The organism is Agrobacterium sp. DSM 25558 (assembly GCF_900100825.1).
Lineage (GTDB): Bacteria > Pseudomonadota > Alphaproteobacteria > Rhizobiales > Rhizobiaceae > Agrobacterium.
Genome location: NZ_FMUD01000008.1, coordinates 1 through 191,903, shown reverse-complemented (window position 1 = coordinate 191,903; position 191,903 = coordinate 1). Strand labels below are relative to the sequence as shown.

Annotated in this window: 190 protein-coding genes, 2 tRNA genes and 2 pseudogenes; 114 read left to right on the top strand and 80 right to left on the bottom strand. The window is 56.4% G+C overall.

The features are described 5' to 3' along the window. Window positions 1–419 (top strand): transposase (locus tag DSM25558_RS09800; RefSeq protein ID WP_143240061.1); only part of this gene is annotated, 419 nt, incomplete at its 5' end. A gap of 302 nt (window positions 420–721) precedes the next feature. Further along, the gene (locus DSM25558_RS09790; RefSeq protein WP_077104181.1) at window positions 722–1,573 is read left to right on the top strand and encodes an MBL fold metallo-hydrolase; all 852 of its coding nucleotides are present in this window, start codon (window positions 722–724) and stop codon (window positions 1,571–1,573) included. A gap of 26 nt (window positions 1,574–1,599) precedes the next feature. On the opposite strand, the gene DSM25558_RS09785 is transcribed toward DSM25558_RS09790, so the two are convergent. Beyond that, window positions 1,600–2,103, bottom strand: coding sequence for a pyridoxamine 5'-phosphate oxidase family protein (locus DSM25558_RS09785; RefSeq protein WP_077104179.1), 504 nt, complete (start codon window positions 2,101–2,103; stop codon window positions 1,600–1,602). A 201-nt stretch (window positions 2,104–2,304) separates the two neighbouring features. On the opposite strand from DSM25558_RS09785, the gene DSM25558_RS09780 reads away from it, so the two are divergent. Beyond that, the gene (locus DSM25558_RS09780) at window positions 2,305–3,051 is read left to right on the top strand and encodes a YebC/PmpR family DNA-binding transcriptional regulator (protein WP_077104231.1); all 747 of its coding nucleotides are present in this window, start codon (window positions 2,305–2,307) and stop codon (window positions 3,049–3,051) included. Between the two features lie 71 nt (window positions 3,052–3,122). Here the strand turns inward: DSM25558_RS09780 and DSM25558_RS09775 are convergent, their stop codons facing one another. Beyond that, entirely contained in the window at window positions 3,123–4,124 is a 1,002-nt protein-coding gene (locus DSM25558_RS09775; RefSeq protein ID WP_077104177.1) for an LLM class flavin-dependent oxidoreductase, read from the bottom strand. Between the two features lie 328 nt (window positions 4,125–4,452). Here DSM25558_RS09775 and DSM25558_RS09770 point away from each other — a divergent pair, with 328 nt between their 5' ends. The 9 genes from DSM25558_RS09770 (at window position 4,453) to DSM25558_RS28205 (ending at window position 9,937) form a co-directional block, all read left to right on the top strand. Beyond that, a complete protein-coding gene (locus DSM25558_RS09770) occupies window positions 4,453–5,196 on the top strand; it encodes a carbonic anhydrase (protein WP_083716386.1) in 744 nt (247 codons plus the stop codon). Window positions 5,197–5,308: 112 nt separating this feature from the next. Next, window positions 5,309–5,821 carry a crossover junction endodeoxyribonuclease RuvC gene (gene ruvC, locus DSM25558_RS09765; RefSeq protein ID WP_067644305.1) on the top strand — a complete coding sequence of 171 codons (513 nt, stop codon included), beginning with the start codon at window positions 5,309–5,311 and terminating at the stop codon, window positions 5,819–5,821. 27 nt (window positions 5,822–5,848) lie between these two features. Continuing rightward, a complete protein-coding gene (ruvA, locus tag DSM25558_RS09760; RefSeq protein WP_077104175.1) occupies window positions 5,849–6,466 on the top strand; it encodes a Holliday junction branch migration protein RuvA in 618 nt (205 codons plus the stop codon). 57 nt (window positions 6,467–6,523) lie between these two features. Next, the gene (locus DSM25558_RS09755; RefSeq protein ID WP_083716385.1) at window positions 6,524–6,820 is read left to right on the top strand and encodes an AbrB/MazE/SpoVT family DNA-binding domain-containing protein; all 297 of its coding nucleotides are present in this window, start codon (window positions 6,524–6,526) and stop codon (window positions 6,818–6,820) included. Continuing rightward, entirely contained in the window at window positions 6,817–7,221 is a 405-nt protein-coding gene (locus DSM25558_RS09750; RefSeq protein WP_083716383.1) for a PIN domain-containing protein, read from the top strand. Before DSM25558_RS09755 ends, DSM25558_RS09750 begins: the two co-directional genes overlap by 4 nt. Next, the gene (gene ruvB, locus DSM25558_RS09745; protein WP_065697633.1) at window positions 7,218–8,258 is read left to right on the top strand and encodes a Holliday junction branch migration DNA helicase RuvB; all 1,041 of its coding nucleotides are present in this window, start codon (window positions 7,218–7,220) and stop codon (window positions 8,256–8,258) included. The genes DSM25558_RS09750 and ruvB overlap by 4 nt, the downstream gene beginning before the upstream one ends. Window positions 8,259–8,260: 2 nt before the next feature. Further along, a complete protein-coding gene (locus DSM25558_RS09740; RefSeq protein WP_077104223.1) occupies window positions 8,261–9,148 on the top strand; it encodes a metallophosphoesterase in 888 nt (295 codons plus the stop codon). Between the two features lie 56 nt (window positions 9,149–9,204). After that, entirely contained in the window at window positions 9,205–9,423 is a 219-nt protein-coding gene (locus tag DSM25558_RS09735) for a hypervirulence associated TUDOR domain-containing protein (protein ID WP_077104221.1), read from the top strand. Between the two features lie 202 nt (window positions 9,424–9,625). Next, on the top strand, window positions 9,626–9,937 hold the full coding sequence (locus tag DSM25558_RS28205; RefSeq protein WP_143240060.1) for a hypothetical protein: 312 nt from the start codon (window positions 9,626–9,628) through the stop codon (window positions 9,935–9,937). Here the strand turns inward: DSM25558_RS28205 and DSM25558_RS09730 are convergent. After that, window positions 9,930–10,523: a hypothetical protein gene (locus DSM25558_RS09730; protein WP_077104219.1), complete on the bottom strand. Its 594-nt coding sequence runs from the start codon at window positions 10,521–10,523 to the stop codon at window positions 9,930–9,932. The genes DSM25558_RS28205 and DSM25558_RS09730 overlap by 8 nt on opposite strands. A 77-nt stretch (window positions 10,524–10,600) precedes the next feature. Here DSM25558_RS09730 and DSM25558_RS09725 point away from each other — a divergent pair, with 77 nt between their 5' ends. From DSM25558_RS09725 to glmM, 12 genes are all read left to right on the top strand, one after another. Then, entirely contained in the window at window positions 10,601–11,122 is a 522-nt protein-coding gene (locus DSM25558_RS09725; protein WP_077104173.1) for an NUDIX hydrolase, read from the top strand. Next, a complete protein-coding gene (locus DSM25558_RS09720) occupies window positions 11,119–11,637 on the top strand; it encodes an NUDIX hydrolase (protein WP_077104171.1) in 519 nt (172 codons plus the stop codon). The genes DSM25558_RS09725 and DSM25558_RS09720 overlap by 4 nt, the downstream gene beginning before the upstream one ends. Next, window positions 11,630–12,070 (top strand): tol-pal system-associated acyl-CoA thioesterase, encoded by a 441-nt coding sequence (gene ybgC / locus DSM25558_RS09715; RefSeq protein WP_077104169.1) that lies wholly within the window; start codon window positions 11,630–11,632, stop codon window positions 12,068–12,070. Before DSM25558_RS09720 ends, ybgC begins: the two co-directional genes overlap by 8 nt. Before the next feature lie 260 nt (window positions 12,071–12,330). Continuing rightward, window positions 12,331–13,050 carry a protein TolQ gene (gene tolQ, locus DSM25558_RS09710; protein WP_077104167.1) on the top strand — a complete coding sequence of 240 codons (720 nt, stop codon included), beginning with the start codon at window positions 12,331–12,333 and terminating at the stop codon, window positions 13,048–13,050. A gap of 29 nt (window positions 13,051–13,079) precedes the next feature. Further along, window positions 13,080–13,541: a protein TolR gene (gene tolR, locus DSM25558_RS09705; RefSeq protein WP_045228481.1), complete on the top strand. Its 462-nt coding sequence runs from the start codon at window positions 13,080–13,082 to the stop codon at window positions 13,539–13,541. Between the two features lie 7 nt (window positions 13,542–13,548). Continuing rightward, on the top strand, window positions 13,549–14,733 hold the full coding sequence (locus DSM25558_RS09700; RefSeq protein ID WP_077104165.1) for a hypothetical protein: 1,185 nt from the start codon (window positions 13,549–13,551) through the stop codon (window positions 14,731–14,733). Window positions 14,734–14,814: 81 nt separating this feature from the next. Then, window positions 14,815–16,128, top strand: coding sequence for a Tol-Pal system beta propeller repeat protein TolB (tolB, locus tag DSM25558_RS09695; protein WP_077104163.1), 1,314 nt, complete (start codon window positions 14,815–14,817; stop codon window positions 16,126–16,128). A 208-nt stretch (window positions 16,129–16,336) separates the two neighbouring features. Next, window positions 16,337–16,873 (top strand): peptidoglycan-associated lipoprotein Pal, encoded by a 537-nt coding sequence (pal, locus tag DSM25558_RS09690; protein ID WP_077104161.1) that lies wholly within the window; start codon window positions 16,337–16,339, stop codon window positions 16,871–16,873. 156 nt (window positions 16,874–17,029) lie between these two features. After that, complete coding sequence (gene ybgF, locus DSM25558_RS09685; protein ID WP_077104217.1) at window positions 17,030–18,040, top strand: tol-pal system protein YbgF; 1,011 nt, start codon at window positions 17,030–17,032, stop codon at window positions 18,038–18,040. Between the two features lie 4 nt (window positions 18,041–18,044). Continuing rightward, window positions 18,045–19,379, top strand: a complete 1,335-nt coding sequence (gene tilS, locus DSM25558_RS09680; protein WP_244554147.1) for a tRNA lysidine(34) synthetase TilS — start codon at window positions 18,045–18,047, stop codon at window positions 19,377–19,379. 154 nt (window positions 19,380–19,533) lie between these two features. Continuing rightward, a complete protein-coding gene (gene ftsH / locus DSM25558_RS09675; RefSeq protein WP_077104159.1) occupies window positions 19,534–21,495 on the top strand; it encodes an ATP-dependent zinc metalloprotease FtsH in 1,962 nt (653 codons plus the stop codon). A 218-nt stretch (window positions 21,496–21,713) separates the two neighbouring features. Continuing rightward, a complete protein-coding gene (gene glmM, locus DSM25558_RS09670; protein ID WP_077104157.1) occupies window positions 21,714–23,066 on the top strand; it encodes a phosphoglucosamine mutase in 1,353 nt (450 codons plus the stop codon). A 62-nt stretch (window positions 23,067–23,128) separates the two neighbouring features. Here the strand turns inward: glmM and DSM25558_RS09665 are convergent, their stop codons facing one another. Then, complete coding sequence (locus DSM25558_RS09665) at window positions 23,129–25,096, bottom strand: putative bifunctional diguanylate cyclase/phosphodiesterase (protein WP_077104214.1); 1,968 nt, start codon at window positions 25,094–25,096, stop codon at window positions 23,129–23,131. 445 nt (window positions 25,097–25,541) lie between these two features. Between DSM25558_RS09665 and DSM25558_RS09660 the strand changes: the two genes are divergently transcribed. The 11 genes and pseudogenes from DSM25558_RS09660 to DSM25558_RS09605 all read left to right on the top strand — a co-directional run bounded on the left by DSM25558_RS09660 (window position 25,542) and on the right by DSM25558_RS09605 (window position 37,061). Next, window positions 25,542–26,339, top strand: coding sequence for an outer membrane protein (locus DSM25558_RS09660; RefSeq protein WP_077104155.1), 798 nt, complete (start codon window positions 25,542–25,544; stop codon window positions 26,337–26,339). Between the two features lie 210 nt (window positions 26,340–26,549). After that, window positions 26,550–27,728 (top strand): phosphoserine transaminase, encoded by a 1,179-nt coding sequence (locus tag DSM25558_RS09655; protein ID WP_077104154.1) that lies wholly within the window; start codon window positions 26,550–26,552, stop codon window positions 27,726–27,728. Window positions 27,729–27,804: 76 nt separating this feature from the next. Further along, the gene (gene serA, locus DSM25558_RS09650; protein ID WP_077104152.1) at window positions 27,805–29,400 is read left to right on the top strand and encodes a phosphoglycerate dehydrogenase; all 1,596 of its coding nucleotides are present in this window, start codon (window positions 27,805–27,807) and stop codon (window positions 29,398–29,400) included. A gap of 202 nt (window positions 29,401–29,602) precedes the next feature. Next, the gene (locus DSM25558_RS09645) at window positions 29,603–30,673 is read left to right on the top strand and encodes a Tim44 domain-containing protein (RefSeq protein ID WP_077104150.1); all 1,071 of its coding nucleotides are present in this window, start codon (window positions 29,603–29,605) and stop codon (window positions 30,671–30,673) included. A 368-nt stretch (window positions 30,674–31,041) separates the two neighbouring features. Further along, window positions 31,042–32,229, top strand: a complete 1,188-nt coding sequence (locus tag DSM25558_RS09640) for an OpgC family protein (protein WP_077104148.1) — start codon at window positions 31,042–31,044, stop codon at window positions 32,227–32,229. Between the two features lie 161 nt (window positions 32,230–32,390). Then, window positions 32,391–33,587, top strand: coding sequence for a tRNA 2-thiouridine(34) synthase MnmA (gene mnmA, locus DSM25558_RS09635; protein ID WP_077104146.1), 1,197 nt, complete (start codon window positions 32,391–32,393; stop codon window positions 33,585–33,587). Between the two features lie 134 nt (window positions 33,588–33,721). Then, window positions 33,722–33,798 (top strand) — tRNA-Met (locus DSM25558_RS09630). 244 nt (window positions 33,799–34,042) lie between these two features. Next, a complete protein-coding gene (locus DSM25558_RS09625; protein WP_077104144.1) occupies window positions 34,043–34,234 on the top strand; it encodes a hypothetical protein in 192 nt (63 codons plus the stop codon). Between the two features lie 27 nt (window positions 34,235–34,261). Beyond that, window positions 34,262–34,673 (top strand): annotated as a pseudogene (locus tag DSM25558_RS27700) (DUF1515 family protein); the annotation flags it as partial. A gap of 262 nt (window positions 34,674–34,935) precedes the next feature. Continuing rightward, window positions 34,936–36,087, top strand: a complete 1,152-nt coding sequence (locus DSM25558_RS09610; protein WP_077104138.1) for an acyltransferase family protein — start codon at window positions 34,936–34,938, stop codon at window positions 36,085–36,087. A 605-nt stretch (window positions 36,088–36,692) separates the two neighbouring features. After that, window positions 36,693–37,061: a YbhB/YbcL family Raf kinase inhibitor-like protein gene (locus tag DSM25558_RS09605; RefSeq protein ID WP_077104212.1), complete on the top strand. Its 369-nt coding sequence runs from the start codon at window positions 36,693–36,695 to the stop codon at window positions 37,059–37,061. Between the two features lie 58 nt (window positions 37,062–37,119). On the opposite strand, the gene DSM25558_RS09600 is transcribed toward DSM25558_RS09605, so the two are convergent. From DSM25558_RS09600 to DSM25558_RS09560, 9 genes and pseudogenes are all read right to left on the bottom strand, one after another. Continuing rightward, window positions 37,120–39,363 carry a glycosyltransferase family 4 protein gene (locus DSM25558_RS09600; RefSeq protein WP_077104136.1) on the bottom strand — a complete coding sequence of 748 codons (2,244 nt, stop codon included), beginning with the start codon at window positions 39,361–39,363 and terminating at the stop codon, window positions 37,120–37,122. Next, a complete protein-coding gene (locus DSM25558_RS09595; RefSeq protein ID WP_143240059.1) occupies window positions 39,360–42,602 on the bottom strand; it encodes a glycosyltransferase in 3,243 nt (1,080 codons plus the stop codon). The genes DSM25558_RS09600 and DSM25558_RS09595 overlap by 4 nt, the downstream gene beginning before the upstream one ends. 104 nt (window positions 42,603–42,706) lie before the next feature. Further along, window positions 42,707–43,855, bottom strand: a pseudogene (locus DSM25558_RS09590) (glycosyltransferase family 1 protein); the annotation flags it as partial. Between the two features lie 73 nt (window positions 43,856–43,928). Further along, complete coding sequence (locus DSM25558_RS09585) at window positions 43,929–45,089, bottom strand: glycosyltransferase (RefSeq protein WP_077104134.1); 1,161 nt, start codon at window positions 45,087–45,089, stop codon at window positions 43,929–43,931. 65 nt (window positions 45,090–45,154) lie between these two features. Next, window positions 45,155–47,275: a catalase gene (gene catE / locus DSM25558_RS09580; protein ID WP_371479743.1), complete on the bottom strand. Its 2,121-nt coding sequence runs from the start codon at window positions 47,273–47,275 to the stop codon at window positions 45,155–45,157. Window positions 47,276–47,403: 128 nt separating this feature from the next. Next, window positions 47,404–48,003, bottom strand: a complete 600-nt coding sequence (locus DSM25558_RS09575; protein WP_077104130.1) for a hypothetical protein — start codon at window positions 48,001–48,003, stop codon at window positions 47,404–47,406. Window positions 48,004–48,043: 40 nt separating this feature from the next. Then, a complete protein-coding gene (locus DSM25558_RS09570; RefSeq protein ID WP_077104128.1) occupies window positions 48,044–48,394 on the bottom strand; it encodes a PepSY domain-containing protein in 351 nt (116 codons plus the stop codon). An 85-nt stretch (window positions 48,395–48,479) separates the two neighbouring features. After that, window positions 48,480–50,777, bottom strand: a complete 2,298-nt coding sequence (locus DSM25558_RS09565; RefSeq protein WP_077104126.1) for an FdhF/YdeP family oxidoreductase — start codon at window positions 50,775–50,777, stop codon at window positions 48,480–48,482. 47 nt (window positions 50,778–50,824) lie between these two features. Beyond that, window positions 50,825–51,901, bottom strand: a complete 1,077-nt coding sequence (locus DSM25558_RS09560) for a catalase family protein (RefSeq protein WP_077104123.1) — start codon at window positions 51,899–51,901, stop codon at window positions 50,825–50,827. A gap of 225 nt (window positions 51,902–52,126) precedes the next feature. On the opposite strand from DSM25558_RS09560, the gene DSM25558_RS09555 reads away from it, so the two are divergent. Next, window positions 52,127–52,918 carry a non-homologous end joining protein Ku gene (locus DSM25558_RS09555; RefSeq protein WP_077104208.1) on the top strand — a complete coding sequence of 264 codons (792 nt, stop codon included), beginning with the start codon at window positions 52,127–52,129 and terminating at the stop codon, window positions 52,916–52,918. Between the two features lies 1 nt (window position 52,919). Here the strand turns inward: DSM25558_RS09555 and ligD are convergent, their stop codons facing one another. The 3 genes from ligD to DSM25558_RS09540 are packed head-to-tail and all read right to left on the bottom strand — an operon-like array spanning window position 52,920 to window position 56,499. Beyond that, on the bottom strand, window positions 52,920–55,400 hold the full coding sequence (gene ligD, locus DSM25558_RS09550; protein ID WP_077104121.1) for a DNA ligase D: 2,481 nt from the start codon (window positions 55,398–55,400) through the stop codon (window positions 52,920–52,922). A 2-nt stretch (window positions 55,401–55,402) separates the two neighbouring features. Then, complete coding sequence (locus tag DSM25558_RS09545) at window positions 55,403–56,236, bottom strand: non-homologous end joining protein Ku (RefSeq protein ID WP_077104119.1); 834 nt, start codon at window positions 56,234–56,236, stop codon at window positions 55,403–55,405. Beyond that, window positions 56,233–56,499, bottom strand: a complete 267-nt coding sequence (locus DSM25558_RS09540; protein WP_077104117.1) for a hypothetical protein — start codon at window positions 56,497–56,499, stop codon at window positions 56,233–56,235. Before DSM25558_RS09540 ends, DSM25558_RS09545 begins: the two co-directional genes overlap by 4 nt. A 159-nt stretch (window positions 56,500–56,658) precedes the next feature. Between DSM25558_RS09540 and DSM25558_RS09535 the strand changes: the two genes are divergently transcribed. Together DSM25558_RS09535 and DSM25558_RS09530 are read left to right on the top strand one after the other, a co-directional pair. Beyond that, entirely contained in the window at window positions 56,659–58,122 is a 1,464-nt protein-coding gene (locus tag DSM25558_RS09535; RefSeq protein ID WP_077104115.1) for a sensor histidine kinase, read from the top strand. A gap of 3 nt (window positions 58,123–58,125) precedes the next feature. After that, entirely contained in the window at window positions 58,126–58,491 is a 366-nt protein-coding gene (locus DSM25558_RS09530; protein ID WP_077104113.1) for a response regulator, read from the top strand. A 250-nt stretch (window positions 58,492–58,741) separates the two neighbouring features. On the opposite strand, the gene DSM25558_RS28965 is transcribed toward DSM25558_RS09530, so the two are convergent. From DSM25558_RS28965 to DSM25558_RS09495, 7 genes are all read right to left on the bottom strand, one after another. After that, entirely contained in the window at window positions 58,742–58,921 is a 180-nt protein-coding gene (locus tag DSM25558_RS28965; RefSeq protein WP_200800739.1) for a hypothetical protein, read from the bottom strand. A 57-nt stretch (window positions 58,922–58,978) separates the two neighbouring features. Further along, window positions 58,979–59,467, bottom strand: a complete 489-nt coding sequence (dps, locus tag DSM25558_RS09520; RefSeq protein ID WP_077104109.1) for a DNA starvation/stationary phase protection protein Dps — start codon at window positions 59,465–59,467, stop codon at window positions 58,979–58,981. Window positions 59,468–59,569: 102 nt separating this feature from the next. Then, window positions 59,570–59,833, bottom strand: a complete 264-nt coding sequence (locus tag DSM25558_RS09515) for a hypothetical protein (RefSeq protein WP_077104107.1) — start codon at window positions 59,831–59,833, stop codon at window positions 59,570–59,572. A gap of 118 nt (window positions 59,834–59,951) precedes the next feature. Continuing rightward, a complete protein-coding gene (locus tag DSM25558_RS09510; RefSeq protein WP_077104105.1) occupies window positions 59,952–61,469 on the bottom strand; it encodes a tripartite tricarboxylate transporter permease in 1,518 nt (505 codons plus the stop codon). Window positions 61,470–61,563: 94 nt separating this feature from the next. After that, window positions 61,564–62,058, bottom strand: coding sequence for a tripartite tricarboxylate transporter TctB family protein (locus DSM25558_RS09505; protein WP_077104103.1), 495 nt, complete (start codon window positions 62,056–62,058; stop codon window positions 61,564–61,566). Beyond that, a complete protein-coding gene (locus DSM25558_RS09500) occupies window positions 62,055–62,999 on the bottom strand; it encodes a Bug family tripartite tricarboxylate transporter substrate binding protein (RefSeq protein ID WP_077104101.1) in 945 nt (314 codons plus the stop codon). The genes DSM25558_RS09505 and DSM25558_RS09500 overlap by 4 nt, the downstream gene beginning before the upstream one ends. A 243-nt stretch (window positions 63,000–63,242) precedes the next feature. Then, complete coding sequence (locus DSM25558_RS09495; protein ID WP_077104204.1) at window positions 63,243–64,310, bottom strand: ABC transporter substrate-binding protein; 1,068 nt, start codon at window positions 64,308–64,310, stop codon at window positions 63,243–63,245. A gap of 81 nt (window positions 64,311–64,391) precedes the next feature. On the opposite strand from DSM25558_RS09495, the gene DSM25558_RS09490 reads away from it, so the two are divergent. Together DSM25558_RS09490 and DSM25558_RS09485 are read left to right on the top strand one after the other, a co-directional pair. Continuing rightward, a complete protein-coding gene (locus tag DSM25558_RS09490; protein WP_077104206.1) occupies window positions 64,392–65,072 on the top strand; it encodes a response regulator in 681 nt (226 codons plus the stop codon). Continuing rightward, complete coding sequence (locus DSM25558_RS09485; RefSeq protein WP_077104099.1) at window positions 65,069–66,445, top strand: sensor histidine kinase; 1,377 nt, start codon at window positions 65,069–65,071, stop codon at window positions 66,443–66,445. The genes DSM25558_RS09490 and DSM25558_RS09485 overlap by 4 nt, the downstream gene beginning before the upstream one ends. A gap of 42 nt (window positions 66,446–66,487) precedes the next feature. Here the strand turns inward: DSM25558_RS09485 and DSM25558_RS28790 are convergent, their stop codons facing one another. The 4 genes from DSM25558_RS28790 to DSM25558_RS09465 form a co-directional block, all read right to left on the bottom strand. Then, on the bottom strand, window positions 66,488–66,877 hold the full coding sequence (locus tag DSM25558_RS28790; protein WP_077104097.1) for a hypothetical protein: 390 nt from the start codon (window positions 66,875–66,877) through the stop codon (window positions 66,488–66,490). Between the two features lie 108 nt (window positions 66,878–66,985). Then, window positions 66,986–67,870: a formyltetrahydrofolate deformylase gene (gene purU / locus DSM25558_RS09475; RefSeq protein ID WP_077104095.1), complete on the bottom strand. Its 885-nt coding sequence runs from the start codon at window positions 67,868–67,870 to the stop codon at window positions 66,986–66,988. A 187-nt stretch (window positions 67,871–68,057) separates the two neighbouring features. Continuing rightward, a complete protein-coding gene (gene hutX / locus DSM25558_RS09470) occupies window positions 68,058–68,579 on the bottom strand; it encodes a heme utilization cystosolic carrier protein HutX (protein WP_077104093.1) in 522 nt (173 codons plus the stop codon). 6 nt (window positions 68,580–68,585) lie between these two features. After that, window positions 68,586–68,933 carry an antibiotic biosynthesis monooxygenase family protein gene (locus tag DSM25558_RS09465; RefSeq protein ID WP_077104091.1) on the bottom strand — a complete coding sequence of 116 codons (348 nt, stop codon included), beginning with the start codon at window positions 68,931–68,933 and terminating at the stop codon, window positions 68,586–68,588. 178 nt (window positions 68,934–69,111) lie between these two features. Between DSM25558_RS09465 and DSM25558_RS09460 the strand changes: the two genes are divergently transcribed. Genes DSM25558_RS09460 through DSM25558_RS09450 form a run of 3 tightly spaced genes read left to right on the top strand, consistent with a single transcriptional unit; the run spans window position 69,112 to window position 71,866 of the window. After that, window positions 69,112–69,999, top strand: a complete 888-nt coding sequence (locus DSM25558_RS09460; RefSeq protein ID WP_077104089.1) for a heme/hemin ABC transporter substrate-binding protein — start codon at window positions 69,112–69,114, stop codon at window positions 69,997–69,999. A 32-nt stretch (window positions 70,000–70,031) separates the two neighbouring features. Then, window positions 70,032–71,087 (top strand): FecCD family ABC transporter permease, encoded by a 1,056-nt coding sequence (locus DSM25558_RS09455; protein WP_143240064.1) that lies wholly within the window; start codon window positions 70,032–70,034, stop codon window positions 71,085–71,087. Then, complete coding sequence (locus tag DSM25558_RS09450) at window positions 71,084–71,866, top strand: heme ABC transporter ATP-binding protein (protein ID WP_077104086.1); 783 nt, start codon at window positions 71,084–71,086, stop codon at window positions 71,864–71,866. The genes DSM25558_RS09455 and DSM25558_RS09450 overlap by 4 nt, the downstream gene beginning before the upstream one ends. Window positions 71,867–71,874: 8 nt before the next feature. On the opposite strand, the gene DSM25558_RS09445 is transcribed toward DSM25558_RS09450, so the two are convergent. Then, on the bottom strand, window positions 71,875–72,231 hold the full coding sequence (locus DSM25558_RS09445; protein WP_077104202.1) for a YbaN family protein: 357 nt from the start codon (window positions 72,229–72,231) through the stop codon (window positions 71,875–71,877). A gap of 188 nt (window positions 72,232–72,419) precedes the next feature. Between DSM25558_RS09445 and DSM25558_RS09440 the strand changes: the two genes are divergently transcribed. Together DSM25558_RS09440 and ung are read left to right on the top strand one after the other, a co-directional pair. After that, on the top strand, window positions 72,420–72,815 hold the full coding sequence (locus DSM25558_RS09440) for a VOC family protein (RefSeq protein WP_077104084.1): 396 nt from the start codon (window positions 72,420–72,422) through the stop codon (window positions 72,813–72,815). Between the two features lie 15 nt (window positions 72,816–72,830). Next, on the top strand, window positions 72,831–73,523 hold the full coding sequence (ung, locus tag DSM25558_RS09435; RefSeq protein WP_077104082.1) for a uracil-DNA glycosylase: 693 nt from the start codon (window positions 72,831–72,833) through the stop codon (window positions 73,521–73,523). Between the two features lie 21 nt (window positions 73,524–73,544). Here the strand turns inward: ung and DSM25558_RS09430 are convergent, their stop codons facing one another. After that, window positions 73,545–73,964, bottom strand: a complete 420-nt coding sequence (locus DSM25558_RS09430; RefSeq protein ID WP_077104080.1) for a hypothetical protein — start codon at window positions 73,962–73,964, stop codon at window positions 73,545–73,547. A 209-nt stretch (window positions 73,965–74,173) separates the two neighbouring features. On the opposite strand from DSM25558_RS09430, the gene DSM25558_RS09425 reads away from it, so the two are divergent. From DSM25558_RS09425 to DSM25558_RS09415, 3 genes are all read left to right on the top strand, one after another. Next, window positions 74,174–75,247, top strand: coding sequence for a DUF2218 domain-containing protein (locus DSM25558_RS09425; RefSeq protein WP_077104078.1), 1,074 nt, complete (start codon window positions 74,174–74,176; stop codon window positions 75,245–75,247). Between the two features lie 163 nt (window positions 75,248–75,410). Beyond that, window positions 75,411–76,352, top strand: coding sequence for a VOC family protein (locus DSM25558_RS09420; protein ID WP_077104076.1), 942 nt, complete (start codon window positions 75,411–75,413; stop codon window positions 76,350–76,352). A 54-nt stretch (window positions 76,353–76,406) separates the two neighbouring features. Then, window positions 76,407–77,018, top strand: coding sequence for an alpha/beta hydrolase (locus tag DSM25558_RS09415; protein ID WP_077104074.1), 612 nt, complete (start codon window positions 76,407–76,409; stop codon window positions 77,016–77,018). A gap of 146 nt (window positions 77,019–77,164) precedes the next feature. On the opposite strand, the gene DSM25558_RS09410 is transcribed toward DSM25558_RS09415, so the two are convergent. The 3 genes from DSM25558_RS09410 to DSM25558_RS09400 all read right to left on the bottom strand — a co-directional run bounded on the left by DSM25558_RS09410 (window position 77,165) and on the right by DSM25558_RS09400 (window position 79,057). Continuing rightward, on the bottom strand, window positions 77,165–77,749 hold the full coding sequence (locus DSM25558_RS09410) for a transglycosylase SLT domain-containing protein (protein ID WP_077104072.1): 585 nt from the start codon (window positions 77,747–77,749) through the stop codon (window positions 77,165–77,167). A 101-nt stretch (window positions 77,750–77,850) separates the two neighbouring features. Then, the gene (locus tag DSM25558_RS09405; protein ID WP_077104070.1) at window positions 77,851–78,684 is read right to left on the bottom strand and encodes a TrmH family RNA methyltransferase; all 834 of its coding nucleotides are present in this window, start codon (window positions 78,682–78,684) and stop codon (window positions 77,851–77,853) included. Then, on the bottom strand, window positions 78,674–79,057 hold the full coding sequence (locus tag DSM25558_RS09400) for a hypothetical protein (protein WP_077104068.1): 384 nt from the start codon (window positions 79,055–79,057) through the stop codon (window positions 78,674–78,676). The genes DSM25558_RS09405 and DSM25558_RS09400 overlap by 11 nt, the downstream gene beginning before the upstream one ends. A gap of 38 nt (window positions 79,058–79,095) precedes the next feature. On the opposite strand from DSM25558_RS09400, the gene DSM25558_RS09395 reads away from it, so the two are divergent. From DSM25558_RS09395 to rpoH, 3 genes are all read left to right on the top strand, one after another. After that, complete coding sequence (locus tag DSM25558_RS09395) at window positions 79,096–80,118, top strand: RluA family pseudouridine synthase (protein WP_077104066.1); 1,023 nt, start codon at window positions 79,096–79,098, stop codon at window positions 80,116–80,118. A gap of 290 nt (window positions 80,119–80,408) precedes the next feature. Then, the gene (locus DSM25558_RS09390; protein WP_077104064.1) at window positions 80,409–81,191 is read left to right on the top strand and encodes a class I SAM-dependent methyltransferase; all 783 of its coding nucleotides are present in this window, start codon (window positions 80,409–80,411) and stop codon (window positions 81,189–81,191) included. A 182-nt stretch (window positions 81,192–81,373) separates the two neighbouring features. After that, window positions 81,374–82,276, top strand: a complete 903-nt coding sequence (gene rpoH / locus DSM25558_RS09385) for an RNA polymerase sigma factor RpoH (RefSeq protein ID WP_077104062.1) — start codon at window positions 81,374–81,376, stop codon at window positions 82,274–82,276. A gap of 74 nt (window positions 82,277–82,350) precedes the next feature. Here the strand turns inward: rpoH and DSM25558_RS09380 are convergent, their stop codons facing one another. Continuing rightward, window positions 82,351–84,594 (bottom strand): hypothetical protein, encoded by a 2,244-nt coding sequence (locus tag DSM25558_RS09380; protein ID WP_077104061.1) that lies wholly within the window; start codon window positions 84,592–84,594, stop codon window positions 82,351–82,353. A 70-nt stretch (window positions 84,595–84,664) separates the two neighbouring features. Next, window positions 84,665–85,963, bottom strand: a complete 1,299-nt coding sequence (locus DSM25558_RS09375) for an adenylosuccinate synthase (RefSeq protein WP_077104059.1) — start codon at window positions 85,961–85,963, stop codon at window positions 84,665–84,667. A 219-nt stretch (window positions 85,964–86,182) separates the two neighbouring features. Between DSM25558_RS09375 and DSM25558_RS09370 the strand changes: the two genes are divergently transcribed. Then, the gene (locus tag DSM25558_RS09370) at window positions 86,183–87,070 is read left to right on the top strand and encodes a DMT family transporter (RefSeq protein ID WP_077104057.1); all 888 of its coding nucleotides are present in this window, start codon (window positions 86,183–86,185) and stop codon (window positions 87,068–87,070) included. 42 nt (window positions 87,071–87,112) lie between these two features. On the opposite strand, the gene DSM25558_RS09365 is transcribed toward DSM25558_RS09370, so the two are convergent. From DSM25558_RS09365 to DSM25558_RS09355, 3 genes are all read right to left on the bottom strand, one after another. After that, window positions 87,113–87,352: a hypothetical protein gene (locus DSM25558_RS09365; RefSeq protein WP_143240056.1), complete on the bottom strand. Its 240-nt coding sequence runs from the start codon at window positions 87,350–87,352 to the stop codon at window positions 87,113–87,115. Window positions 87,353–87,554: 202 nt separating this feature from the next. Continuing rightward, on the bottom strand, window positions 87,555–88,652 hold the full coding sequence (locus DSM25558_RS09360; RefSeq protein WP_077104200.1) for a coiled-coil domain-containing protein: 1,098 nt from the start codon (window positions 88,650–88,652) through the stop codon (window positions 87,555–87,557). Window positions 88,653–88,814: 162 nt separating this feature from the next. Beyond that, on the bottom strand, window positions 88,815–89,411 hold the full coding sequence (locus DSM25558_RS09355; protein WP_077104054.1) for a DUF1134 domain-containing protein: 597 nt from the start codon (window positions 89,409–89,411) through the stop codon (window positions 88,815–88,817). Window positions 89,412–89,559: 148 nt separating this feature from the next. On the opposite strand from DSM25558_RS09355, the gene chpT reads away from it, so the two are divergent. Continuing rightward, entirely contained in the window at window positions 89,560–90,210 is a 651-nt protein-coding gene (chpT, locus tag DSM25558_RS09350; protein ID WP_077104052.1) for a histidine phosphotransferase ChpT, read from the top strand. Window positions 90,211–90,269: 59 nt separating this feature from the next. Here the strand turns inward: chpT and DSM25558_RS09345 are convergent, their stop codons facing one another. Together DSM25558_RS09345 and ctrA are read right to left on the bottom strand one after the other, a co-directional pair. Continuing rightward, window positions 90,270–90,779, bottom strand: a complete 510-nt coding sequence (locus DSM25558_RS09345) for a GNAT family N-acetyltransferase (RefSeq protein WP_077104050.1) — start codon at window positions 90,777–90,779, stop codon at window positions 90,270–90,272. A 123-nt stretch (window positions 90,780–90,902) separates the two neighbouring features. Beyond that, window positions 90,903–91,607: a response regulator transcription factor CtrA gene (gene ctrA, locus DSM25558_RS09340; protein ID WP_006314973.1), complete on the bottom strand. Its 705-nt coding sequence runs from the start codon at window positions 91,605–91,607 to the stop codon at window positions 90,903–90,905. Between the two features lie 442 nt (window positions 91,608–92,049). On the opposite strand from ctrA, the gene DSM25558_RS09335 reads away from it, so the two are divergent. Beyond that, complete coding sequence (locus DSM25558_RS09335) at window positions 92,050–92,400, top strand: flagellar export protein FliJ (RefSeq protein ID WP_067644494.1); 351 nt, start codon at window positions 92,050–92,052, stop codon at window positions 92,398–92,400. 247 nt (window positions 92,401–92,647) lie between these two features. Next, the gene (locus DSM25558_RS09330) at window positions 92,648–93,058 is read left to right on the top strand and encodes a GFA family protein (RefSeq protein WP_077104048.1); all 411 of its coding nucleotides are present in this window, start codon (window positions 92,648–92,650) and stop codon (window positions 93,056–93,058) included. On the opposite strand, the gene DSM25558_RS09325 is transcribed toward DSM25558_RS09330, so the two are convergent. The 4 genes from DSM25558_RS09325 to cysQ form a co-directional block, all read right to left on the bottom strand. Then, window positions 93,059–93,340 (bottom strand): GNAT family N-acetyltransferase, encoded by a 282-nt coding sequence (locus tag DSM25558_RS09325; protein WP_077104046.1) that lies wholly within the window; start codon window positions 93,338–93,340, stop codon window positions 93,059–93,061. 203 nt (window positions 93,341–93,543) lie between these two features. Continuing rightward, window positions 93,544–93,819 carry a CtrA inhibitor SciP gene (locus DSM25558_RS09320; protein ID WP_027675777.1) on the bottom strand — a complete coding sequence of 92 codons (276 nt, stop codon included), beginning with the start codon at window positions 93,817–93,819 and terminating at the stop codon, window positions 93,544–93,546. A gap of 324 nt (window positions 93,820–94,143) precedes the next feature. Continuing rightward, the gene (locus DSM25558_RS09315) at window positions 94,144–95,184 is read right to left on the bottom strand and encodes a DUF2793 domain-containing protein (protein WP_077104044.1); all 1,041 of its coding nucleotides are present in this window, start codon (window positions 95,182–95,184) and stop codon (window positions 94,144–94,146) included. A gap of 82 nt (window positions 95,185–95,266) precedes the next feature. Then, window positions 95,267–96,040, bottom strand: a complete 774-nt coding sequence (gene cysQ, locus DSM25558_RS09310) for a 3'(2'),5'-bisphosphate nucleotidase CysQ (protein ID WP_077104042.1) — start codon at window positions 96,038–96,040, stop codon at window positions 95,267–95,269. A 357-nt stretch (window positions 96,041–96,397) separates the two neighbouring features. Between cysQ and DSM25558_RS09305 the strand changes: the two genes are divergently transcribed. The 7 genes from DSM25558_RS09305 (at window position 96,398) to DSM25558_RS09275 (ending at window position 102,899) form a co-directional block, all read left to right on the top strand. Next, window positions 96,398–97,300, top strand: coding sequence for a branched-chain amino acid ABC transporter permease (locus tag DSM25558_RS09305; protein ID WP_077104040.1), 903 nt, complete (start codon window positions 96,398–96,400; stop codon window positions 97,298–97,300). A 4-nt stretch (window positions 97,301–97,304) separates the two neighbouring features. After that, window positions 97,305–98,702 carry a high-affinity branched-chain amino acid ABC transporter permease LivM gene (livM, locus tag DSM25558_RS09300; RefSeq protein ID WP_077104038.1) on the top strand — a complete coding sequence of 466 codons (1,398 nt, stop codon included), beginning with the start codon at window positions 97,305–97,307 and terminating at the stop codon, window positions 98,700–98,702. Then, complete coding sequence (locus tag DSM25558_RS09295) at window positions 98,702–99,565, top strand: ABC transporter ATP-binding protein (protein WP_077104036.1); 864 nt, start codon at window positions 98,702–98,704, stop codon at window positions 99,563–99,565. The genes livM and DSM25558_RS09295 overlap by 1 nt, the downstream gene beginning before the upstream one ends. Next, complete coding sequence (locus DSM25558_RS09290) at window positions 99,565–100,293, top strand: ABC transporter ATP-binding protein (RefSeq protein WP_077104035.1); 729 nt, start codon at window positions 99,565–99,567, stop codon at window positions 100,291–100,293. The genes DSM25558_RS09295 and DSM25558_RS09290 overlap by 1 nt, the downstream gene beginning before the upstream one ends. Window positions 100,294–100,453: 160 nt before the next feature. Next, window positions 100,454–100,807, top strand: coding sequence for a DUF6867 family protein (locus tag DSM25558_RS09285; protein ID WP_077104033.1), 354 nt, complete (start codon window positions 100,454–100,456; stop codon window positions 100,805–100,807). A 115-nt stretch (window positions 100,808–100,922) separates the two neighbouring features. Further along, window positions 100,923–102,041, top strand: coding sequence for a branched-chain amino acid ABC transporter substrate-binding protein (locus DSM25558_RS09280; RefSeq protein WP_077104031.1), 1,119 nt, complete (start codon window positions 100,923–100,925; stop codon window positions 102,039–102,041). Between the two features lie 141 nt (window positions 102,042–102,182). Further along, window positions 102,183–102,899 (top strand): polysaccharide deacetylase family protein, encoded by a 717-nt coding sequence (locus DSM25558_RS09275; RefSeq protein ID WP_077104030.1) that lies wholly within the window; start codon window positions 102,183–102,185, stop codon window positions 102,897–102,899. Between the two features lies 1 nt (window position 102,900). On the opposite strand, the gene DSM25558_RS09270 is transcribed toward DSM25558_RS09275, so the two are convergent. Then, a complete protein-coding gene (locus tag DSM25558_RS09270) occupies window positions 102,901–103,443 on the bottom strand; it encodes an AAA family ATPase (RefSeq protein WP_077104028.1) in 543 nt (180 codons plus the stop codon). Between the two features lie 124 nt (window positions 103,444–103,567). Between DSM25558_RS09270 and DSM25558_RS09265 the strand changes: the two genes are divergently transcribed. Further along, window positions 103,568–103,801 carry a hypothetical protein gene (locus tag DSM25558_RS09265; protein WP_077104026.1) on the top strand — a complete coding sequence of 78 codons (234 nt, stop codon included), beginning with the start codon at window positions 103,568–103,570 and terminating at the stop codon, window positions 103,799–103,801. 52 nt (window positions 103,802–103,853) lie between these two features. On the opposite strand, the gene DSM25558_RS09260 is transcribed toward DSM25558_RS09265, so the two are convergent. From DSM25558_RS09260 to DSM25558_RS09245, 4 genes are all read right to left on the bottom strand, one after another. Then, entirely contained in the window at window positions 103,854–104,780 is a 927-nt protein-coding gene (locus DSM25558_RS09260) for a response regulator (protein WP_077104024.1), read from the bottom strand. Next, window positions 104,777–108,169, bottom strand: a complete 3,393-nt coding sequence (locus DSM25558_RS09255) for an ATP-binding protein (RefSeq protein WP_077104022.1) — start codon at window positions 108,167–108,169, stop codon at window positions 104,777–104,779. Before DSM25558_RS09255 ends, DSM25558_RS09260 begins: the two co-directional genes overlap by 4 nt. Window positions 108,170–108,263: 94 nt before the next feature. After that, window positions 108,264–109,034 (bottom strand): SDR family oxidoreductase, encoded by a 771-nt coding sequence (locus DSM25558_RS09250; protein ID WP_077104021.1) that lies wholly within the window; start codon window positions 109,032–109,034, stop codon window positions 108,264–108,266. A gap of 154 nt (window positions 109,035–109,188) precedes the next feature. Beyond that, the gene (locus DSM25558_RS09245; RefSeq protein ID WP_067644538.1) at window positions 109,189–110,223 is read right to left on the bottom strand and encodes a glutamine synthetase beta-grasp domain-containing protein; all 1,035 of its coding nucleotides are present in this window, start codon (window positions 110,221–110,223) and stop codon (window positions 109,189–109,191) included. A gap of 486 nt (window positions 110,224–110,709) precedes the next feature. On the opposite strand from DSM25558_RS09245, the gene DSM25558_RS09240 reads away from it, so the two are divergent. From DSM25558_RS09240 to ureG, 19 genes are all read left to right on the top strand, one after another. Continuing rightward, window positions 110,710–110,910, top strand: a complete 201-nt coding sequence (locus DSM25558_RS09240; RefSeq protein WP_077104019.1) for a DUF2735 domain-containing protein — start codon at window positions 110,710–110,712, stop codon at window positions 110,908–110,910. Window positions 110,911–111,102: 192 nt separating this feature from the next. After that, window positions 111,103–112,392 (top strand): urea ABC transporter substrate-binding protein, encoded by a 1,290-nt coding sequence (gene urtA, locus DSM25558_RS09235; protein ID WP_077104017.1) that lies wholly within the window; start codon window positions 111,103–111,105, stop codon window positions 112,390–112,392. Window positions 112,393–112,714: 322 nt separating this feature from the next. After that, window positions 112,715–114,331, top strand: a complete 1,617-nt coding sequence (gene urtB, locus DSM25558_RS09230) for an urea ABC transporter permease subunit UrtB (protein ID WP_077104015.1) — start codon at window positions 112,715–112,717, stop codon at window positions 114,329–114,331. Beyond that, window positions 114,328–115,479 (top strand): urea ABC transporter permease subunit UrtC, encoded by a 1,152-nt coding sequence (gene urtC / locus DSM25558_RS09225; protein WP_077104014.1) that lies wholly within the window; start codon window positions 114,328–114,330, stop codon window positions 115,477–115,479. The genes urtB and urtC overlap by 4 nt, the downstream gene beginning before the upstream one ends. 5 nt (window positions 115,480–115,484) lie before the next feature. After that, a complete protein-coding gene (gene urtD / locus DSM25558_RS09220) occupies window positions 115,485–116,246 on the top strand; it encodes an urea ABC transporter ATP-binding protein UrtD (protein ID WP_077104012.1) in 762 nt (253 codons plus the stop codon). A 214-nt stretch (window positions 116,247–116,460) separates the two neighbouring features. Then, window positions 116,461–117,156 carry an urea ABC transporter ATP-binding subunit UrtE gene (gene urtE / locus DSM25558_RS09215; protein WP_077104010.1) on the top strand — a complete coding sequence of 232 codons (696 nt, stop codon included), beginning with the start codon at window positions 116,461–116,463 and terminating at the stop codon, window positions 117,154–117,156. A gap of 248 nt (window positions 117,157–117,404) precedes the next feature. After that, window positions 117,405–118,622 carry a CE1 family esterase gene (locus tag DSM25558_RS09210; protein ID WP_371479706.1) on the top strand — a complete coding sequence of 406 codons (1,218 nt, stop codon included), beginning with the start codon at window positions 117,405–117,407 and terminating at the stop codon, window positions 118,620–118,622. Next, window positions 118,553–119,380 (top strand): urease accessory protein UreD, encoded by an 828-nt coding sequence (locus DSM25558_RS09205; RefSeq protein WP_077104008.1) that lies wholly within the window; start codon window positions 118,553–118,555, stop codon window positions 119,378–119,380. The genes DSM25558_RS09210 and DSM25558_RS09205 overlap by 70 nt, the downstream gene beginning before the upstream one ends. Before the next feature lie 76 nt (window positions 119,381–119,456). Beyond that, on the top strand, window positions 119,457–119,759 hold the full coding sequence (locus DSM25558_RS09200; protein WP_077104006.1) for an urease subunit gamma: 303 nt from the start codon (window positions 119,457–119,459) through the stop codon (window positions 119,757–119,759). Between the two features lie 10 nt (window positions 119,760–119,769). Continuing rightward, the gene (locus tag DSM25558_RS09195) at window positions 119,770–120,027 is read left to right on the top strand and encodes a DUF1272 domain-containing protein (protein ID WP_077104005.1); all 258 of its coding nucleotides are present in this window, start codon (window positions 119,770–119,772) and stop codon (window positions 120,025–120,027) included. A 17-nt stretch (window positions 120,028–120,044) separates the two neighbouring features. After that, window positions 120,045–120,350, top strand: a complete 306-nt coding sequence (locus DSM25558_RS09190; RefSeq protein ID WP_077104196.1) for an urease subunit beta — start codon at window positions 120,045–120,047, stop codon at window positions 120,348–120,350. A 2-nt stretch (window positions 120,351–120,352) separates the two neighbouring features. After that, the gene (locus DSM25558_RS09185; RefSeq protein ID WP_077104003.1) at window positions 120,353–120,709 is read left to right on the top strand and encodes a GFA family protein; all 357 of its coding nucleotides are present in this window, start codon (window positions 120,353–120,355) and stop codon (window positions 120,707–120,709) included. Continuing rightward, window positions 120,706–121,143: a lysozyme inhibitor LprI family protein gene (locus tag DSM25558_RS09180; RefSeq protein ID WP_244554146.1), complete on the top strand. Its 438-nt coding sequence runs from the start codon at window positions 120,706–120,708 to the stop codon at window positions 121,141–121,143. Before DSM25558_RS09185 ends, DSM25558_RS09180 begins: the two co-directional genes overlap by 4 nt. 103 nt (window positions 121,144–121,246) lie before the next feature. Then, entirely contained in the window at window positions 121,247–122,956 is a 1,710-nt protein-coding gene (gene ureC / locus DSM25558_RS09175) for an urease subunit alpha (RefSeq protein WP_077104001.1), read from the top strand. Window positions 122,957–123,115: 159 nt separating this feature from the next. Then, window positions 123,116–123,652: a peroxiredoxin gene (locus DSM25558_RS09170; RefSeq protein WP_077103999.1), complete on the top strand. Its 537-nt coding sequence runs from the start codon at window positions 123,116–123,118 to the stop codon at window positions 123,650–123,652. 360 nt (window positions 123,653–124,012) lie between these two features. Beyond that, window positions 124,013–124,846 carry a GGDEF domain-containing protein gene (locus DSM25558_RS09165; RefSeq protein WP_077103997.1) on the top strand — a complete coding sequence of 278 codons (834 nt, stop codon included), beginning with the start codon at window positions 124,013–124,015 and terminating at the stop codon, window positions 124,844–124,846. A gap of 115 nt (window positions 124,847–124,961) precedes the next feature. Further along, the gene (gene ureE / locus DSM25558_RS09160) at window positions 124,962–125,441 is read left to right on the top strand and encodes an urease accessory protein UreE (protein ID WP_077103995.1); all 480 of its coding nucleotides are present in this window, start codon (window positions 124,962–124,964) and stop codon (window positions 125,439–125,441) included. A gap of 3 nt (window positions 125,442–125,444) precedes the next feature. Next, complete coding sequence (locus DSM25558_RS09155) at window positions 125,445–126,116, top strand: urease accessory protein UreF (protein ID WP_077103993.1); 672 nt, start codon at window positions 125,445–125,447, stop codon at window positions 126,114–126,116. An 86-nt stretch (window positions 126,117–126,202) separates the two neighbouring features. Next, window positions 126,203–126,814, top strand: coding sequence for an urease accessory protein UreG (ureG, locus tag DSM25558_RS09150; protein ID WP_077103991.1), 612 nt, complete (start codon window positions 126,203–126,205; stop codon window positions 126,812–126,814). A 96-nt stretch (window positions 126,815–126,910) separates the two neighbouring features. Here ureG and DSM25558_RS09145 read toward each other — a convergent pair whose 3' ends face one another. The 9 genes from DSM25558_RS09145 to DSM25558_RS09100 form a co-directional block, all read right to left on the bottom strand. After that, window positions 126,911–130,237: an efflux RND transporter permease subunit gene (locus tag DSM25558_RS09145; protein WP_077103989.1), complete on the bottom strand. Its 3,327-nt coding sequence runs from the start codon at window positions 130,235–130,237 to the stop codon at window positions 126,911–126,913. 13 nt (window positions 130,238–130,250) lie between these two features. Next, a complete protein-coding gene (locus DSM25558_RS09140) occupies window positions 130,251–131,393 on the bottom strand; it encodes an efflux RND transporter periplasmic adaptor subunit (RefSeq protein WP_371479741.1) in 1,143 nt (380 codons plus the stop codon). A 375-nt stretch (window positions 131,394–131,768) separates the two neighbouring features. Continuing rightward, a complete protein-coding gene (locus DSM25558_RS09135; protein WP_077103985.1) occupies window positions 131,769–132,761 on the bottom strand; it encodes an ABC transporter substrate-binding protein in 993 nt (330 codons plus the stop codon). Between the two features lie 21 nt (window positions 132,762–132,782). After that, on the bottom strand, window positions 132,783–133,655 hold the full coding sequence (locus tag DSM25558_RS09130; RefSeq protein WP_077103983.1) for an ABC transporter permease: 873 nt from the start codon (window positions 133,653–133,655) through the stop codon (window positions 132,783–132,785). Beyond that, window positions 133,652–134,527, bottom strand: a complete 876-nt coding sequence (locus DSM25558_RS09125; RefSeq protein WP_077103981.1) for an ABC transporter permease — start codon at window positions 134,525–134,527, stop codon at window positions 133,652–133,654. Before DSM25558_RS09125 ends, DSM25558_RS09130 begins: the two co-directional genes overlap by 4 nt. A gap of 213 nt (window positions 134,528–134,740) precedes the next feature. Next, window positions 134,741–135,535 (bottom strand): ABC transporter ATP-binding protein, encoded by a 795-nt coding sequence (locus DSM25558_RS09115; RefSeq protein WP_077103980.1) that lies wholly within the window; start codon window positions 135,533–135,535, stop codon window positions 134,741–134,743. Then, window positions 135,532–135,894, bottom strand: a complete 363-nt coding sequence (locus DSM25558_RS09110) for a hypothetical protein (protein WP_077103978.1) — start codon at window positions 135,892–135,894, stop codon at window positions 135,532–135,534. The genes DSM25558_RS09115 and DSM25558_RS09110 overlap by 4 nt, the downstream gene beginning before the upstream one ends. Window positions 135,895–135,896: 2 nt before the next feature. After that, window positions 135,897–137,351, bottom strand: a complete 1,455-nt coding sequence (gene hydA / locus DSM25558_RS09105) for a dihydropyrimidinase (protein WP_077103976.1) — start codon at window positions 137,349–137,351, stop codon at window positions 135,897–135,899. Next, window positions 137,348–138,619: a Zn-dependent hydrolase gene (locus DSM25558_RS09100; protein WP_077104191.1), complete on the bottom strand. Its 1,272-nt coding sequence runs from the start codon at window positions 138,617–138,619 to the stop codon at window positions 137,348–137,350. The genes hydA and DSM25558_RS09100 overlap by 4 nt, the downstream gene beginning before the upstream one ends. A gap of 259 nt (window positions 138,620–138,878) precedes the next feature. On the opposite strand from DSM25558_RS09100, the gene DSM25558_RS09095 reads away from it, so the two are divergent. Next, window positions 138,879–139,538 (top strand): TetR family transcriptional regulator C-terminal domain-containing protein, encoded by a 660-nt coding sequence (locus tag DSM25558_RS09095; protein ID WP_077103974.1) that lies wholly within the window; start codon window positions 138,879–138,881, stop codon window positions 139,536–139,538. Window positions 139,539–139,637: 99 nt separating this feature from the next. Then, window positions 139,638–140,051, top strand: a complete 414-nt coding sequence (locus DSM25558_RS09090) for a DUF2325 domain-containing protein (RefSeq protein ID WP_077103972.1) — start codon at window positions 139,638–139,640, stop codon at window positions 140,049–140,051. Window positions 140,052–140,055: 4 nt separating this feature from the next. Here DSM25558_RS09090 and DSM25558_RS09085 read toward each other — a convergent pair whose 3' ends face one another. The 3 genes from DSM25558_RS09085 to DSM25558_RS09075 all read right to left on the bottom strand — a co-directional run bounded on the left by DSM25558_RS09085 (window position 140,056) and on the right by DSM25558_RS09075 (window position 142,341). Continuing rightward, window positions 140,056–140,424, bottom strand: coding sequence for a DUF423 domain-containing protein (locus DSM25558_RS09085; protein ID WP_077103970.1), 369 nt, complete (start codon window positions 140,422–140,424; stop codon window positions 140,056–140,058). Then, window positions 140,421–140,822: a group II truncated hemoglobin gene (locus tag DSM25558_RS09080; RefSeq protein ID WP_077103968.1), complete on the bottom strand. Its 402-nt coding sequence runs from the start codon at window positions 140,820–140,822 to the stop codon at window positions 140,421–140,423. The genes DSM25558_RS09085 and DSM25558_RS09080 overlap by 4 nt, the downstream gene beginning before the upstream one ends. 103 nt (window positions 140,823–140,925) lie before the next feature. After that, window positions 140,926–142,341 carry a phosphomannomutase gene (locus DSM25558_RS09075; protein WP_077103966.1) on the bottom strand — a complete coding sequence of 472 codons (1,416 nt, stop codon included), beginning with the start codon at window positions 142,339–142,341 and terminating at the stop codon, window positions 140,926–140,928. A 212-nt stretch (window positions 142,342–142,553) separates the two neighbouring features. Between DSM25558_RS09075 and DSM25558_RS09070 the strand changes: the two genes are divergently transcribed. Further along, window positions 142,554–142,763, top strand: a complete 210-nt coding sequence (locus DSM25558_RS09070; protein WP_077103964.1) for a hypothetical protein — start codon at window positions 142,554–142,556, stop codon at window positions 142,761–142,763. On the opposite strand, the gene DSM25558_RS09065 is transcribed toward DSM25558_RS09070, so the two are convergent. The 3 genes from DSM25558_RS09065 to DSM25558_RS09055 are packed head-to-tail and all read right to left on the bottom strand — an operon-like array spanning window position 142,736 to window position 145,113. Beyond that, on the bottom strand, window positions 142,736–143,287 hold the full coding sequence (locus DSM25558_RS09065) for a hypothetical protein (RefSeq protein ID WP_077103962.1): 552 nt from the start codon (window positions 143,285–143,287) through the stop codon (window positions 142,736–142,738). The genes DSM25558_RS09070 and DSM25558_RS09065 overlap by 28 nt on opposite strands. A gap of 3 nt (window positions 143,288–143,290) precedes the next feature. Further along, window positions 143,291–144,322: an SAM-dependent methyltransferase gene (locus tag DSM25558_RS09060; RefSeq protein WP_077103960.1), complete on the bottom strand. Its 1,032-nt coding sequence runs from the start codon at window positions 144,320–144,322 to the stop codon at window positions 143,291–143,293. 2 nt (window positions 144,323–144,324) lie between these two features. Then, window positions 144,325–145,113, bottom strand: coding sequence for a DUF1295 domain-containing protein (locus DSM25558_RS09055; protein WP_077103958.1), 789 nt, complete (start codon window positions 145,111–145,113; stop codon window positions 144,325–144,327). Between the two features lie 176 nt (window positions 145,114–145,289). Between DSM25558_RS09055 and DSM25558_RS09050 the strand changes: the two genes are divergently transcribed. From DSM25558_RS09050 to DSM25558_RS09040, 3 genes are read left to right on the top strand one after another with little or no spacing between them, the layout of a single operon-like run. Beyond that, window positions 145,290–145,661, top strand: a complete 372-nt coding sequence (locus DSM25558_RS09050) for a DUF2147 domain-containing protein (RefSeq protein ID WP_077103956.1) — start codon at window positions 145,290–145,292, stop codon at window positions 145,659–145,661. Window positions 145,662–145,684: 23 nt separating this feature from the next. After that, a complete protein-coding gene (locus DSM25558_RS09045) occupies window positions 145,685–146,101 on the top strand; it encodes a DUF2177 family protein (RefSeq protein ID WP_077103954.1) in 417 nt (138 codons plus the stop codon). A 42-nt stretch (window positions 146,102–146,143) separates the two neighbouring features. After that, a complete protein-coding gene (locus tag DSM25558_RS09040) occupies window positions 146,144–147,148 on the top strand; it encodes an alpha/beta fold hydrolase (protein WP_077103952.1) in 1,005 nt (334 codons plus the stop codon). A gap of 44 nt (window positions 147,149–147,192) precedes the next feature. Here DSM25558_RS09040 and DSM25558_RS09035 read toward each other — a convergent pair whose 3' ends face one another. Then, complete coding sequence (locus tag DSM25558_RS09035; RefSeq protein WP_077103949.1) at window positions 147,193–147,981, bottom strand: DUF4394 domain-containing protein; 789 nt, start codon at window positions 147,979–147,981, stop codon at window positions 147,193–147,195. Between the two features lie 192 nt (window positions 147,982–148,173). Here DSM25558_RS09035 and DSM25558_RS09030 point away from each other — a divergent pair, with 192 nt between their 5' ends. Next, window positions 148,174–148,728 carry a sigma-70 family RNA polymerase sigma factor gene (locus tag DSM25558_RS09030; protein WP_077104189.1) on the top strand — a complete coding sequence of 185 codons (555 nt, stop codon included), beginning with the start codon at window positions 148,174–148,176 and terminating at the stop codon, window positions 148,726–148,728. After that, window positions 148,725–149,432: an anti-sigma factor gene (locus DSM25558_RS09025; RefSeq protein ID WP_077103947.1), complete on the top strand. Its 708-nt coding sequence runs from the start codon at window positions 148,725–148,727 to the stop codon at window positions 149,430–149,432. The genes DSM25558_RS09030 and DSM25558_RS09025 overlap by 4 nt, the downstream gene beginning before the upstream one ends. A 46-nt stretch (window positions 149,433–149,478) precedes the next feature. Here the strand turns inward: DSM25558_RS09025 and DSM25558_RS09020 are convergent, their stop codons facing one another. Continuing rightward, window positions 149,479–149,694 (bottom strand): hypothetical protein, encoded by a 216-nt coding sequence (locus tag DSM25558_RS09020; protein ID WP_077103945.1) that lies wholly within the window; start codon window positions 149,692–149,694, stop codon window positions 149,479–149,481. Window positions 149,695–149,860: 166 nt separating this feature from the next. Between DSM25558_RS09020 and DSM25558_RS09015 the strand changes: the two genes are divergently transcribed. Next, window positions 149,861–150,055: a hypothetical protein gene (locus DSM25558_RS09015; RefSeq protein ID WP_077104187.1), complete on the top strand. Its 195-nt coding sequence runs from the start codon at window positions 149,861–149,863 to the stop codon at window positions 150,053–150,055. Window positions 150,056–150,062: 7 nt separating this feature from the next. Here the strand turns inward: DSM25558_RS09015 and DSM25558_RS09010 are convergent. Continuing rightward, window positions 150,063–150,139: transfer RNA gene (locus DSM25558_RS09010), tRNA-Arg, on the bottom strand. A gap of 458 nt (window positions 150,140–150,597) precedes the next feature. On the opposite strand from DSM25558_RS09010, the gene DSM25558_RS09005 reads away from it, so the two are divergent. After that, entirely contained in the window at window positions 150,598–151,107 is a 510-nt protein-coding gene (locus DSM25558_RS09005; RefSeq protein ID WP_244554145.1) for a MarR family winged helix-turn-helix transcriptional regulator, read from the top strand. A gap of 75 nt (window positions 151,108–151,182) precedes the next feature. Here DSM25558_RS09005 and DSM25558_RS09000 read toward each other — a convergent pair whose 3' ends face one another. The 3 genes from DSM25558_RS09000 to xylF form a co-directional block, all read right to left on the bottom strand. Next, on the bottom strand, window positions 151,183–151,965 hold the full coding sequence (locus DSM25558_RS09000; protein WP_077103943.1) for an ATP-binding cassette domain-containing protein: 783 nt from the start codon (window positions 151,963–151,965) through the stop codon (window positions 151,183–151,185). Between the two features lie 20 nt (window positions 151,966–151,985). Continuing rightward, window positions 151,986–153,299, bottom strand: coding sequence for a sugar ABC transporter permease (locus tag DSM25558_RS08995; protein ID WP_077103941.1), 1,314 nt, complete (start codon window positions 153,297–153,299; stop codon window positions 151,986–151,988). Window positions 153,300–153,432: 133 nt separating this feature from the next. Next, window positions 153,433–154,473 carry a D-xylose ABC transporter substrate-binding protein gene (gene xylF, locus DSM25558_RS08990; RefSeq protein WP_077103939.1) on the bottom strand — a complete coding sequence of 347 codons (1,041 nt, stop codon included), beginning with the start codon at window positions 154,471–154,473 and terminating at the stop codon, window positions 153,433–153,435. 227 nt (window positions 154,474–154,700) lie between these two features. Between xylF and DSM25558_RS08985 the strand changes: the two genes are divergently transcribed. Continuing rightward, window positions 154,701–155,939: an ROK family transcriptional regulator gene (locus DSM25558_RS08985; protein ID WP_077103938.1), complete on the top strand. Its 1,239-nt coding sequence runs from the start codon at window positions 154,701–154,703 to the stop codon at window positions 155,937–155,939. Window positions 155,940–155,950: 11 nt separating this feature from the next. Continuing rightward, window positions 155,951–156,181 carry a hypothetical protein gene (locus DSM25558_RS08980; protein WP_077103936.1) on the top strand — a complete coding sequence of 77 codons (231 nt, stop codon included), beginning with the start codon at window positions 155,951–155,953 and terminating at the stop codon, window positions 156,179–156,181. On the opposite strand, the gene DSM25558_RS08975 is transcribed toward DSM25558_RS08980, so the two are convergent. Beyond that, the gene (locus tag DSM25558_RS08975) at window positions 156,182–156,631 is read right to left on the bottom strand and encodes a hypothetical protein (RefSeq protein WP_077103934.1); all 450 of its coding nucleotides are present in this window, start codon (window positions 156,629–156,631) and stop codon (window positions 156,182–156,184) included. A 60-nt stretch (window positions 156,632–156,691) separates the two neighbouring features. Beyond that, entirely contained in the window at window positions 156,692–157,684 is a 993-nt protein-coding gene (locus tag DSM25558_RS08970; RefSeq protein WP_143240055.1) for a LysR family transcriptional regulator, read from the bottom strand. 263 nt (window positions 157,685–157,947) lie between these two features. Between DSM25558_RS08970 and chvE the strand changes: the two genes are divergently transcribed. The 4 genes from chvE (at window position 157,948) to araD1 (ending at window position 162,926) form a co-directional block, all read left to right on the top strand. Next, the gene (chvE, locus tag DSM25558_RS08965) at window positions 157,948–159,012 is read left to right on the top strand and encodes a sugar ABC transporter substrate-binding protein ChvE (protein WP_077103930.1); all 1,065 of its coding nucleotides are present in this window, start codon (window positions 157,948–157,950) and stop codon (window positions 159,010–159,012) included. Between the two features lie 88 nt (window positions 159,013–159,100). After that, a complete protein-coding gene (gene gguA / locus DSM25558_RS08960; protein WP_077103928.1) occupies window positions 159,101–160,636 on the top strand; it encodes a sugar ABC transporter ATP-binding protein GguA in 1,536 nt (511 codons plus the stop codon). Next, window positions 160,636–161,832, top strand: coding sequence for a multiple monosaccharide ABC transporter permease (mmsB, locus tag DSM25558_RS08955; RefSeq protein WP_077103926.1), 1,197 nt, complete (start codon window positions 160,636–160,638; stop codon window positions 161,830–161,832). The genes gguA and mmsB overlap by 1 nt, the downstream gene beginning before the upstream one ends. Window positions 161,833–161,930: 98 nt before the next feature. Continuing rightward, complete coding sequence (gene araD1 / locus DSM25558_RS08950) at window positions 161,931–162,926, top strand: AraD1 family protein (RefSeq protein ID WP_077103924.1); 996 nt, start codon at window positions 161,931–161,933, stop codon at window positions 162,924–162,926. Between the two features lie 503 nt (window positions 162,927–163,429). Here araD1 and DSM25558_RS08945 read toward each other — a convergent pair. From DSM25558_RS08945 to DSM25558_RS08930, 4 genes are all read right to left on the bottom strand, one after another. Next, on the bottom strand, window positions 163,430–167,266 hold the full coding sequence (locus DSM25558_RS08945; RefSeq protein WP_143240054.1) for a beta strand repeat-containing protein: 3,837 nt from the start codon (window positions 167,264–167,266) through the stop codon (window positions 163,430–163,432). Window positions 167,267–168,119: 853 nt separating this feature from the next. Then, window positions 168,120–168,935: a transglutaminase family protein gene (locus tag DSM25558_RS08940; RefSeq protein WP_077103920.1), complete on the bottom strand. Its 816-nt coding sequence runs from the start codon at window positions 168,933–168,935 to the stop codon at window positions 168,120–168,122. Between the two features lie 30 nt (window positions 168,936–168,965). Beyond that, window positions 168,966–169,907: an alpha-E domain-containing protein gene (locus DSM25558_RS08935; RefSeq protein ID WP_077103918.1), complete on the bottom strand. Its 942-nt coding sequence runs from the start codon at window positions 169,905–169,907 to the stop codon at window positions 168,966–168,968. Window positions 169,908–169,910: 3 nt separating this feature from the next. Then, window positions 169,911–171,320: a circularly permuted type 2 ATP-grasp protein gene (locus DSM25558_RS08930; protein WP_077103916.1), complete on the bottom strand. Its 1,410-nt coding sequence runs from the start codon at window positions 171,318–171,320 to the stop codon at window positions 169,911–169,913. A 372-nt stretch (window positions 171,321–171,692) separates the two neighbouring features. Between DSM25558_RS08930 and DSM25558_RS08925 the strand changes: the two genes are divergently transcribed. From DSM25558_RS08925 to DSM25558_RS08910, 3 genes are all read left to right on the top strand, one after another. Beyond that, complete coding sequence (locus tag DSM25558_RS08925) at window positions 171,693–172,313, top strand: L,D-transpeptidase (RefSeq protein ID WP_077103914.1); 621 nt, start codon at window positions 171,693–171,695, stop codon at window positions 172,311–172,313. 69 nt (window positions 172,314–172,382) lie between these two features. Beyond that, window positions 172,383–173,180, top strand: coding sequence for a class II glutamine amidotransferase (locus DSM25558_RS08920; RefSeq protein WP_077103912.1), 798 nt, complete (start codon window positions 172,383–172,385; stop codon window positions 173,178–173,180). Between the two features lie 452 nt (window positions 173,181–173,632). Beyond that, window positions 173,633–174,022 (top strand): DoxX family protein, encoded by a 390-nt coding sequence (locus DSM25558_RS08910; protein WP_077103908.1) that lies wholly within the window; start codon window positions 173,633–173,635, stop codon window positions 174,020–174,022. 54 nt (window positions 174,023–174,076) lie between these two features. Here the strand turns inward: DSM25558_RS08910 and DSM25558_RS08905 are convergent, their stop codons facing one another. Further along, on the bottom strand, window positions 174,077–177,763 hold the full coding sequence (locus DSM25558_RS08905; RefSeq protein ID WP_077103906.1) for a response regulator: 3,687 nt from the start codon (window positions 177,761–177,763) through the stop codon (window positions 174,077–174,079). 481 nt (window positions 177,764–178,244) lie between these two features. On the opposite strand from DSM25558_RS08905, the gene DSM25558_RS08895 reads away from it, so the two are divergent. Beyond that, window positions 178,245–179,780, top strand: coding sequence for a DEAD/DEAH box helicase (locus DSM25558_RS08895; protein WP_077103902.1), 1,536 nt, complete (start codon window positions 178,245–178,247; stop codon window positions 179,778–179,780). A gap of 53 nt (window positions 179,781–179,833) precedes the next feature. Here the strand turns inward: DSM25558_RS08895 and mnmD are convergent, their stop codons facing one another. Further along, window positions 179,834–180,556 carry a tRNA (5-methylaminomethyl-2-thiouridine)(34)-methyltransferase MnmC2 gene (gene mnmD / locus DSM25558_RS08890; RefSeq protein ID WP_077103900.1) on the bottom strand — a complete coding sequence of 241 codons (723 nt, stop codon included), beginning with the start codon at window positions 180,554–180,556 and terminating at the stop codon, window positions 179,834–179,836. Here mnmD and DSM25558_RS08885 point away from each other — a divergent pair. The 9 genes from DSM25558_RS08885 (at window position 180,555) to DSM25558_RS08845 (ending at window position 186,373) form a co-directional block, all read left to right on the top strand. Beyond that, window positions 180,555–181,748 carry an NAD(P)/FAD-dependent oxidoreductase gene (locus DSM25558_RS08885; protein ID WP_077103898.1) on the top strand — a complete coding sequence of 398 codons (1,194 nt, stop codon included), beginning with the start codon at window positions 180,555–180,557 and terminating at the stop codon, window positions 181,746–181,748. The genes mnmD and DSM25558_RS08885 overlap by 2 nt on opposite strands. 106 nt (window positions 181,749–181,854) lie before the next feature. Continuing rightward, window positions 181,855–182,562 carry a DUF1045 domain-containing protein gene (locus tag DSM25558_RS08880; RefSeq protein WP_077103896.1) on the top strand — a complete coding sequence of 236 codons (708 nt, stop codon included), beginning with the start codon at window positions 181,855–181,857 and terminating at the stop codon, window positions 182,560–182,562. 75 nt (window positions 182,563–182,637) lie between these two features. Next, the gene (gene puuE, locus DSM25558_RS08875; RefSeq protein WP_077103894.1) at window positions 182,638–183,561 is read left to right on the top strand and encodes an allantoinase PuuE; all 924 of its coding nucleotides are present in this window, start codon (window positions 182,638–182,640) and stop codon (window positions 183,559–183,561) included. Next, window positions 183,561–184,058 carry a 2-oxo-4-hydroxy-4-carboxy-5-ureidoimidazoline decarboxylase gene (gene uraD / locus DSM25558_RS08870; protein WP_077103892.1) on the top strand — a complete coding sequence of 166 codons (498 nt, stop codon included), beginning with the start codon at window positions 183,561–183,563 and terminating at the stop codon, window positions 184,056–184,058. Before puuE ends, uraD begins: the two co-directional genes overlap by 1 nt. 60 nt (window positions 184,059–184,118) lie before the next feature. Further along, window positions 184,119–184,412 carry a nucleotidyltransferase family protein gene (locus DSM25558_RS08865; protein WP_077103890.1) on the top strand — a complete coding sequence of 98 codons (294 nt, stop codon included), beginning with the start codon at window positions 184,119–184,121 and terminating at the stop codon, window positions 184,410–184,412. Continuing rightward, window positions 184,409–184,771 carry a HepT-like ribonuclease domain-containing protein gene (locus tag DSM25558_RS08860; RefSeq protein WP_077103888.1) on the top strand — a complete coding sequence of 121 codons (363 nt, stop codon included), beginning with the start codon at window positions 184,409–184,411 and terminating at the stop codon, window positions 184,769–184,771. Before DSM25558_RS08865 ends, DSM25558_RS08860 begins: the two co-directional genes overlap by 4 nt. A gap of 2 nt (window positions 184,772–184,773) precedes the next feature. Continuing rightward, the gene (locus DSM25558_RS08855) at window positions 184,774–185,274 is read left to right on the top strand and encodes an ureidoglycolate lyase (RefSeq protein ID WP_077104183.1); all 501 of its coding nucleotides are present in this window, start codon (window positions 184,774–184,776) and stop codon (window positions 185,272–185,274) included. Then, entirely contained in the window at window positions 185,271–185,627 is a 357-nt protein-coding gene (gene uraH / locus DSM25558_RS08850) for a hydroxyisourate hydrolase (protein WP_077103886.1), read from the top strand. The genes DSM25558_RS08855 and uraH overlap by 4 nt, the downstream gene beginning before the upstream one ends. A gap of 5 nt (window positions 185,628–185,632) precedes the next feature. Beyond that, a complete protein-coding gene (locus tag DSM25558_RS08845; RefSeq protein WP_077103885.1) occupies window positions 185,633–186,373 on the top strand; it encodes a metallophosphoesterase family protein in 741 nt (246 codons plus the stop codon). A gap of 6 nt (window positions 186,374–186,379) precedes the next feature. Here DSM25558_RS08845 and DSM25558_RS08840 read toward each other — a convergent pair whose 3' ends face one another. Continuing rightward, window positions 186,380–187,621, bottom strand: a complete 1,242-nt coding sequence (locus DSM25558_RS08840) for a D-alanyl-D-alanine carboxypeptidase (RefSeq protein WP_077103883.1) — start codon at window positions 187,619–187,621, stop codon at window positions 186,380–186,382. A 186-nt stretch (window positions 187,622–187,807) separates the two neighbouring features. Between DSM25558_RS08840 and DSM25558_RS08835 the strand changes: the two genes are divergently transcribed. Continuing rightward, window positions 187,808–188,392, top strand: a complete 585-nt coding sequence (locus DSM25558_RS08835; RefSeq protein ID WP_077103881.1) for a TetR/AcrR family transcriptional regulator — start codon at window positions 187,808–187,810, stop codon at window positions 188,390–188,392. Then, complete coding sequence (locus tag DSM25558_RS08830) at window positions 188,389–188,733, top strand: DMT family transporter (protein ID WP_077103879.1); 345 nt, start codon at window positions 188,389–188,391, stop codon at window positions 188,731–188,733. Before DSM25558_RS08835 ends, DSM25558_RS08830 begins: the two co-directional genes overlap by 4 nt. A gap of 16 nt (window positions 188,734–188,749) precedes the next feature. Here DSM25558_RS08830 and DSM25558_RS08825 read toward each other — a convergent pair whose 3' ends face one another. Continuing rightward, window positions 188,750–189,886, bottom strand: coding sequence for an alpha-hydroxy acid oxidase (locus tag DSM25558_RS08825; RefSeq protein ID WP_077103877.1), 1,137 nt, complete (start codon window positions 189,884–189,886; stop codon window positions 188,750–188,752). A gap of 272 nt (window positions 189,887–190,158) precedes the next feature. Here DSM25558_RS08825 and DSM25558_RS08820 point away from each other — a divergent pair, with 272 nt between their 5' ends. Then, complete coding sequence (locus DSM25558_RS08820) at window positions 190,159–190,677, top strand: hypothetical protein (RefSeq protein ID WP_077103875.1); 519 nt, start codon at window positions 190,159–190,161, stop codon at window positions 190,675–190,677. Between the two features lie 71 nt (window positions 190,678–190,748). On the opposite strand, the gene DSM25558_RS08815 is transcribed toward DSM25558_RS08820, so the two are convergent. Continuing rightward, a partial coding sequence (locus tag DSM25558_RS08815; protein WP_244554144.1) for a methyl-accepting chemotaxis protein occupies window positions 190,749–191,903 on the bottom strand: 1,155 nt, incomplete at its 5' end.

The following is a 191,903-nucleotide window of genomic DNA, read 5'->3' as shown; positions in this document are numbered from 1 at the left end:
ATAAAGACCTGGATGACCACATCCGCAAGTCACCCTTGTGGCGTGTGCGCGAGGCATTGCTGACCTCGGTTCCAGGTGTGGGGCGGGCCACGGCGCGCACCCTTCTGGCCGAAATGCCGGAGCTCGGCAGCCTCGACAGACGCCAGATCGCATCGCTTGCGGGACTGGCACCATGGACGCGGCAATCGGGCAAGTGGAAAGGCAAGAGCTTTATCGGTGGCGGGCGCTCGAAGGTGCGGGCCGTGCTGTTCATGGCGGCACTGGTTGCGTCCCGTCACAATCCGTTCCTCAAAGCCTTCCGCGATCGCCTCGTGGCATCCGGCAAGCCCAAGATCGTCGCCATTGTCGCCACCATGCGCAAGCTTCTCACCATCCTCAACGCCATCATCCGGGAAAATAAACCATGGCAAAACGCTTGACTGCCAAGACAGTCGCTCTGCCCTGCCGGACATCTCCCCCTCAGGTGGGGAGATCGAATCGCGGAGAGGTCTCGCCCATCTTTAACGCTGCAGACAGAGCGGTGAGCAAGCGTCCAGCCAATCTCCCTCCTTGTGGGGGAGATGTCCGGCAGGACAGAGGGGGGTAAGCCCCACCCGCCAACCTCAACATCACTCCACCCCCAATGACGACATTGTGAGCGGCCTCCACCTCTTGCGTCTGGACGATCATCAACCCTTGCCGCATCCTGCCCGCACTCATCTCGTTTATGGGAGTGGTGCCGATGCTTCGCATGCTCATCTTCGCATTGTCAGGGCTTTTGGTGGCCACTGGCGCATTGGCCCAGCAACCGCCAAGCCGTCCTCCCGTAAATCGCCCGCCGATCAGCCAGTGTCAGGCGATTGCGCAGACCATGCCTGGCGCGACTTTTGCCAGTTTTCAGTCTTCGAATGTTCAATTGGCGCAGGCCAATGGCAAGGAAGAGGTAAAAATCCAATATATCGGGCATTCGACGTTTCTGATCACGTCTCCCGAAGGGGTCACCATCGCCACGGATTATAACGGCGTTTACCTGCCACCCGTTACCCCCACCATCGTCACCATGAACAATGCCCATTCGACGCATTATACGCCGTACCCGGACCCCGCAATCAAATATGTGCTGCATGGCTGGAGCGATGCGCCTGATGACAAAGCCGTCCACAAATTGCAGGTACGGGACGTCTACGTGCGCAATGTCACGTCGGATATCCGCAATCGCTGGGGCGGCGGCGGGCTGTTGAAGAAAGACGGCAATTCGATTTTCATCTTTGAAATCGCCGGTCTTTGCATCGGCCACCTTGGACACCTGCATTACGAGCTGACGGAAACGCAATATGCGGAAATCGGCCGACTGGATGTTTTGATGGTACCGGTCGATGGGGGATTGACGATGGGTGCGGACAGTATGAGCCGGATCGTCAAACGGCTGAGGTCTGCACTTATTCTGCCGATGCATCAGCCCAGCGCTCTGGAGCAATTTCTGGTGACATTCGGTGCTCAGTTCAAGATCGCCTATGCGAACTATCCTGTTATTCGTGTCTCGATGCGAAGTCTTCCCCGCCAACCGCAAATTCTCGTGCCACAAGGCATGTGAAAGGGCGATTGGCGGGACAAGGAATATTATGCAAAGGCCAGATGCTGGCGGACGCCGATGTCTGGCGTTTTGTCATCGCTAAGATTGGCCTTGGCAATTTCCCAGCCGAACTTCAACGTGCTGTCCGTGGAAGCCCAGATATCGGCATCGTCCACATGCAGAGCAAGCATTGCCAGTTGCGGGTCGTTTTTGCCATGTTCGTACCAGGCGGCGGTCACGGAGTTCCAGTATTCGTCGAGTTTCGCCTTGTCTTCGCGGACTTCCAGCTTACCGGACAGGCAGGCATGGTAATCATGGTCCTTCCCCACGACGCAGAAATGCGCGCGACCGCCTGACTTCAGCGCCTGCACGATATGCGCATCCTTCTTTGTGAAGAACCAGATGGTGTTCGTCTTGGGATCCGCATGCGGTGCCATTGGCTGCATGTGGCTGTGGAGGCCTTCCAGGCCGAGCATGCCGGCATGCACGGAATTGATTTCGTCCCACAACTGACGGGCGGGTGCTTCGCGTGCTTCACTCAGACTGACCATGAAATTGGCTCCTTCATATTTCTCGTTATCTTTTACGATGATGGGGACAGGTTGCCCGCATCAGCGCTCACTACCAAAACGAAGAGAGTACATTTCTGTTCCCTAAAGCGTTGAGAGAAGAGTGGGCGCGTGGGCTTGAACAGCAGAGCCATCGCACTTATAAGCACCGCAATCCAAACAAACGATCCGATCAGGGGTGCCATGGCTGGCCATTCACAGTTCAAGAACATCATGCATCGCAAGGGAAAACAGGATTCGATTCGTTCGAAGATGTTCTCCAAGCTCGCGCGCGAAATCACCGTCGCTGCCAAATCCGGCCTGCCGGATGTAAGTATGAACGCGGCGCTGCGTCTAGCGGTGCAAAACGCCAAAGCCCAGTCGATGCCGAAGGACAACATCGACCGTGCCATCAAGAAGGCTTCGGGCGCGGATGCCGAGAACTACGATTACGTACGTTACGAAGGCTATGGCCCCGGCGGCACGGCTGTTATTGTCGAAGCGCTGACCGACAACCGCAACCGCACAGCCTCCAACGTTCGCTCGATCTTCACCAAGGCTGGTGGCGCGTTGGGTGAAACCGGCTCGGTTTCCTTCTCCTTCGATCGCGTCGGCGAAATCACCTATAAGGCCGCCGTTGGCGATGCTGACACCGTCATGGAAGCGGCGATCGAAGCTGGTGCGGACGACGTGGAAAGCAGCGAAGACGGCCACATCATCATCTGCGGTTTCGAAGCGATGAACGAGGTGTCCAAGGCGTTGGAAGCTGTTCTCGGCGAAGCTGACAGCGTCAAGTCCATCTGGAAGCCGCAGAACACGGTGCCGGTGGATGAAGAAAAAGCGCAGTCTTTGATGAAGCTCATCGACAATCTCGAAGACGACGACGACGTCCAGAGCGTCTATTCCAACTTCGAAGTATCCGAAGAAATCATGGCCAAGCTTTCGGCCTGATTGTCGCTCCGATCAAAGATAAAAAGCCCTCGGCAGCAATGCGCGAGGGCTTTTATGTTTTCAGGCATCCATCAAGCGGCTAGTCGCAAGCCGCCACGAACCTCTGCGAACACCTCGACAGAGCGCAGGCGCTTTTCGATGTCGTGGACTGGCATGGAAACGATCAGCTCATCTGCGCCGGTGTCCGACAGAAACTCTGCCAGTTTCCGTTCGACCGTAGCGTGAGAACCGACCACGGCGTATCTGAGTGTATGGTCAACCGTCATGCGTTCCATATCGCTCCAGTGGCTGTCCATGCTTTCGACAGGTTTGGGGAACTGGGTGCGAATGTTTTTCCGCAGGTTGACCAATTGCTGTTGCGCCGAGGTGAAGAGATGTTGCGCCTCTTCATCGGTTTCCGCGCCAACGCCCATAACGCCAACCATGACATAGGGTTCTGACAATGTAGCGGAAGGTTGGAAGCGTTCGCGGTAGATGGCGATGGCGTCCATCAGCATATCGGGCGCAAAATGAGATGCGAACGAGTAGGGCAAGCCAAGAGCCGCCGCCAGATGCGCGCTGTAGACGCTGGAGCCGAGCAGCCAGATCGGCACATTGGAATTGATGCCCGGCACCGACAGGATGGCCTGATCCTGAATCGGCTCTCCAAGATACTGCTGCAACTCGAGAATATCCTGCGGGAAACTTTCAGCCCCCGCATCCATATTACGCCGCAACGCTCGTGCCGTGCGCACGTCCGTTCCTGGCGCACGTCCGAGACCAAGATCGACACGACCCGGCAACAGCGCTGCCAGCGTACCGAACTGTTCTGCAATGACCAGCGGCGAATGATTGGGCAGCATGATGCCGCCGGAGCCGACGCGAATGCGTTTCGTTGCCGCACCGACATGGGCAATGACGAGAGAGGTTGCAGCGCTGGCGATGCCGGGCATACCGTGGTGTTCGGCAAGCCAGATGCGCTCATAACCGTTTTCTTCGGCCTTGATGGCCATCCGGCGCGAATTCTCGAGCGCCTTGCTCACGGTCTCGCCCTCACCGATGGGGGAGAGATCGAGGATGGAAAAAGAGATCATCGGACGCTCCTGACGCGTTGATTTCATATGTTGGTCAAGATGTAAGTTTTACCGCAGGATTTGCCAGAGTAGTCGCGGCGAATTGATCCAAGGATCAAAAAAACTGTTCCTGAACTGCGGCGTTTTGGCACACTGTCTTGCGGTTCCTATGCCGCCTCCCAAATTCAGTGCAGCGGACCGGGCCCCTCTGACCAGATTATTTCATCTGGTGATGTCGGACCGCATCGAGCATGCTCGGTGCAGTCTGGCCAACCATCCAAACTCTCTGAACACGCTCGATTTTTTTAGCCATGCGCATCAGCGCATCTTGCGAAAGAGAGTGTAAATTATGTGCAATCTATCTCGACGTTTATTACTGACCGCAGGCGCAGCAACCGCCGCTGCTGTCATTCCCGCCGTCACGCAGGCGCAGTCATCATCATTGCGACAGGCAACGCCTTTGACACCCGCGCCGGTCAAGGACGGTAAATCCGCGCTGACACCGGATGGTGCGCTCAAGCTTCTCAAGGAAGGCAATGATGCATTCCTGCGCGATGAGCTTGTCTTTGCTGATCGCAACGAAGCGCGGCGGCTTGAGCTTGCCAAGGGACAGGCACCCTTTTGCGCCTATGTTTCCTGCTCGGACAGCCGGGTGCCACCCGAACTTCTGTTTGGGCGCGGATTGGGCGAACTCTTCATCATTCGTAACGCCGGCAATACGGTCGACACCGTCGCCATGGGGTCGATCGAATATGCCGTCGCCGTCCTCGGTGTCCCGCTCGTGGTCGTAATGGGCCACGAGAGTTGCGGTGCGGTGAAGGCTGCCATGTCCGTCGTTGAGAAAAACGCACGGTTCCCCGGGCAGATCGACAATATGATCGAGCCGATCATTCCCGCTGTGCTGGAAGCGCGCGGGCAGGCGGGTGACGCGACCGAAAACGCCGTCAAGCAGAATGTGCGGCGCGTTGTGCGCACATTGAGAGAGGAAAGCGATCCGCTGCTGCTGAAGCCTTTGGCAGATGGCAAGATCAAGATCGTCGGCGCTTATTACCACCTCGATACGGGTGCGGTCGATTTCTTCGACACGATGTAAGACGATGCGAGGAGCGGCGGTGCGCCGCCGCTCCTCTCAAATCACTTTATGGATGTTGTCGTTTTGTTCACTTATCGCTGGCAGGTTTTGTGCCGTGAGGATAGGGTGACATATGCAAAATGCGATTCGAATTATCGGGATTGATCCCGGGCTGCGGCGAATGGGCTGGGGTGTCATCGAAACCTTGGGCAACAGCCTGCGTTTCGTGGCGTCCGGCACCGTGACGTCTGACGGTGACATGGATCTCGCATCCCGCCTTTGCCAGTTGCATGATGGGCTTGCCGAGATCGTCCATTCCCATCAACCTCATGAGGCGGCGGTTGAGCAGACCTTCGTCAACAAGGACGCGGTTGCGACCCTGAAGCTGGGGCAGGCGCGCGGCATCGCCATGCTGGTTCCTGCACGGGCCGGATTGCCGGTTGCGGAATATGCTCCGAACGCGGTCAAAAAAGCCGTCATCGGTGTCGGTCACGGTGACAAGCAGCAGATTCACATGATGCTGAAAATTCTGATGCCCAAGGCTGAATTCAAGGGCAATGATGCGGCGGACGCGCTCGCTATCGCCATTTGCCACGCTCACAATCGGGTCAGTGAGCGCATGCGGCGCGTTCTGGCTGCCAGCTAATCTTTTATTCATCGGACAGGCATCGACATGATCGGAAAACTCAAAGGCACAATCGACGAAATCGGCGACGACCATGTGGTCGTTGATGTGCACGGCGTTTGTTACGTCGCCTATTGTTCGACACGGACTCTGTCGCGCCTCGGCTCGGCCGGCGAAGCCGTGGTGCTCTTCATCGAAACCTATGTCCGTGAAGACCAAATCAGGCTTTTCGGTTTTCTCAGTGCGCTGGAGCGTGAGTGGTTCAACCTCCTGCAAAGCGTTCAGGGCGTTGGTGCCAAGGTCGCGCTGGCGGTGCTGTCGACGCTGACGCCATCAGAGCTTGCCAATGCTATCGCGCTCCAGGACAAGGTGGTCGTGTCGCGTGCCCCCGGTGTCGGTCCAAAAGTGGCGGTGCGTATCGTCACGGAGCTTCGCAACAAGGCTCCCGCCTTTGCAGGTGAAGCATCCGCCTCCATCGTTTTCAAGCAGGAACTGGCCGAAGGCGTCGCATCCGCACCGGTGGCCGACGCCGTCTCAGCACTCACCAATCTCGGCTACTCGCGCGATCAGGCTGCCAATGCCGTGGCCGCCGCGCTGAAGAATGGCGGGGAGGGTGGCGACAGCGCCAAGCTGATCCGCTTGGGGTTGAAGGAGCTTTCGCGGTAAGAGTCCATTTGGTGTTTTGTTGGAAGAATGGTAATATTTCTTACGAATTAGATTTTGATGGAGGATTTTGTTTTGGGATGGGAATTGACGCTTTCGTCCAAAGGACAAGTAACGCTTCCAAAAGACATGCGCGAGGCTTTGAACCTCCGTGCTGGTGATCAGATCGTTTACACGGTGATCGACGGAGAAGTAGTTCTGACGCCTAAAAACGTTGATTTCAACGATCTCGCAGGGCTGTTGGGCAAACCCCCAAGAGGCCGTTCAACATTGGAAGAGATCGATGAGGCGGTTTTAAATGCCGCTGGCCATAATGTTGTCGATACGGATGATGAAAGCTCGGAAGCTGCTGCATGAACATGTTTGGTCTGGACACGAATGTTGTGCTGAGACTTTTCGTAGACGATGATCCAAAGCAACGGCAGGCCGCGCTGCGGTTTGGTGCGGAAATAGGGCGTAGCCACACCGTGTTCGTCACCCTCATAACGCTCATTGAACTCGATTGGGCGCTACGGTCCAACTACGGCTTCGATCGAAGGCAGGTTATGGTCGCGATCCGGAAGCTTCTACATACACGCGGACTTTTCGTTGAAGGGCACGATATTGTGGTCAAGGCGTTGCGTTTCGTTGAGAAGAACAATGCGGATTTCGCAGATGCACTGATTGCATGCCGGTCCCAAAGCGAAGAGTGCGCAGTGACATACACATTCGATCAGAAAGCGGCGCGTAAAATACCCGGAATGGAACTTTTGACATGAGTGACGCGGCACGGCTGATTTCTTCGGAGAAGCGCGGCGAAGATATCGACACCACGCTGCGCCCACAGACGCTGGATGATTTTACCGGTCAGGCGGAGGCGCGCGCGAACCTGAAAATCTTCATCGAAGCGGCAAAGAACCGTGGCGAGGCGCTGGACCATGTTCTGTTTGTTGGCCCTCCCGGTCTCGGCAAAACGACGCTGGCACAGATCATGGCCAAGGAACTGGGCGTCAATTTTAAGTCTACCTCTGGCCCCGTCATTGCCAAGGCGGGTGATCTGGCGGCGCTGTTGACCAATCTTGAAGAGCGCGACGTGCTGTTCATCGATGAAATCCACCGCCTGAGCCCCGCTGTTGAAGAAATCCTTTATCCGGCGATGGAGGATTTTCAGCTCGACCTTATCATTGGCGAGGGGCCGGCGGCGCGTTCGGTGAAGATCGATCTGTCGAAATTCACGCTGGTGGCCGCCACCACGCGACTTGGGCTTTTGACCAACCCTTTGCGAGATCGCTTCGGCATTCCTGTTCGGCTGTCTTTCTACACCGTCGAAGAGCTTGAACTGATCGTGCGGCGCGGTGCGCGCATCATGGGATTGCCGATGACGGAAGAGGGTGCGCGTGAAATCGCTCGCCGTTCGCGTGGCACGCCGCGCATCGCCGGGCGGCTGTTGCGCCGGGTGCGTGATTTTGCCGAGGTGGCAAGGGCCGAAGCCGTGACGCGCCAGATTGCCGACGAGGCGCTGACCCGGCTGTTGGTGGACAATATGGGTCTCGACCAACTCGACATGCGGTATTTGACCATGATCGCCGTCAATTTTGGCGGTGGGCCGGTGGGTATCGAAACCATTGCCGCTGGCTTGTCCGAACCACGCGATGCCATCGAGGATATCATTGAGCCCTATATGATCCAGCAAGGCTTCATTCAGCGCACGCCACGTGGCCGTATTTTGACCGCAACCGCGTGGAAACATCTTGGCATGCAGCCGCCAAAGGATTTGGAAGCGGCGCAATTTCGCATGACGCTCGAGGACGATTGATTGTGATTACGCGCCGGGCTTTGCTGAAGACGGCCGCCACGATGGCGGCGGGACTGGTGTCTCTTAGTGCCTATGCGGGCGGCATCGAACCGCTGGCGCGGCTTTCCACCACGCGATACCGCATCACTCCGCCGGGTTGGCCGGCAGGTCAGCGTTTGCGTATCGTGGCGCTGGCGGATTTTCACGCCTGCGAACCGTGGATGCCCGCCGAGCGGATCGCTAAAATTTGCGATTATGCCAATACATTGGGTGGCGATATCATTCTGTTGCTGGGCGACTATATGTCGGGCATGAAGCTGGTGACGGGCGTCGTTCCACCCGAGGAATGGGCGCGTGCGCTGTCCGGATTGAAAGCGACTTACGGCGTTCATGCCATCTGCGGAAATCACGACTGGTGGCAGGACCCTGAGGCCCAACGGCTGAGACTGAAAGAGACCGTGGCGCATCGCGCGTTGAGAGCGGTCGGTATTCATGTTCATTCCAACGATGCCGTGAAAAGCGGGTCTGACGAGCAGCCATTCTGGATTGCCGGACTGGAAGACCAGTGGGCGTATCTTCAAGGGCGTCGAAGGACGGGGCTCGATGATCTGGGCGGAACGCTTGCGCAGGTCACCGATGATGCGCCGGTCATCTTACTGGCGCACGAGCCGGACATTTTCACGTCGGTTCCTGACCGTGTTGCGCTGACGCTTTCGGGCCATACCCATGGTGGACAGGTGAACCTTTTCGGCTGGCGACCTGCTGTGCCATCCCGTTACGGTGAGCGTTTCGCCTATGGTCACGTGGTGGAGGACAACAGACATCTTGTGGTATCAGGTGGTCTTGGCTGCTCCATTGCTCCCGTCCGCTTCATGTCCCCACCGGAGGTGGTCGTCATCGAACTGGGTTGAGGCAGCCGGAACCATCCGTCCTGCCCATCATTTCCGTTCTTTACGAGGAGCGAGCAATGACCAAATTTCGCAAGGGTGCCAAGGTGCAGTGGAAATGGGGAACGGGTAAGGGCGAAGGCAAGGTCGCCGAGAGCTTTACCGAAGACGTCGAACGCAAAATCGAAGGTTCTGTCATCAAACGCAAGGCGAGTGAGGACGAACCGGCCTATCTCATCGAGCAGGAAGATGGTGGACGGGTTTTGAAAAGCCATTCGGAACTGGAAAAGGCGGATTGATTTTGAATATCTTGTAAAGTGAGCCGGTGAGTTTCTAGCTTGGGAGGGCGTTCCGAATAACGATCCTGAAATTGACGTAGGTTATTCGGATAATGAACTAGTGCTACTTTAATGTGCAGTATTTTGAGAATGCACTTGAAATCTTTAGTTGCGTGGCTAAACATAAAAGCTGTTAGATTCAGCTAGATGTGAAGGTTATGCTATGCCCAAGTTGAGAGAACCAGAAGCTCGTCTTGTCGCCCTGAGAATTGCAGCGTTATCTCCAAACGGAGAGGTTAGTACCGCAGAAATCAAAGAAAAATTTCCAAAATATCGGTCGATGTCTCCTGAGGATTTAATTCCGTCAACTACCCGTTCTAACGAACATAAATGGGAGCAGATAGTGGGAAATGTAATATCCCACAAGAATAGCTCTACCAGCATATTTAAAAAAGGGCTTGCTGAGCGAACTCTTGATGGGATTAAAATTACAAACTTAGGCTTGTCTGTTTTGAAAGCGAAAAAACTTATTTAAATTTTTTTTTGTATCCAAGGGGTAGCCATTTTAATTCAGGCGCGGTCGTTTGGGCTTTATCCCAAATGAACCAAGCATATGCTGTCGTGCCAGATCCTCTTATTTCCGCGTCTAAAGGGTAAAATGTAATACGCTCACTGAACACCCATACTCTTGAGGGAGGCGTTTTACTAAAGATAGAAGTGTTGCGGCCCGCACCTTCTAAAAAAGCAAGGCGCAATAGAAGCGCCACCTTTTCTCCAGCATTTTCTAAGCCAGCCTTAACAAACCCTTCAGCACTGTTATACGGAGGGTTAGTGATGATGTTGTTCGACTGCCTCTTTGCTGTCAAAAAATCAATACCAGTGTCGCCGTATCCGCGATCGTATAAATCCGAACTGTAAACATCACATCCAGTTCTTTTTAAAACTTCTGACATCGCTCCGTTGCCACAAGCACATTCCCATATTTCTCCTTTGAACTCCTCTACATCGACCAGAGCTTGGGTTGCCCACGCAGGCGTCGGAAAGAAATCAGGCCCATCGATGTCCGCCGATCTTTTAGCTGTTGGTTTAAAACCGCCATTGAGATTATATGTAGCGTCCATCTCGTCCTCACTCTTTATTCTTATCATCGTACTAACATATTTGTATTTCCATCCCAACGTTGGGTGGAGTTAGAAGGATGTATTTTTTGACTGAAGACACCCGCATTCGCATGAAATTCAAACCCAAGCGTATTTTCCAGATGCGCGTGGCGGGCATCGCGTTTCGCGATGGGCATGTTCTGGTGCATCGTGCCACGCACGAAAAATTCTGGAGCTTTCCCGGTGGTCGCGCCGAAATGGGTGAGCAATCACAGGAAACGCTGGCGCGGGAAATGGTGGAGGAACTCGGCGTCGAGGCCAAGGTGGGCCGACTGCTTTGGGTGGTCGAGAACTTCTTTCATTATGAAGGCAAGGACTGGCACGAACTTGGTTTTTACTACCTGATGGAATTGCCCGAAACCTTTCCTTTCCACGAAGAAAACATTGTCCACCGCATGCAGGATGGCAAACATCCGCTGGAATTCCGTTGGGCAAGAGCGACCAAGGAAGCCTTGACGCAGTTGGACATTCCGCCCTATTTCATCGCGGGTGAAATCGAAAACCTTCCCACTTCCGTTCAGCACATCGTTTGGGATGACGGGAACTTGGACGACAAATGAGTGATGGCATTTCTCCACGGCACATGATCAGACTTGATCATAAGCCCCAGCTTTTCAGCTTTCGTGTGGCTGGCTTAGTGTTCCATAATGGCTATCTCTTGGTAAACCGAAGCCTCACCGATCGCTATTGGGCGCTCCCCGGCGGACGTGCCGAAATCGGGGAGAGTTCGGAAGAGACGATCCTGCGAGAAATCAAGGAAGAACTGCATGTCGAGGCGCGGATCGAGCGTCTTTTGTGGTCAGCCGAAAGCTTCTTTTCATACGGCGAATATGACGCGCATGAACTGGCCTTCTATTACATGATCCATCTCGAACAGGCTTTTCCTTTTCATGAAAACGACATCGTTCATCGTATTGTTGATGGTGTGGATGTCGAATTTCGATGGTTGCCCGCGACCACGTTAGCGTTGAAAGAGCATGATTTGAGGCCTGCTTTTATCGCGGAGCGAATCGACGCGCTGCCGCAACGACACGAGCACCTGATCGTGCGCGAAGGATTACCGCGGAATGACTGACCTCACCGTATCCCTCTCCGGCGAACTCATCGAACACGGTCACCGCTTAACACAGCGTGTCTACTATGAAGATACCGACTTCTCCGGTCTCGTTTATCACGCGCGCTACCTGCATTTCCTCGAGCGGGGGCGTACGGATTACCTGCGTTGCCTCGGCTGCGAGCAGAGCGCGTTGTTGACGGCGGATGAGGAGGGGCTTGTGTTCGTCGTTCACCGCATGGAAATCGATTTCAAGTCACCGGCGCGGATGGATGATGTTTTGACCATTACGACGCTTACCGAAAAAGCCGGTGGTGCGAAGATGGTGCTGAACCAGGAAATCCGGCGCGGCGAAACACTTTTGATTGTCGCGAAAGTGATTATTGCTGTCATCAACGCCAAGGGAAGACCGCGGCGTTTGCCCGATACGATTGCCGAGAAATTTCTGAAGTAAGAATTCAGGAATATGCGGTTGCTGTTTGAAGTGTCGATTTCGTAACACTCTCTTAACCATAATGTAGTCTTACTTAACCATTCGGTATTTGTGCGCCGCACGCCTTCCTTTTACCAAATTTACGGTCAAGGAAGGCTGAATGGTAATATCGGGGCACGGCTCAAGGGGTTTTCGGCAGTGGCCGCAGGACTTCAAACGTTGATGCGCGTTTAAATCGCCCGGTCACGTACCGGGCGTTTGGATTCGGGGATTGGATTTTTATGGAACAGGCAGGTTTGGCCGCGGCAACGCACGACGTAAGTCTTTGGGCGCTGTTCATGCAGGCGGGTCTCATCGTCAAGCTGGTTATGATCGGCCTCATCGCCGCCTCTGTCTGGACGTGGGCCATCGTCATCGACAAATACGTGTCCTTCGGCAAGGCAAAGCGCCAGTTCGACCAGTTCGAACAGGTGTTCTGGTCCGGCCAGTCGCTTGAAGAGCTGTACCGGACGCTGGCCGAGCGTCAGAACACGGGCCTTGCGGCCATTTTCGTGGCCGCCATGCGCGAGTGGAAGAAATCCTTCGAGCGCGGTGCACGGTCTCCCATCGGTCTTCAGATGCGTATCGACCGGGCGATGGATGTGACCATGGCGCGTGAAGGCGAAACCTTCGATGCGCGTCTCGGTTCGCTGGCGACCATCGGCTCTGCGGGTCCGTTCATCGGTCTGTTCGGTACGGTTATCGGTATCATGACCTCGTTCCAGGCGATTGCCGGTTCCAAGTCCACCAACCTTGCGGTTGTGGCACCGGGTATCGCTGAAGCGCTTCTGGCGACGGCCATTGGTCTGGTTGCCGCTATTCCGGCGGTTATCGCTTACAACAAATTCACAGGCGATGCAGGCAAGCTCTCTGCGCGCATGGAAGGTTTTGCGGATGAGTTCTCCGCCATCCTTTCGCGCCAGATCGATGAGAAGCTGCAGACCCGTCAGGCCGCGCAGTAAGCGCGCACCCGAGCGAGTGGAGTAACACAATGGGAATGTCAGCAGGCGGTGGCGGCGGTGGGTCCGGTGGACGCCGTGGCCGAGGTCGAGGACGCCGCAAGGGCGGCGCGATCAGTGAAATCAACGTGACGCCCCTGGTGGACGTCATGCTGGTGCTGCTCATCATCTTCATGGTGGCGGCACCGATGATGACGGTCGGCGTGCCTGTCGATCTGCCACAGACATCTGCGAATGCGCTGAATTCCGATACGCAGCCGATTACCATTTCGGTCAATGCCGACGGCGTGATCCATTTGCAGGAAACACCGATCCAGGCGGCGGAAGTTGCCGACAAGCTGCAGGCGATTTCGACCACCGGCTACAATGAGCGGATTTTCGTGCGCGCAGACTCGGTTGCCGCCTATGGCATCGTGGCCGATGTCATGGCGCGTATTCAGGCAGCGGGCTTCAAGAATATCGGCCTCGTAACGCAACAGAAACAGGACAATTGATCTAAGCATGAAGGGCAGCGTCACCACATCTGCGATCGTGCACGCCTCGCTGCTGGCCTTTGCCCTCGTGTCTTTGGGCTCGCCAGCACCGCTCGAGGTGTCTCAGGCTGAGTCGATGCCTGTCGATCTCGTATCCGTGGAAGAGATGACGCAGATCCAGCAGGGCGACAAGAACGCGCCCAAGGCCGAGAAGTCTGCACCTGTCCCGACGACACGCCCGGATATCATTCCCAATGCCCAGAACATGGGCAACAACACCGCTGATCTCGACGCACCGCCAACACCCACGGAAAAACCCAACAACAACGACAGTGCCGCCGCCCCGCCCAAGCAGGAGAAGCCGGCACCCGTCGTCGATACCAAGCCGAACGAGGTGAAGGATATCGTCAAGGAAGAAACATCAGCGCCAAAGCCACAGGAAACGGCCTCTCTTCCAACGCCTAAGCCTGAAATCGTGACGCCGCCTAAGCCTGCCGAGCCGCCTGCGCAACAACAGGCGCAGGAGCCTCCGCCGCAAAATCAGGAACCGGCAGAAATTCCCGTGCCGCCGAATGTGCCGCGCCCGAATTCGCGCCCGCAGCCACCTGAGCCAAAGCCGGAGCCGCCCAAACAGGCCGAACAGAAGCCAGCCGAGCAGAAACCTGCCGAAAAGCCAGCGGAAAAGAAGCCCGAGCAGGCAAAGTCGAACGAGAAGCCAACCGACAAGAAACCCGCTGATCGCAAGCAGGAGACGGCCAAGTCTGCCGCTTCGCAGGCCAGCGAGTTCAATGCCGACGAGATTTCTGCATTGCTGAACAAGCAGGCTCCGTCTGGCGGTGGCGCGAAACGCTCAACCGAGACGGCATCGCTGGGCGGCAAGAAGACGATCGGCACCGGCTTGAGTGCCAGTGAAATCGACAGTGTCAGAGGCCAGATTCAGAACAATTGGGCCATGGCATCCGGCTTGACCGGCGTTGCCGAGGTGCGGGTAGTGGTTCGCGTGTCTCTCGATCAGTCCGGCAACATCGTCGGCCAGCCGGAAGTAACTGCGACAGGCGGACCGGAAGGGACGCGCCGTGCCGTTGAAGGCAGCGCGCGCCGTGCGATCTTCAGGTCTGCGCCGCTGAAAAATCTGCCAGTTGAAAAATACGATGGCGAAAGGGGATGGAACACCTTGGTCCTGAACTTCGACCCATCTGAGTTTGCGCTTTAAACCGACAGTTTTGGGACCGATGAAAAGACCAATGCCCAACTCGATGTCCAATTTTTGTATGAAGCTGAAAGGCTTGTCTCAATGATCAAGTTCTCTCTCCTGCGTGCGGTGATGGTTGCCTCCGGCATGCTATTTTCGTTCGTTGCGGTCACACCGGCCAGTGCTGAAGTTCAAATCAACATCAACAAGGGTAACGTTCAGCCGTTGCCGATCGCGGTTACCGATTTCATGTCGGGTGACGGCATCGGCGCGCAGGTCTCGCAGGTTATCGCAGCCGACCTTCAGCGGTCCGGCCTGTTTGCCCCGGTCAACAAAAACGCCTTCATCGAAAAGATCAGCAACCCGGATCAGCAGCCGCGATTCGAAGACTGGAAGGTCATCAACGCACAGGCGCTGGTGACGGGTCGCGTGACGAAGGAGGCCGATGGTCGCCTTCGCGCCGAGTTCCGCCTTTGGGACACGTTCGCGGGCCAGCAGATGACCGGGCAGCAGTTTTTCACCCAGCCGGAAAACTGGCGTCGTGTTGCGCATATCATCGCCGACGCGATCTATGAGCGCGTGACGGGTGAAAAGGGTTACTTCGACACCCGCGTTGTTTTCGTTTCCGAAAGCGGACCGAAGACCGACCGCAAGCGCGCTTTGTCGATCATGGATCAGGACGGTTTCAACGTTCGCAACCTGACCAACACCAAAGACCTCGTTCTGACGCCGCGTTTCTCGCCCAGCCGTCAGGAAGTCACCTACATGTCGTTCGAGGGCCAGCAGCCGCGCGTTTACCTGTTGCAGCTGGAAACCGGACAGCGTGAAGTCGTCGGCAACTTCCCCGGCATGACGTTTTCGCCGCGCTTTTCGCCAGATGGCCAGAAGGTCATCATGAGCCTTCAGCAGGAAGGTAATGCCAATATCTACACCATGGACCTGCGGTCCCGCACGACAACGCGCCTGACCAACACTGGCGCTATCGATACGGCACCATCCTATGCACCGGACGGCCAGCGTATCGCCTTTGAAAGTGACCGTGGTGGTCGTCAGCAGATTTATGTTATGAATGCCGATGGCTCCGGCCAGACGCGTGTATCCTTCGGTGATGGTTCCTATTCCACACCGGTCTGGTCCCCACGCGGCGATCTGATTGCGTTCACCAAGCAGTCCGGTGGTAAATTCTCCATCGGCGTGATGAAGCCGGATGGTTCGGGCGAGCGTATCTTGACCACGGGCTTCCACAATGAAGGCCCGACATGGGCACCAAACGGTCGCGTGATCATGTTCTTCCGTCAAAATGCGGGTGCGGGCGGTCCTCAGCTCTACTCCATCGACCTGACGGGCTATAACGAGCAGTTGATCAAGACGCCGACATTCGCGTCGGACCCGGCCTGGTCGCCGCTGCTGGACTAATTCAACCATTGTGGCGGCACTGCTGGAGCAGTTGCCGTCATAAACTACGCATGCCCTTACCAGGAACTGCTCTGCCTTCTGCCGCCAAGTGTTGCGGAGGCGCGAAAAATCGGGCATTTCCTTTCTGTTAACCATAATTGTTTGGGGGCAATTAACTGCATTCGGTTATTGTCTGGCAACGTTACTGAATTCTAAGGAGAGACCGGCAATGAGCCGTACAAACACTTCGGCACTCGGCCCGATGCAGAGAATTGCCCGCAACCCGGCCATGATCGCTCTGACGCTAGCGCTTGCGCTGGCCGGTTGCGCCAACAAGAAGAATATGCCCAACAGTGCTGGCGAACTTGGCCTTGGTGGCGGCGCAGGCTCTGCAACGCCGGGCTCTGCCCAGGACTTCACCGTCAACGTTGGCGACCGTATCTTCTTCGATACCGACAGCACATCCATCCGCGCCGATGCACAGCAGACGCTGCAGCGTCAGGCACAGTGGCTTGCCCGTTATCCAAACTACGCAATCACCGTTGAAGGCCACGCCGATGAGCGCGGCACACGCGAGTACAACTTGGCTCTGGGTGCACGTCGTGCCGCTTCGACCAAGCAGTTCCTGGCATCGCAGGGTGTTCCTGCAAACCGCATGAAGACGATTTCCTACGGTAAGGAACGTCCGGTTGCTGTTTGCGACGACATCTCCTGCTGGTCGCAGAACCGTCGCGCCGTCACGGTTCTTGGTGGCGCAGGCATGTAATTGCCTCGCACGGATGTGATGATGATTGAAAGGCGGTCTTCGGGCCGCCTTTTGTTTTTTCCATAGTTTGGCCGAAGTTAAGTTGCTTTTTGACGCCAAATGGAAAAAATCCGGTTTTGCGTCGTTGGGGCGCAAATCAACCAGACAGGACGCAACATGAAGAAACTTGTGGTGGCGGGTATGCTGGGGCTTGCAGCCTGCACCGGTTTGAGCGGCACTGCCGTTTCAGGACCGCTGTTCGGGTGGGGTGGGGGCTCCGGTACAGTCAATTCGCAACAGGCACCGGTGGTGAATGTTCAGGCGAACGATACCTACCGTGTACAGCAACTGGAAGAACAGCTTCGTCAGCTGAACGGTCGTATCGAGGAAATGAGTTTCCAGCTGCTGCAAATGCAGGAAACGATCCGCAAAGCGCAGGAAGACAACGAGTTCCGTTTCCAGGAACTTGAAGGCGGCAAGCCTGCTGCACCGACTGCACCGAAGAAGAAGACCGAGGCCGATATCCCATCTGCAGATCGGCAGGATGACGTCGCAACCATCATTGAAACGCCGTCCCAGGGCGGCGCTTCAATGGGTGGTGCGCCTGGTGCCGGTCAGACGGCCACAGGTCCACGGACCAATGCGGCACCGGGTGAGACGACGCTCGGCTCGATCGAGCTCGACCAGCGGGGCATGCCGATTGGCGGTTCGCTGAACAGCAACGCGCAGAATTCTGCGGGTGCTCTTCCCGGTGTCGAAACCGGTCGCTCGTCCAGCCCCGATCCGGTTAACACGGCGGCTTTGACCAGCGAGAACGATATCTATCAGGCGGCCTACAGCCACGTTCTATCGGGTGATTACAAGGCGGCGGAAAAGGGTTTCGATCAATATATTCAGAGCTACCCCAAGGGCGCAAAAGCAGCGGATGCGAATTTCTGGCTGGGTGAGGCGCAATATAGCCAAGGCAAGTTCACCGATTCTGCCAAGACGTTCCTCAACGCTCACCAGACCTATAGCAAGTCACCAAAGGCGCCGGAAATGCTGCTGAAGCTCGGCATGTCCTTGGCTGCACTCGACAACAAGGAAACCGCCTGCGCGACGCTTCGCGAAGTGCCAAAGCGTTATCCCAGCGCATCCAAGACCGTTCTCGGCAAAGTCACGAGCGAACAGAAACGCCTGAGCTGCTGAGCAGGTGCTGACCGGTGATGACGATCTGTCGTTTTCCGTAGAGCCGATTGCGCCCCTTGAGGCAGCACGGCTATTCATCGAAAAAATTTCAAAACCCGCCCGTATTCTCGCTGCCGTGTCAGGCGGCAGCGATTCGACCGGCTTATTGCTTGCCCTGCATCGGGCATTGACCGAGATAAGCAGGCGCGACATTTCGTTGCACGCCGTGACGATAGACCACGCACTCCGAGCCGGTTCCGCCGATGAGGCGAGGGGAGTTGCAGCGCTTTGCGCGGGGCACGACATTCCTCATTATATCCGTCGATGGGATGGCGAGAAACCCGCAACCGGAATTTCAGCCGCCGCCCGGCTTGCACGATATGATCTGATAGGTGCCGTGGCAGCCGACATTGGCGCAGACGTGATTGCCATTGGCCATACGCTTGGCGATCAGCAGGAAACCATCGCCATGCGCGTTGCGCGAAGCGAGCGGTCGGACAATCTCGGTCTTGCCGGTATGGCGGATGCTGTTCTTTATGCCGGTCGCCACTGGATTGTGCGCCCGTTTCTGTCCTCTATGCGTGAGGATATTCGCAATTTCCTGAGCGAGCAGAGGCAATCCTGGTACGACGATCCCAGCAATGAAGACGCTAAATATGAGCGGGTGCGGATGCGTAACCTGTTGCCGGAGCCGCAACGTAAGTTGATTGATCAATCAATCAACAGATCGACGCTGTCTTGGTCGTCGGCGGAATGGCTTGAAAAACAAGCGGAATCTTATCTTGATTGCCTGATCAAGATAAGCGCTGCTGGTCTCCAGGACGATCCGACCATTGTCCGGTACGCGCTGTCGGCGCTGGCGAGCGTTATCGGCGGTCGGCGGTTCGCGATGGCGTCAGACAGCATGGACAGGGTCATGGCATTCGTGACCAAGGGTGAGCCGGGGCGGGTGACGGCGGGCCGTGTCGTGTTCGATCTGCGCAAGGATGCGCTTTATCTGACGCGAGAAAACCGGGACATACCATCCTCGGCGGTTGCCGCAGGTGCCACCGCCCTGTGGGACGAACGATTCGAGATCACGAATCTGTCAGCGCGAACCCTGTCGATCGGCGGCAAAGACGCACGAAGGGCGGTTGAACTGCCCGCTTCCATTCCAAAAGGCGTTGCGAAGCGGGTGATGCAGACAAGGCCGACTATCGAGATTGAGGGCGACCAAGGTCCTGTGTTGAAGGCGGGAGAAGTCGTCATCCGACCGCTGCTCGCGCCTTACGATCTATTTTTGCCGCGGTTCGATCTTGGATTGGCGAACGCGATTGCCCGCCTTATCGGTCGTTCTCCTTACCCGCAGCCTCCGGTTTAGCGCAACTTGCGCTTTTCAAACGGATTTTCTCAGAGTTTTTACCTCAAATCGCATCTGATGCACCCGCCTGCCTTGGCAAGGGCGACTGTCCTCCTTATGTTAGGGTCAACATAATGGCGGGCGCGCATTTGCCCGTTGGAGTTCGGGGAGTTCGATGAACCCAAATTTTAGAAATTTCGCCTTGTGGGCAGTGATTGCTCTGTTGTTGATCGCATTGTTCAGCATGTTCCAGACGTCACCGTCACAATCGGCTTCGCGAGAGATTCCGTATTCGCAATTCCTGCGCGATGTTGATTCCGGGCGTGTTCGTGACGTCACCGTGACCGGTAACCGTGTTCTCGGCACCTATAGCGATGGCGGCACTGCCTTTCAGACCTATTCGCCCGTGATCGATGATTCGCTGATGACTCGTCTTCAGAGCAAGAACGTCACAATTGTGGCGCGCCCTGAGAGCGACGGTTCGTCCGGCTTCCTGAGCTATCTCGGCACATTGCTGCCGATGTTCCTCATCCTGGGTGTCTGGCTGTTTTTCATGCGTCAGATGCAGGGCGGTTCGCGTGGCGCGATGGGCTTTGGCAAGTCCAAAGCCAAGCTGCTGACAGAAGCCCATGGCCGTATCACCTTTGAAGATGTTGCTGGCGTCGATGAGGCCAAGCAGGATCTGGAAGAAATCGTGGAATTCCTGCGTGACCCGCAGAAGTTCCAGCGCCTGGGCGGCAAGATTCCGCGCGGCGTTCTGCTCGTCGGCCCTCCCGGTACGGGTAAGACATTGCTAGCGCGCTCCGTCGCCGGTGAAGCCAATGTGCCGTTCTTTACGATTTCTGGTTCTGACTTCGTTGAGATGTTTGTCGGTGTTGGCGCAAGCCGCGTGCGTGACATGTTCGAACAGGCCAAGAAAAACGCGCCTTGCATCATCTTCATCGACGAAATCGACGCTGTCGGTCGCCACCGTGGTGCCGGTCTTGGCGGCGGTAACGATGAGCGCGAACAGACGCTGAACCAGTTGCTGGTCGAAATGGATGGTTTTGAAGCCAATGAGGGGATCATTCTCATTGCTGCGACCAACCGTCCTGACGTGCTTGACCCGGCATTGCTGCGTCCAGGCCGCTTCGACCGTCAGGTCGTCGTGCCGAACCCCGATATCGTCGGTCGTGAACGTATCTTGAAGGTTCATGCGCGCAACGTGCCATTGGCACCGAATGTCGATCTCAAGGTTCTGGCTCGCGGTACACCCGGTTTCTCCGGTGCTGATCTGGCCAACCTCGTCAATGAAGCTGCCCTGATGGCCGCCCGTCGCAACAAGCGTGTGGTGACCATGGCGGAATTCGAAGACGCCAAGGATAAGATCATGATGGGTGCCGAGCGTCGCTCGTCCGCCATGACCGAGGCCGAAAAGAAGTTGACGGCTTACCACGAAGCCGGTCACGCGATTACGGCACTGAAGGTTCCGGTGGCTGATCCGCTGCACAAGGCCACCATCATTCCGCGCGGTCGTGCGCTGGGTATGGTCATGCAGTTGCCGGAAGGCGATCGCTATTCCATGAGCTACAAATGGATGGTGTCCCGCCTTGTCATCATGATGGGTGGCCGTGTGGCTGAAGAGCTGACCTTCGGCAAGGAAAACATCACCTCCGGCGCGTCATCCGACATCGAGCAAGCAACGAAACTTGCCCGTGCGATGGTCACGCAGTGGGGCTTCTCGGACGCGCTTGGTCAGGTTTCCTATGGTGAAAACCAGCAGGAAGTGTTCCTTGGTCATTCCGTTTCGCAGTCCAAGAATGTCTCCGAGGCGACCGCCCAGACCATCGATACCGAAGTTCGTCGTCTGATCGATGAAGCCTATACCGAAGCGCGTCGCATTCTGACGGATAATCACGATGGTTTCGTTGCCATTGCTGAAGGTCTTCTGGAATATGAAACGCTCTCTGGCGAAGAGATCAAGGGCCTCATCCGCGGTGAAAAGCCATCGCGCGATCTGGGCGATGATTCGCCAGGCCGTGGTTCCGCAGTTCCAAAAACCGGAACGAAGAAAGATGGTCCTAACGAAGCCAAGGGTGACGGCGAGGCCAAGGGCGATGGTGAGGCCGAAGGCGGCCTAGAACCGCAACCGCGCTGATTTCCTGAGCAGATTATGATATCAAGGCCGTCCGTTTTGCGGGCGGCCTTTTTCTTTGCGAGCATGTTTCTGTCGCGCCAAACAGAGTTGGTAACAACATATATTGGGTTTTAGCGGTAATTGACGTGTTGTTTTGCAGCTTTTATGGCATCTAGCCAGAAAGGCCATGGTGCGCATTGAAGGCGCTTGCCATGCACGGGGCAAATTCTGGAGTTCAAATGACACGTCGCTATTTCGGAACCGATGGTATTCGCGGGCAATCCAACGTCTTTCCGATGACGCCTGATCTGGCGATGCGTGTGGGTATCGCGGTTGGTACGATCTTCCGCCGCGGAAACCACCGCCATCGTGTCGTCATCGGTAAAGATACGCGCCTGTCGGGTTATATGCTGGAAAATGCGCTGGTCGCCGGTTTTACCGCAGCTGGCCTCGATGTGTTCCTGCTGGGACCAATTCCAACGCCTGCCGTCGCTATGCTGACGCGTTCCCTGCGCGCCGATATCGGTGTGATGATTTCCGCCTCGCACAACCCTTTCGCCGATAACGGCATCAAGCTTTTCGGGCCGGATGGATACAAGCTTTCCGACGAGTTGGAGCTTGAGATCGAAGACCTGCTCGACAAGGACATCTACTCGCAGCTGGCCAAGCCGCACGAAATCGGACGCGCTAAGCGTGTGGATGGTGATATCTATCGCTATATCGAGTTCGTGAAGCGCACGCTGCCACGCGACGTGACACTGAGCGGTCTCAGGATTGCGATCGATTGCGCCAATGGTGCCGCCTATAAGGTCGCTCCGGCAGCTCTGTGGGAACTGGGAGCCGAAGTCGTCACCATCGGCAATGAGCCGAACGGCACGAACATCAATTTCGAATGCGGCTCCACTCATCCAGAGACCCTGCAACGGAAAGTGCACGAAGTGCGGGCCGATATCGGCATCGCGCTCGATGGCGACGCGGACCGGGTCATCATTGTCGACGAGTTGGGCCAGATCGTTGATGGCGACCAGTTGATGGCGACGATTGCCGCCAGTTGGGCGGAAGACAAAATTCTGCGTGGCGGCGGTATCGTCGCGACCGTGATGTCGAATCTGGGTCTTGAGCGTTTCCTCGGAGACCAGGGTTTGACGCTGGCGCGCACCAAGGTTGGCGACCGTTATGTGGTGGAGCATATGCGCAACCACGATTTCAATGTCGGTGGGGAGCAATCCGGCCATATCGTGCTGTCTGATTATGGCACCACGGGCGACGGGTTGGTTGCCGCACTTCAGGTTCTTGCTCGCGTGAAGCGCTCCGGCCGCACGGTCAGCGAAGTCTGCCGCAAATTCGAGCCCGTGCCGCAACTGCTCAAGAATGTCCGCATCTCCGGCGGCAAGCCATTGGAAAACCCGGTGGTGAAACAGGCCATTGCCGACGCCGAAAGCGCGCTGGCCAATAATGGCCGTCTGGTCATTCGCCCTTCGGGCACAGAGCCGCTGATCCGCGTGATGGCCGAAGGCGACGACAGCGCGCAGGTGGAGCGCATCGTCAACGAGTTGGTTGGCGTGATTTCCAGTGCGAGATCGGCAGCGTAAAATCCGAGAGACCGGATGATCAGGGTCAGCGAATGCTGACCCTTTTTATTGTGCGTGCAGCGTTACGCGGTGCGGTAATAGGGCCGTTGAGCATCCGTCTCCGACGCCAGAAAGTCGAGGATGGCGTTTTCGGCCATGGGCCGTGAAAACAGATAGCCCTGCACCAAAGTCCCACCGAGATGGCTGATGACGGCGATCTCTTCTGCGGTTTCGACGCCTTCAACAATGGCATCGAGCCCCATTTCGCGGCTCAGCGTCAAAACGGATCTCACGATTTTTTCGCTGGCGGGGTTGTCCTGTATCTCGTGGACAAAGCTGTGGTCGATCTTGATCTTGGTCAGCGGCAAGGAGTGCAGACACGTCAGGCTGGAATATCCGGTGCCGAAATCGTCCAGAGAAATGCCGCAGCCGATGTTTCTCAGCATTTCGACGGAGTGCCTGGCTTGGCGCGTATCGTGAATGAAGGCTGTCTCGGTGATTTCCATATCGAGGCGGGAGGCATCGAACCCGCTTGTCTCGATGATGGCGATGATGACCATCACCGCCTCCGAACTGTTCAAATCCTGCGCGGAAAGATTGAAGGAGAGCCGGATGTCATCCGGCCATTTGCGGGCAGCTTCCAGTGCTTTCTTGAGCAGGGGCCTTGTGAGGCTGCCGATGATGCCGGCGCGCTCTGCAATGGGAATGAATTGGGCGGGTGACACTCGCCCAAGAGCCGGGCTGTCCCAGCGGGCCAGAGCTTCAAAACCGGTTGTCTTGTTCAGTGATATATCCACGATGGGCTGAAACACGACGGAGAGTTCCGCGACGAGGTCTGCCTGTTTCAGTGTCTGCTCGATGCGCGCATCGCGGTGAATCTCTGCCACGTGGCGGGCGGTGAAAAGCGTGCTGTTGCCGCGTTTCTGGCGTTTGCCGTGGTAAAGCGCATAATCGGCCCGGTCGAACAATTCCTCGGGCGATGATGCCAGGTCGGGATAGACGGCGATGCCGATAGAGCCGGAAATCATGATCGTTGCGTCCGGCAACGTGAAGGGAGAATGCATATGTTCGCACATGCGATTGGCTTCGCCCACGACGTCTCTGTCGATTGCGACATTGGAAATGATGAAGGCAAATTCATCGCCGCCCAGCCGCGCCAGAAAAAGGTCTTCCGATGCGAAAGAGTGGGTGAGGCGGTTGCTGACTTCCATCAACAGTCGATCACCGGAGGAATGGCCGTAGAGATCATTGACGGGTTTGAAGCCGTCGAGATCGATGACGCCGACGGCCAGACGTGTCTGCTCGTGGTTTGCAGTATCGAAGGCTTCCGTCAGATGGTTGAAAAATGCCCGTCGGTTCGGCAACCCGGTCAGGCTGTCGATATTCGCCAGCCGCAGATTTTCGTTGCTCAACGCTTCGGTCTGCTGCTGGGCGACGATCATGCGTTCAAAATTGCCGTAATTGACCATTAGCACCGCCAGCATGCCAAAGCTGACGAGAAGAATATTGACAGCGATTGCGACGAACGTTGCGTGACCAGTGGACATGAAAAACACGATAAATGCGCCGTTGACGATGACGGCAACAATGAAGGCGGCCGAGCGCACGTGCATCATGCAGAAGATGCAGGAGATGACCGTGATGGCCATATAGAAGGCAATGTGAGACTGCTGGTAAGCATCGCCGTAGGGATAAAGCAGGAAAGACCACAGCGTAAAAGCGATAGAGATAACAACGGCCAGTCGTTGCGTTCTTTTCAGCGCTCTGAAAGTTTCTTCTGCGGATGGCAAATGATTTCGCAACTTCCACCAGAAGATGACCCTGATGACGCTGATGACGGAAAATACGGATGGTACGGTAACCGTCAGCCAAGCAGGCGCGACGGACATATGCGTTGATGCTAACGCCCAGGTACTCGATATCAGAATAAAGTACATGACCGGCATCTGCCTGCAAAAAGCGCGATACTTCGCCTTCAGCAGGTCTGGATTGTGAACCGGAATTCGAATGAATTCGATAAGATGCTTGAGCTGGACGTTCAAAGAAGACAAACCTTGGAGGATTTTTTTAACGGTCCGCTGCACAGAGTGCCGCTGAAACGTGCGGGAGTAAATTTCCCTTACCAACAGACCGTCATGTCTGATCTTCACATCATGTTTTGCGAGGACACTCGCAATCTATACTGATCCTACGCAACTATTGTTTCGATTAGGACAATAATATTAGCTAACGAAATATTATTCCGGCGGAATACGGTTCGCAGCAGTCCAGGCATGGGGCAGTCGGAATCACCCGTATTCCGGGAGTTTTATTTTTCCACGTTAGCCGTGTCCGTTTGTGATGCGTCTGGAGTGTTAACCCTACTTCTTCATAAAGATGACTGAAGTATCCGCGGATTTTAATCGGTATTTAACCATTTTCCTTCAGGCTTCGTAAATGAAGAATTTCACGGGTATTGTCGCGCTTGACGCCTATACCGCTTAGGGAGCCGCCGTTATGAAAAAGAGCCTAATCGGTGTTGTCGCCGCTTTGATGACATGCCAAACCGCTTTCGCAGCCGATGTTTACCAGGAACCAGCGCCAGCTTTTGTCGATCAGGCACCGGAAGTTCAGGTGCAGCAGGCGAGTGGCTGGTATCTGCGTGGTGATGTTGGATATTCGTTCAACAAGTCGCGTGGCGCAGAGTATACCCGTTTTGATTCTGGTAGCCCAGTGAATTACAGCTTCTCGAATAGGTCTGTAGAAGACAACTTCCTTTATGGTGGTGGTGTTGGTTATCAGATCAACAACTATCTTCGTACGGATTTGACCTTCGACTACATGGCAAAATCGAAGTTTAGTGCCAACGGGCCACTGATTAATAATGTTAATTCGGCAATGCGTGCTTACTCGCTGATGGCCAATGCCTATGTTGATCTGGGAACCTATGGCCGTATCACGCCATATCTCGGTGCTGGCATCGGTGGTGCTCATGTGAAATGGGACAAGCTGTCGAGCTGCGGTAACTGCGAGATCGATGGCGAAGGCAACTGGCGTTTCGCTTACGGTCTGATGGCCGGTGCCTCGATCGATATCACCTGTAACCTGAAAGCCGATGTCGGTTATCGTTTCCGCCAGATTGGCAGCGGCAGCATGTTTGGCACGAGTGGAAGCGGCTTGACGTCTGGTGGCCGTGACAAGGGTATCACCTCGCACGAAGTGCGTGTCGGTGGCCGCTATGTCTTCAACGGTTGCGATACGGCTCAGTATATTCCGCCGGCAGATATTCCGCTTCAGCCTGCTGTTTACAAATAAGCCTCACACGCTCTTCAAGACTTCAAACCGCTCGCGTCCTGTCCGGATGCGGGCGGTTTTTGCTATGCAGCGTATTTGCTGATGACGCATACGCGCCAAGATTCCTGTCGGCTGCGACATATTCCGCTTGACTGCGACAGGCGAGAGGCATAGCAACGACGGCAGGACACCTCTCCCTAACGAGAGGCGCCTATCTGAAAGGGTAGTCAAATGACTGATATAGTGAAGCCGGACACCCGTCCGGGCAATGCGCATTTTTCTTCTGGTCCCTGCTCGAAGCGCCCCGGTTGGTCGCTAGACGCTCTCGCTGATGCACCGCTCGGTCGCTCGCATCGCGCCAAGGTTGGCAAAGCCAAGCTGAAGCAGGCCATCGATCTCACTCGCGAAGTTTTGAACGTCCCCGCCGATTATCGCATCGGTATTGTTCCTGCGTCTGACACTGGTGCCGTTGAAATGGCTCTGTGGTCGCTGCTCGGCGAACGCGGCGTCGATATGGTTGCCTGGGAAAGCTTCGGTGCCGGTTGGGTAACCGACGTCGTAAAGCAGCTCAAGCTGAAGGACGTGCGCAGAATAGAAGCCGATTACGGCGTTCTGCCAGACCTTTCCACAATCGATTTCGACCGTGACGTGGTCTTCACATGGAATGGCACCACATCCGGTGTACGCGTTCCAAACGCTGATTTCATTCCCGCTGATCGTAAGGGTCTGACCATTTGCGATGCGACATCTGCCGCATTTGCGCAGGACATGGACTTCTCCAAGCTCGATGTCGTGACCTTCTCCTGGCAGAAGGTTCTGGGCGGCGAGGGTGGCCATGGCGTCATCATCCTGTCGCCACGCGCTGTCGAACGCCTGACGACATACATACCAGCATGGCCGCTGCCGAAGATTTTCCGCATGACATCCGGCGGCAAGCTGATCGAAGGCATCTTCACCGGCGAAACCATCAACACGCCGTCCATGCTCTGCGTCGAAGATTATATCGATGCATTGCTGTGGGCGAACAACCTGGGTGGTCTCAAGGCCCTGATGGCGCGTGCCGATGCCAATGCCAAGGTCATTTTCGACTTCGTGACTGAAAACAACTGGATTGCCAATCTGGCAGTCGTTGACGAGACACGTTCCAACACCTCCGTCTGCCTCAAGATTGTCTGCAAGGATGTTGCCGCTCTTGATGCTTCAGCCCAAGCCGATTTCGCCAAGGGCATGGTTGCCCTTCTCGAAAAGGAAAATGTCGCGCTCGACATCGGTGCTTACCGCGATGCGCCGTCGGGCCTTCGCATCTGGGCCGGTGCCACCATCGAAACGTCTGATATGCAGGCCGTCATGCCTTGGCTGAAATGGGCATTCGAAACGCAGAAGGCTGCGACCTTCAAGGCTGCCGCCTGATCTATTCCGGCCCTGCCACGGCAGGGCCGCTTATGCCTCATTCTCAAGACTGAACTCATTTTAGGGAGCCCAAACCATGGCACCTCGCGTACTCGTATCTGACGAACTGTCGGAAACCGCCGTCCAGATTTTCCGTGATCGTGGCGTCGAAGTCGATTTCCAGCCTAAGCTTGGCAAGGACAAGGACAAGCTGGCCGAAATCATCGGTAATTATGATGGTCTGGCCATCCGCTCTGCCACCAAGGCAACGGAAAAGCTGATCGAAGCCGCAACCAACCTCAAGGTCATCGGTCGCGCCGGTATCGGCGTCGATAACGTCGATATTCCAGCCGCATCGCGTCGTGGCATCATCGTCATGAACACGCCGTTCGGCAACTCCATCACCACGGCTGAACACGCTATTGCGCTGATGTTTGCCGTTGCTCGCCAGCTTCCTGCTGCTGATACCTCCACGCAGGCTGGCAAGTGGGAAAAGTCCAAGTTCATGGGCGTCGAAATCACCGGCAAGACGCTTGGCGTCATCGGTGCCGGCAACATCGGCGGTATCGTCTGCTCGCGTGCACTCGGCCTCAAGATGAACGTTCTGGCCTACGACCCCTTCCTGTCGCCAGAGCGTGCGCAGGAAATGGGCGTGACGAAGGTTGAGCTGGACGAGTTGCTTGCACAGGCAGATTTCATCACACTTCACGTGCCGATGACCGACAAGACACGCGGCATTCTGGGCGCTGAAAACCTTGCCAAGACCAAGCCCGGCGTTCGCATCATCAACTGCGCCCGTGGTGGTCTGGTCGATGAGGCGGCTCTCGCCGACGCGATCAAATCCGGCCATGTTGCCGGTGCCGGTTTTGACGTGTTCGAAGTCGAGCCTGCAACGGAAAGCCCGCTGTTTGGCCTGCCCAACGTCGTCTGCACGCCGCACCTTGGCGCTTCGACCACCGAAGCACAGGAAAACGTGGCGCTTCAGGTTGCCGAGCAAATGTCGGATTACCTCGTCAAGGGTGCCGTTTCCAACGCCATCAACATGCCTTCGATCACCGCTGACGAAGCCCCACGCCTCAAGCCCTTCATCAAGCTGGCAGACGTTCTCGGCTCCTTCGTTGGTCAGGTGCAGGAAAGCGCCACCAAGGAAATCGAAATCCTTTATGATGGCGCAACCGCCAACATGAATACCAAGGCGCTCACATCTGCGCTTCTCGCTGGTTTGATCCGTCCGCAGGTGGCCGACGTGAACATGGTTTCCGCGCCCATCATGATCAAGGAAAAGGGCATCATCCTTTCGGAGGTCAAGCGCGACAAGACCGGCGTTTATGACGGCTTCATCAAACTGACCGTGAAAACTGAAAATCAGGTCCGCTCCGTTGCCGGAACGGTGTTTTCGGATGGCAAGGCACGCTTCATCCAGATCAAGAACATCAACATGGATGCCGATGTCGGTCAGCACATGATCTACATCACCAACACCGACGTTCCCGGCATGATCGGCTTCATGGGTACGACGCTGGGTGAAGCTGGCGTCAACATCGCCAACTTCCAGCTGGGTCGCGAAAAGGAAAGCGGCGACGCGATTGCGCTTCTTTACGTCGATGGCCCGGTGTCGGAAGATGTGCTGGACAAGCTGCGCGCCAACCCCGCCATCCGTCAGGTCAAGTCGCTGTCCTTCAACATCGACTGATCTGGTTCAGTTTTTCGCTGACGATAATTGCCCGGTACAGGAGAAATCCTGTGTCGGGTTTTTTGTGTTTACATGCTTGTAATTACTCATAGTTGCATATCACGAAAAATTTTATGCCATTCCTCTAAAAATGATGATCCATAGTTGCTATATCGACCATGACGAGCCGCTCAATGGGAGGGCGGCGTAACAGGAGAAGACGATGTTTGCTGCCATTAGGCGCTTTAGAGGTTTGTTTGCGGTTGCCGCGTTGGGCATTGCAGTGTCATTCATTGCTGTGGATATGGCCGAGGCAAGACGTGCAAGCGGCGGATTTGGCAGCCGTGGTACTCGCACCTTTTCCGCGCCGCCTGCGACAGCGACAACGCCGGGTCAGGCTGCGCCTATCAACCGCAGCATGACGCCAAACACCAACCAGGCAACGCAGCCGGGCGGTGCAGCACGTCCAGCCGCACAGGCACCGCAGCAGAGCCGCGGTATGTTTGGTGGCATGATGGGCGGCCTCATGGGTGGCTTGCTGATGGGTGGCCTGTTTGGCATGCTCATGGGCGGCGGTTTCGGCGGTATGGCCGGTTTCTTCGGTCTGTTGATCCAGGGTCTCCTGATTGGCGGTCTTGTGATGCTCGCCATGCGTTTCTTCGCATCGCGTCGTCAGGGTAAGCCTGCTTTCGGCGGTGCGGCTGGCAACAGCTCAGCGCGCAACGACTATTCCGCGCCGCAGGGTAACCAGAATTCCATGGGTGGCTTCAAGATTCCGCAGATGGGTTCCAAGGCCGGTTCTTTTGGTGGCGCTGCCGCCGCTGCAACGGCTGCTCCCGCCGCGGCAAAGCCGGTCCCGCATGAAAATGCCATGTCGGAAGGTGACGAAATCGGCGTGACACAGGTCGATCTGGAAACCTTCCAGAAGACGCTGGAAAATGTTCAGGCCGCTTATGCTGCCGAAGACTACGGCACGCTTCGCAAGCTGACCACGCCGGAAGCCATGTCCTATCTGGCCGAGGAACTGAGCGACCACGCCACGAGCGGCGTCAAGAACGATGTGCGTGATGTGACCCTGTTGCAGGGTGATGTGTCAGAGGCCTGGCATGAAGAAGGCAAAGATTACGCAACCGTTGCCATGCGCTACTCCGCCATCGACGTGATGCGTGACCGTAACACTGGCAAGATCGTTGAAGGCGACGAGCACAAGCCGGAGGAATCAACCGAGCTGTGGACATTCGTTCGCCAGAACGGTGCAGAGTGGCAGGTTGCCGCTATTCAAGCCGCAGCCTGATTGATTGAAAAAAACTGAATGAAATGTGGCCGGTGTGGAGGACTTCCGCACCGGCCACAGTCGTTCTGAAAACCCTGTATTTCAGGCAATCGCGGCGCTTTTTCCGCTAAGCCATTGTTCCGGCTCGCCGCACTTCGTCCACGCAATGACCCTTTTTCATTCATCCGGTGTTCATTCGGTCCGCTCTAACCAAGGGCGGAACACATCAATGTGAAATCAGCGCGAGCGGTAAAACACTGTTTTCGGCGGAACCGTAGCTTAAAAACCGCGTTCACGATCCAAGTCAGGATGGCGACCCAAGATCCATCCAGTCGTTCGGATCAGGCCAGTTGGTTTCCAAAGGCCTGCGAGTATGGAGAGCAATCTAAATGAAACGCTTCGACCTGATCGATGGGATGCGCGGGTATTTTCTCGTTTTCATGCTGATCAACCACCTGGTCTTTGCCGGTGGTCTTTGGCTGATTGAAATCAATCATAGACAGTTTGCTTTTGTGGAGGACGCTCAGGGCTTCGTATTCCTGTCCGGCCTTTTGATCGGCATGGTCTATGCGCGCAAGATGATGAAGTACGGTTACGAAGCCGGGCGCGACATGATCTGGAGCCGGGCTCTGGAGCTTTACAAATACGCAATGGGTCTCGTCATTGCCGTTCTGTTCGTTCGCATGGTTGTGCCGCACGCACCCTACATTTGGTACAACTGGTTGGGCATGACGTCGTTTGACGATCCGCTGCGTCTGGCCGCGATTGCGACCTTCCTGTTCCAGCCGACATTTATGGATATCCTGCCGCAATATATCGTCTACATGATTTTCGCGCCGGTGCTGGTCAAGCTCTGCCTGGATGGCAAGTGGGCCTATGTCATGGCGGGTTCGCTGCTGGTGTGGATGGCAGGTCAGCTCGGTTTGCAGCAGCTGTTCACCACGCCCATCAACGAACTTGTGAAGGGCGCAGACGAGCAGGGCATTCGCGTCAGCTTCAACCTCTTCGGCTGGCAGCTGGTATTCTATTCGGCCCTCGTCATGGGTGCCATGACGGCCCAGAATAAAATTGGCTGGACGAAAATCTTTTCGCCGCAGCGTAGCTGGATTGCCAAGGCAGCATTGATCGTCTGCCTGTTCTTCGTACCGTTGCGCATCGCAACGGCCTGGAACCTGATGCCCGAATTCATGCTCGGCAAGTTTTCGACCATGGAAATCCGTGCCGATTTCGGCCCCGTCTACCTCATCAACTTCCTTGCCGTTGGCGTTGGCCTGACATGGTTGTTGATCGCCGGTCCAAAGCACCACAATCCGCTGGTGCAGAAGGCGGCCGCTGCCGTGATCTGGGTTCTGTCTCTGAAGTTCCTGCAGCTTCTGGGTCGCCACTCGCTTCAGGTTTACGTCTGGCACGTCGCCATTGTTTACGGCATCTATTATCTCGATGGCCGTACCGCAGAACTGACGCAGGTGGAAAAGACGATCATCGCACTTGTCGGTGTCGCCATGCTGGCTCTTCCCGCCTTGTGGAGAGAGCGCGAAAAGTGGCTGGGCGATGGTCAAAAGACCGCGGGTGCCTAAAGCCTTTATTGCAGAACCAAAAAGACAGTAGAGGGCGGACCACCGCCCTCTACTTGCGTTTTCAGCCATTTTTTTCTATATGCAGCACCTTATTCCGGTTGACCCGGATACGACAGGCGGCGGGGCCTTGACCCCCGGTATGACTGACGATTGGAAAACTCGTGAACACGCTCGACTTTGATAAGAAGCCGGAAGATACCCGGATTGTCGTCGCCATGTCCGGCGGCGTGGACTCCTCCGTTGTGGCAGGCATCCTGAAACGCGAGGGCTATGATGTCCTCGGCATCACCCTTCAGCTTTATGATCACGGCGCTGCCGTGCATCGTGCAGGCTCCTGCTGCGCGGGCCAGGATATCGACGATGCCCGCCGCGTTTGTGAAACGCTGGGCATTCCCCATTACGTGCTGGATTATGAGGCCCGCTTTCGTGAAACGGTGATCAACCCGTTTGCAGAAGCCTATGCCATGGGCGAAACGCCGGTTCCCTGTGTTGCCTGTAACCAGACGGTCAAGTTTGCTGATCTCTTGGCGACTGCACAGGAGCTGGGTGCGGATGCGTTGGCAACGGGACATTATATCCGTTCCCGTCTCAACCCCGTTGCTGGGCATCCCAATCGCCGAGCGCTCTATCGACCGATTGATAGCGACCGAGACCAGAGCTGGTTCCTGTTTGCCACCACGCAGGAACAGATTGATTATCTGCGCTTTCCACTGGGCGGTCTTTCCAAGGCGGAAACGCGCGAGCTCGCTGAAGATATGGGCCTCGTCGTGGCCAAGAAGGCCGACAGCCAGGACATCTGTTTCGTGCCGCAGGGCAAATATACCGATATCATCAACAAGCTGAAGCCGAATGCGGCGCTGGTGGGCGATATCGTCCACCTCGATGGCCGCGTGCTGGGGCGTCACGATGGCATCGTGCACTACACCATCGGCCAGCGCCGCGGCATTGGTGTGGCCACTGGCGAGCCGCTCTACGTCGTGCATCTCGACGCCCGTGGTCGTCGCGTCATCGTCGGCCCGCGTGAGGCGCTCGAAACCCATCGGGTCTATCTGCGTGACATGAACTGGCTGGGCGACGGCGACCTCACCAGTAATGCCCATGAGGGCTTCGCATGCTTCGCCAAGGTACGCTCGACGCGTCCGCCTGGAGAAGCGACGTTGCATGTCGACGAGAGAGGCGTTTACGTCGATCTGGCCATAGGCGAGGCCGGTGTCGCGCCAGGGCAAGCCTGCGTCCTCTATTCAGCCCCTGGTGCCGATGCCCGGGTCTATGGTGGTGGGTTCATCGAGCGTTCGGAACGTTCAGCAGAGGCCGAGGCATCGCTGAGGGCGCTGCTCCAAAGTCAGGTTGCGGCCTGAAACCATTCAGGTTTTTGCCACAAGGCAGAAAGCTTCGTTTTTGCGCATCTTGCGCTTGACACTTTAGGGAGCGGCACCTTATAAGCCGCTCATCCTGATGGACGGACAGTTACATAACTGTCACGTCCCTCTGTGGCGGGGTAGCTCAGGTGGTTAGAGCAGCGGAATCATAATCCGCGTGTCGGGGGTTCAAGTCCCTCTCCCGCTACCACTCAACCCCCCCAAAAGTTCTGCGCGCTGGCCTATAGGGGCCTACAATCTTCCAACCAATTCTACTTCCACGCCCCCATCATCACGATCTTGGATGACGACATGATCGATGAGCTCTCTGAATTCGGCAAATGCTGCTGCGTCCTTGCGAGGATCTAATTCATTGAGGCGAGCGGCAAGTCGATCAAGTGAGGCGCGATACTGGGCGGGCGCTTGCGGGTGGAGCGCGATGACGGGCGCGGCAGATGATGTTCGCAAAAGCAGCGATGCCGATATTAATCGGCTTCCTTCTAAATGGGCGCGCAAGTAGCGGAAATTATCGCCACATCGCCCGCCCTATCCGGCCATCCATGGATGACAGCATGACGGCGGAAACAAAATCGCAGATCCCCGCAGAAAATGAGAAGCTTCAAGCTCTGTGTGGTGTGAAGCCATAATACCGGGTGAAAGGATAGGGGCGGGCAATGGCCTCACCTGAAGTAGAGGCTGCAATGCACCGGCAGCTTGGTGATCTGATTGCTGGCCTGCGAGGTTTGCAAGACGCGTTGAAACGCGTGGAAGAACAGTCCCGGCGCTCGGAAGATAAATCCGATCAAAGCCTTGCGGCGGTCCATCGCCGTATGGATGAAATGGTCAACCGGGTGGGGCGAGATCGAGCAAACCGTGACTGTGGTGAAAGAAGACGTTTCGGACATGAAGCCGACTGTTGAGGCATTGGACGAGACCGTTTCCACCATGGAAAAGGACGTGAATGGCATGAAGCCGGTCACGGACGACGTGAAACGGTAGAAGATGATGGGTATGGGCGCGCTGGGTTTGATTGGCGTTGGCGGGATCGCCCTGGGCGTTTCGTTTGGGGATGCCGTCAAGCGCATTGCCAGCGTTCTTATTGGCAATATACGAGGAGAGAAAAGCCGCTCGGAGCAATACGGGCAGCTTCTCGCGTTTCATTCTATTTCCTTCTGCACAGTGCTTTCCACACGGTTCAACATAAACTCACAGTGGAAATTCCTTATTACTGTCTGTTCACTAAAGATAAAGTATCCGATTATCATTTACATTTGATTTTAATTGAATTAACGGTCATCTTCTCATTTTTAAGAAGAAACTTATTTGCTTTAAGAAAGTTTACCATTCGATGAACACATTGGCCGGCCCTAAACGATTAGCCTACCTTGAGACTGCTCGTGGTATCGCTTCCGTCATTGTAGTTCTGCATCACTTCGTTCTTGGATTTTTTCCCTTACTTAAAGAAAACATAATGCAGGGCGGATTGCTTATGACGCCGCTATACGTTGTCGTGAATGGTACTGGGGCAGTATATTTCTTTTTCCTGCTATCTGGTTTCGTTTTAAGCCTAAAATTCTACCGAAATTTTTCAGCCTTAGAATTATCCGTCGCAGTGCTGAAACGGCTGCCCCGGCTGATGCTTCCAGCCGGGATAAGCATGATGATTGGTGCCGCGATCCTAATCTATTTACCAGAGTCACACAGCGCCGCAGCTCGGCTTACAGGTTCGGAATGGCTCGGTACTTTCGCTGGTGCCGGGATCCACCAGGACTTCGTCCCGAGCTTCTGGGAAGCGGCACGGAATTCGCTTCTCACTTTTCTGTGGCCGGGTTATTCCCAATACAATTCAAATCTTTGGACGATGTCCTTTGAGTTCTACGGTAGCCTGCTGGTCTTTGCTATCGTCGCGATATGCAGCTTGTTGATGCGACATAAGTACGGCGGTATAATAGCACTTCACTTTATTATAAGCCTGCTCTGCGTTGCGTTGCACAAACTGCTTTTTCTACCTTTCGTAATTGGCTCGTTAATTGCTTTTTTCTACGTCAGACGCCCAGTCCTATTTCAGATTCCTCCTTGGGCGATAGTCATGCTGGTGCTCACAATGATAGCAGGCTACTCGGTCGACTACGGCCCCGCTCTCATTCTCGCCTCGACCGCAGCGATGATCTTGCTTCTTTGCATTCCCTCTTTGGAGCAGCGGCTGGGTGGATCGGTCGGGTTGTTTCTTGGACGTTTGTCCTTCCCTCTTTACCTGGTCCATGTGTTGGTAATCCTCAGCGTGACCAGTGCAACTTACGCCACGCTTACGGGTTACGGATTGCAGCATGGACCAGTGTTGGCACTCAGTTTCCTGATTACTTGGATGTTTTCGCTACTTGCGGCACTACCATTTATGACACTGGAAAGGGTATGGGTTCCGACACTAAACGGCTGGACGCTGGCGTTCGTCCGACATATCGGAATGGCGACTGAAATCAATCTTTCAAAATCTAAATGATCCCACAGAGTCAAACCACATAATCAGGCATTGGCAGCGCCGCTGCCCGTATTTTACCTTTTGCGTCCATTCTTCGAAGTTCGCTCTCCCCGCTTCAGCTCCGCTCCCCTTACGAGAAGGGCTCCCCTTGGGACCAGCGTGACCTCACGCGTGTTGGCGCTGACTTGCTTGGAGCCACCGGTTGGATCACGCAATGGACCGGGCGTGCTGTTGCGGCATCATCGGTATATCGCTGTGATGATAGTCTTTCATGCAAAATCTTACTCTGGCCCATATCCCAAAAAACTAAATGCTTTCGTGGGGAATTTGTTGTCCAGCGAAATTACAACGCATTGAAAGTCATAAATTACTGCTGCCTGGCGCGGTGTACCAACAAACCGCAGTTCGGACGTCGATGCCTGACGCATAGCGGAAAATCTGCCGAAATTTATCTGTGGGGATTGATGTGATCGGTCTCCCGTTACCACTCATTTTATCAAAATTACGTTTCCGAGTGAACAGATATATATATCTTCAGCTCGACCTTTTCTTCTCACGCGTAGCCTCTATTAAAATCATAGCGATTGTCGCATTGTAGACTGCAACTTGATTTAATGGGGGATGAAATGCGTGTTTTTTTGGCGTGCGCGATGGCATTGGCATTTGCTGGAACGGCAAAGGCAGATATGAAAGCGTCGTTTGAATGGGGACCGACAACTAAATGTTTTGACAGTAAATCGCCGCCTTTCAAGGTGTCTGGCGTTCCTTCGGGTACTGTCAAACTGGGGTTCGATATGCGTGACCTTGATGCTCCGGATTATTATCACGGCGGCGGCAAGGTGGACTATTCGGGGCAGTCAAACGTTCCCTACGGTGCCTTCCGTTATAAAGGCCCATGCCCACCAACGAAGCATCGTTATCGTTTCACGGTGAAGGCTCTGGATGCCAAGGGCAAGGAGCTCGGCAAAGCGGTTGCTGCAAAATCATTCCCTTAACTGATTTAAGGAAAAGGCGATCCAATGATCGCCTTTTTCAATTTTGCTGCTGACCAGGTTACTGGCTGTGGATAGCTTCGAGCGCATCCGCGAGCGGCGCGTAGACTGATCTTCTCTCATTCGAAAATTTCGCCGCCAACAGCCCATTCTCACACGCGCGGTCGTCGTCCCAGCCTGGGTGGTTGACTATGGGGTAGAGGCAGATGCCTTCGATGGGCACGCCTTGTTTCATTGCCGCGGTGACTTCTTGGTGGATGTAGGATGCCCAGCTTGCACGTCTGTCCCCTTCGATGCCGGTTTCGGCGACGAAGATCGGTTTGCCGTAACGGGCGTATATTTCGATCAGGATGGTTCTGAAGGGCTTGTAGAGCGGGTGGTCCATGTCGATGGGCGGGCCGCCGTGAATCCATTGGTTGTTGTGGTAGTAGTTGACGCCGATGATATCGAGATACTTGTCTGCGCCACCGATCTGCGGCCACATGTGGCCTGAGAGCAGATCCCAACCCTGAAATTGCGATTGACGATGGCCTTCCGCGACGCCCCGTTCCCATGGGCGGGAGGGGTCGGTGATGACGTTGATGACGGGGTCGCAATGGACGAAACGCGCTCTTGGATCGACCGAGAGAATGGCACCCATGGCGGCGATTGCCGCATGGGCCAGTTGTACCTTGAGCTCGAAGCCGCGCCCGTGGGCGAAGGGGTTGAGGTAGGCCGCATCACCGCCACCCCAGGAAAAGAACGAGATTTCATTGACGGGCGAGTAGTAGGGGATCGCGTCTGTCTGGTCTTTGACGACCTGTGCGGCGGCTGCGGCAAACCGGGCAAATCGATCCACGAAATGCGGGGACCAGATATCTATATCATCTGGCCATCCATAATGCAGAAGGTCCCAGATTACCTGCGTATTGGTGTCTTTCGCCGCGTTCAGCATCGGCGTGAAACTCGACCAATCATAGTGGCCGGGCGTCTTTTCGATCAGGTGCCAGCGCAATCCATCGCGCACGGTGCGGATCGAATGGGATGCGAGTTGCCGGTAATCTTCTGCTGCATGAATATCGTGTTCTGTAGCGGCGATGACATCAAGCCGCTTGCCGATGGTTTGACCGTCTCGGGGCCGCAGGCGGTGGGTGGAACATTCGAAACCGCCTTGGAGGAAGGATCGGAACAGGCCGGTTGGGCCGGATGCCGGTCTTTCTGCGATAACTGTGTCGATCAGCCGCTCCCATTGCGGAACCACGGCGGCGGCGGAGTAGCTGGTTTCCACCTTGTGACGGAGGGCCTGTCCGATTGTCCTTCGCAACTCGGCGGATGTGCTGAGCGTATCAATTGCAGCGGCGACGGCTGCGGGGTCGTTGTAGGAGACGAAAAAGCCGGATACGCCATCTGCGATCTGCTGCATCGCGCCATTATCGGGTGTTGCGATGACCGGCAAACCGGCGGCACCCGCTTCCGCAATGACATGCGGCATGCCTTCGCCCCTGGAAAGCCAGACGAAGATATCCAGCGCCGACAGAAGAGCAGGGATGTCCTTGCGATCACCGAGGAAACGAAGAACGTTTTGCAACTGTCTGGTCTTCGCCAATGTCTGCAACTGCTCGGCATAGTCAGGCATAAAGGCGTCCGGGCCGCCGATGACGAGAAACCGCATATCGGGATTTCGTGCATGCGCCAGTGCTGCCGCTTCGATGAAATCTTCGACATTTTTCTTGGGGTCGAGCCTGCCCACCCAGCCGACCAGGACGGTGCCTTCATCCACGCCGAGTGACGCGCGCACCGCCGCGCGCTCGATGTTATCGAACTCGGAGAGGTCGACAATGGAGGGGATTTCGACAACATCGTTCTCGCGCCCCGGCATGATGGATGCGGCGGCGTCGCATATGGAGCGGCAGACGCCAACGTAACGGCTGGTGAAATGTTTGGGTCCGGCCAGCGCTTCGGACACCAGCCCGCCATGTTCGATCAGTGGCGGACGCCAATGCATGCGCTCCAATGCGGGATAGATATCGGCAACGTTCTGGCAGGAGATGACGACATCGTAGCTCGCTATCTTGTTTGCGAGATAGACAACCGTATCCTCGAAGGACAGGCCGTAGGGGGTCGTATCGACGTCGACGCCGAGTTCGGTCAATTGCTCATGTGTCTGATGCGGCATGTTGGGTTTGTGAAAACAGGCAACGACATAAATTCGGTAGCGACGAGGGTCGAGATTGCGAGCGAGCAGCCGAACCTCGGTTTCCTCGCCGCCGACGACAAGCCACGCGAAGATGAAGAGAATGCGAATAGGCGGTTGCTGCGGTATCATTCGGTGACCTTGAAAACGATCTGGAGAAATTCCGGGCGGTTTGTGACGAGGTCAGCCAGAAACGCCGGTCCGTCTTCAAGCGGGATGACATGCGTTATCATCTGTTCGCGAATAACAGTGCCGTGGCTTTTCAGCAGGCTGACGGTCTCAAGGGAGAGACGCCGCCTGTCCCACTGGCCAGACAGACCGCGTGGGACGCGGTTGATCTGCGCGCAGCGGATGTTGAGGCCATTATGGTGAAATTCCTCTCCCAGCCGCAGCCTGTCCGCTCCGCCTTGATAGAAGGCGAGATCGATGACCGTTCCCTGGGGGCGAAGGGCCTTCAATGCGGTATGCAGGCTTTCAGCGTGGGCGCGCGTCTGGAAAACGATATCGGCTCCACGGTCACTGCTGCCATTGTGCCAGCGCGCTTTGGCGTGTTGCCAGGCTTCGTCTTCGGTCATGGCGACAAGCCCCATGGCTTGTGCCTTTTCACGCCTGAACTGCGAAGGATCGGCAAGGATAACGCCGAGCGCTCCCGCATTTTGCGCAAAAAGCGCCGTCATCAGACCAACGGTACCGGCTCCAATGACGATGACGTGACGGCCTGCTATGCCCGCGCCAAAGGACGGGACATTGCTTCCAAGCGCGTCCGCATCCGCGTGCAGAATGCCGTTGGCAGCGATAGGGCCCATCTGCGCGGCCAAGACGCCGAGAATGGGGTCGATATCATCGGGAAGTGGAACCAGCACATCATGGAACGGGTCGGCGGTGTGGCCGCTTTTGTGACCGTAGGTTCCGGCCAAGACATCGCCAGGTTGGAAGCCAGACGTTCGGGATTCCGTTACACGGGCGACTTCCATATAGCCGAGAAACGGCACGGGATAATGCAGATCCGGTTCGTTTTCGAGGAAGACACCTCTGCCGGCATCGAACCGCGAATGGAAATAGGGGTTGGTGTTCTTCATGAAGGTCAGCTCGGTCCCGGCCGAAAAACCCGTGTAGCGGGTTTCCAGACGAACCTGACCATCACCAGGAGGGCCTTCTTCATAATCGAAGAGATAGGCTTTTCCCGGCGCTTCGATGCCGAGAGAGCGGATGATGCGGTGGCCGGGCGGCAGGCCTTGCGGAACATCCTCGCGGGGCGGGTAGCGCAGGGGTGCCTGCGGATTACGGTCAAGGAGAGGCTGTTGCATCGAAACCACTTCACCGCTGTGCGCTGATGTTGCCACGGCCAATGCAACACGGTGCGTCGCCAATGCGTCCTCATAGGTACAACGAATGTGGTTTTCGCCACCCAGCACGGCATCGATGAAGTCACGGTCTTCTCGCCAAACCGGGTCGCCTTCGGCATGGCGCACCGGGCGTCCGGCACCCACATCGACCATGATGTCGTGATCGGTCAGTTCAATTGCCAGGCGATCCGCGAAGATGTTGAGGCCAACCTTGTGGCTCCATCCCAGCAAGCAGGTGGAGGATATGTTGGCAATGACGCCGGACTGGAATGTCAGACTTGCCGTCGTGACCGCTGCCACATCAAGGCCGGGAAACTCGGCGCGGTCCTTGAAGCCGACACGACCGTAGACATCCGTGATTTCGCCGACGAGGTAGCGGGCGAGATCGATGATGTGGGTTGCCTGCTCCACCATCTGACCGCCTGATAGATCCGACTTCCACCACCATTGCGGAGGCGGTGTCTGGTCCAGCCAATAACCCGACAAAAGCTGGGCGGGGTTGTCAGCCAGACGGTCGCGCGCCTCTTCGACGGTATCGAGATAACGCCAGTGGTAACCGACGCCCGTAATCAGGTTTGCGGCTTCGATGGCGGCACTGAGTTCTTCGGCCAAAGCGAGATCGAGCGTGATCGGCTTTTCGACGAAGAACGGTATGCCGCGGCTGATCAGGTCCCGCTCCGCGTCGCCATGGGCAAAAGGTGGAATGCAGATATAGACGGCATCCAGTGTTTCTTGCTCCAGCATGGCGCGGTGACTATCGAACGCTCTGGCCCCGAAGCGTGAGGCGGCCTGTTCGGCGCGTGTGAAATCCGGATCGGCAAATGCCACCAGTGCCACGTCGTCGAAACCGGCTAGGATATCCAGATGCCGATTGGCGATGCCGCCGACGCCGATAAAGCCGATGCGTGCCTTGTTCATGGAAGTCTGTCCTTGTGTGGGTTGTGTGCGATTGGAAAGAACGCGCCGGTAAACGGCTGCGGTTTCGCTCGCCATGCGTTGTGCTGAAAATTCCGTATGGAAGCGGGTGGAGCCAGCTTGGCCGACGGCCTTGGCCCTATCGGGGTCGTTGAGTGCTTCGATCAACATCTCTGCCAAAGATGCAGGGTTTCCGCTTTCGGCGAGGTAGGGATGGTCGGGTCCGAGAGCTTCGATATTGCCGCCGATATTGGTTGCAACGACGGGCAGGCCAATCGACATGGCCTCCAGCACCGCAAGCGGCAAGCCTTCGAATTTTGACGGTAAAACGAAGAGATCGGCACTGGCCATCAGATCGGCGATATCGCTGCGGTGACCGGCAAACAGAACGTTCTCAGTTAGAGAAAGCTCTTCGACCAAAGCCTTGACAGCCGTTATCTCTTCGCCTCTGCCCACCAGAACAAGTGCGGTTGACGGGTGGGCTGCTAGGACCGCTGGCAGGGCTTTGATGAGTGTTGCGTGGTCTTTTTGCCGAGAAAACCGGGCAACCGTCATCAGGACGTTCTTGCCCGCAAACCTGTCCATCATGTCGATGTGCCTGTCAGCGTGATGCTCCAGCGCGAATGTGCCGTTGCGCACTACCGTCAACTGTTCGGGATCGACGCCACTGGCCTCGAAGCTTGCCTTGGATGCTTGCGATACGACGATGCGGTGAGCAAGCGCTGCGCATTCGCGGGCATATTCTTCTTTTTGGTCGATATCAGTGAGGAGATAGGGAAGGTGTTCCGTCCGCACCACAGGCACATCGCAAGCGATGCCCGCCCTGGCAATCTCGTGGCCTTCCCAGCCGATGCCTGCATGGACATGAAGCAGGCAAGCGTCTGATGTTTTCAGCCATCGCGCCAAATCCGCTGCATCAGCGAATATCTTGATGGCAAGTCCATGACGGGCGGCTTTTGTCATGAGTTCGTCTGCATGCCCGGTAAGGGCGGCGATGGTGACGTCCCATTCATCGCCCAAGGCTCGGCCAAGCGTCAGCATATGCTCACCCATGCCGGATGGGTCGAGACTATCGGTTGCAAGAACGATCCGGCGTCGATCGTTGCTCATAAGCCGCTTACAGCCACGGCGTCGTTGCGGGATGCGACGGGAGATTGGCTTGTCTTGCGGGTCACAGGCTGAGCGGCTGTCATGGTGGGATAGGTGTTGCTGAGCACCGCGTCATCTACCAGGGCTTTCATGCTGAGAAATGTCTTGTCCCAGGATGATCCCTCGAGCATGGCATCGACAGGCACCAGCCAATCGCGCCCTGATTTTTTCAGAGCAAGCGCTTTATCGCAGGCCGTTGAGAACCCTTCTGCGTCAGCGGCAACGAACACGCCTTCGACATCGCCGTAGTGGCGAATGACGTCAGTAATCGCGGTGCTGACGACAGGCCGGCCAGCGGCCAGATATTCCGGGGTCTTGGTCGGGCTGATGAATTGCGTCGAGCTGTTGAGCGCAAACGGCATCAGCGCGGCGTCCCATCCCGCCAGATAGGCGGGCAGTTCGCTGTAGTGTTTCTGACCGAGGTAATGAATGTTCACGGCTCTTGGCAGGTCTTCCGGCGCGATCTTCGCAACGGGGCCGATGATGACGAAAGACAGCTGTGGCCTGGCTTTTGCGACCGCTTCGATCAGCGCCAAATCCAGACGCTCATCGATGACGCCGTAATATCCGACTTTGGGACCGGGGATCGACATCTGATCGGCTGGCTCCTGCCGATCCTTGCGGGCGGCATGAAAATGCGCGACATCCACACCCGATGGAAAGGGATGAATATTGTCGTGCTGATCGCATTTCGCCTCGTAAAGGCTGTAACCGCCCGTAAAGACGACGTCGGCGCGCGCGATGAGCTCTGCCTCCATTTCCTTCATGCTTTGGGGCGCAAATTTGAAATTCGCCAGCTCATCCATGCAGTCGTAAACCACAGCGGAGGCCTCGACATGGCGTGCAAAGCCGAACATAGCAGGTGTGTAGAACCACAGGATCGGGGGTGCCGCTCCGTGCATGGCCAAAAGGTCGTCCAGCAATCTGGAGAGGGCGCGTTCCCGATCCGCTTCGTTCCACCAATGGGGAATGCGTGGGCGCACTGATTTTACCGTCGTTCCCTCGAAAGGGTGGATTTCGAGATAAGCCAAATGGTGATCTGTCGGAATGAATTCCTCGAAAAAGAAGATGGCTCTGTCTTTGGCAAAGCGTCCCATCAGATGTTGTGGACGTTGAAGGACGAAATCCCATCGCAAATGCGAAAAACAGATGAGCGGCGTTTTGCGCTCGGTCATTGCTTGTAGTGGTGAGGATATCGAACTGGAGAGATTCATTGACGCATCCGCGTTTGAGGGGCGTACTCAAACCGGATGAAATAGGGTTTGTTCCTGAGCTGTTGAAAACTTTCTAATACTCTGAAATTGCCATGAGTTCCTGCAATTTGCGGACCGAATGCGGCCATGCCCAGTTGTCGATAACCGCCTGCCGGGGTGAGAAGGCCGATATATTTTCCAGTATCATGCTGATGCCTTCATGGAAGTGTTCGGCAGATGCGACCTGACCGGTCTGCGGCGTGATGTATTGAAGACCGCAACTGAGAGCGCTGTTAGCCAGCACCGGCAGACCGGCCAGCATGTATTCGGTGATGATTGCCGGTGCGCCGTCATTGGCGCCACAAACAACGCCGATTTTGGCGAGGTTCATCAGCCGGTTAACTTCGGCAAACGGAACACCGGGCGGGCCTACGAAGTCCACATCGATTCCAAGTTCACTCGCATAACGTTGCAAATCGTCGCTCATTTCGCCGTAGCCGAAAACACATAATGTGTGGATCGACCGGGGGAGTTTGGCTAGAGCCTCAAACAGAATATCGTGGCGTTTGTAGCCCTGTGCGGCGGCAACATAGATGATGTCATAGGGTTTTTCGCCATCGGTCGGGTAGAACATGCAGTCAGATGCGAATTCTGGTCCGATGGGCAGGATTGCAGTTTTTATATGCGGATGACGGTCGATCACTTCCCTAGACTGCCATTCCGCACCCGTTAGGATCAGGTCGAAATGCCTGCTGACTTCCGGTGGGACACGCAGAGCAGGGGCATCGATGGAATTATATATTTTGTAGCTTGTCTCGCACGCATCCAAAATATCTTCAGACACACCAAGTCCCCAGACACAGAGAATTTCAGGGGGGCCGAACGTGCGGATATGTGCGAGCATATCATTGGAACTGAACGGCGCTTGTGGCCCATTCATCTGAAAAGCACGCCTGACGATGAGGGGTGCTCCCTGCAAATTCGGTTCTGGCGCATCTCCGCCACGCCAATGGGTCCAGACCTCTACGACATCCACCAGACCGGCTTTCACGCAGGCCAGCGGTAAGCGCTCGATATAACCGCCCTCAACGTTGAAATCCGCGATCACCTCAGAGGTGCCTGCGGGTTTTCCACGCTCTCCGCTTTGCCATTGGTGTTCGAAGTGTTCGACGCTTGGAACGTCGTCGGGGAAGGGACCGCCGTCTTGATAATCGCTGATGACGACGAGGCGTCTGAGCGTTGGGTTCTGTGTCATCGCAACGTTCCAGCCAGCAATCCAAAGTCAAAAGCGCGACACCGGAGTGCCGCACTTTTGGTATTCTATTTTTTAGGCGGCGCAGACGCCTTGCCGAGTTTTACTGAGGGCTCACGACCCCAAACACGCAAATCAGCGAGTTTGGATACAAAATCCGTCGGGTCTTCATCCTGTGGCAGGGCAACGACGCCTTCATCGATCGCGTCTGCGATGCCCGCCTTTTGCAGCAGCGGCATTGCCGATTCGACGTAACCGATGAACTTGCAGTGCTGGAAGGCATCCGCCACGAAGTCCCGCGCAGTCGCCTCATCGACAAGGTCTTCGACACCTTCGGGCGAGGTCAGCAGAGCAACCGCATCGAACAGCACAGAAGGGCCACCATCGATCATGTGGTGAGCCTTAATCATGCTACCATCGGAGGCTTTCACGCCGCCAACCTTTGGGGCAATCAGCTCGAACACGGCTTTTTCGGCGGTAATCGCATCTGTCAACGCCTTCAACATGCCGACGTCGACGCCATCGGTGATCAGAATACCGAGCTTGCGGCCCTCGAAACGTTTGGGGCCGTTTTCCACGATGCTCAGCGCAGGCGATGGTTCCAGATCCTGACGCGTCGGGATGGCGGCATCGGCAGGTTTCGGCATCGACTCGAGGCCAAGCTTTTGCGCAACCGTTGCGGCCAGCGTTTCATCGATATTCAGCAAATGCGAAACCATGCGCTCGCGGATGGCGGGTATTTCGACCTTGCTGAGTTCGAAAGTCAGCGCCGCTGCGATGTGGCGCTGCTCGGCACCGGTCTGGCTGATATAGAATTGCCGCGCCTGGCTGTAGTGGTCGGCGAAGCTTTCGGGGCGAAGGCGTGCCTTGGTGCCCTGTTCTTCCGCCGGGAAGTGACGAAAACCCTTAGTGGGTGATTCTCGTGGGCCTTCGCCGTGCGAGTTCGGCTGGTAATTGACCCGGCCGACCGGGTTGCGCATGGCCATATGACCATCCTGCTGGAAATGCGCGAAGGGACACTTCGGCGCATTGATCGGCAAATGCGTGAAGTTCGGACCACCAAGGCGCTTCAGCTGTGTGTCGAGATAGGAGAAGTTACGGCCCTGAAGCAGCGGGTCATTGCTGAAATCGATGCCCGGCGGCACGTTCTGCGTCATGAACGCGACCTGCTCCGTTTCGGCAAAGAAATTGTCCGGCATGCGGTCCAGCACCATACGCCCGATGGCCTTCGGCGGCAGGATTTCCTCTGGGATGATCTTGGTCGGATCGAGAACATCGAAGTCGAAGCTATCGGCAAATTCCTGATCGAAAAGCTGGACTTGCAATTCCCATTCAGGAAAATCACCTGACTTGATAGCGTTCCACAGATCGCGACGGTGGAAATCCGGATCGGCACCGTTGATCTTGACGGCTTCGTTCCAAGCGACGGACTGAAGGCCCAGTTTTGGCTTCCAGTGGAATTTCACGAAGGTGGATTCGTCTTTGTCGTTGACGAAGCGGAAGGTGTGAACGCCGAAACCTTCCATGAAGCGCAGCGAGCGCGGGATTGTTCTGTCCGACATGGTCCACATGATCATGTTCATGCTTTCAGGCGTCAAGCTGATGAAGTCCCAGAAATTGTCATGGGCTGTCTGAGCCTGCGGGAAAGCACGATCCGGTTCCTGCTTGGCAGCATGGATGAGGTCGGGAAACTTGATGGCATCTTGAATGAAGAAGACCGGAATGTTGTTGCCAACCAGATCCCAATTGCCTTCCTTGGTATAAACCTTGACGGCAAAGCCGCGCACATCGCGCGCAAGGTCAGCCGAGCCCTTGTTGCCAGCAACAGTGGAGAAGCGCACGAACAGTGGCGTCTTTTCACCCTTGCGCTGAAACAGATCGGCCTTGGTGTACTGCGCAAGCGAGTCGTAGTTTTCGAAGTAGCCATGTGCGCCATAACCGCGTGCATGGACGACGCGTTCTGGAATACGCTCGTGGTCGAAGTGGAACATCTTTTCGCGGAAATGAAAGTCATCCACCACGAGCGGACCGCGTGCGCCGATCCGTAGCGAGTTCTGATCGTCGGCAACAGGGCCGCCCTGGGCGGTCGTCATGACGGGCGTATCGCCTTCCGCGAACTGGTGAAGTTCGCCGCCCTGTCCGCGTTGCATTTTCTGGTCGTGAATGGTGACGACATCGGTGTCTTGCATCAACTTTGGAGCAGCTGGTTTCTTGGCCATGATAAAGTTCCTCATAGTTTGGACCTGAACTGCGTCAGCGCAACCCAGACATAAAAAGGCCGCCCGAAAGAGGCGGCCTTCTGAGCATTCAGTCTGGCTTAGAGGCCGGGGCGGCCATAGCGAGTACGCTCTTTTTCGATCTGTTCGGCGTTGTAGGGATCAAGCGTATCGTCAAACTTTTCCCAGCCCTGCTCGTTGTAAGCGACGCGGCGTTCAGCCGGATCGACCCAGTTCGAGCGCTTGAGAATCGCTTCGGCTTCAGGCACGAGGCCATCATCGACCTTTGCAGTGACGATAGTACCGCCGCGGCGAACGCCCTCTGCGTAGACATGGGCGTCTTCTTCGGACACGCCGTTATCTGTCATCGCACCGACGATACCGCCCGCTGCACCACCTGCGACGGCACCAGCAACGGCACCTGCGGCAGTGGCTGCAAGCCAACCGGCGGCAACAACCGGGCCAACGCCTGGAATAGCCATGATGCCGAGGCCAGTCAAAAGGCCGCCAGCGCCACCGACGACTGCACCAATGCCAGCGCCGGTGCCAGCACCTTCAGCAGCTTTGGAATCATCGTGGTGGTTGTTGGTGTTGTTGGAAACGATGCTGATGTCATCGGATGGTACGCCAGCAGATTCCAAGGCAGTCACTGCCGAGCGTGCATCTGAATGGTCGTCAAAAAGTCCAGTAATGGTTTTCATATCAAATTCCTCGAATTTCGTTGACGTCACTGGTGCGACGTTACTTGGCGACGACGTTGCCCTGGTAATCCAAAGCGATCATGACAGCCTTGCCGTCCTTCATGCCTGCAGCCATCCAGATGCCCTTGTCGTCCTTCTTGAGGTCCTTGACATCGGAATAGCCGGCTTCTTCGATGCGGGTCTTGGCCTGCTCTTCGGTGAAGCTGTTTGCGCCTTCGACAGGTGCAGTCGGGTTTTTGGTGTCAGGTGTGGCGACTGCTGGTGTCTTGCCGTCAGTGCTTGTCGCTGGGGCAGATGTGGCTGGGGAAGTCGTTGCAGGTGCGGTGGTCTGGGCAGCAGCGGTCAGGGCAGTAGCGCTCAACAGCGCTGCTGCAAGAATGATCTTCTTCATGGTGATTTCCTCTCATGCGGACCGTTCTTCACAGCTCCGTGGCTCAATAACCGTCCGTCAGATCATTCGTTCCATATTAGTGAAATTAAATGGACTTTGATGGCTGGCCTGTCTCGATCCTGACAGGGATGGCCTTGGAGGCAGGCGTCTTGGACAGTTCGTCATGATGATCTATGGAAATCAACGTGTTGGCTTCCGGGTAATATGCGCCGATCGTGCCTTGGGGCAGGTTATGGGTGCGCACGGAAAGGCCACCGAGCTCGCGTCTTTTGCCATCATTGAAATCACTGACAAGCGTGATGTTCTGGCCTTCATGCAGACCTGCTGCGGCCATATCCTGCGCGCACATCAACACCACGTCTCTGGTGCCTTCTATTCCTCGGAAGCGGTCGGAATATCCATAGATCGTCGTGTTGAACTGGTCGTTCGAGCGCATCGTGACCAGGCGGAAACGACCGTCTGCGTCTTCAAAGGACAGAGCATTCAGCCGATGCGGCGCGGTAAACACAGCCTTTTTCTCATCCGTATTCCAGATGCGCTTATGGGCGTTGTTGCCCCGATAGAAGCCGCCGGGCTGGAACATCCTGGTGTTGTAGTCCTTAAAATCCTTGGGATAGGTGAATTCGATCAGGTCGCGAACAAGGCCGTAATTACCGGTCCACTCATCCCACTTCAATTTTGGATTGGGAGAGAGCGCAGCCTTTGCGATACCCGTCACGATTGCCAGCTCGCTTTTGAGGTGAGCGGATGCGGGCGTTCTTTTGCCCAAAGAGCCGGAGATATGAGAGAAGCTGTCTTCCGTCGTCACGGCCTGTGGTCCTGTCGCCTGGCTGTCTATCTCCAACCGAGACAGGCAGGGTAGGATATAGGTGTTGGCACCCGGAAAGAGATGGCTGCGGTTCAGCTTGGTGGAGATCATGACCGTCAATTCCTGACGGCTCCATGCCTGCTCCATGTCCTTCTGGTCCGGCACGGCGCGCACCAGATTGCCGCCGAGACAGATGAAGGCTTTGATCTCGCCCGCCATCAAGCCTTTCACGGCATCGACAATTGTCGTGCCGTCTTCCATCGGTGGATCGAAGTCGAACAATTGTTTTAGCTTGTCCATGGGGATCAGCTTGGTCTTTTCGGCGATGCCAACGGTGCGTTGACCCTGCACGTTGGAGTGACCGCGCACCGGACAGCAGCCAGCCCCTTCACGACCGATATTGCCCCTCAGAAGCAGCAAATTGACCAGCATCGCGACGTTGAGCGCACCCTGCGAATGTTGCGTCAGCCCCATGCCGTAAACGCCGATCACGCGCTCTGACCGAACGTAGATGTCGCCAGCGCTACGAATGGCGGCTTCGGTGAGACCGCTTTCCCGCTCAATATCTACCCAGCCCGTATCGCGCACGCATTGAATGAAGGCGTCAAAGCCCACCGTGTGTTCAGCAATGAAGTCGACATCGATGACGCGCTTGCCGCCCTTGGCTATTGCTGCATCATCCGCCTCGATGACCACCTTGCACAGGCCGAGTATCGCGGCGATATCGCCTCCGGCCTTGACCTGCAAATATTCGTCGGAAATCATCGTTTCACGCCCGGTCAGCATATCGACCGGGCTTTGCGGGTTTACGAAGGACACCAGTCCCTGTTCCAAGACAGGGTTGAAGGTGACGATATGCGCGCCACGCTTCTTGGCCTCCTGGAGTGGATGGAGGAACCGTGGGCTGTTGGAGCCGGGGTTCTGGCCGAAGAAAAAGAAGGCATCCGCTTTTTCGAGATCTTCCCAGACGATGGTTCCCACGGGAGAACCGATGACCTTATTGAGACCGACGGACGTCGTTTCGTGGCACATGTTGGAACTTTGGGGCAGATTGTTGTTGCCATAGGCCCGAGCCATAAGTGCATAGAGATAAGATGCTTCAAGCCCGGCGTGGCCTGACGAATAGAACACCGCGCTTTCCCGAGGTAGCGCCTTGAGCCGTTGACCGATATCGGAAAAGGCTTCCTCCCAATCCACTTCGACATAGCGGTCTGTCTGGTGGTCATAGCGCATGGGATGGGTGAGGCGGCCGGTCTTTTCCAGATCATGGTCTTTCCAGCTGCGAAGCTCCGCAACCGTGTGGTCATTCCAGAAATCCGGCGTGCATCGTGCACTGGTCAAATCCGATAGCGTGGCCTTCGCACCGTTTTCGCAGAACTCGAACGGGTGGTAGTTGGCGGGCTTTGGCCAGGCGCAGGACACGCACATGACCCCGCCCGGTTTGTTGAGATGCGCCAACGTATCAAGCGCGGCAGGGGTGGGCCAGTTCTCGCCGTAGATGCGGGCGATCGATTTGACCGATCCCCAACCACCGGAAGGGCCTTCGGATTCGGGATTGGGGATTTGGTCTGCCATTTTATCGATCCATCATTCTGGAGAAAGAGTGCGCGTTTTTGAGCCCGTCATTCCTGCGGCTCATGGATGGGACAGCGGTTGAAACCTGCACGAAACTGCGAGGAGTGCTGGTAGGTGTCTTTTCTGGCGCGGTTGATATTGCCCAAAGGCCGGTGTGCGGCGAGGCCGGTCCAGACACTGAACCGCATCTCTTCATCGACCTTACGCACATTGTCGTCGCTCCAGCTGTCTTGCGGCGCGACGCTGACCTTCGCGACGGTGATGAAGGGCGCGTCCTGCTCATCCCATTCGACGGTGGGGTCCTCAATCGGTTGCTTTTCCAGATCACGACAGAGCTGGACCTGAAACAGCCATTCGCCAGCGGTATCGCGCATTTCTGCCTGCACCGTGTCTCGGATTGCGTTGTCACCTATGCTGGTGTCGATTTCCCGGCCCGTCAATTCCACAAGACCGTGGGCAACCGGCTTCAGGCGAAACTTCGCGACATAGTCGCCGTACAGAAATGGGGTGACGCTGAAATAGGTTTCGCCCAGGGGGTCGATATTGGGTGCGCCGCCCAGAGATTGCACCGCAGAACTGGTGATGCCGACAGCTTCCAGCGCGCTGTTGACGCCCTGCAACACGCTGGAGAGAACCTTTTTGGTTCCTTCCATGCGGTCCGTCGTTTTTGCGAGCAGTTTCAGATTGCCGTGAAATTTCTTGGCGTCAGGTGCCTGGAAAACGGGGCCGTTGACCATGACGAAATCCTGCGTCTCGCCTTCTGCGCCCTCGATGCGAGCACCTTCGACGCCAACGACTTTCATCGCCAGACCGCGCGGCAGAGAAATGGCATCGGGCAGAATATCACCGGCGTTGGTGGAGAGGCGCAGATAGACCTTGTAACTGCCCGGGGAGGCGAAAAGCCCCTGCGCCAGTTCCGGCGTCAGTCCGTTCTCAACGGTCATCGTTCCCTCAAGAATGCCATGCGACTTTGCGTGGACGGAGCGAACGGCATGACCGTAGTCCTCGGCAGTGCGCTTCAAGATGACGTCAAAGGTTTCGTTGAGATCGGCGATGACCTGCTTCTCGTCAGGCTTGATCTCTTCCAAATCGGTGCTGTAGCGGACAGGCAGTGGTGTCGTCATGATGGAAGTCTCCGTTGCGGGAAAAGGAAAAAATTTGGGATGCGACGGCCTCGATCGGGCGCGTTTCTCAATTCTAACAACGGCAACTTCCTTATTGTTCCAACAGCCTCGTTTGCGGGCACCGACGCTCACGCAACTGTGTCAGGCGATGTTTTCTTTGGGACGGGAAACAATGTTGGCGCTGCGTCGTTTATCGGACACGCGTCAATGAGGGAGTTCACGGTCATGCCACGTCACGTTTTCTGGAAAGGGCACTTACGGCTCTCCCTCGTCACAGCGGCCGTTTCCCTGACGCCGGCTACCACGGAGAGCGCGAAGGTCAGATTTCATATTCTGAACCGCAAGACGGGCAACCGGGTCGAAAGCCATTACGCCGACAGCACAACGCATCGCCGCGTTGCCGATAAAAATCAGGTCAAAGGATTTCCCAAGGAAGATGGCGGTTTCGTTTTGCTGGAAGACGACGAGATCGACGCCGTCGGGTTGGAAAGCACCAAGACCATCGATATCCAGACTTTCGTTCCCGCAGGCTCCATCGACTGGATCTGGTACGATCGCCCGCATTTTTTAAAACCAGAAGACAAGATCGGTGCCGAAGCCTTCGGTGTCATCAGGGACGCGATGAAGGCCGACAACGTCTCGGGCATCGCGCGGCTGGTGATCTATCGCAGGGAACATGCCGTTCTGCTGGAGCCCGCGGGCAATGGCATCATTTTATGGACGCTGCATTACGCCGATGAGGTTCGCGACAGTATCGATACGCTTGAGCCCAAACAAAAACTCGATTCCGAGCTGTTGTCGCTGATGGAAAAACGGATCGAGAAAAACACGATTGCCTGGAAATCATCTGTCACTCAGGACAAGGTTCAAAAGAAAATCAAGGCGCTTCTCAAATCCAAGGAAAAGGGGAAAACAGCCTCGAAATCAAAATCCGCGCCTGCCAAAAAGAGCGGCGGCAATGTCATCAACATCATGGATGCGCTCAAGAAGAGCCTCGCCTCCGAAAAGCGAGGCTGAGCTATTTGGGCAGCGGTTTCGCGGCATCGAAAAAGCCGCTCCATGGGTCATGTTTCATCGCGGCCAGACGCGGCGCAATGTTACCGACGGTGAAGTAATCCGGGCTTATCTCGTCTGACAACTCAGACCATTCCAGCGGCATGGAAACAGCCGCTCCGGGCCGTGCCCGTGAGGAGTAGGGGGCAACGGCGGTGTTGCCGCGCCCGTTGCGAAGATAATCGATGAAGATACGACCGTGCCGCTTGGACTTGGTCGAAACGGCAATGAATTTATCCCCATCATCCTTCGCCATGCTGACAGCCATGGCCTTGGCAAAGGCCTTGACCGCCGTCCACCCTGCCTGTGGCTTGAGAGGACTGACGACATGCAGCCCTTTGCCACCCGATGTCTTGACGAAGGCCGCCAGCCCGACGTCCTCAAAACGCCGCTTCAGCTCAAGCGCTGCACCGATGACCTCGCCCCAGGTCACATCCTCACCCGGATCTAGATCCATGGTGATCATGTCGGGCTTTTCCCAGCTGCGCGTGGTTGCGCCCCAGGGGTGAATTTCCAGCGCCGCCGACTGAACAAGGGCCATCAACCCGTCGAAGTCGGTGATGCGGATCAGCGGTTCCCCCTGTTTATCCTTGGGATCGGCAATCTGGCCGATGGCTTTGTTGGTACCACGCCACGGGTGTTTCTGGAAAAAATGCGGGCCTTCTATGCCATCCGGGCAGCGAACAAGGGCCAGCGGCCTGTCCACGATGTAGGGTGCCATCAGATGCCAGACCTGCGCGTAATAATCAGCAAGGCCTTCTTTCGTCACGCCGTCCTTCGGCCAATACAGCCTTTCCGGGTGGCTGAAGGTCACGCTGGTTTTGGGAACAGGCTTTGCCGAGCTTTGCGCATCCTCGCGATGGATGTCTTTCGCATCCTTGTCCTCTCGAATGCCCCGAAACGATGCGTGGCGCAGGTTGCCATCAGCAGACCATGTGCGGAACTCCACTTCCGCAACGATGTCGGGCTTCACGAAAATCAGATCGCGCTTGGCCAGCGCCGTCAGCTTATCGGCAAAGGGGCTCGTTTTTTCCGTCAGGGGTTTCAGCGTCTGAAACAGCTTTTCCGCGACATCCGACGTAAAACCGGTGCCGACGCGTCCGACGTGGTGAAAGCCGTCTTTGTCGTAGACACCGAGGGCCAGCGAACCGATGGCCTGATCCGAGGTGGATGACAGCGTGAAGCCGCCGATTACGAATTCCTGACGGCTGGAGCATTTGGACTTTACCCATTGCCCCTTGCGTCCCGACAGATATTTGCTGCTTTTCTGTTTGGAGATCACACCCTCAAGGCTGAGGCGGCAGGCGTGCTCCAAAATCATGTCACCGTTTTCCTCAAAATGCTCGCTATATCTCAAGACAGCATCGCCGGATGGCAGCAGCTTTTCGAGGAGATGCTTGCGCTCGATCAGCTCCGCGTTTTGAAGGCTTTGGCCATCCAGATGCAACAGATCGAAGGCGTAATAGCGGAAGCGGTCGGTTCGACCGGCGCTCAAGTCCTCTTGCAAGGCGGAGAAATCCGATGCGCCATTGTCGCGTTCCACAACGATCTCTCCATCGAGTATCGCATTTTGAACGGGAAGCTTGGTGAACGCCTTGACGACCTCGGGGCCAAACTTTTCGGTCCAGTCCAACCCGCTGCGGGTCAGAAGTGACACCTTGCCACCATCGATCCGAACCTGAACCCTGTAGCCATCGAACTTGATTTCGTGCAGCCAGCGGTCGCCTGCAGGCGGCATGGGTTTGAGGGTTGCAAGGGCAGGCGGGATGAAATCCGGTAGCGATGCCTTGCGTGCGCCTTTTGGAAAATCATGCGTCTGCTTGGCTCCCGCAACGGCTTTGGCCTTTTTGCTGACCGGCTTGGAATTCCACGTATCATCAGGATTTGTAGCAACATCCTTTATCGCGCGCCCGGATTTAATGGAGTTGGGCTCTTCGACCAGAATATCCTTGTCACCTTTGGTGCGGGCCTCTTCGTCCTCGACCTTGATTAGCAACCAGTTTTCGCGGGTCTCGCCGGGTTTACCGTGCATACGAACCAGATGCCAACGACCGCGCAGCTTCTCGCCGTCTAGATCGAATTCCAGGTGGCCCTTCTTGTAGCCTTTTTTGGCGTCTCCAACCGGGTGCCATGTGCCCTTGTCCCACAGGATCACCGTGCCGCCGCCATATTGACCCTTGGGGATGACGCCCTCGAAATCGCCATAGCTCAAGGGGTGGTCTTCCACGTGGACGGCGAGACGTTTGTCTTCCGGGTCAAGGCTGGGGCCACGCGTCACCGCCCAGCTCTTGAAAACACCATCCATTTCCAGCCGAAAATCGTAGTGAAGCCTGCGGGCATCGTGTTTTTGGATGACGAAGGACGACCCCTGGTCCTCGCTCTTGGTGCCACGTGGTTCTGGCGTCTGGTCGAAGCGGCGCTTCGCATTGTATCTTTGCAGGCCCATGGTCAGCTCGCTTTTTTCGTTTTGGTGGCCGGCTTCTTGGCGGTTTTTTCAGTGGCACCCTTGTCTCCGGCGGCACTGCGGCGCAGAGCCTCCTTCAGGTCGACGACATTGTCGCGCTTTTCCTCGACAGGTTTCTTGATCGGGCGGCCCTCGATCTTGGCTTTGACCAGCTCCGCCAAGGCGTCGTTGTAGCGATCGGCATAGGCTGCGGGGTCGAATTTTCCGGCGCGTTTCTTGATGATGTGGCTGGCAAGTTCCAGCATTTCATCATCGAACTTCATATCTGGAATGGATTTGAAGGTGGTGGTCTGCGAGCGAACTTCATAATCGAAACTCAGGGTCGTCGCGATCAACGCCTTCCCGTGTGGGCGGATGATAAGGTTTCTGTTTCGGCGAAACAGCACGGCTTCCGCAATGGCGACCACATTTTGCCGCTCCATGGCTTGTGCCAACAGGCTGAGTGCATCCTCCCCATCTCCGTCGGTCGCGGCGAGGAAATAGGGCCGGTCGAAATAGAGCTTGTCTATGTCGTCGTAGGCAATGAAGTTTTCGATGTCGATGATCTTGTTGCTGTCTGGCATGAGGGCTGCGATTTCGTCACCTTCAACGATGACGTGGTCGCCATTGTCGAGTTCGAAACCCCTGACCTGATCGGATTTGTCGACCTGCTCTCCGGTATCGCTATCGACATATTGCCGCTCGACGCGGTTGCCGGTCTTTCGATTGACGATATTGAACGAGATTTTTTCCGACGAGGTGATGGCCGAATACAGCCCGACCTCGCAGGCGAAATCACCAAATTTGATGTGGCCTTTCCAGCTTGCCCGGCGCGTCATGAGTGTGCACCCCCGCGCCCGGTTTCAAGCCGTAAATGCTTGAGTGACCTGTCAACCATTTGCACCTCCTCGGCGGTAACGACCGGAATGGGATCAGACGCCATGGCTTCCAGAACTTCTGGTGAAAGCCCACCATTGCGCATCACCCATTCCATCGCCTCACGCGTCTCGCGTTCCGCTCTCAACTGCGCGTGGAGGGCCAGTATCAACCGGTCCCTGACGTCATAGGTTTTATGATCCTGCTTCTTCGGTACGCGTGACATGAAACCGCTCCTGCGCAATATCGCTAGACTGCTGTTGTCATTCCAATGGCTATTCTAACGTCTCCAAGGGGCCGTCGTTCCATGGCCTGGATATCGTGCGGAACCAAATGCGATCAGCCGAGTTGTTGCGCTGGGGCATTAGGATGTACGGGGATAGCTTTGAATTTTGTAGGCGGCGGCGAATGCGGAAATTTGTTCCGGAATTTTGCTTGGGATGACAGCCCTTTAGGCACCCCTGATGCGTGGCCGGTCGAACTCCAAACCCTCGTCAACGTCATGCTTGGCTCTCTGCAACCCATGTTGATTGTGTGGGGTCCGTCGCAAATCACGCTGTATAATGATGGTTATGCGGCCATGTGCGGCAATCGCCATCCCGCAGCATTCGGTCATCCGTTTCGTGATCTCTGGTACGATATCTGGGATGCCGTCGACCCCATAATTTCTGCCGCCTATGCCGGGCAAGGCACGTCGATGGACGACATAGAGTTCATCATGTATCGCAAGGGTTATGCGGAGGAAACGCATTTCTCGTTTTCCTATACGCCTGTTCGAGATCAATCGGGCGTCGTGCTGGGAATGTTTTGCGCCTGTTCCGAAATCACCGGCGAGATCATCGTTCGTCGCGAGCAGAAAAGCCTTCAAGAGAAGCTTCTGCAAATATTCGAAATGTCACCAGCGGGCATCGCCACGCTGGGTGGTCCCGACCACATCTTTGAATTTGCGAATGAAGAATATTATTCGATGATCGGCATTGGCCGGGACATCATTGGAAAATCCGTTGCTGAAGCTGTGTCCGAGGTCGTCGACCAGGGTTTTATCGATCTTCTCGATACCGTTTATAAAACGGGAGAGCCTTTCGCGGCTCGTGCTGTTCCAGTCGAGCTTAATCGCGGACCTGATGGTGAGAAGCAGAAGCGGTTTATAGACCTTGTGTATCAGGCGATGCGTGCGCCCTCTGGTGAGATTATGGGCATATTGGTCCAGGCGCAGGATGTCACGGAACGCCTGGCCGAGCAGAAGCACCGGGAATTGATATCGCACGAGCTTGGCCACCGCCTCAAGAACCAGCTCGCCATGGTACAGGCGATCGCATCTCAAACGCTCCGTTCGGCGGAGAGCCTGGATTCAGCCCGGAAAATACTCTCGGGTCGCATTGGCGTTTTGAGTGCGGCACATGACACGGTGATCCAGGGTGGTTTGGGAACGTCCAATGTCCATAAACTGGTCAACCAGATGCTCGAAGTTCATGACGATCCCATGGCGTCGCGGTTTACCGTTTCGGGAGCCAATTTGCGCGTCGGCTCACGCCCGTCTCTGTCTCTTTCGCTGATCCTGCATGAACTGGCCACGAATGCGGTTAAATACGGAGCTCTTTCGGTGCCGGATGGCAAAGTGGATATTCGCTGGCACATCACCGGAGACGCCAAAGACAGGTTCGAACTCGTTTGGACGGAAACCGGTGGCCCGGAGGTCGCCGCACCGGAACGAGTCGGTTCTGGCTCCCGGCTTATCAAGGCAGGTCTTGCCGGTGCCGCCAATGGGCGTGTCGATATTTTGTACGAAGCCTGCGGTCTGCGCTGCGTTATTTCCGCAGATCTGGCCAGTTTTCAGCAGGAGCATTGATTGATGCCATCGCGACTTCTCATCGTTGAGGATGACGGGCTCATTCGCCTTGATCTGGTTGATATGGTGTCAGATCTCGGGTTCCTGGCGGAAGAGGCGGCGACAGCCGATCAGGCGGTCGAAATGCTGGAAACCGAAGACCGGATCGATGCCATCTTGACGGATATAGATATGCCCGGATCGATCAACGGTCTGGGGTTGGCCAATGTAGCGCACCGGCGCTGGCCGGATATCAAAGTCGTCGTCATTTCCGGGAGATACGATCCCGCCGAAGGGGTCTTGCCGCCGGGCGCGATTTTTCTGACGAAGCCGATCTCTTCGGACCTCATCGAAAAGGCACTGATAGACGTCGGCTTAGCCTTCCCTTGACCATCTGACGATGCCTGAAACGGACGCTGATCTTCATGCCGCATCCTGGCGTTGTGACATGAAAGTAACGGCTGCAACTAGATTTTGGTCTAGGCAAAATAATCATTGAAAATTCGTTAAAATCTGATTCGACACACGATTCGATCAGGTGTAATAAATAATCGTTCAAGGAATGAGTGCTGATAACTCGCATCTTTCGGGAGGATGGGTCTTGTCTTACGTGGCTTTTCAACGTGTGGGTACACAGTTGTCACCCCAGCAGGTCACTGACCTTCAGACGATATTCGATGGCGTTTGTTTTGAGTGCCTTGAAGATCGGAGCAGTCCGGTGGCCAATGAATGCGCGGCAGTTCTGATTAGAAGCGCCCAGCGAGGCATTCTCGATCACGACATGCTGCGTGATATCGGTAAAGCGGTTATGCGCCGCCACTGATCCACAACATGGAAGAGTTCAAGCGCCCGGTTGCCCGGGCGCTTTTGTGTTGGGTCAGCTTTTTTCCTGAACATGGGCTTCGAGAAACCAGAGTGATTTATCCAAGTCTCTCGACGCCGCGGTAAAGATGTCGGCGGTGTTCGGATCGCCTGCATCATCCGCTTCATCGATAGATTTGCGAATGAGATTGGCAACATCACCATAGCGTTCGATCAACTCATCGAGGTGATCCTGGGTTTTGAAGATATCCGTTGGATAGGCCTTCAGCTTGGATGTCGATGTGACCGACTGCACGCTGCCAAGGGCAGTCCCGCCTAGCTGCACGGCGCGTTCCGCAATGGTGTCGCTATGCTTATCGAGCAGGGTGCGGAATGTGTCCAGCAGTTCGTGGATCGCGATGAACTGCGGTCCTTTCAGGTTCCAATGGGCCTGTTTCGTTACCAGCGACAGATCGATGACAGACGCCAGAGCCTCGTTCAAGAGCCCTATGACCGTCGCCTTGGTATTGGATGGTAGATCGTTTCGGGTCTTGTGGGTTCTCATGTTGTTCTCCTGAAACGCGATTATATTTTGGTTTTTTAAACGTCCGGGAAATCAACGGGTGGGAGCGGTAGTCGTTCCATCATCCGTGGTTGCAAATATATGTTAATTGTCGGTTGGGGGGTCGCTTATAATTTCTCTGTCGAGAAGTGTTAAGGACCTGTCCGGCTCGATGCGATAGGTTTCATGGGCTCGTCGGCCGTCCTGCATGACGAACTCGTGGCTGAAGGTGCTGCCGACAGGAGACTTGGTCAGTTTTGTCCGGGGCTGGCCACCATAGGTGATGCTACCGGGAATGGGCTCGACAGCGGAGGCAGCGGTTGTGCAGGACGCGAGCGCCAAGACGAACAGCAGAGCGAATTTGCGCATGATGTCTTCCCCAAAGGATGATGTGTTACTGAAACGAACTCCAACCTTTTCCGTTCCTGACATAAAAAAGCCCCGCACTCTTTCGAATGCGGGGCAGGCCCTTGGGAGGGAGCTCTTTTTAGTCTTCGTTGGCAGCGAGTTGCGTCAACACCTGGCCGCGACCACGAATACGCATGATCAGCGGAATGAGGAAGGCGGCTGCCGCAACGGCGAACAGGCCAACGGCAATCCACGACGTAAACAGCACAGATGGATCACCCTGACCGATGGCCAGTGCGCGGCGCAATTGCTGCTCGGCCAATGGCCCGAGGATGAGACCGACGACGGCAGGCGCAATCGGGTAGCCGAAGATGCGCATGATATAGCCGAGGATACCGAATGCGAGCAGCATTCCGAGTTCGAACACGGAAGGGTTCGCGCCAATCGTACCGAGCGTCGCAAACAGCAGAATGCCTGCATAGAGCCAAGGCTTTGGAATGGTCAGCAGCTTTACCCACAGGCCGATCAGCGGCAGGTTGAGAACCAGCAGCATGAGGTTGGCGATAAACAGGCTGGCGATCAGGCCCCAGACGAGCTGCGGGTTGGTCGCAAACAGAAGCGGGCCGGGCTGAAGGCCGAACTGCTGGAAACCGGCCAGCATGATGGCAGCCGTCGCCGTTGTCGGTAGGCCGAGCGTCAGCAGCGGCACCAGCGTACCGGCAGCAGATGCATTGTTGGCCGCTTCCGGACCGGCAACGCCTTCTATAGCACCGTGGCCAAACTCTTCGGGGTGCTTCGACAGGCGCTTTTCCGTGGCGTAGGACAGGAAGGTGCCGATCTCAGCGCCGCCCGCTGGCATCGCGCCAATGGGGAAGCCGATCAACGTGCCGCGAAGCCATGGCTTCCACGAACGAGCCCAGTCCTGCGCGCTCATCCAGACCGAACCCTTGACGGCTTCGACCTTTTCGTCGCCGCTTTGGCCTTGTGCGACGATGAACAGCGTTTCACCGATGGCGAACATGGCCACCGCGAGCGTTGTGACTTCCACACCGTCGAGCAGATCGGGGATGCCGAAGCTCATACGGGTCTGGCCGGTCAACTGGTCGATGCCGACGATGGCGAGCGCAAAGCCGATGAACAGAGATGTCAGGCCGCGCAGTGCCGAATCACCAAAGGCCGAGGAGACGGTTACGAAGGCCAGCACCATCAGCGCGAAATATTCGCGTGGGCCGAAAACCAGCGCCAGCTTGACGATGTAGGGCGCCACGAAGGCCAGCGCGATGGTCGCAATCAGGCCCGCCACGAAGGAGCCGATCGCGGCTGTGGCAAGGGCGGGGCCGCCGCGCCCGGCGCGGGCCATCTTGTTGCCCTCCAGTGCGGTTACTATAGACGCACTTTCGCCGGGTGTGTTGAGAAGGATCGATGTGGTCGAGCCGCCATACATGCCGCCGTAATAGATACCGGCAAACATGATGAGCGATCCGGCAGGATCGAGCTGGTAGGTGACGGGCAGAAGCAGCGCGACGGTCAGCGCCGGGCCGATGCCGGGCAGAACGCCGACGGCGGTGCCGAGTGTGACGCCGATCAGCGCGTAGAGAAGGTTCATCGGTTGCGCAGCAACCGCGATGCCTTGCAGCAGAAAATCAAAAGTGCTCATGGACAGTTGTCCCCCTGTCGGGTGAAACCCTTGCCGCGCTTAAAATGCGGGCACCAAGGCTTCATGTCTTGTTGTTTATCGAGTGGATCGGCCGTCAGAAGAACAGCCGCTCCAAGGGTCCAGCGGGCAGTGAGAGTTGCAGCAGCTGCGCAAAGATCACCCAGATGACGAAGCTGAACACGATGCCGATAGGGATCGAATACCACAGCTTGCGTTTGCCGAAGGCGCGCGCCGTGAAGGCAAAAAGCAGGCCGGTGGCGATCGAGAAACCAGCGACGTTCAGCAAAAGCATCTGCGCGGCAAGACCGGCGATGACCCAGAAGACAGGTCCCATTTCCTGTTTGTCGCGGGCCGGAAACTCATTGCGCCATGCCTCGAACCCGGTCCAGATCGCCAGTCCGACAAGACAGAAGGCAATGGCGTAAGGAACGGTAGCGGGGCCGACCGGAGAATAACCGGTGACGCTGGCAAGGCGTGCCGAATCCCAGAAGATCACGGCGGCGACGATCACCAGAAAAACGGCGATGCCGAACGCCGCCCAATCAGGGCGGCGCTTTGTGGGTTGGGAAGGGGATGAACCCTGGCTCATTTTACCAGTCCGATGTCTTTGAGGATGGCTTCTGTCGAGGCGGTGTCCTTGGCAAGCTGTTCCTTGAAGGCGTCACCTGCAAGATAGGTGTCCATCCAGCCCTTGGTCTTCAGCGTTTCCTGCCATTTGGCAGACTTGGCCAGCTTTTCAACATCGGCGCTGACGGCCTTTTCCTGCTCAGGCGTCAGGCCTGGAGGGGCAGCGACCATGCGCCAGTTCTGGATAACGACGTCGAGGCCGCTTTCCTTCAGCGTCGGGGCATCGATGCCTTCTATCTTGGCTTCGCTGGAGATGGCGAGAAGGCGAACGGTTCCAGACTTCACCTGGCTTTCGAATTCACCGTAGCTGGAAATGCCTGCCGTGACCTGTGCACCGAGGATGGAGGCCAGAGCCTCACCGCCACCGGAATAAGCGATGTAGTTGATCTTGGTTGGATCGACGCCCGCAGCCTTGGCAATCAGGCCTGCGGTGATGTGGTCTGTGCCGCCGGCAGAACCGCCGCCCCAGGATACGCTGCCCGGGTCTTTCTTGAGCTGGTCGACCAGTTGGCCGATGTTCTGGATCGGCGACGAGGCCGGAACGACGATGACTTCGTATTCACCGGTCAGACGCGCAATCGGCGTGACGTCCTTCAGCGTAACCGGAGCCTTGTTGGTGAGGATGGCCCCAACCATGACGTAGCCACCGACGATTAGCGCGTTGGGATTGCCCTTCTGCTGGCTTGCGAACTGCGCAAGGCCAATGGTGCCACCGGCACCGGGAACGTTCTGAACCTGAACGCGCTTCGAAATGCCGTCTTCCTGCAGAACGCTCTGCAACGAACGTGCCGTCTGGTCCCAGCCACCGCCGGGGTTTGCAGGAGCAATGATGGTGTAATCGGCCGCTGCTGCCGGAAGTGCGATTGCGCCAGCGAGTAGCGAAGCGATGAAGAAATGCTTCAAAGTGAACCCTCCTTGTATGCCATTCGGCATGTTGTGATGATAGCGGAAGGGGCGCGCATGGCCGACATCGAGGGCTGCACATGAGCAACCGGACAACGATCTGTCGGATGAGACTTCCTCCCGCTTCTTCAGTCCGCCTCCACGGATGAACGAAGAATTGCACAGCACCACAGAAAGCTGTCATCTAACTGACGCTTGGCAATTCCTCAGCGCATTTACTGTCTATTAATTTTTGAAATCCGTCTACTGGGCGCGTAAAGCTTCGTTCCAGCGCTCGATGATGCGGGCGCGCTTCACCTGATCGAGATAAACCATCAGCCCCGGACTGACCGGCACGGGCCGCAATTGCGCGCCGTGGATGGCCTGCATCATGTTGGCGGTGTTCTCTCCTGCCACGTCGGGGCTGACCGCCGGTATCTGCAACTGCCGCGCCATGATGGTCTGGCCTTCCTTCGACATGAAGAATTCCAGATAGCGCCGCCCAAGTTCCGCGTTTTTTGCCGCCTGCGGCACCAGTCCGATGCGTGACATAACGACGGTATAATCCTTAGGCAGGACAATGCCGACATCCGGATGGCGCGAGGCCCAATCCGCCGCGTAGGAACCGAGGATGTTGTAGCCCAGCACGAAGCGGCCATCAGAAATGCGTTCCAGAATGGCGGATGAGGTGGAGTAGACCTTCACGCCCGCCGTTCCCATGCTCTTGATGACGTTCCAGATATCGCCGAACTGCTCCTGATCTCGTGACATGAACAGGAAGCCGACGCCGGAGCGTTCGATATCATAGGTGGCGATGCGGCCATGTACGTCTTTGGCATGGCGTTCCAGATAATCCACGAATTCTGCGCGACTGGCCGGTGGCTTTTCGGTTTGGAAGCTGGGCTTGTGATAAACGAAGACGGCGGGTTCGAATGTCAGCGCATAGGCCGTGTTGCGCCAGTTGGCCCAGGCGGGCCAGCGCGCACTCATCGGCAGATCGGAGCGCTGGGCGTAACCGTCATTGCTGAGTTTGACCTGAAGATCCATGGCGGAGGAAAAGGCGAAATCGGCGGTCTTTTCGCCCGCATCCGTTTCCCGCACAATGCGATCGTAGATCTCGCCGGTCAGCATATCCTCATAGGAAACTGCCACATCCGGGTTCGCCCTCTGGAAGCCTTCGATCATGGGTGTGGCGAGCGGTTCGTCCAGCGAGGAATAGACCACGAGCGTTTCCGCATCTGCCTTGCCGGAAAGGGCAGGGAAAAGCATCTGCTGCGCCTGCAAACAGGTGGCGGCAGTCAAGAAAAGACAGAGGGACAGAAGAATACGCATGGAAAAGATCATGCCGCAGGCCCTTGCCATTCACAAGACGGGAAGGCTTGGATAAATTTGATCCAAATGGAGGGCGTCTGCTTGCGAATTCTGCTGGTGGAGGACAATCAGGTTTTGTCGGAAGGGCTTTCCGCGCTGTTGCGGGGCAGCGGCTATGCCGTGGATGTGGTGTCCGATGGTGCGTCTGCCGATGCCGCTATCGCTGCCGAAAATTTCGATCTCGTCATTCTCGATCTTAACCTGCCTGAAATGGATGGCATCGATGTGTTGCGCTCCATGCGGGCGCGCCAGGACAAGGCGGCGGTGCTGATCCTGACCGCGCGCGGCACCCCGGAAGAGCGGGTAAAGGGGCTGGACCTCGGTGCTGATGATTACATGATAAAGCCCTTCGATATCACCGAATTCGAGGCGCGGGTCAGGGTGCTTCTGCGCCGCAACGCCGGTTTGCGCTCTTCGCTGGTCAGCTTCGGCAAGGTGTCGTTCGACCTGACATCGCGCACGTTTACTGCCGATGGCAACCCGCTGGATATTCCAGCACGCGAGGTGGCGCTGTTGGAAGTGCTGTTCATGCGCGCCGGAAAGGTAGTGGCCAAAGAGGCAATCGTGCAATCGTTGACCGGTTTTGACGATGAGCTCTCCGGAAATGCCATCGAGCAATATGTCAGCCGCCTGCGCAAACGACTTGGCCCGCATGGGCTGACGGTAAAGACGGCGCGCGGCATCGGTTATTATCTGGAAAAACTGCCGGAGATGGCGGAATGAAGCAAGCCGCCTATTCGCTGAGGCGGCGTCTGCTTGGCTGGCTTCTGATCTCCACGGCCATCATCGGCTGTGTCGCGTTAGCCGATACCTACCGCGAAGCCATCAACACGGCCAATATCGTCTCCGACCGGGTGTTGTCTGGTTCAGCGCTTGCCATTGCCGAGCGCGTCGTTGTGTCGGAAGACGGTTCGCTCGAAGTCGATATTCCCTATGTTGCGCTGGAAATGCTGACATCGGCTGCGCAGGACCGGGTATTCTATCGCGTCAACGGCCCGAATGGTCAGTTCCTCACCGGCTATCAGAACCTGCCTTCAGTGACTGAGTTGCGCAGCGATGCCCCCGTGTTTATGGATGCAGAGTTTCGAGGCGAGCCCATTCGTGTCGCGGCAATTCAACGGTTTGCGTCCACGGGCGTCAATTCCGTACCGTTCTCGGTCACCGTTGCCGAAACGACGATTGCCCGCAGCCGTCTGGCGCAAGCCATCATTTTGCGGTCCGCGCTACGGCTTTTGTTCATGATCGTAGGCGCCGCCATCATCGTATGGATTGCGGTCACGATTTCGCTGCGGCCGCTGTACCGGCTGAGCGAGGCAATCGATCAGCGCAGCCCCAACGATCTGCATCCCATCCGGCAATCGGTGCCTGTTGAGGTCGAAAACCTCGTGGAAACCGTCAATTCCTTTATGGTGCGGCTGCAATCGGCGCTGGATGCTTTGCGGCACTTCACAGGAAATGCCAGCCATCAGCTCAGGACGCCGCTGGCCATCATCCGCACCCAGCTTGCGCTTTCCGCGCGGGCATCGACGTTGCAGGAGGCGCAGGCGGCGGCGCAGAAGGGCGATGCTTCCGTTGCTCATGCCGAACATATTCTGGCGCAGCTTTTGCGCATGGCGAATATCGATGCGGCGGGATCGGGCGAAAAGCAAAGCCTTGTCGACGTCGATCTCGTGTCACTGGCGCAATCCGTGACTGCCGATTACGTGCCAGTTGCCGCCGAGGCGGGCATCGATCTGGGCTTTGAGCTGATTGAAACAGCCAGCATCCCGGCAGAACCGCTTTTGCTGGGCGAATTGCTCGGCAATCTCATCAGCAATGCCATCGCTTATGCAGGCCAAGGTGCGGAAGTGACCGTGAGGGTTGGAAAGGTCGATGGCGTGGCTTTTCTGGAGGTAGAGGACAATGGACCTGGTATCTCGACGGAAAAGCGCGATGTGGTGCGTCAGCGGTTTGCCAGAGGCGATGGCAATGCGGCACCCGGCGCGGGACTGGGGCTTTCCATTGTCGAAGAGATTGCGACGCTGTTCAAAGGGCGGCTGTCATTGGAAGACGGTGCCGGGGGGCGCGGATTGAAGGCAACCGTTCGTTTCTCGTGAAGCGGCGCATATATGCGCCGCCTCCTGTCATCGCGGTTAATGTTACTCGTTAATCTTGTCGATCAACTGCATCATGATGTCAGCGCAGGCCTTCATCGGCTCGTCGTCGGCACATTTGATGTCGATCTTGGTTTCACCCTGCTCGATGCGGAAATGCGCACCCTTGGATGGTGGCGGTGGCGGTGGCATCATCATGCGCTCACGCGGACCGCCTTCTCGTGGACCACCATCTTTCGGACCCCAATGGCCGGGTGGCGGTGGAGGAGGGGCATCGGCTCTTGGGCCAGCACCTGGCGGCGGTGGTGGAGGAGGTGGCGCATCAGCCTGTTGACCGGCATCGGGCGCACCCGGGGGTGGTGGCGGTGGCTGCTGGGCAAACGTCGAACCTGCCGCAAGAAGAAGTGCGGCACCGGCAATAATCAGCTTTTTCATGAGGGAGACCTCTGGTGTTTGACAACGCAGGACAAACGGCCTCGAAAGGCACTCGGTTGCTCATGGCCAAAAATAAAGTTCGAAGTCCTCTCGGTATTGAGCGAAATTTTACCCCATTCGCTCCGAGGCGTAGGAGCCGGGGCTGGGCGGGAAAACGACCGTGCGGTTGCCGTTGATGAAGGTGCGGTGGTGGATGTGGGCGTGGATGGCGCGGGCCAGCACCTGGCTTTCGACATCGCGACCCAGCGATACGTAGTCTTCCGCAGACTGTGCGTGGGTGACGCGCACCGTATCCTGCTCGATGATCGGGCCTTCGTCCAGATCGGCCGTTACGTAATGTGCGGTCGCACCGATCAACTTTACGCCGCGCTCATAGGCCTGCTTGTAAGGGTTGGCACCCTTGAAGCTGGGCAGGAAGGAGTGGTGGATGTTGATGATGCGACCGGACATTTTGCGGCACATTTCATCTGAGAGTACCTGCATGTAGCGGGCGAGAACAACCAGTTCTGTGCCACTTGTGTCGATCAGGTCCAGCAACTGCGCTTCGGCTTTCGGCTTGTTGTCTTTCGTCACCTTGATGTGGTGGAAGGGGATGTCGTGATTGACGACGACCTTCTGGTATTCGAAGTGATTGGAGACGACACCTACGATATCGATGGGGAGAGCGCCGATCTTCCAGCGATAGAGCAGATCGTTGAGGCAGTGGCCGAAGCGTGACACCATCAACAGCGTCTTGGTGCGCTCGCCATCGCTGTAGATATTGGCATCCATGCCGAACTCTGCGGCAATCGGCGTAAAACCTGCGTTCAGAGCGTCCATCGTCTCGCCTTCCTCTGATATGAAGGAGACGCGCATGAAAAATTTGCCGGTTTCGAGGTCATCGAACTGGGAGCTATCGACGATGTTGCAACCCTTGCCCGCCAGATAACCCGAGATGGCAGCGACGATGCCGCGCTTCGATGTGCAGGCCACGGTTAAAACATAGGTCGTCATAGGCTTCCCCTCATCATGTGTCGCAACGGCCTATAGCGTAGGTCGAGAGTGGCGCAAAGCCTCTCGCGCTTAGCAAGGCTTTGAATTGATAGGGCATGACGGGATGGGCAAGACATGCCGGAAACGACATTCGATGTTCAAAGGAAAAGCCGCTACCGAAATGAGAGGTAGCGGCTTAACGTGTTCGTCAGGCAAGGAAGCTGTCGCGCAGCGCTTCGAACTTCGAAAGCTGATCCGCCAGCAATGCCTTGTTCTCATCTCGGCGCACGAACAGCTTGAACATGGCGCTGCCGCCCGCATTCATGAACCACACGGACAGTGACCGGCGTCCGTGAAATTCTCGATCGATGAAGGTGATCGTGGCACAGTTGTCTTTCTTGATATGCCCGCCGATGGGGCTATCACCATGAATGTTGAACCAGCCATGGCCCTCCGTGCCCTCGGGCAGATGGCCGGGAACCTCGAAGACGATATCCGGCGTCTGGACGATCATCAGGACTTCGCCCCACGAACGCAGCTCGTTCCAGATATCGTTGAACTTTTCAGCGGGTGCTGAAACGGCTGCACCATGCGGTAGCAGAGCCAGAATTTCCGCTGGGGTTACCTCTGCTTTGGCGGCAATAGCTTCCACCACACCATCGGGCTTTTCCGCAAGGGCTGCCTTGGCGCGCTCAATCCGGTCGTCGTTCTTTTGGGCAACGGCACTCATGGTCGATCACGCTGCAACCGGACGGTCTTGCCCGTCCTTGTCTTCGTGGATGATGACGTCGAAGCCTTCGAAATGCGGGCCGGACAGATATTCGACCTTGCCGCGATTGTTGCCAGCATTGGCGTGGGCCGCACGGAACTGCTCGGATTTCGTCCAGGCGGTGAAATCATCCTTCGTCGCCCAGACGGTGTGAGAGGCGTAAAGCGTGTGGTCGTCGGCCTTGGCACCCTTCAGCATGTGGAATTCCAGATAGCCGGGCATTTCGGCCAGATGACGCTTGCGGTCACGCCACATGGTTTCGAACGCTTCTTCAAAGCCCGGCACGACACGGAACCGGTTCATGGCAATAAACATCGATAGTCTCCCTTAAAATTTCCGGCACCAGTCATAGCCCCGCTGCCCATGAAGACCGAAATATAAAAGATAACGAAAATAGTCAACTTATCGGATTGTGCCGAAAATAAAGATGTGTAATGAACTCAACTTATCTGGCGTGCAGACTGTGGCGTGCCGCATTGTTCAGGATTAAAAGATGTCGCTTTCACTTCGCTCAATCGCTTTCGGCACCGTTCTTCCAGTGGTACTGGCTCTCGTCCCTCATGTTGGCATGGCATCGGACAAGGGCAATCCAGAGGCGAAGCGGATTGTCGCAGTTGGCGGCACGGTGACGGAAATTCTTTATGCGCTGGGTGCCGGAGACCGCATCGTCGCGCGGGACTCGACCAGCAGCTTTCCGGCCGAAGCGTTGGCGAAGCCGGATGTCGGTTACATGCGCGCACTGTCATCCGAAGGTATTCTGTCGCAGAAGCCAGATCTCATTTTGTCTGAAGATGGCTCCGGGCCTGCCGATGTCATCGGCATTTTGAAGGCGAGCGAAGTTCCGATGGTGACCGTCGATACGCCGCCGGAAGGCGGCGCCATTGCCAAGAAAATAGAGGATGTGGGCGCAGCCGTCGGGCTTGCGGACAAGGCGAAGGCGCTTGCAGCGCAGGTCAATTCGGATCTCGCGGCGCTGTCCAAGGACGTTGCTGCGGTTGGCGACAAGAAAAAGCGTGTGCTTTTCGTTCTCTCCACCGCCGGTGGGCGCATCATGGCGGCGGGCAAGGATACGGAGGCCGCCGCGATCATCGAAATGGCTGGTGGCATCAACGCTGCCGAAGAGATTACCGGCTACAAGCCACTGACAGACGAGGCCGTGATCGCGGCGGCCCCGGATGTGGTCCTGACCATGCAGCGCGGCAACCATGCGGAAAATCCCGATGAGGTCTTTGCACTTCCCGCCTTCCAGTCCACTCCCGCCGCTGCCTCCAAATCGCTGATCAGCATGGATGGTCTGTATCTGATCGGCTTTGGTCCGCGCACGCCTGCCGCCGGTCGCGAACTGGCCTCCAAGCTTTATCCGGAGATCGTGAAGCCGTGAGCGCGTTGGCTGTGACCGAGGTCGCAGGTCCCATGCCGGGCGACCGTTCCCGCAAGGGTGTCATCACCCTTATCGCCTTGTGCGCTTTTCTGGTGTTTGCCTGCTTCGTGTCGCTGTCCAGCGGGCCGACTGGCGTTGGGTTGCATGAGCTGTGGCTGTATTTCGCTGGCCATTCCCAGACCATGGAGCCGCGTGACCGTGTGATCCTTGAGGCAGTGCGCCTGCCGCGCACGGGTCTCGGCCTGATGATCGGTGCAGCGCTTGCCGTCTCCGGTGCCATGATGCAGGGCCTTTTTCGCAATCCACTTGCTGATCCCGGCCTTGTTGGCGTGACCTCCGGTGCAGCACTGTTTGCCGTTGCCGCCTTGGCACTGGGCGGCAGTCTGCTGGCACCCCTCTCCGCATTGCTCGGTGTTCATTTCCTGCCGCTCATGGCTTTTGTGGGAGGGTTGATGAACACGGTGCTGCTCTACATGATCGCGACCCGAAACGGTGCGACATCCACCACGGTGCTCGTGCTGGCGGGGATCGCCGTCGCTGCCTTAAGTGCCGCCTTGATGGGACTGATGATCTTCATGGCGGATGACCGCGCTTTGCGCGACATCACTTTCTGGAGCCTCGGCTCATTGGGTGGTGCAACGCCGCTCAAGATATGGACGACGCTGCCATTTTTCGTCGTCATCATGGCCAGTATTCCCTTCGTTTCGAAAGGGCTGGATGCGTTGATCCTGGGAGATGCTGCGGCGTTTCATATGGGTATTCCGGTGCAGCGGTTGAAACGTCTCGTCATTCTCGCCGTTGCCGCCGCCTGCGGGGCAAGCGTTGCTGCCGCTGGATCCATCGGCTTTGTCGGCATCGTCGTGCCGCATCTGCTGCGGCTGGTGATTGGCTCGTCTCATCGCTTTCTCCTGCCCGCCTCCGCTATTGGTGGGGCAGGGCTGCTGCTGCTGGCGGATAGTTTTGCGCGGACCGTTGCAACGCCTGCCGAATTGCCTATCGGCGTTGTGACCGCGCTCATCGGCGCTCCGGTCTTCCTGTTTCTGCTGCTGGGTCGCGGCAATGGGCTCGGTTTGAGGAATGTGACATGATTTCCACGCGCGGTGTGACCGTCGTCCGTTCCGGGCGCAGATTGCTGGACGATGTCTCGATCAAGCTCGAGCCCGGCACCTTCAGCGTGATCATCGGTCCGAATGGTGCGGGCAAATCCACGCTCATGAAAGTGCTGTCCGGCGAGATGCGGGCAGATGGCGGCGACATTGCCTATAACACCGTTGACGTGAAGCTGTTTTCACCGGTGCAACTGGCGCGTATTCGGGCCGTGTTGCCGCAAAGCACGGTACTGTCGTTTCCGTTCACGGCGCTGGAAATCGTCCGTATGGGTGCTGTTGCGCAAGGATCTCTCAAGCCGGAAGAACAAGCAAGGCAGGCGCTGGCGAAGGTGGGCCTCAGCGGGTTCGAGGGTCGATCCTACAACATGCTGTCTGGCGGAGAGCAGCAGCGCGTGCAGTTTGCCCGTGTCTTGGCGCAAGTTCCCTATCCGGTGGAAGATGGTCAGGCGAGGGCGCTTTTGCTGGATGAGCCGACGTCGAGCCTCGATCTCGGCCACCAGATTTCCGTGCTGGAAACCGCGCGCGATTTCGCTTTAGCTGGCGGCACGGTGCTTGCGGTCCTGCATGATCTCAATCTCGCTGCCGAGTTCGCCGATCAACTTATCGTCATGCATCGCGGTAAGATCACGGCCTGCGGACCTGCGCTGGAAACGATCAATGACGAGACGATTGCGCGGGTTTACGGCATCGGCGGTACCGTTGGTCGCGTTCCCGCACGGCACATTCCTTATGTCCTGCCGCAGTCACGACATCGCTGACGGCATCGTTACGGTTCTGGCCGGGTGGTAACGAAAATGGCGGCACCCAACATGACGGCGGCGACGAGTGAGGCGCGTAATGGCGTCGGCTCGGTTCCGAACCAGAAAATCGCGTAACTCATTGTCATCAGAGACACTGCGGCGATTTTTGCCCTGCGCGGAATGGCACCTTTTTCCCGCCAGTTGCGCAGCGAAGGGCCAAATCGGGGGTGGGACAGAAGCCATGCTTCCAGCTTCGGAGACGATTTTGAAAAGCACCACAGCGCAATCAGAAGAAAGGGTGTCGTGGGCAAAACGGGCAGAAACGCACCGACAATACCGGTTGCGACCATCAGCCAGCCAAGACAGAGATATAAGATGCGCATGAGTGCCGGTATCATGAGTTAAGATGTCATGATAGTGCGAAAGCTGTCGCGCTCAGGACGTGTCCGAGGATCTGCCATGTGGCTCGAAACGGCCTCAAGGGTTGAAACTCTTGGCTTCAGCCGTTATCTGCCTGCCCGGAGGCCTGCAGTATAAGTGGGCAACCACTAGGCAAAAAGAAGGAAACACCATGGCCAAACTTATTCACTCTATGGTCCGGGTGCTGGACGAAAAGCGTTCGGTGGGTTTTTATAGCCAAGCGTTCGGGCTGGAGGTCGCGGAGCGTTTCGAGTTCGAGACATTCACACTGATCTATCTCTCGAGTGCCGACGGTGATTTCGAGCTTGAGCTGACAGTCAACAAAGGCCGCGAAGTGCCATATGCGCTGGGCGATGGCTATGGCCACATTGCAGTGAGCGTTGACGATGTGGATGCCGAGCATGCCCGCCTGACGGAGCTTGGCCTTTCTGCTGGCAAGATCGTGAATGCAGAGTACAAGGGTGCGCCGTTTGCGAAGTATTTCTTCATCTGTGATCCGGATGGCTACAAGATCGAAGTGCTTCAGCGCGGCAACCGCTTCAAATAAATCAAGAGGGTTTCCATGGCAGAGGCAGGCGTGAAACTGGAAGAAAGCTGGAAACATGTGCTTTCCGCTGAATTCGCCAGCCCGTACATGCAGAAACTGAAAGACTTTCTGCTTGCCGAGAAAAATGCCGGCAAGCATATTTTCCCCAGAGGTAGCGAGTATTTTCGCGCGCTCGACCTCACGCCACTCGATGAGGTCAAGGTCGTTATTCTCGGCCAAGACCCCTATCATGGCGCGGGACAGGCGCATGGTCTGTGCTTTTCCGTGCAGCCGGGCGTGCGCACGCCACCTTCGCTCGTTAATATCTACAAGGAATTGCAGAGCGATCTGGGCATCCAGCCCGTTAAGCACGGCTTTCTGGAAAGCTGGGCCAAGCAGGGTGTGTTGCTGCTTAATAGCGTTCTAACCGTTGAAGAAGCCCGTGCCGCATCCCATCAGGGGCAAGGCTGGGAAAAATTCACCGATGCCATCATCCGCACCGTGAATGACGAATGCGATGGCGTGGGTTTTCTGCTCTGGGGCTCCTACGCGCAGAAAAAAGCGGCTTTCGTTGACCAGACGAAACATCTGGTTCTGAAATCGCCACATCCATCACCGCTCTCCGCCCACAACGGATTTTTCGGCAACCATCACTTTTCAAAAGCCAACGAGTTTCTTGTTTCGCGCGGCCGAGGGCCTATCGACTGGCAGTTGCCAGCTGATGTCTGAGCCCGTCACGCCAACTGCAACCTATTTGACCACATTGATCTCGGACACATAGTCGCGAACGATACCGTCGTCCGATGACGCCCGGATAACGACCTTGTCACGACCGATATATCCCTTTTGAGACGTGTAGTAGGCAACGGTTCCCATCACCTCTTTGCCTGTGCAAAGCCTGTAATCGCCGGAAAACTTGCCTTCGACTTTTTCGTGAACGATATCGACCTTACCGTGTTGAGGAGGATCGATCACGCGCATTTCCGCAAATGTGCGCATGTTGCAATCGCGTTTCACAATGGCAACTCGACTGATTTTGAGACGATCACCGCTCACAGTCGTCTTTCGAGAAGAATATTGTTTCACACCATCGGCGTTCGTGGTGACGCAACTCGATAGCGCCGCTGAAATTGTCAAAACCAAAGCTGCATTAACCGCAAATCTATTCACGATCCACTCCAGTAGCAAAGTTGTGAAGTGAAACTAGAGGCGAGCCAACGGCAGTCAAGTTAAATTAACGTAAGGAACGGGCTCTGTGGAGGGCATAGGAAAAAGTGTGCCGTCGGTGTGTAGGCGAAATACGCGACCTTGCGCAAAAACGGCTTTGCACTTTTAAATTGACTGATCTAAAGATAACCGGACTGCTATCTGAAGGATTTATGCCGGTGACTTTTCTGTCTGCGAAAACATCTGTTGCTCTTCCCGACCCGCACGCCATCGTTGCAGCTTTTCACGAGCACTTTGCCGAGTATATGACGATGACCCGCGAGGGTGCGGCGGTGCATTTTGAGGCAGATTACGGCAATGGCACATTTGGTGCCGAGGATGGCCGTTTTGCAGCGCGCATCAATTGCGTTTCGGAAAATGTTCTGCTGTCCGTCAAGGCCATGGTTGCCGAGCATATCGTCGAGTTTTCCGGCGATACGTCGCTTGATTTTCGCTGGGAAGGCGATGGGGCAGAGCTGCGGGAACTGCCCAATCTGTTCAGCGGTCGGGTGGTGCGCGCTTATAATCTGACACCGAAGATGCGGCGTGTCGTGATTTCGATCGAAGAGGGCATCGAACGGCTGATGAATGGCGGGCTGCATGTGCGCATTCTCATCCTTCCCGATCAGACCCGCGCTCCTGTCTGGCCGCATCTGTCGAAAACGGGTGCCATCGTCTGGGCGCAGGGCGAGGATGAACAGGCGCGCCGCGTTTACACCATCCGTTCCGGCAATATCGAGCGCGGGGAAATCGATCTCGATTTCGTCATGCACGAGGGTGACGACATGCCCGGCGCGCATTTTGGCGCAACGGCAGCAGCGGGTGATATCGTAGGTATCGTCGGTCCCGGTGGCGAATTGCCTGATGCGGAAAGCTACGTTTTCGCCGGTGATGAAACCGCACTGCCCGTGATGTTGCGCATGGCGGCGGAAATGCCTGCGGGCAAAAAGCTAACGGTTTACGCGGAAATCGACAATGAGAACGAGCGGCAGAACATTGATTCCAAATCTGACATGAATTGGAATTGGCTGTATCGCAACGGTCGGGACGCTGGAACTGCTGGATTGCTGGTGCAGGCCCTGCGCTCTCACGCGTGGCCAAGCCCGGATGGACTGCATGTCTTCGTCGGCTGTGAAAAGATCGAAGCACGCGCCATCAAGAAAATACTGGGCGATGAAGCTGGGCTCCCGAAGACCTGCCTGCACACGGCCGGTTACTGGGTCCGGGGCGCAAACGACGACCATTGATCCAACAACGTCGATTTGCTGAACAGTTCATTCGATCGTTTCCAATTTGAGAACAATCCGTTCTGAACGTCCTGTCTATGCGAACGGCCTGATCTGCACCATCTTGAGCCCATGAACGAAGGGCGTCGCTTTCCCGCGAGCCCATCCAATTGGAGGGTTTAAAATGCTGAACCAGATCAAGGGTCTGCACCACGTCACATCCATGGCGGCGAGTGCGCGTGGTAACAACCACTTCTTTACCGACACGCTCGGCTTGCGCCGCGTCAAGAAGACGGTGAATTTCGACGCGCCTGATGTCTACCATCTCTATTACGGTGATGAAGTTGGAACGCCCGGCTCGGTGATGACCTATTTCCCCTTTCCGCACATGGCGCGGGGCCGTCAGGGCACTGGCGAGGTCGGCACGACGCTGTTTTCCGTTCCCGAAGGTTCACTCGGCTACTGGCAGGATCGCCTTGCCAAGGCGAATGTCGATGGATTGAAAGCCGATGAAACCTTCGGCAACAAGCGCCTGCATTTTGCCGGACCGGATGGCGATGGCTTTGCCTTGGTCGAGGTCAAGGACGATGCGCGTGCGCAGTGGACTGCCAACGGCGTCGGTGAAGATCAGGCCATTCGTGGTTTTCAGGGAGCGTCGCTGCGGCTTGCAGATGAAGGTGCCACCGCTGAACTTCTGAAGTTCATGGGCTATCAGGAAGTGGACCGGCAGGACGGCGTTTTGCGGTTGGGCATGCCTGGTGGCAACGGTGCCGATTTCATCGATATCGAGACGATGCCGAATATCTCCGGCGCTCGTCTGGGCGCAGGCTCCGTTCACCACATCGCCTTCGCGGTCGAAAACCGCGAGACGCAGTTGGAAGTTCGTAAAGCGCTGATGGATACGGGGCATCAGGTTACGCCTGTTATCGACCGGGATTACTTCTGGGCGATCTACTTCCGCACGCCCGGCGGCGTGCTGTTTGAAATCGCCACCAACGAACCGGGTTTCGACCGCGACGAAGACACGGCCCATTTGGGCGAAGCGTTGAAGCTGCCATCACAGCACGCACATCTGCGCGCCACGCTGGAGCAGCATTTGGAGCCGTTGGACGGCGACGCGAAGTAAATGACGGAAGGCTGGTCGGCCTGATGACCGCCAGCCATTCCCAGGAGTATTGCCATGAGCAAGGATAGTTATGTTCACAAGGTCCGCGCCGTTGCGCCGGGCCAGCCCGCCTTCTTCGTGTTTCACGGCACTGGCGGCGATGAAAACCAATTCTTCGAATTCGGCTCTCGTCTGCTGCCGAATGCCACCGTGATTTCCCCACGGGGTGATGTGTCGGAATTCGGATCGGCACGCTTTTTCCGCCGCAAGGCCGAAGGCGTTTATGACCTTGATGATCTGGATCGTGCCACACGGCATATGGCCGAATTTATCAAGGCCAACCGCGAGTATCACGAGGCAGGTCTCGTCGTCGGTTTGGGTTTTTCCAACGGCGCGAATATTCTCGCCAATGTGCTGATCGAATTCCCTGATCTGTTCGACGCAGCCGTGCTGATGCATCCGCTCATCCCGTTCGAGCCGAAGCCCGCGCCAGCACTCGCGTCACGGCGTGTGTTGATCACGGCGGGCGAACACGACCCGATCTGCCCGGTTCCACTGACCAATGCTTTGGCGGACTATTTCAGGGCGCAGGGTGGGGAGGTTGAGATGGAATGGCATGCTGGCGGCCATGAAATTCGCGGGAATGAGATAGAGGCGGCCAGGGCGTTTTTGACGCAGTATGTGTAACACGTCCCGTCATGCCGGCCTTGAGCCGGTATCCAGCAGCGCCGCGTCTGCGGTGCGAAAGAGTCTCATGACCTGACAGACGTCAGGTCACTGGATTCCGCATCGAGTGCGGAATGACGGAGTGGGGAGGGAATGACGGTGTAAGATTACCGATACCCGCAATCTTGCAATTGCTTCTCATACCGCATGGCCACGTTGGCGGATTTTCGGGCGGCATTCTTGATGGCGGTGTTGTTGCGCCAGACGCCGTTGGCATAGCCCGTGTGGCCGGAATAATAGGCGAGGTAGAGATTGTAGGGGTCGTTAAGGGCTATGCCGTTCTGGCGGTTGCTCTTGGCGTGGTACCAGCCGACGAAGTGGATAGCGTCGGTGAAATCGGTTCGGCTGGCATTCCAGCGACCTGTCTCGCGCTGATAGACTTTCCACGTACCATCAAGCGCCTGGGCATAGCCGTAGGCGGTGGACTTGCGTCCCCATGGGATAAAGCCGAAGAGTTTGTTGCGCGGTGGACGCGCATAGGGCTGGAAGCTGGATTCGGTGTAGATGGTTGCCATCATCACCGGCACCGGCACGCCGAACTCCCGTTCTGCGGCTTGCGCGTCTTTCTTCCAGTTGTTGAACATGCCGTTTCGCTGTTCGAAAATCGCACAGGCATTGGTGATCTGCGACGGAGCGGTCGCGCAGCCAGCCAGAACAGTCAAAAGAAAAACGACGACAAATACGCCACGCATCGCGAAACCTCTCGTTCCGCTCATTACTAAATTGTAAATGTTAACGGTCGGTTTTGAGACAAGGTTAATGCAAATGCGGTCTATTAAGGTTTCGTTTACGATCAGATGCGGCCGATAGCGCTTGCCATCTGGTAAAGCGCCAAGCCTGAGGCCGTGCCGGCATTGAGGCTGTCGAGCTGAGGCGATTGGGCGATACGGGCGGTGTGGAAGCGCGCAAGCACGTCGGGCGGCAAGCCATCTCCTTCAGTACCGATGACGAGCGCCATGCGGTTGGAAGCCGTGATTTGACGGATTTCCTTTGTGCCTGCGGGAGACAGGCTCCAGATGTCGAAACCCTCCGCTGCTAGAGTTTCCAGCATCTCAACCGCGCCGCCGCCGCGATGATAGGGGACTGACAGAACAGAGCCGACCGAAACGCGCAACGACTTCCGGTAAAGCGGGTCGCAGCAGGTGGCGTCCATAAACATTGCATCGGCATAAAACGCCGCGGCATTGCGAAACATCGAGCCGAGATTATCGTGGTTGGAAATACCGCAGCCGACGAGCACGAGCGAGGATTGCGGCAGTTGCTGTATGGTCGCCGCTATGTCCTTGTCGCTCTTGCGTTTGCCAAGCGCCAGAATGCCGCGATGCAGGTTGAAGCCGACGATCGCATCCAGCACCGAGGCCGTCGCCACATAGATCGGCACATCGGATGGAAATTCGCTGAGGATATCCGCCACGCCTGCCAAGCGGTTTTCGAGGATGAGAATGCTCTCCGCCTCGAAATCGCCACCCGCCTTGTGGGCTGCGGCCAACATGCGCAGCACGACAGTGCCTTCCACGATGAAGCGACCCTGCCTGCCGGTGAGGTCGCGTTCACGAATATCGCGGAATGCGGCGATGCGCGGATCATCCGCCTCGGTTATAGAGGTGAATGCGAGATCAACGGGCATCGATGGTGATGTCTGCGACGAAACGGCCAGCCTGAACGTTGAACACCAGCGCCTTGCGTGTACCGTTGGCCAGGCGTCCATAGAACAGCATATCGCCACTGGCAAACGAGACGTTTTCAATGGTGAAGCCCTGCGGCAGGCTTGCTGTTGCCGCAACGGGCGCATCCGAGGGGACGGTCGCGCTGGTATTCGTGGTGGTCGCGGTCTTGGATGGGCCGACCGCCTTGTAGACAACGGCACCGAAGACAGCCATAAGGCTGATAAACATCACGGAGCCCGACACGATCTGCAACCGGATCATCTTGCGGCGAACTTTTTCCATGGCCGGGTCTAACGGCTGGTCGTCCTGTTCGGCTTGCTCGATCTGCGTCATCGGGATCCTTGGATATTGTTGAGTGATCGGAAATAAGAATGAACGACCCCTTTAAACAAGGCGGAGACGCAAGGAAAGTCCTGATTGCCGGGGAAGATGCCGAAGGTCGCCTCGACGCATGGCTGGCTGCTGAAGTCGGCGGTGATCTGTCGCGCAGCCGCATCAAGGCGCTGATCGAACAGGGCGCGGTTTTTCTGAATGAAAAGCCAATCACCGAGCCGAAAAAGAAGGTGCATCCGGGCGACCGCATCGAGATCACCATGCCGGAGCCGGAAGACCCGGAGCCCAAGGGTGAGGATATTCCGCTGGAGGTGGAATATGAGGACGAAGACCTCATCGTGCTTCTCAAACCAGCCGGTCTGGTTGTGCATCCCGGTGCTGGCAACTGGACCGGAACGCTGGTTAATGCGCTGATCCACCATTGCGGTGATAGTCTGTCCGGCATCGGTGGCGTCAAGCGCCCGGGCATCGTTCACCGGTTGGATAAGGAAACCAGCGGCGTCATGGTCGTTGCCAAGAATGATAATGCCCACCGCAAGCTTGCCGCACAGTTTGCCGACCATGGCCGCACCGGACCGCTGGAGCGTGCCTATAAGGCTATCGTCTGGGGTCGCCCCAAGACCTTGCGCGGCACGATCGATGCGGCACTGGGTCGGGGAGCCGACCGCACCAAGCGCGCCGTCAAGCGAGAGGACACAGATGATGCGCGCGAGGCCATCACCCATTACGAGGTGATCGAGCGTTATCACGAAAAGCAGGATGCGACATCGCTTGCCTCGCTGGTGGAATGCCGTCTGGAGACCGGGCGCACCCATCAAATCCGCGTCCACATGGCCCATATCGGCCACCCGTTGATCGGGGACCCGGAATATGGTGCGGCGTTCCGCACCAAGGCCAATCTGTTGCCGGACGAGGCGAAAGCAGTGGTAAATCGTTTCCCGCGTCAGGCTTTGCATGCCTATCTACTGGCGTTTGAGCATCCACGCACAGGCGAAGTGATGGAGTTCGAAACAGATATGCCTGACGATATGGAAGAGCTGGCGCAAGCGCTGCGAGGCTGAAACTGCCCAAATACAGACACAGTCACTCCGGGAGCGGATGCTTCCCGGAGCGTTTTTTGCTGGCCAAAATTCTCGTAAGCAGCAAATTACCCTCATAATTTAGTTTATTATAATTACTTAAATAAGCGGCATGATTATACTGTCTCAATTTTGCTTTATTTAGCCCTACCTTTTCGCACTGCAATAAAGCTCCTCTTTAAAGGTAGTATATCTCTCAACAAAATCCACCGAAGATTGAAATGTATTTTGCAACCTGCTCTCTAGCATGCAGAAACCAGGGATTGAACGCCATGAACGTCAATGACCGAAAATTCATCTTTCATGATCTGCAAAAAATCGAAGGTTATATTGATCCTCCAGACGCCCTCGTCTTCACCTCACTGTTGCATGCGCAACAAAAAAAATCGTTTGAGGGAGGGGTTGCCGAGATTGGCGTATTTTACGGGCGCTCTTATTTTCTCCTGCGCAAAGCCGTGGGCAATGATGGCCAAGTGCTTGCCGTGGACCTATTCGATCTTGACGATGCGGATGGCACCTGCCGCCAATATGAGCGCTTCCTCGACAATGGCAGGCGGCTCGACCTGAAGGTCGATGAAAGCCTCGTTATCAAGGGCGACAGCACGCGGCTCGACCCCAATGAAGTGCTGGAGAAAATCGGCAAGGTTCGGTTCTTCAGCATCGATGGCGGCCATATGCTGCATCACGTTCTGGCAGACAGCAAACTGGCGATGGACGTGCTGGCCGACCATGGCGTTATCGCGTTCGATGATACATTCAATCCGCAATGGCCGGAGGTGACCGTTGGTGTCGCGGATTTTCTGCGCCAGAAAGGCGACAGCTTCAGCGCGTTCTGTATGACGAAATACAAGACCTATGTTTGTCGGCGTGAGTACCATGATTTTTATGAAGGGGTGGTTCTTCGATCGCCGGAGTTGCTGGCTTTCGACCATGTCGAAACCGAGTTCCTGGGTTCGAAAGTCACGCGGCTGCACAACCCCATGGGACGCCGGATGATCTATGAGCTGATGCTACGATCTGGCCTCACAAATTTTTCGGAACGAATTTATCGCTGAGCTGTTTTCACAGGGTCAAACAGGCAGGTAATTTTATAACGCGTGTGTGAAGCGCAAGCGCTTGAAACGTGAGTTTCCAATACATATTTGTTACGTGGGTTCGTGCGGGGTCGGAGTTCGACACGCAATTTTGGTTTGCCTGCGAAGGGAGCCAGCCTGGAACATAGATAAGGGGGTGCTTTATGGCCCGCAATAGTTTGCCTTCAATTACCGCCGGTGAAGCCGGCCTTAACCGATATCTCGATGAGATCCGCAAGTTCCCAATGTTGGAGCCGCAAGAGGAATACATGCTCGGCAAGCGTTACGCCGAACATGGTGACCGCGATGCAGCGCATAAGTTGGTGACGAGCCATCTGCGTCTCGTGGCGAAAATCGCCATGGGATATCGCGGTTACGGTCTGCCAATCGGCGAAGTCGTATCCGAGGGCAATGTGGGCCTGATGCAGGCGGTGAAGAAATTCGACCCCGAGCGTGGCTTCCGCCTTGCGACATACGCCATGTGGTGGATCAAAGCTTCGATCCAGGAATATATCCTGCGGTCCTGGTCACTGGTCAAAATGGGAACGACCGCAAACCAGAAGCGGCTGTTCTTCAACCTTCGTCGCTTGAAGGGCAAAATCCAGGCCATCGAAGACGGTGATCTGAAGCCTGAACATGTGACGGAGATCGCCACCAAGCTTCAGGTGTCCGAGGAAGAAGTGATTTCCATGAACCGCCGCCTGCATGGCGACGCTTCGCTGAACGCGCCGATCAAGGCTGCGGAAGGGGAGGCCGGGCAGTGGCAGGATTGGCTTGTGGATGACCACGAGAGCCAGGAAACGGTGCTCATTCAGCAGGACGAGCTGGAAACACGTCGTCGCATGCTTTCCAGAGCCATGGGTGTTCTGAATGATCGTGAACGCCGCATTTTTGAAGCACGTCGTCTTTCGGAAGATCCGGTGACGTTGGAAGACCTGTCAACCGAGTTCGACATCAGCCGCGAGCGTGTGCGTCAGATCGAAGTCCGCGCCTTTGAAAAGGTTCAGGAAGCCGTCCAGAAGGACGCACTTGAAGCTGCAAAGGCGCTGCGCGTCGTCGACGCATAAGCGTATTGATTTATAAATGACAAAGGCCCCGGATGTTGTCATCCGGGGCCTTTTTGTTTCAGTTGATACGATCATTACTGACCGGTGGCGGGCGCGGCAGCGCTCCACTCACGCAAAGCCGTCTCGAATGCAGGCTTGCCATCGGCACCCTTTTGCAAGGTCAGCAATGCGCGGCGGCCGTTGCGATAGGACACCGGAATATCGATCCAGTCACGCGTCCGCATCAGCTCGAGATTGGTCTTCAAGGCATCCGGAAAATCATTCAGCGCGATCATGTGGAAATCATCGGTGATTTTCGCTGGAACGGCGATGAGCGCGTTGCCACGATCCTGCTCAGTGCTTTTCATTGCGATGCGTTGAACGCTGTCGATTGCGCCGCCTTCAAAACCGGCACCCACAGAAAAGACGATCTCAACCAGATGGCTGGCGGGTAGGGACGGGTCAGTGTTGCGCTTGAAGGTGATCAAGGCGCTGAGGCCACGGCCGGGAATGGTGATCTGACCCTGAACGGTTGGCGAGGGCTTGCCTTCAGCATCCGCTTCATTCTGTAGCGACCACGAAACGGTACCCTCGATGGCTGTCGGTACGGTCTGGCCAAGAACTTCTTCGTAAAGGAACATGCGGTGGCCGGAAGCTGCCGCTGCCTGCTGTTGTGCCGGAGCCGTTTGACCAGCAGGCGCAGCCGTCGTTGTCGGCGGCGTGGTCTGCGCGGTTGCTGGTGGTGCCTCTTCGTTTTGGACGTAGACAGACTGGCCCTCGGCCGTTACCGGCTGGCCGTTGGCACCTGGGCCAGCGCCTTCGTCTTTTTCCGTTCCATCAGTCAGGAGACGCTGGGTAAACTTCGTGCCGGTTACCGAGCCGTCATCTACCGCAGCCGTTTGCGTCGGCGTCGGTGTTGGCTGACCATTGGTATTCGTTTGTGCAGGTGTGGTCGTGGCAGGTGCAGACGCCGGGGTGGACGTCGTTCCCGACGGGGCGGATGCGGTCGTCGTTGCATTCTTTGCAGACTGTACGAGGCCGCCGACCACGTCATTCAGGGTGTCACGGTTGATCCAGAGCGCGTAAGCGCCACCAGCCAACAACACGACGCCGCAGAGCGACAGCACAAGCGCTGCGTAGTTGCGACGCGGCTTCTTCTTCGTCCGATAGGCAGCAGCCGGAATGCCGTCTGTAGAAAGACCGGAATCGTAATCGCTCCTGCCCGTGTTGCCGGCAGAGTTGCTCGATGAGCCGTCATAGCCGATCAGTTCTTCCAGATCGTCCCAAGGCGTGCGCTCCTTGTCATCCTTCTGTCCCGGCTGCGGGGCGAAAGGATCATTGTCGGCACGTGGAAGACCGGGGCTGGTTTTGGGCGGCAGATCAAGTGCCGTATCCTGGAAATAGGTGGAGTAGTCCTCGACAACCGCTGGCGTCTGCTTTGGCCCATCCGCCTTCGGCTCAGGCTTGCGGTATTCGTCGTCGGAGAAGGTCGGTGCTTCACCGAAATGGACATCGTCGTTGCGATGTTCATCCTGCTGCGGTTCGGAATTCACATCCTGATAATAGGGGGACGGAGCCGAGTAGCTGGCATTATAGGGCAACGCTGCGTTTTCGTGGAAAACATCGTTTTCCGCATGGCGCACCGGTTCTTCGTGTAGCTCTTCAGCAGTCGGGCGAGCGTGGTCATCGGCAGGATTGTCCTGTCCGACCCAATGCTGGTGGGCGTGCTCCTCGTCTGCGACAGGCTCTGGCTCGACAGCCGGCTCCGGTGCATAGCGCCGCTCTTCCGTGGCACTCGTGAAATATGTCTGGGTTTCCGGCTCCGGTTCAGCGTTCGCATAGGCGTAGTCCGCCTCGACCGGTTCGGGCGCGACTGGCTCCGGTTCGACATATCGCTCGGCCGCAACCTCCGGCTCGTCGTGATAGGTCGCGTATTGTGGCTGATGCTCTTCTTCTACCGGTGCGGCTTGCACAGGCTCCGGTTCAACAGTGTCTTCGTCGTATCGGCGCTGCTCGTCGGCAACCGTCTCTTCATAATAGGGTGAAGAGACATCCGGCTGCACGGGAACGGCCAGCGGTGCGGGGGCTGGCTCGACGTAGTCAGGCTCGTCATCCAGGGCCGGAAGTGCCTCGGAATATTCGCCTTCGACTTCAGCAATGGCCGTGTCCAGCTTAAGGATTTGCCGCTTTAACAGTTCTTCCGGCGGGCGCGGCTTCATGTTTTCAAGTTGGCGCACGACGGCGCTACGCGCCTTGTCGTACACCTTAGCCCGGTTTTCGGGAGTATTGTTCGCCAAGCCATCCACGGCTTTGCGAATGACTGCTACAAAATCCGCCATAAGCACTTTCTCGTCGAGGCCAACGACGTACTGGCCCGATATGGGTTATGAAACTCGATCATCGAGGACATTAGTCTTCAAATGGATCAGTCACAAGTATGGTGTCATCCCGCTCAGGGCTTGTGGAAAGAAGCGCAACTGGTGCGCCGATCAATTCCTCGACCTGACGGACATATTTGATAGCTTGAGCAGGCAAATCCGCCCATTTACGGGCGCCGACGGTAGATTCTTTCCAACCTTCAAGCGTGACGTAGATAGGCTCGACGCGGGCCTGTGCGCCTTGGCTCGCGGGAAGGTGATCGATTTCCTGCCCGTCAAGCTTGTAGCCGACGCAGATTTTCAGCTCTTCCAGGCCATCCAGAACGTCGAGCTTGGTCAGCGCGATGCCGATGATGCCGTTGGTTGCGACCGACTGGCGAACCAGTGCTGCATCGAACCAGCCGCAGCGGCGCTTGCGGCCTGTGACGGTGCCGAATTCGTGACCCTTTTCGCCCAGGAACTGGCCGACTTCATCGTGCAGTTCGGTGGGGAAAGGGCCTTCGCCGACGCGTGTGGTGTAAGCCTTGGTGATGCCGAGAATGTAGCCGAGGGAACCCGGACCCATGCCGGAACCGGCTGCGGCCTGGCCTGCCACGGTGTTGGAAGACGTCACATAAGGGTAAGTGCCGTGGTCGATATCGAGCAGCGAGCCCTGCGCGCCTTCAAACAGAATGCGGGCACCTGCGCGGCGCTTCTTGTCCAGCAGCAACCACACGGTTTCGCTGAAGGGCAGAATCCGCTCGGCAACCGAGGTCAGTTCTTCCATGATCGTTTCGTGGCTGACTTCAGCCGCACCAAAACCGCGGCGAAGCGCGTTGTGGTGCGTGAGGATGCGATCGACCTTGGCCGACAGCGCTTCGGTGTCTTCGAGATCCATGACGCGGATGGCGCGACGACCGACCTTGTCTTCGTAGGCAGGGCCGATGCCGCGGCGCGTGGTGCCGATCTTTGTGCCGCTGTTGGAGGCCGCATCTTCGCGCATGCCGTCCAGTTCGCGGTGCAGGGAGAGAATGAGCGTTGCGTTATCAGCAATCCGCAGGTTCTCAGGCGTGACCTTTACGCCCTGGGCGTCAAGACGGCCGATTTCGGCGATCAGCGCATGTGGGTCCACGACGACACCGTTGCCGATAACGGCAAGTTTGCCGGGGCGCACCACACCGGAGGGCAAAAGCGACAGCTTGTAGCTGACGCCATCGATAACAAGTGTATGACCTGCATTGTGACCACCCTGGTAGCGCACGACAACGTCTGCGCGCTCGGAGAGCCAATCAACGATCTTACCCTTGCCTTCATCGCCCCACTGCGAGCCGACCACCACGACATTCGTCATTTCTTGCTTTCCTGCTCATGGCGTCATCGACGCCCCTAACTCAAACGCGCGATATATACTGCGTTGTTTTGCGGAAAGCGACCCCGTTTATGGTCGGAAACCTTGTTTTTCCGGGACAATTCAAATCGCTAGCTGTTTAACAGACGTCATCTGCGCTTGCAGAACGAGAATCGGCGGTGCAGAAAAGCGACTGGTCTTCATCTGAAAGTCGAAAATTCCGTGTCATCCAAAGCGTATCTCGTTCTGATCATCGCCGCGCTGTGCTGGGGCGGAAATGCCGTGGCTGGAAAGCTGGCGGTGGGCCATGTCAGTCCCATGGTGCTGACATTTCTCAGATGGACGCTTGCGGTTGGCATCATCCTTGCGATTTCGCTGCCGCAATTGGTACGGGACTGGCCGGTCGTCAAAAAGCGTCTGCCGTACTTCATGCTTCTGGGGGCCGTGGGTTACACCTGTTTCAATGCCGCACTCTACACGGCACTGAGATACACATCGGCCATTAATGTCGCGGTCATTCAGGCTGGCATCCCGATGGTCATTTTCGCCTTCAACTTCGCGCTCTTCCGGACACGTATTTCCGTCGGTCAGATCATCGGCTTTGTGCTGACGATGGCTGGTATCGCGCTGCTTGCCTCACAGGGCAACCTGATGTCGCTGATCCATCTCGATATGAATATCGGCGATGCCATCATGTTGATCGCTGTTCTTTCCTACGCGATCTACACGGTCATGCTGCGCTGGAAGCCGCAGGTCAACTGGCGAACTCTGATGGCATTTCCTGCCATTGCGGCATTGATGTCATCGACACCGCTGATGTTGTGGGAGGTTTCGCGCGACGCAGCTGTCTGGCCGGATGCCAAAGGCTGGTTGATCACGGTGTACACGGCGCTGTTCGCATCGCTCGTGGCGCAGATATTCTTTATTCTGGGTGTGGAGCGCATCGGCCCCAACCGCGCGGGGCTGTTCATCAATCTCATTCCGGTCTTCGGCACGTTTCTGTCCGTGCTCATTCTCGGTGAAACGTTGCATCCCTACCAGATCATCGCGCTGCTCTTGACGCTGGGCGGCATTGCCGTGGCTGAGAGAAAAAAACCGCCGCTTCCTTGAGGAAACGGCGGCAAGTCAGTCATGAACTTTAAATGTCGTGGCTTACTTCGTGGCTCGCGTCTGGTCGAAGCCGCCGAAATAGTGATCCAGTGCCGCAATGGCATCCTGTCGTGAAACGTCGATCTTGTCTGCGCTGCTCAAGGGTGAGATGGAGGCGACAGCATCGCGTTCGAGAATTGCAAATCCACGGGCGAAACCGCCTGGGCCTGCTGCATCTGCGTGGGTGGAGATAGAGGCGATAACGGCTCCGCAGATGGCGGCAGCAAAGAGTTTCTTCATCATGGTCATACCCCGTTTTGCGTCAGCCAGCTTTGTGCTGGTCTTTTTCGCGTTGTCCTGTTTGGCCGCATTTTTTGTCCGGGCCATTGATCACGACATTACAGGGCAGTGTTTTCAGGGGATTTAAGCCGATAGCTACAATTTTATCGGTCTTTATTTTTAATGCGATCTATCGCAATTTTTTTTCGAAATGCGCAGAAAGCCGCTAGTTTTTCTGCTGGGCAAAAGCCTCCCTGGCTAGGATGGCCAGGTTTTTGCGACCATTTTCGCTGGACGTATTGGCAATCATCGCTGGCAGAGGAGAGGCTTCGCCTTCCTGAGCAGCCGTCAGGGCGATCATCCGTGCGGCAATCTGCGAGATTTCCTTGCGGATCGCCTCGTCGTTGCCATTGCCTTTGCCGTTCAGAAGTCGCTCGGTCAAAGCCGTGCCTTGGTTGCGAATATCCTCAATCTCGCGGGCAATCCGGTCGGGCGTCATCGCGACAGCGCCCAGCTGAATGGCGGGCGACGCTGTGGTCGCAGTGTCTTCGGTGGCATTGCTGGCACGGTGTTGCTTGAGACGCGCAACTTCCTGAGCCCGACGCTCCAGCAACATTTCGTTGTCTGCATTGCGGGCTGCCTGGGTGGCGAGTTGCTCTTCCAGGCGTGCTATCTTGCGGCTCTCTCGGCTCATATGGTTTGCGGCTTCGCGGTTCTTGGCAGCGGCCTCTTCCAGTTCCTTGGTGATGGCTTCACGTTCCTTGCGCCATGTCGCCATTTTGTGCTTGGCCTGTTCGACCTCTATGTCGCGGGCAGATAGCGTGATTTTCAGATCGTCCAGCTCGCAGGAAATGGCGCTGACGCGCTTGGTCAGATTGGAAATTTCCTGGGTGCGGGCAAGTGCCGTTTCTTCGGCATCGTTCAGCGCCGCCTTTAACCGGGCGGATGCGTCTTCATGACGGCGTGACTTGGCGCGAACTTCGTTCGCCTCAAGCGTCATCGCTTCGAGTTGCGATTTCAGCTCGCGGGTTTCCGCCAAAAGCCTGCTGGAATCGGTAACCGCCGTGTCGTTTCTGAATTTCAACGACAGCGCTTTTTCGCGCTCGGCATCCAGTTCCTGCCGGGTTCGTGCATTTTCGGCAGCGTAAAGCGCGCGCGCCATATCCTTTTGCGCCCTGACTTCCTGCGGGCTGATCGGTATCGTCGCGCGCAGCCGCTTTTCCGTGTAGACGACGATGCGACGGTGAATGGCCGGTGCCATCAGCGAAACCAGCAGAATGGCAGAGAGGAAACCCAGGCCAAAAAGAAGGGCGTACTCGATCACGCGGCTTGTCTCCACTCGAACACGCTATGCTGGAACTCATTCGGTTCTCAGCTGCGCGGATTATTCAACAGGCCCGAATTATTTCACGCCAATCTTGTGCCAGGCCTTATCCTTGCAAGACAAAGCCAGCACCATGTTACGCCAATATCAGGCAATTGCGAATCAGAACGGATTCCATGTCGGCTGCGGCGTCAACTTCAGATAACCGACATTGATGCCGAGACGTGCGCCGATGCCTGTTCTGATTGGGGCAATGGTGACGTCGCTGTTTTTCAACACGGTCATGCCAACGCCTGCAACGATAAAGGCCGAGCCGGATACGCCACCGTAACGGCGGTAAAGTGCGTTGACGGCGGGAAGATTATAAACAAGCATCATGGCGCGTGTGCCCTGGCCACCATAATCCAGGCCAAGCGAAGGACCTTGCCAGAAAACCGGATGTTGGCCGGCATTCTTGGTGTAAAGCTGGCCTTCGCCATAGGTCAGACCGGCCACGAATGCGCCGGAACCTTCCTGACCGAGAATATAACCATTGGGCAGGCCGTATTGCTGAAAGGCGCGTTCCACCACCTTTGCCAGGCCACCGGTGGTTTCACCAAAAAATCCATGTCCAGCGTCGACAATCTCCTGAAGGGAGTATTGGTCGCTGCTCTGGGCAGAGGCATGCGCGGCAGACACGCAAAGGCTCGCGAGTACCACGAAAATCTTTACCAGTCCGAGGCGTGCGATGGTGCGGAGTTCGGTATGTCGCATCTTCAATTCCGTCCGTCTGTTTCGTTCGTTTTGCCCTGTTAAGACATTTGGCATTTTGAAACCATGATATTAACAATCGGTTTACCAAATATGGTGTCATTATGGCTTAATAACTTCCACACGGTCCGCGCAGCCTTGCGCAGGAGAGAATTCTATGACGAGCAAACCCAACCTGACTCTATCAGGCCCCGATCTGGCGGCTCTTCTGTGCAGTCGCGTGTGCCACGATGTGATCTCGCCCGTGGGTGCCATCAACAACGGATTGGAGCTTCTGGATGAGGGCGGTTCCGACGCGGATGCACTTGATCTGATCCGCACCTCGGCCGTCAACGCGTCTGTCCGTCTGAAATTTGCCCGCCTTGCGTTCGGTGCGTCCGGTTCCGCCGGTGCATCCATCGACACTGGCGAAGCCGAAAAGGCTGCCAAGGACTTTGCCGCAGCTGAAAAAAAGGCCGAAGTGACCTGGAACGGTGCACGCGCCATCGTGCCCAAGAACCGCGTCAAAATGCTTCTCAACCTGTTTCTTGTGGCCTATAGCGCCATTCCACGCGGCGGTAACATTGATGTGACCGTGGAAAATCCGGAAACGGATGCCAAGTTCGAAATCACCGTAAAGGGTCGCATGATGCGTCTGCCGGCGAAGTTCGTGGCATTATCCGAGGGTACGGAAGAGGAAGACGTCGATGCGCATTCCGTTCAGCCTTATTACACGCTTCTGATGGCCCAGGAGGCCGGGATGAAAATCGAGTACGTCGTCCACGAGGACCGTATCGTGTTTACGGCGAAAACCGTAGAAGCTGCCTGATTCGAAAAAAAAGCACGTCGTAAATCGGGCTGCCTTTGGCGGCCCGTTTCTGCGTTGCTTTAAACGATCTGACGCCGTAGAACCTCGTTGAGATAAGCCTGATCCGCGATGCGAAATTGCGTTTGGCCGATGTTCTTGAAGTCGAGTGCCGAATAGAACGCCAGCGCTGCCGTATTTTCGGAATTCACCGTCAGCCAAACCGCATCTACTCCCATTTTCGCGCATTGCCGAAGGCCTTCATTTAAAAGATTTTTTCCAATGCCTTTTCCGTGATGTCTTGGCTGGACATAGAGTGTTTTGATTTCCGTGGACGAGCAACCAAGCAACGGTGCTGGACTGTCCAAGGAGAGACGAATGAAGCCGTCGATGCCGTTCTCGTTTTCCGAAACGATGACGTGTTCGGCATTAGCAGCAAGGATCGCTTCGAACTTGGCAGCGGTGAACTCGGCCAGCGCATAATCGGCGAAAAACCCGTTTACGCCGTTGCGCAGATATGTCCCGATCCAAACCTCGATTGAAATGGCTGCAAGGCTTGAGGCGTCTGATTCTATGGCATTTCTGAAAAACATTGATGCTATTCCGCGTAATTCCGTTCGCCAGATCTATAAGCCGCGAATTTTTTGTCGGTAAAATACAAAAAAACCGCCGGATGAGGGGCGGTTTTTTTGTTTGCGGGCATGCTTGGGAGACTATCAGGCTGTTTCGAGGAATTCAGCCGCACCATCGGGCTCGCGCAGAACGTAGCCACGGCCCCAGACGGTTTCGATGTAGTTTGCGCCGCCTGCGGCATTTGCCAGCTTCTTGCGCAGTTTGCAGATGAAAACGTCGATGATCTTCAGTTCAGGCTCATCCATACCGCCATAGAGGTGGTTGAGGAACATTTCCTTGGTGAGCGTGGTGCCTTTACGGAGCGAAAGCAGCTCCAGCATCTGGTATTCCTTGCCGGTCAGGTGAACGCGCTGACCGCCAACTTCCACCGTCTTGGCATCCAGATTGACGATCAGTTCGCCAGTCGAGATGACCGATTGGGCGTGGCCCTTGGAACGGCGTACGATAGCGTGAATGCGAGCGACAAGTTCGTCCTTGTGGAACGGCTTTGTCATATAGTCGTCTGCGCCGAAGCCCAGTCCGCGTACCTTGTCTTCGATGCCGGCCATGCCAGAGAGAATCAAGATAGGTGTCTTGACCTTGGACAGGCGAAGCGTTCTCAGAACCTCGTAACCCGACATATCGGGGAGGTTAAGGTCGAGAAGAATGATGTCGTAATCGTAGAGCTTTCCAAGGTCCACGCCTTCCTCACCGAGGTCGGTCGTATAGACGTTGAAACTTTCAGACTTCAACATCAGCTCAATGCTCTGAGCTGTTGCGCTGTCGTCTTCGATCAATAGAACCCGCATAATTATCCCCTTTGCCGCCGCGGAAGGTAAATGATTGCCCTTTGCGCGATGCGGATCCAGTCGTTGCCTGATTTGCAGGCTGCCACCAAATGGTTAACAAATTCTAATTACCTTTGGCAAGGTGTGTAGAATTTATTAAATACCGGCTCCAGTCTACTGTTATTCAACGCGAATCTGCATCACCAAACATGAATCATAACGTGAACAAATCCCGCTAAGTGACTCAATCGACTCTTACATTGTCGTGCCCGTTTTTTCGGACTTGGCGTTTACCGACCTTTAAATGATCTGCCTTATCATTAACGATGCCCGTAAACGAAAGGTTAACGACGCCATTTTTTTATTAACGTCGGGTAACTTTTCGGAATCATTCCGGCACATGCCGTAATGAAGGGTCGGTTCCAGTTATGACCGGGGTCTCGCTATCCACGGAGTATTGCGTATGAAGTCGCGTGACAGCCTAGTTCGCCTGAAGGAATTTCAGGTCAACGAAAAACGTCGTCAATTGCAGCAATTGCAATCAATGATGTCCGAATTCGAACGAATGGCCAAGGAGTTGGTCCATCAGATTTCTCTGGAGGAGAGCAAATCAGGGATTACAGATCCAACGCATTTCGCCTATCCGACCTTCGCGAAGGCCGCTCGCCAACGCGCGGATAATCTTCAGGTCTCCATTCGTGAACTGAAGATGCAGGAAGAAGCCGCAGAAACGGTTCTGGAAGAAGTTCAAGCAGAGTACGAGAGAGCAACTGCTCTGGAAAATCGCGACGTTGCGATTCGTGCTCGCGCCTGAGACATAAAAGAAGAAACGAAACGTCCTCATTGACGGTGGCCAGTGGATCAGGAGGCTGCTTTCAATGGCGTGACGTCATGTCCTGTCGTCGGTAGCAAAATCACTCGAATTTGCCCGGCGCAAAATCGTTTTCTCTGTAATGACAAAAGCCGCTCGATTTTTCGGGCGGTTTTTTTGTGGCGTGATTTGCAGCCGGTGATCGGCTACAGGATGCTGAAAGAAACAGGGGCGGGAAATCGATGGCGATGTGCCAAAACTAATCCGCGGTTCCTGCCTTTGCGGGCAAATCAATTGGGAATGTCGCGGTGAGTTCGCGGATGCCACGATCTGCAATTGCACGGCATGCCGACGTTACGGTGTCCTTTGGGCCTATGATTATGAAGGCCACGGCATTTCCGTGGACGATCCCAATGGGCAACTTGTCAGCTATCGGCGTGGATCGGAGGTTCTGACGTTCGATTTCTGCAAGACGTGCGGTAATCTGGTTTCATGGCGGCGAACGACTGCCGACGCGGACGGCAGGGTGAGGATGGCCGTCAATCTTCGGCTCGCAGAACCTTCTGATGTCGCGGGTATACCGATCGTGCGCTTCGAGGGTCTTCACAGTTTCAAGGATTTGCCGATGGATGGGCGTACCGTGGGCGATGTCTGGTTCTGATCAACCCGAGATCAAGTCAGCCCATTCTGCATGTCTTAACGCCTGTGCCTTGAAAAACGGGCAGAGCGGCACAATTTTCCAACCGCCTTTGCGAGCTTCCTCAACGGCATGAGCCGCCAGCGCCTGGCCGACACCTTTTCCGCGCAGTTCATTTGCAACGCCGGTGTGGTCGATGATGATCAGTTTTGGAGAGGCGCGGGAATAGGTCATTTCACCGACATGGCCATCGAGCGTTGCCGTGTACTGACCCTTCGACCCCGTCTCGGATGTGGAAATCTGCATGTCTCTCAACTCCGTTGACGCTGACCCGGAGTTTACAGGCTTGATCGGAAAAGAAAATGCCGTCGATTGTGAAGGATGCGGACACCGGACAAGCATGCTTTTACCAAGCCCAAACAAATCAGCGCCACGCATTCCCCATCATCTTGGAGAAAGGTGACGCTTGATTTTTGTCGTTGATTTCCCTTTTTGGGGAAAGCGCAAACTTAGTGGCGGTATTGCTGGATGCGCGTGGTGCGCAGACCGGCAAGGCCGTGGTCACTGATAGAAGACTGCCAGGAGAGGAACTCCTCCACTGTCAGCGTATAACGTTCGCAGGCTTCCTCGAGGCTCAATAGTCCTCCTCGTACCGCGGCGACAACCTCTGCCTTTCGACGAATGACCCAGCGGCGCGTGTCCGCAGGGGGCAAGTCGGCAATCGTCAGAGGGCTGCCATCGGGGCCGATGACATATTTAACTCGTGGGCGTATCATTTCGGTCATTGGACACTCTACACAAACTCAAGACCATATCTGATGCACTTTAGGGCGGTACCTTTAAAAATTACCTAAGCAACTTGTGAGGATTTGTTAAGAATTTGAATGGTTTCGCCCGATTTGTTCGAGCTTTGCTGGATTCTTGTGCCAAAAAGAAAAAATCATTTTGTTATTTTTTGTGTCGATGGCTGCGATATGAAGTCATATCGGAACTCCATCATATCTGCGGGCAGTGGTTAGCCTGGCAAAATCCGCTCTATTCTGGCTGCAACGCTGTCGCGAAAGTAAAGTCCGCTTGCCGTCCGCTTTCGTGACGGCAAGCGTGACAGATTAGAGCATTATCAGTGAGATTTCCGATTTTCGCGCGCCGTAGGCAAGCTGGCAGGTGCCGCCATGTGCCAGTGATATCCTGTCGTTCGCTGTCAACGGGACTATGAAGCTTGCAGATTGCAGGCTGTTGGCAGCGGATGTGGTGCCGTTCAAGGCAAATGAGCTTGACGTGCCATTGATCCTGATCGTTACCGTATGTCCCGAAGAGGAGACGACAGCCAGCGACACCGTCATGACATAGATACCGGTTGCCGGGACCCTCAGTTCTTTCAGCGTGTCGGTCACGACATTGCCGAGCGCAAATCCACCTTGCTGGACGGGGAGGTCGGTAAAGCCTGAGACTGACCCCGCCGCATGCGAAATGTTGCCCGCCGCGCGACCGGCGCGCACGAGGGGGCGGGCGGGCATCGAGACCTGCCCGGCACCGGAGATCGAAAGCGCCGTCGTCCACGTTGCGCCATCTGCCGTGGTCTTGATCGAAAAGCTGTCGTTGCCGGCCAGACCCATTTCCGCACGTCCGCTCCAGCCGGACTGGAACAGCAACGACGCGGTATCGGCTGATGTCGCCTTGTTGACCTTTACCTGGTGTCCACCGCCGGACGAGGCGTTGGTGAACAGGCTGGCTGCGGACGATACGGCCAGTCGATTGGCCGCATCTGCGGTGGCGTTTACACCCAGCTGCTGGAAACTGGCGCTTTCAGGCAGCGGAATCTCTCGCCAGCTCCCATTTTGCAGCGCCCGTGCCCGTCCGCTTTCCACAAACCAGGCCTGCCATCCTTCTCGCGGAGATAGGTAGATCCAGGCATCATCCTGCCGGAATGCCAGTTTCCCTGTTTTACCAGACCATTCACCGGTAGCTGCAGCAGCAATCAGAAAGCAGTCGCCTTCTTGTGGCGTGCCGGGAGGTGCGCCGATCTCACTGTGGATGACCAGTTGCGTGATCGCATCCAGCCGTTGCAGGGCTTCGTTGTGGGTAACGTGCTTCTGTGCCTGGGACGGCAGAATATAGGGCAGTTCAAGTCGTGTCGTCTGTTGCGTCATGGTTCAATCTCCGTTGCGCTGGAGATTGTGTGGCCACGGGAACGTCCGTGGAGAAAAGTGCGAAATTATTTTTTGAGCGGCTTCAAGGTGCGGCACCCCAGGCGATGAAGTCCGGGTTGGCAAGGCCGTCTTCGTCGCCATCCTCAAGCTCGTAGCGCAGGGGTAGGCCAGACATATCCAATGTTATGCCGCCTGCCGCTCTCAAAACGGCATCGCCCGCTGCGGTATCCCACATCATGGTGCGGCTGAAGCGCGGATAGACGTCTGCCGCGCCTTCGGCCAGCATGCAGAACTTCAAGGAAGAGCCTATGGATATGCTGTCGATCAAACCATGTGCGGCAACGAAGGCTTCCGTCTTGGGTGTGCAGTGGGAGCGGCTGATGACGGCAATGGGAATTGTCGGCTTGGCGCGGCACCGAACTTTGCGCACGTCCGTCTGCTCGAATTCATCGGAAATCTGAACCTTGCAGGCGACATTCCCGTCTCCCGTCCACAGCACTTTCAACGCCGGTGCGTAGACAACGCCCAGCACGGGCGCTCCACCGCGAACCAGCGCAATATTGACGGTGAAGTCCTGTTTTCCGGAAATGAACTCCTTCGTACCATCCAGCGGATCGACCAGGAAAAACTCATCGCCGGCATTCGGGACGATGCCGTTGGCCGCAGCTTCTTCGGCGATGACCGGTATGTGAGGAAAGTGTAGCGCAAGCGCGTCCAGTATGACGTCTTCGGCTCTCTGATCGGCTTCCGTCACGGGTGAGCAATCGTTCTTGTAGCTAACATGCGGTCCGGCAGCATGCACGGACATGATCTCTTTGCCCGCTTTCAATGTGGCCGCTATTAATATTTCGAGCATCGACGTCCCTTTGTCGGTTGCCAGAGGTATCCCCCAGCAAAGACGACATAAGCTTTCATGGCTTGATTTACAACGCAATCGGATCGTTGCTCATGATCCCCAAGAGCGGGCGAATCTCTTCATAGGTCCGAAGCCAAGCCGTTTTTTATGGCACCTCGTGCCGAAAATATGATCGTTGTGATCTGTCAGGCAGCATTGCATGGGGAAATTTCAAATATTGAGACAAATGACTCCTTTTTGACTTCACATTTCTTCCGAACGCGATATGGGTTTTGGGTAAGGGGGACAAAAAATGCAGCCCCCGGAAGCAACATAAACGAGACCTGTTCCGTTTGAGGATGGGTCCGGGGGAAAAATATGGAGTACTTCTTCCAGCAGCTCATCAACGGGCTGACTCTTGGGTCGATCTATGGACTCATCGCTATTGGCTATACGATGGTTTATGGCATTGTCGGCATGATCAACTTCGCCCATGGCGATATTTTCATGCTTGGCGGCTTTGCGGCGTTGATCGTTTTTCTGATTCTCACCTCCTTTTTCGCTGGTATCCCAGTCGTCATTCTTCTTCTGGTGATGATGGTCGTGGCGATGCTGATGACCGGTCTGTGGAACTGGGCAATCGAGCGTGTGGCCTATCGCCCGCTTCGTGGCTCGTTCCGTCTCGCGCCGTTGATCACGGCCATCGGCATGTCCATTGCATTGTCCAACTTCATTCAGGTTACGCAGGGCCCGCGCAACAAGCCGATCCCGGCGCTTGTCACGGACGTCTATCATTTCGGTGCCATTACCATTTCGCTGAAGCAGCTCGTCATCGTGGCAATTACCTCGGTTCTGCTGCTCGCCTTCTGGTACATCGTCAACAAGACGCCGCTTGGCCGTGCGCAGCGCGCCACCGAGCAGGATCGCAAGATGGCAGCCCTTCTGGGTGTGGATGTTGACCGCACCATTTCGATCACCTTCGTCATGGGTGCCGCACTCGCTGCCGTCGCTGGCACGATGTACCTGATGTATTACGGTGTTGCGTCCTTCAACGATGGCTTCATTCCAGGCGTCAAGGCGTTCACGGCGGCTGTACTTGGCGGCATTGGCTCGCTACCGGGTGCGGTGCTGGGTGGCTTGCTCATCGGTCTCATCGAGAGCCTCTGGTCTGCCTATTTCTCCATCGCTTACAAGGACGTCGCCGCATTCGGTATCCTTGCATTCGTTCTGATTTTCAAGCCGACTGGTATTCTGGGCCGTCCGGAAGTCGAGAAGGTTTAAGATCATGGCAAATATCACTTCCGAAAAAGCAACCTCCGGCCAGAGCCTTATGGCGCAGGCCCTGAAGGAAGGCTTGCTGGCGGGTGTCGTCTCGCTGGGAATGTTCGTTCTTTACGTTGGCATCGTCACCTATCAGGACATCAACAACCAGTTGATCTGGGGCACGCGCTGGGGCCTTCTGGCCATCTTCGTCGCCATTGCAGCCGTTGGTCGTTTCCTCGTCGTGGGCTTCATCAAGCCGCATCTGGACAGCCGCAAACTGGCAAAGGCCAAGTCCGGCATTCTGGAAGTTTCCGAAGAGAAAGGTTTCTTTCGCAAGCATTTCCTTAAGATCGCGCTGGTGTTTCTGCTGATCTATCCCGCGATTGCCGTTGGTCTCTTTGGTTTCCAGGGATCGTTGAAGCTCGTCGATAACTTCGGCATCCAGATTCTGATCTATGTCATGCTGGCATGGGGTCTCAACATCGTGGTTGGCCTCGCTGGCCTGCTCGATCTGGGTTACGTTGCCTTCTATGCGGTCGGTGCCTATTCCTACGCCCTGCTATCCAGTCACTTTGGATTGTCGTTCTGGGTTCTCCTGCCGATGGCCGGCGTTCTGGCCGCCTTCTGGGGCATTATCCTCGGCTTTCCCGTGCTGCGCCTGCGCGGCGACTACCTCGCCATCGTTACACTGGCCTTCGGTGAGATTATCCGGCTTGTGCTGCTTAACTGGACGGACGTCACCAAGGGAACATTCGGTATTTCGGGCATCGCCAAGGCATCCGTCTTCGGCATCTGGTCTTTCGATGTCGGCGCGCCCAACAACTTCGCCAAGACATTCGGTCTGACGATGTCGTCGTCCTACTACAAGATTTTCCTGTTCTACGTCATTCTGTTGCTGTGCATGCTGACGGCTTACGTCACGATCAAGCTGCGCCGCATGCCGATCGGTCGTGCATGGGAAGCCTTGCGTGAAGATGAAATCGCCTGCCGTTCGCTCGGTATCGATACCGTCAAGACCAAGCTGACCGCCTTTGCGACCGGCGCCATGTTCGGCGGTTTTGCGGGCTCATTCTTTGCGGCACGTCAGGGTTTCGTCTCGCCGGAAAGCTTCGTCTTCCTGGAATCGGCCGTCATTCTCGCCATCGTCGTTCTTGGTGGTATGGGTTCGCTGACGGGGATCGCTATTGCGGCTGTTGTCATGGTGGGTGGTACGGAACTGCTGCGCGAAATGGAATTCCTCAAGCACATCTTCGGACCCGATTTCACACCGGAACTCTACCGTATGCTGCTGTTCGGCCTGGCGATGATCATCGTCATGCTGTTCAAACCTCGCGGTTTTGTCGGCTCTCGTGAACCCACGGCCTTCCTGAAAGAGCGCAAGTCCGTCTCCGGCAGCTTTACCAAGGAAGGTCACGGCTGATGGCTTCCGGAAACATTGACATGACACAAGACACGATCCTGAAAGTCGAACACTTGTCCATGAAGTTTGGCGGCCTGATGGCCATCAACGACTTCTCCTTCGAGGCCAAGCGCGGAGACATCACCGCTCTGATCGGGCCGAATGGCGCAGGCAAGACGACTGTCTTCAACTGCATCACCGGCTTCTACAAGCCGACGATGGGCATGATCACCATGCGTCGGAAAACCGGTGAGGAGCATCTCCTTGAGCGGTTGCCGGATTTCGAGATCACAAAGAAAGCCAAGGTTGCCCGCACCTTCCAGAATATCCGGCTTTTCTCCGGTCTGACGGTGCTAGAAAACCTGCTGGTCGCCCAGCACAACGCGCTGATGAAGGCGTCTGGCTACACCATCCTCGGCCTTCTGGGGCTGCCGACCTATAGCAAGGCAGCAGCCGCGGCGATCGAGAAGGCCAAATACTGGCTGGACAAGGCCGATCTGACGGATCGCGCTGACGATCCTGCTGGCGATCTTCCCTATGGCGCGCAGCGTCGTCTGGAGATCGCACGTGCCATGTGCACAGAGCCGGAACTCTTGTGCCTTGATGAACCGGCGGCCGGTCTCAATCCGAAGGAATCGCTGGCGCTCAACAACCTGTTGCGCGGCATCCGAGCTGAGGGCACGTCCTTGCTCCTCATCGAGCATGATATGTCTGTCGTGATGGAGATTTCCGATCACGTCGTGGTTCTCGAATATGGTCAGAAGATTTCCGATGGTACGCCAGATCATGTGAAGAACGACCCGAAGGTCATCGCCGCCTATTTGGGTGTCGAGGATGATGAAGTGGAAGAAGTGATTGCAGAAGAACTTGGGGGAACGCTTTGATGTCCGTTGAACCCCTTCTCAAAGTCCAGAACGTCGAAACCTATTATGGAAACATTCGCGCTCTCGCTGGCGTCGATGTGGAAGTCAACAAGGGTGAAATCGTCAGCCTGATCGGTGCCAACGGTGCTGGCAAGTCGACGCTGATGATGACGATCTGCGGCAGTCCGCAGGCGCGCACCGGCTCGGTGATATTCGATGGTGAAGACATCACCCAGATCCCGACGCATCTTATCGCCCGCAGGCGCATCGCTCAGTCGCCTGAGGGGCGTCGTATCTTTCCGCGTATGACTGTGCTGGAAAATCTCCAGATGGGCGCAAATCTCGATAACCTCAAATATTTCAAAGAGGACGTCGAAAAGATTTTCGTGATGTTCCCGCGTCTGAAGGAACGTCAGAGCCAGCGCGGCGGCACGCTTTCGGGTGGTGAGCAGCAGATGTTGTCCATCGGTCGCGCGTTGATGTCCCGCCCTAAATTGCTTTTGCTGGACGAGCCGTCGCTTGGCCTCGCGCCTTTGATCGTCAAGGGTATCTTCGAAGCGATCAAGACGCTCAACAAGGAAGAAGGGCTCACCGTCTTTCTGGTGGAGCAGAACGCGTTTGCAGCCTTGAAACTGTCTGATCGGGCTTACGTCATGGTCAATGGCAAGGTCACGATGAGCGGTTCCGGCAAGGAACTTCTGGCAAATCCGGAAGTGCGCGCAGCCTATCTCGAAGGCGGTCGTCACTGATTATGTCTGCGCCTGTGTTTGCGGGCGCGGATCATCGGCAAATACCTCCGTTGGGCTTTGTCGATCACAGATAACAATAAAGCCTTCCGATAAACGGTGGGCGCAATACCAAAGGCATGCTCTGCGGCGAAACCGCTTCGGGGCACGGATGGGGAAAAAGATGCAGGGACTTTTTTTCGAAAGTGACATCGGTGTGCGGTACGTTCTACGCGTGCTGGTCGTCCTTCTTGGGTTCTGGACGGCGTGGCGGGCTGGCAAGTCCGTGGCGGATGGCTGGGGCGAATATCCAATGGTCGTCGTTTACGTGCTGCTTTTAGGCGTCGTGATGCGCTTCCTACACTATTCGCTGTTTGCAGGTCCTATGCTCAATGGCTTCTATTACCTGATCGATGTCGTTCTTCTGCTCGTTCTAGCAACGGTTGGTTTCCGCATGCGGCGCACCAGCCAGATGGTCGATAGGTACTATTGGCTGTATGAACGGACTTCAGCGTTTTCTTATAAGAAGAAAGATTGACAGCGGCGTTTTTCTGAATTCAGAATGCCCGCAAGAGTGGAACAGCCTGAGCAGTTAAGGTGGGTGCTGAGCAGGCATGGATAAACAACCCAACCATGGAACTGGGAGTAATATAATGAAGAAGTCTCTTCTTTCCGCAGTTGCGCTGACCGCAATGGTCGCCTTCAGTGGTTCTGCCTGGGCTGACATTCTTGTCGGCGTCGGCGGTCCTTTGACAGGCCCGAATGCGGCTTTTGGTGCACAGCTCCAGAAGGGTGCTGAGCAGGCTGCGGCAGATATCAATGCTGCCGGTGGGATCAACGGCGAAAAGATCAAGATCGTGCTTGGCGACGACGTTTCCGACCCGAAGCAGGGCATCTCGGTTGCCAACAAGTTCGTTGCTGACGGCGTCAAGTTCGTTGTCGGTCACTTCAACTCGGGCGTTTCGATCCCGGCATCTGAAGTCTATGCAGAAAACGGCATCCTCGAAATCACGCCTGCTGCGACAAACCCTGTTTTCACCGAACGCGGTCTGTGGAACACGTTCCGTACCTGCGGTCGTGACGACCAGCAGGGTGGTATCGCCGGCAAGTATCTGGCCGATCACTACAAGGACGCAAAAGTCGCTATCATTCACGATAAGACACCTTACGGTCAGGGTCTTGCCGATGAAACCAAGAAGGCAGCAAACGCTGCTGGCGTCAAAGAAGCCATCTATGAAGGCATAAACGTTGGCGACAAGGACTTCTCGGCCCTCATCGCCAAGATGAAGGAAGCTGGCGTTACGGTTATCTATTGGGGTGGTCTCCACACCGAAGCAGGTCTCATCATCCGCCAGGCTGCCGACCAGGGCCTGAAAGCCAAGCTCGTTTCCGGTGACGGCATCGTCTCCAACGAACTGGCTTCCATCGCTGGCGATGCCGTTGAAGGTACGCTCAACACATTCGGTCCTGATCCAACCATCAACCCTGCCAACAAGGATCTGGTTGCCAAGTTCAAGGCTGCGGGCTTCAACCCTGAAGCTTACACGCTGTATTCCTACGCCGCTTTGCAGACGATCGCTGCTGCTGCCAAGGATGCTGGCTCGCTCGACGCCGAAAAAGTTGCTGCTGCGATGAAGAAGGGCAAGTTCTCCACCGTTCTCGGCGAACTTTCCTTCGACGAAAAGGGTGACCCGAAGCTTCCAGGCTACGTCATGTACGAGTGGAAGAAGGGCCCAGACGGCAAGTATAGCTACTTCCAGCAGGGCACCTGAGCCTTATCGACCTAATACCAGAAAGCCCGGCAGAGATGCCGGGCTTTTTCGTTTGGGGCGTATTCCGACTGGCATTGCCATAATGGAGCCAACAAGGCAGGAAACAACAACGTTGCGCAAAAATTGCAAACAGAGGTAGCAATGGTGGTTCGGCGGTTTATTCCTGTTTTCCTCTTCCTCGTTGCCCTCGTCGGTGTCTTGATCGGTGTGCACCTCTTGAGCAAATCCCGCACCACGCAATTGTTCGGCGACATCGTCGCGAGGGTAGAGACCGACAAGCCGATTGTGGCGCTGACCTTTGACGACGGCCCGTCGCCGCGTTTTACGCAGGATGTCTTGAGCATTCTCAGGGATCGCAACGTCACCGCGACGTTCTTCCTGACTGGTAAAGAAATAGAGGAAAATCTACCGCTGGCGCGATTGATCATGGCGGCAGGTCATGAGATCGGCAATCACTCCTATTCGCATTCCAACATGGCGTGGATGGGATCGACGCGCGTGAAGGAAGAGATCGAGCGCACGGATGTGGCGATCCGGGCTGCGGGATATCAGGGCGAAATCGTGTTTCGTCCACCCTATGGCAAAAAGCTCGTTACACTCCCATGGTATCTCTCGCAGCACGGTCGAAAAACCATCATGTGGGATGTCGAGCCGGAATCGTTCCCTGAAGTGGCCGATAATGCCGATGCGATGACACGCTATGTCCTCGATAACGCCAAAAATGGATCGATCATCATCCTGCACGTCATGTATCGCAGCCGTGAAGTGTCGCGCCAAGCCCTGCCGCAGATCATCGATGGACTGCGTCAACGCGGCTTCGAATTCGTCACCGTGTCACAGCTTATCCAGAACCAGTAGTTCAGCCGAGGCGGTTCAAAACGAAATCGGCGCGTTCGCTGACACTCAGTTTCGGCAGTATGATGGTCTCGTAGTCAAGATGAGTATAATCGCGAAGCAAGCGTTCATACTCATCGACAGCTGCCGCGAAATCATGCTGGCGTTCGCCATCCGTTACGTAGATTTCTGGCCACGGCGGCGTCAGGAAGACGAGGGGATTGTAGCGGTGGAGGTGTTTCAGCTCGTGCAGGAAGCCATTGCCGCAAACCTGATGAAGGGCGGAGGCCGCATCGATCAACCCGCGATCAAAGAACACCCAATCTCTCTCTGGTGCATTATCCCGATCAACCAGTGCCATCGCGACGGCATGGCGGGCAAATGCCTCCATGTCGACCCACGGCAGCGCCGTTCCCTTGCTCTGCATTTCCTGGCTGACGATACGGCGGCCGGGTTCTTCGACGGTGGCGTAACCGCGTTTGACAAGCTCGTTCAGCAGAGTGGATTTGCCGCCACCCGAGCAGCCGGAGAGGACGATCAGATTATTGGTGTCTTTTCTAATATTCATTCTTCTATGTCGCTGGAAGATCTACGCTTTTTCGGATGAGCAACATTACGCAGGTTTAATGTTTTTCGCTGGAACCGCTGACGTTATCGAACGTTTGTTCGCAACATAACAATGAGGTCTCGCCATGAAAATACTTCTCATCTCGTCTTTGATCGCAGTTTCGTCTGTTTTCACCTTCGCCGCTCCTTCTTTTGCCCAAGGTGTGACAGTCACGACCACCGAACGCGTCGTTCGCCAGCCAGTGCGTGAAGAATACCGTCCGCGCCATCATCGCCCAGCACGCGATTGTTTCGTCAAGAAAGTGCGCACTAATCATCACGGCCGCGTTGTCATCAAAGAAACCCGCGTCTGCCGTTAATCGGTGTCACATTATATGTCCACAAACGGGTGCAGTTTCTGCGCCCGTTTTGCTATGCGTCGTGCAGAATGTGGGCCGCTTTGACAGCGGCGGAAGCACGATTTTCAACGCCGAGCTTGACGTAAATCTGCTCCAGATGCTTGTTCACCGTACGGGCGGATAGACCGAGAATATCGCCGATATCGCGATTTGATTTTCCTTTGGCAATCCACAGCAACACTTCGGATTCACGGATGGTCAGCGAAAAATGCTGGCGCAACATGGCATCGGCGGATTTATCGCTGGCAGCAGTGAGCCGAAATAGATGCTCGTCCGGTCCCATGGCACCGAGGAATGTCAGCTGCAACGTGGCGCGGTCCGCCTGTTGAATGGTCAGCGGCGCATCCCGAAGCGCATCGTTTCCGCGATTGGCCAGCCAGCCTGCGATGTGTTGCGTCACGATCTCCAGCCCGTCATCGCGACCTGTTGCGGCGTTGACCAGCCGTGTTGCCTGTGGGGTTGACCAGTGGATGGCACCGTTTGCGCGCACCGCCAGCAGGTGGCGGCCTGCGGCATCCAGCGCCACGCGCGCGCTCTGTGCGGAGCGGGCGTTGGACAGATGAACGCGTATGCGGGCGCGCAATTCATCGATATTGATCGGCTTGGTCAGATAATCCACGCCGCCGGATTCGAGCGCCCGCACGACATGCTCCGTCTCGGTCAGCCCCGTCATGAAGATGACCGGCACCTGCGTCACTGCGGCGTTGGATTTCAGCCGTGTACAGGTCTCGAAACCGTCCATGGACGGCATGACGGCGTCGAGCAGGATGATATCGGGTGTGATGCGTTCGGCGATGTTGAGTGCGGACTGCCCGGAGGTGGCGATCAGCACGGAAAAGCCGGATTGCTCCAGCGCATCGGTCAGGAAGCCCAGGGCATCAGGGCTGTCATCCACCAGAAGAACGATATCCTTCGCGAGCGCGGCAGGCTGTAAGCTCATGGCTGACGCTCCTTGGCTGATAGGTTTTCAAAACGGCGGAGGAAGGCGGCATAGCCCGCCATGTCGAAGGCCTGCACATAACTTGTCAGTTCTTCGGTGAAGGCGATGTTTTCCGATGTGCGGGCGAGATCGGCAAGCTTTGCCTCGATACCTCTGATGTAACCGATTTCACCCAGTTGCTGCAAATCCTTGATGTGCGATGGCCCCGGACTGGTGATTTCGGCTTTGGCGGGTTTGGGTGGGGCAGTGGCATCCGTGTCATAGACCCATGTCAGGCCAAGATGAACGGCGAGCTTGTCGCACAGGCGGCGAATGTCGACGGGCTTGGCAATCGTGTCGTTGTGATTGTCATCACCCGCACCGGCAATCGACCCGTCACCAATATTGGCCGAGAGCATGATGAGCGGTGCCGTCTGGCCTGCCGCGCGCAACCTCGTCACCAGTTGCCAGCCGCTCATGCCGGGCATGGAAATGTCGATGAGGAAGAGGTCGGGCTGGACGCCTTCGATGAGCGTCAGGCAATCCGGGCCGCTCTGCGCCGTCAGCACGACGAAATCGAGGGGACCGAGCACCTCGCGCATCAATTCGCGATGATCCTCATTATCGTCAACCACGACGATTGTGCGGCGTGGGCCGGAATAGGAGACGATGGTTTTTTCCGGCGCGGGCGCGGTGCTGGGACGATCCACCGCGGAAAGCATCAGACGCACCTTGAAGGTCGAACCCTTGTCTTTCTCGCTAACGACGGAGATTTCACCGCCCAGCGTGTTGGTCAAGAGCTGGGTGATGGTGAGCCCGAGCCCAAGGCCCGGCATGGGGCGAATGCTTTCGGCCTCGCCGCGCTGGAAGGGCTCATAGATGCGGCTCAAATCCTTTTCGGCAATGCCGCGTCCCGTATCTGAAATGGTGAACGTCGCGACCTGGCTGCGATAGGCGACATCGAAATTGACGATGCCAGTATCGGTGAATTTGATGGCGTTTGAGAGAAGATTGACAAGGATCTGGCGCAGGCGCTTTTCATCGGTACGGACATATTGCGGCAGTGCGCGTGTGCGCTCATGCAACAATTCCAGCCCCTTTGCCTGCGCCTGTGGGCGGAACAGATCGATGATCTGGTCGAGGAAATCCTGAATGTTGATTTCGTTGGAATAGACCTGCAACCGGCCTGCTTCGATCTTTGAAATATCCAGCAGGCCATCGATCAGCCCCGACAGATGATCAGCGGAGCGGCGGATGACCTTGATAGCGGATTGGCGCGGCTGCGGTATCGTTTCGTCGCGCTCGAGGATCTGCGCATAGCCGAGAACGGCATTCAGCGGCGTGCGCAATTCGTGGCTGAGGCCAACGACATAGCGGCTTTTTGCGCGGTTGGCGGCTTCCGCCGTGTCTTTGGCGTTCTGAAGTGCGGCGTCCGTCTTTTTATGGGCGGCGATTTCCTTCAGCAGAAGCGTGTTCTGGCGAGAGGATTCTTCTTCTGCCACGACGCGGCTGTCATGGGCCAGAACCAGAAACCAGCAGACGATACCGGCAATGACGGCAAAGACGAAGAAGACGGCAAGGATGGTGCGATTGACCACATCGACGGTTGCGGGGGAGGCGGTGCCGACCTGATGGGCAATCAGCGCCAGGGTAGCGCCCAACAGGATGATGGCCAGCGCCGCCGACATGGCGTAGCGCCCCAGCCGGGTGGCGAGCCGGGCCACCAGATCATCCGGCAGGAAGGAGCGGGCGACGGTGGCCACCTGATAATTCAGCTTGGCCTTCGGCTTGCACATATCATGGCAGCGGCTATCCAGCGAGCAGCACAGCGAACAGATCGGCGCGGCATAGGCCGGGCACCACGCCATGTCTTCCGGTTCGAACGGATGTTCGCAGATGGAGCAGGTGATGCTGCTTTCATGCTTCCATTTCTGTCGTGGCTTGCGGGCAAGGTAGAACTTGCCCTTGGTTCCCCAGGCGAGCAGTGGCGAAACGGTGAAGGCGATAACCAATGTGAGGTACGGCGCAAGAGAAGCGGCGAGGCTGCCGAAAAGGCCGAAATGCGCGGTAAGTGCTATCGTCGCCGAAAGCGCCATGGTGCCGACGCCGACGGGGTTGATGTCGTAGAGATGCGCGCGTTTGAATTCGATGCCAGGCGGCGCAAGGCCCAGCGGCTTGTTAATGAAGAGGTCGGCGGAGATGGTGCACAGCCATGCCATGGCGATGATGGAGAAGATGCCGAGCGTTTCTTCCAGCAGCCGGTAGATGCCGAGTTCCATCAACAGTAGCGCGATCAGCACGTTGAAGACGAGCCAGACGACGCGACCGGGGTGACTGTGGGTAAGGCGCGAGAAAAAGTTCGACCATGCCAGCGACCCGGCATAAGCGTTCATGACGTTGATCTTCAACTGCGAAACGACAACGAACGCCACCATCAGCAACAAAGCGGCGTTTTCGTTCGGGATCATATAGCCGAAGGCGGTGAGGTACATTTGCGATGGATCTGCGGCACGATCCACGGGAACGCCGGAGCTGAAGGTGAGCACCACAAGGAAGGAGCCCGCCAGAAGTTTCGGCACGCCGACCAGCACCCAGCCAGCACCGGCGAGAAACACGGCAAAGCGGTGCCGTAGCTTCAGCTTGCCCTCTGCGGGCAGGAAGCGAAGGAAATCCACCTGTTCGCCAATCTGCGACATCAGCGCCAGAATGACGGCGGAGGCTGCGCCGAATTCGATCAGATTGAAATCGGCAGTCGTTCCGGGCGGGCCTGAAGCGTGGTGGATGCCGGCAAAGGCCCGCCACAGATCGAATTTTTCCCAATCCAGAAACGCAATGAAGATGAAGGGCAGGACGTTAAGGACGATCCAGAAAGGCTGGGTGATGATCTGGAAACGGCTGATCAGGCGCACGCCATGGGTGACGAGCGGAATGACCATGATGGCCGAAATGATATAGCCCATCCAGAGCGGTATGCCGAGCGCCAGCTCTAGCGCGCCGGACATGATCGATGCCTCGATGGCAAACAGCATGAAGGTGAAAGCGGCGTAGATCAGCGAGGTGATGGTGGAGCCGATATAACCGAAGCTCGCACCGCGCGTCAGTAGGTCGATATCGACGCCGTAGCGGATGGCGTAGCGGCTGATCGGCACGCCCACCGCCAGCATCACGGAGGCAGCGACGAGAATGGCGAAGAATGCGTTTGTCGTGCCGTAGGAGAGGGTGATCGCGCCGCCGATGGCTTCGAGCGCCAGAAAGGAAATCGCGCCGATGGCAGTGTGAGAGATGCGGCTGGAGGAGAATTGCCGCGCGCTTTTGGCCGTGAAGCGCAGCGCATAATCTTCCAGCGTCTGGTTGGCGACCCAGCGGTTATATTCGCGCCTGACGGGGATGATGCGTTGCCGTGCGGCCATGCCTAAAAACCAGCGCCTTTTCTGGGGTGATGCTCAATTGTGCACATTCGGGCTAACGGTCTTGGTTTGCAAGAGAAATACGGTGCCACGGGTCTTAAAGGCGGACCGACATGCCGCCATCCACAGTCAGTACGTGGCCATTGACGAAAGATGCCGCCTCGCTGGCCAGAAACAGGGCCGCACCAGCGATTTCATCCGGTTTTCCCCAGCGCTCCAGGGGTACGCGCAGCTTGGCGAAAGCCAGCATATCCGGGTCTTCTGCAAGCGCCGCATTGGTTTCCGTTGCGAACATGCCGGGTGCGATGGCATTGCTGGTGATGCCGCGCGCGCCATATTCCACAGCGATGCTGCGCATCATTCCGGTCAGGCCCTGCTTGGCAACCGGGTAGATCGCATCGCCGGGCTTCACCACATGGCCGAGGATTGAGGTGATCGTAATGATACGCCCGTAGCCGTTTGCGTTCATGGCTTCTGCTGCATCACGCGACAGGCAAATGGAGGATGTGAGGTCGGTGCGGATAAGATCCAGCACGTCATTGTCCTGGAAGTCACAGAGCGGACGACGGTCCCGTGCTCCAACATTGTTGACAAGAATATCGAGGTGCCCGGCCTCTTTCATGATGTGGCGAACGAGGTCGCTGCCAGCGGCGGTGTCCGCGATATCGAAGGCGGCATAGTCCGCTTTGCCGCCGGCTTCACGAAGGCTGTTGACCGATTTTTCCAGTGTTTCGGCATTGCGCCCGGTCAGCCAGACATGGGCTCCCGCCTCGGTAAAGGCCTTGGCAATTTCAAAGCCGAGGCCGCGCCCGCTGCCGGTGATGATGGCCGTGCGGTGTTCCAGAGAGAATTTTTGGAGAATGCCCATCGCTCACCGTCCCGATTTATTGGTTACGTCAGCGCAGAGAATAGGGCGCGTACGAGGGAGGAAAAGGTCAACTGAGCGACCAGCCGTTCGCAATTGCAAACTCTGGACACAAAAATGGCGTCACCCGGAACGAGCGACGCCATCTTCTGATTTATCAGGCAGCAGCAGACTTTGCGAGTGGCACTTCAGCAATCGTCTGGAGGACGACGGAAGCGATCTGGTATGGGCAGCCCTGGCTGTTCGGACGACGGTCTTCGAGGTAGCCCTTGTAGCCGTTGTTGACGAAGGAATGCGGAACGCGGATCGACGCGCCACGGTCAGCGATGCCGTAGGAGAACTTGTTCCAAGGCGCTGTTTCGTGCTTGCCGGTCAGGCGCAGATGGTTGTCTGGGCCGTAAACGTCGATGTGCTCTTTCCAGTTCTTTTCAAAAGCAGCCATGAGCGCTTCGAAATATTCCTTGCCGCCAACTTCACGCATGAACTTAGTGGAGAAGTTGCAGTGCATGCCAGAACCGTTCCAGTCGGTGTCGCCGAGTGGCTTGCAGTGGAATTCGACGTCGATGCCATACTTTTCGCAGAGGCGAAGAAGCAGGTAACGCGCGATCCAGATCTGGTCGGCCGCGCTCTTGGAGCCCTTGCCGAACACCTGGAATTCCCACTGGCCCTTGGCCACTTCGGCGTTGATGCCTTCGTGGTTGATGCCGGCTTCGAGGCAGAGGTCGAGGTGCTCTTCAACGATTTCGCGAGCGATGGAGCCGACGTTCTTGTAGCCGACGCCTGTGTAATATGGCCCCTGTGGAGCTGGGTAACCCTGCTCAGGGAAGCCGAGCGGACGACCATCTTCGTAGAAGAAGTATTCCTGCTCGAAGCCGAACCATGCGCCTTCGTCATCAAGGATCGTCGCGCGGCTGTTGGATGCGTGCGGCGTAACGCCATCCGGCATCATGACTTCGCACATCACGAGTGCGCCGTTGGTGCGGGCTGGATCTGGGTAGATGGCGACGGGCTTCAGAACGCAATCCGAGCTATGGCCTTCGGCCTGCATCGTGGAGGAGCCATCGAAGCCCCAGAGCGGAAGCTGCTCGAGTGTCGGGAATTCGTCGAATTCCTTGATCTGCGTCTTGCCGCGCAGGTTTGCTACCGGCTTGTAACCATCCAGCCAGATGTACTCGAGTTTGAACTTAGTCATTACGAACCTCTCATAGGTTAAGATGCGAAGCCTTGATATCCTTCTGCGGGTAAAACCGTTTTCTCAACCGTTCCCGCTTTCAAGTGCTGCCCTTACAGAAGCATGCGCCGTGCCAGTTTCGCTGTTGAGATAAGGTCATCTTCATTTTTCTGGCACAAAGTGATTCTCGAGGGCAAAAATTCGGTGAAACGCCCAACGTCACAAATTTGGAAAATCGTGCAATTTCCGATGCTTTCGCAGGGGCAGGCGCTATTTTTGGTCAAAAATGATGCCGTTTTGGCGTGTGAGCTCAAATTTCCCGCAAAAAATTCTCAGTTTGAGTCGATATCTGCATAAAGACTGTTCTTTAGATCAAACTGATTATGTGCCGCCTAATTTTTAGGCTTATTGATATTTTTTTAATCAGCTGGGGTGCTTTTCAGCTTTTTTGAGAGTATATTCCAGGTGAAGCAACAATGCCGGGTATTCAACGAAAGAGTGAATGTCATGAGAAGCGAACCGCATATGGAGAGCGCAACCATCTACCAGTTTCCCGTTGGCGGCCGTTCAGGCTTTAAGGGACTGCGCAACGATGTTATTTTGAACGGTCCCTCGGTCACAGCGCCGAAGACGCATATCGACTTCGATAGCTGGTATCATCAAGAAGCGATTCTCGAAAATTCTGATACCGACAAGCCGCACAATTGAGCGCTTGATCTCCAGCATGTCTCGGCGCAATCCGATGCGCGCCGGGAGGAATGGGCGAGCGTTCCGGTTTCGCCACCCCACCTACGTCAATTGACGTATACGGTTTTGCAGATGCGAGACCGATAGTCCCCTCCAGCAGCGGTAAAATAACCGCTGAGCCCAAAGAGGCTGAACAGGAGAGGGGTCCTTCCGATGACTTTCAAGAAGATGCTGACCGGCGCTTTGCTCGGTGCCATTTTATCCACCACCGCATTCCACGGCGCTTTTGCCGCTGACGATACGATCAAGATCGGCGTGCTGCACTCGCTGTCCGGCACGATGGCGATTTCCGAGACAACGCTGAAAGACGCCATGTTGATGCTCATCGATGAGCAGAACAAGAAGGGCGGCGTTCTCGGCAAGAAGCTCGAAGCCGTCGTGGTCGATCCGGCCTCCGACTGGCCGCTGTTTGCTGAAAAAGCCCGTCAGCTGATTAGCCAAGATAAGGTCGCGGCCGTTTTCGGTTGCTGGACATCGTCTTCGCGCAAGTCCGTTCTGCCAGTTTTCGAAGAGCTGAATTCCATCCTCTTCTACCCCGTGCAGTATGAGGGTGAAGAATCCTCCCGCAACATTTTCTACACCGGTGCTGCTCCCAACCAGCAGGCTATTCCAGCGGTGGATTACCTCGCCAGCACCGAAGGCGTCGAGCGCTGGGTTCTGGCCGGCACGGACTATGTCTACCCACAGACGACCAACAAAATCCTCAAGGCCTATCTGGAATCCAAGGGCGTGAAGCCTGAAGACATCATGGTCAACTATACGCCGTTCGGTCACTCCGATTGGCAGACCATCGTCTCCGACATCAAGAAATTCGGCTCTGCCGGCAAGAAGACCGCCGTCGTTTCCACCATCAATGGTGATGCCAACGTTCCCTTCTACAAGGAACTGGCAAACCAGGGCGTGAAGGCTGAAGACATCCCGGTCGTTGCCTTCTCGGTTGGTGAAGAAGAACTCGCCGGTCTCGATACCGGCCCACTGGTCGGTCACCTTGCCGCCTGGAACTACTTCCAGTCCGTCGATAGCCCTGTGAATGCCGAGTTCATCAAGGAATGGCATGCCTTTACGAAGAACGACAAGCGCGTGACCAACGACCCGATGGAGGCCGCCTATATCGGCTTCAATGCATGGGTTAAGGCTGTCGAGGCCGCAGGCACGACGGACACCGACAAGGTGCTGGACTCGATCATCGGCGTCTCTGTTCCGAACCTCTCCGGCGGTTACGCCACCGTCATGCCGAACCACCACATCACCAAGCCAGTGCTGATCGGTGAGATCCAGTCGGACGGCCAGTTCGAAATCGTGCAGCAGACCGCTCAGGTCGTGGGCGACGAATGGTCGGATTATTTGCCGGACTCGAAAGACCTGATCTCGGATTGGCGCAAGCCGATGTCTTGCGGCAACTTCAATGTCGCTACGGGTAAGTGCGGCGGTAAGGGGATGTAATCCTGAGGAGGTTTGAGGCGCACCTTTAAGGAGCGCCTCTTCCCACTCCAACGTCATCCTCGGGCTTGACCCGAGGGTCTGCTGCCGCCGCTCCGCGCTCGTCATTGGCGAGAGAGTGCAGTCAACGTGGTTAGATCCTCGGGTCAAGCCCGAGGATGACGTCGAGAGGGTGGATCGCTTGGAGGTAACATATCGCCTTCAACTCTGGCTCGCCGCTCACGTCTTTCCGATCTCCCTCCTTGCCCGGTAGGGCAGAGGGGGTAAGCCACACCCACAACGCTCAAACACCCGCACTGAAGCATTGTTGCAATGAGGAGCTGACATGACGATCCGATTTCTTCTTCGAGCCATGTTCCTATGGCTGACGCTGGGGATCGCCGCTCCGTCCTTTGCCCAGCAGAGTGACCCCAAAGCGCTGATCGATGCGCTAGGTACCGCAGATTTCAAACAGGCTGAAACGCTCACCGGGCAGATTGCCGCAACCGGAGACCCGCGTGTGGTGCCCGCGCTGGAAGCTTATGCCGAGGGTGATCTCTACGTCCGCAAGGCCGACAATCTGGTTTTCATGGCCAAAGCCGCTGGGGCCAATTTCACGCTGATCGATCCGTTGACGGGTGCCAGTGCTGGCGAGGTGCCAAAGGCTGCCGTGACCAAGATCAGGGTCAACAACAACCTTCGCCGTGTCATTCGCGCAGCCCTTGGTGGCTTGACGCTGCTCAGCCCTGATAAATCCGTTCGCCTTTCTGCCGCCGATGCCGTTTTGAAAGCGCCGAGTGCCGAAAACCTGCAATTGCTGGAGGCGGCGCTTGCCAAGGAAACGGACGCGCAGGTGCGCACCCGCATGGAAGAAGCGCGTGCCGTATCGCTGCTGGCCTCCGATCGCTCCATCGACGAAAAGCGCGCTGCCATCGAGACCATCAAAAGCCTGGGTGGGCGTGGTGCCATCAGCATTCTGATGGCGGCTGCGCCTGTTACCGATGACAGCCTGAAACCCGATGTCGATGCCGCGATTTCCCATATTGAAAGCACTTTGGCGCTTTGGGATGCCGCGCAGAACATCTGGTATGGCCTGTCGCTCGGTTCCGTGCTGCTGCTTGCGGCCATCGGCCTTGCCATCACCTTTGGCGTGATGGGCATCATCAACATGGCGCATGGCGAGATGGTGATGATTGGGGCTTACTCCACCTTCATGGTGCAGGAGGTGATCCGCAACAATTACCCTGTGATGTTCGACTGGTCGCTGACCATTGCGCTGCCGGTGGCGTTTCTGGTCACGGGTGCCGTGGGTCTGGTGATGGAACGCGGGGTGATCCGCTTTCTCTATGGCCGTCCGCTGGAAACACTGTTGGCAACATGGGGCATCTCGCTGATGTTGCAGCAGGGAGTTCGCTCCATCTTCGGCCCGACCAACCGTGAGGTTGGCAATCCAAGCTGGATGTCCGGTTCGTTCAGCGTCGGTTACCTGAACTTCACCTGGAACCGTGTCTGGATCGTCTGTTTCTCGCTGTCGGTATTCTTTGCGCTGCTGCTCCTGCTCAAGCGCTCATCATTCGGGCTACAAATGCGTGCCGTAACGCAGAATCGCCGCATGGCGTCATCCATGGGTATTCGCACGCCGTGGGTGGATGCCTTCACCTTCGCACTAGGCTCCGGCGTTGCCGGGCTGGCGGGTGTGGCGCTATCGCAGATCGACAATGTCTCGCCCAATCTCGGCCAGTCCTACATCATCGATAGCTTCATGGTCGTGGTGTTCGGCGGTGTCGGCAATCTCTGGGGCACGTTTGTCGGTGCACTGACACTCGGCGTGCTCAACAAGTTCCTTGAGCCGACAGTCGGCGCGGTTCTCGGCAAAATTCTCGTCCTCGTCCTCATCATCCTGTTCATCCAGAAGCGGCCCCGTGGTCTCTTCGCACTCAAGGGAAGGGCGATCGAAGCATGATTACCGGCTTCCTCCTGCGCGCGCTCGACCGCCGCATCTCCATCGCCATCGGCATCATTCTGGCCATCGCACTGCTCGTGCCAGCGTCCAATTTGCTCTTGCCCGCAGACAGCGCTTTCCGCATTCCGACCTACATCATGTCCATGCTGGGCAAGTATCTGTCCTATGCCATTCTGGCGCTGGCGCTTGATCTGGTGTGGGGCTATTGCGGCATTCTCTCGCTTGGTCACGCTGCCTTCTTCGCGCTCGGCGGTTATGCCATGGGCATGTATCTGATGCGGCAGATCGGTACGCGCGGTACCTATGGCCACCCCATTCTGCCTGACTTCATGGTGTTTCTGAACTGGAAGGAACTGCCGTGGTTCTGGCATGGCTTCGACATGTTCTGGTTTGCCATGCTGATGGTGCTTGTCGTGCCGGGGCTTTTGGCCTTCGTGTTTGGTTGGCTCGCTTTTCGCTCCCGCGTCAACGGCGTCTATCTTTCCATCATCACACAAGCCATGACCTATGCGCTTCTGCTGGCATTCTTCCGTAATGATATGGGTTTCGGCGGCAATAACGGCCTGACGGATTTCAAGGACATCATCGGATTTTCCGTTCAGGCGGATGGCACACGCGCAGTTCTGTTTGCCATGACAGCCATCATGCTGGCTGTATGCCTGCTGATTGCCTCCGGCATCGTCAATTCCAAATTCGGCAAGGTGCTGGTGGGTGTGCGGGATGCCGAAAGCCGCGTGCGCTTCCTGGGTTTCCGGGTGGAGAACATCAAGCTCTTCACCTTCGTCGTCTCGGCCATGATGGCAGGCATTGCTGGCGCATTGTTCGTACCGCAGGTGGGCATCATCAACCCCGGTGAGTTCTCGCCTGCCAACTCCATCGAAGTCGTGGTGTGGACGGCAGTCGGCGGGCGCGGAACTTTGATCGGGCCGATCCTCGGCGCTGTCCTGGTCAATGGCGGGAAGAGCTATTTCACCGGCGCGTTTCCCGAGTTCTGGCTGTTTGCGCTGGGCGGGCTGTTCATTGCGGTGACGCTCTTTTTTCCCAAGGGCATTGTCGGCACTGTTCAGCACCATCTGGCAGGACGGCGTGAAAAGCGGCAGGTGGCGTCTGCTGACGCTGCCAAGACGGCGCAACAGGCAGCGGAGTAACGGATATGAACACGGTTTCTGAAAACAGAACGAAAAGCCTGCTCTATTTGGACGGCGTGTCTGTCTCCTTCGATGGTTTCAAAGCGCTCAACTCGCTGTCCTTTGTGGTCGAGCCCGGGGAGCTTCGCGCCATCATCGGCCCCAATGGTGCTGGCAAGACGACGATGATGGACATCATCACCGGCAAGACGCGACCCAACAGCGGCACGGTGCTGTTTGAAGACAGCATCGATCTGACGAAGAAAGACGAGGCGGATATCGCCCAGCTCGGCATCGGCCGGAAATTCCAGAAGCCGACGGTGTTTGAGAGCCACACCGTGTGGGACAATCTGGAACTGGCGCTAAACCGGAAGCGAGGGGTCTTCGCCACGCTGTTCTATACACTGACGAAAGACGATAAAGCGCGCATTGAGGAAATACTCACAACCGTACGCCTCGGTCATCGCCGCGATGCACTCGCGGCCAATCTTTCGCATGGGCAAAAGCAATGGCTTGAGATCGGCATGCTGCTGGCGCAGGAGCCAAAGCTGCTGCTGGTCGATGAGCCGGTCGCGGGCATGACGGATGCTGAGACGGCAGAAACGGCTGTGTTGTTGAAAGAGATAGCCAAGACCCGCTCGGTCGTGGTGGTGGAGCACGACATGGGCTTCATCCGCGATCTCGGTGTTAAGGTCACATGTCTTGCGGAGGGCTCGGTGCTGGCAGAAGGGTCGATTGATTTTGTGTCGAACGACCCAAAGGTCATCGAGAATTATCTGGGGCGGTGATGGTGAGGTTTGCGCGCGTGACACCCCCCTCTGCCCTGCCGGGCATCTCCCCCACAGGTGGGGAGATCGGCAAGATGATGGCGCGACATATTATCTACGACGTTCAAGATGGCCGAGAGGCTGCCACTTGCCAATCTCCCCACCTGTGGGGGAGATGCCCGGCAGGGCAGAGGGGGGTGAGCCACACCCAAAAAACCATAATGGGAGCGACATCATGCTAAGCGTCGACAACATCAATCTTCACTATGGCGCAGCGCAGGCTTTGCGCGGCATTTCGTTGAACGCGGAAATGGGCAAGATCACCTGTGTGCTGGGTCGCAACGGTGTCGGTAAAAGCTCTCTGTTGCGGGCCGTGACCGGTCAGCACGCGACAAGTGGTGGAACGATCAGCTTTGGCGGCGAAAGTCTCAATGGGCTTGCGCCTTACCAACGCGCAAAGCGTGGTGTGGGCTATGTGCCGCAGGGGCGGGAAATCTTTCCGCTTTTGACCGTGCATGAAAACCTGCAATCGGGCTATGCGCCGCTGCCGCGCAAGGAACGTTTCATTCCCGATGATATCTTCAGCCTGTTTCCCGTGCTGCAATCCATGTTGTCGCGAAGAGGCGGGGATCTATCCGGCGGGCAACAGCAACAGCTGGCTATTGGCCGTGCACTGGTCACGCGCCCCAAAATTCTCGTTCTGGACGAGCCGACGGAGGGCATTCAACCTTCGATTATCAAGGATATCGGCCGGGCGATCAAATATCTGCGGGATTCGACGGGCATGGCGATCCTGCTGGTCGAACAATATCTTGATTTCTGCCGAGAACTTGCAGACTATGTCTACATCATGGATCGCGGTGAGATCGTTCACCAAGGTTTGGCCGAAACGCTGGATACGCCGGAGGCACGACGGCACCTGACGGTGTAAAATGCGGCGCTTTCGCGATCACGAACAGATAAAATCCAAACAATATTGTGACCGCTATTGCATCCTTGCATAGCATTCATGCGCAGTTTAAGCGTTTCCTTGAGTATAGAGTTGTGTTATTTCCGCAAAAAAAATGCAGCGTGCGAGACACAGTGGTCCAACATACGCATGCCGCGCTCCGTCAAACCCTTACATTCCACGCATTTTCCGGCATAGTGTCGGGAACCTGTGCCAATAAAGGCGTGCTGATGACATCAACGACTGCTTCCAGCCGGTTCGTCCGGGCTACCCGCCCGCTCCGCGTTTTTTTCGCGAGCTTTGCTATTCTTACAAGCATGAGTGCAGCCGCGCTGGCATCAACCTGCGGGCAGACAACGGAACCGGGCCGTCACGCGTTTTCGCTGACGTCTGAAGGTTCACAACGCACCGGCGTTTATTTTGTTCCGTCTTCTTATGATGGACAGAAGAAATTGCCTGTCGTCTTTGATTTTCATGGCAGCAACAGCAATCCCAACGGACAGATGGACCGCAGTGGCTGGGACAAACTGGCGGAACGTCAGGGCGTTCTGGTGGTTGCTCTGCAAGGCAGTCTCGATGGTGATCTTCCCGGCACCCATGCCTGGAACGTGCCGGGCGTGACCACGCGCAAGGGCGGGCTCGATGAGCCCGGCTTTATTCGCGATGCCATCACCATGGTAAAATCCAAATTCTGCGTTGATGAAGAGCGCTTTTTCGGCTCCGGTTATTCCGGCGGCGGGCGCATGCTGTCGCAGTTCATTTGCAGCGGCAACCGAGACTTTACGGCTGCCGGTTTCGTAGCCTCGCTGCGCGCAGGCTATCCCGTTGAAAATTCTGGCAAGTGGGTACCTGATACGGCAAGCTGCGCACCGGCAAAGCCCATGTCGATCATTGCTTTCGCAGGCTTGAAGGATCCGGCCAACCCCTATCAGGGCGGTGGTAAGGCCTATTGGCAGTATAGCGGCGAAACGGCGTTGAAGCGCTGGGCCGAAATGGATGGTTGCAAGGGCGGTGCGAAGAGCAAGGCAACCGACAGCTTCACCTTCAATTCCTACGATGTGTGCAAGAGCGGCGCGCGTATCCACTCCTACGTCATCGATGCCTGGGACCACGCCTGGCCACGCGCCACGATGAAGGCCGAGGTCATCGCCTCTGCCGCCGCTGTCATGCGCAAACCCGCCAGCGATGTTGCTGGCAAGGTTCAGCCTGCCGTCGATCGCAAAACGTCCACAGGTGATACGGTACGCCAGATTGATGCGGCCGAGAGAATGTGGGATTTCTTCCAGAATACGGAAGGGCAGATGGTTGTCGATGCAACGTCAAAGGCAGATTGCTCTGTGAAAGCGGTTTCCGCATCCGCGAATGCATCGGAGACGACGTGCAGCCAGACCAGCAAAGTATCCAGCAACCCCGTCCGCAACGTGCCCGTGGCCGAGGACGCATTGTAACAAAAGCGCTGAATGGGCGCAGCCGTCTGGACGAGTTGTTTCAGGAAGGCTGCGCCAAGATCAGACTGCCCGATACATTTTCCAATGAAATGGAAGCGATCCTCATCAATTCCTCCGGTGGATTGACCGGAGGCGATGAGCTGGAGTGGCAGGCGGTTGCCGGTGCTGGCACGTCGCTGGTGGTCACCACGCAGGCCTGCGAAAAAGTTTATAAGGCAGCAGCCGGCACGGCGACCGTTACCGCCCGCGTTTCGGCTGGCCCCGGCGCGAAACTGCATTGGCTCCCCCAGGAAACCATTCTCTTTGACCGTGCTTCCCTGACCCGCAGGCTGGAGGCGGATATAGATGCCTCCGCAGAGTTCATTGCCGTCGAAGCCGTCCTCCTCGGACGCCAGGCGATGGGTGAGGCGATGAAGGAGGGCCTGTTTCGGGATCGATGGCGCATTCGCCATGGCGGCAAGCTCATCCATGCCGAAGAGCTTCGTCTTGATGGGGATATCGCTGATCTGACGAAAGCAGCCTCTGTTCTCTCGGGTCAGGTGGCTTTTGCGACCCTCCTCTATATCGGTCCTTTAGCTGAGGCCCTTCTTCCTAAACTTCGAGACATTCTTTGTGCTGCTGGCGGCGCCAGTGAATGGCAGGGAAAACTAGTGGTTCGAGTTTCCGCATCAGATGGCTTCACATTGAGAAAAATGCTGTTTCCCATCATTTCGCTCTTGCGAAATGGCGCGCCAGTGCCGAAAGTCTGGAATCTCTGACGCACGAACTGAATTGGTGTTCGAGCGTCCTTTATGTGTTCTGAAGAATGCATGGCGCTCTAGAAACGGGACGACGATGAACCTCACCCCCCGAGAAAAAGACAAGCTTCTGATTTCCATGGCCGCGATGGTGGCCCGCCGCCGTCTGGAGCGCGGCGTCAAGCTCAATTACCCCGAGGCGATTGCCCTGATTTCCGACTTTGTGGTGGAAGGCGCGCGCGATGGCCGTGCCGTGTCGGAACTGATGGAGGCGGGTGCGCATGTCATCACCCGGGATCAGGTCATGGAAGGCATTGCCGAGATGATCCATGACGTGCAGGTTGAAGCGACGTTTCCCGATGGCACAAAGCTGGTGACCGTTCACCAACCCATTCGCTGAGGAGGATGCAATGGCCCTAGACCTTCGCCCAAACTGCGAATGCTGTGACCGGGATTTGCCGCCGGATAGCCTCGATGCGATGATGTGCTCGTTTGAATGCACCTATTGCCGTGACTGCGCCACATCCGTGCTGAGCGGCACATGCCCCAATTGCGGCGGTGAGCTGGTGCGGCGTCCGGTGCGTCCGGCTGCGAAGCTGGTGAACAATCCGGCATCGACCAAACGGGTTTTGAAAGCTGAAGGCTGCGCACCCGTCAAAGCGGCGTGACGATAAAGGACAAGATCATGATTCCAGGGGAAGTCATTGCGGCAGAGGGTGAGATCGAGCTTAATGCGGGTCAGCCCACCATAACGATCGAAGTTGCCAATACCGGCGACAGGCCGGTGCAGGTCGGCAGCCATTATCACTTTGCGGAAACCAATGCTGCTCTGGATTTCGAGCGGGACAAGGCGCACGGTATGCGCCTGGACATTCCCGCCGGAACTGCGGTTCGCTTCGAGCCTGGCCAGAAGCGCGAGGTGACATTGGTGCCGCTTTCCGGAAAACGGGAAGTCTATGGTTTTCGTAAACTCGTCATGGGGAGGCTGTGACAATGGCTACGCAACATTATCATGGAAGTTGCCAATGCGGTGCGGTGAGCTTTGAAGTCGATGCCGATCTGGACAAGACGGTGACGTGCAATTGTTCTCGCTGCAAACGTCTTGGCTCGGTGCTGACTTTTGCGCCGAAGGACAAGTTCACGTTGCTGTCCGGCGACGATCACCTGAAAGAATATCTCTTCAACAAAAAGCAGATTCACCACCTCTTCTGCGGCGATTGCGGCATCGAAAGCTTTGCTTACGCCACCGCGCCGGATGGCAGTGAGGTCGTCGCGGTCAATGCCAATTGTCTCGATGGTGTTGAACCACGCGCGCTGAAATCGCATGCCCATGACGGTGCGGCCGCATGATCTCTGGTATCAAGATGCTCCGCTTCTCATGCGGCCTTGCGCTGCTTTGCGGGGCGTTGTCATCAGTCATATTTGTCGATGACGCCCGCGCGCAGGACACGCCGAATTGTGCCGAACCAACGACGCAGAGCGATATGAACAGCTGCGCGGCTCTCGATTATGAGAAGGCCGACAAGGATCTGAACAAGGCCTATCAGCAGGTTCGCAAGAAGATGGGTGATTGGGACAAGAGCGCTGATGACGACAGCAAGGGTGCGGTTGAAGCACTGGTTGCTGCCCAGCGCGCCTGGGTGGAGTTTCGTGATGCCAATTGCGAAGCGTCTGGTTTTCAGGCCCGCGGCGGATCGATGGAGCCGATGCTCGTTTCCTCCTGCCTTGCCGATATGAGCACAAAACGCGCCGAAGAACTACGCGAGCTTTCGGAAGGTTTCTGATGGTGGTCAGCGTCGCACATCTATCCCGATCAGAAGCCAATGGCGGCGTTGCCGGCATCTTTAGTCTATCGCTTTTCTCCGCCTTCCAAGGAGCCTGATTTCCATGCCTTACAAGATTTCCCGCGCCTCCTATGCCAGCATGTTTGGCCCGACAGTTGGTGACAAGGTACGGCTTGCCGATACCGAGCTGTTCATCGAGATCGAAAAGGACTTCACCATTTATGGTGAAGAGGTCAAATTCGGCGGCGGCAAGGTCATTCGTGATGGCATGGGGCAAAGCCAGGCGACGCGGGCACAGGGCGCTGTCGATACCGTCATCACCAATGTCGTTGTTGTCGACCACAGCGGTGTCTATAAGGCGGATGTCGGCTTGAAGGACGGGCGCATTTTCGCCATCGGCAAAGCGGGCAATCCCGATACGCAGCCGGGCGTCACCATTATCGTCGGCCCCTCGACGGAGGCGATTGCCGGTGAGGGCAAGATTCTCACCGCTGGCGGCATGGATGCGCATATCCACTTCATCTGCCCACAGCAGATCGAGGAAGCCTTGATGAGCGGCGTCACCACCATGCTGGGCGGCGGCTCCGGTCCCGCGCATGGAACGCTGGCGACGACTTGTACCGGCGCATGGCACATCGAGCGCATGATCGAAAGCTTCGATGCGTTTCCGATGAACCTTGCGCTTGCGGGCAAGGGCAACGCTTCGCTGCCAGCACCGCTGGAAGAGATGATCCTGGCTGGCGCCTCCTCGCTGAAGCTGCATGAGGACTGGGGAACGACGCCTGCTGCCATCGACAACTGCCTGACAGTTGCCGATCAGTTCGATGTGCAGGTGATGATCCACACAGATACGCTGAACGAAAGCGGCTTCGTGGAAGACACCGTTGCGGCCATCAACGGGCGCACGATCCATGCCTTCCATACCGAAGGGGCAGGCGGTGGGCATGCGCCTGACATCATCAAGATTTGCGGCAACCCCAACGTCATTCCGTCGTCCACGAACCCGACGCGTCCTTACACCATCAATACGTTGGCAGAGCACCTGGACATGTTGATGGTCTGCCACCACCTGTCGCCGTCCATCCCTGAGGATATTGCCTTTGCGGAAAGCCGCATTCGCAAGGAAACCATTGCGGCCGAAGATATTCTGCATGATCTGGGTGCGTTTTCGATCATTTCATCGGACAGCCAGGCTATGGGGCGTGTCGGCGAAGTGGCGATCCGCACATGGCAGACGGCTGACAAGATGAAACGCCAGCGTGGCCGCCTGAAGGAAGAGACGGGCGAGAACGACAATTTCCGCGTTCGCCGCTACATCGCCAAATACACCATCAACCCAGCTATTGCGCATGGCATCAGTCACGAAATCGGCTCTGTTGAGGTTGGCAAGCGCGCGGATCTTGTGCTTTGGAACCCTGCCTTTTTCGGCGTAAAACCGGAGATGGTGTTGTTGGGCGGCTCTATTGCGGCGGCACCTATGGGTGACCCGAACGCGTCGATCCCCACCCCGCAGCCGATGCATTACCGTCCGATGTTTGCCGCCCATGGCAAGCTGCTGACCAACTCCTCCGTGACTTTCGTGTCGCAGGCGTCGCTTGATGGTGGCATTGTGCAGCGGCTGGGTGTTGCCAAGAAATTGCTGGCGGTGCGCAACGTTCGCGGCGGTATTTCAAAGGCATCCATGATCCACAACTCCTTGACGCCACATATCGAGGTAGACCCCGAAACATACGAAGTGCGCGCGGACGGGGAGCTTTTGACCTGTGAACCGGCGACGGTTTTGCCGATGGCACAACGCTACTTCCTGTTCTAACGGTTGATCTGACGAACGAGTGTTTCCTCCTGTGCATGACTGCCCTGCACGCGCAGGTTTTTGCTGCACTGCAAACGTTTTTGCGGTATCGCAAAGTCAGTTTTAGAAGTGAATTGTTCCCAAGGCTTTTCACATGACACACTCGCACAGGAGAAAACCATGCTCGGTAAAAAAGTGCCTGCCGTTACCTTTCGCACGCGCGTTCGCGACGAGGCCGTTGGCGGCCCAAATCCTTACCGCTGGCAGGATTTGACATCCGACGATTATTTCAAGGGGAAGAAGGTCGTTCTCTTCTCTCTACCCGGCGCTTTCACGCCAACATGCTCGACCTACCAGCTTCCCGATTTCGAAAAGCTGACGCCGGAATTTCGCGCGCTGGGCATTGATGAAATCTATTGCCTGTCGGTCAACGACGCCTTCGTCATGAATGCCTGGGCCAAGGGACAGAACCTGGAAAACGTCAAGGTCATTCCAGACGGTTCCGGTGAGTTCACGCGCAAGATGGGAATGCTGGTCGCCAAGGACAATCTCGGCTTCGGCATGCGCTCCTGGCGCTACGCTGCCATCGTCAATGATGGCGTGGTCGAGCAGTGGTTCGAAGAGGAAGGCCATTCCGACAATTGCGAAAGCGATCCCTACAGCGTTTCGTCGCCGCAGAATATTCTCGAAAATCTCAAAGCCCGCATCGCAGCCTGATTTTTCTGAGTTCTAATATAAAAGCCCGGAAGCAATTCCGGGCTTTTTGATGTGTGGCAATTTGCTTGACGCGGGTGGTGTTAATAACTGCGACATCATCTGCTTTGAAAATATATATTAATTGGCGGGCTGCTCACTCCGCTGCCAGCCTATGAGATCGCACAATAAGAAGATCGTCATATGCTGTGTTTCAAGGACTTTTAAGCATTGTCTTGTATTACGCAACGGCATGTTAAGCGAGCTGTGACATTGCGAATGCAATCCACAAATATAGCCGTAATAGCTAAATATTTAGATATTTGATTTACTTCCAGCCAATCTCTGGTCTTTATCGATTATGTCATGCAAGGAAGAGGTGCGATGACTGAACGTTTGAGGGAATTTATTTCATTAGAAGTGAGTTTGACCGACCTTGGTGAAGGGCAGGACCTTCGCGGGTTCACAACCAAAATGGTGTTCATTTCCATCATTTTGTCTTTGCTCGTCAGCTGTATCGTTATCGCCGTGGCGAACTTTCTCAATCTGCTGCCACTCCCGTTGCTGGAAGCGTTGATCTACAGCGTGGCCATGGCCTGGATCGTCGGCGGTGTCGTCACGGGAATACTTTGTTGGGTCGTTGCGGGTGCAATCCGCAAACTTCACGCGTCACATGCGGAGTTCGAACGTCTGAGCCGGACCGATACTTTGTCGGGCTTGGCCAACCGGCGGGCTTTCAATCAATGTTTCGACGAAGTCGAAAGCGATGCATCGCTGGCCATCTTCGATCTGGATCGGTTCAAGGGCATTAACGACAATTATGGTCACGCAGCTGGTGACGTCGTCATCAAAAGGGCCGCCGCTGCAATCGAGGACGTGTTCGGAGAGTTTCACTGCGTGGCACGGCTGGGAGGCGAAGAGTTCGCTGTGATCGTTCGCGGCGGAATACGCAAGGATCGCCGCACTCTCATTGAGCTTGCGCGCATTCGCGTGTCTTGCCTGACCATAAATTACAATGGAACACAGCTTCAGACGACGGTTTCCGTCGGCGTTGCGGATATCGATCCGTGTCGTTCCAAGCACGATACATTTGCCGTTGCCGATAAGGCGCTCTATCTTGCCAAGGCATCGGGACGCAATCGCGTTTGCCATGAAGACGAATTGTGTGTTGCGCAGGCAGTTGAAAATCTGAAATCGACGTTGCTGGCGGCATCCTGATCGCGCCTGATCTTGTGCGCACTGCGCATAAGGGTGCATAGCGTCATCAGCGACTTGCAATCGATCTCGTGATCCTTCAGGTTTCTAAAAGACGTAAAATTACCTTGGAAACATCATGCTGCGCGTTCAATCCTACCTTCCCGTCGGCACGCCTGCGGACGAACCGACCGGTTATGTAACACTGGCCCACGATCAGCGGCATCTGCGCCGCAAGCTGCTGCATCTCCAAAACGACGAGATGGTCATGCTGGACCTGAAAGAGCCGGTGCTGTTTGCACATGGCGATCTGCTGGTCATCGAGAATGGCGATCTTGTAGAAGTTCGTGCGGCCGATGAAAAGCTGTTCGAAATCACCGCTAAAAATACGCTGCATCTCATCGAACTCGCATGGCATCTGGGCAACCGTCACCTGGCGGCGCAGATCGAGGAGGGTCGGATCGTCATTCTGCGTGACCACGTCATCCGCGCCATGCTGGAAGGATTGGGTGCAACGGTCCGCGAGGTGGAGGAACCATTCCAGCCTGCGCGTGGTGCCTATCATGCCCATGGCGGTCATTCGCATGGTCACGATCATCACAACCACAGCCACGACTGATCCATGACGCACAAACGTAGCGTCGATGCCTTGCTGAGATTGATGGCATGGATGTCTCCTGCCTTTCCGGTCGGAGCATTTTCCTATTCCGGCGGGCTGGAAAGCGCCGTGAATGATCGGCGTCTATCGACGGCCCTCGATCTTCGCAACTGGATCAGCCTGCTTTTGCAGCGTGGAACGCTTTGGAACGATGCAGTTCTGTTGGCGCAAGCTTGGCGCTGCCATGAAGACCACGAGGCGCTGGCCGAGTTGTCTCAACTGGCGCAGGCTTTGGCGGGTTCGGCAGAGCGCTACCGCGAAACTGTCCTGCTGGGTGATGCCTTCACGGACGCCGCCGCCGCATGGCCGCATGATGTGTTTCAACGTCTGACAAAATCAACGGCTTATCCTGTCGCGGTGGGGGCGGTTGCCTCGGCACATGGGGTTGACCTTGAGGATGCACTGGCGGCCTATCTGCATTCCGGTGTGTCGCAATTCGTATCGGCAGGTATTCGTCTGGGTGTTGCGGGCCAGAAGGATGGCGTTGCCATTATTGCCTATCTGGAAAGCGATATCGCATCCGTGGCGCAACGAGCGGCGGTTTCGACGCTGGATGATCTTGGCTCCGCGACCATTCTTGCCGATACGGCATCGATGCGCCACGAGGTGCAGGAAACGCGGCTTTTTCGGTCATGAGAATGGCGTAGAATTTGCTTATCTCTTTTCGTCGGCGCGTCGAAATCGCTCATATGGAATAAAATGTCATCCGGAAGGGAAATGGAATGAAATCGGGAAATGGCCCGCTGCGGGTCGGTATCGGCGGACCTGTCGGCTCCGGCAAGACGGCTCTGACGGAAAAGCTTTGCAAGGCGATGAGCGCTGATTATTCGGTCGCTGTCGTCACCAATGATATCTACACCAAGGAAGATGCCGAAGCGCTCGTGCGCATGCAGGCACTTCCTTCCGAGCGGATCGTGGGCGTCGAAACCGGTGGATGCCCGCACACCGCCATCCGTGAAGATGCGACCATCAACCTTCAGGCGATTGCTGGCCTCAATGAGCGATTCCCCGATCTGGATGTGGTTTTCATCGAGTCAGGCGGTGACAATCTGGCAGCGACGTTTTCGCCCGATCTGGCCGATATCACCCTCTATGTCATCTCGGTGTGTCAGGGTGAGGAAATTCCCCGCAAAGGTGGTCCCGGCATCACTCGCTCGGACCTGCTGGTCATCAACAAGAAAGATCTCGCACCCTATGTCGGGGCCGATCTCGGCGTAATGGACACGGATGCGACGCGCATGCGCAAGGACATGCCCTTTGTTTTCACCGATATGAAGCGCGGCGAAGGCGTAGGAACCATCGTTGACTTTCTAAAGCAACACGGCGGATTGTAAGACACAATAGCCGCTGAAACGGCTTTGGCTTGATGACGTGTAGAAAATGAAAACGCCGGGCAGTGCCCGGCGTTTTTTGATTTATGGCCTATCGCTTTACTCCGCCGCAAGTGGCGGCAGGCGCAGTACATTGTTGGCATTCCCTGCCGTTTTAGCAGCGGGGCCGTTTTTCTGCTCGATGTTTGCCAAACGCTCTTCGAGGCCTGACAGCGCGTCCTGATTGGTGCGTGCCGCTTCCGACAGTTCCTCGTTGGACAGAACCGGATGCTCTTCTTCCTTCTTGCCGATGAAGCGACCGAAGAGGTGGGCGAGCAGCCGCGAGAGGTCATCCATGATGAGGAAGAAGGCGGGAACGACAACCAGAGACAGAACCGTCGAGACGATGATGCCACCGATAACCGCAATGGCCATGGGTGAGCGGAACGATCCACCTTCACCAACGCCGAGCGCAGATGGCAGCATACCCGCCGACATGGCAATCGAGGTCATGATGATGGGGCGGGCGCGTTTGCGGCCGGCCTCCACCATGGCGTGAACCCGCTCCATACCGTGACGGCGCATTTCGATGGCGAAATCCACCAGCAGAATGGCGTTTTTGGTCACGATACCCATCAGCATCAGGATGCCGATGAGGACGGGCATGGAGAGCGCGTTGTTGGTGATGATGAGCGCGACCGCTACACCGCCAATCGCCAGCGGCAGTGAAAACAGAATGGTAAAGGGCTGAATGATATCCTTGAACAACAGGATGAGAACGACCAGCACCAGCAGCAGGCCAAGCAGCATGGCATTAGTAAAGCCGCGTTGCATTTCACCCTGCACCTTGGCGTCGCCGCTTTCGGCAAGACGCACGGTGGCAGGCAATTGTGTTTCGGCCACGATGCGCTTGAACTCGGCAGATGACGTATCCAGCGCCGTGCCGAAGGGAACGTCCGAACCGATGGAGACGACGCGATTGCGGTCGTTGCGCTTGATGGAGCTTGGGCCTTCCGAATAGTCGATATCAGCCACGCTATAGAGCGGAACGGTCGCACCCGTTGCAGTCTTGATTTTCAGCGCGCGGATGGCGGCGAGATCACGGCGGACATCGAGCGATGCCTGCACGCGGATTGGGATCTGTCGGTCATCCAGCGAAATCTTGGTCAGCTGCGCATCGATATCGCCTATGGTCGCCACGCGGACCGTTTGGGATATCTGCTGTGGCGTGATGCCGAGGCGTGCAATCTCGTCCTTGCGGGGACGTATCTGCAATTCTGGACGCGGAAGCGCGCCTTCCGAGCTGACGTTGACGAGGATCGGCGAGGCACGAAGACGCGTTTCTAGAATGCCGACGGCCTTTTGCAAATCCTCTTCGCTTGACGACAGGAAGTTGAAGCTCAGTTCCCGTTCAGCGCGGTCATTCAGCTTGATGATGCGCACATCCGGGATCGTATTCACCTTGGCGAAAATATCCCGCTCAACATCCCATTGCGGACGCGTTCTGCCGGTGTCTTCGACCTTTGGAAGATACTGGCCAATCAGCGGTATCGAGCCCAGTCCATTATTAACAAGCGCCTTCACCAGCGAGTGATCGATATGCTGGAGAATGACGCGCACCGTTGCGCGGCGCAGTTCCAGATCGCCTTTGGGCGATGCGCCGCCGAGGATGAAGACGCTTTCGACGCCGTTGATATCCTTTACGGCCTGATAGATTTTCGATGTTGTCGTATCGGTTTCTTCCAGCGTCGCATTGGGTGGAAGCTCGATGGAGAGCACGACGCGTGAAGCGTCATCCGGTGGCAGGAAGCTGCCGGGAACGCCGCTCAGGAGAATGATTGACCCCACGAGGAAGCCGATGGCACCGAGCAGCGTGAGGTAACGCGCCCACCATCTGCTGGTGGTGGCCGTCACCATCCGCGTATAGGACTTCATCAACCAGCCGTCATTGTCATGGTGGTCATCGACGGCATCATCGGAACGCATAAGGTAAGCGGCCATCAACGGGGTGATGAGGCGCGCGACCATCAAAGAGAAGAACACCGAGAAGGCGACGGTGAGGCCGAACTGGATGAAATATTGTCCGGGTACGCCCGGCATGAAGGACACGGGCACGAAGACCGCGATGATGGTGAAACTCGTCGCGATCACCGCAAGGCCGATTTCGTCGGCTGCCTCCAGCGAGGCGCGATAGGGCGATTTGCCCATCTTTATGTGGCGGGAGATATTCTCCACCTCCACGATGGCGTCATCCACCAGAATGCCGGTCGCGAGCGTCAAGGCAAGGAAGCTGACGAGGTTGAGCGAGAAGCCCAGCACATCCATGACCCAGAAGGTGGGAATGGCTGACAAAGGTAGCGCCACGGCAGCAATCAAGGTCGCGCGCCAGTTCCGAAGGAACAGCAGCACCACGATGACGGCGAGAATGGAGCCTTCAACCAGCGTATGGAGCGCGGCCTCGTAGTTGCCATAGGTGAAGTAGACAGCGTCATCGACCATTTCGATGGAGACGTTGGGGTGGTCTGCGCGCACCTTGTCCAGATTTTGCGCCACGGTTTCGGCAACGGAGACTTCGCTGGCACCCTTGGAGCGGAAGACCGCAAAGGTCACGCCCGGATTGCCATTGAAACGCGAGAATGACTTGGGTTCTTCGTAGGTATCGGTGACCGTTCCGAGTTCCGACAGCTTGACGAAGCGACCGTTGGACAGCGAAATCGTGGTGTTGGAAAGCTGCGCCACATCACGGGTATCGCCCAAGGTGCGGATGGTCTGTTCGTTGCCTGCCACCTGTCCACGACCGGAGCCGAGGTCGATGTTGGTGCCACGCAGTTGGGTGTTCACATCCGACGCGGTGATGCCGTAGGCGTCGAGCTTGGCCGGATTGAGTGACACCCGCACTTCACGGTCCGCACCGCCGTAACGGTCGATCTTACCGATGCCCGACTGGCCCTGAAGCGCCCGCTTGATGGTGTCATCCACAAACCAGGACAGCTCTTCCAGCGTCATATTGGGCGAGGAGACGGCAAAGGTCTGGATTGCCTGTCCCTCGACATCGATCTTGCTGACGACGGGTTCTTCGATATCCGCAGGCAATTCGCTGCGGATCTTATCGATGGCGTCCTTGGTGTCCTGAACGGCTTCTTCCGTTGGTTTTTCGATGCGGAACAGCACCGTGGTCAGCGACTGACCATCCGTGACCGTGGACTGGATCTCATCGATGCCACTAATGGAGGCAACCGCGTCTTCGACTTCCTTGGTAACCTGCGCCTCAAGCTCAGACGGCGAAGCGCCGCTCTGCGTGACGGTAATGGCCACCACGGGCACGTCGATATTGGGAAACCGCGTGATCGGCAGATCGTAAAAGGCTTTGACGCCCAAAAACAGCAGCAAGGCAAAGCAGAGCAGCGGCGCTATCGGATTGCGGATGGACCATGCGGAAAAGTTCATGGTGTTCTCTCAGTCAGTTCGAGGCTGCGGCGTCAGCCGGGACCGGGTTGATCTTGTCACCATCGCGCACGAATGCGCCTGCTTTTTCGACGACCACGTCGCCCGCGGAAATCCCGTTTTTGATTTCCACGAAGCCACCGTCCTGAATGCCGATTTCGACAGCCACCTGTTTGACCACGCCATCTTCCACCCGCCGCGTGCTTGATCCATCGCGGCCTGAGGTCACGGCAGACAGTGGCAGGGCGAGCGCGTTGGCAGAGGCTATCACCACTTCGGCGCTGCCATACATGCCTGCGCGGGCAGGGCTGTCCGTTGGCAGCAGGATATGGACAGAGCCGAGGCGCGTAGTTGCATCGACCGTGGGCGACACGAGCCGCACCTTGCCTTCGATCTTGTTGCGACCACCAGCAACGGTGATGATAGCTCTTTGCCCGACCTGGACCTTCTGGATATCGGTTTCCGAGAGATCGGCAACGAGTTCGATCGCGTTGTCCTTGATGACGGTAAAGAGCGGATTTCCGCTGCCGCTGGCAATGGCACCGACGCGTGCATTCTTGGCCGATACGATGCCCGCAACCGGTGTTTTGACGCTGGTGCGCGACAGTTTGAGGTCGATATCCTGGATTTGTGCGTCCACAACCTTGGTGTCGGCTTCGCCAACCGTCACGGCCTGTCTGGAGGCCTGAAGGCGGGCCTGGGCGACATCGGCGGCGGCGGCGGTCTGTTCGACCTGCGATACGGAGCCAGAGCCCGATTTGCCGAGGCGATCGGCCCGGTCACGCTGGCGAACCGCATCGTCTAAATTGGCCTGCGCCTCGATGACCTGCGCCTTGCTCTGCGCGACGCTTGCCTCTGCCTTTGCCCTGTTGGCTTGCAACTGGCTTTTTTGCAGGATGAGGCTGTCTTTCGACAGTTCGGCAAGGGAGGCACCTGCCTCGACCTTATCACCAATATCGACATTCAGCTTGTCTACCGACAGGCCATCCACCAGCGGTTGCACATAGATTTCATCGACCGGCTTCAGCGTTCCCGTGGCGACGACACGGTCCACGAGATCGCGCTTGGTTGCTTCGCTGACGACGATGGATGGCAGGTTCTTGCGGTCTGCACCACCCTGCGCGCTCGCAAGGCCAGGCACGAACAAAGCCGAGACCATGAGAAGCGAGAGCCGGGTTGCGAGTGTAGTACGATGCATATGCCTGTCCGTTCCAAAGTGCGGATCGCACGTCCATCATGCACATTGGGTGCTTTTGAAAGTCATGCGACGATGAATGCAATAAAATGGGGTGACATATCTCGCACTCACCTCGCAGATGTCTGCGTCCTCCACAAAACTGGCCGCTCCCAATTGGGCCAAGTCTCCTGCGAGGCAAATATCCGAGCCTGTCGTAGCGGAATGTAATTCGTCACCGGGGTTAATTCAATCCGTCTAACGGATGGAGCGGATATACATTTTTGAATATCGCCGAACGCAGCAATAAATAACGGTGTGCCAAGGCGCGTTACTTTGCGCGCCTCGGTTGATGGCAGTCTATTTCAAAGCGGCATCGGTGATTTCGGTGGTGAACGCACCCGTCGGTTCCTTGGTAATGACGGGGTCGGAACCGCCACCCAGCAATGTCTTGACGGTGCGGTCGTAGTCCGCCTTGTCGAGCGCGCCGGTGGAGCCTGCCGTCAGCTTGGCAACTTCCGTCATCATGCCCTTCTGGTGCGCTTCCGTCTGTGCGCCGGAGGCATCGTTTTCCAGAATGATATCTGCGGCGTCATTCGGGTTTTCTTCCGCCCACTTCCAACCCTTCATGGAGGCGCGCACGAACTTCACCATGTTCTCCTTGAACTTGGCGTCCTTCAACTTGTCTTCCAGCACGTAGAGGCCATCTTCGAGGGTCGCGACGCCTTCATCCTCGTATTTGAAAGTGACGAGATCGCCGGCCTTCACACCCGCTTCCAGCACCTGCAAATATTCATTGTAGGTCATGGTGGAAATGCAGGCGGCCTGCTTTTGCAGCAGCGGATCGACGTTGAAGCCCTGTTTCAGCACGGTCACGCCATCGGCTCCACCGGTCGTCGGGATTTTCAGATGCGCCATCCAGGACAGGAAGGGGTACTCGTTGCCGAAGAACCAAACACCAAGCGTCTTGCCCTTGAAATCCGCTGGCTTGGTGATACCGCTTTCCTTGAGGCAGGTCAGCATCATACCGGATTTTTTGAAGGGCTGGGCGATGTTGACGAGCGGCACGCCCTTTTCGCGGGTTGCGAGGGCCGATGGTAGCCAGTCCACGACCACATCTGCGCCGCCGCCTGCGAGAACCTGTGCCGGAGCAATATCCGGGCCGCCGGGCTTGATCTCGACATCGAGCCCTTCGGCTTCATAAAAGCCCTTGTCCTTGGCAACGTAATAACCGGCGAACTGGGCCTGCGTGACCCATTTCAGCTGAAGCGTGACCTTTTCGGCGGCTTGAGCCCCAAACGCCGTCACCAGCGTTGCTCCGGCCAGAAGCATGGATGCAAGTCTGTTTCTCATCGCTGTTCCCTTTTTCGTTGTTTACGTGCGTCCACTGCGGACGGACGGATGCCAGAAGGTGACGGCGCGCTCTGCCAGCGCCACCAGCCCGTAAAAGCCGGAACCTGCGATTGCCGCGACAGCAATCTCGGCCCAAACCATATCCACATTGCTCCGGCCCATTTCGGCGGAGATGCGAAAGCCCATGCCTACGATGGGCGTACCGAAGAACTCGGCGACGATGGCACCGATCAGCGCCAGCGTGGAATTGATCTTCAAGGCATTGAAAATAAACGGCCATGCAGCGGGCAGGCGCAGTTTCACCAGCGTCTGCCACCAGCTGGCGGCATAGGTGTGCATCAGATCGCGCTCCATGTGGCTGGAGGCCGACAGCCCCTGCACCGTGTTCACCAGCATGGGAAAGAAGGTCATTATGACCACGACGGCAACCTTGGACGGCCAATCGAAACCGAACCACATGACCATAATGGGCGCGATGCCGACCACCGGCAGCGCCGAGACGAAATTGCCGATGGGCAAGAGGCCGCTTTGCAGGAAGGGCGAGCGATCAATGATAACGGCAACGGCAAAGCCGAGGCCGCAGCCCAGCACATATCCCGTCAGCACCGCTTTCAGAAACGTCTGCCGGAAATCCGCCCAGAGAATGGGGACGGAGCTGATGAGGCGCAGGAAGATGGCGCTTGGGGCGGGCAGCAGGATGGAGGGAATGGCAAAGCTGCGCACCATGCCTTCCCACAGCACGATGATTGCGGCCCCGAAGATGAGCGGGATGGCGATGCTGCTTGCTCGTTTTGTGGTGGGTGTTTGAAAATGGTGGCGCACCAGCCATTCGTTAAACGCCCAGGCGGTGAGCCAGAACAGTACCGCGCCGATGATCCAGCCGGGATGGCTCATGGCCGCTCTCCCATTCTTTTTAGAACCGCCGTGTGAGCGATGCCGACAATCGACACGAGAATGGCAGCAACCGCAGCGGCCATGAAGAGCGCGGCCCAGATTTGCACTGTCTGGCCGTAATAGGAGCCGGATAGCAGTCTTGCGCCAAGGCCCGCGACCGCACCGGTCGGCAGTTCCCCAACGATGGCACCGACAAGCGAAATGGCAATGGCGATTTTGAGTGAGGTGAACAGATAGCGCAGGGCCGATGGCCAGCGCAGCTTCCAGAAGATTTGCGATGGTGCGGCGTGGTAAGTGTGCATCAAATCCAGCTGAATGCTCTCGGGGCTGCGCAACCCCTTCACCATGCCGACCACGATAGGGAAGAAGCTGAGATAGGTCGAAATCAGCGCTTTGGGCAGCAGGCCGGAAATGCCGATGGAGTTCAGCACGACAATGATCATCGGTGCCACTGCGATGATGGGTATCGTCTGGCTAGCGATGATCCACGGCATGACCGAGCGGTCCATAGCCCGGTTATGGACGATGGCAACGGCCAGCAAAATGCCGAGCGCCGTGCCGATTGCAAAACCCAGCAACGTCGCCGAAAGCGTGATGCCCGCGTGATAGACGAGGCTACGCTTGGAGGTGATGGCCTTGTTGACGGTCGTATCCCAGAGCTCTGCGATGATCTGGTGCGGGGCGGGAAGGACCGGGCGTTCCTGCGCGAAGGTTTGCGGCAGGAGTTCGGAGAAGGTCAGTTGCTGGCCCGCTCTGGCGGCCTGGTCACGCGTGAAGGGCAGGTTGAGGTAGACGACGGCAATGTGCCAGATGAAGAGGATGGCGAGGAGGATGGTGAGGACGGGGAGGATGCGGTATCGGAGGGTGGTCATGGGTGGCCTCCTCTCCCGTTTTTCCTGTGGCTACCCCCCTCTGTCCTGCCGGACATCTCCCCCTCAAGGGGGGAGATCGACTCGTAGAGAGCTCTCGGCAAACTCTGTCGTTGAGCGTGAAGCGACATCGGTGCGCCCAGCCGATCTCCCCCCTTGAGGGGGAGATGCCCGGCAGGGCAGAGGGGGGTAGCCACAGGCATAACGGAAACCACATCACCCCTCATAACTATGCCCCGCCTTCAAACCTTCGCGCACCCGATGTGCAATTTCCAGAAACTCCGGCGTCTCGCGTATCTCCAGTGGTCGTTCACTGGGCAATGTCGATTCAATGATATCCGTCACCCGCCCGGGACGCGGCGACATGACGACGATTTTGGTGGAGAGATAGACGGCTTCGGGAATGGAGTGGGTGACGAAGCAGATAGTTTTGCCCGTGGCGCTCCACAGTTTCAGAAGCTGCTCGTTGAGATGGTCGCGAACGATTTCGTCTAGCGCGCCGAAGGGCTCGTCCATCAGCAGCAGATCGGCATCGAAGGCCAGCGCGCGGGCGATGGAGGCGCGCTGCTGCATGCCGCCGGATAGTTGCCAGGGAAATTTCTTGGCAAAGCCACTGAGATTGACCAGATCGAGCGTGCGTTCGATGCGCGCCTGCTGTTCAGCCTTGGTGTAGCCCATGATTTCGAGCGGCAGCGCGATGTTCTTTTCGATGGTCCGCCACGGGTAAAGGGCTGCGGCCTGAAACACATAGCCGTAAGACCGGTCCTTGCGAGCGTTTTCCGGCGTCGTGCCGTTGACGGTGATCTCGCCGGACGTGTGCTTTTCTAGATCGGCAATGACCCGCAAAAACGTTGTCTTCCCACAGCCCGAAGGGCCGATGAATGATACGAATTCGCCTTTCTTGACCTCCAGATCGACATTGGAAAGCGCATGTACCGGACCATCCCCGGTTTCAAAGGTCAGGCCGAGATTTTTGGCGGAAACGACGGAGAGCGCTGGAGAAGTTGTCATTTGCATTTCGCAAGCGGTCCCCAGCTTGTGCCATCCTTGAAGGTGATGGTGTATCCTTGCGCACTTTTTGTGAGGTTGACGGTTTCCTTCGAACCCTTTTCCCCTTCACTTTCGCATTGCGCCGTTATTTTAAAACCGGTCGCTGTTTTCGCAGGCTTGCCCGAAAAGGCGCAGAAGGCGGTTGCTGTGGTGATGCCCTCATCATTCAGCAGGAAAAATTCGTCGGCACCGCTCGATTCGCTTGTTTTCGAATAGGTGCAGCCTTCTTTCTCGCCATAAGCTCCATCGAGAAATGCCGCGCTGTTGGCTGTGGAACCGAGCAACGCCGACATAATAGCCGTTATCAAAATGGTCTTCATCGTCACACTCCACTCGCCGGTATGCCTGTGCGTTCCACCTTGCGGGGCGCGACGAGTTCTTTCCATGTCGATAATGCTTTGGCTACGGCAGGGTACGCCTCACGTGCCACGAACCGCCCGTGGCCTTCGCGCGTCTTCACTTTGCTTTCCTCGATAGCCACCATACCGCGGGAGAGCGTGAAGCGCGGCAGGCCCTTCACCGTCTGGCCTTCGAAGACGTTGTAATCGATTGCCGATTGCTGGTTTTTCGCGGTGATGGTCTTTTCCAGCATTGGATCCCAGACAACGATATCGGCATCGCTGCCGACGAGGATCGCACCCTTTTTCGGATAGAGATTGAGGATCTTGGCGATGTTGGTGGAGGTCACAGCGACGAATTCGTTCATCGTCAGTCGGCCGCTGGTTACGCCATGGGTCCACAGCAAGGGAAGCCGGTCCTCAAGCCCGCCGGTGCCGTTGGGGATTTTGGTGAAATCACCGAGGCCGTTCCGCTTCTGCTCGGTAGTGAAAGCACAATGGTCGGTCGCCACGCATTGCAGCGAACCGGCAGCGAGTCCTGCCCAGAGGCTGTCCTGATGCTGCTTGTTGCGGAACGGCGGCGACATGACGCGGCGGGCGGCGTGGTCCCAATCCGGGTTGGCATATTCGCGTTCATCGAGAATGAGATGCTGGATCAGCGGTTCGCCATAGACCCGCATGCCGTTCTGGCGCGCCCGGCGGATGGCCTCATGCGCCTGTTCGCAGGAGGTGTGGACGACATAAAGCGGCGCGCCCGCCATGTCCGCAATGATGATGGCGCGGTTGGTGGCTTCGCCCTCGACGGAGGCGGGACGGGAATAGGCATGCGCCTCTGGCCCGTTATTACCGTCTGCCAGCAATTTGGCCTGCATCTGCGCAACGATATCGCCGTTTTCCGCATGCACCATGGGCAGCGCGCCAAGCTCTGCGCAGCGGGAGAAGGAGGCGAACATTTCGTCGTCGTTCACCATCAGGGCACCCTTATAGGCCATGAAGTGTTTGAAACTGTTGATGCCCTTATCCTGAACAATGGTCTTCATGTCATTGAAGACCTGCTCGCCCCACCACGTCACAGCCATGTGAAAAGCATAGTCGCAAGTGGCGCGCGTGGCCTTGTTGTCCCAGCGGTTGAGCGCATCCAGCAGCGACTGGCCGGGCTCCGGCAGGCAGAAATCCACCACCATCGTCGTACCGCCGCTCAAGGCCGCGCGCGTACCGCTCTCGAAATCATCCGCCGAATAGGTGCCCATGAAGGGCATTTCCAGATGCACATGCGGATCAATGCCACCGGGCATGACATAGCAGCCCGTCGCATCCAGAATGGTGCCGTCGGAGAGGTCAGGCCCGATCTCGATAATGACCCCGCCATCGATTTTGACGTCGGCCTTGTAGGTCAGATCAGCGGTGACGATGGTGCCGTTCTTGATGATGGTGGTCATTCCACGATCTCCGCAGTTTCCAGAACCGCGTGCAGCAAGACGTTACACCCCGCGGCCGCCCATTCGGGAAAGATGTCTTCGGCTTCGTTGTGGGACAGGCCATCTACGCAGGGGCAGAAAATCATGGTGGAGGGGGCGACTTGCGCTGTCCAGCAGGCATCGTGGCCAGCGCCGGAGATGATGTCCATGTGGCTGTAGCCCAGTTTTTCTGCTGCATCGCGCACGTGCCCGACCAGAACGGGATCGAAGGTGACGGGGTCGAAATGGCCGATGGCTTCGATGGTGCAGCCAACGCCGAGTTCCTCTGCGATGAGCGGCACCTCACGTTCAAAGATGGCGCGCATGGCATCCAGCTTTTCCTGCGAGGGCGTGCGCAGGTCGATGGTGAAGACCACCTTGCCGGGAAGGACATTGCGGGAGTTGGGCGTAAAGATCATCTGGCCGACGCCAGCAACCGCGCCTGGCTGGTGGGCCATGGCGACGTCTTGCACCTTTTCCAGAATGCGGGCGGCCGCGAGGCCGGCATTGACGCGCATGGGCATCGGGGTGGAGCCGGTGTGGGCTTCCTTGCCGGTAAGCGTCACCTCCAGCCACCACAGGCCCTGGCAATGGGTGACGACGCCGATCTGCTTGTTCTGCGCTTCGAGGATCGGTCCCTGTTCGATGTGGTATTCGAAATAGGCGTGCATCTTGCGCGCACCGACTTCTTCGTCGCCCAGCCAGCCGATGCGCTTCAGTTCTTCGCCATAGGTCTTGCCATCAGTGTCGGTGCGGCCGTAGGCATAGTCGAGATCGTGAACACCTGCGAAAACACCGGATGCCAGCATGGCGGGGGCGAAGCGTGCGCCTTCCTCGTTAGCCCAGTTGGTGATGACGATCGGATGTTTGGTTTGGATGTCGAGGTCGTTGAGGCTCCTAACGACTTCCAGCCCGGCCAGCACGCCCAGGACACCATCGAATTTGCCGCCGGTGGGCTGGGTGTCGAGGTGGCTGCCAATATAGACGGGCAGGGCATCCGGGTCCGTGCCGGGGCGGGTGGCGAACATGGTGCCCATGGCATCGACGCCAACGCTCATGCCTGCTGTTTCACACCAGTTCTTGAAGAGCTCGCGGCCTTGCGCATCTTCATCCGTCAAGGTCTGGCGGTTGTTGCCGCCAGCAATGCCGGGACCGATCTTTGCCATGTGCATCAGGCTGTCCCACAGACGGTCGGCATTGATGATCAGGTTTTTTCCGGGCAGTTCATTTTTTGCGGGTGTTTCCGGCATGCCAGTCTTTTCCTCACCTGTTTTGATCGTCATGATGCAAGGGGCGTGCCGTTCCATTAGGATGCGGCGAAATGCTTTTGGAAATCGACCACCAATAATTTGACCGACTGGTAAACATTGTGAAATTCAGCTTTGGCACTTAAAAGAAACCGAGGGATTTTTGCCGTGTAAAGCGGTATTTTCGATTGAGCTTTGATCATCGATTATTTTTTGCCCATCTTGCCCGAATAATGCATCAAAAACAGACAGAGACCCCTTCATGCCCATACCCAGAGCGGCGAAGACACAAAAGCGAACGCGGATACAGGAAGAGAAAGAGGAGACCATTCTCGAGGCTGCTCTCGATGTCTTTTCGGCAAACGGTTTTCGCGGCACGACGATCGATCAGATTGCCGAGGTGGCGGGCATGTCAAAACCGAACGTGCTCTATTATTTTCGCACCAAGGAGGCGATGCACCGGGCGCTGATCGAGCGCGTGCTGGACACGTGGCTGGATCCGCTTCGCGCCTTCGATGCCACCGGTAATCCCGAAACGGAAATCCGCTCCTATCTTCGCCGCAAGCTGGAGATGGCGAGGGACTATCCGCGCGAAAGCAGGCTGTTTGCGAATGAGGTGTTGCAGGGCGCGCCGCATGTGGAAGACGAGTTGAAGGGGCCGCTGAAGCAGTTGGTGGATGAGAAGGCAGAGGTGATCAGGGCCTGGGCGAAGGCGGGACGAATCGCAGCTTGCGATCCCTATCATCTGATTTTCTCGATATGGGCAACGACCCAGCATTATGCCGATTTCGACGTGCAGGTTCGTTCTGTCTTAGGCGAAGGCAACGCCGGTGAGGGGCGCTTTGAGGATGCCGCCCGCTTCCTCGAGCAACTCTTCATGGGTGGTCTGGGGATAAATCCTGTGCCTTTGCGAAAAACATGATATAAATAATCAACTTTATACTTTACTCTAAAACTCATCTTTATTATCGTGCACCCAGCCTGATCGCACAGGTGGTGTTTTTTGATGATGAGGTAAGGCATGGCGCGCAAGGACAAGAAGAAGGCGGAGCGAAACGGCAAGCGGGACAATCGTCCGCAGCAGGCATCGCAACCCGTCGCACACGTCGCTGCCCCCGCCGGGCCGAGAAGCTTCCTCTATGTCGGCGGACGTGACTGTCAGGTTGCCCATCTTCGCCAGATTGCCAGCAACTTCGACGCCGAGCTTATCCACCACGATGGCGGCCTGCGTGAAGCGGTTTCGCGTATCGATACGCTGCTTCCATCGGTGGATTGCGTGTTTTGCCCCATCGACTGTATCAGCCATGATGCCTGCCTGCGGGTAAAGTCCGGCTGCAAGAAGTTTGGCAAGACCTTCATTCCGCTGCGCAATGGCAGCAAATCCAGCCTGGAGCGGGCGCTTCAGACGATGAACGACCGCGCCGCTGCCAATTGATAGGCTACTGGCGCGCCGTTTTGAAAAAAGCGGCGGCTGCCAGCGCGACCCAGCCGAGAATCATCCCAAGGCCACCAATAGGTGCGGCCATCGGGAAGGCACCGTTGCCGGTGAAATGGCGTGAGACGAGGTCGCCTGCGAAAAGCATGGTTCCGAGACCGAGCAGGATTGCTGCCGGTGCTGCGGTTTTAATACGCTCCCAGCCCACGTAGAGGCCCAGAAGAATGGGCGCATGGGCAAGGCACATGGTGGATGCGTTGCCCAGCAACTGCGTCGCACCCGTATGCGTCGCCGCCGCTGCCAGCGCTACGCCGCCTGCACCCATAAGGCCGGAGAGGAAAAGGCTCGTCGGACGCAGCCAACTCTTGCTCATGATGCGGTGTCTTCCTGATTTTGCATGTGGAATGCCAGACGTTCTATCGGCGTCCAGATGATGTCACGAAGCTTGGGATTGTCGATGGTCTCGTCCATGGCCCGGCGGAAGCACAGCAACCATTCGTCACGTTCCGCAGCGCCGATGGGGGCAACGAAATGCCGCCGCCTTAGCATGGGATGACCATATTTTTCGACGTAAACAGGTGGTCCACCGAGATAGCCGAGCAGATAATCGGTAAATTTGCTTTCGCTGCCGCAAAGGTCCGATGGATGGATGGCGCGGCAGCGCGCGGCTTCCGGCAGAGTATCCATCAATTCGTAAAAACGCCTGGTCAGTGCACGGACGGTGGTCTCACCGCCGATGGCCTCATAAAGCGTGATGGTTTTGTCCGACACCGCGTGCAGTCTCCATTTCCTGTCGGTTTTGCCGCTTCATGGCAAAAAGCGCAACAGCAAAGGGCAGGTGCGGCAATTCGCTTCGCAGCACCTGAAAGAGATTTCAGCCGAAATTGCGGATGAGATCGAGCCCTTTGTTCAACAGCGCGTTTGCTTCATCTTCACTTGCGGCCTCCACATAGCAGCGCATCTCCGGGGCATTGCCGGAGGGGCGGAAGTGGATGGTGTTGCCGTTGCTGAGCGTGACCCGCAGGCCATCGATATCGCTGGTCTCTTTGACAGTACCGACGGGCTTGAGGAAGTTTTCGAGATTTGTCGATGACGAGCGCAGATGCTCCATAAGCGCAGCGCTTTTTTCCTGTGCAAAATCTTGCAGGCGGTCTGCTGCCGCGACGGGAAGCTTGTAGGCAGCGGCGATCTCGGACAGCGGTTTGTTCTGTTCGGCTGCGAGTTTCAAGGCCGCGAGCAGAGGCAGGAAGCAATCACGGGTCGGCAGGGCGGAAACCGTCTTGCCATTCAGTGTGAAGGGCGACGCCGTCAGAAAACCCCCATTGGCTTCGAAGCCGATCACGCCCTTATTGCCCTTTGATAGAGCCTCTTCCATGCCCGCAATCACGAAGGGCGATCCGACTTTGGTGCGCAGAACCTCGAAATCGCCGCTGCTTTCGATGCCGGAATTGGAGGTGACGGGTGTGACGACGACATCCGCTTTCAAGAAATTCGCAGTAATGAGACCGAGCAGATCGCCGCGCAAGGGAACGCCATGCTCATCCGCCAGCAAGGGGCGGTCGCCGTCACCATCAGCGGAAATGATGGCATCGAGCTTGTGCTCAGTGGACCATGTCTTGAGCTTCTCCAAAGTGTCGGCAGAGACTGCTTCCGTGTCTACTGGAATGAATGTTTCAGAGCGACCAAGCGACAGAACATCTGCGCCATAATGCTTCAGAACGTCCACGAAAGCGTCACGGGCTACCGTGCTGTGCTGGTAAACGCCAATCTTGAGGCCGGACAGTGAGTTGTCAGGGAGAAGGGATGCGTTCCGTTCGAAGAAGAATGCATTGGCTTGATCCGCACGGTTTTCCGCCAAGGCAGATGTTACGGAGATATTTTCCACCTCTACCGTCTTGGCGAGGTCTGCAATCGCGGTTTCGTCCTGTTTGTCGATCTCGCCATCCGGGCGGTAGAATTTGATGCCGTTGCGATCTGCGGGAATGTGGGAACCTGTGATCATCAGTGCCGCTGCCTTGAGGGACAGGCTGTAAAGCGCCAGTGCCGGTGTTGGCAGCGCGCCGCAATCGATGGGCTTCAGACCTGCTGCTGCGAGTGCGCCGATGCAGGTCTGCGCAATCGCTGGGCTTGAGTCTCTGAAGTCCTGCCCGATCAGAATAGGATCGCCAGCTTTTGCTTGTCCAGAAGTGAGAAGATGTCGCGCGAAGGCCGTGGCATATATGGCGGATGCCTTGCCTTTTAAATCCTGCGAAAGTCCGCGAAGACCGCTTGTTCCAAACTTCAGGCTCATGTCAAATGCTTCCTTATTCCGGGTCGTTCCATGCTACTTCGATCAAAGAGATCGCAGACTTAACGCAAAAAGCGCCGCATTGATCCCCAATTTCGATATGCTTCTGGTTGGTACCCGATCGGCAATGATCTCTCAAGTTTTGACAGTTCGCGGTGATCCGCCATATATCAAGCCGGTGTCGTAATCGGTAATTTTAATGGGAAGTGGGTCACATGGACACTGTATCGATCGATAATCGAGGTGATTTCGGTCTTTGGGCAATTGAGCGTGCCAAGGCCATTATCGCAGAGGAAGGGTCCGAACTTGCGATAGCGTCACGGGATGGGAATCAGGATGCGATCCGCGAAGCCGCCAACAATCTGGGTGCGGCCATTTCCGCCGCACTTCTGGAAGTCTATGACGGTCTTGTGCCGGAGGAGTGATCTGCCCGGCTGATGCCCGCATAGCGAAGCGCGATGAAGGCCGTGAGACAGGCCACCGCGAAGGCGTTGAGGTTGAAAAGCTTGGCCAGGTCAGGCGCGCTCCAGATGTGGAGCGCATCGCCAATCAGATAGCGGGTGAACAGGAAGCCTGCAAAGACCACGCCGGTCATGCCGATTTGCCAGTATCTTTCGCGCGTCCGGAACGATAGGGCCACGAGCATGATGCAGGCTGCGAAAAACAGCTCAGTGCCCGCAGCGGTGCCAAACAGCTTGGTCTCGAAAATCGTATCGATGGTGCCAATCAGCGGTAATGCGACCCGCGCAGCAAGCGCCGATCTGCGGGCAAGGAGTGGAATGGCGAGAAAGAAAAACATCGAGACAACGCTGATCAGCGATGCCTCGACACCGTCTCCAACCCGCCACCAGATGGACAGAGGATAGAACGGCTTGTTGAGAATGATGACCCAGGCGACGGTCAGTGTCGCCGCCGTCAGAGGATCATGCGTTCTATCCTTGCTTGTCATGCGTCAGCTTCTCACGGGCGAGAGCAGATAGTGGCCAACGCCCCAGATTGCGCCCTTATCATGGCCAAACAGCCCGGCCGTTGCCAGGAAGAACAAGCGCCAGCGGCGACGCCAGAGGTTTGCGTCAGGGCCGTATACTTGCTGCAGTATCGGCGTGATGCGTGCGGATTCGCGGTCGAAATTTGTGAGCCAGTCCATTGCCGTGCGTCGGTAATGATCTCCAGACCATCGCCATTCGGCCTCGACATTGTAGATGTCCTCAAAGCGGTGCGGCAGATCATGTGCGGGCATGATGCCGCCGGTGAAAAAGTGGTGGGCAATCCAGTCCGCCGGATCGTTCTGGTCGAAACGATAGGACCGGTCCTTGTGGGTGAAGACGTGAATGAAAAGCTTGCCGTCGTCCTTCAACCAGTTTCGTGTCCGCTCCATCAGCGCACGCCAGTTCGACATGTGCTCGAACATCTCCACTGAAACGACACGGTCGAAGCTGCCGGATGGCGCAAAATCATTCATGTCTGCAGTGATGATCGTCAGGTTGTGAATGCCCTGGCTTTCCGCTTGGCTGACAATGTAGGCGCGCTGAGATGCCGAATTGGAGACCGAGGTGATGCGGGAATTCGGAAACTGGCGGGCCATGTAGAGCGACAGCGAACCCCAGCCGCAGCCCAGTTCCAGAATGTCCATTCCATCAGAGAGATCGGCATGTTTGACCGTTTCTGCCAAAGCCGCTGTTTCGGCATCATCCAGCGTGGTGGTGGCGCTGGGATAATAGCAGCAGGAGTATTTTCGCTGCGCGCCGAGCACCAGCGAGAAGAACTCTGCCGGCACCTCGTAATGCTGGCGGTTGGCCTCATCCGTGTGGATCGCGACGGGAAAATCCGCCATGTCGCGCGCGAAAGCCAGCTCTTCGTCGTGCGATACTCTTTCCATTTTGCGTTTCGTCCGAGCGCACAGGAAATCGATGCCAGCCAGCGTCAAGCTGTCGGAAAACGGTGCTCTTTCGGCGGTGTTGATGGCAAAAGCCAGCATGTTCATGGTTATTCCTCCTCTTTTCTCGGTCCGGGAAAAAATGCGTTGACGCGACGCTGAAGCGAGCGAAATTTTTCGCCCCGCGACCGCAGCATATGCTCCTCAAGCGGGGGAATGCCCGACGCATGAACCAGCAGCCAGTACATGAGGGCAGGGGCGAGCAGCGCTGCCCAGCTCCATGGCGACGAACCCGTCAGCGCCAGCAACGGCCACGCACACCAGAACAGCCATTCAAAGAAGTAATTGGGATGGCGCGAATAACGCCAGAGGCCTTCTTCACAGATTTCAGTCTTCGCCTCCGGCTTCTTGCGAAAATGTGCAAGCTGACGGTCTGACAGGGCTTCGCCACCCAAAGCCACCACGGCTACGATGATGCCTGCGATATCCAGAATGCCCGGGAATTGTGAGCCGTTCGACGCCGCAACATAGACTGCAAGCACGAGAATGAACCCTGCCAGTGCTTGGATTTGCAGAAACTGAAACAGACGGCGGCTTGCTTTGGTGCCCCATTCCTCGACCAGTTTGGCGTAGCGCGGGTCCTCGCCACCACCTTTTGTGCGCGAACCGATGTGGCTTCCAAGCCGGATCGACCAAATCGCGACAATCAGGAAAGCAGCGACGCGCCGCTCGAACGTACCGTCTGCCGCCACGATGACGGCAAGACCGCCGATGCCGATCGCAAAAGACCAGATCGTATCGATCCAGCCGCTGGCACCGGTTTTTCTCTGGATGGCCCAAGCCGCTGTCATTGCCAGACTAAGGCCGATGGCGATCACGATCAGCAGTCCATAATTCATCGCAAGGGTCTTCCCATCAAATCGCTGTGCTTTTTCATAGACTACGGTGAGGCGACCGATTTGGTTTTCATGTCTGCGTAAAAATGATCCGACGACGACAAGTGATCCAAATTGGCGTTTCGACCGTTCTACTCTGCAAAAGCCGATGCCAATGCATCGCGGTGGAGGAAACTGTCATGAAAGCCATAGTGAAATACGCAGCCTGCATTGTACTCGCTTGCGCAGGGAGTGCTTCCGCTGCCGACATTAACGGCCAGTGGGCGCGCGGTGATGGCAACGCGAAAGTGCAGATCGCGCCCTGCGGTTCTGACATCTGCGCGACCAACACTTGGATCAAACCCGGCACGCCGAAAGAAAAGACCGGCGACCGGCTGGTGATGAGCATCAAGCCGACCTCTGACGGTGAATATGCCGGGACCGCGTTCGATCCACAGCGTGACCTCACCTACAAACTGACCGTTTCGGTCAAGGGCGATACGATGACGACCAAGGGCTGTGTTCTGGCAGGCATCATCTGCAAGGGCGTCGACTGGTCTCGCATACAGTAATGATTGGAAAGGCTGGGTTTGGAATGAAAAAACGTGTGGTTGCCTACATCTCGACTTTGGTCGTCTTCGTCGCGATTGACTTTGTCTGGCTCAGCGTCATGGCAAATGTGCTCTACAGACCTGCACTCGGCGACATGCTGGCGGCGGAGTTTCGCCTGATGCCTGCCTTGTTGTTCTACTTTATGTATGCGGCTGGCCTCACCTTCTTTGCGGTACGCCCCGGTCTGGTCACCGCCAAATTCGGCACATCGTTTCTTTATGGCGGCCTGTTGGGTTTCATGGCTTACGGCACCTACGATCTCACCAACCAGGCAACCTTGGCCAACTGGTCTACGACGTTGACGGTTGCAGATCTGATCTGGGGTTCTCTGCTGTCTGCCATTTCAGCCTGTGCTGGACACTGGGTGACTGAAAAAGTGAGCGGGCGCATCGTCCGCTAGATATCCTAGCCCATACAGTTTTCTACTCCTTGCAGGATCATCATGGCATCTTATCTCGTTGGTATGTGTGGTATCGTCTTCGCGATGATGCTTGGGGGAAGCGCTTTGGCTTCTGAAAAAATCGATAGCGCACTCACGTCCGGCGAAGTCAAAATCGATGTTGGTGGCTTCAAGCTCAACAGCGTCCTTTTGCCCGCGAAAAAAGGCGCGACGCTTCCGCCCATCATTTTCATCCACGGTGCCAGCACCAGCCTTTATGACCCCATGTATACCTTCCGCGACAAGCTGGAAGGCAAGGCGACACTGTTGTTCGTCGACAGGCCCGGTCACGGACGCTCCGATATCGGACCTAAAGACAATATCCAGCCAGATGCGCAGGCAGACGCCATTGCGCGGCTGATGAAAAAGCGCGGCATCCGCAAGGCGATTATCGTCGGGCATTCCTTCGGTGGAGCGATAACGGCGGCTTTCGCCATGCGGCATAAGGACATGGTCGAGGGATTGGTGTTTTTATCCCCGGCACTCTACCCATGGCCGGGCGGCGTTTCCTGGTATTACGATGCGGCCAGTGTGCCGGTGGCTGGCGTACTGTTCAGCACGCTGATTGCGCCCGCCGCCGGTGCTCTGGTGATCGACGGTGCGGTGAAGTCCGTTTTTGCGCCCAATCCACGGCCTGCGGATTACATATCCAAAACGAAAGCCTATCAGGCCTTGCGCCCCGTGGCTTTTCGCCACAATGCGCAGGAGGTCGCGGGTCTCAATGCCTGGGCTAAAACAGCCTCTGCCGGATTTCGCACTATAAAGGCACCGACTGTCATCATCGCCGGCGACGCCGACAAGGTGGTTTCGACCGAAATCCACTCACGCCATCTGGCGCGGGACATCAGCGGTGCAGAGCTTATCGTCGTGCATAATCTCGGACATAAATCGGATTATGTGGCGAGTGATCTGGCCGTTGCCGCAATCGAAAAAATCGCTGGTAAAAAACGTAATCTGAAGGCTATCGCGAAAACGCTGGAAGCCAAAATCGCCAATGACGGCAAGTAAAGAAAACTGGCCGGTCTGAACCGGCCAGTCATAGCTCCGCCAGCTTACACGGCAGGGAGAACGGCGATAGCGCGGATAGGCGTTTCGACGCCGGTCACATCAGCCACCTTCGTTGCCTTGCCGGTTTCCAGATCGACGGTGTAGAGCGTCTTGTCTGCGGCCAGCCATGCGGTGTTCTTGCCTTCCGCAGTCGTCTGGATGTCGAAGGCATAGGTTGCGGGCTTGCCATCGATGCCAAGCTTGCCGATGGCCTTCAGCGTCCCATCATTTGGCTTCGTCTGCTGAACCAGGGCACCAATGGTGGCATCGATGTTGTACATCGCTGTCTTTTCAGGCTTGCCATAGGAGTTGGTATAGGCAGCAGCCACCACGTTCGGTGTTTCACCCTTGTGCATGTCGCCGTCTTCATAGGCCAGCGTACCATCAACCGTTACGGCACCCGTATCCGGGTGTACGCGGTGGTTGGTGGTGCCGGTCATGTAGCGAAGGCGGTCTGCCATCGGGTTGAAGTCCACGATGACAGGAGCCTGGGTCATGGCCAAAGGCTTGTCCATTTTCGCAACTTCGGTGGCGGCACCTGTTTCGAGGTTGATCGAAACTATGGTGTTATCTGGTGTTACGCCGATGACGGTCTTGTTGCCGGGACGAAAATCGATGCCGACCAGTTTGTCGACGCCGGTGACGTCCATGGTCTTCGTGACGGCAGGTTTTTCGGTATCGAACATGACGAGTGTCTTGTCGCCGGTCAGGCCCAGAACAGGTGCTGCCGAGGCAAAGGTAGCGGTTGCTGCAAGCAGGGCAGAGGCAATCGATGCTGTGCGAAGGATGGTCATATCTTTCTCCCGTGTTTGATCTGTTTCAAGAGGTGGCCAGCAAGATGCTTTCCATCACTCTTGAAGGTTAGACACATGGGGAGGGTCGTTTGGATGCAGCGGTCTAAAATTTTTTTGTGATTTGCATCCATGCCCCTCTTTCATGTGTATGATTTCTGAAACGATGTGGTCATCGGGAGAGCCTCTTTGGACGTGAAGCAGACACAAGCAGACGATTTTGGCGCAGCGCTTCACGCATGTGCCAGGGGAGATCGAAACGGCTTGCGGTTGATCTTCGACAAGGAGGCCGGGCGGTTGATTGCCGTGGCTGAACGCATCGTGCGCAGACGCGATCTGGCCGAAGAAGTCGTTCAGGAAGCCTTTATCCGCATCTGGAAAAACGCATCTCAATATGCGCCGGAACGCGGCTCCGCGCGCGGCTGGATTTACGCCATCGTGCGTAACCGTGCACTCAACATGCTCAGGGATGGCAAGCGCGAGGATCTGGTGGCCGACGACCGTCTGGATACGCTGCAGGAAGCGCAGCACGTCGAACACATCATGACATCCTGGCACCGGCTGGATCAGAGCAGCAGGCTTCGCGATTGCCTTTCCACCCTGGATGAAACCAGACGTCGCGGCATTCTCATGGCCTATGTGGGCGGTTATACGCACGGGGAAATTGCTGGTCGGCTGAAAGTGCCGCTGGGAACGACGAAATCGTGGATACGACGCGGCCTTTCTTCGCTTCGGGAGTGCATGGCATGACGATATCAAGGGAAGACATGGCCCGCGTGGCGGACGAATATGTCCTCGGCCTTCTCGATGACGACGAAAGTCGACGCGTGGAGACCGAAAGCCATAAGGACGGCGAACTGCGCGATGCCATCGCCACGAGCCGCGAACGCTTTCTGCCGCTCGATCTATCCGTGGAAGAAGCCATACCGAGCGCGTCGCTCTGGCAGCGGATCGATGCCGATTTGAGTGGCAATCAAGAACAGCAGAATGCCCCCGTGCATCCTACCCCATCCAACGACAACCGTCTCCACGTCTGGAAGCGAACAGCCGTTGCGTCTCTGGCTGCATCGCTGTTGCTCACCGCAGGTCTCGGCTGGTCGCTGATGCGCAAGGTGGACCCGGTCGTCATCGCGATTTTGCTGAACGATGCGGGCGAACCCCAGGCGATCGTCGAGGATTTCAGCAACGAACAGGCCAGCATCCGTCTGCTCGCCGACTTCGTTGTGCCAGAGGGAAAAACCATGCAGGTCTGGACCCTTCCCAACCAGGAAACCGGCCCTGTCTCCCTCGGACTGCTGAACGAACACCGCTCCGCCAAACTCGCAACGCCGTCGCTTCCGAGGCCCAAGGATAAACAACTCTACGAAATCACGCTGGAGCAAACAGGCGGCTCGCCAACGGGCAGGCCAACAGGGCCGATATTGGTCAAGGGGCTTGCGAAGATACCCTTGTAGTGGCGCAACGGGTATGTCGTTTTTTGACGATAGCTTCGGCAGATGGTCATACGCCATCGCGCGCTTCACTCGGAACCCAGCCCCTCGTATAGCCCCGGCCCATCGCCACAACGGCCAGACTGAGCTGGTGCTGCAGGTGTTCGATCTCTTCCTGCATCGCTTCGATAGCGGCCGTGGCGTCTCCGTCATGGCATTGCAAAATGTATTCAGCCACATCGTTGACGGCTTTGGTTATCTCCGGGTGCACGTTTTCAATCTCCATTTTTCAGAGCCTCAATGCCGCATAGTCGGTGGAATACCCGCCCCGGTGCCAATTTCGTTCTACTTATGTTCTCAATATTGAATGAGTCAACAAGACTTTTTATCGAGTTGCAGGCCCTTCGGTTTTCACGTTAGGTGCCGAGACTGACGGAAGATGGGATTTGCAATTGAACGGGCAAGAAGACCCTTCGGGAGAAAAACAGCGACGAGGACGCGCCTTCTGGCCGTGGCTGGTATTGCTCGCTGTTACGCTTTTGGCAATTTATGCCTATGGACAAGCCGTCGAGGCGTGGGGCGATATGGTCAGAACGTGGCGAGATCTCGTCCAGCTTTTCTGGTGGATTGTTCCTGACGGGCAGTAGAAAAATATGGCGCACCCGACAGGATTCGAACCTGTGACCTTTGGAATCGGAATCCAACACTCTATCCAGCTGAGCTACGGGTGCATCCGTGTGTGCGATGAATCGCATCTGGCGGCGATTGGTTCTTAACCCAGCTTGTCTTTCGCATCAATGCGTAAAATTGATATGGTGTTCTGTGAAGCTGCGGTTATGCAGAAATTCATGTTTAAATATTGGTTTTTCTCGCTCAAAAATTGAACAATAAAAAATTCCGACGATGAAATTTTGAGTATTTTTTGACGGTTGTCTATTCCATCTTTCGTCGTTTGATCTGCGTATAAATCATTTGGCTTCCCGTCGGAGATGCGGATTTCTTAGGGAACGGCTCGTTAAATGCGGAGACAGATATGCAGGCTCTGCTATGTTTGCGCTAACTTGAGACGACACTGATAAGTCACGGGGCAAAACTTTATATCTTTGCTTTATCTATTATTAAACCTTGTTCTAATAAACATAATTGGGTAATTTGAGAATAATTCAAAGGCGAATCAAAGGGGACAGATATGACGATAGGTCTCGCATTCGAGCATGGCAGAGGTAAGATGGCCTATGTGGAGGCTGAGGAAGCGCCACTGGTTTCCAAAGGTGAAATTGATTATTCTATCCTATCCGAAGCTGTTGTTTATCGGCTGCGACGTGCTCAGCTATCGGTTGTGAGCGAGTTTAACGAGAGCCTGTTCGAATTCGGACTTCGACCCGCTGATTTTTCAGTTTTGATCGTCGTCGCCAACAATACCGGCTTGAAGCAGAGCGATGTGGCCGAAGCGCTGGGAATTCAGCGTGCCAACTTCGTGGCCATTATCGATGGTCTCGAGGATAAGGGGCTTCTGCAAAGACGCCGTTCCGATTCCGACCGCCGTGTCCACTATATTGAGATGACTGACGAAGGTCGTTCCGTTCTGGAAGAGATTTCCCAGATATGGAAAAGTCACGAAGCCAAGTTGATCGATCGTCTCGGTGGCGAGAAAGCGCGTGACCAGTTGGTTGGCCTTCTGCGCCGTATTCAGGACTGATCAACAGCGGCTCCTTGCAAAGTTTCTAAGATAAAAGGTGCGGTTCTGCCGCACCTTTTTTTGCTTTTCGCGTTCTCACATTTTCATAGCGCCGGGGCCTGCCGTTGCGCCCGGCGGTACCTTGCCAAGAATGATCATACCCAGCACTTCGTCCTTGGTAACATCCTGCGTTCTGGCGTGGCCGACCACTTTGCCGTTCTTCATGACGAAAACCCGGTCTGCGAGATCGAAGACATCGTGGATGTCATGGCTGATGAGGAAGATGCCGATGCCCTCTTTCTTCAGTTCCTTGACGAGATCGCCGACCTGAGCAGTTTCTTGTGGACCTAATGCTGCCGTTGGCTCATCCATGATGAGAATGCGCGCATCGAAGAGAATCACGCGGGCAATGGCGACAGATTGGCGCTGGCCGCCGGAAAGCGCTTTCACCGGCTCCTTGAAGCGCTTGAAGTTGGGGTTGAGGCGGCCCATCACCTCACGGGCGGAAGCTTCCATGGCCACATCATCCAGCGTGCCCCAGGGAGTGCGCAGCTCGCGGCCGAGATAAAGATTGGCGGCAGCATCGACATTATCTGCGACGGCCAGTGTCTGGTAGATGGTTTCGATGCCGTATTTCTTGGCATCGCGCGGATTGCGGATATCGACTTCTTCACCATTGATCAGGATTTCGCCACCGTCGCGACGGTAAGCGCCAGACAGGACTTTGATCAGTGTCGATTTGCCTGCGCCGTTGTGGCCTAGCAGCGCCACGACCTCACCGGGGTGAAGATCGACCGAGGCGTTTTCCACGGCGTGGATGCCGCCGAACGAGATGGAAATATTGCGCATTTCCACAAGCGGAGTGGATTGGTCCGTCATATCGGAAACTCCTCTTTTTATTATTTGGCTCTGGCGCGATAAACGGTGTCCAGCCATACGGCCATGACGAGCACGATGCCGATGACAATGCTCTGCAATGGCGTATCCATTCCCAGAAGCACCATGCCGGAATTGAGCGATTGCATGACGACTGCACCCAGAATGGCACCGGCTATGGTGCCAGCACCGCCAGCGAGCGAGGTGCCGCCGATGACGGCTGCGGCGATGGTGTAAAGCTCGTCCAGCGTGCCTTGCGCATTGGTTGCCGCATTGAGGCGAGCTGTGGAGATGGCCGCCGCTATGGCGCAGAGAGCGCCCATCAGCGCAAAAATCCTGACCGTGACCCAGCGTGTCTTGATACCGGCCAGGACAGCGGCCTCCGGGTTGCCGCCGATAGCAAAGACGTAACGGCCGAAGCGAGTGCGGTTGGTAATGAAGTTCATGACGATGGCGATGCCAAGGGCAATCAGCACCGGTATCGCGATGCCGAGGGATATCTCCAGCCCCGCATCCGGCCATGCCATATTATTGGCCTCGGCATATTTGCGGGCGAGATTGGTGGGCATGTAATAGCTGTTCAGAACCTTCACCGAGCCAAGCACGATGCCACAGCCGATCAGGCCCATAAAATACTCGGCCCAAACAGGCTTCAGTGGAAAGCCGAACCGTTTGCGCTGTCTTCGCGAATTGAGGATGGATAAAACGATGAGGACGCAGGCGATGATGCCGACGACCCAGCTTGCCGTGGCACCGATGGAGCCATCGGCACCGCCACCCATCAGGCGGAAGCGGGTATCCATAGGCGCAACCGTTGCGCCGCTGGTCACCATCCAGGCGGCTCCGCGCCACACCAGAAGGCCACCGAGCGTAACGATGAAGGACGGCACGTTCATAAAAGCGATGATGACACCCTGAAATGCGCCGATCGCGGCACCCAGTGCGATGCCGACGCTCAAGGCCACCATCCACGACATGGGGTGGTCGTAGCCGAGCCAGCCGGGCAAAAACCGCGTCTGTGTCACGGCCATGATCATGCCGACGAAGCCGAGGATAGACCCGACAGACAGGTCGATATTGCGGGTGACGATGACAAGCACCATGCCGGTGGCCATGACCGAAACGGATGCAGCCTGCACCGAGAGGTTCCAGAGATTGCGTGATGTCAGGAACAGGCCGCCCGACAGAATTTCAAAACCAACCCAGATCGCGAAGAGTGCAATCACCATGCCCAGCAGCCGGGTGTCTATTTCCGTCGCGTTCAAGAAACGGCGCAACGGGTTTCCCCGCTGTGTCTGTACACCGGGCGACGGTGCGGCAATGGTTTGTTCCGCCATAGTCTTTCAACTCCCTGAAATAGTATCATGCCTTGCACATCCGGTTTACGCCGTCGGGCAAACCCTGCGGCGTAAACCGGATCGCTGCGAAGTGAGGCCCTTGAGCTCTTCCTCGCAGCGGCCTGTTACGGCTTTATTTGCAAGCGGCGGCAGTGCCAGCCTTCACGCCCTGGCAAAGTTCGCTCTTGGTGATCCATTTGGCATCGAGAACAACGTTCAGATTGTCCTTGGTTATGGCCTGTGGCTCCAGGAAGTATGAGCTCATTTCCACACCATTGGTGCCGCCCTTGAATTTGATGGTGCCTTCAAGCGATTCCATCTTCGTACCCTTGGCCAGTGCAACGGCAACTTCGCCCGCTTTCTTGCCCAGCTTACGGCTGTCTTTCCACACCGATACCGTCTGGGTGCCGAGTGCGACGCGGTTCAGCGCCGCCTTGTCGCCATCCTGACCGGAGACCGGGACAGAACCGGCAAGACCCTGCGCCTCAAGGGCTGCAACCACGCCGCCCGCCATGCCGTCATTGGACGAGACGACTGCATCGACCTTGTTGTTGTTGGCGGTCAGGAACTGCTCCATGTTCTTCTGGGCGATTTCCGGCTTCCAGCCGTCGGTATAGGCTTCGCCGACATTCTTGATCTTGCCGGACGCGATGGCGTCTTTCAGCACTTCCATCTGGCCGGAGAAGACGAAGTTGGCGTTCGGGTCTGTCGAGCCGCCCTTGATGAAGACGTAATTGCCCGTCGGCTTGATCTTAAAGACTTCCTTGGCCTGCAAACGGCCGACTTCCTTGTTGTCGAAGGTAATGTAGTAGGTGCTGGGGTTTTCGATCAGGCGGTCATAACCGACGACAGGAATGCCTTCGGCGTTGGCCTTCTCGATGGCAGGCCCAATCGCGCTGGAATCCTGCGCAAGCACGATAAGTGCATTGGCACCCTGCGCAATAAGGCTTTCGATGTCGGTCAGCTGCTTTGCGGCGGATGTCTGTGCATCTGCGGAAATGTATTTCGCACCGGATGCTTTCAGCGCGTCCTTGATGGCGGCTTCGTCGGTCTTCCAACGCTCTTCCTGGAAGTTCGACCACGACACGCCGACAACGAGATCGGCAGCAACGGCCACCGTATGCAGAGAAACGAGTACGGCTGTACCCGCCAACAACTTGGCAAATGAATTCATGATGTCCTCCCGGGTAACGACGAAACGCTAAGGCACCTCCATGCCCTGCGATCGCCTGAAAACCTGCCGAGCAACGCCAAAAGCATTTTTTCTCGACAGTCGAGAAATTAAATGTCAGAGAATCCTAAGACTGTCAACAGGCGGTACCAGTGGCTTTCGTGGCCTTGGTTGCGGCTTGGTCCAACAAGGTTTATGGCGGTGAAAACAGGCGGAGGAAACGGAGAGCGATGTCGGCCATAGCAAGCACAGAGCTGGTGCGACAACAAAACAGTCTACGCACACTGACCGCCCTGCGCCGCCATGGCGACCTTTCGCACACAGACCTTGCCGCATTGACCGGGCTTGCCTCGGCAACCGTATCTGTCATCACCGCCGAGCTGGAGCGCGTCGAGCTCATCAAGCGAACAGAGCAACAGGCGTCCTCGGGCAGGGGGCGCCCCAGGGTGCTGTTTCAGCCAAACCGGCGCTTTGGCTATGTCGCGGTGGTCGTCATATCCTCCGATGCGGTTCAATATTCGCTGGTAGACTTCACCGGTACGCTGATGGACCGCTTCGTAGAGGGCAGGGCCGCTGATACAGGCGCTGATTTCGGTCGAGTGGTTCTCGACGGCCTGCTTAGGCTCGCCCGCCGTTCCAAGATTGCCGCTAGCGACGTGTTGCACATATCCATCAGCAGCAAAGGGTTGGTCGATCCCGCCAGTGCTACCCTGGTCTGGTCCCCCGTTTTGGGGGAGGTACAGGTGGAGTTTCGCGAGGTGCTGTCTTCTCACTTCCAGGCGCGGATCTACCTGTACAACGAAACGCTACTGGCAGCAGAAGCGCTCTGGGTTCGTACACGCCAGGAAACGGGGCAGACGGGTACGCTCGCAGCTTTGTCATTGGGGCATAGCATCGGTCTTGGTGTCGCGCGGGAGCGTGATAATGAGCGCGCCGATGTCGTTGCACCCAATTTTGGGCACATGCTGCATATGCCGGATGGAGCGCTGTGTCGTTGCGGTGCGAAGGGGTGCGTCGAGGCCTATTGTGGGTTCTACGGAATTTTGCGTTCGGCTTTCGAGGTTCCAACAAATACGATCCCCGCGAAATTCGTACCCATTGCAGAGGTGGAAAAGATCGCCGCTTCCGCCCGCTCCGGCAACCGAATGGCGGCCTTTGCCTTTCGGCAAGCGGGGCTGGCGCTCGGGAACGGACTTTCACGGTTGTTCAGCCTGTACGGCCATATGCCCGTTTTCGTGACCGGACCGGGGACGCGTTTCTTCGACCTGCTGAAAGCCAGCATTCATGATGGCATGGTGCAGACAAATGCCATCCGGATTGGCGGTGTACCACAGATCACAATCGTGCCAGATGAGCAGACTTTGGTTTTCGAAGGTCATATGGGGCTTGCATTGTCTCGTCTGGACGGAGATATCGTGATGTCTGGCATGGCAGCGCCGCAGATATCTCAAGCGCCGCTGGCACGTTGAATGGAGACGATATGCTGATCATCGATACGAGCCACCCCATCTACCGGCCTCTGTGGGTCAGGCTGCTGATCGTCGGGTTTTGTGCAGGCTGGGCCATCATCGAGTTCGTCAATCACGAGATTTTCTGGGCGACCGTCGTGGGCGGTGTCGCCGTATATTCCGCCTATGTTCTGCTGATCACCTTCAAGCCACCGCCGGAAGAGGTCGAGGAACCTGCATCCGTCCCACCTGACGAAGCGTAGTTACCTCTCGAGAAACCGGATCGCCTGATCGATCAGCAGATTGGCCGCCGTCATGCGCCGGTTGGCGTTATCCCGGAATTGTGCACTGACCGCATCTGGATGATTGAGGCGTGCGAAGCTGCGGCGCTTTTCACTCAGACTGTCCACGGTGTCCTTTTCCCCGATTGCCAGTTCGTCCGAGACGTCGCTGAGTGATGTTTTTTCCAGATAGGCTGGCATCTGTTCTGGTTCAGGGGCTGGCGGTAGTGATGGCTCTTCCAGAAAGCCGAGATACGAATCAAGGGGAAGATTGGACGTTGCAGGGTCTTGAGTCGCGGTGTCGAAGACGAGACTGGCACTGAAGCTTTTGATGCTGGCGGCGGATGCAGTCTCTTCGACCGGTGGGTTATCTTCCACCTCACGCTCGAGGCGTTCCACCACTGACTGAAAAACGGACTGTCCGAACAGCATCTAAACTTTCCTGTTGATCTGTCGATTCGATCACACGAACGTGGCCCCTGGCTTGCGTCGTCAGGTCCAGGTCAGGTTGAGGCTTTCTTCCAGCACCAGATCGTAGAGCAGTTGGGCGCTCGGCGGCAACGCGCGGTCCTTGGTGACGATCAGGCTGTAGGGTTTGACGTTGAGCTCGAACTCTGTTGGGAGAATTCTGATATCGCCCATCGGCGAGTGCTGGCCTGAAACGAACTGCGCCATTTCAAAGGCAATCGGCGCTATTGCGTTGGTTTGCGTCACGATGGCCAGCGTCAGGACGATCGACGGGGTATTGATGATATTGCGTGGCAAGGCGACGCCCTGCGACAGGAAGACGTCTTCCATTGTTCGCCTCAACAGAGCGCCGGGTGGCTGAAACACCCAGTCGTACTCCGACAAATCCTCCAGCTGCGCGGGCGCGGCTTGCAGGAGAGGATGGTCCTTTCTCACCAGAAGACAGGCGCGTTCGATGCCGATCTCATGGGCGTTGAAGAGGGCGGGGTCGATATCGTCAGGTATGCGGCCGATGACGAAATCATGGCGGGCGGCGAGCAGCTCGCGGGCCAGAATGTTGCTGGTCTCAACCTGCACATTGACCTCGATGCCGGGGTATGTGTCCATCGCCTTGCGAAGCGCGGGCACCACCAGACTGATCGCCGGCGCAGTTACCGAGCCGATAAAGACCGATCCGCCGCTACCGGATTTCATCTGTGCCAGTTCGCGGCTGGCTTCTCGCAACTCGAGGAGAATTTTTTTTGCGCGTTTTGCAAGGGCTTCACCGAATTGCGTCAGCACCACTCCACGGGATGCGCGCTGGCATAAGGGGCTCTTAACAATGGCCTCCATTTCGGACAACATGCGCGATGCGGCAGGTTGGGTCATATTGAGCGCTGCCGCCGCAGAACTTACCTGGCCGTGTTCTTCAATGGTCACAAGCATGCGCAAATGGGACATTTTCAGCCCTGCGCGCAACAGGGGGTTGTCTTCAGTTAACGACAAAAATTCGAAACTGTTCGTTCCATTTCGTTCCATAAAGTGCCGTTTCTGCCGCATTAAAAAATGGTTGATGGGATTATATCGATTTAATATATCAAAAATGATATAGGAAAAGTCTTATATTGTATTTGACAGTTATATGAATTCAGAACAGTTTGCGCCGGTGCCGAGGAGGAGCGGTGAAAGATCGGATTGTGTTTGCAATCCGTTCGAGTAAGTTAGACTCCTACGCTCGGGCGTGAATTTGTCGGGGCATCGTGGAGTATGATGCCTAAAAGGGTTTCAAGGGAGAGAGTTTTATGAAATCAGTCATTTCGTTGTTTGCAGCCTGTGCCATCGGCGCTGCAGCATTTGCTTCGCCTGTATGGGCGCAGGACAAGGGCGCTGTCGGCATTGCGATGCCAACGAAGTCCTCCGCACGCTGGATCGATGATGGTAACAACATCGTCAAGCAGCTTCAGGAAGCCGGTTACACAACCGATCTTCAGTATGCTGACGACGACATTCCGAATCAGCTGTCCCAGATCGAGAACATGGTCACCAAGGGCGTTAAGGTCCTGGTTATCGCGTCCATCGACGGCACCACGCTGTCGGACGTTCTCAAGCAGGCTGGCCAGCAGGGCATCAAGGTCATCGCTTATGACCGCCTGATCCGCAACAGCGGCGACGTCAGCTACTACGCCACGTTCGACAACTTCCAGGTTGGCGTTCTGCAGGCGACTTCGATTGCTGACAAGCTTGGCCTGAAGGATGGCAAGGGTCCATTCAACATCGAACTGTTCGGCGGTTCGCCAGACGACAACAACGCCTTCTTCTTCTATGATGGCGCAATGTCTGTTCTCAAGCCTTACATCGACAGCGGCAAGCTCGTCGTGAAGTCCGGCCAGATGGGCATGGACAAGGTCGGTACGCTGCGTTGGGATCCAGCAACAGCTCAGGCACGTATGGACAACCTTCTGTCTGCTTACTACACAGACGCAAAGGTTGATGCCGTTCTGTCGCCTTACGATGGTATCTCCATCGGCATCATCTCCTCGCTCAAGGGCGTAGGTTATGGCTCGAAGGACCAGCCGCTGCCGGTCGTTTCCGGTCAGGACGCTGAAGTTCCTTCCGTCAAGTCGATCATTGCTGGCGAACAGTATTCCACGATCTTCAAGGACACACGCGAACTCGCTAAGGTCACTGTTGGCATGGTCAACGCTGCGATGCAGGGCAAAGAGCCTGAAGTCAACGACACCAAGACCTATGAAAATGGCGTCAAGGTCGTTCCTTCCTACCTGCTGAAGCCAGTTGCTGTTACCAAGGAGAACTACAAGCAGGTTCTCGTTGACGGCGGTTACTACAAAGAAGATCAGCTCAAGTAAGATTATATGACCGTGGCGGGGGTGGGCGTTATGTCCATCCCCGCTTCTCCACATAAGAACGCCGGACTGTACGGCGCTGGATTTTGACATGGACAATACCATCCTCGAAATGCGGAACATCACCAAGACGTTCCCGGGCGTGAAAGCGCTGGAGAACGTGAACCTGAAGGTTCGCCAAGGTGAGATACACGCACTCGTTGGCGAAAATGGCGCTGGAAAGTCGACCCTCATGAAGGTCCTTTCGGGTGTTTATCCCGCTGGCACCTATGAAGGCGAAATTCATTACGAAGGTGAGCTGCGCAATTTCAAAGCTATCAACGATAGCGAAGAAATCGGCATCATCATCATCCACCAGGAGCTGGCACTGGTGCCGCTTCTGTCGATCGCCGAAAATATTTTCCTCGGAAACGAGATCGCCACCAATGGCGTCATCAGCTGGCAGCAGACGTTCAATCGTACGCGCGAGCTTTTGAAGAAAGTCGGCCTGAAGGAATCGCCGGAAACGCTGATCACCGACATCGGTGTGGGCAAGCAGCAGCTGGTCGAAATCGCCAAGGCGCTGTCGAAAAGCGTGAAGTTGCTCATCCTCGACGAGCCAACTGCGTCGCTGAACGAAAGCGATTCGGAAGCACTTCTCAATCTGCTGATCGAGTTCCGCAAGCAGGGCCTGACCTCCATCATCATCACGCACAAGCTGAACGAAGTGCGCAAGGTCGCAGACCAGATCACCGTTCTGCGCGACGGCATGACGGTGAAGACGCTCGACTGTCACAATGAAGAGATCAGCGAAGACGTCATCATCCGCAATATGGTGGGCCGCGATCTCGAAGACCGTTATCCGCCACGCGACGTGCCGATCGGCGAGACCATTCTGGAAGTGAAGAACTGGAACGCCTATCACCAGCAGCACCGTGATCGCCAGATGCTTCACGACATCAACATCAATGTCCGCAAGGGCGAGGTTGTCGGTATCGCTGGTCTGATGGGTGCCGGCCGCACCGAGTTCGCCATGAGCGTGTTCGGCAAGTCCTATGGTCACAAGATCACCGGCGACGTTCTGATCCACGGCAAGCCAGTGGATGTCAGCACCGTTCGCAAAGCCATCGATGCTGGTCTCGCTTACGTCACCGAAGACCGTAAGCATCTGGGTCTCGTGCTCAACGATAATATTTTGCACAACACGACGCTTGCCAATCTGGCTGGTGTGTCGTCTGCAAGCGTTATCGATGACCACAAGGAAATGTCGGTCGCAAATGATTTTCGCAAGCGTCTGCGCATCCGGTCGTCGGGAATTTTCCAGGAAACGGTCAACCTTTCCGGTGGCAACCAGCAGAAGGTCGTGCTGTCGAAATGGTTGTTCTCCAACCCTGACGTTCTCATTCTGGACGAACCGACGCGCGGTATCGACGTCGGTGCGAAATATGAAATCTACACCATTATCAACCAGCTCGCCGCCGAAGGAAAAGGTGTTCTGATGATCTCATCGGAAATGCCTGAACTGCTCGGCAATTGTGACCGCATCTACGTTATGAACGAAGGACGCATTGTCGCGGAATTGCCGAAGGGAGAGGCGAGCCAGGAAAGTATCATGCGCGCTATCATGCGCTCAGGGGAGAAGAACTGATGAGTTCGGCCAACACATCCACCGAAGAAAGCAACGTCATCTCAGTCGGCTCGTATATCCGGTCCAATATCCGGGAATACGGCATGCTGATTGCGCTCGTCGCCATCATGGTTTTCTTCCAGTTTTACACCGGTGGCATCCTATTCCGCCCGGTTAACCTGACGAACCTGATCCTGCAGAACTCGTTCATCGTCATCATGTCGCTCGGCATGTTGCTGGTCATCGTCGCGGGCCATATCGACCTTTCGGTCGGCTCCATCGTTGCCTTTGTCGGCGCGGTTGCGGCCATTTTGACTGTGCAATGGGGAATGAACCCTCTTCTGGCGGCGTTGATCTGCCTTGGCGTTGGCGGTTTGATCGGCGCAGCGCAGGGCTATTGGATTGCCTATCACCGAATTCCGTCTTTCATCGTGACGCTTGCTGGCATGCTCGTGTTCCGCGGACTGACACTGTTCGTTCTGGGCGGCAAGAACATCGGCCCGTTCCCGATCGATTTTCAGGTGGTCAGCACAGGCTTCCTGCCAGACATCGGCGGTATCGAAGGCTTCAACACGACCTCGATGGTTCTTACGCTTGCAATTACGATTGCGTTGTTCGTGCTCGGCCTTCGTCGCCGTCAGGTCAATGTGCGCCACGGCATCGATGTCGAGCCATTTGGTTTCTTCCTGGTTCAAAACGTTTTGATCGCTGCTGCGATCCTGTTCCTCGGCTATCAGCTGTCGACATATCGTGGTCTGCCGAACGTGCTGATCGTGATGCTGGTTCTGATTGCCGTTTACAGCTTTGTCACACGCCGTACGACAATCGGCCGCCGCATCTACGCGATGGGTGGCAATGAAAAGGCGACCAAGCTTTCCGGTATCAACACCGAGCGCCTCAGCTTCCTGACCTTCGTGAACATGGGCGTTCTCGCCGGTCTCGCCGGTATGATCATCGCCACACGCTTGAACTCGGCAACGCCAAAGGCGGGTGCGGGCTTCGAACTGGACGTGATCGCGGCCTGCTTTATCGGCGGTGCTTCGGCCTCCGGCGGCGTTGGCAAGATCACCGGTGCAGTCATCGGTGCCTTCATCATGGGCGTCATGAACAATGGTATGTCGATTGTCGGCCTCGGCATCGACTTCCAGCAGATGGTCAAGGGCCTCGTGCTTTTGGCTGCCGTGTTCTTCGACGTTTACAACAAGAACAAGGGCTGATCGAAGATCGGTTTACCACAGATTGAACGACATGAGTGGCCGGTTTCCGGCCACTTCCATGAGATGCAGGCGTCATAACGTCTTTGAAAGGAACTACCGTGCTGATTTCTCAGATCAAGGATGCGAGCGGAAATATCATCGTCGCCGTTCGTGAAGAGGGTGGGCAAGCGCGTGCCGTCAACAATGCAGGCTCCGTTTATGCACTCGCCCTGGAAGCCGCCAATGGCGGAAAGTCGCTGGCCGATGTCGTTGCCGCGCGCGGCTATGGCGATGCTGTCGATCTCGAAGAAGCGTATGCGGAAGGCCGGTTCCTGCCGCCGATTACCCATCCGGATCCCGCGCATCTGCATCTGACGGGCACAGGCCTGACCCACCTTGGTTCGGCTGCCACGCGTGACAGCATGCACAAGAAGACCAGTGAATCATCCGACGAGAGCCTCACGGACTCCATGAAGATGTTCAAGATGGGTCTTGAGAACGGTAAGCCGAAGGCTGGTGAGAAGGGCGTTCAGCCCGAGTGGTTCTACAAGGGCAATGGTAATGTGGCGACATCGCCCGGCGCGGCACTTGTTTCGCCATCCTTCGCGCTCGATGGCGGTGAAGAGCCGGAGATGGCTGGTATCTACGTGATATCGGACAAGGGCGAGCCGTTCCGCATCGGGTTTGCTGTCTCCAACGAGTTTTCCGACCACGTCACCGAGCGGATCAACTATCTTTATCTCGCGCATTCCAAGCTGCGCCCAGCCAGCTTCGGCCCGGAAATCCGCGTAGGCGCACCGCCATCGGATATTCGCGGAACCTCACGTATCTTGCGCGATGGAAAGGTGATTTTTGAAAAGCCGTTCCTGTCGGGTGAAGACAACATGTCCCACACCTTCGCCAACCTGGAATATCACCACTTCAAATATGGCCTGTTCCGCGCAGCTGGCGAAGTGCACGTGCACATGTTCGGCACGGCCACGCTGTCTTTCGCTGACGGTGTGAAACCGGAAGCAGGCGATGTGTTCGAAATCGAAGCGACCGGTTTCGGCCTGCCGTTGCGCAATGCGCTGCGGGTTGAGATGGAAGAACCAGTTGTGATCCATCAGCTTTAAGTTCAATTTCCGATACAGATCAATCAGCCCCTAACCTCGCGGTTTGGGGCTTTTTGCTGTAAGGCAGGTTCGACGCCACTCGGATGCGCCTCTCCACTGCCACGGAATGACTTTTGGCTTTCTGGAAATTGAAGTTTTGCGGCAGACGTATCATGCGTGTGGGTTTGACGTGCGGTTAGATTTCCAATTGTTCACCGCCGTCTTCCTATAAAAAGCTGTTTCCAGACTTGCTGTAAGCTTGCGCCTTTTTGCGGATTTGATCGTTGCATCGTTCTGAGCCAGATTTTCGTCAGGTGAGTAGAGATCATCGAAGGGCGATAGCTGGAACCGAGATCATTGCTCGTCATTCTGAATGTGTCTCGCACGAAATACTTTGCTTTATGACGCGAAGATCGCGAACCTCATATTGTTTGGGAGAGCGGGTAGACATCCACTTGCAGGCACGAACTAAAACGGCGCGACCTAAGTCGCGCCGTTCAATTTCGATGAGTATTGAGACGGTATTAGTTGTTTTGGGCCTCGAAGAGAGCTGCTACCTGTGCCTGGTTGAGAGATTCTATCTGCGGGTTGGTTAAGCTGCCGAGAGAGGTGTCTGCCAGTCCGACGATTGCATCTGTCGTCAATCCAGCAAGCGAACCGACGCTCAGTGCAGCGATTTCAGCTGTGGTGAAGCTGTTGAGTTCATCACTGCTCAATGTTGCGACCTGTGCAGAGTTCAGCGCCTTCACTTGCGTTTCCGTCAGTGCAGCGATGTTGTCAGAGTTGAAGGTCGCCAGCTGACCGGCGGTAAGTGCTCCAACTTGTACTGCGGACAGTCCAACAACCTGATTGCTTGTCAATGTCGACAGGGCTTCGGTTGTGATTGCCTTTACCTGTAGAGCAGACAATCCAGCGATCTGAGTCGTCGTCAGTACGCCGAGCTGATCGGAGGTTAGGGAAGCAACCTGGGCCGTGTTGAGCTTGGAAAGCTGTCCAGCTGTCAAAGCGACAACCTTATCGGTTTCCAGACCAGCAAGTGCTGCTGTCGTCAAGCCGGAAAGGGCTGCTGCGCTCAGTGCGGCAATCTCTCCAGTTGCGAAGCTGTTAAGTTCGTCCTTATCGAAGGTCGCGACCTGTGCTGCGCTCAGCGCACCGACCTGAGACGTGGTCAGAGCGATGATGTTGTCGGAGCTGAATGCTGCCAACTGTGCAGTGGTCAGTGCCGTCAGCTGCTTGTTGCTGAGAGCTTCGACCTGGTTGCTTTGCAGACCCTTCAGCATCTCGGTTGTCAGAGCCCCGATTTGACCAGCGGTCAACGAAGCGATCTGGGTTGTGGTGAGCGCCATAAGCTGGTCCGAGGTGACCGATCCAACCTGTAGAGTAGACAGCGCCTGAACCTGCGAGGCGGTGAGGGCGACAAGCTTATCCGTGCTCAGACCGGCTAGTGCTCCCGTTGTCAGACTTGAGAGGGACTTGACGTTGAGAGCTGCGATTTCGCCGGTAGAGAAGCTGTTGAGTTCGTCAGAGGAGAGTGTCGCAACCTGAGCGGCGCTCAGCGCACCAACCTGTACCTGCGTCAGCGCTTCGATATTGTCGCTGTTGAAGGTCGCCAACTGATCGGCGCTGAGTGCACCAACCTGCACAGCAGACAGAGAACCAACCTGCGTGCTCTGCAAGCCGGTCAGGGCCTGGGTTGTGATTGCCTTGACCTGTAGAGCCGTCAACCCAGCGATCTGACCGCTTGTCAATACGCCGAGCTGGTCGGACGTAATGGAAGAAACCTGTGCCGTGTTGAGCTTGGAAACCTGTCCAGCTGTCAGTGCAGCAACCTTATCTGTCTCAAGGCCTGAAAGAGCAGTTGTGGTCAAGCCTGTGAGGGCAACTACGCTCAGCGCAGCGATCTCGTCGGTCGAGAAGAGGTTGAGTTCAGCGCTGTCGAGAGTGCCGACCTGTGCCGCCGTCAAAGCGCTAACCTGCGAGCTGGTCAGAGCCTGGATTTTGTCAGTGTCGAAGCTTGCGAGCTGTGCGGTGGTCAGAGCAGTGATCTGAGCATTTTTCAGCGAGCCCACCTGAGTAGACTGCAGACCTACGAGAGCGTCGGTTGTGACAGACACGATCTGCTTTGCAGTGAGAGCGCCCAGCTGCGTGGATGTGAGTGCCGTAACTTGGTCCGAAGTGATGGACGCAACCTGGGCATTCGACAGCGCTGCAACTTGCGTGGCGGTGAGGGCGACGAGTTTATCCGTGCTCAGGCCAGCCAGTGCTCCTGTCGTCAGGCCGGTCAGTGCCTTGACATTGAGAGCTGCGATTTCACCGGTGGAGAAGCTGTTGAGTTCGTCAGATGACAATGTTGCAATCTGAGCGGCGCTCAGGGCTGCGACATGCGAGCTGCTGAGAGCCTCGATGTTGTCGGAGCTCAAGCTTGACAACTGATCAACGGTAAGTGCGGAGACCTGCGAAGCTGACAAAGAACCAACCTGCGTGCTCTGCAAGCCGGTCAGGGCCTGGGTTGTGATTGCCTTGACCTGTAGAGCGGTCAAACCAGCGATCTGACCGCTTGTCAGTACGCCGAGCTGATCGGACGTGATGGAGGAAACCTGGGCCGTGTTGAGCTTGGAAACCTGTCCAGCTGTCAGTGCGACAACCTTATCGGTGCCAAGGCCTGCGAGAGCAGTTGTGGTCAAGCCTGTAAGGGCAGCGACGCTCAGAGCAGCGATTTCGTCCGACGCGAAGAGGTTGAGTTCAGCGCTGTCGAGAGTACCGACCTGTGCCGCGGTCAGCGCGCTAACCTGTGAGCTTGTCAGGGCTTCGATCTTGTCGGAGTCGAGACTTGCGAGCTGCGCAGTGGTCAGAGCAGCGATCTGGACATTCTTCAGCGAGCCGACCTGTGTGGACTGCAGACCTGCCAGAGCTTCTGTCGTGACAGAAACGATTTGCTTTGCAGTGAGAGAGCTGAGCTGCGTGGATGTGAGTGCCGTGACCTGATCCGAAGTAATGGATGCAACCTGAGCGTTCGACAGCGCTGCAACCTGCGTGGCTGTGAGTGCGACGAGCTTATCCGTGCTCAGACCGGCCAGTGCTCCTGTCGTCAGGCTTGTGAGGGACTTGACGTTAAGAGCTGCGATTTCGCCGGTGGAGAAGCTGTTGAGTTCGTCAGAGGAGAGTGTCGCAACCTGAGCGGCGCTCAGTGCACCAACCTGTACCTGTGTCAGCGCTTCCACGTTGTCGGAGTTGAAGGTCGACAACTGGTCAACAGTGAGGGCGCCAACCTGCGTAGCAGACAGAGAACCAACCTGCGTGCTCTGCAAGCCAGTCAGGGCCTGGGTTGTGATTGCCTTGACCTGTACAGCCGTCAAACCAGCGATCTGACCGCTTGTCAGTACGCCGAGCTGATCGGATGTGATGGAAGCAACCTGGGCCGTGCTGAGCTTGGAAACCTGTCCAGCTGTCAGTGCGACAACCTTATCGGTGCCAAGGCCTGCAAGAGCAGTTGTGGTCAAGCCTGTAAGGGCAGCAACGCTGAGGGCGGCAATGTCTTCCGAGGCGAAGCGGTTGATTTCATCGCTGTCGAGAGAGCTGACCTGCGCTGCCGTCAAAGCGGCGACCTGCGAGCTTGTCAGGGCTTCGATTTTATCGGTGTCGAGAGCGCTGAGCTGGGTGGAGGTCAGGGCAGCGATCTGTGCGGTCTTCAGTGAACCGACCTGTGTGGACTGCAGACCTGCCAGAGCTTCCGTCGTAACAGAAACGATCTGCTTTGCGGTCAGAGAGCTCAGCTGTGTGGATGTGAGTGCCGTGATCTGGTCCGACGTGATGGATGCGACCTGGGCATTCGACAGCGCTGCAACCTGCGTGGCGGTGAGTGCGACGAGTTTATCCGTGTTCAGGCCAGCCAGTGCTGACGTCGTCAGGCTTGTAAGCGTCTTGGCGCTGAGAGAAGCGATTTCGCCGGTGGAGAAGCTGTTGAGTTCGTCAGAGGAGAGTGTCGCAACCTGAGCGGCTGTCAGCGCTGCAACCTGGGAGCTGGTCAGGGCCTCAATGTTCTCGGACGAGAGAGCTTCGAATTGGCTTGAGTAAAGCGCGACGATCTGGGTAGCCGAAAGGACGGAAACCTGCTCCGAACCGATGGCACCAAGCTGATCGACGTTCAGGCCGACGATGGCTTTGGCTGAGATAGCAGAGATCGAGGCAGTGGTGAATGAACTGATCGTGTCGCTGCTGAATGCGCCGATCTGCGCCGACGACAAAGAAGCGACCTGCTTGGCGCTCAAAGCTGCGACGTCGTCAGACTTTAAGTTAGCGATGGTGTTGGTCGTAAGGTTTGAAATCTGTTTGACAGAAAGTGAAGAGATAATCGAAGTCATGGACACGTGCCCCCGTTGATAACTGGCCAAAGCGCCACCCACCGTGTCAATCTCGCGCCGCGCAGCCATAAGGCCGCATCCGATCCCCCGGATGCGCTTTTGCGCGAACTGACAAAGTGTCTCAGCCGCTCGACGGTTGCGTCGATCGAGTGAGAGTCCGTTCTGGACAATAGCAAGATTAAGCAGAACATGGCTCGTGTGAGCCGGCGCTTGGAAGGGCATCATGCGTACAGAACTCTTATGGGGTTCTGATCCCTACGCCATCAGACATTAGAGCTTCGCTTTATGGGCGACGCTTTTGGAACACGTGCCGCACCAATATAGTGCGTCAACGAATACCTCATATGACCGGCGTCACTATCGTTCAAAAAGTGTGAAATATTGGTTAACGCGGTTGCGCTACTTATGTGTCTCCGAAGTCGATATGGAGTCTAAATGTGCCAAATATTCTTAACGGATACCAGAATTTGCGTCACAAAGTAGGAATTCCAAATCTCGCTATCGAAGATTCAAGAGTATCGGCGTCTTTTAGTTGGCTATAAAATAGAAATTGGCTCCTATCGCATAGATGGCGACTTTTTTTGGCATGAGAACGTTCTAACAGGATTTTACCAAACAAAAAATATTTCCGGTTGTGGATTTTAGGCGAAGATGACGTCCAACTGTCGGTTTCCCTTTTGCCATCCTAGTATATTTTGAGAATAATTCCGTATAAAAGGATTTTTAAAAAATAACGCTCTGGATAGAGGTCGCAGCAAAGGTGTCCGGCAAAGCGCCGACAAGCCTTTATCGATACAAGCAAGCTCGGACTCTGGATGAGATACCGTAGCTCCATGCGGTATGCGGACTGCTCTTAAGACTGATTTTGGCTTTGAGATTGCTGCACGGTTACGGACACTGTCAGGCTTTCTCCTGAGAGCCCGACGCGCATGCCGGAGACCGGAGCGCAATCGCGATAGCTGAGACCGCTGGCAATACGGACGTAGCGTTCGTCGGGGCACAGCTTATTCGCGGCATCAAAGCCGACCCAACCCAGGCCTGGAACGTGGGCTTCCGCCCATGCATGTGTGGCAATCTGCTCCGCCACATCTTCCATCATCAGATAGCCGGAGACATAGCGCGCCGGTAGACCCATGTGGCGGGCAGCGGAAATGAAGATGTGGGTATGGTCCTGGCAAACGCCTTTGCCGGCTTCCAAGGCCTCTTCCGCTGTTGTTTCCGTTCCCGTTGATCCGGTTTCATACTCTACTTCGAGATGGATGAGAGCCATCAACTCGTGCAGGCGCTCCAGTGGCGTGTCACCCATGGATTGGCGTGCGAGATCTCGAATGAGCTTGCCTGTTTTGGTAAGGGGCGTTTCACGCATGAAAAGCCAAAGTGGTGCATTGCCAATATGGGTGCCGAACACGCCCGCCTTGTCGATCGTCTCGACTTCACCGCGTGCAATCACCTTGACAGCGCTACGAGGACCTTCGGTTTCCACCAGTTCTACCCGGTTGCCGAAGTGGTCGTCATAGCGAACCTCGAGCTTTGCACCGTCGACCGTCACGTCCCAGTTCAACACCGTCTGCGTCGGCCCACTCGCGGGCGTCAGCCGCAGGCGTTGCAGCGAATAGGGGACCGGCTCATCATAGAGATATTCGGTCGTGTGATTGATCTTTAAACGCATGCCATGTCCCCGTATTACGTTCCCCGCTTACTACTGGTAGAAGCGGTAGCCATCCGTAATTTCCTGTCCCAATTGCGCGTTTTTGTTGACGAACAGCTCGAGAAACTCGTGCAAGCCTTGATCCATCACGCGGTTTATCGTTGTTTTCTGCAACGTCGCCTGAATGGCTTCCGCCGTGTCATGCGCCTTGTGTCTCTCTTCATAGTCATCGGCAAGATGTTTCAGGTTGCTGACGATCTTCTCGTAACAATAGGCAAGGGATCGTGGCATTCTTCCATTCAATATCAGGAAGTCGGCGATATTGGCAGGTTTATACTCGGCGTCATAAACCCAGCCATAGGAGCGGTGTGCAGAAACAGAGCGCAGAATGGATTCCCACTGCGCATTATCCAGCGACGAACCCACTTGCGCAGCGGCCGGTAGAAGCACGTAGTATTTCACATCCAGAATGCGCGCGGTGTTGTCAGCACGTTCGATGAATGTGCCGATGCGCGAGAAGTTATAGAGATCGTTGCGCAGCATCGACCCATGAAACGCGCCCCGGACAAGACCTGCTCTGTGCTTAATGACATCGATGACTTGCGGTAACTCTGCCGCCTTTACTTTGCGACCAAGAAGATTCTTGAGTTCGATCCAGAATTCGTTGGTCGCTTCCCAGGTTTCGCGCGTCAGTGCCGTGCGCACCATGCGGGCATTGTTTCTGCCGAATTCGATGCAGGACATGACGCTCGACGGATTTGATTTATCCCGAAGCATATAGTCGATGGCATCTGCCGACGTGACTTTTTCGTGGTGTTCGAGAAACTCCTCGTGGGCACCGGCGCTTTGCAGCACGCCGTCCCAGTCCTCATCGCCACCGCCACTTCTGGTCAACGAGACACGCATGCCCGCATCCACCAGTCTTGCAATGTTTTCCGCACGCTCGATGTAGCGGAACATCCAGTAGAGTCCGTTCGCCGTTCTTCCCAGCATGGCTTAGTCCTCCAGTACCCAGGTATCCTTGGTGCCGCCGCCCTGGCTGGAATTCACCACCAGTGATCCCTGCTTGAGCGCAACGCGTGTCAGTCCGCCAGGAATGATCTTCACCTTGTCTGAGACCAGAACATAGGGACGAAGATCGACGTGGCGCGGCGCGATGCCGTTTTTCACCATGATAGGCACTGTGGAAAGTGAAAGCGTGGGCTGAGCGATGTAGTTGGACGGGCGAGAGCGAAGCTTGTCGGCAAACAACGCCCGCTCTTTTTTGGACGCCGTCGGGCCGACCAGCATGCCGTAGCCGCCAGAACCGTGAACTTCCTTCACGACCAGATCCGCGAGATTGTCCAAAACATATTTCAGACTATCCGGCTCCGAGCACCGCCATGTCGGCACATTTTCGAGCAGTGGCTTGCGGCCGGTATAGAACTCGACGATTTCAGGCATGTAGGAATAGATCGCCTTGTCATCGGATATGCCGGTGCCTGGCGCATTGGCGATGGTGATGTTGCCTGCGCGGTAAACGTCCATGATACCGGGGACGCCCAGCGCGGAGTCAGGCCGGAAGGTGAGGGGATCGAGGAAGTCGTCATCCACGCGGCGATAGAGCACGTCGATGGCCTCATAGCCGCGCGTCGTGCGCATCTTGACCTTGCCGTCCATGACGCGCAGGTCGGAACCCTCCACGAGTTCGACACCCATCATATCAGCAAGGAAAGAGTGTTCGTAATAGGCCGAGTTATGGATGCCAGGGGTCAGGACAGCAACGCGTGGTTTGCCTTTGCAGCCTGGAGGCGCGAGCGAAGCCAGCGACTGGCGAAGCTGATAGGGATAATCCTCGACCCTGCGCACCTTGTTCTCGTGAAACAGTTCCGGGAACATCTGCATCATCGTTTCGCGGTTTTCCAGCATGTAGCTGACACCGGATGGTGTGCGGGCATTGTCCTCGAGAACGTAGAACTGGTCTTCGCCGGTGCGGACGATGTCTGTGCCGACAATGTGCGTGTAGACACCGCCGGGTGGCTTGAAGCCGATCATTTCTGGCAGAAACGCTTCGTTCCGCTCGATCAGTTCGCGGGGAATGCGTCCGGCGCGGATGATTTCCTGCTTGTGGTAGATATCATCCAGAAAGGCGTTGAGCGCCAAAACCCGCTGTTCGATGCCCAGCGCCAGTTTGCGCCATTCTCTGGCGGAGATGATGCGGGGAATGATATCGAAGGGGATGAGCTTTTCGGCGCTATCGGCGTGGCCGTAAACGGCAAAAGTGATGCCGGTTTTTCGAAAGATGTTTTCAGCGTCCCGGGACTTCTGGATCAGATGCGATCTGTCCTGACGGCTGTACCAGTCATTGTAGGTTTTATATGGGCTTCGCGGAGTGGAGTCCGCATCAATCATTTCGTCAAATGCCAACTTTATGTTCCCCATTTTTGCCCATTTGAATACAACGACGACAGCAATGCAAGAACCATGAGCTGTCTGGACCGAGATTTTTTGCCACCTGAGGCTTTGCTAAATATGCAAAAAATAAGCAGTTTCGCCTTTTGTGACGTAAAATGCGGCGCAGTGGCAAAGGGTTCCTTCGCCGCGCTCGGTGCCGTGCCGATTTGCAAAGACCGTCAGCGAATTTTCTGCCTAAATTTGAGGCTCTCTCATCTCGTCCGTCCGCGGTTGCTTGGTGTGCTCGTGCCTATACTTGGTTAATTGTCGCGGCCGCAATTAGAGGTTTGTTAACCATAAAATTATACTCCTTGGTAACAGAGAGATTCATCGACCGGGGGTAATATGTCTATTTCGCGCCGTGGGGTCCTGTTTGGACTACCGCTTCTTCTTGCAGGTTGCGCCAGCACCAATTTCGTTCAGCAAAAGCAAAACTACGCCGCCGTGCCGGATGAGAAGTTTCCGCTGAAGGCGATGCCTCTGGATAAGATCGACCCGGAACTGCGCCGCCAGGAAGTCGCCTATCAAACCACATATCCAGCCGGAACGGTGGTTGTCGATACGCCGGCGCGTCGCCTCTATTACGTCATGGGTGACGGTCGGGCCATGCGTTATGGTGTCGGTGTTGGCCGTCAGGGACTGGCGCTGCGCGGAAACGCATATATTGGTCGCAAGGCCGAATGGCCGAGCTGGACGCCAACGCCGAACATGATCCGTCGCGAGCCGGATCGTAACCGCAAATATGCAGGCGGCATGCCAGGTGGTCCAAACAACCCGCTGGGTGCACGCGCGCTGTATCTCTACCGCGATGGCGGCGATACGATGTTCCGGCTGCATGGTACTAACCAGCCGCAGTCTATCGGTCATGCCATGTCCAGCGGCTGCATTCGCATGCTGAACCACGACATCATCGATCTGTACCAGCGCGTACCGGTCGGTTCGCGCGTGGTTGTTCTGCAGGCCTGAAGACCTTATTAACGCCGCGATCCGGCGCTCTTTGCATCGGATCGCAACCTTACTGATGGCGGTGACCGCATGTGTCGTTTTCTTGCCTATTCCGGCTCTCCCGTCTGGCTCGACAGTCTTCTGATCGAACCGGAAAGCTCTCTTGTCAGCCAATCCATGGCGGCGCGGGAGGCGAAAACGGTGGTCAATGGCGATGGCTGCGGCATAGGCTGGTACGGTGAACGCGGCGAGCCCGGTATCTATCGCGGCATTCTGCCTGCGTGGTCGGATCGCAATCTGACATCCTTGTGCCACCAGTTGCGGGCCGGAATGTTTCTGGCGCATGTACGCTCCGCCACGACGGGCGGCGTCTCCATGGCGAACTGCCATCCCTTCGGATGGGGTCGCCACCTTTTCATGCACAATGGCCAGATTGGCGGCTACGAAAAGGTCAAGCGCGACATTGAAATTCTCATTCCCGACGAAGTCTATTCTTCGCGTGCCGGAAACAGCGACAGCGAGGCGATTTTTCTCATCGCGGCCGGCATGGGCCTCGATCGCGATCCCATCGGCGCGCTGACCAAAACCTTGCAGATATGCATGGATGTGGTCGATAGGTCGGGTGTCGATCAGCCCATCCGTTTCAGCGCCATTCATACGGATGGCGAGAAGCTGCATGCTTTCCGCTGGTCGAGCGATGCGCGTCCGCCAACGCTTTACTGGCGCAATGTGGGGCAGGGCATAGCGGTTGCCTCCGAACCATTTGCGACTGGTCTGGAGAAATGGGAAATCATCCCGGCGAACACGGTCGCAACGATTGTTGGTGCCCACATCACGTTCGCGCCGTTCAACCCGGTCCAGCAGCCCCAGGCACTCATGATCGCCTGAGCCTCGGGGTTCATTTTATAACTTCATTCCCTTGCTTTTATTCCTGCGTGAAAACATTCGCTGGCTGGGTGCCGGTTTCGCAATGCTTTTTGCTTCTTCATTTCGCTGTCGGGCGGAGAAATACGCCGAGAGCTCAACCTCAGCGATGGCGAATTCGGGTTGGTCTATACTCATCGATAACGGCGTGGCATTCACCTCGCAGATCATCGTCATGGGCGTATATTGTATTTTGATATGCGCTGTTTTGCTGTCGCTTACCCGTCATGTTCGCATGAGATGACGAGGTGCATTTCGGATGCTTTTTGAAAGCTGATCACGATTGTTTGTACCCCTTGTGAATTGCTGGGTAGCCCGTTGTTTTTGGCCCGGAAAGGTGTATCTCGAATTGCTGCATTTTTCAGTTAGGTTTTAACGATCATCAAGTTGAACCTGCTTTATAAGGACAAAATAAAATGGCATTTTTTGAAAAACTATCGCGTTACCAGCCTTATGGACTGGCTGCGCTGCGGATCATCACCGCGCTTCTGTTCATCGAGCATGGCACGCAGAAACTGTTCGGTTTCCCAGCCTCGACGATGGAAGGTTCTCTTCCCCCAATGTTGCTGGCTGCCGCTCTTCTCGAGGTTATTGGCGGCGTACTCATTCTCGTCGGACTTTTCACCCGTCCGGTCGCATTCATTCTGTCGGGCCAGATGGCTGTCGCCTACTTCATGGCACACGCACCAAAAAGCTTCTTCCCGGTTTTGAACGGCGGCGACGGCGCTATTCTGTTCTGCTTCATCTTCCTTTATCTGGTCGTTGCTGGCGCAGGTGCCTTGTCCGTGGACGGTCAGCGCCGCTAATCGCTTTCAAATCTGAAGTTTCCAGCGCCGCGTGGGATATTCTCAGGCGGCGTTTTAATTCGACTTCGACTCTGAGGCCATATGCGATGGTCTCATCAACCACTTGTCGATTTTTGCCTGGAGCAGTTCGGGGCTGATGGGCTTTGACAGATAATCATCCATTCCCACGGCAAGACACAGGTCACGATCGCTGTCTTGCGCATAGGCCGTTACGCCAATGATCGGAACGCGCCTTGCGTTGGGTGTCTTCTGTTCTTCGGCCCGAATGGCCTGGGTTGCCTGATGCCCGTTCATGACCGGCATCGACACATCCATCAAAATGATGGAGGGCCCATCGTTTCTCCACGCTTCGACTGCTTTTTTCCCATTGTTGACGATGCGGAAATCCAGATTGGTCTGCTGGAGAATTTGAGTGAAAACGATCTGGTTGACGTCATTGTCTTCCGCAATCAGCACATCCAGTGATCCTGACGTTGATCTGATCTCTGATATTTGCGCCTCACTGCGAAAGGCTGAGGCTTCAGCCGTGGCGCGATGGCTGGGCTCTGCACCTTTTTCCGCTCGGGTTTGAAATTCCGGTACGGCAACGACATCGATCTGGTCTTGAAAGGAGCGCTTTGCGCGGGATGTGCGAACCACATCTGTCAATGTTTTGCGTAAAAGTCTTGCTCGCACCGGCTTCATGAGATGTGCGTCGAACTGGATTTCCGGTTCAGGCTTGTCGTGGTTCACCGCATCCATCGATGTCAGAAAAATCATCACCGTATTGGCAAGCCGAGGATCGCTTTTAATCGCGCTCGCCACCTGCATGCCGTCCATATCAGGCATATGATAATCCAGAATGACCGCATCGATATCGAAGCCGATCGCAGCAGCCTCTCTCAGGATGGCCAGACCCGCCGGGCCGCTGTCAGCCGCATAGCTGTCGACACCCCAACCGGTCAGTTGTTCGGTCAATATCTGCCGGTTCACTTCATTGTCGTCGATGACAAGGACGCTGACTTTTTTCGTATCGATGAGGCCCACTGCCTGCTCGGATCGGTTTCCAACAATGCGCAAAGGCAAGGTGACGGTGAAGGTCGAGCCCTGGCCGACGGTGCTTTCCACGTCCACTTTGCCGCCGAAAAGCCCTGCAAGTCCGACCGTGATGGCAAGCCCGAGGCCGGTGCCTTCATGCCTTCGGGTCGAGGATGTGTCTGCCTGGCTGAATTTTTCAAATATGCGGTTCAACTGGTGTTGGGCAATGCCGATGCCGGTATCTGTGATCCGCAGGCTCATGATCAGTTCGCTGTCGTCAACACTGTCTGCGGCAAGCTCTATAAGAACGTGGCCGGTTTCGGTGAATTTGATCGCGTTTCCAATGAGGTTGGTTGCAATCTGCCGGAAACGGCCAGCGTCACCGCTCACAAGGTGCTTGAACGAGGAATCGACGCGCACGATGAGCTCGATGTTCTTCTCCAGCGCCTGCGAAGACAACAGCGAGGCGACATCTTCCACGGCTTCGACCGCGTCAAAAGACGTGCTCCGCAAGGTCATCTGACCGGCATCGATCTTGGAGAAGTCGAGGATGTCGTTGATGATGGTCAACAGCGCGTTGCCGGATTTCACGATGACATCCGTGAACGTTCTCTGTCGCGTGTCGAGCTTGGATTTGGCCAGCAATTCCGCCATGCCGAGGACGCCGTTCATCGGCGTTCTGATCTCGTGGCTCATATTGGCCAGGAATTCGGATTTTGCTCTGTCGGCAGCCTTTGCGCGGGCCAAAAGGCCTTCAAGCTCCGCTTCGCGCTGCTTCATGTCGGTAACGTCGGTTACGATGACAAGCCAGTATCCGCCAGCGCCGATGGTTGCTTCCACGTTGAGCCAGCGCTTCGATTCCACTTGCGTAAGCAATGAGAATGGTCTGGCAGCCGCGACGTTATCCAACCACTGCGCCCGCGTTGCGGCAGCGCTTTCTTCATCTCCAAAGTCACCGCGAGCCGCGCAATAGGCAAAAAATGGCAACCAGCTTTGACCCTTGGCAAGAAGTTCGGGCGGGACATCGAACATGCGCGACATCGCATCATTCGACATGATGATTTCGCCGTTCTGGATCAGAGCGAGCCCTTGCGCCATGACGCGGGTCGCGTCCTGCATATACTCGCCGACCCGCTGCAATTCCTGCCGGGCAGCACTTATTTCCTTATCGCGGGCACGAACGGCCGTACTGTCGGAAAAGGTGATGAGGATCTTGTTTCCGGCGATCCGTTGTTTGGACAGTATCGTGAACTTACCCGATTTGCTCTCGATTTCACGGGACGTGTGATCTGCAATCAGGCTCAGCCGTTCGACCCGGTCGCGATAGGCGTCTTCGAAACTCGTATCGCCGAAATCATACTTGCCGCTCTCATAGCCCATCTCGAAATATCGCCGATAGGGTTGACCGGTGAGGTCGATTTTATCTTCGACCTCCCACAGATCGTAAAAAGTGGTGTTGGCGTATTCGATTGTCAGATCAGGACCCAGCACCATCACGCCCACAGGCAGGGAGCGAAGGATCGACTGCACTTCCGCGTGAAGCCTCTCGGCATCGTTGCGGGCAACCAGCAATTCCTGTTTTTGCTGCATCAGCGGCGTGGTGTCCGTCACCGAGCCGACCAAATAAGGCTCATTATCAGGGCTTATCATCCGACCAACTCTGATGATGGTCGGAACGGACGTGCCGTCATTCAGTACGATTTCTTCGGTTTTCTGAAGTTCTTCACCCGTCTGGAGAACATGATCATTCTCCTGTCGGAAACGTTCGCCCTCATGGACGAATATATCAGACTCGGTCAGGCCATAATACTTATCGCGGGGCTCGCCCCAGAGCGTTTCATAGGATGCGTTGGCATAGGTAAGTCGGCGTTCGCTATCCAGCATGAAGACGGCAACGGGCACACGTTCCAACGCTTCCCGGAAAAGCCAGTTTTCGCGTGTGTGCTTCTCCAGCAGAATTTCTTGCGTCCTGGCATCACTGACATCGATGTGAAGCACGATGAGCATGCCGTTTTCGAGACGTTTGTTGATAAAACGTATGAAGCGGCCGCTGCTCATTTCCTCGGTGAATTCTGAGTAAGGCTTGCGGGTTTCGGCTATTTTCCCCTCGACCCAAACGTCTCTGTCCGCCGGGCTCGATGCGTCCCTGTTTCTGACGTTTATATAGAGATCATGGAAAGCCTTGCTGATTGTTTTCAGTTCAAGGCCGGACTGCCAGTCGAGATTGAGTTCGCGATACAAACTTTCAAGCCGGGTGTTGGAATAGACCAGCCTGTCTTCAGCGCTGTAAACAGCGATGGCCACGTCCAGTAGATCGAGTACGCTTTTGCCGATCAGCGTTTCATTTCCGTCCGCCAACGGCTGCCCCACCAAAGAAGGCATGGCTTCGAATATTTCGAACAAGAACAAAGCGCCGTCTTCGGTTTCGAACCGTTCGCATTTCACGGCCTGGGCTTCGTTGGATCGTTGGCCTTTGAGCAGGATCACTTCTTCCGTCGCGAAAACCAGCGAGCGGCGTTCCTTGTCTTCCCGCTCCATATCGTCGGTGATGCCGAATAGCTCGTGCGTGGTCCTGTTGCGGAAATCGGTGAGGGGGCGCTCGGCAAACTGGGCATAGGCCGCGTTGACGCAGACATAGCGCAATTGGCTGTCTTTGATGCAGGCGGGCAGATCCAGCGTTCGAACGCCTTCACATGCTTTTTCAAGCAACCCGCCCCCAGTCATCAAAACATTCTCCGTCGCCGCCCGTAACACATAAAGAATCAGTGCTTCGCTGCCATCGTTCTTCTTAATGGAAACTATTGTATAACAATTAAATTGGCTATCTGCCGCGGCTGATTAATAGAGTTTGTTAACTATAGTTTTTCACGGATTGCTAACGTTTTAGCCGCCATGGGCGTGAGCTTTTGGCGCGGTGCCACCTTCGGCTCCCAAAACATTCGCTTGACTTTCCTTGCTAAAAAGACCAAACCCCGCCTCAAGCTTTCACCCTCGGCAGCCGCGTGAGCTGCAGCGTCAACGAAAACGATACGACGCATGAAGGAAAAGCGCATTTATGCAGGAGCCGGCGCAAGCGCCGCACTGAAGCGCAGAAAGTCATTCCAACCCACAAGTTCCCAATTCACGCGGGGTTCTTGACGCCAAGACAACCGGACAGCAAGGCTGATCCGGGTTCAAGCGTTTTGGCGCCCCGAAAGGTATACTATTGACCAGTTTTAGCGAACTCGGCCTCTCCGAAAAAATCGTGGCCGGCGTCACCCAGCTCGGTTACACCACACCTACGCCCATCCAGGAAAAAGCGATTCCGCTTCTTCTGGAAGGCCGCGACATGATCGGTCTTGCACAGACCGGCACAGGCAAGACAGCCGCTTTCGGCCTGCCGCTCATCGAAATGCTGTTGAAACTGCCTGATCGTCCTGCAAACAGAACCACCCGCACCCTTATTCTGGCGCCAACACGCGAACTGGTAAACCAGATCGGCGAGAGCCTGCGCGGTTTCGTTCGCAAGACGCATCTGAAGATCAATCAGGTCGTTGGTGGCGCGTCCATCAACAAGCAGCAGCTGCAGCTGGAAAAAGGCACCGACATTCTTGTTGCCACGCCTGGTCGCCTGCTCGATCTGATCTCGCGCAACGCAATTTCCCTGTCCAAGGTGACTTTCCTTGTGCTTGATGAAGCCGACCAGATGCTGGACCTCGGCTTTATTCATGATCTGCGCAAGATTTCCAGGATGGTCCCTGCCGAGCGTCAGACACTGCTGTTTTCGGCCACTATGCCCAACTCGATCGCAGATCTGGCCGGCAGCTATCTGAAAAACCCGGTTACCGTTCAGGTTACGCCTCCCGGCAAAGCTGCCGACAAGGTCGAACAATATGTTCACTTCGTCGTTGGCAAGAACGACAAGACCGAGCTTCTCAAGAAGACGCTCAACGAAAACCCGGATAGCCGTTCTATCGTCTTCCTTCGCACCAAGCATGGCGCTGAAAAGCTGTCCAAGTACCTGGAGCACATCGGCTTCAAGGTCGCATCGATCCATGGCAACAAGAGCCAGGGTCAGCGCGAACGTGCGTTGAAGGGCTTCAAGGACGGCGAATTCAAGGTTCTGGTTGCAACTGACGTTGCCGCCCGCGGTATCGACATTCCAGCCGTAACGCACGTCTTCAACTACGATCTGCCTGAAGTGGCTGACGCTTACGTTCACCGTATCGGTCGTACGGCGCGTGCTGGTCTCGACGGCATTGCGATTGCGTTCTGCGCACCGGACGAAACCCGTTTGCTGCACGACATCGAAAAGCTGATGAAGATCGAGATTCCGGTTCTTTCCGGCGAACGTCCAGCAGGTCTGTCGAGCCCGTCGCGCGGCAACAACAACAACCGTGGCGCTGGCAATCGTGGCAATGCAAACGGTCCTCGCCGTCAAGGTGGAGAACGTGGCGAGCGTGCGCATGGTGATCGCCCACAGCGTGGCCCCCGTGAGGGTGCTTCGCGTGACGGAGGACGTCGCAACGGCGAATTCCGTGGTCAGCGCGCTGGCGAATTCGCACCTGTGGAACGCGACAACGATCTGGAAGTAACGTCAGATTTCAAGCGTCCGAACGCTGAAGGCGCAGCTGGCAAGCCCGCAGTCAACCGCAATCATCGCGGTGGTCAGGGTCGTCCGGCACGCAAGTCCGGTTCCTTCGCACCTGCCGGTCAGGCTCGTCCTGCTGGCAACGCCGGTCGCGGTCGCAAGCGCGGCTGATTAGGTCTGATCTGATTTAAGAAACGCCCGGATGGAAATCCGGGCGTTTTTCGTTATGGCTTTACGCCGCACAGCATTTCACGTTTACCCGCAAAGCCGGGCCGACGTTTGACGGTAAAGCCAGCCGCACCCAGATTGCGCCGCACGAAACCGGCCGCCGCAAATGTCGCGAATGTTCCGCCGGGGGCGGTCTTCGCAAACAGTGCCGACATGATATCCTGGGACCACATGTCCGGGTTCTTGGCAGGCGCGAAGCCGTCGAGATACCAGGCATCGAATGTATCGGTGCTCTGGATGATCCCCTGCATGGCATCCCCGCAGAAGACCGTCAGCCGTGTCTGCTCATCCAGAGTGATCTCAACCCAGCCTTCGGGGTCTGAAGGCCATTGCTCGACAAACGCCTTGCGCTCCGCATCCAGTTGCGGCCAGTGGGACAGTGCGCGGTCCAACTCACTTGCCGTCATTGGATAGAGCTCGAAGGACACAAAATGCAGCTTGGTATTCGCGGGGCGATGGAGTTTCCATTGCCGCCACGTTTCGCATAAATTGAGTGCCGTGCCGAAGCCGAGTTCACCGATGCGGAATGTTCCCTGCGCCGTTTCCCAGCGCTCGGGCAGGCCATTACCAGCCAGTGATACATGGCTGCATTCCTGCCGCCCGTCCGTCTGGCAATAAAAATGGTCGCCAAAGGCCAGCGAATAGGGCATATCGCCCTCTCGCCAATCCAGCATATTTGAGCCGGCTCTTACCGGCCGAGTGTCATCGGGATGTGTCATGCTCCAAGCCGATAGTCTTCCCCGACAAACAGGTCAATCACCTTTGCCATCGAGCACCTCATTGCTGATCATCGGTGGCGGCATCATGGGACTGTGGGCTGCGGTAAAGGCGGGGCGGCTGGGTATCGACACGGTGCTGGTCGACGCCGACACCATTGGAAGCGGTGCAAGTGGCGGTCTTCTGGGCGCTTTGATGCCGCATATGCCGGATCGCTGGTCGGACAAGAAGCAATTTCAGTTCGACGCACTGCTGAGCCTGGAAACCGAGATCGCGGCACTTGAGGCCGAAACGGGTCTCTCTGCAGGCTATCGGCGATGTGGACGCGTCATTCCTCTGCCGAAACCCCATTTGCGGCCAATTGCGGAACGTCATCAACGAGATGCTTTGTTGAATTGGGACCAAGGCGGTCGGACATTCCATTGGCATGTGCTGGATGCGCCGCCGGTGGATCGATGGGTGGATATTGCCGCCGGAGAGGCGGGTTTTGCCCATGACACGTTTGCCGCGAGGGTTTCTCCTCGGGCTTTTGTTGCCGTGCTGGAGCAGTCTTTGCGCGAGGCGAAGCATGTGCGCGTGTTGGAAAAGTGCGGTGTCGCGACGCTGGATCGGGATGGAGTGGCAACGCTGGAAGATGGACAGCGCCTCCGGTTCGGTCATGCCGTGGTTTCTGCCGGGCATCATTCGTTTCCCCTTCTGACGAACACGCTGGGTTTGTCTCAGGGCGCAAAGCTTGGTCAGCCTGTTAAGGGGCAGGCCGCGTTGCTTCAGGCTAATGTAGATCCGTCGATGCCGGTCGTTTTTCTGAATGGGCTTTACGTCGTCCCGCATGAAGACGGAACGGTTGCCATTGGCAGCACCAGCGAAGAGGATTTCGACGACGCTTTGACGACGGATGAGAAACTGGATGTCCTGATCGCCAAGGCGCGACAGATCGTTCCGTCGCTCGCAAGTGCCGTTGTTGTTGAACGGTGGGCTGGGTTGCGCCCCAAGGCTATCGGGCGTGACCCCATGGTCGGCCTGCATCCTGATCATCCACGCGTGGTTGCGCTGACCGGTGGCTTCAAGGTTAGCTTCGGCTTGGCGCACCGATTGGCAGATGCAGCTTTGGATGTCGTGTTGGGGAAACCTATGGATGTACCGACCAATTTCACACTTGCGGATCACATTCGCGTTTTCAACGCAAAGATGTGAATCGATAGGGTTTCAGCGTCGTTAATCTGTCACGCAAATCACCTAACAGCTTGGCTTATGCAATATAGCTGATGATATCCGTTTTTGGACGGCGAGGTGACGACGCATGCGGTACGCCATTCATTTTACGCCATCCCCCAATGATCCCCTGACCCATGCGGCTGCGGCTTGGCTGGGTCGTGATGTTTATTCCGGCCAGACAGTGGAACCACCCGCTGTTTCAAGCCTCGGCATGCAGGAAATTTCCTATCACACCGCGCTGCCGCGTCGTTACGGTTTCCACGGTACGATCAAAGCGCCATTCCGTTTGATGGATGATATGAGCGAGGCGGCTTTGCTGCGTGGGCTGATGCATTTTGCTGGCACCCATCAGCCCTTCACGCTGCCTCCGCTTGAGATTGCGAAACTCGGAAATGTCTATGGTCTGGTCCCATCCTGGCCATCGGAAACACTGAATTTCCTGGCGGCCAGCGTCGTGCAGGAATTCGATCACTACCGCGCGCCCTTGTCTGATGCCGATATCGAACGTGCCGATCCGGATCGTCTTTCGGCCACGCAGCTCACCAACCTGCACCGTTGGGGCCACCCTTATGTCATGGATGAGTTTCGCTTTCAGATGATGCTGACCGGCGGTGTGGTGCCGGGCGATTGCGCCCGCGTGGAGCGGGCGGTCCGCGGCGTGTTCGCACCCGTGCTGGAACGGCAGATCGAATTTTCAAACCTTGCGCTTTTTATCGAAGATGAACCAGGCGCGCCGTTCCGTGTGCATTCGCTGCACCCCATGGGGCGCGTGTCTGCCCGTAAGATTGCGTAAGCCCGCCCAAGAAAATGCTCTCGACTTTCCGGTTCGCGATGATACCGTTCACGAAATTTTCGTGAAGGTGATTTGATGATTTCTGCTGACTATCCCCGCAACCTGATCGGTTACGGTCGCAATACCCCTGATCCGAAATGGCCCGGCGATGCCAGAATCGCGGTGCAATTTGTCATCAATTACGAAGAGGGTGGCGAAAGCTCCATTCTCGACAGCGACAAGGCGTCCGAATCGCTTTTGTCGGAAATCGTTGGGGCTCAGCCATGGCCTGGGCAGCGTAATCTCAATATGGAATCAATCTATGAATATGGCTCGCGCGCTGGTTTCTGGCGGCTGTGGCGCATGTTCACCGACCTTGGCGTCACGACGACTGTCTACGGTGTCACCTCGGCCATGGCGCGCAACCCCGAAGCGGTTGCGGCAATGAAAGAAGCGGGATGGGAAATCGCCAGCCACGGTTATCGCTGGCTGGAGTACAAGGATTTTTCTGAGGAAGAAGAGCGCAAGCATGTGCTTGAGGCCGTGCGCCTGCACACGGAACTGACGGGCGAGCGCCCCTACGGCATGTATCAAGGCAAGCCCTCCGACAACACGTTGCGGCTGGTGATGGAGGAGGGCGGTTTCCTCTATTCGTCGGACAGCTACGCGGATGATTTGCCTTACTGGGTGAAGGGTCTGAAAGACGATCCGTTCCTGATCATTCCCTATACGCTCGACGCAAACGACATGCGGTTTGCCACGCCGCAGGGCTTCAATTCCGGCGATCAGTTCTTCACTTATCTTAAGGACACGTTCGACGTTCTGTATCAGGAAGGCATCGAAGGTGCGGCCAAAATGATGAGCATCGGCCTTCATTGCCGTCTTGTCGGTCGTCCCGGTCGCGCTGCGGCACTTCGCCGTTTCATCGAATATGTGCTTGGCCATGAAAAGGTCTGGATACCCCAACGCGTCGAGATCGCCCGCCACTGGCACGAACATCACAAGCCGGAGGCGCTGTGATGGTTGACCGAACAGACTTCATCAGCCGTTTCGGAGGAGTCTTCGAGCATTCGCCGTTTATCGCGGAGCGTGCCTATGATGCAGGTGATGTGCACGAACCCCTGACAGCAGGCAACGTCCACGCCGCGCTCTGCACCCAGTTTCGCGCCGCCTCGCATGAGGAAAGGCTGGGTGTGCTGCGCGCTCACCCTGACCTTGCAGGCAAGCTTGCCATTGCCGGAGGCCTGACCGAAGACAGCCGCAATGAACAAGCCGGAGCAGGGCTCGACCGCCTGTCGCCGGAAGAGCATGCGCGGTTTACGGAACTCAACGCCGCCTATGTGGAGAAGAACGGCTTTCCCTTCATCATCGCCGTCGAAGGCCTGACAAAGGACGATATTCTACACGCCTTTGAGACCCGCATCGACAATAACCCGGAAGACGAATTCGCCACCGCAACGGCGCAGGTGGAAAAGATTGCCGGGCTGCGCCTAGCTGCATTGCTGCCGGAAAGCTGATGAGCAATCTGCTTTCCACACGACTGCCATCACTCTATATTAGGCTCTAGGAGACATGCCATGAGACCGTCAGAGGTGCTGGAAAACAACAGGGAAGCGATTCGCGAAGCGACAAAGCGCTTCAACGCGACCAACCCCCGTGTGTTCGGTTCCGTCGCGCGCGGTGAGGATCGACCGGACAGCGACCTGGATATTCTGGTGGATGCATTGCCCGGCTCTACGCTTCTCAGCCTTGGCGGACTGCAAGACGCACTTGAGCAGATGATGCTAGGCACCAGAATTCATCTTCTTACACCGGGTGATTTTCCAGAACGTGTAAAAGTGAGAGTGTTGTCAGAGGCTAAGCCAATATGAGTTTAGATCGCCGTTTGGATCACCTTGCTGATATGAAGCGAGCGGGCGATGCTGCAGTTGATTTCGTCTCTGGTATCCAGAAAGAAGACTTTCTTACAGATTTGAAAACACAGCACGCAATTGGAATGTGCCTAATTGTGATCGGCGAGGCGACTGTTCGCTTGATGGAGTCCTATCCCGACTTTGTCACCGACCACCCTGATTTCCCATGGAATTCAATTCGCGGGCTCCGCAATCGTGTAGCACATGGATACTTTGGGCTGGATCTCGAAATTATTTGGGAAACAACGCAAATCACTATTCCGGAACTTTTAGAGAGCATTGATGCTCTCAAAAACTGGCGTGCCCAAGGTGAATGAATTTGACTGAATTTCTTGAAATCCTGCCCCTGACCCAACAGGCATTCGCGCCCTTTGGCGATGTTCTCGAGGCAGATCCTGCCAGCATGCGGATCATCAATGGTGGTAATACGGAGCGGTATCACGCGCTCGGCTCACCTGATGTAACGGGTGAGGGCGCGCGCGTCGTTTTGAACCTGTTTCGCGGTAAGGCGCGCCAATTTCCCTATGCCGTTGACATGATGGAGCGGCACCCGCTGGGCAGCCAGAGTTTTACACCGCTTTCCGGTCATCCGTTTCTCGTGGTCGTTTCAGAGGATGAGCATGGCAGGCCGGGAAAACCGAAGGTGTTTCTGGCTCGTGCCGAACAGGGCGTGAATTACCATCGCAATGTCTGGCACCATCCCCTGATGGCTATCGGTTCCACCAGTGACTTTCTGGTTGTGGATCGGGATGGGCCGGGCAACAATCTGGAAGAGTTCTTCTTCGACCATTCCTATGTCATTTCGGAGCCCACGCCATGACCGGCCTTACAACCCACGTCCTCGATGCTGCCCACGGCACGCCAGCGCAGGGACTGAAGATTGATCTGTATCGGCTTGATGGCGACAGCCGTGAGAAGCTGAAGACGGTGGAAACCAACAGCGATGGCCGTGTCGATGGCGGGCCGTTGTTGATCGGCGATGATTTTCGGGTGGGGCAGTATGAGCTTGTCTTCCACGCGGGTGACTATCTGAGAACCAAAGGCCTGGTTCTGCCGGAACCCGCATTTCTCGACATCATACCCATTCGTTTCGGCATCGCCGACGAGAGCGGACACTATCACGTTCCGTTGCTGCTCTCTCCCTATAGCTACTCCACTTACCGCGGAAGCTGATCCCGATGATGTTTGCTGCCATTGCTGATATCCATGGAAATTATGCGGCACTGGACGCCTTGCTCAGGGATATCGAGAGGTTGGGTATCGCTGATATCGTCAATCTCGGCGATTGTTTCAGCGGTCCTCTGGAGGCTGGCCGCACGGCAGATGTTCTAGTGGGGCATCATATTCCGACCGTTCGCGGCAACCATGATCGCGCTTTGATCGATCGTCCCTTCGAGGTCATGGGGGATTGGGAAAAGCCAGCACATATGCAGCTGTCCTCCGATCATTTCGACTGGTTGCAGGCTCTGCCCTTCGATCTGGTCTTCAGGGATGTCGCCTATTGCTGCCACGGGTCACCCAAGGATGATCTGGAATATTGGCTAGAGAAGCTGTCTCCGGACGGCGTTCTAAACCAGCGGCCCTTGGCAGAAATCGAGGCGCTTGCTGATGGCATCGAGCAGCCGCTCATGCTGTGCGGCCATACGCATATCGCCCGTACGGTTCAGCTTTCTGATGGCCGCTTGATCATCAATCCCGGCAGTGTCGGTTGCCCGGGCTGGAAGGATGATGAACCCTTCTACCATCAGGTCGAAGCGGGTCATCCGCTGGCCAGCTACGCGGTTCTGGAAGAGACGCCGCATGGCTGGCAGGTCTATTTCCGGCAAGTGCGCTACGACAGTGGTGCGATGGGAGAACTGGCCCGGGCCAATGGCATGCCGGGTCTCGGCAAGGCCATCGCCACCGGTTGGCTGGGCTGATCCCGCCTATCCGTCGCTCGACATGACCACGCAGGAATAGGATTGCGCTTTCAAATCCTTACAGGCGGAAAGGGCGGCTGCCTGGCTGTCGAAACCGGTGAAGCGTGCGCGGTAAAGCGTGGCGGCACCGCTTCGAACCGCTTCGGTGTAAGGCGCGATGCTTGTGTAGCTGGATGAGATAGACGGGCGCGCAGTCTTTAGAAGCGAAAGCGCTGCGGCCTGACTGTCCGCGGCTGCGATCTGCACCTCCCATGCGCTGCGCTCGGAATTGGTGGCGGGAACCGCCGAGGTCTTGATCATATCTGGCATGACATTGTGGGCAGAGGCAATCTGCATAGCGACCGGGTCTTTGCGTTCCGCAAACATGGGCAGGGGCACGCTGGCGGGGGCGGCATCGAATGTGCGGCTGGTACTGGCGCTAGCGATCAGTTGATGGTTGCTGCGGCCTCTGGACGCCTTGGGCAGGGTTCTGTCCAGCAAAGTCACCATCTGGTTGTCGCGACTGCGAGACGTTTTGCCACCCAGCACGACGCTGACGACGCTGCGGCCATTGTGGTTGACTGCGCTGACGAGGTTGAAGCCGGAGGCATTGGTGTAGCCGGTCTTGATGCCATCCACGCCCTGATAGCGGCTCAGAAGCCGGTTGTGACCACTGATCGTCTTGCCACGGAACTTGAAGGACCGCGTAGCAAAGAGCTTGTATTCCTTAGGGTAATCCCGCTGAAGGGCTAGTCCGAGCTTTGCCATGTCGCGGGCCGTGGTGACCTGCGCCTTGTTCGGCAGACCGGAGGCGTTGCGGAAGACGGTTCTGGTCATGCCCAACTGGCGGGCCTTGCGGGTCATCATCTGCGCAAACCCTGCCTGCGAACCTCCCAGATGGTCGCCCATACCTTCGGCCATGTCGTTAGCGGATTTGACGATCATGCCATAGACTGCTTCGCGAACCGTGAAGGTCGTACCGGCTTTGACCCAGAGCTTCGAGGGGATGACCGCTGCGCCACGCTTGGACATGGTGATGCGTTGGTTCCAGCTCAGGCGACCATCATGCAGCGCCTCGAAAACCAGATAAAGCGTCATCATTTTCGTCAGCGAGGCCGGGTAGTTTTTCGTGTCGGCATTCTGGGAATCCAGCACTTTTCCCGTGTTTGCATCCATCACGAAATGCGCATAACCGGCCTGCGCCGGAGATGCGTGCAGGGAAAGAACCGCACAGAGGAAGGCCAAAGCAAACATCCACGCTCCGGCCATACCCCGTCTGATCGTTCCCAACATGTGTCACCCCTTATCCGTCTATTCGCCGTTGCCAAAATGACTGAAACTTTCAGGCAACAAAACCACTCAAACTTTAAAGACCGCTTTCATCCTTAATTAAGTATGAAAATCGACCCCCATTGGTGGCGGGTTATTTTCTTGAAAACAAACCAACCGTCCGGTATGTATTTGGTCATGGATATGTTGAATGAACGTAAGAAACAACCGGATGTCGTGCGCCGGAATTTGATGGACTGCGCGGCCAGACTTGCGGCAGAGCAGGGGTTTTCGGCTGTCTCCGTACAGGCCGTCGCATCGGCTGCCGGTGTGACGAAGGGTGGCCTGTTTCACCATTTTGCGTCCAAGCAGGCGCTGCTGGAGGCGGTGCTTGGCGACCTATTAGCCAAGCTGGATGAGGATATCGATGCCCTGATCTCACAGGATTGTGAGGGCTACGGATGCTTCACGCGGGCCTATGTGAATGCATTTTTTGCCGATCGCGGACGCGAAACCTACGCACAATGGTCAGCAATCTCGGTTGCGCTCGTCAGCGAACCGGCGCTGCGGCAGCTATGGGAACGGTGGATCAACGGTCGCCTGACCCGCCATAAAACGACGGATGATCATCTCAACCTCGAACTCGTCAGGCTCGCCATCGACGGGCTCTGGCTTGCAGATTTGGTGAGCGAAAAGGCGCAGGTCGGCGACGATAAAGCGGGACTTCACAAGCGACTGATCAGAGCGGCTAAAAAGGAAATTGACACATGAACGGCGTTACCCTGACCTACGCGGCGCTTGTCGCAGCCATTGTCTGTGAGGTCATTGGCACATCTTTCTTGCAGCAATCGCAACAGTTTACCCGGTGGGTGCCGACGCTTCTGATGGCCGTCTTCTACGGAGCGGCGTTTTATCTACTGTCCATTACGCTGCGGACGATCCCCGTCGGGGTCGCCTATGCCATCTGGAGCGGGCTTGGCATCGTGCTGATTTCAGCGGTGGACTACGTGTTCTTCCGCCAGACACTCGATCTCGCTGCGTTGATCGGCCTCGGGCTGATTATCGCGGGCGTGCTGGTCGTGAACCTGTTTTCGAAGACGGTAGGGCACTAAAAGTGCCGCTTGGCCCTCAGCGCACCAGAATGCTGCTATCCACATCGGTCAACAGACGTTTGCCGCACAGCGCCATGGTGATATCCATCTCCTTGCGGATGATTTCCAGCGCCGTGGTAACGCCCTGCTTGCCGCCTGCGCCGAGGCCGTACAGGAACGGGCGGCCGATATACGTGCCTTTGGCACCAAGAGCGATGGCTTTCAGAACGTCCTGACCCGAGCGAATACCACCATCCAAATGGATTTCGATCTTGTCACCGACGGCATCGACAATCTTCGGCAGCATGTCTATGGAAGACAGCGCGCCGTCCAGCTGGCGTCCACCATGGTTGGAGACGATGATCGCATCCGCACCGGTGCCCGCGGCAGCGATGGCATCTTCCTCATCCAGAATACCCTTGAGGATCAGCTTGCCGCCCCAACGTTCCTTGATCCACTCCACGTCCTTCCAAGAAAGGCGTGGATCGAACTGTTCCGCCGTCCATGAGGAGAGCGATGACAGGTCGGAGACGTTCTTTGCATGGCCAACGATATTGCCAAAGCTGCGGCGCTTGGTCTGCAACATGTCGAGGCACCATTGCGGGCGTGTCGCCATCTGCCAGATGTGTTTGGGCGTGAATTTGGGTGGGGCGGAAAGCCCATTGCGCAAATCCTTATGACGCTGGCCGAGAATCTGAAGGTCCAGTGTCAGCACAAGCGCCGAGCATTTCGCGGCCTTGGCGCGGTCGATTAGATTGTTGACGAAATCGCGGTCTTTCATCACGTAAAGCTGGAACCAGAACGGTCGCGACGTGACGGAGGCAACGTCTTCGATCGAGCAGATGCTCATGGTCGATAGCGTAAAGGGAACGCCGAATTCCTCCGCCGCCTTTGCCGCCAGCATCTCGCCATCCGCATGCTGCATGCCGGTAAGGCCGGTGGGAGACAGTGCCACGGGCATCGACACTTTTTCGCCGATCATCTCCGTCGCTAGCGAACGATCCGTCATATCCACCAGCACGCGTTGACGAAGCTTGATCTTAGCGAAATCATCCTCGTTGGCGCGATAGGTGCTTTCGGTCCATGCGCCACTGTCGGCGTAATCGAAGAACATCTTTGGAACGCGGCGTTGTGCCTGTTTCTTCAGGTCAGCGATGGTCAGCGCTTTGCTCATGGATGAAGCCTTCAAATTTGAATAACATCTTCACCTAACATGCGAGTGTCGTTTGTGACATCTGAATTGTCAGCTTTTCAGGTCAAAATTTGCGCAAAGCCGCGCTGGCATCGGCCGGGACAATGTTGTGAAGCTGGATGCCGGGCTTTTGCGGGAAACGTAATGCGGCACGCGGCAAACTTTTGCCACAAAATCTCCTTTTACGTGTCATGGAAAGATAAAATAGAAATAATTCTACCGAGGATAGTTTTAAAAGCTGATCGGAGCTGTTGATGATTACAGTTTATTACTGGGCACCGCATATTTCCGTTGGCAATGTGGGGCATGCCTCGCTTGCCATTGGAGTGGGACAGGCGAAGGGTCTGGAGAGATATGTGAGTTGGTGGCCTGGACCGGGCGAAAGCAGCTTGATCAAAGGCCAACCGATATCGCTGCGAACATATGAAATCGATGTGAAAGCAGAGGGAGGCCCTCCTGTAGGTACCGTATCTATTTCGGGTCTTGATGAAGCGCAGATGAAGCGTGCGTGGGACCATATGCTTGCGAATAACCCACGCTATTCACTTCAGCGAAAAAATTGTGCCTGGACGGTGAAGAGCATCTTGGATGTCGGGACGGGTTACGATTTTGGTGCCGCCGCTTCGGATTTCATCAATTTGCGGGTGGCTGGCGGTGTGTGGACGCCAAGAGCAGTATTCGAATATGCCAGGCTGCTGAAAAATCGTTACGACAGCAAAGCCAAGCGGTTCGAAAACGCGACGAACGACGCCTATAATCTGCGGATCAGCTAGGATCTATTTTATTGTCTTAAACGCAAAATGGGCGGCACAAGCCGCCCATTTTGTTCGTTCGAGCGCTAGTCTCAAAACTCTTCCCAGCTATCCTGCGCAACGGCGGCAGCCGAACCACCACCGAACGCACCTGCGATCTTGCGGCCCAATGCGCGGGCTGGAGATGGTGCCGGTCTTGATGTGCTGGAGGCAGAGCGGACAGGTGCAGCCGATGGAGCCGAGCGGCTGGAGCCTGCGCCATCACCGAGATTGAAGCGTGACAGCAACTGGTTGAGAGAAGCAGCTTCCTTGGCAAGGCTGTGGCTGGCGGCCGTCGATTGCTCCACCATGGCCGCGTTCTGCTGTGTGCCCTGGTCCATCGTGTTAACGGCGGTGTTGATTTCCTGAAGGCCGACCGACTGTTCGCGTGACGATTCCACGATCGCACCGATGTGGCGGTTGATTTCCTGAACCTCGGTGACGATCACTTCAAGCGCACGACCGGTTTCGCCGACCAGATTGACGCCGGAGCGCACGTGCTCGCCGGAGGTGGTGATCAGCGCCTTGATTTCCTTCGCAGCCTTTGCAGAGCGCTGTGCCAGTTCGCGCACTTCCTGTGCAACCACCGCAAAGCCCTTGCCCGCTTCACCAGCACGTGCCGCTTCGACACCTGCGTTCAAAGCCAGAAGGTTTGTCTGGAAGGCAATCTCATCGATGACGGAGATGATGTTGGTGATCTCGCCCGACGAGCGTTCGATCTCGTTCATGGCCGTTACGGCTTGGCGCACGACGGCACCGGACTTTTCCGCACCATCACGGGCCTTGGCAACCAGATGACCGACTTCTTCGGCACGGCTGCTGGAATCCTTCACCGTTGTGGTGATTTCTTCCAGAGCAGCAGCGGTTTCTTCCACAGATGCCGCCTGCTGTTCGGTGCGCTTGGACAGGTCGTCTGCGGCAGAGCGGATTTCATTGGCACCGGCATCGATACCGCGGGCATTCTGGCCGACGGCACGCAGCGCGTCATTCAGATTGGCAACGGAACCGTTGAAGTTGTTGCGCAGTGTGTCGAGATGGGTAACGAACGGCGTATCGATGCGGTAAGCAACGTCACCTTCGGCAAGACGATCCAGGCCCTTGGCCAACTGATCGACGGCAAACTGGGTATCCGCCGCATCCCTGGTCTTCTGTGCTTCACGCTCGATGCGTTCCTTTTCGGACACGCTGCGGTTTGCTTCGGTTTCCTG

What these genes read in the sequence shown, in the direction of transcription:
- DSM25558_RS09790 (WP_077104181.1), top strand. Translation starts at nt 722, where the DNA reads ATGCTTCGCATGCTCATCTTCGCATTGTCAGGGCTTTTGGTGGCCACT.
- DSM25558_RS09785 (WP_077104179.1), bottom strand. Translation starts at nt 2,103, where the DNA reads ATGGTCAGTCTGAGTGAAGCACGCGAAGCACCCGCCCGTCAGTTGTGG.
- DSM25558_RS09780 (WP_077104231.1), top strand. Translation starts at nt 2,305, where the DNA reads ATGGCTGGCCATTCACAGTTCAAGAACATCATGCATCGCAAGGGAAAA.
- DSM25558_RS09775 (WP_077104177.1), bottom strand. Translation starts at nt 4,124, where the DNA reads ATGATCTCTTTTTCCATCCTCGATCTCTCCCCCATCGGTGAGGGCGAG.
- DSM25558_RS09770 (WP_083716386.1), top strand. Translation starts at nt 4,453, where the DNA reads ATGTGCAATCTATCTCGACGTTTATTACTGACCGCAGGCGCAGCAACC.
- ruvC (WP_067644305.1), top strand. Translation starts at nt 5,309, where the DNA reads ATGCAAAATGCGATTCGAATTATCGGGATTGATCCCGGGCTGCGGCGA.
- ruvA (WP_077104175.1), top strand. Translation starts at nt 5,849, where the DNA reads ATGATCGGAAAACTCAAAGGCACAATCGACGAAATCGGCGACGACCAT.
- DSM25558_RS09755 (WP_083716385.1), top strand. Translation starts at nt 6,524, where the DNA reads ATGGAGGATTTTGTTTTGGGATGGGAATTGACGCTTTCGTCCAAAGGA.
- DSM25558_RS09750 (WP_083716383.1), top strand. Translation starts at nt 6,817, where the DNA reads ATGAACATGTTTGGTCTGGACACGAATGTTGTGCTGAGACTTTTCGTA.
- ruvB (WP_065697633.1), top strand. Translation starts at nt 7,218, where the DNA reads ATGAGTGACGCGGCACGGCTGATTTCTTCGGAGAAGCGCGGCGAAGAT.
- DSM25558_RS09735 (WP_077104221.1), top strand. Translation starts at nt 9,205, where the DNA reads ATGACCAAATTTCGCAAGGGTGCCAAGGTGCAGTGGAAATGGGGAACG.
- DSM25558_RS28205 (WP_143240060.1), top strand. Translation starts at nt 9,626, where the DNA reads ATGCCCAAGTTGAGAGAACCAGAAGCTCGTCTTGTCGCCCTGAGAATT.
- DSM25558_RS09730 (WP_077104219.1), bottom strand. Translation starts at nt 10,523, where the DNA reads ATGGACGCTACATATAATCTCAATGGCGGTTTTAAACCAACAGCTAAA.
- DSM25558_RS09725 (WP_077104173.1), top strand. Translation starts at nt 10,601, where the DNA reads ATGTATTTTTTGACTGAAGACACCCGCATTCGCATGAAATTCAAACCC.
- DSM25558_RS09720 (WP_077104171.1), top strand. Translation starts at nt 11,119, where the DNA reads ATGAGTGATGGCATTTCTCCACGGCACATGATCAGACTTGATCATAAG.
- ybgC (WP_077104169.1), top strand. Translation starts at nt 11,630, where the DNA reads ATGACTGACCTCACCGTATCCCTCTCCGGCGAACTCATCGAACACGGT.
- tolQ (WP_077104167.1), top strand. Translation starts at nt 12,331, where the DNA reads ATGGAACAGGCAGGTTTGGCCGCGGCAACGCACGACGTAAGTCTTTGG.
- tolR (WP_045228481.1), top strand. Translation starts at nt 13,080, where the DNA reads ATGGGAATGTCAGCAGGCGGTGGCGGCGGTGGGTCCGGTGGACGCCGT.
- DSM25558_RS09700 (WP_077104165.1), top strand. Translation starts at nt 13,549, where the DNA reads ATGAAGGGCAGCGTCACCACATCTGCGATCGTGCACGCCTCGCTGCTG.
- tolB (WP_077104163.1), top strand. Translation starts at nt 14,815, where the DNA reads ATGATCAAGTTCTCTCTCCTGCGTGCGGTGATGGTTGCCTCCGGCATG.
- pal (WP_077104161.1), top strand. Translation starts at nt 16,337, where the DNA reads ATGAGCCGTACAAACACTTCGGCACTCGGCCCGATGCAGAGAATTGCC.
- ybgF (WP_077104217.1), top strand. Translation starts at nt 17,030, where the DNA reads ATGAAGAAACTTGTGGTGGCGGGTATGCTGGGGCTTGCAGCCTGCACC.
- ftsH (WP_077104159.1), top strand. Translation starts at nt 19,534, where the DNA reads ATGAACCCAAATTTTAGAAATTTCGCCTTGTGGGCAGTGATTGCTCTG.
- glmM (WP_077104157.1), top strand. Translation starts at nt 21,714, where the DNA reads ATGACACGTCGCTATTTCGGAACCGATGGTATTCGCGGGCAATCCAAC.
- DSM25558_RS09660 (WP_077104155.1), top strand. Translation starts at nt 25,542, where the DNA reads ATGAAAAAGAGCCTAATCGGTGTTGTCGCCGCTTTGATGACATGCCAA.
- DSM25558_RS09655 (WP_077104154.1), top strand. Translation starts at nt 26,550, where the DNA reads ATGACTGATATAGTGAAGCCGGACACCCGTCCGGGCAATGCGCATTTT.
- serA (WP_077104152.1), top strand. Translation starts at nt 27,805, where the DNA reads ATGGCACCTCGCGTACTCGTATCTGACGAACTGTCGGAAACCGCCGTC.
- DSM25558_RS09645 (WP_077104150.1), top strand. Translation starts at nt 29,603, where the DNA reads ATGTTTGCTGCCATTAGGCGCTTTAGAGGTTTGTTTGCGGTTGCCGCG.
- DSM25558_RS09640 (WP_077104148.1), top strand. Translation starts at nt 31,042, where the DNA reads ATGAAACGCTTCGACCTGATCGATGGGATGCGCGGGTATTTTCTCGTT.
- DSM25558_RS09625 (WP_077104144.1), top strand. Translation starts at nt 34,043, where the DNA reads ATGATGTTCGCAAAAGCAGCGATGCCGATATTAATCGGCTTCCTTCTA.
- DSM25558_RS09610 (WP_077104138.1), top strand. Translation starts at nt 34,936, where the DNA reads ATGAACACATTGGCCGGCCCTAAACGATTAGCCTACCTTGAGACTGCT.
- DSM25558_RS09605 (WP_077104212.1), top strand. Translation starts at nt 36,693, where the DNA reads ATGCGTGTTTTTTTGGCGTGCGCGATGGCATTGGCATTTGCTGGAACG.
- DSM25558_RS09600 (WP_077104136.1), bottom strand. Translation starts at nt 39,363, where the DNA reads ATGATACCGCAGCAACCGCCTATTCGCATTCTCTTCATCTTCGCGTGG.
- DSM25558_RS09595 (WP_143240059.1), bottom strand. Translation starts at nt 42,602, where the DNA reads ATGAGCAACGATCGACGCCGGATCGTTCTTGCAACCGATAGTCTCGAC.
- DSM25558_RS09585 (WP_077104134.1), bottom strand. Translation starts at nt 45,089, where the DNA reads ATGACACAGAACCCAACGCTCAGACGCCTCGTCGTCATCAGCGATTAT.
- catE (WP_371479743.1), bottom strand. Translation starts at nt 47,275, where the DNA reads ATGCAAGACACCGATGTCGTCACCATTCACGACCAGAAAATGCAACGC.
- DSM25558_RS09575 (WP_077104130.1), bottom strand. Translation starts at nt 48,003, where the DNA reads ATGAAAACCATTACTGGACTTTTTGACGACCATTCAGATGCACGCTCG.
- DSM25558_RS09570 (WP_077104128.1), bottom strand. Translation starts at nt 48,394, where the DNA reads ATGAAGAAGATCATTCTTGCAGCAGCGCTGTTGAGCGCTACTGCCCTG.
- DSM25558_RS09565 (WP_077104126.1), bottom strand. Translation starts at nt 50,777, where the DNA reads ATGGCAGACCAAATCCCCAATCCCGAATCCGAAGGCCCTTCCGGTGGT.
- DSM25558_RS09560 (WP_077104123.1), bottom strand. Translation starts at nt 51,901, where the DNA reads ATGACGACACCACTGCCTGTCCGCTACAGCACCGATTTGGAAGAGATC.
- DSM25558_RS09555 (WP_077104208.1), top strand. Translation starts at nt 52,127, where the DNA reads ATGCCACGTCACGTTTTCTGGAAAGGGCACTTACGGCTCTCCCTCGTC.
- ligD (WP_077104121.1), bottom strand. Translation starts at nt 55,400, where the DNA reads ATGGGCCTGCAAAGATACAATGCGAAGCGCCGCTTCGACCAGACGCCA.
- DSM25558_RS09545 (WP_077104119.1), bottom strand. Translation starts at nt 56,236, where the DNA reads ATGACGCGCCGGGCAAGCTGGAAAGGCCACATCAAATTTGGTGATTTC.
- DSM25558_RS09540 (WP_077104117.1), bottom strand. Translation starts at nt 56,499, where the DNA reads ATGTCACGCGTACCGAAGAAGCAGGATCATAAAACCTATGACGTCAGG.
- DSM25558_RS09530 (WP_077104113.1), top strand. Translation starts at nt 58,126, where the DNA reads ATGCCATCGCGACTTCTCATCGTTGAGGATGACGGGCTCATTCGCCTT.
- dps (WP_077104109.1), bottom strand. Translation starts at nt 59,467, where the DNA reads ATGAGAACCCACAAGACCCGAAACGATCTACCATCCAATACCAAGGCG.
- DSM25558_RS09515 (WP_077104107.1), bottom strand. Translation starts at nt 59,833, where the DNA reads ATGCGCAAATTCGCTCTGCTGTTCGTCTTGGCGCTCGCGTCCTGCACA.
- DSM25558_RS09510 (WP_077104105.1), bottom strand. Translation starts at nt 61,469, where the DNA reads ATGAGCACTTTTGATTTTCTGCTGCAAGGCATCGCGGTTGCTGCGCAA.
- DSM25558_RS09505 (WP_077104103.1), bottom strand. Translation starts at nt 62,058, where the DNA reads ATGAGCCAGGGTTCATCCCCTTCCCAACCCACAAAGCGCCGCCCTGAT.
- DSM25558_RS09495 (WP_077104204.1), bottom strand. Translation starts at nt 64,310, where the DNA reads ATGCGTATTCTTCTGTCCCTCTGTCTTTTCTTGACTGCCGCCACCTGT.
- DSM25558_RS09485 (WP_077104099.1), top strand. Translation starts at nt 65,069, where the DNA reads ATGAAGCAAGCCGCCTATTCGCTGAGGCGGCGTCTGCTTGGCTGGCTT.
- DSM25558_RS28790 (WP_077104097.1), bottom strand. Translation starts at nt 66,877, where the DNA reads ATGAAAAAGCTGATTATTGCCGGTGCCGCACTTCTTCTTGCGGCAGGT.
- purU (WP_077104095.1), bottom strand. Translation starts at nt 67,870, where the DNA reads ATGACGACCTATGTTTTAACCGTGGCCTGCACATCGAAGCGCGGCATC.
- hutX (WP_077104093.1), bottom strand. Translation starts at nt 68,579, where the DNA reads ATGAGTGCCGTTGCCCAAAAGAACGACGACCGGATTGAGCGCGCCAAG.
- DSM25558_RS09465 (WP_077104091.1), bottom strand. Translation starts at nt 68,933, where the DNA reads ATGTTTATTGCCATGAACCGGTTCCGTGTCGTGCCGGGCTTTGAAGAA.
- DSM25558_RS09460 (WP_077104089.1), top strand. Translation starts at nt 69,112, where the DNA reads ATGTCGCTTTCACTTCGCTCAATCGCTTTCGGCACCGTTCTTCCAGTG.
- DSM25558_RS09455 (WP_143240064.1), top strand. Translation starts at nt 70,032, where the DNA reads ATGCCGGGCGACCGTTCCCGCAAGGGTGTCATCACCCTTATCGCCTTG.
- DSM25558_RS09450 (WP_077104086.1), top strand. Translation starts at nt 71,084, where the DNA reads ATGATTTCCACGCGCGGTGTGACCGTCGTCCGTTCCGGGCGCAGATTG.
- DSM25558_RS09445 (WP_077104202.1), bottom strand. Translation starts at nt 72,231, where the DNA reads ATGCGCATCTTATATCTCTGTCTTGGCTGGCTGATGGTCGCAACCGGT.
- DSM25558_RS09440 (WP_077104084.1), top strand. Translation starts at nt 72,420, where the DNA reads ATGGCCAAACTTATTCACTCTATGGTCCGGGTGCTGGACGAAAAGCGT.
- ung (WP_077104082.1), top strand. Translation starts at nt 72,831, where the DNA reads ATGGCAGAGGCAGGCGTGAAACTGGAAGAAAGCTGGAAACATGTGCTT.
- DSM25558_RS09425 (WP_077104078.1), top strand. Translation starts at nt 74,174, where the DNA reads ATGCCGGTGACTTTTCTGTCTGCGAAAACATCTGTTGCTCTTCCCGAC.
- DSM25558_RS09420 (WP_077104076.1), top strand. Translation starts at nt 75,411, where the DNA reads ATGCTGAACCAGATCAAGGGTCTGCACCACGTCACATCCATGGCGGCG.
- DSM25558_RS09415 (WP_077104074.1), top strand. Translation starts at nt 76,407, where the DNA reads ATGAGCAAGGATAGTTATGTTCACAAGGTCCGCGCCGTTGCGCCGGGC.
- DSM25558_RS09410 (WP_077104072.1), bottom strand. Translation starts at nt 77,749, where the DNA reads ATGCGTGGCGTATTTGTCGTCGTTTTTCTTTTGACTGTTCTGGCTGGC.
- DSM25558_RS09405 (WP_077104070.1), bottom strand. Translation starts at nt 78,684, where the DNA reads ATGCCCGTTGATCTCGCATTCACCTCTATAACCGAGGCGGATGATCCG.
- DSM25558_RS09400 (WP_077104068.1), bottom strand. Translation starts at nt 79,057, where the DNA reads ATGACGCAGATCGAGCAAGCCGAACAGGACGACCAGCCGTTAGACCCG.
- DSM25558_RS09395 (WP_077104066.1), top strand. Translation starts at nt 79,096, where the DNA reads ATGAACGACCCCTTTAAACAAGGCGGAGACGCAAGGAAAGTCCTGATT.
- DSM25558_RS09390 (WP_077104064.1), top strand. Translation starts at nt 80,409, where the DNA reads ATGAACGTCAATGACCGAAAATTCATCTTTCATGATCTGCAAAAAATC.
- rpoH (WP_077104062.1), top strand. Translation starts at nt 81,374, where the DNA reads ATGGCCCGCAATAGTTTGCCTTCAATTACCGCCGGTGAAGCCGGCCTT.
- DSM25558_RS09380 (WP_077104061.1), bottom strand. Translation starts at nt 84,594, where the DNA reads ATGGCGGATTTTGTAGCAGTCATTCGCAAAGCCGTGGATGGCTTGGCG.
- DSM25558_RS09375 (WP_077104059.1), bottom strand. Translation starts at nt 85,963, where the DNA reads ATGACGAATGTCGTGGTGGTCGGCTCGCAGTGGGGCGATGAAGGCAAG.
- DSM25558_RS09365 (WP_143240056.1), bottom strand. Translation starts at nt 87,352, where the DNA reads ATGATGAAGAAACTCTTTGCTGCCGCCATCTGCGGAGCCGTTATCGCC.
- chpT (WP_077104052.1), top strand. Translation starts at nt 89,560, where the DNA reads ATGACGAGCAAACCCAACCTGACTCTATCAGGCCCCGATCTGGCGGCT.
- DSM25558_RS09345 (WP_077104050.1), bottom strand. Translation starts at nt 90,779, where the DNA reads ATGTTTTTCAGAAATGCCATAGAATCAGACGCCTCAAGCCTTGCAGCC.
- ctrA (WP_006314973.1), bottom strand. Translation starts at nt 91,607, where the DNA reads ATGCGGGTTCTATTGATCGAAGACGACAGCGCAACAGCTCAGAGCATT.
- DSM25558_RS09335 (WP_067644494.1), top strand. Translation starts at nt 92,050, where the DNA reads ATGAAGTCGCGTGACAGCCTAGTTCGCCTGAAGGAATTTCAGGTCAAC.
- DSM25558_RS09325 (WP_077104046.1), bottom strand. Translation starts at nt 93,340, where the DNA reads ATGCAGATTTCCACATCCGAGACGGGGTCGAAGGGTCAGTACACGGCA.
- DSM25558_RS09320 (WP_027675777.1), bottom strand. Translation starts at nt 93,819, where the DNA reads ATGACCGAAATGATACGCCCACGAGTTAAATATGTCATCGGCCCCGAT.
- DSM25558_RS09315 (WP_077104044.1), bottom strand. Translation starts at nt 95,184, where the DNA reads ATGACGCAACAGACGACACGACTTGAACTGCCCTATATTCTGCCGTCC.
- cysQ (WP_077104042.1), bottom strand. Translation starts at nt 96,040, where the DNA reads ATGCTCGAAATATTAATAGCGGCCACATTGAAAGCGGGCAAAGAGATC.
- DSM25558_RS09305 (WP_077104040.1), top strand. Translation starts at nt 96,398, where the DNA reads ATGGAGTACTTCTTCCAGCAGCTCATCAACGGGCTGACTCTTGGGTCG.
- livM (WP_077104038.1), top strand. Translation starts at nt 97,305, where the DNA reads ATGGCAAATATCACTTCCGAAAAAGCAACCTCCGGCCAGAGCCTTATG.
- DSM25558_RS09295 (WP_077104036.1), top strand. Translation starts at nt 98,702, where the DNA reads ATGGCTTCCGGAAACATTGACATGACACAAGACACGATCCTGAAAGTC.
- DSM25558_RS09290 (WP_077104035.1), top strand. Translation starts at nt 99,565, where the DNA reads ATGTCCGTTGAACCCCTTCTCAAAGTCCAGAACGTCGAAACCTATTAT.
- DSM25558_RS09285 (WP_077104033.1), top strand. Translation starts at nt 100,454, where the DNA reads ATGCAGGGACTTTTTTTCGAAAGTGACATCGGTGTGCGGTACGTTCTA.
- DSM25558_RS09280 (WP_077104031.1), top strand. Translation starts at nt 100,923, where the DNA reads ATGAAGAAGTCTCTTCTTTCCGCAGTTGCGCTGACCGCAATGGTCGCC.
- DSM25558_RS09275 (WP_077104030.1), top strand. Translation starts at nt 102,183, where the DNA reads ATGGTGGTTCGGCGGTTTATTCCTGTTTTCCTCTTCCTCGTTGCCCTC.
- DSM25558_RS09270 (WP_077104028.1), bottom strand. Translation starts at nt 103,443, where the DNA reads ATGAATATTAGAAAAGACACCAATAATCTGATCGTCCTCTCCGGCTGC.
- DSM25558_RS09265 (WP_077104026.1), top strand. Translation starts at nt 103,568, where the DNA reads ATGAAAATACTTCTCATCTCGTCTTTGATCGCAGTTTCGTCTGTTTTC.
- DSM25558_RS09260 (WP_077104024.1), bottom strand. Translation starts at nt 104,780, where the DNA reads ATGAGCTTACAGCCTGCCGCGCTCGCGAAGGATATCGTTCTTCTGGTG.
- DSM25558_RS09255 (WP_077104022.1), bottom strand. Translation starts at nt 108,169, where the DNA reads ATGGCCGCACGGCAACGCATCATCCCCGTCAGGCGCGAATATAACCGC.
- DSM25558_RS09250 (WP_077104021.1), bottom strand. Translation starts at nt 109,034, where the DNA reads ATGGGCATTCTCCAAAAATTCTCTCTGGAACACCGCACGGCCATCATC.
- DSM25558_RS09245 (WP_067644538.1), bottom strand. Translation starts at nt 110,223, where the DNA reads ATGACTAAGTTCAAACTCGAGTACATCTGGCTGGATGGTTACAAGCCG.
- DSM25558_RS09240 (WP_077104019.1), top strand. Translation starts at nt 110,710, where the DNA reads ATGAGAAGCGAACCGCATATGGAGAGCGCAACCATCTACCAGTTTCCC.
- urtA (WP_077104017.1), top strand. Translation starts at nt 111,103, where the DNA reads ATGACTTTCAAGAAGATGCTGACCGGCGCTTTGCTCGGTGCCATTTTA.
- urtB (WP_077104015.1), top strand. Translation starts at nt 112,715, where the DNA reads ATGACGATCCGATTTCTTCTTCGAGCCATGTTCCTATGGCTGACGCTG.
- urtC (WP_077104014.1), top strand. Translation starts at nt 114,328, where the DNA reads ATGATTACCGGCTTCCTCCTGCGCGCGCTCGACCGCCGCATCTCCATC.
- urtD (WP_077104012.1), top strand. Translation starts at nt 115,485, where the DNA reads ATGAACACGGTTTCTGAAAACAGAACGAAAAGCCTGCTCTATTTGGAC.
- urtE (WP_077104010.1), top strand. Translation starts at nt 116,461, where the DNA reads ATGCTAAGCGTCGACAACATCAATCTTCACTATGGCGCAGCGCAGGCT.
- DSM25558_RS09210 (WP_371479706.1), top strand. Translation starts at nt 117,405, where the DNA reads ATGACATCAACGACTGCTTCCAGCCGGTTCGTCCGGGCTACCCGCCCG.
- DSM25558_RS09200 (WP_077104006.1), top strand. Translation starts at nt 119,457, where the DNA reads ATGAACCTCACCCCCCGAGAAAAAGACAAGCTTCTGATTTCCATGGCC.
- DSM25558_RS09195 (WP_077104005.1), top strand. Translation starts at nt 119,770, where the DNA reads ATGGCCCTAGACCTTCGCCCAAACTGCGAATGCTGTGACCGGGATTTG.
- DSM25558_RS09190 (WP_077104196.1), top strand. Translation starts at nt 120,045, where the DNA reads ATGATTCCAGGGGAAGTCATTGCGGCAGAGGGTGAGATCGAGCTTAAT.
- DSM25558_RS09185 (WP_077104003.1), top strand. Translation starts at nt 120,353, where the DNA reads ATGGCTACGCAACATTATCATGGAAGTTGCCAATGCGGTGCGGTGAGC.
- DSM25558_RS09180 (WP_244554146.1), top strand. Translation starts at nt 120,706, where the DNA reads ATGATCTCTGGTATCAAGATGCTCCGCTTCTCATGCGGCCTTGCGCTG.
- ureC (WP_077104001.1), top strand. Translation starts at nt 121,247, where the DNA reads ATGCCTTACAAGATTTCCCGCGCCTCCTATGCCAGCATGTTTGGCCCG.
- DSM25558_RS09170 (WP_077103999.1), top strand. Translation starts at nt 123,116, where the DNA reads ATGCTCGGTAAAAAAGTGCCTGCCGTTACCTTTCGCACGCGCGTTCGC.
- DSM25558_RS09165 (WP_077103997.1), top strand. Translation starts at nt 124,013, where the DNA reads ATGACTGAACGTTTGAGGGAATTTATTTCATTAGAAGTGAGTTTGACC.
- ureE (WP_077103995.1), top strand. Translation starts at nt 124,962, where the DNA reads ATGCTGCGCGTTCAATCCTACCTTCCCGTCGGCACGCCTGCGGACGAA.
- DSM25558_RS09155 (WP_077103993.1), top strand. Translation starts at nt 125,445, where the DNA reads ATGACGCACAAACGTAGCGTCGATGCCTTGCTGAGATTGATGGCATGG.
- ureG (WP_077103991.1), top strand. Translation starts at nt 126,203, where the DNA reads ATGAAATCGGGAAATGGCCCGCTGCGGGTCGGTATCGGCGGACCTGTC.
- DSM25558_RS09145 (WP_077103989.1), bottom strand. Translation starts at nt 130,237, where the DNA reads ATGAACTTTTCCGCATGGTCCATCCGCAATCCGATAGCGCCGCTGCTC.
- DSM25558_RS09140 (WP_371479741.1), bottom strand. Translation starts at nt 131,393, where the DNA reads ATGGTCTCGGCTTTGTTCGTGCCTGGCCTTGCGAGCGCGCAGGGTGGT.
- DSM25558_RS09135 (WP_077103985.1), bottom strand. Translation starts at nt 132,761, where the DNA reads ATGAGAAACAGACTTGCATCCATGCTTCTGGCCGGAGCAACGCTGGTG.
- DSM25558_RS09130 (WP_077103983.1), bottom strand. Translation starts at nt 133,655, where the DNA reads ATGAGCCATCCCGGCTGGATCATCGGCGCGGTACTGTTCTGGCTCACC.
- DSM25558_RS09125 (WP_077103981.1), bottom strand. Translation starts at nt 134,527, where the DNA reads ATGACCACCCTCCGATACCGCATCCTCCCCGTCCTCACCATCCTCCTC.
- DSM25558_RS09115 (WP_077103980.1), bottom strand. Translation starts at nt 135,535, where the DNA reads ATGACAACTTCTCCAGCGCTCTCCGTCGTTTCCGCCAAAAATCTCGGC.
- DSM25558_RS09110 (WP_077103978.1), bottom strand. Translation starts at nt 135,894, where the DNA reads ATGAAGACCATTTTGATAACGGCTATTATGTCGGCGTTGCTCGGTTCC.
- hydA (WP_077103976.1), bottom strand. Translation starts at nt 137,351, where the DNA reads ATGACCACCATCATCAAGAACGGCACCATCGTCACCGCTGATCTGACC.
- DSM25558_RS09100 (WP_077104191.1), bottom strand. Translation starts at nt 138,619, where the DNA reads ATGCCGGAAACACCCGCAAAAAATGAACTGCCCGGAAAAAACCTGATC.
- DSM25558_RS09095 (WP_077103974.1), top strand. Translation starts at nt 138,879, where the DNA reads ATGCCCATACCCAGAGCGGCGAAGACACAAAAGCGAACGCGGATACAG.
- DSM25558_RS09090 (WP_077103972.1), top strand. Translation starts at nt 139,638, where the DNA reads ATGGCGCGCAAGGACAAGAAGAAGGCGGAGCGAAACGGCAAGCGGGAC.
- DSM25558_RS09085 (WP_077103970.1), bottom strand. Translation starts at nt 140,424, where the DNA reads ATGAGCAAGAGTTGGCTGCGTCCGACGAGCCTTTTCCTCTCCGGCCTT.
- DSM25558_RS09075 (WP_077103966.1), bottom strand. Translation starts at nt 142,341, where the DNA reads ATGAGCCTGAAGTTTGGAACAAGCGGTCTTCGCGGACTTTCGCAGGAT.
- DSM25558_RS09070 (WP_077103964.1), top strand. Translation starts at nt 142,554, where the DNA reads ATGGACACTGTATCGATCGATAATCGAGGTGATTTCGGTCTTTGGGCA.
- DSM25558_RS09065 (WP_077103962.1), bottom strand. Translation starts at nt 143,287, where the DNA reads ATGACAAGCAAGGATAGAACGCATGATCCTCTGACGGCGGCGACACTG.
- DSM25558_RS09060 (WP_077103960.1), bottom strand. Translation starts at nt 144,322, where the DNA reads ATGAACATGCTGGCTTTTGCCATCAACACCGCCGAAAGAGCACCGTTT.
- DSM25558_RS09055 (WP_077103958.1), bottom strand. Translation starts at nt 145,113, where the DNA reads ATGAATTATGGACTGCTGATCGTGATCGCCATCGGCCTTAGTCTGGCA.
- DSM25558_RS09050 (WP_077103956.1), top strand. Translation starts at nt 145,290, where the DNA reads ATGAAAGCCATAGTGAAATACGCAGCCTGCATTGTACTCGCTTGCGCA.
- DSM25558_RS09045 (WP_077103954.1), top strand. Translation starts at nt 145,685, where the DNA reads ATGAAAAAACGTGTGGTTGCCTACATCTCGACTTTGGTCGTCTTCGTC.
- DSM25558_RS09040 (WP_077103952.1), top strand. Translation starts at nt 146,144, where the DNA reads ATGGCATCTTATCTCGTTGGTATGTGTGGTATCGTCTTCGCGATGATG.
- DSM25558_RS09035 (WP_077103949.1), bottom strand. Translation starts at nt 147,981, where the DNA reads ATGACCATCCTTCGCACAGCATCGATTGCCTCTGCCCTGCTTGCAGCA.
- DSM25558_RS09025 (WP_077103947.1), top strand. Translation starts at nt 148,725, where the DNA reads ATGACGATATCAAGGGAAGACATGGCCCGCGTGGCGGACGAATATGTC.
- DSM25558_RS09020 (WP_077103945.1), bottom strand. Translation starts at nt 149,694, where the DNA reads ATGGAGATTGAAAACGTGCACCCGGAGATAACCAAAGCCGTCAACGAT.
- DSM25558_RS09005 (WP_244554145.1), top strand. Translation starts at nt 150,598, where the DNA reads ATGACGATAGGTCTCGCATTCGAGCATGGCAGAGGTAAGATGGCCTAT.
- DSM25558_RS09000 (WP_077103943.1), bottom strand. Translation starts at nt 151,965, where the DNA reads ATGACGGACCAATCCACTCCGCTTGTGGAAATGCGCAATATTTCCATC.
- DSM25558_RS08995 (WP_077103941.1), bottom strand. Translation starts at nt 153,299, where the DNA reads ATGGCGGAACAAACCATTGCCGCACCGTCGCCCGGTGTACAGACACAG.
- xylF (WP_077103939.1), bottom strand. Translation starts at nt 154,473, where the DNA reads ATGAATTCATTTGCCAAGTTGTTGGCGGGTACAGCCGTACTCGTTTCT.
- DSM25558_RS08985 (WP_077103938.1), top strand. Translation starts at nt 154,701, where the DNA reads ATGTCGGCCATAGCAAGCACAGAGCTGGTGCGACAACAAAACAGTCTA.
- DSM25558_RS08980 (WP_077103936.1), top strand. Translation starts at nt 155,951, where the DNA reads ATGCTGATCATCGATACGAGCCACCCCATCTACCGGCCTCTGTGGGTC.
- DSM25558_RS08975 (WP_077103934.1), bottom strand. Translation starts at nt 156,631, where the DNA reads ATGCTGTTCGGACAGTCCGTTTTTCAGTCAGTGGTGGAACGCCTCGAG.
- DSM25558_RS08970 (WP_143240055.1), bottom strand. Translation starts at nt 157,684, where the DNA reads ATGGAACGAAATGGAACGAACAGTTTCGAATTTTTGTCGTTAACTGAA.
- chvE (WP_077103930.1), top strand. Translation starts at nt 157,948, where the DNA reads ATGAAATCAGTCATTTCGTTGTTTGCAGCCTGTGCCATCGGCGCTGCA.
- gguA (WP_077103928.1), top strand. Translation starts at nt 159,101, where the DNA reads ATGGACAATACCATCCTCGAAATGCGGAACATCACCAAGACGTTCCCG.
- mmsB (WP_077103926.1), top strand. Translation starts at nt 160,636, where the DNA reads ATGAGTTCGGCCAACACATCCACCGAAGAAAGCAACGTCATCTCAGTC.
- DSM25558_RS08945 (WP_143240054.1), bottom strand. Translation starts at nt 167,266, where the DNA reads ATGACTTCGATTATCTCTTCACTTTCTGTCAAACAGATTTCAAACCTT.
- DSM25558_RS08940 (WP_077103920.1), bottom strand. Translation starts at nt 168,935, where the DNA reads ATGCGTTTAAAGATCAATCACACGACCGAATATCTCTATGATGAGCCG.
- DSM25558_RS08935 (WP_077103918.1), bottom strand. Translation starts at nt 169,907, where the DNA reads ATGCTGGGAAGAACGGCGAACGGACTCTACTGGATGTTCCGCTACATC.
- DSM25558_RS08925 (WP_077103914.1), top strand. Translation starts at nt 171,693, where the DNA reads ATGTCTATTTCGCGCCGTGGGGTCCTGTTTGGACTACCGCTTCTTCTT.
- DSM25558_RS08920 (WP_077103912.1), top strand. Translation starts at nt 172,383, where the DNA reads ATGTGTCGTTTTCTTGCCTATTCCGGCTCTCCCGTCTGGCTCGACAGT.
- DSM25558_RS08910 (WP_077103908.1), top strand. Translation starts at nt 173,633, where the DNA reads ATGGCATTTTTTGAAAAACTATCGCGTTACCAGCCTTATGGACTGGCT.
- DSM25558_RS08905 (WP_077103906.1), bottom strand. Translation starts at nt 177,763, where the DNA reads ATGACTGGGGGCGGGTTGCTTGAAAAAGCATGTGAAGGCGTTCGAACG.
- DSM25558_RS08885 (WP_077103898.1), top strand. Translation starts at nt 180,555, where the DNA reads ATGCTCCAAGCCGATAGTCTTCCCCGACAAACAGGTCAATCACCTTTG.
- mnmD (WP_077103900.1), bottom strand. Translation starts at nt 180,556, where the DNA reads ATGACACATCCCGATGACACTCGGCCGGTAAGAGCCGGCTCAAATATG.
- DSM25558_RS08880 (WP_077103896.1), top strand. Translation starts at nt 181,855, where the DNA reads ATGCGGTACGCCATTCATTTTACGCCATCCCCCAATGATCCCCTGACC.
- puuE (WP_077103894.1), top strand. Translation starts at nt 182,638, where the DNA reads ATGATTTCTGCTGACTATCCCCGCAACCTGATCGGTTACGGTCGCAAT.
- uraD (WP_077103892.1), top strand. Translation starts at nt 183,561, where the DNA reads ATGGTTGACCGAACAGACTTCATCAGCCGTTTCGGAGGAGTCTTCGAG.
- DSM25558_RS08865 (WP_077103890.1), top strand. Translation starts at nt 184,119, where the DNA reads ATGAGACCGTCAGAGGTGCTGGAAAACAACAGGGAAGCGATTCGCGAA.
- DSM25558_RS08860 (WP_077103888.1), top strand. Translation starts at nt 184,409, where the DNA reads ATGAGTTTAGATCGCCGTTTGGATCACCTTGCTGATATGAAGCGAGCG.
- uraH (WP_077103886.1), top strand. Translation starts at nt 185,271, where the DNA reads ATGACCGGCCTTACAACCCACGTCCTCGATGCTGCCCACGGCACGCCA.
- DSM25558_RS08845 (WP_077103885.1), top strand. Translation starts at nt 185,633, where the DNA reads ATGATGTTTGCTGCCATTGCTGATATCCATGGAAATTATGCGGCACTG.
- DSM25558_RS08840 (WP_077103883.1), bottom strand. Translation starts at nt 187,621, where the DNA reads ATGGCCGGAGCGTGGATGTTTGCTTTGGCCTTCCTCTGTGCGGTTCTT.
- DSM25558_RS08835 (WP_077103881.1), top strand. Translation starts at nt 187,808, where the DNA reads ATGTATTTGGTCATGGATATGTTGAATGAACGTAAGAAACAACCGGAT.
- DSM25558_RS08830 (WP_077103879.1), top strand. Translation starts at nt 188,389, where the DNA reads ATGAACGGCGTTACCCTGACCTACGCGGCGCTTGTCGCAGCCATTGTC.
- DSM25558_RS08825 (WP_077103877.1), bottom strand. Translation starts at nt 189,886, where the DNA reads ATGAGCAAAGCGCTGACCATCGCTGACCTGAAGAAACAGGCACAACGC.
- DSM25558_RS08820 (WP_077103875.1), top strand. Translation starts at nt 190,159, where the DNA reads ATGATTACAGTTTATTACTGGGCACCGCATATTTCCGTTGGCAATGTG.